The following is a 225,458-nucleotide window of genomic DNA, read 5'->3' as shown; positions in this document are numbered from 1 at the left end:
TCCCTTTTTCTTCATCGCGGGGATCAGCACCGAGCCGGTCGCCGCCACATCCGCCACCGCCGAGCCCGAGATTTCGGCGAAAAACAACGAAACCCCCACATTCACCATCGCCAGCCCGCCCCGCACGAAGCCGATCAGCGCCGAGACGAAGGCAATCAGCCGGGTGGAGATGCCGCCGGTGTTCATCAGCGCCCCGGCCAGCACAAAGAGCGGGATTGCGATCAGCGGAAAGCTGGTGGCGCCATCGAAGAGCGACAATGCGGCATTGAGGAACCCCAGATAACCGTTCAGGATGAACACACCGATCAGCGCCGCCGACAGAATGGACAACGCAATCGGCACACCCATCGCGATCATCAGAAACATCGACAGCAGGACAAGGGCTTCGATCATGATAGGGTCTCCGTCTTGGCCCGGGTCACATCAGCCTGCGCGCGCGCAATCTCTTCTTCGATTTCCTTGGTTTCGGGATCCTTGCCGCTGCGCACATCAACCAGCCGCTGCGGCAGGATCAGCAGCCGGGCCAGGATCATCGCGGCCGCACTGACCGGCAAAATGCCCTGCACGACCGTGCGCGGCACAAAGCGCAGCGTGGTCATCGTCTCGTTGCCGAAAATCTCCAGGATGGCCCAGCCTGCCCAGGCCACGATGCACAGGCAGCCCAGCACAATGAGTTCAACCAGCCAGAACAGGCCCATCCGGGCCCGGTGCGGCAGCGCATAAAGCAATCCGTTAAAGCCCATATGTGCATTGCGGTGCATAGCCAGCGCAGCCCCGGCAAAGGTGATCCAGGCCAGCAGCACCGCGGCCACCTCGTCATACCAGATCAGCGAATTGCCGGAATATCGGAACGCGATGCCCATCAGGACAACGATGGCCAGCGCGATCAGCAATGTCAGCGTCACAACCTGCAACACCAGGTCAAACCAGCGGGCGAAACGGCGCATGTCGGTCTCCCAGAGTTCGTGGAGGCCGTGGGAGGAGACCGACGGATGTGTCGCCTCCCACAGAGTTGATTTTATGAGCCGTCCGCGAGGGACATGACCTGATCAATCATCGCCTGCCCGTTTTCGACCTCCGCTGCGAACTTTTCATAGAGCGGTGCGGAGGCCGCGACAAAGGCGGCACGATCGGCGGTGTTGACCACCATGCCCGACGCCTCCAACTCGGCGAGAAGCGCCTCGTCAGCCGCCGCCCCCTCGCTGCGCGCCCACAGGGCAACCTCCTGCGCGGTCTCGGTCAGGATCGTCTGGATCTGCGGGTCGAGCCGCTCAAAGGCCGTGATCCCCACGGTCGGATAGGCAGGCGAATAGACATGCCCGCTCAGCGACAGATAGGTCTGCACCTCGTTCAGCTTGCCGGCCGAGATGTTGGTCAGCGGGTTTTCCTGGCCATCGATCACGCCGGTCTGCAGGGCGACGAAAACCTCCGAAAACGACATCGGCGTCGGGTTGGACCCGTATTCCCGGAACATCGACACGCGCCAGGAGGAATTCGGCGTCCGGATTTTCAGCCCCTCCAGATCTGCGGGCGTGTTGACGGGCCGGGTGTTGTTGGTGATCTGACGAAAGCCGTTTTCCCAGATGGCCAGCGGGCGATACCCCTGCGCCTCGGCGGCGGGCACCAGCACGTCCTGAAAGAACGTCTCGTCAATCCGGGCCAGATGATCCCGGTCCGCCACGATGAAGGGCAGATCGAAAATCGCATATTCCGCTGCGATCTCGGGCATGGTCGAGGACGGCAGCGTCAGGTGCATCGTCCCCAGCTTGATCTTTTGCAGCATGTCGCGGTCCTTGCCCAGCTGCGATGAGGCAAAGACCTTGACCTCGCCCAGCTCGCCCAGTTTTTCGTTTGCAAGACGGGCAAACTCGCTCGCGGTTCGCTCCTGAAGCGAGCCGGGCGCGGCGCTGATCCCAAAGATGATCTCCTCCTGGGCCGTGGCCATGCCCGCGGTTGCGGCCATCGCCAGACCTGCCAGTCCGGCCTTGATCCTGGTCATGTACATTCTTCATTCCTCCCGTTTGTTGTAAATGCGCTCAGCCCCAGACAGCGTCGGGGTCCAGAGCGCGGTGAAATAGGGCGGGCAGATCGGCGGCCTCCTCCTCGGCCTCCGCGCGGCCTTTGCCCAGTCGTTCGGCCAGCATGCGCCCGAGGGCGACGGCATTTTTTGTGGCTCCGGCATGGGCAACACCCTGCCCCGCAATGTCATAGGCCGTGCCGTGGGCCGGTGTGACAATCGGAAACGGATAGCCCGCGATCAGCGTCACGCCCCGGTCAAACCCCAAAAGCTTCATCGCGATCTGTCCCTGATCGTGGTACATCGTCATGACCGCATCAAATTCGCCCTTTACCGCGCGCACGAACACCGTGTCGGACGGAATGGGGCCGGTGACGGCCAGTTGCTTGGCCTGCGCCCGCGCAACCGCCGGGGCCAGGATATCGTCATCCTCGGTGCCAAAATTGCGCCCGTCTCCGGCATGCGGGTTCAGGGCGGCGACCCCGATCCGGGGACGCACGAACCCGGCGCCTTCCATGATCTCGGTGGTCAGCTCAAGGCTTTCGACAATCCGGTCCTCTGTGAGCGCATCAGCCACCTGGCGAAGTGGAATGTGCGAGGTGACGCGGGCGTTCCAGACCTCGTCGAGGACATTGAATTCGCGGCCGCTGCGGGGGGCCTTGATGGTCGCGTCGATAAAACCGATCTCATCCACGTAATCCGCTTTGGCCAGCCGCATTGCATGTTTGTTGAAGGGGGTGAAAAACACCACATCCGCCGTCCCCACGTGCCCGGCGAGCAGCGCGCAGCGGAAATTCTCGATCGCGGCGCGCCCGCCCTCTGCGCTCCATGTCCCCTGCGGGACGCTGCCCGGATCGCAGTTCGCCAGATCGACCATGAAGCTGCCCCCCGGCAGGGGCCGCGCCAGATCGCCTGGTGAAAGGACCGGCAGATCGAGCGTCACGCCGGCGTCCGCCTCGCCCTGCGCCAGCAGGCGGCGATCGCCGATGACCATCATATCGCCCTTGTTCGCCTCCTCATCCGCGAGAATGCGCGCTGCAAGTTCAGGACTGATTCCACCGGCATCCCCGATCGCGAAAGCTATGCGCATCCTATCTTCCTGTATTTCTCATACTTGTATTTTGTATACAATAGAATCATATCGCGCTTTCACGCAAGTTTTTTTATGCTGCAAAAAATCGTGACAAGGAGTCGTCAGTGGACAGAGCCGCAACGGATGTTAATCGCCCAACCCTGATCAAGAAGCAGACATTGCACGATCAGGTCGCCGACAGCGTGCGTGATCTGATCATCGAAGGATACCTCGAGCCGGGTACGCGAATCGATGAGACCGCGTTGGTGGAGCAACTGGGCGTCTCGCGGACACCATTTCGCGAAGCATTGCGCACCCTGGCGGCCGAAGGGCTGGTGATCATCCGGCCCTCGAAAGGCGCGGTTGTGCGCAAACTGTCATCGCAGGACGTTCTGTCGATGCTGGAAGTGCTGGCGGAGATAGAACGGCTTGCGGGCAAGCTGACCATCAAACGGGCGAGCCAAGCCGAGCTTGACGAGCTTTTGGCGCTGCATGACGAGATGATGGCCTATTACGCTGATCGCGACCGCCTGCCCTATTACAAGCTGAACCAGAAGTTCCATTCCCGGCTGGCTGAACTGTCCGGCAATGACACCCTGCGTGAGGTGCAATCGAACATTCAGGCCCGCCTCAAGCGCATCCGCTTTATCGGAAACCGGCACGAGGACAGCTGGTCAGGGGCGGTCGCGGACCACGAGCAGATGGCCATCGCCATTCGCGAGAAGGATGGCGAGAAGCTGGGAGACGTGCTGGCGGGCCATCTCATGGCCACCTGGGACCGGGTCAAAAACACATTCTGACTGTAGGCTGGCTGGCTGTGGGCTGGCTGAATGTGGATTGGCTGACTTTGGGCCGGCTGACCGTAGTCTGGTCAGTTGCCGACGACAAATCCTCAACGATCAGGTGGAAAGTCGGGCGGCACGTTGCCCGGCCTTCTTGTGGTGCCCCCTGCCTCTAGGGTGGCCCGATGCAGCAATCAGAAGTGCCAAGGCCAGCCCTTTTCCCATCGCCCAGAACTGCCGCGGTGACGCTGTTCTGGGATAATCTGAAATCCGCTCTCGCCAACAGGGGCACAGCCGCCCGAGATAAAACGCGCGAAAGGTAACAAGGCACACCCCCATGGGTTTGCCTGCCTGAACCACGAACCCAACCCAACATGCTGCGCGGCAGACCTGAGCCCGAATGGACGTCAGAGAGGTTTTGATCTTTGGGCGCAAAGCAAATACTCGAATACTTTCAAGACACATGCCCAAAGCGAGACGAGCAGATGCCGACCCCAAAGACCATCGCAATACGTCGCCTGGTGCCAAGCGAAGGCGCTGCGTATAGACAGATCAGACTGGAGGCGCTTAAAACCGCACCCGATGCTTTCGGCTCAAGCTATGAGGCCGAAGCGGCGCGGGACCTGTCGCATTTCGAGGAGCGTGTCGCATCAGGATGCGTTTTCGGGGCGTTTGATCGTGGCCGGATCATTGGCATGGTGGGGTTTTATCAACAGTCCGGCGCAAAACAGAACCACAAAGGCGTGTTGTGGGGGATGTATGTTGCCCCCGGTTACCGCAAATCAGGGGCGGGGCGGCGCCTTGTTCGGGCCGTTGTAAGTCACGCGACTGATCTTGTCGATCTTGTGACCCTGTCGGTCATGACAGAAAACCAACCCGCCATCGCGCTCTATTCAGAAATGGGGTTTCGGACATATGGAACTGAACCGCGCGCCTTGAAGAGCGCTACAGGCTACCTTGATGAGGCGCTGATGATACGCGATTTGAACTGATCGCTCCTCTTCGTGGGCGGCAGCTTTGCATCACACCCCTGCCATTGCCATGGTTCGATTGACCGGGCAGGCAGCACATGCGGCAACCTGTGCTTGGCGGGCGGCGTATTGCAGATGTTCGCCAGGCATGGCACTCAGCAGTACCCTTCGGTTTTTGAGACGTGATCCTGGGTGGAGCGGTGATTTGACGATCAGGGGCTGCTGAAACGAAAACATATTGCCGACGTAACCTGCAGCGTCGACATACCGCTGGTGCAAGAAACGAACAGGCGCGGCACAGGAAGCTAGGGGCGATGTCTTGAACAGCACTTTCCACAACCTGTTTTATGTGACTGTATCTCTTGCGGGATGCGCGATTTTTTCAGGCAAAAAGCATTTTGAAACAGACGACTGCAGATAAATCAAACAATTGGGTGGGAATGACCCTTTTCACTGGCTGGTATTCCCGCGTTTCGGAGGACCGAGGATGAACCCGACTTTCAAGGCGGCGCTCTGGATGATGGGCTCCATTGCGTCGTTTTCATCCATGGCCGTGGCCGGACGGGAGGTCGCGGTCGAGCTCGACACCTTTGAGATCATGATGTTCCGCAGCCTCTTTGGTGTGCTGATCGTGGTGATGATTGCTGCGCTCGCGGGCACCTGGCGCGAGATCAACACCGGCAACATGCGCCTCCATACAGTGCGCAACCTGGCCCATTTCACCGGGCAGAACCTGTGGTTCTATGCAGTCACCGCAATCCCGCTGGCGCAGGTCTTTGCGCTTGAGTTTACCTCGCCGTTGTGGGTGATTGTCTTGTCCCCGCTCATTCTGGGGGAAAGGCTCACTGGCATGCGCGCGCTTGCCGCCGTCATGGGCTTTATCGGCATTCTGATCGTGGCCCGCCCCGACATGGCCGGGATCAATGCCGGCGTGATCTCTGCGGCGTCGGCTGCGATTTTCTTTGCACTGTCGATCATGTTCACCAAAAGACTGACCCGCACGCAGAGTATCACCTGTATTCTGTTCTACCTCACGGCAATGCAGCTTGTCTTTGGGATCATCGCGGCGGGGTATGATGGCGATATTGCTGTGCCCTCCGCAGACGCCCTGCCCTTTGTCGTCCTGATCGGCGCCGCGGGGCTTCTGGCGCATTTCTGTCTGACCAACGCGCTCGCACTGGCGCCGGCAACCGTCGTCGTGCCCATCGATTTCATCCGCCTGCCCGCCATCGCCGTGGTCGGCATGCTGCTCTATAACGAGGCCTTGGATATTTGGGTCTTTGCCGGGGCTGCGATCATCTTTGCGGGCAATTATATCAATATATGGTCCGAGACCCGTCAGAAAAGCTGATTTTACGTAAGGTCACAGCAGGTTTTTCCCCTGCGTCACTAATTGACCCACCGCAATTCCATGCTTAGTTGCGCCAACCTGCGCAATTCACGTATCATTAACCACTGCAGGGCGCATCTTCTGGGGAGGAGATTTCATGAGAAATTACATTACCAGTGTAACAGTATTATGTCTGGCAGCCGGCGCAGCCCATGCGGGCGCGCTCGACCGCACCGGGCAGTCGGTGAACGTGCTCTTCGAAGATGGGCGCTATGTCGAGTTCAGCCTGGGCTTTCTGTCACCGGACATCACCGGGGAAAGCATCGCCCCCCAGGGCGGCACATTGGGCCCGGTTTTCCCGATCGGTGGACGCTCCGGCGATATCGGCGAAAGCAACTTCAACTTCGGGGCGGCCTACAAGGCGGATATCAACGACCGGTGGTCCTACGCGCTGATCTTCGATCAACCCTTCAAGGCCGAGGTCAACTATCCCAGTGGCACGGGCTATTTCGCGCAGGACTCCCGCGCAGAATTCAATTCATATGCGATCACCACGCTGTTGCAGTACAACATGGCGAATGGCTTCTCTGTCTACGGCGGACCGCGCTTTCAGAGAACAGACGCAACCGCCGCAATCGCTTTTGTCGGTGATTATGAAGTCGAAGCGGACAACGACTGGGGGGTGGGATATGTCTTTGGGGCCGCCTACGAGCGCCCAGAGATCGCGTTGCGTGTCTCCTTGACCTACAGCTCAGAGATTGCCCATGAAAACGATGTGTCGGAAGTTTTCGGCAATCCTTTTCTTGCCGGGTTGAGCGGTGACAGCACCGCCGAGTTTGAAACGCCCCAATCGATCAACCTCGAAGCGCAGACAGGTATCGCGCCCAATACGCTTCTTTTCGGGAGCGTGCGCTGGGTCGACTGGTCCGATTTTGATCTCTCACCCGATCAATATGTCGGCGTCACGGGTCAGCCGCTGCTGAGCTATATCGATGACATCACCACCTACACGGTCGGACTGGGGTACCGCGTAAACGAGACATGGTCCTTTGCAGGCTCCGTCTCCTATGAAGAAAACACCGAGAACCTCTTTACCAACCTTGGGCCTGCGGACGGCCAGACCAGCATCGGTCTTGCGGCAATTTACACGCGCGACAAGATGACCGTCACGACCGGCGTTCGCTACGCTTGGATCGGCGACACCACGACCGCGGTCCAGGGCGCGCCCGCGGCGGAGTTCAACGACAACAGCGCTGTCGCCTTCGGCATTCAGGTCGGCTACAACTTCTAAATCCACTTGCCGGAAAAATCAGTGCCCGTGCGGTGTCCCGCGCGGGCCTTTTTTGCGCAGGATTCGGGTGGCCGGGCTTGGCGCAGCTGCGTAAGGTCGCCGACATGATCGAACAGAAGACCATCTCTGCCCAGGCCTGGATATCGCTGATTGCGCTCGGAACGATTTGGGGGCTGAGCTTTGTCTCGGTCCGCATCGCCCTGGACGAGGTCGGGCCGCTCACCTCGGTGGCGCATCGCACGTTCTGGGCCATGCTGGTGCTCTGGATGGTCGTGGCGGTGATGCGCCTGCCGGTGCCGCGCGCGCCTGGCGTGTGGGGGGCGTTCTTGGTGATGGGGCTGCTGAACAACGTCATCCCCTTTTCCCTGATGGCCTGGGGCCAGTTGCATATCGAAAGCGGGCTGACCTCGATCCTGAATGCGTCCACAGCGATTTTCGGTGTGCTTGTTGCCGCCCTCTTTTTTGCCGATGAACGGCTGACCCGGCGCAAGGCCCTTGGCGTCAGCATCGGCTTTGCCGGGGTTGCCACGGCCATCGGTTTGGAAAACCTCAAGAATTTCGATCTGCGGTCGCTGGCGCAACTGGCGGTTCTGGGCGGGGCGATCTCTTACGCGCTGGCCGGATCCTGGGCGCGCAGGCATCTCTCAACCCTGCCCCCGCAGGTGGCGGCCGCCGGCATGCTGACCGGATCAACCCTGATCACCGTCCCGCTGGCCCTGAGCGTCGAAGGCCCGATCACACTGGCGCTGCAGCCGGTCACCCTGCTGGCCATCGGGTACTACGCCATCGTCGCGACCGCCGGGGCCTACCTGCTCTATTACCATGTGCTGCGCATGGCGGGCAGTGGCAACCTGATGCTGGTCACGCTGCTGGTGGCCCCGGTGGCGATCCTGGCCGGGGCGCTGATGCTGGGCGAAGCGCTTGCCCCCAATGCCTATGCAGGCTTTGCACTGCTGGCGGTTGGGCTGGTCATTCTGGACGGCAGGCTCTGGACACGGCTGCGGGCCCGGCGGGCGCATCTTGCCCGCTGATTGACGCCCTGCCCCCGCCCCGCTAGGAACCTGCTATTGCTTCCGAGCCAAAGGGCCGCTTATGCTGTATTCCTCTGCCGCCGACTGGCACGCCGCCCCCCGCAAGTCAGTGCTTGTCTTTGGCATGTCGGGGCTTGGCAAGACGCATATGTCGAACCTGCTGCGAGCCAGCGGGACCTGGTTCCACTACTCGATCGATTACCGCATCGGCACCCGCTACATGGGCGAATACATCGCCGACAACGCCAAGGCGGAGGCGATGAAAGTACCGTTTCTGCGCGATCTGCTGATGAGCGACAGCATCTACATCGGCTCCAACATCACTTTTGACAACCTCTCTCCCGTGGCCACCTATCTGGGCAAGCCCGGCAGTGCGGCAAAGGGTGGCATGCCGATGGCCGACTACCAGCGGCGGCAACAGCAGTTCCAGCAGGCCGAGATCGCCGCCTTGCACGACACGGCCCATTTCGTTCAGCGGGCCGAGACGCTTTATGGCTATCCGAATTTCATCTGTGACACGGGCGGATCAATCTGCGAATGGGTCGATCCGGACAACCCCAACGACCTGCTGCTGACGGAGCTTTCCAAACACTGCCTGATGATCTGGATCAAGGGCGACGCCGCCCATACGGCGGAACTGGTCCGACGGTTCGACCGCGCGCCCAAGCCGATGGCCTATCAGCCCGCCTTTCTGGCAGAGGTCTGGCAGACGTATCTGGATGAAAACCAATGCACCGAGGCGGAGGTGGACCCCGACGACTTCATCCGCTTTACCTATGCCAAGGCGCTGGCGCACCGCCAGCCCCGATACGAGGCGATGGCACGCTGGGGTATCACCGTCACTGCCGATGAGGTCAGCGCGCTGGCCACACCGCAGGATTTCGACGCCCTTGTGACCCGCCGCCTTTAGCGCTCTCACCGCCTCGTGAGGCCCCCCCTCTTGAGAGTTCAGGATCAAAGGGTTATCTGACGCTCCTCATCTTTAGACCGGACCCGCACCATGCCGATTAAAATCCCCGCCGACCTGCCTGCCTATGATGTGCTCACCCGCGAGGGTGTCATGGTGATGGACCCGGATCAGGCGGCCCGGCAGGACATCCGGCCCTTGCGCATCGGGCTCTTGAACCTGATGCCCAAGAAAATTCAGACCGAAAACCAGTTTGCCCGGCTGATTGGCGCAACCCCGTTGCAGATCGAACTCAGCCTGATCCGCATGTCCGAGCATCAGACCAAGAACACCGCTGCGGAACATATGGAGAGCTTTTACCGGCCTTTCGAAGAGGTCCGCGGTGAAAAGTTCGACGGGCTGATCATCACCGGCGCGCCTATCGAACATCTGGCGTTTGACGAGGTGACCTATTGGGATGAGCTGCGCACGGTGATGGACTGGACCCAGACCAACGTGCATTCCACCTTCGGTGTCTGCTGGGGCGGGATGGCGATGATAAACCACTTTCACGGCGTGCAGAAACACATGCTGGACGCCAAGGCCTTCGGCTGTTTCCGGCACCGTAATCTTGCGCCTGCCTCGCCCTACCTGCGGGGGTTTTCCGACGATTGCGTGATCCCGGTCTCGCGCTGGACCGAGATGCGCCAGCAGGAGATTGATGCCGCGACAGGACTTACAACGCTTCTGGGCAGCGATCAGGTCGGGCCTTGCCTGGTGCAGGACCCCGGTCACCGTGCCCTCTACATCTTCAATCACTTTGAATATGACAGTGATACGCTCAAGCAGGAATACGACCGCGATGTGGCCACGGGCACGCCCATAAATGTGCCGATGAACTACTATCCTGACGATGATCCCAGCCGAACCCCGCTGAACAGGTGGCGGAGCCACGCACATCTTCTATATGGCAACTGGCTCACGGAAGTTTATCAGGACACGCCTTATGATATCGAAGCCATTGGTCGTTAATCCCTTTGTCATTCTGCTGCTGATTGGGCTTGGGCTTTTTGTGCTGGTCCAATGGCGCGCAGCGGCCCGCGAGGCCGCGGTCGAGGCGGAATACCCCCCGTCCGGCCAGTTCATCGACGTGGACGGCACTTTGATCCACATCAATGTCGCCGGACAAGGCCCTGATATCGTGCTGATTCACGGGGCAAGTGGTAGTCTGCGGGACTTCACGCTCGACCTCGCAACCCGTCTGGCGGACAGCTACCGTGTCATCGCCGTGGATCGTCCGGGCCTGGGGCGCTCGCAACGCCCCGGCGGCTTTGGCGGGATCTGGTCCGCTGCAGCGGAACCGCCCGCCTTGCAAGCGCAGCTGCTGCAGGCGGCAACCGACATGGTGGGTGTCGAAAATCCCATCGTGGTCGGGCATTCCTATGGCGGCGCCATCGCGCTCGCCTGGGCGTTGGAACGCCCCAATGAGACGGCCGCACTGGTTCTGCTGGCCGCCGCCTCGAACCCCTGGCCGGGGTCGTTGGGCTTGCTCTACCGTATCAATTCTACCGCCATTGGCAGTGCCATCGTGATCCCCCTGATCACCGCCTTTACGCCCCATGCCCTGATCGAAGACACGCTTGGCGAGATATTTGCCCCCCAGCAACCCCCGCCAAACTACATGCAGCATTTCGGCCCGGATATGACCCTGCGCCGCAGCACGATGCGCGCCAATGCGCAGCAGGTCAACGCGCTGAAACCCTATGTCACCGAAATGGTGACGCGCTATCCCACACTCTCCATGCCTGTCGAAATCCTGCATGGTACCGAGGATGTCACGGTCCCGATGGCGATCCACTCCGAGCCCTTGTCACGGCAGATCCCCAACGCCGAACTGACCCGCATGGAGGGGATCGGACATATGCCGCATCACGCAGACCCCGACGCCGTGGTCGCCGCGATTCACCGCGCGGCGGCGCGTGCCGGTTTGCCTTCATCCGACTAACAGACCATATAAGAACGGTATAGACCCAGCGGAGGCCTTATGGACCTGCCCTTCGACGGTGCGATCAGCGCCTATTTCGAGAATGAAGCCCCGGCCGCTGTGCGTGATGCAATCCGGCGGGCCGAGAAAGACGACATCCTCTCGACCTCCTACCCGCACTCCGAGCGCCTTGCCCGCAAACCCTACGAGCGCCAGCTTGCCCTGCTGCAGGTGGAGCTGGTCAAGATGCAGGCCTGGGTCAAAGCCTCGGGCGCCCGTGTTGCCTGTGTTTTCGAGGGCCGTGACGGCGCGGGCAAGGGCGGGACAATCAGCCGTTTTCGCACCAATCTCAACCCGCGCGGGGCGCGGATCGTCGCACTGACCAAACCGACCGAAACCGAAAGCCGCCAATGGTATTTTCAACGTTACGTGTCGCATCTGCCCGCCGGGGGCGAGATCACCTTCTTTGACCGCAGCTGGTACAACCGCGGCGTCGTTGAACATGTCTTTGAGTTCTGTACCGATCAGGAACGCGCCGATTTCTTTGAGCAGGTCACACCTTTTGAAAAACTGCTGGTCAAGGACAACGTCTATCTGTTCAAATTCTGGTTGAATGTCGGGCAGGAAGAACAGTTGCGGCGCTTGTTGAGGCGCGAACGCGGCCGTCTCAAGCAATGGAAGCTCAGCTGGATCGACGTGGAAGGTCTCAAGCGGTGGGAAGCCTACACCGATGCCATCTCGGAAACACTGCAGCGCACGGACTGCCCGGATGCGCCCTGGACGATTGTCCGTTCTGACGACAAGCGGCGCGCGCGGCTGAACGCGATCCGCACCGTGCTGCACGGGCTTGACTATAGCCACAAAAACACCGCAGCGATCGGCACCATTGATACCGATATCTGTGGTGGGCTGGACGTCTGGCATGCCTAAACGGGGCTATCATCATGGCAATCTGAGGCAGGCGTTGATCGATGCAGCCCTTGAGCTGATCGAGGCCAAGGGCCCCACCGGCTTTACCCTCTCGGAGGCGGCCAAACAGGCCGGTGTGACGCCCGCCGCGGTCTATCGGCATTTCGAGGGCCGGGAGGATCTCATCGCAGAGGCCGCCCGCCAGGGCTATGAAATCTTCGCCGATCTGATGGACTATGCCTATCAGTCGGGGCAGCCTTCGGCGTTGGCCGCGTTCGAGGCCACAGGCCGCGCCTATCTGGCCTTTGCGCGCCGGCATCCGGGGCATTACATCGCGATGTTTGAAAGCGGGATTTCGGTCAACCGCACACCGGAGCTTGCAGCCGTGGCAGGACGTGCGAGCGGAGTGCTGGAGAAGGCCGCAACCGATCTCAGCCAGCACATCCCAGAGGATAAACGCCCGCCCGCCTCGATGTTTTCGGCCCATATCTGGGCGCTGAGCCACGGGGTGGTAGAGCTTTTTGCCCGAAATTCCCCCGGTCGGGCCTCGCCCTTTCCGCCGGATGACCTGCTTGAAACCGGCATCGGTATCTATTTGAGGGGCCTCGGCCTCATCACCGCTGACAAGTAAGCCAGGGGCCCGTGCGGGGGTGTCAGCCGGTACCCCGCGCCGACATGCGGGCCAGAAACACCGCACTCAGCACAATCAGCGCAGCCCCCACAAAGGCAAAACCACTTGGCACCACCTGATAGAGCAGGAAATCAAACAGCGCGGCAAAGACCAGCACCGCGTAAAAGGCGGGCATGACAAGGCTTGCATCACCCCGTTTCATCGATTGGAGGAACAGCGCCTGGCCGCAGACCATCACGACCCCAAGGCAGATCAGCAAAAGCCATTGCACACCGGTCGGCACCTGCCAGACAAAGGCCGCAACACCCGCCGCAAGGACCGCACCGATCATATTGTTGATGACCAGAATACGCAGGGCCGGCTCGCTCCGGGTCAGCCGTTTGATGAAAATCGCCTCCAGCCCCATCAGGGCGGCGGCGGCAAGGGCCAAGAGCCCGGCCAGTTGAAAAGCGTCGCTGCCGGGGCGCAGGATCAGAACCGCGCCAACCAGCGCAAGCCCTGCGGCCAGAACCTTGCGGGCCCCCACCCGTTCGCCCAGCATCAGCGCGGCCAGCGCCAGCGTCACAATGGGGCTGAGAAAGCTGATCGCGGTTGCCTCGCCCACCGGCATGCGGGCGACGGCGGCGAACATGGCCGTCACCCCAAGCCAGCCGCAGAGCGAGCGCATCAGATGCAGCGTCCACTGCGCCCCGGCAAGGCTCGGGCGCAGGGCGGGTGTGGCCAGAAGGAACACCAGCAGCGCGCTCAGGGCAAAGCAAAAGCGCCCCGCGCTGACCTGTAAGGGGTGCAGCGCAGGGCGGCTCGCTGTCGCGTCTCCGAGGGCCTTCGCGATCAGCGAGGTGGCCGCAATCAGCGCTGAAGCGGCGACCATAATGAGGATCGCCTTTTGATTTGTTGTCAATTTCTGCCACTGTGGCATGTGCGTATCCGTAACTGTGCGGCAGGGTCTGCCTCGCAGTTTTTCGCTGGCACCGCAATGACATACCGCCCGATCCGAGACCCGGCCACAGAAAAAGGCCGCTCCGCTGCGGAACGGCCTTTGATGCGGTGCAGAAAAAGCTTAGCGCTTGGAGAACTGGAAGCTCTTGCGCGCCTTGGCCTTACCGTATTTCTTGCGCTCGACCACGCGGCTGTCGCGGGTGAGGAAACCGGCTGCCTTCAGCGCCCCGCGCAGGGAGGGATCGTAAAGCTGCAGCGCTTTGGACACGCCGTGCTTGACCGCACCCGCCTGCCCCGAGAGACCACCGCCCTTGACTGTCGCCACCACGTCAAACTGCCCTTCGGTGCCGGACACCGTGAAGGGCTGCGCCAGGATCATCTGCAGCACCGGGCGGGCGAAGTATTCGTTTTGCGGCTTGCCGTTCACGGTGACCTTGCCCGAGCCAGGTTTGATCCAGACCCGCGCCACGGCGTCCTTGCGCTTGCCGGTCGCGTAAGCGCGCCCAAGCGCATCGCGCACGGGTTCACGCTGGATGGTTTCGGCCTCGGCAACAACGCTTGTGTCGCCACCCGCCTCTGTCACCACGTCCTTGAGGTCTTCGAGTGTGTTGATTTCGTCAGCCATGATCATGCGCTCCGGGTGTTTTTGCTGTTCATGGATTTGACATCCAGAACTTCGGGGCTTTGTGCCTCGTGTGGGTGATCGCCGCCAGCATAGACACGCAGGTTGGTCATGATCTGGCGGGACAGACGGTTGCCCGGCAACATGCGCTTGACCGCCAGGGTCACGACGCGCTCGGGATGCTTGCCGTCAAGGATCTGCGCCTTGGTGCGGGATTTGATGCCGCCCGGATGGCCGGTGTGCCAATAGTGGCTCTCTTCACGCTTCTTGCCGGTGAGCTGGATCTTGTCGGCGTTGATCACGATGACATTGTCACCGCAATCCATATGTGGCGTGAACGACGCTTTATGTTTGCCGCGCAGGCGCTGTGCGACGATCGACGCAAGACGACCCAGAACAACGCCCTCTGCGTCGATCAGGATCCACTTCTTGTCGATGTCTGCGGGTGTTGCAGAAAAAGTTTTCATGGACGGTTCCCCGTTTGAGGTTAAACCTGCCGACGGTCCCGACAGGCCTGAATGAGATTGGACGGTTATAAAGCAGCATGGCGTCAGGTCAAGCACACCATTGCGCTTTAAAGCGTTTAGATTCAAGGGGGTAAAAAATAGGTATTAATTTACCCCACCAAACTACACCCCGATCTGCTCCGGCGGATTGTCAAGCAACTGGCGCAGCCGCAGCGTTGCCGCTTCAAAGCTTGCCAGAGACACGCCGCAGTTGATCCCCATACGGACCGCATGCGGCGCGCGGGCGTCGCGGCAGACGAACTCCTCGGCCGAACGGATTTGAACCCCGCAGGCTTCGGCGGCCTGACAGAACGCCCCTGCCCGCCAGCCCAGCGGCAGACGCAGCCACAAGAACGGTACATCCGGGCGCCAGGTCACATCATAGCCCCCCAGGATGTTCACCGCACTTTGCACATAGCGGTTAAAGCTCTTGCGCGTGGCCTCTGTCAGCGCGTCGATCTGGGGATGCGTCAAAAGAGCGGCGCAGAGATCAATCATCGGGGTCGCCAGACCAAAACAACTGTATTCGGCCACCTTGCGCAAGGAGACGGTCTTTTCCCGCGGCGCAATGGCAAAGCCAATCCTCAGTGATGGCGTCAACGTCTTGGCCAGAGAGGAGACATACCAGCCGCGTTCCGGGGCCAGCATCCGGTAGGTCGGCGCGCGGTCGACCCCCATCCGATAGCAGTCATCCTCCACAATCTGCAGATCATGCTGCCGGGCCACCCGGACCAGCGCCTCGCGCCGGGCCACCGGGGTAAATCCGCCGGTGGGATTATGAATTTCCGGCGACGTGCAAAAAACCTGCGCATCATGTGCATCAGCGGCCTGGCTGAGCGCCTCGGGAATAACGCCCTGGTCATCCATGGCAACGGGCACGACCTCGGCTCGCAAGAGCTCAGCGGCGCGGCGAAAGCCGGGATAGGCAATCTCCTCAATCAGGATTGTCGGTCGCCTGCCCTGCAGGACGGATTGCAGGATCAGATGCAGCCCGTTCTGACCCCCATGGGACAGAACCACGTCCTGCTCGCCGAACCCGCCCAGAGGGGTTCCCTTGAGCCAGTGCACCACCGCCTCGCGGGCGGGCCGCGCACCCGTACGGCTGGGGTAATGCATGATCCCGGAGGGTGGATCACGTGCGATATCTGCCAGCAGCCTGCGGATCAGCTTGTCCTGACCCACCGCCGGCAGGTGGGGCGAGAACATGCTGACGTTGTAGACATCCCGGTCCCCTTCATTGCCGTGCGGGACGACATCAACCTCGATCGGGGCCTCTGACACCGCGGGTTTGCCGGTCGTGGCCACGAAGGTGCCGCGCCCGACTTCCGCCTGCAAGGTCCCGCTTTCGGTCAGGATCGTATAGGCGCGCGCAACCGTGCCGGGGGTAATCCCCAGGGTCCAGGCCAGCTCACGCACCGGGGGCAGCTTTGCACCCTCTACCAATGCACCAGTTTCAATGCCGCTTTGAATGCTTGAAGCAACCGCCTTGTATTTGGGTTTTATGTGGTCGGACAGTTCCGGCTGCCAAATTGTACCCATTACAATGTTTTCCTAGACCAGTTGTATCGATTTTCGTATCAATACACTGTAGCTATCACGCTATATTGTGTCAATACAATTTAGGAGATTCCCATGACACGTGCAACACCGCTTTCCCCCGATACGCTGGCCTATTTGACGCAAGCACGTGACGTGCCCGCAGTCGCCGTGCTCGCGGTGGAATTTGCGGCATGCCTGTCGAAATGGGCCACGCGCCGCCGCACCAGACAGGCGTTGAAAGATCTGACCGACTGGCAGCTTCAGGACGTGGGCATGACACCTTCGGAGGCGCGTCTTGAAGCTTCCAAGGTGTTCTGGCGCGCGTAACCTCCCCGGTACGCGCTCCAGACCTCTTCCTTGCGGCCGGGTTCGTCCTGGCCGCTTTTTTTGTTATCCGCGATGGCGCAGACTGCGGGGACCGGTCATTTCCGCGAGACCCGAGCGTCGGACCCGGCATTCCAAACATCCCAGGTCCAGTTACTGGCGGGGTGGGATCGAATAGGTCAGGCTGGCCCGCGCCACAGGCTTCGGCGCGCCTTCGGAATACAACAACACGTCCGTGACAGAGAGCTGCCGCCCCAGTTTCAGCAAACGGGCCTCTGCAACGATATCCACCCCCGCTTGCGGCTTGCGCATGAAATCGATGGCGCAATTGGTGGTCACGGCCAGAGCCTCGGGGCCGATGCGCGCCAGGGTCATATAATAGGCCGCCACATCCGCCAGCGCGAACATCGCCGGGCCGGAAACCGTCCCCCCCGGCCGCAAGTGCTTTTCCTTGACATTCAACCGGACCCGCAGGGTTTCTTCTTCGAGCGCCTCAAGGGTGAACTCACCCCGGACCTGCTCAAAGACCTGGTCAATAAAGGCACTGAGCGTCTCTAGATCCATTTTCAGTGACATATGTCCCCCATCGTTGGCCTGGCCCTACCTTGTTGCAAAACCCACGCATTGCAAGCGGTCAACCGCGGCGTTGATCGACAAAGTATTACAAAGACTTTTATTGTTTCCGTTCGCGCACCGAACAGTTTCGAAGTCTCGCCTTTCAAATTGGGCAGAACCATGGCAGAGGTGTGACGAGCCGCAAGGTTCATGCGCGTTTGGGTCGCCTCCTGAGTGGAAGGTCCCTCCAGGTCAGCTTCTCACTGATCCGACATGCCCACAGGGGCGACCCCAAAAGCGACATTCCCCCGCACCGCCACTCTTTGACACCCCGCGGACGGTTGCGTCGCCCGGCCCTGTGGCTTACATCCCGCGCCATGACAGAAAAACTTCATATCGTGGGCGGCGGAATGGCCGGGTCCGAAGCCGCATGGCAGGCGGCAGAGCTTGGCGTGGACGTGGTGCTGCACGAGATGCGGCCTGGCGTTGGCACCTTTGCGCATCAGACCGGCCTTCTGGGCGAGATGGTCTGCTCCAACTCCTTCCGCTCGGATGATGATGTGCAAAACGCCGTCGGCCTGCTGCATTGGGAGATGCGCGCCGCAGACGGGCTGATCATGCGCACCGCCGACAAACACCGGCTGCCCGCAGGCGGCGCCCTTGCGGTGGATCGTGACCCCTTTGCGCAATCGGTGACGGAGGCGCTGCTGGCCCATCCGCGCATCTCGATCTCCCACGGCGAGATATCCGAACTGCCCGCCGAAGGGTCCTGGATCATCGCAACGGGGCCTTTGACATCTTCGGCGCTGAGCGCTGCCATCGCCAAGGAAACGGGCGCCGAAGCGCTGGCCTTTTTCGACGCGATTGCGCCCATTGTCTATTTCGACAGCATCGACATGCGCCGCGCCTGGATGCAGTCGCGCTACGACAAGGGCGACACCGAAGAAGAACGCACCGCCTACCTCAACTGCCCCATGGACAAGGCGCAGTACGAGGCCTTCATCGACGCACTTCTCGCGGCAGACAAGACCGAGTTCAAAGAAGGGGAAACCGCCGGGTATTTTGATGGATGCCTGCCTATTGAGGTGATGGCAGAACGCGGCCGCGAAACCCTGCGCTTTGGCCCGATGAAACCAGTCGGGCTGACAAACCCGCATCAACCGGATGTGAAGCCCCATGCCGTCGTGCAACTGCGGCGTGACAATAAACTTGGCACGCTCTACAATATCGTCGGCTTTCAGACCAAGATGAAGTACGGCGCACAAACATCTGTTTTCAAAACGATTCCGGGGCTTAAAGATGCCAGCTTTGCGCGACTTGGCGGGATACACCGCAACACCTTCCTGAATTCTCCCACGCTGCTGGATGGGCAGATGCGCCTGCGCTCGCGCCCCAACATCCGCTTTGCCGGCCAGATCACCGGCGTGGAGGGCTATGTGGAATCTGCCGCCATGGGGCTTTTGGCGGGGCGGCTGGCGGCGGCGGAACTCAAAGGGATCACGCTGACAACACCCCCTGCCACCACGGCGACCGGCGCACTTGTCACCCATATTTCCGGGGGGGCCGAGGCAAAGACCTTTCAGCCGATGAACATCAATTTTGGCCTCTTTCCCCCGGTGGAGGGGCTGAAAGGCGGGCGACGCAACCGCAAAGACCGGTACAAGGCTTACACGGATCGCGCGAAATCAGACTGGCACGGATGGCTCGAAGCGCTGCCGGAACCCGCCTGATACTGGACAGTTGGCGCCGTTCTGCCCTAGTTTGTTGGCATGGCAGAGAGATTTCTGGACAAGGTATACAGCGCGCGCGACGGCACCTCTGCGCGGAAATTCTACGATAAATGGTCGGCCAGCTATGAGGCCGAAGTGGCCGAGAACGGTTATGCCACCCCTGGACGCTGTGCCGCTGCATTGGCGGACCGCGTGGCGGACAAAACAGCCCCGCTTCTCGATTTTGGCTGTGGCACCGGGCTGTCCGGCCTGGCGCTGAAGCGCGTGGGATTTGAGACGATCGATGGGGTTGATCTGTCTGCCGAGATGCTGGCGCAGGCCCGGCAAAAGGGCATTTACCGCAGCCTCACGCACATCGAGGCCGGGGCGCCGTTGCCTCACAGCCCCGGCGAGTATCAAGCCATCTCTGCGATCGGCGTCATCGGAGCAGGGGCGGCCCCGGCGTCGATCTTTCATCTCTTGATGAAAGGTTTGGGGGCCGGGGGAAAGATGGTGTTTTCCTTCAATGACCATGCCTTGCACGACCCGATCTATGAGGCCGCACTCTGCGAATGGCTGGACTGCGGTGCTGCGCGGCTTCTATTTCGGGAGCATGGCCCGCATCTGCCGGGAATCGACTTGAAAGCCACCGTGTACCTCGTTGAAAAATTGTGACTTTCAGAACCAGATTTGCCCCATCTCCCACCGGGCCACTGCACCTTGGGCATGCCTATTCCGCCTTGCTGGCAGCTGATCTGGCCGCGCGGTATGCCGGTGCCTTTCTGCTCCGGATCGAGGACATTGACCGCACGCGGGCACGGGCCCCATGGGAGGCGCAGATCTTCGATGATCTGACGTGGCTTGGCCTGTCCTGGCCAGAGCCGGTCATGCGCCAGTCACACCGTTTGCAAAGTTACCAAACCACTTTGCAAAGTCTCCAGCGCCTTGGCCTGCTCTATCCCTGTTATTGCAGCCGTCGGGACATCGCCGAAGCAGCCCATGCCCCGCAGGAAGGGGCCGCGCCAAAGATGGGCCCGGACGGGGTGGTCTATCCGGGCACTTGCCGGGACCGTCCCAAACCGCCCATATCGGCTGTCCCGCCCGCATTGCGCCTCGATATGGGAAAAGCGATCAGGCGCATTGGTCCGAACCGCTCTGCTCTCACCTTTACCGAAGAAGGCGATGGGACAGCCCGGAGCGTACACGTCGCCCCCAAGGAGCTGCTGGATCAGGTCGGCGATGTGGTCCTTGCGCGGCGTGACATGGGGACGTCATATCATCTGTCCGTGGTGGTCGACGATGCCGCGCAGGGGATCAGCCATGTGGTGCGCGGGCGGGACCTCTTTGACGCCACCAAGATCCATGTGGTGCTGCAACGGGTGCTTGATCTGCCCACCCCGGTCTATCACCATCACAGGCTGATCCGGGATGAGGCGGGAAAACGGCTTGCCAAACGGGACGACGCCCGCGCGCTGTCAAAATACCGCGCCGAGGGCCTCACACCGCAGGATATCAGGCGCATGGTGGGATTGGCGGACTAACCCACAGGGTCGGTCAGTACCGTTTCCCGTCCGTCTTGGATGCCGGTATAGAAACAACTGCGCCTGCCGGTATGGCAGGCAGGCCCGGTCTGCTCGACCAGCACCAGCAGGCAGTCCCGATCACAATCCACGCGCATCTCGACGAGGCGCTGGGTATGACCGCTGGTCTCGCCCTTGATCCAGAACGACTGCCGTGACCGGCTCCAATAAGTGACGCGGCCCGTGGCAAGCGTCTTTCCCACCGCCTCCGCGTTCATCCAGGCCAGCATCAGCACCTCCTGCGTCTGCGCGTCCTGTGCAATCACCGGCAGCAAGCCGGCTGCATTGAACGTCAGGCTTTGCGGATCAAACAGTCGCCCTGAACTGTCGCCTGTCTTGGTCATGGCGGAAAAACCTTTTTGCATCTTTCGCAGCACCCCCTATGTATGGGCAGAGATGAGGGATAGAAACCAGAAAGCCGCTTATGTCTGCTGATACGGATCTGATAAAGCTCTATTCGGGCCGCATTCTGGCGCTTGCGTCGGACATTCCGCATCACACCCGTCTCGACCACCCGATGGCCACGGTTAAAAAGCGCTCTCCTTTGTGCGGATCGGCAGTCACGGTGGATGTGACGTTGACAGACGGGCGTGTCTCAGCGTTCGGGCAGGACGTGAAGGCCTGCGCGCTGGGTCAGGCCGCCGCCGCCGTGACAGGAGCAGCCGTCATTGGCCGAAGCATCGAAGAGCTGATCGCCGCCAGAGACGCGCTGCGGGCGATGCTGAAGGAGGCGGGCCCCGTGCCACCGGCCCCGTTCGACGGCTTCGAGGTTCTGGCACCTGCACGGGACTACAGAAACCGTCACGCATCGATCTTGCTGTGCCTTGAGGCAACCTGCGAAGCGGTTGAACAGGCGCTCCAGTCCGATTGCGCCTGAACCGGTCAGATTAGTCCTTTCTAAGGGAAGCGATGTGATGACTGCGGGGCGTAGTTTCCCGAGATCTTATGTCGCATGCAGAACGCCCTTCCGTCACAAAGCATATTGGTCGCCCGACCGCTGCGGCGGCAACACTTGGCTATGAAATCGTTGATATCGCCGGATTTATCGATCTGGTTGAGCCACATGCAAAGGCGCAAACCGGCGGGTTGAATGTGCTCAAGACGCGCGCGTTCGATGTCACGACTGAAAATGCCGATGTGCGCCACGCTGTACAATCCATGGCCGCAGATGCCGGTGCCACCGTAAAAGATGTGGAATCTTCAGCCGAACTGGTGCGTACCACAAGCGAAAAAACCCGCGTCGTGGCGCAATGGGTGCAAGATATCTCCTCGCGGACCGAAACCGTGGGCGACACGCTGGTTGCGGTAAAAAACCACAACCAGCAGATTGCGAGCATCGCGACGCAGGTGAAGACCCTGGCAATCAACGCCAAGATCGAAGCCGCGCGCGCAGACGACGCCGGGCGCTGATTTGCGGTTGTGGCCGAGGCCATCAATAAGTTGTCCTGCCAGACCCACGATGCAGCCGTTGGGATTTCGAACAACATCGAAACGCTTACCGATTGGATTTCGGTGTTGGGCAAGGAAGCCACCGGCGTGGTAGAGCAGGCCTCTGACGTGCTGGAGAACACGGGCGGCACGGATACCGCTCTGGGACGGATCAAAGGGTCGATCACCTCCGCCAACAAGCAGGCGCAGCGCATTGCCGAACAGACTAAACGGGTGGAAACCAAAATGTCTGATTTTGCCCCCGCACTGTCAGAGATTGAGAATGCGATAACAGGCACGTCTTCCGGCATTGAACGAACCCATGAGCGCATCCTGAACCTGATCGACACCTCCGAGACGATTGTTCAATCCACCGCCCTTCTGGGAGAGAGCTCCACTGATGCGTCCTTCCTTCGAGCTGCCCAGCCCGGCCCAGCAAGTGTCGGACGGCATGGAACAGGCGCTTCAGAAGGGGCGCATGTCCCTGTCGCGGCTCTTTGATTGTACCTACAGACCAATCCCAAACACCGATCCCGAACAATATATCACCGAATCCACCCGGCTGATGGACGATATCATGCCGCCTATTCAGGAACCTGCCCTGGGCATTAACCCAAGGGGCCTGTTCTGTGCCGCGGTAGATCTGAATGGATATTTGCCGACGCATAACAAGAAGTTTTCGCACCCGCCCTCGGATGACCCGGTCTGGAATACGGCAAACTGCCGAAATCGGCCCATTTTCGATGACCCTGTGGGGCTCAAGGCCGGGCGCAACACCGAACCGTTCCTGTTACAGGTGTATCGCCGGGACATGGGCGGAGACGCCTTCAAGATGATGAAAGATCTCTCTGCCCCCATTGCCGTTCAGGGGCGGCACTGGGGTGGATTGCGACTCGCCTACAGCTTTGACTAAAAAAACGCCGCGGACTAAAGCTAGACCGCGGCGCAGTTGATGCGTCGCTCATGTGGGGTTCCGGTCAAATCGCCTCTATCGGAGGTCAAGACAGGCAGTGGTCATCTCCAGGCACCGAATTGGGGAGGGTGCAGCGGCGATACCGGCATGAGAGCGCAGGCAGAAATCAGATAAATGATGGCAGATGCAGCCCGACAACAAGCATGACAACTAAAGCAGATGCCCCAAGGGCGTCCTGCACCAAAGTGTCGTGCGACCGTGTCGCGATCATTTTGATTTGCAAGAGCAGTGTCATCGGGGTCTCCCATATTTGTTGCCTCTTTGTTCTCATTTAATTCACCTTCTGTAAAGAACTTTTTAAGAACATCTGCGAACAAAATGCTAACCCACTGAAATCAAACGGATCGCCTCCTCCTGCCGCATCAACCACAACAGCATCCGCGCCGCCCCTCCGCGCCTGGTCTGCAAGGTTGGATCTTCGCTCAGCAGCTTGCGGGCGTCACTTTGAGCAGTGGCCATGAGTCCGGCCTGCCGTTCCAGATCCGCCACGCGGAACCGCGGCAGGCCGGATTGCGCGGTGCCGATCACGTCCCCCGCGCCGCGCATTTCGAGGTCGGTTTGCGCAATGGCGAACCCGTCTTCGGTTTCGCGCAAAACCTCAAGGCGTCGCCGTCCGCTATCGGACAGAGGCGGACGATACATCAACAAGCAGGTTGAGGCCGCCTCCCCGCGCCCGACACGACCCCGCAACTGGTGAAGCTGGGCCAGACCAAAAATTTCGGCGCGCTCGACAACCATAATCGTTGCATTGGGGACATTGACGCCCACCTCGATCACGGTCGTGGCCACCAGAACCTTAGTTTGCCCGCTTTGAAACCGGGCCATGGCCGCGTCCTTGTCAATCGGTGGCATCTGCCCGTGAACCAGACCGACCACCTCCTCCCCAAGGGCCGCCCTGAGATGTTTGAACCGCTCCTGCGCCGCCGTCAAATCGACCGCCTCGCTTTCCTCGACCAAGGGGCAGACCCAATAGCATTGCCGCCCCTCGGCAATCACCGCCTGAAGACGCGCCACCACCTCCTCCATACGGTCGATGCCAATGAGGGCGGTCTTGATCGGTTTGCGGCCGGGCGGCTTTTCATCCAGCACCGATACGTCCATATCGCCATATTGCGCCAGCGAAAGAGACCGCGGGATCGGGGTGGCCGTCATGACCAGAACATCCGCAGCCGCGCCCTTTTTGCCCAGTTCAAGCCGCTGGCGGACCCCAAAGCGATGTTGTTCATCCACGACGGCAAGCCGCAGGTCCGCAAAAACCACCTCTTTCTGAAAGACCGCATGGGTGCCGACGAGGATCTGGATATCCCCTGCGGCCAGGGCCGCGCGTTTACCGGCCCGCTCCTTGCCCTTATCCCGACCGGTCAGGATCTCTAGGACCACGCCCGCCTGTTGGGCCAGCGGCTGCAAGGCGTCCAGATGCTGACGGGCCAGAATCTCGGTCGGTGCCATCAGAACCGCCTGCCCACCCGCTTCGACCGCCCGCAGCAACGCCATGAAGGCGACCAGCGTCTTGCCTGCGCCGACATCCCCCTGAAGCAGCCGATTCATACGCGTTGTTGACGCCATGTCAGTATTTATCTCTTCAATGGCGCGGGTCTGTGCGGAGGTTGCCGCGTAAGGCAACGCGGCCAGAACACGGGCCTGCAATCGGCCATCCCCCGCGCTCGCCCGCCCTTTGGCGCGCCGCTCCCTTGCCCGGGCCAGCGCCAGCGTGAGCTGATGCGCCATCAACTCATCATAGGCAAGCCGCGCCCGCGCAGGCGCCGTCGCCACAAGCGCGCTGGCCGCCTGCGGCGCATGCACGCTTTGCAGGGCGTGCCGGAAATCCGGCCAACCGGCCGCCGATTTCTGTGCCGGATCAATCCATTCATCGACATCCGGCATCAGAGAAATGGCGTGACGTGTGGCTTTGAACATGAGCTTCTGCGTCAGACCAGCGGTCAGCGGATAGACGGGCTCAACCTCCGGGATGGTGTCCGCCTCATCTTCGGGGACAATGAAATCCGGATGGACCATCTGCGCCAGCCCCTCGAAAATCTCGAGCTTGCCGGAGACAACGCGACGGCTGCCCTCCGGCAAAACCTTGCTCCAGTAGCCTCCCCTTGCGTGGAAGAAAACAAGCTGAAAGGCGGTTTTTGCGTCTGACACATTGATTCTGTAGGCGCCCCCCTTGGTGCGGGCCGGCCTGTGTTCTCCCACGGTAATGGCAACCGTCACGGTTGTCGGGGGTGCCACATCCTGGACGCTCTCGCGGCGCTGGCGATCGATCACCGCATGCGGCAGGGTGAAAAGCAAATCACGCGGTGCCGAAATACCCATGGTTTGCAGGTGTTGAGCGGTCTTGGGTCCAACGCCCTCAAGGCTCTCCAAGCCCGCGAAAAGCTTGAAGAGGGCTTCGGGTCTACCGCTCATTGCCCCTCGATCAGGGCCAGCCAGCCATCTTCATCCAGTGTCCTGATCCCGAGTTCGGCAGCTTTCCTGGCCTTCGAGCCTGCCCCTGGTCCGGCCACCAAAAGATCGGTTTTCGCGGACACGGACCCGGAGACTTTTGCCCCCAATCGCTCTGCGCGCGCCTTGGCCTCTGCCCGTGTCATCTTTTCAAGTGTCCCGGTAAAGACGACCGTCTGCCCCGCGACCGGGCTGCCCTCCGCCGTTGGGCGGGCCACGGGCTGAACGTTCAACTGCTGCAACAGCGCATCGATCGACGCGCGTTCGGAGGGTTGGGTGAGGCTGTGCACAAGAGACGTGGCCATGACCTCCCCCACACCGTCAATGCTCAGAAGGCTCTCCCAAGCGGGTCCGGTCTGATCTGCGGCCGCATCCATGGCGTCCAGAAACGCCTCTGCGGTACCGTAATGCATCGCGATAAGGTTTGACGCCGCCTCGCCCACATGCCGAATACCCAGCGAAAAAATCAACCGCGTCAGAGAGATTTTGCGTTTTTCGTCAATTGCATCGAAGAGATTATTGGCAGATTTTTCGCCCCATCCTTCGCGGTTCTTGAGCTGTTGCAGACCGTCGCTGTAGCGCTCTCGAAGGCGAAAGATATCCGCAGGTCCGGTGATCCAGCCGTCTGCATAAAACTGCTCGACCTGTTTGGCGCCCAAGCCTTCAATGTCGAAAGCGGCGCGCGACACAAAATGTTTCAGCTTTTCAACCGCTTGTGCAGGGCAGATCAACCCACCGGTGCAGCGCCGAATGGCGTCACCGGGCTCGCGCAGCGCGTCACTCTGGCATTCGGGACAGGTGACAGGGAAAACGTAAGGCTGTGCCGCCTCGGGGCGTTTGCTCAGATCGACATCGGCGACCTTCGGGATCACGTCGCCGGCCCGGTAGACCTGCACCCAGTCGCCGACGCGGATGTCTTTGCCTGCGCGGATCTGGGCACCCTTGTTATCCCGACCGGCAATATAGTCTTCGTTGTGCAAGGTCGCGTTGGAGACGACGACACCGCCCACTGTGACGGGATGCAAGCGCGCCACAGGCGACAGCGCGCCCGTGCGACCAACCTGAATATCGATGGCCTCAAGACGCGTCCATGCAAGCTCGGCCGGAAATTTATGAGCAATGGCCCATCGCGGTGTTGTAGATCGGAAACCCAAACGATCCTGCAGGCCAAGATCGTTGACCTTGTAGACGACCCCATCGATGTCATAGGTCAGAGTCGCCCGCTGGCTTTCGATGGTTTTATACTGTGCCAGCAGGTCTTTTTGCCCGGTACAAAGCCGGGTCAGATCGTTTGTGGCAAAACCGAATTCCGAAAGTCGCTTGATCGCCCCCCATTGCGTGTCCGACAACGGGGCGGACAGCGCCCCCCACGCATAGGCAAAAAAGCGCAAAGGCCGCGCGCGGGTGATGTCGGGATTGAGTTGGCGCAAAGAGCCCGCCGCCGCATTTCGGGGATTGGCAAAGGTTTTGCCGCCAAGCTCGGCCTGGCACGCATTCAAGGCCTCAAAATCAGGATGCGACATGTAGACTTCCCCGCGCACTTCCAGGATCTCGGGTGCGCCCTGGATCTGATGCGGGATATCGGCAATGGTCCGTGCATTGGCTGTCACATTTTCGCCCGTGGTGCCATCGCCGCGTGTGGCGGCTTGAACGAGGGCGCCTTTCTCGTACCGCAATGACAAGGAAAGCCCGTCTATCTTTGGCTCTGCGGTATAGTGCAGCGGTGCCTCAACGGCGATGTTCAGATACCTGCGGATGCGTCGATCGAATTCCTCGATATCTGCATCGTCAAAGCCGTTGGCCAAAGACAGCATGGCCACTTCGTGCGTGACCTTCGAAAAACCCTCTGCCGGGGTCGCGCCAACGATATCGCTTGGGCTGTCTGGGCGTTTGAGCGCAGGGAAGCGGGCCTCGATCGCGGCGTTGCGTTGCTTCAGCGCATCGAATTCAGCATCTGATATAAACGGATCGTCAGACTGGTGGTATGCCGCATTTGCCTTGGCGATGATATCTGCGAGCCGCGCCAGTTCAGCGCGCGCTGCAGACTGGTCCAACGCTTCCACCGGTATATCCGCCATCTGCCCTGCCTTTGTGTCTTTCGCTGCCCTTAAATAGGCACAGCTCAGGGGCGGGTCCAGTTGTTTCAAACAGTGTTTATGCAGAATGGTTTGCCCGGCGCGCTGATGTCAGGCGCCGGGGAAGTCCAGGGCTCAGGCACCGACGGCGAGTCTTTGGCCGTCATCCAACTGAGAGGGTTCGGGATCCCGCAGCACATAGCCCCTGCCCCAGACCGTTTCGATATAGTTGTCACCGCCCGTCGCCGTGCTGAGCTTTTTGCGCAGTTTGCAGATAAAGACGTCAATGATCTTGAGTTCCGGTTCATCCATGCCACCGTAGAGATGGTTGAGAAACATCTCCTTGGTCAGCGTTGTCCCCTTGCGCAGCGACAAAAGCTCCAACATCTGATATTCCTTGCCGGTCAGGTGGACCGGTTTATTGTCGACACTGACGGTCTTGGCATCCAGGTTCACCGAAATCATGCCGGTGTCGATGACCGACTGCGAATGGCCCTTGGAGCGGCGGATGATCGCATGGATGCGGGCCACCAGCTCTTCGCGGTGGAACGGTTTGGTCAGATAGTCATCTGCCCCAAAGCCGAAGCCCTTGATTTTGTTTTCCGTATCGTCCGCACCGGATAGGATGAGGATGGGCGTCTCAATCCGCGACAGCCGCAACTGTCGCAGCACTTCATGACCATTCATGTCCGGCAAATCGAGGTCCAGCAAGATCAGGTCATAATCGTACAACTTCGCCAGATCGATCCCCTCTTCCCCTAGGTCCGTCGCATAGACGTTCAGGTTTGCATGAGTAAGCATCAATTCGACGCTTTTTGATGTGGTGGGGTCGTCTTCCACAAGTAGTACGCGCATTATCTTCTCCGCATCAGGGCATAATTTATCTTCGCATTAACCGTGACCAAAAAAGGTTAATCACACGTTACTGTCACATAAAAAACTATATTAGCAACTCAGGGTTGTCTATATTTTTGTAAAGCTGTTGCTTTCAAAGCATCTTCGCCATGTTCAGAAACAGCGCGCACCCACTCCTGAAATTCATCTTCACTGATCTGATACCGTTTCAGCGCATCACTTTGCGAAATAAGACCATAGGCCACACCCCGCACGACCGCCGCCTTTCGAGACGCCACCCAACGCCGTGTCGCTGCCGGCGGCAAATCCGCCAGTGTCATGATCGTCCCATCCGCAAGCGTGACTGACCGCGGCCCATCCACCTTCTTGAGATACATACTCTTACCCATATTAAACTCGTCGGACATACCTTGACGAAAGGCCCTTAAAGACCGATGAAGCGCCCTCTTGAGAGTAATTAGGATTTTCCTATATTCGCTCAGAAGTTCCGGAGTCCTGAAGATGCCGCTCGATCAATCACCGCCGCTGAATTCCCTGGGGTTCACCAAGCCGCCGTCGCAAACCCGCGTGGTTGTGGCGATGTCGGGGGGTGTGGACAGCTCTGTTGTCGCAGCCATGCTGTCCGAAGAGGGCTATGATGTGGTGGGTGTCACCCTGCAGCTTTACGATCACGGGGCCGCATTGGCCAAGAAGGGTGCCTGCTGTGCAGGGCTCGATATCCACGATGCACGGCGCGTTTCCGAAAAGATGGGCTTTCCGCATTACGTGCTGGATTATGAGAACATTTTTAAGAATGCCGTGATTGACGAATTTGCCGACAGCTACCTTGGCGGAGCCACACCGGTGCCCTGCATTCGCTGCAATGAGCGGGTGAAGTTCAAGGACCTGCTGGAAACGGCCAAGGACCTGGAGGCCGATTGCATGGCCACGGGCCACTACATTCAACGCAAGATGGGCGCGCAGGGGCCAGAGCTGCATGCCGCCGCCGATGCCAGCCGCGATCAGAGCTATTTTCTGTTTTCCACCACGGTGGAGCAGCTCGATTTTCTGCGTTTTCCGCTGGGGGCGCTGCCCTCCAAGGATGACACGCGGGCGCTGGCAGAGAAATATGACCTCAGCGTGGCCAACAAACCCGACAGCCAGGACATCTGTTTTGTGCCCAATGGCGATTACGCCTCGGTAATCCGTAAACTGCGTCCCGAAGCCGCCGCGCCAGGAGAGATCGTGCATGCGGACGGGCGCGTCTTGGGCACTCATGACGGCGTGGTAAACTACACCATCGGCCAACGGCGGGGCCTGGGCATCGGCGGGCTGGCAGATCCCCTCTACGTGGTCAAGCTGGACCCGGAACGGCGCGAAGTTGTGGTCGGCCCGAAATCCATGCTCGCCAAACGGGTGATCCCGGTGCGCGAGATCAACTGGCTGGGCGATGCCGCTTTGAGCTCCCGCGAGACGTGGGAGGTGGCGGTGAAGGTCCGCTCCACCCGCCCCCCCACGGACGCCGTGATCCGGCCCCTCAGCGACACAGAGGCCACCGTCGAGCTCATCACCCCCGAAGAAGGGGTCTCTCCCGGCCAGGCCTGCGTCTTCTACGACCCCGACAGCAGCCGCATCTTTGGCGGCGGATGGATTCACAAAGGGTGAAGCTTGGGCTGGCGGGCCGTCAGGCCCGCCCCCGGAATCGTGTCACGCGTCAGCGTGGCCGCCGGATCAGCGGCTACAGTCCGGCCATCACGGCGCGGGCGGCGCGCAACCCCGGCGCCTCTTGCCCGGCCCCAAGCCGCGTCATCGTTGTCTCCATCGCCGCAACCTGTGCCTGGGGCTGATCCATCACCTCGATCAGCGCAGACCCAATCGCGGCAGGCACACAGGCCGGCCCCAGAAACTCCGGTACAACACGGGTTTCCGACACCAGATTGACCAGTGTGACCGTGTCGACCAGCGCCATGGCGCGGATCACGCGGTAGGTCAGCCAATGCATACGGTAGGCGATCACCATCGGCGTCCGGGCCGCGGCCAACTCCAGCGACACCGTCCCCGAGGCCGCAAGTGCGACATCCGCAGTCCGAAAAGCCGCGCGTTTGCGGGCCGCGGCAGCCTCCAGGCTCTGCTCCCGCGGATCAAGAACAAGGGGCGTCACCGGCCAATCCACCACGGCCGCCTGCACCGCTTCTGCCACCGGGGCTGCGGCCGGCACAACCACCCGCAGATCAGGATGCCGGGCGCGGACCGGCGCGATGGCGGCCCCGAAAATCTCCTTGAGCCGCGCGACCTCGCCCTGCCGGGAGCCGGGCAGCACAAGCATCACCGGCTTGCCCTCCAAATCATGCGCGGCCCGAAACGCCGCGGCCTCCGCCGCACTGGCCAAAGGCTCGGCCACAACCGGATGCCCGACGAAATCGCAGGCCATCCCATGCGCGGTAAAAAGCGGCGGCTCAAACGGAAAGAGCGCCAGCAAATGATCGATGTACCGGGCGATCTTGGCAGCGCGACCCGGCCGCCACGCCCAGACGGTGGGGGCCACGTAGTGCACGGTGCGCACCTGGCTTGCGGCCTTCACCTGGCGCGCGACCCGAAACGAAAAATCCGGCGAATCAATGGTGATGAGCACATCCGGTCCGGTTTCAATCACCGCCGCCGCCGTCTGATGGATCCGCGCCTTCAATGCGCGGTACTTGGGCAGGATCTCGGCAAGGCCCATCACGCTCAATTCCGCCATCGGAAAGCGGCTCTTGAGACCCTGGGCCTGCATTTGCGCCCCGCCAACCCCGTCAAACTGAATGTCCGGGGTCAAGGTCTTGAGCCCAGCCATCAGAGCGCCCCCCAGCTTATCGCCCGAAGGCTCGCCCGCGATGATAAAAACCCGCATCAGACCGGCGCACGCGACCAGAGCACAAGGCCCGCCTCATCCGCGCGCTCCAGGGTCTCTTCGGGCGCCAGCAAAATCACCTGACCGGCCCGAACCACAAGCCCCGCAAGCCCAACCGCTGCCACGGCCTCCACCGTACGGGGCCCGATGGTGGGCATATCCGCGCGCAGGTCCTGCCCGGATTTGGGCTGTTTCACCAGCAGCGCCCGCGCGTCCTTCACCGCCGCGGGCAGGGTCGCCAACATATGGTCCGTCCCCCCCAAGGTCTCGATACCCCAGACCTGACCCGCCCCGACAACGCAGCCCTGCCCCACGTCGAGAGGCGCCAGAGCCGCCAGCACCTGGTCGGCGCGGGCCACATCGGCCTGCATCTGCGCGTCCGGCTGCGCGGCTGTCAGCACGCCCTCCGGCGCCAGGAGTTCGGGGGCCAGTTCATGGGCGGCGCGGATCACAAAGCCCTGCGCTTCGAACAATGTCATGACCGCCCGCAAGGCGCCGTCGTCCCCCGCCCCCATCGCCTGCATCATCACAGGCACCAGCGGCATTGTTGCCGCATCCAGTGCGGTGGGATCAAAGGGGGGGCGCTCTATGGCGCCGCAAAAGCAAACTTCGGTGACCTGCCGGTCCTTGAGGTGCTGCAAGAACGATCCCAGATGCTCGAGGCGGAACGTGATATCCGCCGCAAGGCCATCGGGGGCAAACCCCTCCAACACGCAGACCAGCGGCGGGGCCGCCTGCGCCGCTGCAACCCGCGCCGGCAAGCCGCCGCGCCCGGTGACAAGCGCCAGCATCAGCCCGGCGTCAGAAAATGGCGGTCGCTGTCGGCTGTGATGAACTCGACAATCTCGCGCACGTAGGGGCTGGTCGTCTCCTCCTGGAGGCGCAGCGCCCGGGTCTGAAACGTCCCCTCGCCCTGGGCCAGCATCTGGAAAGCGGCCCGCAACGCGGTGATGTCGGACCGCTCCACACCGCGCCGCTTGAGGCCCACCAGATTGAGCCCGTCCAACTCTCCGCGCGGGGCCTGCACCAGACCGTAGGGGATCACGTCATGGGTCACCATGGTGACCGCGCCGATGATGGCGCCGCGCCCGATCCGCACGAATTGATGCACCCCGGAGAGCCCGCCCACGATCACATCGTCTTCGATCATGCAATGCCCGGCGATGGCCACGGAGTTCACCAGAATCACCCGGTCCCCGATCGTCGCATCATGGGCCACATGGCAGCCCGCCATAAAAAGCCCGTCATCGCCGACCCGTGTCACGCCGCCGCCCGCCGCCGTGCCGCAGTTCATGGTCACATGCTCACGGATGCGGTTGCGCTGGCCGATCACAAGCTGGGTGGCTTCTCCCTTGAACTTGAGGTCCTGCGGGATCTCACCGATCACGGCAAAGGGGAAAATCACCGTGCCCTCGCCCACCGAGGTCCGGCCGCTCACGACCACATGGCTTTTCAGCTCGACCCCTGCCGCCAGCTGCACATCCGGGCCGATATGGCAAAACGGGCCGATCTTGGCCGTCGGATCAATCCGGGCACCGGTTTCGATAACGGCGCTGGGGTGAATGGTGCTCATCGTGCCTCAGCCCATGTCCATCATGGCGGTGAATTCGATTTCCGCCGCCATCTCGTCCTCTACCGAGGCCACGCCGCCAAAGCGCCAGACCTTGCCGCCGGGCTTGCCCCGAAGCGTGCTCAGACGCATTTCCAGCACATCCCCCGGCACAACCTTGCGCCGGAATTTGGCCTTGTCGATGGCCATGAAATACACCTTCATTTCCCTGTCCGCCATCTCAAGCGTCACGCCTACCATCACGGCAGCGGTTTGCGCCATCGCCTCGACAATCGTAACCCCCGGCATGATCGGCAGCCCCGGAAAATGGCCCTGGAAATGCGGCTCGTTCATGGTGACATTCTTGATCCCCAGTGCCGATGCGGTCCCGTCGATCTCCACTACCTTATCGACCAGCAGAAAGGGATAGCGGTGCGGGAGAATGCGCTGAATAAGCTGGATATCAGCGCTGGTCTGGGGTGTTGTCATTCAGTTGGTCCTTTTGACTTCAAGGCTTGGCGCACTGCCTAGCAATTCAGCAGCACGGGGGCAAGCTTGGGTCCGACCGGCGTCGCGGGGCGTTCAATTCTCCTCCTCGGGAATTTCGGTCCCATCCAGCAGTTGGTTGAGCCGGAAAATCGCGACTTGGGTGATATCGACCGCGTTCGAACTGATGAAGATCGACCGGCGCTCCAGCACCACGGCAGCGCCCGCCTCGCGCATCAATTGCTCCAGCACAGGCATGGCGGCGTTCAGAAAGACGACCTTCCGACGCTCCAGCCCGGCATTGAGTTCACGCGATTTGTCCTCCTGGGTGCGCCGGGTTTCCTGCACCTTGGCATCAAACGCATCGGCCAGCGCGCGAAACTCTTCGGGCGTTATGGTCGGGCGCAACGTGGTCAGCGCCTGCTCTTCGGCCTCAAGCTCATCTTCAATCCTGCGGTTCTCCGCGGAAAGTGCGGCACCACGGGCTTCAAAGTCACTTATGGTCTGACGGCCAAAGATGCTGTCTTCGAAGAGTCGTTCGGAATCGATGGTCAGGATCGGGCTTTCAACCTGCATCCTTGCCAGTGGTTGTGCGGCCAACGCACCTGCGACGCAGCAGAAGACCCAGGCGATCAACAGCGCGTGTCGCAGGCCCCCCACCGGATCAGAACGTCGTGTTGATCGTGATTTCGAAGGTCTGCTCGCGGTCGAATTCCTCTTTCCGGATCGCGTCGGAGAAATTGAACCGCAGCGGGCCAACCGGCGTGTCCCAGAGCACCGAGACACCAATCACATGGCGGAAAGAGCCGCTTTCCCCCACGACGTTCCCGCCGCTGAGGTTCACGTCGGACAAATCCCACAGGTTGCCGATATCATAGAACACCCCGCCCGTGATGCCGTATTCTTCGGGAAGCCCGACGGGGAATTCCGCCTCGAAACGGGCCGCGAGGAACAGGTTGCCGCCCAGCGGATCCTCATCTGTGACCGAGAGGTCGCGCGGGCCAATCCCGCCGGACTCAAAGCCCCGGATAATGTCAGAATTCAACAGGAACCGGTCAACCGCCCGGTTCACCCCTCCTGAAAAATTCAACGCGCCCCCCTCAAGCGTGGCCCGCAATGTGACGTCTTCGTTGAAGACCTTGCGCTCTCCCACAACCTTGGCGGATGTTCTGACGAAGGTGTTGTCCCCGCCAATCCCGGCAAAGTCCTGACCGAACTCAAAGAGATATCCGGACGTCGGATCGATCCCGGTCGTGCGGGAATCGTAGGTGTATTTGTACCCGATGGAGCTGTTGACGCGGCTGCCTTCCAGGATCTCGCGTCCGATGATCGGCCCGTTGTCTGAATCGTCGCCGCGATCCTTCATTTCGGCATCTTCGTAGGTGTAATTGACGTCCAGTCGGGAATTCGCACCGATCGGGAAGCGCAGCGAGGGCGAGAAAATGCCCCGGTCCGTATCATAGGTTACCGTCGAGCTGGTGCTTTCCGCGATATCAAGCCGCAATCCAAAGCCCACATCCCGGCCCAGAAACGCCGGTTCGAAAAAGTTCAACCGGTAAAGCCGGTCATCGGAGGCTGTGGACAACGTCAGGCCCAATTCCTGCCCCCGGCCCAGAAAGTTGCGCTCTCTGAACTGGATGGCGAACCCCAGACCATCGTTGGTCGAAAACGATGCACCGAACGACAGCGAGCCGGTGGGTTGCTCTTCGACATCCACGTCAACGATGACCCGGTCCGGCGACGATCCCTCGCGCGCGTTCACCTCGGCATTGCTAAAAAAGCCAAGCGCCCGGATGCGTTCCGCCGATTCCCGGATTTCCCGCGGGTTGAAGGGGTCGCCCTCCACACTGCGGAATTGACGGCGGATCACCTGATCGAGCGTGGTTGTGTTCCCCTCGATATCGATCCGTTCCACAAAGACCCGAGGGCCGCGGCTCAGCACATATTCCACGTTGATGGTCAGGTTGCGCTCATCCCGCGTGATGCGGGGTTCGACGCGCAGGAAATCGACGCCATCGATGATGGCCTGACGTTCCATCCGGGCAATATCCGCTTCGATCAGTGTGGGCGAATAGACGGCGCCGGGGCGGGTATCCACCGCATCTCTGTAAACCTCGCCGTCGACCTGCGGCAATTCGCTGGTGACGGTGATCTCACCCATGCGGAACTGCTGACCTTCCTGCACATCGAACACAAGGAAATAGGCATCGCGTTCTTCGGTCAGCTCTGCATTCACCGAATTGGTGCGGAAATCCACATAACCGCGCGAAAGATAGAAGTCGCGCAGCACCTGACGGTCAAATTCGATCCGGTCTGCCACCAGCGTGTCACTGCGCACGAAGGCCCGGAAAAGCCCGGCTTGCTTGGTCTCCAGCACCCGGCGCAGACGACGGTCGGAAAACACGCGGTTGCCGGTAAAGCTAAGGCGCTCGATCTCGATATTATCGCCTTCGAAGATTTCGAAAATCAGGTCAACCCGGTTGTCGGACCGGCGGATGATCGTCGGGGTGACCCGCGCCGCCAGCCGCCCTTCGGAGGAGTAGGCCTCTGCAATGAGGGTCGCGTCGCGTTCCGCTTGCGCAGGGTTGAAGACACGTCGTTCGTTCGAATTGATCGCGGCGGCCAGTACATCATCGTTGATCCGGCGGTTGCCTTCAAAATTGATCCGGTTGATTGTGGGATACTCCACAACCGTAATCGTCAACCCGTTGCCGCGCGGGGTGATATCGACGCTTTCAAAGAGCCCTGAGTCCACCAGGTTCTGGACGCCCGCGTTCAGCGCCCCGGCAGAGATCGGCTGTCCGGGAACGATTCCGGCCCGTGACAGGATGGCGGCATCACCGATGCGCGCGTTTCCTTCGATACTGACCGAATTGACCGGAATTTGCTGGGCCGCAACCTGCCCGGACGGTGCAATCCAAGCACCTGTTATTGCGATACAAAATATACCTGCGCGCAGGATGTATTTCAGCGATGCGCCGGGGCCGCGACCCGCGGCTCCCATGCCAGTATTGCCCCGATTCATGACCTGCCCCGTTCCTCAGACGATTATTACAATCTGAGTACCCATTTTGCGCAGAGTTGTCAAAACCATGTGGCGGAAAAAGAGTAGCCCACTAGATGCGGGTATTTTGCGTCAAAACCGCGTTTCGGGTGCGATATGGCGTCAGGATGTTGTGCGCTGTTCTACCCCATCAGGGTGACAAGCCAGGCACCTGCGCCCAAGGCAAGCGTGATGGTGGCCACGTAAAGGGCGCGGTCCCAGTTCAGATCCATCAACAGGCTCAGCCCGCGGTATCTTCTGTCCATCGTTTGCATCATGCGTCCTCCAGTCTCGCAAGAGAGATACCCTTTAAATGGGGCCGCAATTTGTCAGAATATGGCGCAAATGAGGCAATTGGCTTTGATTCCTGCCAATGCCCGCCGGGTTCGTGCCACGCCTAGGGGCAGAAGATATCATTGCCCAGTGCAAAGAGCATCAGCGTCAGCACCGTGGCCAGTCCAAAGGTCATCAGCACCCGCAAGGCCTTGTCGCTCGGCGGTTTGCCCGTCACCGCCTCATAGGCATAAAACACCAGATGCCCCCCATCGAGCGCCGGCACCGGAAAGAGGTTCAAAAGCCCCACCGCCGTGCTCAGCACCGCGATGAACCAGATGAAGCTTTCCGCGCCCTGGCTGGCCATGGCCCCCGAAGTTTGGGCAATCCCGATGGGACCGCTCAGATTGCAGGTGCTGATCGCCCCCGTCACCATATGCGCCAGCCCCGAGAGCGAGCCGTTGATGATCCGCCATGTCTGGTTGACACCGCCCCAGAGCGCGTCGCCGACACCGGGGCTTTCGGTCGCAGGCTCAAAGGCGAGCCCCCCGGCAATCCCGATACGCCAGTGGGTGACAAAGCCGCCGCCGTCCTGCGGTTCGTCCACACGCTTGGGCGTCAGATCCAGATCGAGCGTGTCGCCATTGCGCCAGACCGTGAGTGCCAGCGTAGCGCCATCCCCGCCTTCGACGGCGGTCTTGAGCTGGTCGAACGCATAGATCGGCGTGCCGTCAATCGCGACGATCACATCCCCGCTCTGCATGCCCGCGCTCATGGCCGCGCTCTGCGGGCTCAGCGCATTGACCAGCGGGGGCAGCATATAAGGTCCATCCACCACCACAGTCCGACCGTCCCGCAGGACCTCATAGGTCAGAACAGGCTCATGCGGCAGCGCGTCGATGAAGGCACGGTAGGCCTCGGCATCTTCGGTGCTGGGCAGATCGTCGCCATTGATCGCCAAAACCTCGTCACCGGGCTGCAACGCCACCTCGCCTACCGGAAGCGGGCGTATTTCCCCGACGGTCAGCGGATCCCGCGAGACCCCGGTCGTCAGCATCACGGCAGCAAACACAAGGATCGACAGGGCGAAATTGAAAATCGGGCCAGCAGCAACGGTTGCCGCCCGCGCCCAGAGCGGCGCGCCGTGCATCGTCGCGCGCAGCCGCTCGGGATCGTCCTGGGCCGCTGCCATCGCCTCTGTGTCCTTGCCCGAGGCCGCATCCGCATCGCCGGCGAATTTGACGTATCCGCCAAAGGGCAAAGCGGCGATCTGCCAGCGTGTGCCGCGTTTGTCGACGCGGGCATAGAGCACCGGGCCAAACCCGATCGAAAAGACGTCCGCATGAATACCGGACCAGCGCCCGACGATGTAATGGCCGTATTCGTGGATTGCCACGATCACCGACAACGCCAGAATGAAAGCAGCGATTGTCCAGATCAACCCGCCAAACTGCGGGATCAATGCCATAATATCCAAAACTAACCTGCTCTCTCTTTGATGACCAATGCCGCCTCTTGTCGGGCGAGATGGTCCACTTCGGCGACGTTATCAAGGGTCATGGTGGCATCAATGTGACCGGGCTTGGCTGACAATTCGGTCAAAACCTCCTCGACCACGGCGGCCATATCGGTAAATCGGATCGCGCCGGCGATGAAACCATCGAGCGCTGTTTCCTTGGCGGCATTGAAGACAGCGCCCGCCAACCCCCCGGTTTGCATGACTTCCCGCGCGAGCCTCAGCGCGGGCCAGCGGGTCTCGCAGGGGGCGCGAAAGGTCAATTGGCCGATCTGCGCCAGATCGAGCCGCTCGACTGGCAGGGCGCGTCGCTCTGGCCAGTGCAGCGCATATCCGATCGCGTGGCGCATGTCGGGCGGTCCCACATGGGCCATCAGCGCCCCGTCATTGAACCCGACCAGGGCGTGGATCATCGATTCAGGATGGACGAGCACTTCGATCTGGTCAGGCGAGACGTCAAAATACTCTTTGGTTTCAATAAGCTCCATGGCCTTGTTAAACATGGACGCCGAATCAATCGTGATCCGCTGCCCCATGTCCCAATTGGGGTGGCTGGAGGCTTCGGCAAGGGTGGCATGGGCAAGCTCTTCGACCGGCCAATCGCGGAACGCGCCACCACTTGCGGTGAGTATCACCCGCTCCACCGCGTCCATGTTTTCACCCACAAGAGCCTGGAAAACTGCTGAATGCTCGCTGTCGACCGGCAAAAGCCGGGCATCATGCGCCTTGGCCGTGCGCAGCATCAGCTCGCCCGCACAGACCAGCGATTCCTTGTTGGCCAGCGCAAGCGTCGCCCCCTGCTCAAGGGCGGCAAGGCCGGGTGCAAGCCCCGCAGCCCCCACAATCGCCGACATGACCCACTCCGCCGGGCGGGTGGCAGCCTCCTGCAAAGCGCCAGCCCCGGCGGCGGCCTCGACCCCGGAACCTGCAAGGGCCGTGCGCAGATCCTCCAGCAGGTGCGCATGCGCCGTGATGGCCACATCCGCCTTCAACCGGCGCGCATCCTGCGCCAGCTGCGCGATGTTACCCGCGCCGGTGAGTGCCACCACATCATAGTGTTCGGACGTGCGCGCGATCAGATCAATCGTGTTTTGACCGACTGACCCGGTGGCGCCAAAAATGCTGACCCGTCGCATAAAAGACTTATCCTATCCCCGGCGGAAAGCTGATGAACGGTCCAATGATAAGCAGAAAGACCGAAGCCCCCAGCATACCGTCGAAGCGGTCCAAAAGGCCACCATGTCCCGGGATCAGATTGGAGCTGTCCTTGACCCCCAGGCGCCGCTTGATCGCACTTTCCGAGATGTCACCCATCTGGCTGGCCATCGAAAGTGCCACGGAAATCCCAATCAACTGGGGGCCCGCCCCTGCGGTCACCACAAAATATCCGCCAACAGCCGCCGCACCGATCCAGCCGAACACGGTCCCGGCCCAGGTCTTTTTCGGGCTCACGCGCGGCCAGAACTTTGGCCCGCCAATGAGACGCCCGGCAAAATAGCCAACAACATCGGTTGCCACCACCACAAGCACCAACCAGAGCATCCACTGAAAGCCCAGATCGTCACGCACCGACATCATCCCGAACCCCGCCAGCAGGACCATCACGGTAAAGATCATGTAGATGGCGCGGTAGGACTTGAGCTGGCCAAAACCAACCATCGCCGGGGCCAGCAGGATTGGCAGGGCAAAACCAACCGGCAGGTAGATCGATGCCCCGGTCGCAGAGGCGGCCAGCAGTCCCAATTGCGCGGCCACACCCGCATCGGCCGGTTGCAGCATCCGCACCAGTTCCCAGATCATCAGACCACAGATGATCGCGACCATGGCATGAAACACATGTTCGCCCGCCCAGACCCCCCAAAGACCGATCAGCACCATCGCCCCGCCGGACGCGAGGCGCACCGCCAGATCGGACCATTTCTCGTTGACAGCACTCATGTCGAGGTCAGGCTTTCACGCCGCCAAAGCGTCTGTCGCGCCCGCCGTAAGCCGTGCACAGATGCTCGAACTCCGCCTGTGTGAAGTCGGGCCAGAGCGTATCGATAAACTCGTATTCCGAATATGCCGACTGCCAGAGCAGAAAGTTGGAAATCCGCGCCTCGCCGCTGGTGCGGATCACGAGATCCGGGTCGGGCAGAACGTGTGTATCCAGATAGCGCGGCAGGGTTTCTTCATCCACCTGATCCGGTTTGAGGTTGCCCGCGGCCACGTCCTGTGCCAGTCGGCGGGTGGCGCGCGCGACCTCATCGCGACCGCCGTAGTTGATCGCGATCGTCAGGTGGACACGCGTATTCGCCGCGGTTGCCTGCTCCAACTCCCCCATCAGACGCGTCAGGTTTTTATCGAGCCGCACCCGGTCACCGATGAACCGCACCCGCACGCCATTGACATTGAGCGCCCGCGTCTCGCGGATGATGTAGCGTTTGAAGAGGCTCATAAGGCCTGCCACCTCGACCTGGGTGCGTTTCCAGTTCTCGGTCGAGAAGGCGAAAATCGTCAGGTACTCGACCCCGATCCGCGGGCAGGCTTCCACGATCTCTCGGACCCGGCGCGCGCCTGCATGATGACCGAAAAGGCGCGGTCGCCCGCGCTGCGTCGCCCACCGGCCATTGCCATCCATGATGATGGCGACATGACGTGGACATCCCGGAACATGACCGGGGTCTGGCTGTCGCTCAAGCTCGATGTCGCTGTCCTCCGACTGCGGGCCGGTGCATGGGCCTGCGCTTGGTCTGGGGCTGATCTTGTTGCTACCTTCTGACACAGAGCGCGCCCTGATGACCACCAAAATCGGTCATCCACGAGATGAAAACAGGGGCCGCAACGCCAACATATCGCTCAGACCTGCATGATCTCTGCCTGTTTCTGCGACAACTGGTCGTCAATGGCCTTGATATAGCGATCCGTGATCTCCTGCATCTCGTCCTCCCAGATTTTCTGGTCGTCTTCGGACATCCCGTCCGACTTTGCCTTTTTGATCTGGTCCATTCCGTCGCGGCGGATGTTGCGGATCGAGACCCGCGCGCTTTCGGCATACTGTCCAGCAACCTTGGTCAGATCGCGCCGCCGCTCCTCGTTGAGCTCCGGGATCGGCAGCATGATGATCGTGCCATTGAGCTGCGGGTTGATGCCCAGCCCGCTTTCCCGGATCGCTTTTTCGACCTTGCCCACAAGCCCCTTGTCCCAGACGTTTATCGTGACCATGCGCGATTCAGGCACGTTCACGGTACCCACCTGATTGATCGGCGTGCGCTGTCCGTAGGCATCCACCATCACCGGCTCCAGCATGGAGGCCGAGGCCCGGCCGGTGCGCAGCGACGCAAATTCGGTTTTCAGCGCGCTCATCGCGCCATCCATCCGGCGCTCAATGTCGTCTGTGTCCAGCATAAAGTCTTCTGACATGGTCCTGTGCCTTTGTTCTTTCTTGTGTCGACGTTATAGCCTGCGGCGCTGGCAGCTGTATAGCGGCCTAGCCCTGAACCCGCGTGTAGGTCCCCTCGCCCGCGAGGATCCCGCGAAAACCGCCCGGTTCATCCAGCGAAAACACGATGATCGGCAGGTCGTTATCGCGCGCCAGCGCAATCGCACTGGCATCCATCACCCCCAGCCGTTTTTGCAGCACATCGTCATAGGTGATCTTGTCATAGCGGACCGCATCGTCGTGTTGCTTGGGGTCCTTGTCATAGACCCCGTCCACCTGCTTGCCCATGAAAATCGCCTCGCAGGCCATTTCATTGGCGCGCAGGGCGGCTGCCGTGTCGGTGGTGAAATAGGGGTTGCCGGTGCCGGCGGCAAAGATGCAGACGCGTTTTTTTTCAAGGTGGCGCACGGCGCGGCGGCGGATATAGGGCTCTGCCACCTCGTTCATCGTGATCGCCGAGATCACCCGCGTGTGAATCCCGAAGCCTTCGAGCGCGGATTGCATCGCCAGTGCGTTCATTACGGTGGCCAGCATCCCCATGTAATCCGCCGTAGTCCGCTCCATCCCCTGCGCCGAGCCCTGCAACCCGCGAAACACATTGCCGCCACCGATCACCATGCAGATCTCAACACCCAGCTCATGCACCGACTGCACTTCACGGGCGATCCGCTCCACCGTGGGCGGGTGCAACCCGAAGCCCTGGTCGCCCATCAATGCCTCTCCGGAGATTTTCAGCATCACCCGCTTGAAGGCGACCTGCGGTCCGTCGGTTGTCATGGGCTGCTCCTGTCCGGTTGGTTTTTGTTTACGGCTTTTGTTCGCGCGCAAAATGTCGGAAAAGCGGGGGGACTTCAATGCGCCCCGCGCCCAAAGGCCGTGAAAAATGACCCCGCCCCAACAATTGACCCAAGATCGCCTGCTGGAGGTGCTGGTGCCGGACAAACCGGTGCTGATCGCGGGGCCAACCGCGTCGGGCAAATCCGAGCTGGCGTTGCGGATTGCGGAGGCGCAGGGCGGTGTCATCGTGAATGCCGACGCCAGTCAGGTCTACGACTGCTGGCAGGTGGTCACGGCACGCCCGTCACAGGCCGATCAGACCCGCGCACCGCACGCACTTTACGGGCATCTGCGCGCCACGGATGCCTATTCCGCCGGGCATTGGCTGCGCGAGGTCACCCCGTTTGTACAGGGCCCGCAGCGTCCGATCATCGTCGGCGGCACCGGGCTCTACTTTCAGGCGCTGACCCGTGGGCTCGCGGATATCCCTGCCACCCCGCCGGCCCTGCGCGCAGAGGCGGACGCGCTCCCGCTTGAGGTGCTGCTGGCCGACCTCGATGCGCGGACCCACAGCGGGATCGACACCGCCAATCGCGCGCGGGTGCAGCGCGCCTGGGAAGTGTTGCGCGCCACGGGACGGGGTCTGGCCGACTGGCAGGCAGAGACCGGCGCGGCCCTGATGCCGCTTGGCGCGGCGCAGGGGATTGTGTTTGAAGTCTCCAAGGATTGGCTGAACAACCGGATCGCGCAGCGCTTTGATCTGATGCTCGCGGGAGGCGCGCTGGAGGAGGCGCGCGCAGTGCTGTCGCAGTATAATCCCGCGCTGCCCGCCCACCGCGCGATCGGCGCGCCTGAATTGATCGCCCATCTGCGGGGTGATATAAGCCTTGAGCAGGCCCGCGCCGCCGCCGTGGTCGCGACGCGTCAGTTTGCCAAGCGGCAACGCACTTGGTTTCGCTCAAAAATGCGCGATTGGCTGCCGATTTCACCGGAATAGCCATTCACGGCTTGCCTATACCAGACGTTCAGAACATGATTCCGCCACGATTAAGGCGCTTTAATGCCACATTCTCAACTTTTGGCCGGGTATCCGCATGTCACACGACAGTCCAAAGATCATGACGTTGCCGCAGCTCAGCGCCGGGCAGGACTGGCGCTTGACGCTGGCGCATGACCGGCCCGACTATTTGCTGATCTGGACAACGCGTGGTCAGGGGCGGCTGCTGCTCGACGGTCAGCGGCGCGGCGTCGGCACGCATAATCTGATCGTCATCCCGCCCCGCCAGCTTTTTGCGCTTGATCTGGGGCGGCAGGGATTTGGGCAGGCGGTGGTCGTGCCGGACGGCGCCGCCCTGACACTGCCGCAACGCCCCGTGCAACTGCGGATCCGCGAGGCGGGGGCGATCTCTGAATTCATGGCTCTGATGGAAGGGGCCACCCGCGAGCAGCAAGGCCGCCGCCCGCTGATGGATCAGGCCTTGACCGCCCATGGCGCCTTGATCGCGGTCTGGCTGCAACGGCAACTGGCGATGGAGGAACATATCCAGCCCCGCCCCAATGCCGCCATTCGGCTGAGTGCTGCCTATATGCGCCGGATCACCGCGCATTTTCACGCGCCCCTGACCATGGCCGATCATGCGGCGGCCCTCTCCGTGACCCCAACCCATCTGACCCGCGCCTGCAAGGCGGCCACAGGCAAGACCGCCGCCGACCTGCTGACCGAACGCATCCTTTACGAGGCCCGCGATCTGCTGACCAGAACCACGGTACCGGCGCAGGATATTGCCAGAAGCCTCGGCTTTGGCAGTGCCGCCTATTTCACCCGGTTCATGCAGCATCACACGCAGGCCACCCCCTCTGCGCTGCGCAAAGCGGCCGCCCGGATCAGAGACGCCGCATAATTCCCCGCAACTGCTCAGGAAGGCGACAGGCCTGTTTGCGACGTCAAAAATGTCGCAAATAAAACATTTTTCGGCGCTGGCTTCCATTGACCTTGCACAGAATCTCATGCCTGATGGGGCTACAAACAGAAAAGAATGGCATCTAAGCGCCTGAAACGGCGCGGGGAACACCCGCCATAGCCTGACAACAGGGGCATACATGGGACTATTCATCCTCAGACGGCTGGGCGTGATGTTATTGACGGCGCTCTGCCTGACTTTCATCGTGTTCTGGCTGACGAACCTTTATCCCAACCTCGAAAAGCTCGCCAAGACCCAAGGCAACTTCCGCATGTCGGATGAGGCCGTGGCAAGCTATCTGGACAAGAACGGCTATCTGCAACCGATGCCGGTCAAGTTCGGTCAGTGGCTTGGTGTGCTGCCGGGCTGGATCCACGAGGAAGACGGGGTGACCACCGGGCGCTGTTTTTCAGGCGGGACACCCCAAGAGCAGCGACCGGCGTATTGCGGCGTGCTGCAAGGCGACTGGGGCTATTCGACGGTGTTCAAGGATGAGGTCGGCAGCATCGTCAGCACGCGTCTGGGGCTGACCGGCAAGCTGATGTTTGCGGTGATGCTGCTGATGGTGCCCATGGCGTTGCTCGTGGGCGTGCTGGCGGGCATGCGGGAGGGCTCCAAACTCGACCGCTCCCTGTCCACCTTTTCGATCGCCTCGACCGCCACGCCTGAATACGTGTCGGGCGTGATCTTTATCGCGGTCTTTGCCTCCTCGGCCTTTGGGTTGAAGTGGTTCAAGGGATCGGCGACCTCGGCCATGGAAAACGCCACCTTCGAGAACTTCACCCTGCCGGTGCTGACGATCTCGCTTTATGGGATGGGCTATATCGCGCGCATGACCCGCGCCTCGATGACCGAGGTGATGACCGCACAATACATCCGCACCGCCCGGCTCAAGGGGGTCAAATTCTCTGATATCGTGCTGAAACACGCGCTGCGCAATGCGCTGATCGCTCCCTTTACCGTCATCATGCTGCAGTTCCCCTGGCTGCTCAACGGCGTGGTGATTGTCGAGACGCTCTTTAACTACAAAGGCTTTGGCTGGCTGCTGGTGCAGGCCGCATCAAACAATGACATCGAGTTGCTGCTCGCGGTCTCCGTTGTCTCCGTCTTCGTGGTTCTGGTCACGCAGCTGATCTCCGATATCGGCTACGTCTACCTCAACCCCCGCATCCGCATCGCTTAAAGGGAGGACTGGTCATGGAAGAACTGTCCTGGGGCAACATCCTCGCCCGCATGTTCATTCAGCTCGGTCCGGTCTGGATCGCGCTGATTGTCCTCTTTGCCCTCTCGATCACCTACAAGCGTCGCCTCGGGCTTTACGGCAAGCTTTTTGACAGCACCATCGGGATGATCGGTTTTGCGCTGGTGATGTTCTGGGTCTTTGTCGGCATCTTCGGCGGCCCGCTGGACATGCTGGTGACGCATGATCCGCTGAGCCAGGTCTCGGGCATGAAAAACAAACTCCCCGGCACCCCGATGAGCCGTGCCGAAGAGGGCGAATACGCCTATTTCCTGCTGGGCGGCGACAACCTGGCGCGCGATGTCTTCAGCCGTCTGATAAAGGGCGCCTGGATCGTGGTGCAGATCGCCCCGGTCGCGACGCTCTTTGCCTTCATGGTAGGGATCACGCTGGGCCTGCCTGCGGGATACTACGGCGGACGTCTGGACACGGTGCTGTCCTTCCTGGCCAACCTCATTCTCGCCTTCCCGGTGATCTTGCTCTTTTACCTGCTGGTTACGCCAGAGATCGTGCTGACCGGCATTCCCAACTACATGGCTTTGTTCCTGTTCATCTTTCCACTGGTCTTTGTGGGCATCCTGCTGAACGCGCGCTATTACACGCAGCCCAGCGTCCGCACCCCCCTGCTGATCGGGGTGCTGGGGCTTTTGGGCTGGCTGTATCTCTCGCTTGTCTCGACCAACGGCGCGGTGGTGGCCACGCCGACCTATTCCATCCCCGGCCTGCCGGGGTTCCTCGATCTCTTTGACATCGATCCGGGCATTCTGGTGGTCTTTGTCTCGGTGGTGTTTGTGAACGCGCCCACGGTCTTTCGGATCGTGCGGGGGCTCGCGATGGACATCAAGACCCGCGACTATGTGGCCGCCGCCCAGACCCGCGGTGAAGGACCGTGGTACATCATGCTATGGGAAATTCTGCCCAACGCCCGCGGGCCGCTGATCGTCGATTTCTGCCTGCGCATTGGCTATACCACGATCCTGCTCGGAACCCTGGGGTTCTTTGGTCTGGGGCTGGCGTCGGAAAGCCCGGACTGGGGTACCACGATCAACGCAGGCCGCCGTCTGCTGGCGCTTTACCCGCATGCCGCGATTGCCCCGGCGGTCGCCCTGCTGACGCTGGTGCTGGGTCTGAACCTGCTGGCCGATGGCCTGCGCGAAGAAAGCCTGCGCGACTGATGGGCCGCCGCCGCTCCGGGCCCGACACGATTCACAAGCCGGACGACCGAAAGCGGTCGCCGGCGTGCTCCAAAAAGGAGAAACCGAATGCCAAAGCCTGACTACGACGGCCCCATCCTCGAGATCGACAAGCTATCGATTTCCTTTTTCACCCGGCTGCGGGAAATTCCGGCGGTGATGGATTTCTCGGTCTGGGTGAAGCCCGGCGAGGCGGTGGGTCTTGTGGGCGAATCCGGCTGCGGCAAATCCACCGTGGCCCTCGGTGTCATGCAGGATCTGGGCAAGAACGGCCGCATCGTTGGCGGCTCGATCAAGTTCAAGGGCCGCGATCTCAGTACAATGAGCGACGAAGAGCTCCGCCACATCCGCGGCTCCGAGATCGCGATGATCTATCAGGAGCCCATGGCCTCGCTGAACCCAGCGATGAAAGTCGGCAAGCAGCTGATGGAGGTGCCGATGATCCATCAGGGGGCCTCGGAAAAAGAGGCCTATGACCGCGCCCTGCAGGTGGTCACTGATGTGAAACTGCCCGACCCCAAGCGGATCCTGAACTCTTTTCCGCATCAGCTCTCGGGCGGGCAGCAGCAGCGAATCGTCATCGCCATGGCGCTGATGTCAGAGCCGTCCCTGCTCATTCTGGACGAGCCTACCACGGCGCTTGATGTGACGGTGGAGGCCGCCATCGTGGATCTGGTCAAGGATCTGGGCCGCAAATACGGCACCTCGATGCTGTTCATCAGCCACAACCTCGGGCTGGTGCTGGAGACCTGCGACCGCATCTGTGTGATGTACTCCGGCGAAGCGGTCGAGCGGGGGTCGATCAAGGATGTCTTTGACCGCATGCAACACCCCTATACGCAGGCGCTGTTCCGGTCGATCCCGCTGCCCGGCGCCGACAAGAACGCGCGACCGCTGGTGGCGATCCCGGGCAATTTCCCCCTGCCCCACGAGCGCCCCGACGGCTGCAATTTCGGCCCGCGCTGCGATTACTTCGAGGCCGGGCGCTGCGATCAGGGCGTCATTGAGATGGAGGACGTCCCCGGCCACAGCCTTCACGCCTCGCGCTGCGTGAAATTCAAGGAAATCGACTGGGCGGCCCCGTTGCAATTGGCGGAGGTCAAATCCAAGGGCGAGATCGGCGACGTGGTCCTCAAAATGGACAACCTGAAGAAATACTACGAGGTCACCGCGAATGCGATCTTTGGGGGCGGTAACAAACGTGTCGTGAAGGCAAATGAGACGCTGTCCTTTGAGGCGCGCGAATCCGAGACGCTGGCGATTGTGGGCGAATCCGGCTGTGGCAAATCCACCTTTGCCAAGGTGCTGATGGGGCTTGAGACCGCGACCGAAGGCGAAATCCTGCTGGGCAACAAACCCATTCAGGACATCCCCATCGAGGCGCGTGACACCCAGACCGTGGCCGACATCCAGATGGTGTTTCAGAACCCCTTCGACACGCTGAACCCTTCGATGACCGTGGGCCGCCAGATCATCCGCGCGCTGGAGATTTTCGGCATTGGCGAGAATGAGCGCGACCGCACGGACCGGATGTTGAAACTGCTCGATCTGGTCAAGCTGCCGCGCGAGTTCGCAACCCGCATGCCGCGGCAGCTTTCGGGCGGGCAGAAACAGCGCGTGGGCATCGCGCGCGCCTTTGCCGGGGATGCGCGGATCGTGGTGGCGGATGAGCCGGTCTCGGCGCTGGATGTGTCAGTGCAGGCCGCGGTCACCGATCTGCTGATGGAAATCCAGCGCGAGCACAAGACCACCTTGCTCTTTATCAGCCATGACCTCTCCATCGTGCGCTATCTCAGCGACCGGGTGATGGTGATGTATCTGGGCCATGTGGTCGAACTGGGCACCACGGATCAGGTCTTTGCCCCGCCCTATCATCCCTACACGGAGGCGCTGCTCTCGGCGGTGCCGATTGCCGATACCCGTGTCACGAAAAAGCAGGTGGTGCTGGAGGGGGACATTCCCTCCGCCATGAATCCGCCCAGCGGGTGCCCGTTCCAGACCCGGTGCAACTGGAAATCAGAGGTGCCAGGGGGCTTGTGCGAAAAAGAGGTCCCGCCGGTGCGGACGCTGGCGGGCAACCACCAGATCAAATGCCATCTGAGCGACGAGAAGCTGGCGCAGATGGAACCGGTGATCGAAGTGGGGGTTGCCGCTGAATAGAGCGGTCAGTCGGTTGGAGCCGCCTGTCTGCTCAAGGCAGGGCGGAAAATCCGAGGCCTCCTCAGACAAAAAGCGGGATCACAACACCGCTGAGGTATCCAAGCGAGAAGAGTGCAAAACCGGGGCGGCGGGACGCCACAAGGAGCGACACGCACATCAGCAGGGGCGCAAGTGCCAGCCCGGCCATGATGGGGTAAAAGGCGATGTCGTGCCAGGGCGTTCCCGGCCCCCAGGGACCCCCTTGAAGCGACAGACCGATCAGCGCAACAGCAATCAGGCCGCCCGAGACAATGCCGAAAGCAACCGACATCAGATGCTCCATGACCGGATGACGCCGACGGCGGCGCTTCACGCGCCCGGCGGCTGCGATCCCGGCAACGCCCGGGGTCCGAAAGCTGGAGGGTTTTGAGATGGGCGCGTGCTGTTGTGTCTTTTGAATGCGTTCCAGGCGCGCGTGGAAATTGTCAGTCGCCATGCCGGCTCTCCCTCGTTAACCCCCAAGACCCATTTAGGGGCGAATCTGGGCGCGCTTGTGACAGCAAGGAGGAGGCTTTGCGGAGCCTTTGTGAAATCGCCTTTTCAAATGTGGTATCCGGCGTCACCGCCAGAGTGTGTCAGCTGCCCGTGATGGCGCGGACATAGTTCTGGGTCTCTTTGAAGGGCGGGATGCCGCCGTGCCTTTTCACAGCATTCGGCCCGGCATTATAAGCCGCAAGCGCCAGGCGCCAGGATCGAAAGGTCTCGTATTGTTTCTTGAGATAGCGCGCGCCACCCTCCAGATTTTCGCGCGGGTCCATCGGATCAACCCGCAGATAGCGCGCGGTCCCCGGCATCAGTTGCGCCAGCCCCAAGGCGCCCTTGTGCGACCGCGCCGTCGGGTTCCACGCCGATTCCTGCTGGACCAGCCGGAGGAAAAGATCCTCGGGCACGCCATGTTTGCGGGCTGCCGCGCGCGCCATCTCCAGATACTCGCCCCGATAGGCCCCGTTGTACTGCGGCGCATTCCATTTGCTGGGGGTGATGACCGACGGCGGCTGGAGCCGTACTGAACTGTTGTACTGGCTGGCCGCTCGGTTATCGAGCACGCTGATCTGCGATTCAAAAAGCTTGCTGCGGCTCTTTGTCGACACGGTCTGTGCCTGCGCCACGGCAGTTGCAGCCAGCGTCACTGCCATGAAAATCGCAATCCGTTTAAACATCACCCAGACCCACATGCCTCATCGTGGCGCGACCATAGCAATTCTGTGTGTTTTTGCCAGCCCTTCCGCGTGCGGAAACGCAAAGCGCCGCCGGGGTCTTCATTACCCGTTTCAAACCCCTCGGAGCCAGTATAAGTTGAGCCAAATCGTCGGCGGTTTGGATTCGGAGGCCAGCAGGCCACCAGGCGCGCGACCAGAAAAGGATCAAGGGGGAGGCACGATGGCCGGCTCAGTCAACAAGGTAATTCTCATCGGCAACCTGGGGCGTGACCCTGAGGTGCGCAGCTTTCAGAACGGTGGCAAGGTTTGCAATCTGCGGATCGCAACCTCCGAGACCTGGAAAGACCGCAACACAGGCGAGCGGAAAGAGCGCACCGAATGGCACTCGGTTGCGATCTTTCAGGAAGGTCTGGTGCGCGTGGCCGAACAATATCTGCGCAAGGGCTCCAAGGTGTACATCGAGGGCCAGTTGCAAACCCGCAAATGGCAGGATCAATCCGGTCAGGACCGCTATTCCACTGAAGTGGTCTTGCAGGGCTATGGCGGGACGCTGACCATGCTGGACGGACGCGATGGCGGTGGCAGCGGGGGCGGCGGATACGGCGGCGGCGGCCAGTCATCGGGCTATGACGACCGGGGCGGTGACAGCTATGGCGGCGGCGACGGCTCTCCCAGCCCGACACCCTCCCGTGATCTGGACGACGAAATCCCCTTCTGATGCCAGGGCTGCCGCTGATCCGGCCTTTGACAGAGGCGGACACAGCGGCAGCTCTGGTACTCTATAATACACTGACATTCGGCCCTGAGACACAGGACGTCGCCGCTTTCAGGGCCGTTTTGCATCACCCCGGCACCACGGTCCTCGGGGCAGAGGTGGATCAGCAGCCGCGCGCGATGGTCACCTTGCATCTTATGCCCAATGTCACCTGGGGCGGGCGCCCTTACGGGTTGATCGAAAACGTGGTGACCGCGCGGGAGTTCCGGCATCGGGGGTTGGGCAAGGCGCTTCTGCATGCTGCCGCCGATATGGCCTGGGCCCGCAACGCCTATAAGCTGATGCTGATGACGGGCCGGAAGCGGGGCGCAAAGGGCTTTTACGAAGCCGCGGGATTTTCGGCAGAAGATAAATTCGCGATGGTCCTGCGTCCCCCCTGACCCGCAGGGGTGATCCCCGGCACGCTATATTCGCTGATCCAAAGCATCGTTCAGAACGCCCAGAACGTCATTTGCGGCCACATCGGCGGTGACAAAAGCCTCCCCAATGCCGCGCGCCAGAATGAACCTCAACTGACCCTGCACCACCTTCTTGTCCTGTCCCATCAGCGCAAGCAGAGCCTCCGCATCGGGCAGATCGCCGGGAATATCACGCAGGTCGGTTTTCATGCCCATATCGCTCAGGTGCGCACGCACCCGGCTGGGGCATTCCTGCGCACAAAGCCCCATGCGCGCGGACAACTCAAACGCCATGGCACAGCCGATCGCCACGCCTTCGCCATGCAACAGCCGGTCAGAATAGCCCGTCGCTGCCTCCAGCGCATGGCCAAAGGTGTGCCCGAGGTTCAACAGGCCGCGGTCGCCCTGCTCCGTCTCGTCCCGCGCCACGATGTCGGCTTTCATCTGCACCGACCGGCGCACGGCCTCGACACGCGCGGACAGATCGCCCGCCGCCAGAACCGGTCCCTGCTCTTCGAGCCAGGCAAAGAAGTCAGCGTCCCCAAGCAGGCCGTATTTGACCACCTCGCCATATCCGGCCAGAAAATCACGCGGGGTCAGCGTGCCCAGAGTATCGGTGTCGGCCAGCACGAGGCTGGGTTGATGGAAGGCGCCGATCAGGTTCTTGCCCTGGGCTGCGTTGATCCCGGTCTTGCCGCCCACGGAGCTGTCGACCTGCGCCAAGAGGGAGGTCGGGATCTGCACGAACCGCACTCCCCGGCGCAGGATGGCGGCGGCAAAGCCTGCAAGATCACCGATCACACCCCCGCCAAAGGCCACAACGATGTCGCCCCGCTCCACCTTCTGGTCGAGGAGCCAGCCGACCGACCCCTCCAGCGGCCGCCAGGATTTGGTGGCCTCTCCGGCGGGCAAGCGTAGCGCCTGCATGGTAATCCCTGCCGCCGCCAACCCGGCCTCAAGGGCGGTCAGATGCAGCTCGGCCACACGCTCATCGGTCAGAACGGCAACCCTTGGCCGCGTCAGCAGCGGCGCGATCTGCGCGCCGGCCTCCGCAATCAGCCCCGGCCCGATCAGCACGTCATAGGCGCGACCGGGCAAATCGACATGGACGGTTTCACGCATCTGATTTCTCCAGAACATCGGGGCGGGCGAGCAAAACCTCCGCCACCCGCAGCGCCATCTTGTCGATGGCCACCGGCGGTGCGCAGGGCACGCGCAGATCGGCCTTGGCATACTCCGGCACGCGGGCCTCAAACAGCTTGGTCAGCGTCGCCTCGGGGTCCTGCGTGCGCAAAAGCGGACGGGTGTCGCGATGTTTCACGCGATTCCACAACAGCTTGATATCCGCATCAAGCCAGACCGACACCCCCTTTTGCGAAATCGCGCGCCGGTTCACGGGCGATAGAAACGCCCCGCCGCCGGTGGACAGCACACAGGCCGCCCCGCCCAGGAGCCGATTGATCACTTCGCTCTCGCGGGCCCGGAAGAACGCCTCGCCATCGCGGGCAAAAATCTCGGGGACGGTCATATTGGCGGCCTCCTCGATCTCGTGATCCGAATCGAGAAACGCCACCCCCAGAAGCTGCGCCAGCGCCCGGCCCACAGCCGTCTTGCCCGCGCCCATCATGCCGACCATGACGATTGTCTTTTTCAACACAAATCTGTGTGTTTGACCGGTTTCGGCCGCAGATTGCTCAATTTCGCTCATAATCGCTTGAATGACGTGATATTGGTAGAAAGGCCATATATATCTTAAAGAAAAACGGCAGGCACAAAAGGCAGTATTATGTTTCGGCTCTTCAAATTTCTGATCTTTCTTGCGGTCATCGGAATGATCGCGCTGGCGGGCTATGCCTATGTCGGGCCCTTCTTCGGGGTCGATTTTTCCGCGCCCCAAACCGAAAACCGAACACCTGTCACGCTGGATGCGAATTAAACCTCTTTCATATCTCTGCGGCGTGCTCTGCGGGGTCGGTTTTGCAGCCGCCGCACAAGAGCAACCGCTGTCGGTCATCGATTGGGTCAAACGCAATCCCGACCAGCCCGCGATCACCTCGGCCCTCCCACAAAGGACGTTCGAGCCACCGGTCAGCCCCGGTGCCTTGGCGCCGGAGGTGACGGTGAGCCCGCTGAGCGAAGAGGCCCGGCGGATCATCGGCCTGGTGCCGGCATCGGTCACCGGCCTGCCCGAAGGGCTGTGGTCGGGCAGCATGGCCGAGACCCTCAAGGGGCAGCTAGACGCGCTGGCCGATTTCAGGTTGCCGGCGGCGCAGGCATTACTTTTCACAGTCTTGCTGACGGAGGCGGAGGGCCCCGGCGCGGATGTCGAGGGCGAAGATCTGCTGACCCTTGCCCGGGTGGACGCCCTGATGCGTTTCGGCGCGCCGGACCCGGCAATGGCCTTGCTGGAACAGGCAGATGTGACCCGCGATGTGGCCCATTTCTCGGCCTATATGGATGTGGCCCTGCTGACCGGTGCAGAAGACCGGGCCTGTGCCATTCTGGCCGCACACCCGCATCTGGCCCCTTCGCTCGGACACCGGACATTTTGTGCTGCGCGGCAGGGCGACTGGCCCACGGCGGCGCTGCTCTTTGACACCGGGCGCTCACTGGACGCCCTGCCAGACGCGGAAGCCGCCGCGCTGGAGCGGTTTCTGCACGCCGAAGCCTATGAGGATGCCGCCCCCCTGCCCCGGCCCGACCACATGTCCCCGCTGTTGTTCCGGCTGCATGAGGCGATTGGTGAGCCGATGCCAACCGGCACCCTGCCGCGGGCCTATGCGGTGGCCGATCTACGCGATCTGGCCGGGTGGAAACCACAGCTCGAAGCCGCCGAGCGTCTGGCGGTGACCGGCGTGCTGCCGGCCAACCGGCTGCTGGGTCTTTACACGGCGCGCCAGCCCGCGGCCTCGGGCGGGGTCTGGGACCGGGCCCGCGCCGTGCAGCGGTTTGAGACGGCCCTGCGCACCCGTTCAACCGACGCCATCGCCAAAAGCCTGCCCCCCGCATGGGGCGCGATGCAGGCCGCGGGCCTCGAGCTGATCTTTTCCGACCTCTTTGCCGAGGCGCTGATGCGGTACCCGCTGACAGGAAAACCGGCAGAGATTGCGCAATCCATGGCTTTGCTGTCAGCGTCCTACGCCCAGGTTGCCGCGCAAAACGGGGTGCCCGCGTTTCTGTCCGGAATTGCCGCGGGTCAGGTTGAGGGGCTGACGGCAGAGGACCCCATACGCGCCGCGATCCTCGCAGGCTTTGACGTGCAAAACGCCCGGCGGGACCTGATGGAGATGGCCCGCAACGGACGCATGGGAGAGGCGCTCCTGCGCGCGCTGACCCTGCTCGATGACGGCGCGGCGGGGGATCCGCTGGCCCTGACGCAGGCGCTGGCCACCCTGCGGGCGCTGGGGCTGGAGGACACCGTGCGCCGCGCGGCCCTGCAAACGCTTTTGCTGGAACGCTACAGTTGACGGCTGCCGGCCCCCATTGGATTTCCGCCTTTCTGGAGGCGCAGGCCGCTGAGCTGGGGGCCGCCCGCAACACGCTTCTGGCCTATGGTCGGGATCTGAAGGATTTTGAAGCCTGGCTGGACCACCGCGCCGCACAATTTCACGCCGTGACACAAGCGGATGTGGAGGCCTATCTGATCGCCTGCGACGCGCAGGGGTTGTCACGGGCGACACGCGCCCGCAGGCTTTCGGCCATCAAACAGCTCTACCGCTTTGCCTTTGAAGAAGGCTGGCGCGACGACAACCCTGCCCTTCAGATCATGGGACCGGGGCGCGACAGGAAACTGCCCAAAACCCTTTCGGAAGAAGAAGTCGACAGGCTGCTGGAGGCTGCGCGCAGCTCCGGCCGCAACACCTCGGATCGCCTCCGCAACATCTGCCTGATGGAACTGCTTTACGCCACCGGCATGCGCGTGACGGAGCTTGTCAGCCTGCCGGTCTCCGCCGCGCGCGGCGACCCCCGCATGCTTCTGATCCGCGGCAAGGGCGGCAAGGAACGGATGGTGCCGCTCTCGCCGCCCGCGCGCACCGCCCTTGCCGCCTGGATCGAGGTCTGGGACGCCACCGCCGCCGATCAAAAGGCCAAGGGGCGCGCGCCCTCCAAATTCCTGTTTGCCTCGCGGGGCACTTCCGGGCATCTGACCCGGCACCGGTTTTACCTGCTCATCAAGGAATTCGCCGTCACCGCAGGTGTGAGTCCCGACAAGGTGACCCCGCACACGCTCAGACATGCCTTTGCCACGCATCTTCTGGCCAATGGGGCCGATTTGCGGTCGATCCAGACGCTGCTGGGCCACGCGGATGTGGCCACCACCGAAATCTATACCCATGTGCTGGAGGCCCGGTTGTCAGAACTGGTCCTGACCCATCACCCCCTGGCCAGGGACGACGCGCGTAATTCGGCAGGCAATACCTCCTCGGACGGCCAGTAGCCACTGCGCAACGCGGTGTGATAGCCCTGATTGAGTCCCGCCCGCAGCATCGCGGCATGGGCGGCCTCCACATCATAGCTCAGCCGGTGGATCAGAACCTCGCCGCCGTCCAACACGCCGTATCGCGTCTGTTGCGCCCCATCGTGCGGCGGCATCCCGATGACACCCGGATTGATCCAGCGGCCCGCCCCAAGCTGGCGGATAAACGGCAGACCGCTGTGCCCGGCGATGACATGATCCACCGGGCCGATGCGCTCTTCTATGAGTGCCCATTCCTGCTCAAAGACCGTCCGGGCGGTGCTGGGCCAGATAAACCGCGCAATATCCGACACCCCGCCGTGGATCACCGCGTAGCGCGCGCCCTGATGCCGGAAACTGACCAGATCGGGGCACCCCGCCATCCAGGCCCGGTCGGCGGGGCCGATCTGGGCGCTCGCAACACTGTACCACCCCGCGCTGAGCAGATCACAGGCGGACCCCTCCTCAAAACCGCATCCGCAGTCCAGCGCCCCTTGCGCCAGTTGCTTTTCGCAGTTGCCAGCCACGACGGTGGCACCGCTTTCACGCACCAGAGCCACCGTCGGCGCGGGATCGCCCGCATAGGCCACCACATCACCGGTGCAGATCATGTTGCGCCCGGAGATGCCAAGATCCCGCGCGATCTCCATCACGGCCTGCATTGCCTGAAGATTCGAATAGGGCCCACCAAACAGCAACAGAGCGCCGTCAATAACCCCCAGATCGCGATGCATCAGCGCTCCTCTCTTGAATGACACCTCGGACGTGCCCATACCATGGACATCACTTTTAGAGGTATCCTCCCAAATGGACACGGCCACTGCAACGCTTGACGCGACTTTCTGGATCACATCCGGCGTAATTCTGTTTCTCTTGGTGCTTTCGGGCTTTTTCTCCGGCTCTGAGACCGCGCTGACCGCCGCCTCGCGCGGCAAGCTGCGCTCCATCGCCGACAAGGGCAGCAAGGGGGCGGAGCGCGCGCTGCTGATCACCGAAGACAACGAACGTCTGATCGGGTCGGTTCTGCTGGGCAACAACCTTGTCAACATTCTTGCCGCCTCGCTGGCGACCTCGATCTTCACCCGCGCCTTCGGGGAAAGCGGCGTGGCGCTGGCCACGCTGGTCATGACACTTCTGGTGCTGATCTTTGCCGAGGTGCTGCCAAAGACCTACGCGATCACCAATTCGGAGAAGGCCGCGAGCCTTGTCTCGCGGCCCATCTCCGTGGTGGTGACCGTTTTTGCGCCGATCGTGGCGGCAGTCCGTCTGCTGGTGCGCGGGGTGCTGCGGGTCTTCGGGGTTACGATCGATCCCGACAGCAACATCCTCGACGTCCATGCAGAGATCGAGGGCGCCCTGACCCTTGGGCACTCCGAAGGGGTGGTCGAGAAAGAGCACCGAGACCGTATTCTCGGCGCGCTGGATTTGAACGAGCGCGTGGTGGAGGAAATCATGCTGCATCGTTCCGGCATCGAAATGATAAATGCCGACGACGCGGCAGAGAACATCCTGCAGCAGTGTCTGCAGTCAAACCACACAAGGCTGCCCGTCTTTCAGGACGATCCCGAAAACATCATCGGAGTCATTCACGCCAAGGATCTTCTGCGCGCGATGTACAAGATCATCGGCGGCCCCGAAGGCGACGCGTCAAAGCTGCGCAGCTTCAAACTCTCCGATGTGGCGATGAAACCCTACTTCGTGCCGGAGACGTCAACCCTCGATGAGCAGATGCGCCAGTTTTTGCGCAGGCGCACCCATTTTGCGCTGGTGGTCGATGAATATGGCTCCCTGCAAGGTCTCATCACGCTGGAAGACATCCTCGAAGAGATCGTCGGCGAGATCACCGATGAACATGATCCGCTGGATGAGCAAACTCTGCAACCGACCGATGACGGGCAATATGTGATCGAAGGAGCGATGACCATTCGGGACCTGAACCGCGCCACGGATTGGAACCTGCCCGATGAGGAAGCCAACACGGTTGCCGGGCTGGTGATCCACGAGGCCCAGATGATCCCGACCACGGGTCAGGTTTTTTCCTTTCATGGCTTCCGCTTCGAGGTCTGCGCGCGGGATGGCAACCGGATCACAGAGCTTAAGATAAGACCCCTCTAAAGGTTAACGGCGCGGACCACGGATCAGGCGGCCAAGGCTATCCGCACACGTAAAGGTGGCAGAATCAATTTGTGACGTGGCGTCAGACTCCACCGGCAGGGGATCAGTATACCGAAGAATTAGGCCAAATTTGGACGTGAATCGGGTCATCTGCATAACCTATACGGGAAATACCAGCTTTTTAATTTATTAAGCGGAAATTCGCTGGACAGCCCCGCGCCGTTTAGAGATATTAATCAAACATTAAACTGTATCAATGGGATGCACGTTCTAGTTGCGTTTGTTAAGGCGCGTTTTCTGCCAAGGAGGCAATATGTATAAAGCAAGTATTCTGGCGGGCATTTTCGCTATGTCCACAACAGCGGCATTTGGTGCTGTGGTTGACTTCGAAAACGAATCCCCCCTCAACCCGGATCCGAATGTGACCAATGTCGGAACATCCTACTCGAATGGAGGCATAACCTTCACGTCGACAGAAGACATGCAGTTGGTCAAGACAGGCGGTCCTTCAAACGGCTTCGTACCAAACGACAGCCCGAACAACGCCAACCCCTTTCCGGTTGATTTCGGTGATATCTTCCTGACGGGTGATTTCAACGGCAACACGGACATGACGTTGTCTTTCGGGACAGATCTGGCGGCGCTGTCTTTCGACATCGTTGACATTGATGGTCCGAACAACACCAGCAACCACGAAACATTCGTGTTCTCATATTTCTACATGGGCGCATTCGTGGACTCGATCACGGTTTCCTCAGACGACACAACACTGGATGCGGAAGTTGTAACCGTTTCCTACAGCGGTCTGTTTGATGAAGTCCAAATCGTTGGTACGACACCAGGCGGGACACGCAACATCGGCTGGGGCATCGACAACATCAACGTCACAGCTGTGCCACTGCCAGCCGCTGGCTTCATGCTTCTGTCCGCTCTTGGCGGCATGGGCCTGATGCGCCGTCGCAAGCGCGCCAGCTAAGACGCAAGTCTGACAGGATCCTTAAGCCGCGCATTCAGTTGCGCGGCTTTTTTTATGGCGTGCGTGACAGCCCTAAGCGCGAAGCCTTTCCCCCTCCGGATCAAAGGGCGGCTTGTGCAGGATCGTGGCGCGATGCGGCTGACCCAGCACCATCACCTCAACCTGATCGCCGGGCTGCACGTCTGTCACATAGCCCATGGCAAGGCTCATGCCGACGCTGTACCCATAGGTACCTGAGGTGACCCGACCAACCCCCTGCCCGTCCTTGAAAATGGGTTCCCCGCCTGTCGCATCAGCATTCGACGCCTCGGTCTGCGCATGATCCAGCGCCAGCATCACCAAGTGCTCGCGCGGCGCTCTAGCAAGCGTTTCGATCACGGCCTCCTTGTTCAGGAAATCCTTCTCCAACTTGCAAAGCCGGTCGAGCCCCACCTCTTGTGGCCAGTATTCGGGACTGTATTCGCGCCCCCAGGAGCCATAGCCCTTTTCGATACGCAAGCTCATCAGGGCGCGGCTGCCAACAGGCCCCACATTGAAATCCCGCCCCGCCGGCAGCAACGCCTCAAAGAGCGGCAGTTGATCTTTGGTCGCGCAATGAAGCTCCCATCCCAGATCGCCGGTAAAGCTGACCCGCAACGCCAGCACGCCTATGCCATTGAGCTCGATCCACTTTGAGCGCATGAAGGGGAAATCTTCGGTCGCAAGCGAGGTCGGGGTGAGCCGCTGCAAGATCTCCCTTGATCTCGGCCCCGCCACGTTAAAGCCGCAGATGGCGTCCGTCTGGCTTTCAAAACGCGTGCCATGCGGCAGCGGAACGACATTGAAGAACCGCTGGTGATACCGCTCTGCCAGCCCTGAGCCGATGATCCAGAACGCCTCCTCCGCCACCCGCGTGACGGTGAAATCGCCCGCAATGCCGCCGCGTTTGCCAATCAGCGGCGTCAGGCAGGACCGGCCCACCGACCTGGGCATCTTGTTGGCAAAGACCGCGTTCAGCCAGGTCTCGGCCCCCGGCCCGGCGCAGCGGTATTTGGCGAAATTTGAGATGTCGATGATGCCGGCATGGCGGCGCAGCATCCGGCATTCCGCGCCCACCTGATGCCACCAGTTCTGCCGGGTAAAGCCGTGGGTCTGATCCTCCGATCCTGCCGCTTGCCCGTAATAGAGCGGATGCTCCCACCCGCTGTTCAGCCCGAACACCGCCCCTGCGGCCTGTTGAGCGTCATAAGCCGGGCGGTGGCGCAGGGGCCGACCTGCGGCGCGCTCTTCCTGCGGGAAATGGATCTTGAAACGGTTGGCGTATTGGTCGCCCACCCGCGCGCGGGTGAAGGCTTTGTCCGCCCAGGCCCCGAACCGCGCGATATCCCAGGCAAACATATCGTATCGCGTCTCACCGGTCACAATCCAGTCGGCGGCCAGCAGCCCCATGCCGCCCGATTGCGAAAAGCCCGGAATGATGCCGTTGCAACAGAAATAGTTGCCAAGCTCCGGCACCGGACCAAATAGCACGTTGCTGTCGGGTGACCAGATCATCGGGCCGTTTATCACCCTCTTGATCCCGGCCCTGCCCACCACGGGCACCCGGTCGATGGCGCGCAGCACATTGTCCTCGATCCGCTCCAGATCGTCTGCGAAAAGCTCATGGCCGAATCCTTGCGGAGTGCCCTCCTCGGCCCAGAACGCCACCGCCTTTTCATAGGCTCCGACCAGCAGCCCCTGGCCTTCCTGCCGCAGATAATACTCGCCGTCCCGATCCGCGACCGACGGCAGGCGACGATCCAGCGCGGCGATCTCGGCAATGGTTTCGGTGACAAAATACTGGTGCTCGGTAGGTTGCAAGGGCAGCGTCAGCCCCGCCAGCGCCGCCACCTCGCGCCCCCAAAGGCCCGCGGCATTCACGACCCACTCGGTCGCAATCTCGCCTTTGGGCGTGCGTACGATCCAGCTGCCATCCGGTTGCTGCTCCGTGCCGGTCACCGGGCAAAAGCGGATGATCTCCGCCCCCGCCGCGCGGGCCCCCGCCGCATAGGCATGGGTCACCCCCGAAGGGTCCACATTGCCACCGTCCGGTTCCCACATGATGCACCGGATGCCCTCGAAATCGACAAGCGGATGCAGCCGCTCGGCCTCCTTCTGGCTCACCTCGTGAAAATTCATGCCGTATAGCTTTGCCTTGGCCGCCTGCAAGCGCAACTGATGTTCGCGCGCTTCTGTCTGCGCGAGATAGAGCGCGCCAGGCTGAAAAACCCCGCAACTTTGACCGGTCTCCGCCTCAAGGCTGTTATAGAGAGTCATGGTATAGTGCTGGATGCGACTGATGTTGGTGCTGTCATGCAGGCCGTGGATGTTGGCAGCCGCATGCCATGTGGACCCAGACGTCAGCTCATCCCGTTCCAGCAAGACCACATCCGTCCAGCCCATCTTGGTCAGGTGATAGAGGATCGAGCATCCAATCACGCCGCCTCCGATGACGACTGCTTGGGCGTGGGTGCGCATGGGGGAACTTTCTGTTGAGCGTGAACTTGCATCATCCTGCCCCTCTGGCGCCGTCTTGGTTGGCCCCCCGGCGACATTTCTGGTCGCACCTGAGCAACAGGCCATCGCATCGCATGCCGGTCAATTCTACATTCACCTCATGCTGTTCGGTCTGCCGGAAGACCAGTACGCAAGCCATCTTTGACCGAAACGCCGAGAGATCCTGATCCAGGGCCCGCCCCGCAGGACAAAATCAATCTCTTCAGGTCCTTGCCGGAAAGCCCGCCACAGCGTTGCTGAGCGCTCGCAATTGGTGCCGACTGTTTACGAGACGATATGTTCGTGAGAAGTAGCTTCCATGGACCAGCTGTATCGAGAAGAACGCCTCGTTGAGGTCTACGACGCCTTGAACGCATCAAGGTCCGACTTTGATTTCTATCGCGCGCGCCTCCCGACTCCGCCACGTCGAATCCTGGATATCGGATGCGGGACGGGGCGTTTTGCGCGCGCGCTTGCGTCAGCAGGATATGCCACCACCGCGATTGACCCCGCCCCCCAGATGGTTGCTGCCGCCAAATCAAAGAGCGGTGCAAATGAAGTGATGTGGGTTGTGGGTTTCGTGGCGGATCTGGATCAAAAAGAGCGCTTTGATGCTGCCGTGATGACAGGCCATGCCTTTCAGTGCCTTTTGGCCGAAGACCAGGTGCTTGCGTTATTTCGAGATGTTGCCATTCGGATGTCCGAAGGGGCTTCTTTCTGGTTCGAGACACGTAATCCTGCAGCGAAGGCCTGGGAGCGATGGACGCCCTCGCATGGGGCACCGCCTGTCTCACTGAGCGGTGGTGGCACCGTAAAGGTCACCCGGGACGTGGAAGCGATTGAGGGAGAGGTCATAACACTTTCCGAGAGCTATGCTTTCAGCAACAGCGACAAGCCGACGTTTTCTCAAAGCAAACTCCGCTTTATGCCGCTCCCCACGATTCAGGAGCTGGCGGCGATGGCCGGTCTGCGTACGGTCTCCGTTACCGGTGATTGGGATGGTGCCGCGTTCGATGAAGGCAGCCCCGAGATCATCCTCAAACTCCAGAAAGCTGAATAACACCCCTTGGTCGTTTCCGCAGCACAGGTCACTTTGACCTTTTCCCAGACCTTGGCTGCGCCATGCCATCTTGCAGCCCCGGGCCAGAGCATGCGCGAAAAACCAAACGCACATGACATCTGACACAGGGTGCCTGCAGCCACCGCTACGGCCACGGGTGCCAAAAAGCCCCCGGCAGTGGTGACAGAGCAGCCGCGCTATGGTTTGTTGACCCTGCGTCACAGCGGAAAAAAGAAAAGGTGATGGACAAATACGCCCCCCATGATCGCAAGACACCCAAGCCCGAAGCCAAGCGCCGATGTCATCGCTGCCACGGGTCCGGTCAGGCCCGCTGCGTCAGCTGCGGCGGGCAAGGTCGCATCCTCAAAAGCCGGGACCGTCTGGGCAAGCCGGTCTTTGGCCGCTGCGATGCCTGCTACGGCACCCGGTCGCGCCGCTGTTCCAGTTGCAGTGGCGAAGGATTTTTGTAACAGCAGGCCCCCACCCCCCTGCCCACCTGCTCCCTGCGATCCTCAAAACGGCATGATTGGTCGTTTTCAGCCCAGCCTTCTGCAGTCCAGATGCGCAGTTTGCTGAAAACCACTGACCGGAGGTCGCCATGGAAACCACAACCCGCGTAGCTGTCATCGGCGGAGGCGTCGTGGGGGCCTCCGTGCTCTACCATCTGACCAAGCTCGGCTGGTCCGATGTGATGCTGCTGGAGCGGTCCGAGCTGACATCGGGCTCCACCTGGCACGCGGCGGGCGGGTTTCATACGCTCAACGGGGACACCAACATGGCGGCCCTGCAGGGCTATACCATTCGTCTCTACAAGGAGCTGGAGGAGATCACGGGGCTGTCTTGCGGGTTGCATCACGTGGGCGGTGTGACGCTGGCAGACAACCGTGACCGCTTCGACATGCTGCTGGCGGAGCGGGCAAAGCACCGCTTCATGGGGCTGGATACGGAAATCGTGGGGCCCGAAGAGATCGCCAGAATCGCCCCCATCACCAATCTGGAGGGGATCATCGGCGCGCTCTACGATCCGCTCGACGGGCATCTTGATCCTTCCGGCACCACGCACGCCTATGCCAAGGCGGCCCGCATGGGTGGCGCCACGATTGAAACCCATTGCATGGTGCGCGAGACCACCCAGCGCGCCGACGGCACCTGGGACGTGGTCACCGACAAGGGCACCGTGCATGCCGAACATGTGGTCAACGCGGGCGGTCTTTGGGCCCGCGAGGTGGGGGCGATGGCGGGTGTCTACTTTCCCCTGCACCCGATGGAGCATCAATACATCGTCACCGATGACATCCCCGAGATCTTCGAGCGCGACAGCGAGCATCCGCATGTGATGGACCCCGCGGGCGAGAGCTATCTGCGGCAGGAGGGGCGCGGGCTTTGCATCGGGTTTTACGAGCAGCCCTGCAAACCCTGGGCCGTCGATGGCACACCGTGGTCGTTCGGGCATGAGCTGCTGCCCGATGATTTCGACAAGATCGAAAGCTCCATCGAGTTTGCCTATCAGCGCTTTCCGGTGCTCGCCACGGCGGGGGTGAAATCGGTGATCCACGGCCCCTTTACCTTTGCCCCCGATGGCAACCCGCTTGTCGGGCCGGTGCCGGGCATGCGCAACTACTGGTCCGCCTGCGGCGTGATGGCGGGCTTCAGCCAGGGCGGCGGTGTCGGTCTGACGCTCGCCCAGTGGATCATCGAAGGCGAGCCGGAGCGCGATGTGATGGCGATGGATGTGGCGCGCTTTGGCACCTGGATCACGCCGGGCTACACCCGTCCCAAGGTGATCGAGAACTACCAGAAACGCTTTTCCGTGGCTTACCCGAACGAAGAGCTGCCCGCCGCCCGCCCGTTCCGCACCACGCCGATGTATGACACCTTCACCCGGATGGGCGCTGTCTGGGGCCAGCAGTACGGGCTGGAGGTGGCGAATTACTTTGCCCAAGGGAGTGAGCCTGACTACGAGACACCGTCCTTTCGCCGCTCTGATGCCTTTGACGCGGTCGCACGCGAGGTGAAATCCGTCCGGCAAGCGGTTGGAATCAATGAACTTCAGAACTTCGGCAAGTACCGTGTGTCCGGGGTTCAGGCGCGTGCCTGGCTCGACCGGGTCATGGCCGGTCGGGTGCCCAAACCGGGGCGGCTCAGCCTGTCACCGATGCTGTCGCCGCAGGGCAGGCTGATCGGGGATTTCACGATCTCCTGCCTGAGCGAGACCGAGTTTCGCCTGACCGCCTCCTATGGCGCGCAGGCCTTTCACTGGCGCTGGTTCCTGCAACAGGATCGGGATGGGGTCTTGATCGAAAACCTCTCCGATACGCTGACCGGGTTTCAGATCGCGGGACCCAAAGCACGCGAGGTGCTGGGGGCCGCGACCCGAGACGCAGTCGATCTTGCCTTTCTGGACGTGCGGCGCATGACGATCGGGATGGCGGACTGCCTCGTGCAGCGCGTCAGCTATACCGGAGATCTCGGCTACGAGATCTACTGCGATGTCCAAAGCCAGCGCGCGCTCTGGCAGGTGCTGTGGGAGGCCGGACAGGCGCACGGGATGACCCCCTTTGGCATGCGGGCGATGATGTCGCTGCGGTTGGATCGGTTCTTTGGCAGTTGGATGGCAGAGTTCTCGCCCGATTATACCGCAGCCGAGACGGGGCTGGATCGGTTCATACACTGGAAAAAGGACACAGACTTCATCGGGCGCGCGGCGGCAGAGGCCGAGCGTGCCACCGGCCCCGCGCGCCAGCTTGTCTGGTTCGACGTGGACGCCGAGGATGCGGATGTGCAGGGCTATGAGCCGATCTGGCTAGACGGTGAGGTTGTCGGTTTTTGCACCTCCGGTGGCTATGCGCATCACAGCCAGGCCTCGCTGGCCCTTGGCTTCCTGCCACGAGAGAAAGTGGACAGCACCGAGCGGGTCGCGATTGAAATCCTCGGGGAAATGCGCCCCGCCCGCGTCGTGCGGGTGCCGTCCTTTGACCCGACGGGACAGCGGATGCGGGGCTGACGCTTTCGCGCGCCCGTCAGCTGCGGTAGGCAGAGCCTATGAAACAAACAGACCTCTCCCGCTTGCCCATCATTCTGTTGGCCGCCGGGCAGTCCTCCCGGATGCGCGGGCGGGACAAACTGCTGGAACAGATCGACGGAAAGCCGTTGCTGCGCGACCGGGCAGAGACCGCGCGCGCAGCAACATCCGGGCCGGTGATCGTCGCCCTGCCGCCCGCGCCGCATCCCCGCTATGCAACCCTTGAGGGGTGCGATGTCACACCCTGCCCCATCCCGGACGCCGCTCTGGGCATGAGCGCAAGCCTCAAAGGGGCGCTGGCAGCGCTGCCGCAAGACTGCCCCGCGGTCATGGTGCTGCTGGCGGACCTGCCGGAGTTGACCGCAGAAGACCTGCGCTGCGTGTTTGCGGCGATGGATCAGGATCGCACGGCCGTGATTTGGCGCGGCACCACCCAGGAGGGCGCGCCGGGCCATCCCATCGTCTTTGCCAACCCGCTGTTCGCGGACCTCTCTCGGCTGTCGGGCGACACCGGCGGCCAGGAGGTGGTGCGTCAGCATCGCGACCGCACCGTTCCGGTGCCCCTGCCCGGCCGGCGCGCGCGGCGTGACCTCGACACCCCCGAAGACTGGGCGGCATGGCGGGCAACCCGCCAGCCCTGACGGTCGTCGGATCGACGCCAGTAACCTCAACCATATCAGGGCCGAAGCAGATCATCCGCGTTGCGGACGTCAAGCCGCCGCCGTGCGGCGGCATGGACCGTCAGGCCAGCCTTCTGTTTTGAGCCTCAGGAACAGCAAGCGTCTGTTTCAAAGTCCTAATTTCCAAACCTTTGCATGACCGGGCCGCAGATGGGTCGCCTCTGACACTCCCGACCTCCGTTGGATTGAGAGCGCGCAGAACACACGGCGACAACGGTTTTGCAGCGCAGAGGATACTCAAAGCGGGAATCACATCGGGCAGACCCGGTTTCTCGCAAGGTGCGCAAAGACAACACCACATCGGGGCACACGGGCCGAATCGACCCTGGTCAAACTATCTGGCGCTGATGCGTGGTACCCAAGGCCGGACTCGAACCGGCACGCCTTGCGGCGGGGGATTTTGAATCCCCTGCGTCTACCATTCCGCCACTTGGGCAACGACAGCGACTTACCGCGTGCGCGCCCGCCCGGCAAGAGGATTTTCGCACTTTTCCCCCCCGCCACCTTGACCTGTGCAGATCACCATGCTCTTGCCCTGCCGGACAGGCAGCAGGAAAGCGGCAGATGCTCAGAAAACTCTACGACTGGATGCTCAGCAAGGTGGAACACCCGCAGGCGCTGTGGGTTCTGGCCTTTTTCAGCTTTATCGAAAGCTCTGTCTTTCCGATCCCGCCGGATGTGCTGATGATCCCGATGATCCTGGCCGCGCCGTCGCGGGCCTGGTTGATCGCGACCGTTGCACTGGTGTCCTCGGTGCTGGGTGGGCTTCTGGGCTATGCAATTGGTGCATTCGCCTTTGAGAGCATCGGCCAGCCGGTCCTGCAGAGCCTTGGCAAGGCCGAAGCGATGGAGGCGTTCAACACCAGATTCAACGACCTGGGGTTCTGGGCCGTGCTCACCGCTGGCGTGACACCGTTTCCCTACAAGGTCATCACCATCATGTCCGGCTGGACCAGCATGCCGCTTTTGACCTTTGTGCTGACCTCCATCCTCGCGCGCGGCCTGCGGTTCTATCTGGTTGCGGTGCTTTTGTGGAAATACGGCGCACCGATCCGGGATTTCATTGAACGCCGCCTGGGTTTGATGTTCATTCTGTTTGTCGTCCTGCTCTTTGGGGGCTTTTACGTGCTCAGGTTTCTATGACTGCCAGACAGACCCTTCTGATCGCCTTTATGGGCTCCGGTCTCTTGCTGGCGGGGGCCTATGCCTTTCAGCATCTGGGCGGGATGGCCCCGTGCCAGATGTGTATCTGGCAGCGCTATCCCCACGGGATCGCTGTTGCCGTGGGCGCGCTGGCACTGACCGTGCGGCAAAAGGGTCTGCTGGTGATTGGCGCGCTGGCCGCCGCGACCACTTCGGGCATCGGATTCTATCACATGGGGGTGGAGCAAGGCTGGTGGCAAGGCCCCAGCTCCTGCAGTGCGGGCGCGATTGACGGGATCAGCGCGGAGGCCCTGCTCGACCAGATTCTCGCGGCCCCCTTGGTGCGCTGCGACGAGATTCCCTGGCAGATGTTCGGTCTCAGCATGGCCGGGTGGAACGCGGTGATTTCCCTGGCCCTTGTGGGCTTCTGGCTGATGGCGTTGCGGCGCGCCTAGACTGTCTTTCGGGTCGCCAGCAAGAGGCTGGTCTCGCTGGCCGTGACCCCGTCCAGACGGCGGACCCGGAACAGAATATCATCGAACTGCTCAAGCGTGTCGGTGCCGATCTCCACAATGACATCCCAGCGGCCATTGGTCGAATAGACCCGCCGCATCTCCGGCATGGCATTGAGCTGACGAATGATACGGTCTGTTCCGCGCCCTTCAATTGCGATCATCATCAGGCCGCGCACCGCATCGCGCATCTGCTCTGATTTCAAGACGACGGAAAAGCCTAAAATCTCGCCATTCGCCTTAAGCTTGTCGAGCCGTGCCCGGACGGTCGTGCGCGACCAGCCCAACAGAGACGCAAGTTGTGACAGCGAGGCGCGCGCGTCATGCCGCAGCGCCCCAATCAACCGCCTGTCCATTTCGTCCATCGTAACCACTCATTTCGCCCAGATAGCCATCATACTGCACATTTTGAGTGCTTGATGGCAATACGTTTCGAACCCTAAACAGGGAATCAGGAGAGCAAACGGAGCCCCTGATGACCCACAAGAACTGCATTCTCATCGGCGCACCCGTCGACAGCGGCAAACGACGGCGCGGCTGTTTGATGGGGCCGGATGCCTACCGCACCGCGGACCTTGCCCGCGCCCTGCGTGATCTGGGCCATCGGGTCGAAGATCGCGGAAACGTCGCGCCCGCCCGCTTCACCGCAGAGCCGCATGCCCGGCTGCACGCCTTGCAGGAAACCATTGGCTGGACAGTCTCCCTGGCGGCGGCGGCCGAAAGGGCGCTCCCCGACGGGATGCCGATCTTCATGGGCGGGGATCACGCGCTGTCACTCGGAACGGTCTTGGGAGCCATGCGCCATGCCGAGACCGTCAAACGCCCACTCTTTGTGCTCTGGCTCGATGCCCATAGCGACTTCCATACGCCGGCCACCACCGACAGCGGTCACCTGCATGGCACGCCCCTGGGCTATGTAACCGGGCGCCCCGATTTCGACGGCTTTCCCGCGATCAAAACCCCGCTGCCACAGGAGAACATCGCCATCATCGGCCTGCGCTCGGTCGACAGCGCCGAGCAGGCCGCCCTGCAAGGCACTGCCATTCAGCGCGTGGACATGCGCGAGATCGACGAGCACGGGATCGCCAAACCGCTGGCCGCGTTTCTGGACCGGGTGGCGGCGGCAGAGGGGATGCTGCATGTCTCACTGGATGTCGATTTTCTCGATCCCGCCGTGGCGCCAGCGGTCGGAACCACCGTGCCGGGCGGTGCGACGGTGCGCGAAGGCCATCTGGTGATGGAAATGCTGCACGACAGCGGGCTGATGACCTCTCTCGATCTGGTAGAGTTGAACCCGTTTCTGGATGAGCGCGGGCGGACCGCCCAAGTCATGGTCGACCTCGCCGCCTCCGCCCTCGGTCGCCGTGTGTTCGACCGCCCGACCCGCGCCTACTGACAAGGACCCCAGAGATGCCCCATTCCCTCCCGTCCGACAAAGCGCTCGTCCCGTTCGTTTCGGTGGACCACATGATGCAGCTTATCCATCATATCGGCATTGAGCGGATGCTTCAGGGCCTTGCCGACTACATCGAGGCGGACTTCAAACGCTGGCAGCTCTTTGACAAGACCCCGCGCGTGGCAAGCCACTCTGACGAAGGGGTGATCGAGCTGATGCCCACCTCCGATGGCGAGGTCTACGGCTTCAAATACGTCAACGGGCACCCCAGGAACACCGCTGATGGGCTGCAGACCGTCACGGCTTTCGGGCTTCTGGCCGCCGTTGACACGGGTTATCCGGTCCTGCTGTCAGAGATGACGATGCTGACCGCCTTGCGCACGGCGGCGATGTCAGCACTGGTGGCGCGGCATTTGGCACCCAAAGACGCCACCACCATGGCGATGATCGGCAATGGCGCGCAATCGGAATTCCAGAGCCTGGCGATGAAAGCGGTCTGTGGAATCACCGAAGTGCGCCTTTACGACAGTGACCCCGACGCCATCCGCAAATGCGCGCAAAACCTGGCAGGTCAAGGGCTCAAGGTCACGTCCTGCATCACGGCAGAAGACGCGATCCTGGGGGCACAGATCATCACGACCTGCACGGCGGACAAACAATATGCGACCATTCTGACCGACAACATGGTCGGGGCCGGTGTGCACATTAACGCCATCGGTGGCGATTGCCCCGGCAAGACAGAGCTGGCGCCCGCCATCCTGCACCGCGCCGACATCTTTGTGGAATTCCCCGAACAGACCCGTATCGAAGGCGAAATCCAACAACTGCCTGCCGATCATCCGGTGACCGAGATTTGGGAAGTCCTGGCGGGCAAAGCGTCCGGTCGCACCTCTGACAAGCAGATCACGCTCTTTGATTCCGTGGGCTTCGCCATCGAGGATTTCAGTGCGCTCCGCTACGTGCTGGACCATATCGACGGAACGGCGTTTTTCCACCCGCTCGACCTTTTGGCGGACCCCGACGATCCGCGCGATCTCTTCGGCATGCTGCAACGGGCCAAGTAGTCCGACCCGTCGAGACCCGGGGTTCCGGGCTGGCCCGGAACACAGGAATGGAATGCGCGGGCCTGCCCGCGCGCCGCCGGATCAAGGCGCGGCCTCAATCCGTCACATCATGTCGGTAAATCCAGTCAAACTGGGACATCATCACGCCGGGTGCCAGACGGCTTCCCATGCTCAGCGCCCGATGCGCAGCCCACCGCACGGGCCCGGGCCGCAAGTGGTACTTCCAGGCATTGCCCGAAGCCGCTGAAACCACACGCGCCGCGCGCGCCCGCCGCAGCACCTGATAGCGGGACAGATCATCCCCCGTCACAGCGACGCGGGCCAGAACCCAGGCATCCTCCAACGCAAGATTGGCCCCCTGCGCCATGAAAGGCAGGGTCGGATGCGCGGCATCCCCCAGCAGCGCTGCGCTGTGCTTGACCCATGTCTCGGCCACGGGATGGCGAAAAAGCCCCCAGAGCTTGACCTCTTCGACCGCCGCCAGCAGGGCCCGCACCGGGTCGCCAAAATCCGCAAAGGCAGCGCGCAGGTTTGCCGGGTCATCCGACTGGTGCCACCCCTCTTCTGCCCATGCCTCCCGCTCCTGCACCGCGACGATATTCGTCATGTCACCGCCGCGCAGCGGGTAGCGCACGACGTGCCGCCCCGGCCCCATGGTCACCTTTGCGATGGGCTCCTTCTCGGGGTTTGGCACCAGCGCGCGCCAGGCCACCTGACCGGTGAATTGAGCCGTCGTGGGCCCTGTAATGCTCTCCCGCCCCACGGAATGAAGCCCGTCGGCACAGACCACCAGTTCCGCCCGCGCAGCGCTGCCATCCTCATACCGGACCTCTGAGAGAGGCGCGGGCACAACCGCAACCGCACGCCGGCCCAATTCAATCGACACATTGGCTTCCTGAGCCGCCCGGACCAGAACCGCGACAAGATCCGCCCGATGCACAAAGAGATAGCGTTGCCCCTGCAGGCGCCGCAGGTCCAACCGTGCCACCTGGCGTCCCTTGCGAAAATCCTCCAGAACCACCGCCTCGGCCTGCACCGCGCCGCGCCGGTCCAGCGCTTGCTCCAGCCCCAGCGCCCGCAACACCGCGAGCCCGTTGGGGCTGATCTGCAACCCTGCTCCCACTTCGGTGATTTCAGGCGCCTGTTCGGTCAGGGTGACCGCCACCCCCCGCTGCGCCAGCGCCGTGGCCGCGGTCAAGCCGCCGATCCCGCCACCCACAACAATTGCATTCCGCACCATACCCGGTCTCCACACAACAAAGGCGTCGAAGCCCTGCCCCGACGCCTTCTTTTACACTATCTTATGCACCTGGGTCGTTTCAGTCGTCCCGATGTACTTTTTCGCGCCGCTCGTGACGTTCTTGCGCCTCAAGGCTCATCGTGGCGATCGGACGTGCGTCCAGACGTTTCAGCGAAATCGGCTCACCCGTGACCGAGCAGTATCCGAACTCCCCTTCATCAATCCGCCGCAAGGCCCCGTCGATCTTGCTGACCAGCTTGCGTTGGCGATCCCGGGTGCGCAGCTCAAGCGCGCGGTCGGTCTCTTCCGAGGCACGATCCGCGACATCGGGAATATTGCGCGTCCCGTCCTGCAAGCCTTCTATGGTGTCCTTGCTGCCTGCGAGGAGCTCCGCCCGCCATGTCAGCAGCTTGCGCCGAAAATACTCAACCTGCCGCTCGTTCATAAACGGCTCATCTTCCGCCGGACGGTAATCATCCGGCAAAAAGGATTCCTGCTTCATTTGCTTCCCCTCAACGTGGCTCACTTCTGTCATACGCACCTAGTCCCATAGCCAAGTAGCCCCTGGCGCCAGCATCTACCTCAGAGCCTGTGAATTGTCACTACACAATCCTGAAGTTTTCTGGCTAAAAGAGCGTGAGAAATAGAGTGCAAAGGGTTGACACGCGCATGAAATTCCAAGGAACCCCCGAATACGTCGCCACGGACGACCTGACAATTGCCGTAAACGCCGCTGTCACCCTGGAGCGGCCGTTGCTGGTCAAGGGCGAGCCAGGCACGGGCAAGACGGAGCTGGCGCGGCAGGTCAGCCAGTCGCTGGGTCTGCAGATGATCGAATGGAACATCAAATCCACCACCCGCGCGCAACAGGGGCTTTATGAGTATGATGCGGTCAGCCGCCTGCGCGACAGCCAACTGGGCGACGAACGCGTCCATGACGTCGCCAACTACATCCGCAAGGGCAAGCTGTGGCAGGCCTTTGAAGCAGATGAAAAGGTCGTGCTGCTGATTGACGAGATCGACAAAGCGGATATCGAGTTTCCCAATGATCTGCTGCAGGAACTCGATAAGATGGAGTTCTTTGTTTATGAGACCGGTGAGACGATCAAAGCGCAGCACCGCCCCATCGTCATCATCACGTCGAACAACGAGAAAGAACTGCCCGACGCCTTCCTGCGGCGGTGTTTCTTCCACTACATCCGCTTTCCCGAGATCGATACCCTGCGCAAGATCGTCGAGGTGCATCACCCCGGCATCAAGGAGGCGTTGCTGACCACGGCGCTCACGCAGTTTTACGAGGTCCGTGAGCAGACGGGCCTCAAGAAGAAACCCTCCACTTCGGAAGTGCTGGATTGGCTCAAACTGCTGCTGGCCGAAGACCTGACAGCGGAGGACCTCAAAACCTCCGGTCAGAACGCCCTGCCCAGGCTGCACGGCGCGCTGCTGAAAAACGAGCAGGACGTGCATCTGTTTGAGCGGCTGGCCTTCCTGGCCCGCAGCGGCGGGCGCTAGGCCCCCCTTTGAGTTTTTATTGAAATAGCTTCCCGCGGCGGTAAGATCGCGGAAAGAAGCCAAAAAACAGGCTATACGTGAACATGGCAGATAGTCCACAGGTGGTGGTGCGGCCCTTGCAGGCTTCTGACAAGGCAGACTGGGCCCGGCTCTGGCAGGGCTACCTGGCCTATTATGAAACCACACGACCCGCGGAGCTCTATGACATCTACTTTGATCGGCTGCTGGGGGATGATCCTCAGGATTACAACGGTCTGATTGCGCTGGTCGCGGGAAAGCCCGCGGGGCTGACACACTACCTCTTTCACCGCCATGGCTGGTCGGTTGAAAACACCTGCTATCTGCAGGACCTCTATGCCGACCCCGAGGTCAGAGGCAAAGGCATCGGTCGCGCCCTGATCGAAGCGGTCTATAACGCCGCCGACACCGCCGGTGCTCCGACGGTCTACTGGCTGACGCAGGATTTCAACGCAACCGCCCGCCGGCTCTATGATCGCATCGGGGTCACAACACCCTTCATAAAGTACACCCGCCCGTGAGGTGGGCCTGCATCCTGCCCCTTGTGGCCCTGCTTGGCGGCTGTGTTTCGATGCCGCAGAGCACGCCCCCGTCGCGCGCGGTCATTGCCGACAGCACCCTGCCCCCGATGAAGATGTTCCCGGCGCGGGCCCCGCTGCGCCAGCCGCTCTCCAACGCAGCGCTGACGCGGGACTTTCTGGCGCTCAGCTTTCAGATGGAAAGCGGGCGGCAACTGCCGGTCCTGACCCGCTTTGAGGGTCCTATCAGTCTGCGCGTGACCGGACGCCCGCCGCCCACGCTCTCCGCCGATCTGGCCCAACTCCTGACCCGGCTGAAACGAGAGGCCGGATTGGATATCTCCACCACCACTGCGGCGCAGGCCAGTATCACCATCGAGGCGGTGCCGCGCAGCGACATCCACCGGGTGCTGCCGCAAGCGGCCTGTTTCGTCGCCCCGAATGTCAGATCTCTGGCCGAGTTCCGGTCCGCGCGCCGCAACCCGGCAACCAACTGGGCCTTGCTTGAAACCCGAGAAACCCTCGCCATCATCGTGCCCAGTGACGCCAGCCCGCAGGAGGTTCGCGACTGCCTGCACGAGGAACTGGCGCAGGCGCTGGGGCCCTTGAATGATCTCTATCGGCTGCCGAGTTCAGTCTTTAACGATGACAATGTGCATACGGTACTGACCGATTTCGATATGCTGATCCTGCGCGCCACCTATGCCCCCGAGTTGCGCAGCGGCATGTCGCGCGCCGAAGCGGCCGAGGTTTTGCCAAAGGTCTTTGCGCGGCTCAATCCGGGGGGGGCGTCCCTGCGCGCCAGCGCCGTGAGCGCGACGCCGCAGGCCTATATCCGGGCGATTGAAACAGCGCTTGGGCCCGGCGCATCCCCCGCCACACGGCAACGCGCCGCCGCGACAGCCGTCCGGATCGCCACCGAGGCAGGCTGGGCCGATAACCGCCGCGGGTTTGCACATTACGCCCAGGGGCGCGTGCTGCAATCCACCAATAGTGTCGCGGCCCAGCAGGCGTTTCGCCGGGCCGATCAGTTCTATGCGCGCTCCCGAACCACGCGGCTGCACCGCGCCTATGTGGCCACGCAACTGGGGGCCTATGCGCTGGCCGAAGGCGACCCGGCGCGCGCCCGCGCCCTCGTCACCCCTCACATCGACCGCGCCCGCGCCTCGCAAAACGCAGCCCTGCTGGCAACGCTGCAATTGCTGCGCGCCGAAGCCCTGATCGCCGAGGGCCGCATCTCCGAAGGCCGCGCCCTGCGACTGGACAGTCTGGGATGGGCGCGCTACGGGTTCGGCGCCGACTGGGCGGTCCACGCCAAACTGCGCGAGATTTCCGCCCTGTTCCCGGCCGACCCCCCTGTCTGATGGCGTGCCCTGCGCTACAGTCGTCACATGAACGTTTTGGAGAGATCTGATGATCATCATTTTCAGCGCCGTGCTCGGCGCGATCATCGGCGGTCTGACCGCCCGACGCAGGCAGGGCAACCGGCTCGATATCGCCCAGTATGCGGCGGGGTATGCGATGGCCTTTACCGTGATCGGCATGATCGTCACCGTGATACTGGACCGTACCCTGATCTAGGAAAGGCCGCCCATGTTCCTGCCCTTCTTTGACGCCTTGCGCAAAAACGCGGTGCCAGTGTCCTTGCGCGAATTTCTGTCCTTTCTGGAGGCGATGCAGGCGGGCCTCGCGACCTATGACGTGGAGGCCTTTTATTACCTTGCACGGCTGACCCTGGTCAAAGACGAGCGCAACATCGACAAGTTCGACCGCGCGTTCGCTGCCGCCTTTTCCGGGCTTGAAGCGATCCCGGCAGAGGCAGTGCTGGAGGCTGTCGACATCCCTCCGGGCTGGCTGGAGAAGATGGCCGAAAAACATCTCAGCGCCGAGGAAAAGGCCGAAATCGAGGCCCTGGGCGGCTTCGACAAGCTGATGGAGACCCTGAAAAAGCGCCTTGAAGAGCAACAGGGGCGTCATCAGGGCGGCAACAAATGGGTGGGCACAGCAGGCACATCGCCTTTCGGCGCCTATGGCTACAACCCCGAAGGGGTCCGCATCGGGCAGGACCGTTCGCGCCACCAGCGCGCGGTCAAGGTCTGGGACAAACGCGAATTTCGCAACCTCGACGACACGGTGGAGATCGGCACCCGCAACATCAAGGTGGCGCTCAAACGCCTGCGCCGCTGGGCCCGCGACGGCGCGCATGAGGAGCTTGACCTGAACGGCACCATCCGGGCCACCGCAGAGCACGGTTATCTTGACGTCAAGACCCGCCCCGAACGGCGCAATGCGGTCAAGGTGCTGTTGTTTCTCGATGTGGGTGGCTCGATGGACCCGCATGTGAAAGTGGTGGAGGAGTTGTTCTCTGCCGCGCGGGCCGAGTTCAAACACATGGAATACTACTATTTTCACAACTGTCTCTACGAAGGGGTCTGGCGCGACAACCGCCGGCGCTGGGACGCGCAAATCCCCACCCATGAAGTGCTGCGCACCTATGGCCCCGACTACAAATGCATCTTTGTGGGCGACGCGTCGATGTCACCTTATGAGGTCGCCTATCCCGGTGGCGCGTCAGAGCATTGGAACGCGGAAAGCGGCGCCACATGGCTCGCGCGGACCCGCGATCAGTGGCCCGGCCTGCTCTGGATCAACCCGGTGCCCGAGCGGTATTGGTCCTACACGCAATCCATCGGCATGATCCAGCAGGTCATCGGCCCGGACGCCATGGTACCGATGACGCTGGAAGGGATTGAACGCGGCATGAAAGTGCTGAGCCGGTAAATCGCTTGAAGGCCCGTGAATTTTTTGCCCCCGGTCCCGCCGGGCCGCTTGCCGGAAGCTGTCCTGCGCCCCATATCTAGACCATGTTGAAGATCACGCCGATATTGCTCGCGATTATGTACGGGTTTGTGATGTACAGGTTCTCTGCCTGGCGCACGGCCAAGGCGCTCGACACCCAGTCGACGGAACTTGTCGATCCGATGCTCAAGGTCATGACCGACCGGATGGCCGCCGCACTGGGGCTTGATAAGATCAAGGTGCATATCTACGAGATCGATCCGGTGAACGGGCTGGCAGCGCCAGATGGGCGGATTTTCATCACCCGGGGATTTTACAACAAGTTTCGCGCGGGCGATGTCTCCGCCGATGAGATGGCCAGCGTGATTGCACATGAATTGGGCCATGTGGCCCTGGGACACTCGCGGCGGCGGATGATTGATTTCTCCGGCCAGAACGCGTTGCGCACGGCGCTCGCCATGGTGATCGGGCGGTTCATTCCGGGTGTTGGCCCTTGGATTGCGGGGTTTCTCACCTCGCTGGTCGCCGCCCGGCTGTCGCGCAACGATGAATATGAGGCCGACGCCTATGCCGCCGCGCTGCTGACCAAGGCGGGCATCGGTGTGAAACCACAAATCAGCCTGTTTCGCAAACTCGAAAAGCTGACGGCGGCCAAGGGCGGGGCCATGCCGGCCTGGCTTCTCAGCCACCCTAAGACCGAAGAGCGGATCGCGGCGCTCGAAGCGCTGCAACTCAAGTGGGAGCCGACGCCCCTGCCCTAACCCAACGCCTTGGCCAGGCGCGGCAGGCGCGCCTTTTTCAGCAGCGCGCGCATCTGCCAGGGTGCGCCTGACAGACGCTGCGCCTCGGCCAGCACCTCAGCACCCACCGCCTCCATCAGCACAGGCGTTTTCAGCCACAGATCATAGAGATACCCATCGGGATCAATTCTTGTGAGACCTTGCTCCGCCAGGGTCCCGCGCGGAAAGTCCTTGGCGTTCAGGGTCATGATCGCCTCAGCCGAGGCCGAAACCGCAGCCGCCAGCACATGGATGTCGTTGTCATCCGGCAACCAGAGCGCCGCCACCAGACCCTCGGGCACCTTCACCCGTGCCGCGGGGAAAGCGGCTTCGGTCAGGGCAATCTCGGCGCGGGCCTGTGCCTCACCGGTGGGCCCGAGTTTGCACGCAGCCCTCGCCCATTCCTCCAGAATGCGTCCCGACCAAAGCGGCGTAAAGGCATTCTGCCGGGCCGCGCCAAGCACCATCTGACGCATCACGGTGGGATAAAGCACGCAGGTATCGATCAGAATGCGCATGGGCTCAGAGCTGAAAGAAGAGGGATTTCAGATACCCGCTTTCCGCCAGATGCGGCAGTTGCGGATGATCGGGCCCGGCAAACCCGGTGTAGAGGAGACTGCCACGACGCCCGGCCCGTCCGATCCCGCGGGCCGAGGCGGCCCGGAACGCCGCCAGATCCGCGGCATGAGAACAGGAACAAAGGCCCAGCACCCCGTTTTCAGCCACCAGGGGCGCTGCCAGCCGGGCGATGCGTTCGTAGGCACGCAACCCCGCCTCCAGTGCCGGTTTGGCCGGTGCAAAGGCCGGCGGATCGCAGATCACCAGATCAAATTGCGCCCCTTCGTCAGCCAGGGCTGACAGCACCGCAAAAGCATCCCCCTGCCGGGTCTCGAACCGATCCCGGACGCCTGTGACCTCAGCCCCTGCGCGGGCCAGATCCAGCGCGGGCGCAGAGGCATCAACCGCTAGTGCCGACACCGCCCCTGCTGCCAGCGCAGCCAGTGAAAACCCGCCCACATGGCTGAAAACGTCGAGGACACGCGCCCCCCGCGCCAGGTTTGCCGCGAAGGCATGGTTGGGACGCTGGTCAAAAAACAGCCCCGTTTTCTGCCCACCCGTCAGATCGGCCCTGTAAGTGGCGCCGTTCATGGGCACAGCGACCGGCCCGGCGGGTGCTGTGCCCGCAAGGACCGCGCTGGTGGCATCCAGACCCTCCAAGGTTCTGGTCCGGCCGGAGGCGTTTTTCAAGACGGTCTTGACGCCTGTGACCTCAATCAGCGCCTCTGTCAGCGGGTGCAGCAGCGCCTCCGCCCAGGCGGCATTGGGCTGGATCACGCAGGTGCCGCCAAAGCGGTCGATGACCACACCGGGCAGCCCGTCCGCCTCGGCGTGGATCAGCCGGTAATAGGGATCGCGGAAAAGCCGTGTGCGAAGGGCTAGCGCCTTGCGCAGCCGGGTTGCGAACCAGCCCCTGTCAATCTGCGCCTCGGCGTCCCGGTCCAGCATCCGGCAGATGATCTTTGACGCGGGGTTTACCGCGACCGTTCCCAAGGCCGCGCGCGCGTCATCCTGCAACACCGCCACCGTGCCGGGGGCCAAGCCCTTGGTGCGCCGGTCGGTCACCAGCTCATTGGCGTAGACCCAGGGAAAGCCATGCCGGATCGCGCGGGCATTCGCCTTGGGTCTGAGCCGGACGACCGGCCGGGCCGCACCTGCTTCATCGGGGGAAGAAAGAGACGCTGTCATAGCGTCCTCCTCTACGCGGTTCGCTCGGCTGATAAAAGATCGGAATCGAGACCACAGCGTGGCATCTTGCCTTATGCGTGTGACGACCGGGTCAGTTGCGGGCTCTGGAGCGCCAGCCGCCCCGTCGCCGGGGAGCCGCCATGCCGGCCAGCCCTTCGGTCATCACATCGTTCATCGGGTGGTCCGGGTGGCCAGGCTGATATTCGGCAATCAGGCTGCGCAAAGACAGGCCTGTATCCTGCTCCACCGGCAGGCTCAGCACCCAGTCCAGAAAGATCGTCCGGCATTCGGGCTTCGTAATCCCGTCAATGCGGTAGGCCTCAAAAATCAGACCCTTTGGATCATTGGCATCCCCTTTCACGGTACCTCTCCTTGCTGTTCATAAGGGGCCAATACGCGGCACAGAACATCGTTACATGCGATGTAGCTCTGTGCGAGACGGCCCTCAAGCGCGTTGATCTCATCGGTCCCGGAGGCCTGCGTCAAGAAGGCTTCAGCCGCAGGTTGGAACCCGTCATCTGACAGCGGCTTGTCCGTCAGCAACCGCACCGCGGTGTGTACCCGGGAAAAAAGCGCCGCGGCATCGCCCAGGAGATTCGCATCCGCCACCGTCAGCAGCCCCATCCGGGCTGCCGCTGCCAGCCCCGTGCCCGTCTCTGCCGTCTGCGCCCCTGCCAGCAGCGCGCCCGCCTGTGCGAGCAGTTCGATCTCCTGTAGCCGTCCCGGCCCGACCTTGACCTCCCAGAGACTACCCGCAGGTTTTGCCTGCTGGATGCGCGCACGCATTTTTGCCACCTCTGCGAGCACGTCTGCTGCCGCGCGCGGGGCGCGTATCAATTCCCGGCGAAAGGCCTCGACATCGCAGGCCAGATCGTCAGGCCCCGCCACCACCTGCGCCCGGGTCAGGGCCAGATGTTCCCAGACCCAGGCCTGTTCGCGCTGATAGCTCTGAAACGATGTCCAGCTGGTGGCCACCGGCCCCTGATTGCCCGAGGGACGCAGGCGCATGTCCACCTCAAAGAGTTTGCCTTCGGCCATTGGCGCGCTGAGGGCCGTGATCAGGGACTGCGTAAGCCTCGCGTAATAGAGCCTTGTTGTCAGGGGCTTTTTCCCGTCTGACACCTCGACCTCCAGCGGATCGTAGATCACGATCAAATCCAGATCCGAGCTGGCCGTCAACGTCCCGGCGCCCAGCGATCCCATCCCGACAACGACGGCCCCCCGTCCCGGCGGATCTCCATGTTTCCGGGCAAACTGATCGGTCACGATGGGCCAAAGCACGGCGAGCACCGTGCGGGCCAGGTCGGAGTACTGCGCCCCTGCATCCTGTGGTGTGACAAGACCCCGCAGCAGATGAACCCCGATGCGAAAACGCCATTCCTTGTACCACCGGCGGGTGCTATCCAACCGCTTCTCGTAATCATGTTCACGGTCGAGAGCGGCCCGCAGCAGCCGCTCCAGCGCGCTTTGACCGGGCCAGTCGCTAAAGAAATCGCCCGCGATCACCGCATCGAAAACGCTCGCATTGCGTGACAGATACTGCGCCAGCGCCGGCGAGGTGCCGGTGATATCGATGACGAGATCCGTAAGCTGCGGGTTGGCCTCGAGCAGGGAAAACAGCTGCACCCCCGCCGGAAGCCCCGACAAGAACCCGTCAAAGGCCACCAAAGCTTCTTGCGGCCGTGCCGTCGCACCGAGCCGCGCCAGCAGGTCGGGTTTGACCCGCTCGAATATCTGCCGGCTGCGGGCGCTGCGCAAAGCGGGATAGCGCACCCACCGATTGAGGATCGTGTCATCCAGCGCCGTCCCTTTTTCGACAGGCGCAGACCTGCTGGGGGCGAAAAACCCTTCCGTCAGCTCATGCACGGCGGCCAGCCGTCGGCTCAGGTCCTGCTGCAACGCCGCCACATCCCGATCCATCATCGCCGCAAGACGCGCAAAACCTTCATCGGATTTGGGTAAACTATGGGTCTGCGCGTCCCGGACCATCTGCAGGCGATGCTCAACCGTTCTATGGGCGCGGTAGTGATCTGTCAGCGCTGCCGCGACCTCTGGTTCAACCCACCCCTTCCCGGCCAGAACCGACAGGCCCGCCACCGTCCCGCGACAGCGCAGATCAGGGTCGCGCCCGCCGGCGATCAACTGGCGGGTCTGGGTAAAGAACTCGATCTCGCGAATGCCGCCCCGCCCCAGTTTCATGTTATGGGCCGGCAGAGTGATGGGCCCTCCGAGACCTTTATGTTCGCGGATCGCAAGGCGCATGTCATGGGCGTCCTGGATGGCTGCAAAATCAAGATGTCTGCGCCATACGAAGGGCCGCAACGTCTCCAGAAACCTTTCGCCGGCCGTTTTGTCGCCTGCGGCGGGCCGGGCCTTGATATAGGCAGCGCGTTCCCAGGTGCGGCCAAGGCTTTCATAATACTGCTCAGCCGCCTCCATGGCGATGCAGACCGGGGTCACCGAAGGGTCGGGACGCAAACGCAAATCCGTGCGAAAGACATATCCCTGTCCGGTGATCTCGCTCAATGTCGCGCACATCGCCCGCGTGGCTCGCCCAAAGGCGGCACGGGCCTCCTGAAAATCGCCGGGGTCAAACCGTGTTTCGTCAAACAGGCAGATGAGGTCAATGTCGGAGGAGTAGTTCAGCTCCCCCGCCCCCATCTTGCCCATAGCCAGCACCACCATACCGGCTGCGTCCTGCGCATCGTCTTGCGCCATGCCCGGCAGTTTTCCGCGCCGGATCTGGTTGAGGACCGCGGCTCTGAGCGCGGCCTGGCAGGCTGCATCCGCCAAATCGGTAAGCGCCTGCGTGACCTGCTCCAATGGCCAGGCGCCGCCCAGATCCGCCAGCGCGGTCATCAGCGCAACGCGACGCTTGGCCTGCCGCAACCTGTCGGCGAGCCCCTCCGCCGGATGGTCTTGAGCCGCGGCGATTTCCCGACACACCGCCGCGGCCGGGTCTTCAACGGCACCGCCAAGCCAATCTGCCTCTTTCAGGATCAGACCCGCCAGATAAGGGCTGGCCCCCGCAGCGCCCGCCAAAAGCTCTGACATCTGCGGGTCGATACCAGGGGCAGCGGCGGCAATATCCTGCCCCTTTTCCGGATCAAAAGGACGCGGGACACGCGTCATTATCTGCGACAACCTCATGTTACAGGTTTCGCGCTGCCGGCGGACCACGTCAATCGCGAAGCGTTACAATTGCAGGATACTTTCAGGATTCATGGCCCTGAAACGGGGCATATCTGCTGGAGTACAGAAAATTTTACCCCGTAAAGCACTGTAAAAAAACAGCATATCAGCTAAATGTAAAAAACATTCACATTAGCTCTTGCATGACTGCCGAAAGATGACAATCTATTCAATGTGAAAGGCATTCACATCCCGGATGTCCTGGTTCATTCAACTTCGCAAGAAAGGCACCTCTTATGACCACCCTCACGCAGACCTCTCCCGTTGCGCACCAACCAGGTTGGTTCGCACGCGCCGAAAACTGGCTGGATGCCAAGGGCAAAGGCGCATGGATCGCGGCGATGGTTCTTGGATTTATCCTGTTCTGGCCTGTCGGCCTCGCCCTCTTAGCCTATATGATCTGGAGCAAACGCATGTTCAATTCGTCCTGCCGCAGCACAGCAAAAAGCTTCCGTACCCAAAGCGTCGCCATGCGGCCCACAGGCAACACGGCCTTTGATGCCTACAAGGCCGACACATTGCGCCGCCTGCAAGAAGAGCAGGACAAATTCGAGGCCTTCCTCGAACGCCTTCGGGACGCTAAAGACAAGGCTGAGTTCGACCAGTTCATGGACGAGCGGGCCAAGAAAGACGAGGAACGCCCGCCCGAAGCGTAACTGACGATGCAAACACCGGTTTCCGGGCGCTGTCCGGAAACCCAACGACAACCGGAAAGACACAAAATGCACGCGACCCCCGATCCACAGGCGCAACCTGATTTTTACAAGGATGTTCCGCTCAAGCGCCTGTTGGCCTGGGGCGTGGATGCCGCGATCACGCTGCTGGCCTGCGTCATTATCCTGCCCTTTACCGCCTTTACCGGCCTGTTCTTTTTCCCGCTGCTGTTTCTGGTGGTCGGGTTTGCCTACCGCTTTGTGACCATCGCCAACACCTCCGCGACCTGGGGCATGCGTCTGTTTGCGATTGAGCTGCGTCAGGCCGATGGGGGCCCCATGACTGCGGCCAACGCCTTTGCCCATACGCTCGGTTACACGCTAAGCTGGATGGTCCCGATTTTCCAGCTGATTTCCGTTGTCATGATGGCCGCGACCGAGCGCGGTCAGGGTCTGTCCGACCACGTTCTGGGCACCGTGATGGTCAACCGCCGGGCGGTGCTGCGTTAACCTTTGATATCTTGCCTTGTGCGAGCTGACCTTGTTATCCTGAGGCAAACGCCCAAAAAGGATCTTCATGCGTCACACGCTGCCCATAGCACCGCAGTTTTATGTTACAGCGCCACAGCCCTGCCCCTATCTGGATGGCCGGATGGAGCGCAAGCTTTTCACGGCTCTGCAAGGCGAAAGCGCCGACAAGCTGAATGACAGCCTGTCACAGCAGGGCTTCCGCCGCTCACAGAACGTGCTCTACCGGCCCTCTTGTGCCGAATGCTCTGCCTGCCTGTCTGCACGCATTGATGTCTCCGCTTTTGCGCCCTCGCGCAGTCAGAAGCGTACCAGCAAGCGCAACGAGGATCTGGCACGGCGGGCAACCTCGCCCTGGGCGTCCGAAGAGCAATACGAGCTCTTTCGCACCTACCTCGACAGCCGCCATGCCGACGGGGGGATGGCGGATATGGATGTCTTTGAATTTGCCGCGATGATCGAGGAAACGCCGATTCGCAGCCGCGTCGTCGAATATACCCAGCAAGACAAAGGCGCGCTCGTCGGCGTGAGCCTGACGGACGTGCTCTCAGACGGGCTGAGCATGGTCTACTCGTTCTATGCGCCAAACATGTCGAAACGTTCCATGGGCACCTATATGATCCTCGATCACGTCGAGATCGCCCGCGAGGCCGGGCTGCCCTATGTCTATCTCGGTTATTGGGTGCCTGGCAGTCAGAAGATGGGGTACAAATCCAAGTTCTCCGGGCTTGAGGTCTACGCCGGCGGGCGCTGGCAAAAGATGACCGATCCCGAGGCCTTCTCGGCGGAGATGCATCCGCTCTCAACCGACCCGATTGCGGAACAGGTGGCCAACATCCACCTGCCCGATACCCGCCCGACCACGCGCCGCTGACGCGCCCGCCGCACATATCTTCATATGAAAGAAAGCTGCGCCCTGCCGCCAGCGGTGGTCGCCCGAATGCTATGAGAGGACAAACGCCCGGCGCTTTGCCGCAGGTTTCTCCCGCTCACGAAAACCTCTATCAAGCAAAGACAGAATCTATTCGGCATATCGAGACGCCAATGAAAGATTTCATCTATCGGACACTGACCTCTGATCATGCTCAGGCATGGCAGCAGCTGAGGATAGAAGGGGCGCGTGACTACCCGATGGGGTTTCTGGTGACGCTCGAGGAAACCACGGCGATCAGCGTTGATCGCTGCCGCGCAATTCTGGATGGAGATAGTTTCAGAGGTGTATTTGCCGGCGAAAAGCTTGTCGGGTTCTGTGGTTATCGCCCAGAACGGCTGACACGCATTCGACATCGGGGCGAAATAGGCCCCTTTTTCGTCACGCGTGACTATCAGGGAACGGGTGCGGCAAAGACCTTGATGCGGGGGGTGATCGAAGAGGCAAGAGGCAATGGTCTCGCGCAGCTTGAACTCTTCGTTGATACCGAAAACCTCAGGGCAATCGCCTTCTACGAAGGGCGGGGTTTTGAGCGTGTTGCAACGCATCGGGATAGCGTTAGGATTGATGGCCGGTCTCGGGATGACCACCTTTACATCCTCCGATTAGAACACTGAGGCCCAGAGCCGGGCCTGGCGAGCCCCGATTCTTCGCCCCGAACGCGTCGCATTCTTGGCAAAAGGCTGAGGCCAAGGGCCCGCCCTCGGGGTCCCGCTGCCTCAGCCCCGATCAGTTCGGGATCAGATCCGGGATGACCGTGACAATGCCGGGGAAGGTCCAGAGCAAGGCAAGCCCCACCACCTGGATCAGCACGAAGGGAATGATACCGCGATAGATGTGCCCGGTCGTGACTTCCTTGGGGGCGACCCCGCGCAGATAGAACAGCGCGAACCCAAAGGGCGGTGTCAGGAAGGACGTCTGCAAGTTCACCGCGATCATGATCGTGACCCACTTGGGGTCAAACGTCCCGCCATAGATCACCGGACCCACAATCGGGATCACGATGTAGATGATCTCCAGAAAGTCCAGCACGAAACCCAGCACAAAGAGCACCAGCATCACGATCAGGAACACCGTGAACTCATTGTCGAAGGATTTGAGGAACTGCTGGATATAGTGCTCGCCGCCGAAGGAAATCACCACAAGGTTCAAAAGCTGCGAGCCGATCAGAATGGTAAACACCATGCTGGTGACCTTGGCGGTCTCCCGCACCACCGGGCTGAGAACGCCGGAAGTATAGAGGATCCAGCAGGAGAACAGCAGACCGAACAGGGCGTAAAGGTAGGCGGTATAAGCCACAAAGAAAGCCACCCAGCTTTCAAAGCCGACATTGCTGGTGTTGATGCGCAGGTCGAAATTGATGCCGACAAGGATGCAGACGATGATCGCCAGCGTGGAGAGGATGATGATCTTGGGCGAGCGGTCCTGATCCTTGAGCTTGCGGTAGGCCGCCAGCATGATCGCGCCGCCGGCTCCGAGGGCCGCCGCCGGTGTCGGGTTGGTGATGCCGCCGAGGATGGATCCCAGCACCGCAACGATGAGGATCAGCGGCGGGAAGACCACTCGGATCAGCTCGTTCTTTGCACAGATTTTAGTGGCATGGACCACACCATACATCAAGGCGGCGAAGGGAATGGCCAGAATCACGGCCATCATCCCGGCCGAGGTCACCGGAGAGATCGCCACGATATCCAGCAGGATCATCCCCACCGCCCCGATCGCTCCGACAATCAGCGGTTGGGGCGCGGCCGTGGGCGACACGCCCCGCGCCGTTGTCAGAAAGAGACCGGTGAGCACTAGAATGATGGCCAGACCGGTGCCGATGGGGGCCGCATTTTCGATCTTGGCGGCTTGCGCCGCGGCAAGCTCTTCTTCGTTCAACTGCTGGGATTGCTGCACACCACCAGCGGCATCGATATCAACCTGCTGTGCAACCGCTGCATCCCAGGCGGCCTGGCCGTGCAGTTCGATCATCGAGGCTTGGCACTGTTCGCTCACGCTCGTCCGCAGCGAGGCTGATTCGCCGATGTCCGAAAAGCGCGAGACATCTGACGATTGGCTGCCGATAATGCCGAGGTTCCCCAGCAGGATCGTACCGACCACAAGGGCGACAGGCGCGCCCAGAAACCAGGTGAAGGCCTCACTGCGCGTGATCGGCTCGGCGTTGGTGCTGCCCATTTCGACCGCGGGGGCCTTATCCGGGTTCAGCAGCGCGTAGCCAAAGGCATAAAGCGCATAAAGCAACGCGAGCATGATCCCCGGCAGCAGCGCTGCCTGAAAGAGCGTGCCCACCGACAAAACCGCAGGCTCCCCCAGATAGGTCAGCGCATCGGTACACCCCGCAAGCGTCGCGCGACGTTCCTGTGCGGCGGAATAGAGATCCCCCGCCAGCGTGCCCAGCAGAACGATCACGATAGAGGGCGGAATGATCTGCCCCAAGGTGCCCGAAGCGGCAATGACCCCGGTCGAGAGTTGCGGCGAATACCCGTTGCGCAGCATGGTCGGGAGCGCCAGCAGACCCATCGTGACAACCGTGGCCCCGACAATACCGGTGGAGGCCGCGAGGAAAGCACCCACCACAACGATGGAAACCGCCAGACCGCCGGGCAGCGGGCCGAAGACCCGTGCCATGGTGGTGAGCAGGTCGTTGGCGATCTTGGAGCGCTCCAGCGTGATGCCCATCAGCACGAACATCAGAACGGCCAGCAGCGTCTCGATCGATTGCCCGGCAAGCACGCGCTCGTTCATGCGGTTGACGACGAAGGAGACGTTGCGATCCAGCGCGGTCTCCCATCCCGAGGGAAAGACCGGCACTTCCACACGCGGCAGATCGGGATATCGGAAGATGGAGATCGTGTCTGACTTCACCCCCGAATTGACAAGATCGCGGTACATCTGACTGCCCTGGTCAATCGCCTGGTGGATCAGCAGCCCCGCACTGTCGAGAGCGGCAATAATCGCGAACGAGATCACCCCGGCCCCCGCAATGGCAAAGGCCACCGGGAACCCCGACAAAATGCCGCCAAAGAGGCAGATGGCAACAATGATGAGGCCAACTTCGACGCCGTCTAAACCGAAAAACATGGGCTTTGTCCCTTATCCGTCACGCCACCGGGGCGTGCTTTCGTCATGCGCTTTGCTGCGCCTTTGTTAGTGCGTGCCCTCGTAGGCTTCTTCGCCCTCGCCGAGGCTGTCACGATCCAGGTATTTGCCAGCGCTCTCCTCGCCTTCGCGCCATTCCTGAAACGAGCGGAAGAACATCGCCATCGCCTGCAAAAACACCATCGCGGTAAAGGCGCAGAGCAGGATCTTGAAGAGGAAGTAGCCGTTGAACCCGTTGGGGCTGAACCCGATGGTCTCCACGTTCCAGCGCAGCGCCCGAGATTTCATCAGCAACCGATCCAGCGTGTCAGAGGCGGACGGGTTCGGCACGATCAGATGGCGCCAGAGGAAAAACCAGCCGTAAAGCCAGATGACCACCGCCACGGGCATCATGAAGAAGATCGCCCCGAACATGTCGATGACCTTCTTGGTACGGAATTTGACCGCGGAATAGACCAGATCAACGCGGACGTGACCGCCCTGCACAAAGGTATAGGCCATGCACAGGCAGACGACCAACGCGTTGTAAAGCTTGAGCTCTTCGGCAAACCAGCTGATGTCGAACTGCAGCGGAATACCAAATCCGATCGAGATGTCGGGCCGGGTAAAGATCCGCTGCATGAAGACGATGACGATCTGCTGCAGCACCATCAAAAGCCCCGCCCAGGCAAAGAAGCGCCCCACCGTGTTGGCAAAGCCTTCGAGCACCCGGACATAGCCCCACATGATGTTGCCCCGCCAGACGCCGATTGCGAACATAACCAGGAAAGTCGTCAAGACGACAAAGAAGAATTCGACCGACCCGCCGTAGTAGACAAACCGCATGATCGCTTCTTTGTCGGACCAGTCCAGCCATAAGGAAGGATGAAAAATCGCATAGAAGAAGTTGTAGAAGGCCATGCCGATGTTGGTGAAAAACCAGATCACCCCATCCAGCAAGACCCCAAATCCGCCCGCGGCGTCCGCGTCATTTTCCATCTGTCCCCCCCTCTGGCTACTTTAAAAGCGCGAGCCAAAGTCTTGTTTAGTCCCAATATTACCGAATAGGCAATAAAGCCATCAGGGGCCTGCGCGGTGGCTGGCCCCTGATATTTTTCACCCTGGCTTAGCCCGAGGCGAGCACGCGGTTGCGTTGCTCTACGTAAAAGCCGTCCGACTTCAGCAGCCAGTCGGAGCTTTGTGCCAGCGACTCTTCGAACGAGGTGCGGATGCTTGCAAAGATCTCATCCCCCATGTTCTCGTCCATGACCTTCTTGGAGGCTGCGCCAAAGGCATCCCAGACGTCATCGGGGAACTGCAACGCCTTCACGCCCTGAGCCTGCAGACGGGCCAGGGCCGCGCCGTTGTTGGCCAGTGTTTCGGCCAGCTGCGTGTGCGTTGCCGCCATCGCCGCGTTCGAAATGATCGCCTGATGCACCGGGCTGAGGTCGTTCCAGACGTCGAGGTTCACGCCGGCCGCCAGAGCGGAGCCGGGCTCGTGGAACCCGGCGGTGTAGTAGATTTTTGCCACTTCCTGGAAGCCCGCACGTTCGTCCGCGAAGGGGCCAACCCACTCCAGCCCGTCGAGAGCGCCGGAAGACAGCGCCTGATAGAGCTCACCACCGGGGATGTTTTGCACCGACGCGCCAAGCTCGCCCAGCACCTTGCCGCCGAGACCCGGCATGCGGAATTTCAGACCGTTGAAGTCTGCCGCCGAATTGATCTCGTTGCGGAACCAGCCACCGGATTGCGAACCTGAGTTGCCCGCGATGAAGGATTTCAGGTTGAAGATTTCACCCAACTCGTTGTGCAGCTCGTGGCCGCCGCCGTGATGATACCAGTTGGTTACTTCCTGCGCTGTGCCCCCAAAGGGCACGGCGGTGAAATAGGCGTAGCCCGGATGCTGGCCGATAAAGTAGTAGTCTGCCGAGTGATAGAGGTCAGCCTGGCCCGAAGACACCGCGTCAAAGACTTCGAAAGCGCCAACCAGCTCGCCCGGGGCTTTCTTGTCGATGGTCAGCTGACCATCGGACATCGCGTTGACCATTTCGTTGAAATAGGTCGCGGCATCGTCCAGCACGGCAAAACCGCGGGGCCAGGATGTGACCATTGTCAGGGTCCGGTTGCCCTGCGCATAGGCGGGTGCAGCCAGGGTCGTGGCAGCGGCGGCGGAACCACCGAGTGCAGATGTCTTCAGAAATGAACGACGATCCATATGAGATACTCCTCCCAGATATTGGTGTCCACGCAGGTTCAGAAGCGCGCGGTACGTCTAAAGTGTGCGTGAAACTAACGTGATGTGCGCGCAAGGGAATACCTATTACTGCGTAGATTGGGCCCCTAACTGCAGATTTAACACTTTTTTCATCCTCCTTAACGCCGATTACCATGCGGAAATCTTCATTTGCAGACCCATTCACCGTGCAGGCAGGCCTTTGATTCGAGCGAATTTGGTCGTACCAAGAAGGTATGAAGCGTTTTTGGTCCCTTTTTCGCCCCAGCTACGCGCAGAAACTGTCGCTGGTGGCAACGGTGCCGCTGATTACGGCGGTGGCGGCCATTGCCATGCTGGTGGCGGTCCAGTCGCGCGCGCTGGCGGACCGCGAAATTCGCGCGCTCGAGGCGCAGTTGCTCCAGGCCAAAAAGATCGAGCTGCGCAATTACGTGACCCAGGCCCGGAATGGTTTTTACTTCATCTATGGCAACGCGGCCCCCGATGACACGCAGGCGCAGGATCAGGTGGCGCAAATCCTGTCCGCGATGATCTACGGGTCGGATGGATTCTTTTTTGTCTATGACTATGACGGCAATAACCTTGTCAGCCCGCGCCAGACCGAACGGATCAATCGCAACTGGATCGACGAGACCAACAGCGAAGGCACCTATGTGGTCGCGCGTCTGATCGATATTGCCCGGCAGGGCGACGGCTATCTGACGCATCTGTGGCAGAAACCCTCCAGCGGCGAAGAGGCCAAGATGATAACCTATGTCACGAGCTTTCCCAGCTGGCGGTGGGCCGTGGGCACCGGCGTTTTCATCGATGATGTGCTCGCAACCGTGGCCACCGCACGGGCCGAGGTCGAAGCACGGGTGCAGCAGACGTTTCTTTACATCGGGGCCATTACACTTGCGGCCTTGCTGGTGGTGTTCCTCACCGGCATGCTGCTGAACATTCGCGAGCGCAGGCTGGCCGATGCCAAGCTAAAGCGGCTCACGCAACGCGTTCTCGACGCCCAGGAAGAGGAGCGCGGGCGGGTCGCGCGGGAACTCCATGACGGGATCAGCCAGATCCTTGTCGGCGTCCGCTACGCCCTGGACACCGCGCGGCGCAAGCTGGACCGCGGCGACCCGACCGCCGCCGTCCCACTGGGCAAGGGCATCGAAACGCTGGGCGAGGCGATCTCGGAGGTGCGGCGCATCAGCCGCGACCTGCGTCCGGGCATGCTGGACGATCTGGGGCTCGGACCCGCGATCAAGAACCTGACGGAGGCCTTTGGCGAGCGCACCGGGCTGTCGACCGATTTCAGCACCGTGGTGTTTCGCAATCGGCTCGACCCGGAGGCCAAGATCGCGCTTTACCGGATCGCGCAGGAGGCGTTGACCAACATCGAACGGCACGCCCGCGCCAGCCATGTCAAGGTGGACCTGCGCGGCCATGCCAAGGGGGCCACCTTGCGGATCGAAGACAACGGTTGCGGATTTCACAGCGACCCCGATGTGCCGTCGATGGGACTGGGCCTGCGCAACATGCAGGAGCGGGTCGATCAGTTGGACGGGCAGTTTCGCGTCTTCAGGCCGCGCAAGGGCAGCGGCACGGTTGTCGAGGTTTCGGTCCCGCTGTCGCATCTCTTGCCGCCCGAACCGGAAGAGCCAAAATCCCGAAAGCAAGCCGCATGACACAGATCCCTGCCCCTTTTGTCAAAGTGATGATCGTGGACGACCACCCGATGGTTGCCGAAGGCATTCAGTCCATTCTGGAAAGCTACGACGATTTGCGGGTCGTCGGCACCTGCAACGCGGCGCGCACAGCGATCGAGCAGCTGGACAGTCTGGACCCGGACGTCATTCTGATGGACCTCAACATGCCGGACATGGGCGGCTTGACCGCGACCGAGATCGTGCTGGAGCGCCGCCCCGGCACCCGTATCCTGGTGCTGTCGATGCATGACAGTCCAGAGTACATCTCCTCTGCGCTGAGCCATGGGGCGATGGGCTACATCCTCAAGGACGTGCCCACCGACGAGATCAAACAGGCCATCGATGCGGTCATGGCCGGCCAGCGGTATCTCTGCACGGGGGCAAGCGGCTCGCTGAACCCCAAAAAGGACGAGGGGCGCGAGGCGCTCACGGGCCGCGAGCAGACCATCCTGCTGCAACTGGCGCAGGGCAAGTCAAACAAGGATGTGGCTCTGGCGCTCGACATCTCTGTACGCACGGTGGAGACGCATCGCAAGAACATCAAGCGCAAGCTGGGGATTTCCAGTACGGCAGGGCTGACCCGCTATGCGATGGAGCATGGGGTGCTACAGGGCACGGGAGTGAGTTTCTGACACGAATCGGGGCCCTCTGATCCGCGTCAGAACGCGCAGGCCCAAGGTGACAATGCGGTGACGCGGACGCAAGTCGACTTGCATTTTTGCAAAGTATTCCTGCTCCTTTTCATATTCCGTCGTTGCGATAGATTGGGTAGGCAGGGGCTGAAGGATGGGCATCATGGTGGATCTCCTGTGGTCTGCAGATCAAAGGTAGAGGGTCGCCCACCGCCTGTTCAGCCCTCCAAATCGGATGTGGACTTTCACAAATGAAAACCCGGCCTGACTGGAATGACATCGCCTATTTCTCGGTCATCGTGCGGACAGGCGCACTGGCGCCGGCGGCCCGCGAGCTGGGGGTCAGCCCGGCCACGCTCAGCCGCCGGATGAAGGCCTTTGAGGCCTCCCTGGGGCGGCGGCTGTTTCTGCACGGGGCCGAGGGCTATACCCTGACTGCCGACGGGGTTGCCCTGTCGGACCGAACCCGCAGCATGGAAGAGGCCGCCCGGCAGATCACCCTGTGGCGCGATGCGGCGCAAGGGCCGGTGCCGGTGCGCATTTCCGCAGGCACCTGGACCGCCTTCGATCTCGCTGAAGGGCTGCCGGAGTACTGGAGCCCAACGGCCCCCTGGGTGCCCGAATTCATGTATTGTGACCGTGATCGCGACATCGCCCGGCGCGAGGTCGACATCGGCATCCGCAACCGGCGTCCCGATCAGCCCTGGGTGGCGCGCCAACAGATCGGCTGGGTGGAGTATGCCGTCTACGCCAGCCATGAAACGGTCGAGGGGTGGATCGGCCCTTCCTGGGACACCGCTCTGACGCCGTCGATCCGCTGGGTCCAGGAGCATCACGGGGACCGGATCGTGACCAAGGCCAACAGCCCTCATCTGGCCGCAGCCTTGGCCCGCGCCGGCATCGGTCGGGTTGTGCTGCCCACCTTCATCGGGGAGCGCATGGCCGGGCTAACCCCCCTGTCAGACCCCATCGAGGATCTGCGCAGCCCGCAATGGCTGGTCTCGCACCACGAGGCCCGCGACGAGCCGCCGATCCGCGCCGCGCTGGATGCCATAGGCGACTATCTTCGGCGGCGACAACCAAAACAGGGGTCAGGACAAACCTAGAGGAGGTCGATGTTGGCATCACGGGCCGACTGGAAAAGGTCTGTAAGGCCCCCGAAAACTTTGACGATCCGGCAGATCTGTCCTTCAAAGGCCGTGTCAGCAGCATAGTCAGGACCGTTGGCATTCAGCAGCCGCCAACGCTGCACTGTTCCGGCATAGCGCGCCCCGGTGAACCCGCCTGCGGCAATCTCTGCAGGAAACCGTGGCACATTGGTTTTCAGAAAGCCAGAACATCTGCCTCTACATCCCGCAGGCATGCAAGGATCGGACCGGTCGCCTTTGCCTCACAATAGTCACCCGCTCTTTCCAGGCAGGCAGATTGCATATGTGTCAAAAACACAGGGTCAAGACTGTCTACCGCCCTGACACAGGCAACGAGGTCTGGTCGCGGAACATTATCCTGGGCTGCGGCATCTGACCCCAGACAACAAAAAAGAGCCACCAACCACAGGTGGCTCCTTTTTGATCCGGCAGCAAAATCGCCTCTCGGGATCACGCAGCGCTTGTGACGGCTCTCTTGGTCATCACACCTACCAGATGCGCGCGATAGGCAGCCGTACCGTGCAGGTCGCTGATCATGTCGTCATCCGAAATCGACAGCCCCCCGAGCGCCTCTGCAGAGAAATTCGCGGAAAGCGCCGCTTCGGCGTCTGTCCAGCGGAACACACCGTCGTTGCTGGCCCCGGTGACAGCCACGCGCACGCCGTCACCGAACTTTGCCACGAAGACACCCACAAGGGCAAAGCGCGAGGCAGGCTGCACGAACTTCTGGTAGTTGGAGACCTCGGGCACCGGGAACCGGACCTCGGTGATGATCTCGCCTTCTTCCAGATCGGTGGTGAACATGCCCTGGAAAAAATCATCTGCTGCAATCTCTCGGGCATTGGTCACAATCGTGGCCCCCGCGCCCAATGCCGCCGCCGGATAGCAGGCCGAGGGGTCGTTGTTGGCCAGGCTGCCGCCGATGGTGCCACGATTGCGTACGGCGGGGTCGCCGATGTGGCTGGCAAGACCCGAAAGACCGGGAAAACTCTCAGCCGTGGCTTTGGCCACCGCGGCGTGGGTGGTCCCGCCGCCGATGGTGATCTGGCCGTCATCGGTACGGCACACGCCTTTCATCTCGGCAATCCCGCTGAGGCAGACCAGCACCGAGGGGCTCGCCAGCCGTTGCTTGAGCGTCGGGATCAGCGTCTGCCCACCGCCCAGTGCCTGCGCGTCCTCACGCCCCAAGGCCGCTACCGCATCAGCAACGGAACCGGGTGTCTCCACTTCAAAATTGTACATTCTGTCGTCCTTTCCATCAGCCGGTCCGAGCGTGCATGCCACCCTCGCCCGGCTCAAAAACCCGTGGGCGGCGCAAGAGGTTGCCCTCTTGCATCCGCCCGGCTGTCGTCATCCCTGCATCGCCGCCCAGACCCGGGCCGGGGTCGCGGGCATATCGAGGTGATCCACCTTGTGCCCGCCCGACTGCAAGGCATCGATGATCGCATTGATGACCGTGGGCGGTGACCCGATGGCACCCGCCTCCCCGCAGCCCTTCACCCCGAGGGGGTTGTGCGTGCAGGGGGTCTGGCAGGAATGATCCACCACGTAATGGGTCATTTCCGGCAGGTTGTCCGCCCGTGGCATCGCGTAATCCATGTAGGAGGCGCTCAGCAACTGGCCGTTTTCATCATAGGTGCAATTCTCCAGCAGCGCCTGACCGATGCCCTGCGCGATCCCGCCGTGCACCTGACCCTCGACGATCATCGGGTTGATCACATTGCCGAAATCATCCGCAGAGGCAAAGCGTTCAATGCTCACCTCGCCGGTGGCCGGGTCCACCTCCACCTCGCAGGTATAGGCCCCTGCCGGATAGGTGAAGTTGCTAGGATCATAGAACGCCGTCTCCTCCAGCCCCGGCTCGATGTCCTCCAGCGGATAGTTGTGCGGCACGTAAGCGGCCAAGGTCACATCGCCCCAGGCCACGGATTTATCCGTGCCCGCCACCGAGAACGCGCCGTCCTTGAGCTCGATATCGCTCTCGGAGGCTTCCAGCAGGTGGCTGGCGATCTTCTTGGCCTTGGCGATGATCTTTTCCGTCGCGCGCACCATGGCCGAGCCGCCCACCGCGATGGAGCGCGAACCATAGGTGCCCATGCCCATCGGCGTGTTGGCGGTGTCCCCATGCACGATCTCGATCATGTTCTCATCGATGCCGATCATGTCGGCCACCACCTGCGCAAAGGACGTCTCATGCCCCTGCCCGTGACTGTGGCTGCCGGTCATCACCACCAGACCGCCGGTTGCATTGACCCGCACCGTGGCGCTCTCATAGAGCCCCGCGCGCGCGCCCAGCTGGCCCACGAGATTGCTGGGCGCGATGCCGCAGGCCTCGATAAAGCAGTTGATGCCAAAGCCGCGCAGCTTGCCCTTGGCCTCGCTCTCCTTGCGCCGCGCGGCAAAGCCGTCGCGATCCGAGAGCGCCAGCACCTTGTCCATCGTGGCGTGGTAATCGCCGGTGTCATATTCCACCGCCACCGGCGTGGCGTAGGGAAACTCGGTGATGAAGTTCTGCCGCCGCAGATCCACCGGATCAACGCCCAGCTCGCGGGCGGCCTTGTCGATCACCCGCTCCAGCTGGAAGGTCGCCTCGGGCCGGCCCGCCCCGCGATAGGCATCCACCGGCACGGTGTTGGTAAACACCGCCTTCACGTTCACGTAGATCAGCGGCGTCTTGTAGTTGCCCGCCATCAGCGTGCCATGCAGCCAGGTCGGGATCGAGGGCGCGAAGGTGCTCAGATAGGCGCCCATATTGGCGAATGTCTCGGTGCGGACGGCGGTGAAATTATGCTCCGCATCCAGCGCCAGCTCGATCTTCGTCACGTGATCGCGCCCATGGGCGTCCGACATGAAGGCTTCCGAGCGGCTCGACGTCCATTTGACGGGCCGGTTGCAGGCCTTGGCGGCGAAGGTCACAAAAGCCTCTTCCTGGTAGTGGAAGATCTTGGTGCCAAAACCGCCACCCACGTCCGGGGCCACCACGCGCAGTTTATGTTCAGGTATGCCCAGCACGAAAGCGCCCATCAGCAGGCGGATCACATGCGGATTCTGGGAGGTGGTATAAAGCGTGTGATCCTGCGTGCCGCGGGCATAGTCGCCCACCGCCACGCGTGGCTCCATCGGGTTCGCGACCAGCCGGTTGTTCACCAGCTCCAGCGTGGTCACATGGGCGGCCTTCTCGAAGGCCTCATCCGTCGCGGCCTTGTTTTCCTCCACAAAGCCCCAGTCATAGCAAAGGTTTGAGGTCAGATCGTCATGCACCTTGACATCGTCACTGGCCACAGCGGCCTTCATGTCGATCACAGCGGGCAGCTCGGTAATGTCGACCTCGATGGCCTCGGCCGCATCGCGGGCCTGCTCCAGCGTATCAGCGACCACGGCCGCGATCGGCTCGCCCACATGGCGGACCTTGCCGTGCGCGAGGATCGGATGACGGGGTTCCTGCATCGGTTCGCCATGCTTGTCGGTCACCTGCCAGCCGCAGGGCATGCCGCCCACAGCCTCGAAGTCTGCCCCGGTAAACACCTTGACCACGCCGGGCATCGCCTCGGCGGCGGCGGTGTTCACCGCATTGAGCGTGCCGTGGGCCACGTCAGAGCGCAGAAAGAACACATGTGCCTGTCCGCGAATATTGATGTCATCGGTATAATTGCCCGCCCCTGTCAGAAACCGGACGTCTTCGCGGCGCTTTGAGCTGGCGCCGATGCCTCCATCTTTTGGCATGTCATTCCTCCCTAGACTGCGGTGAGCGTGCCCTCACCAGACTGCACCGGTTGACGGCAGCGGGGCCTTCCGACCCCGCACCGCCCGGCGCTCATGCTTATTCTGCGGCGACCGCGGCCACGTCCTGACCAGAGGCCGCCATGATCGCCTTGACGATGTTATGATACCCTGTGCAGCGGCAGATGTTGCCCTCGAGATAATCGCGCACCTCCGCCTCCGAAGGCTTGGGGTTCTCTTTCAGCAAAGCCGCCGCCGACATGACCATGCCAGGTGTGCAGAACCCGCATTGCAATCCGTGATGATCCTGAAACGCCTGCTGTATCACGTTGAGCGACCCGTCGGCATTGGCCATCCCTTCGATGGTGGTGACCTCGGTCCCCGCAGCTTCGGCGGCCAGAATGGTGCAGGCCTTCACCGCCTCCCCATCCACATGCACAACACAGGCCCCGCACTGGCTGGTGTCACACCCCACATGGGTCCCCGTCAGATTGAGCGTTTCGCGCAAAAAAGCCGATAGCAGCGTGCGACCTTCTATATCGCCGGTCGCGGCTTTTCCGTTCACGGTCATTGTGACCTGCGCCATAGTTTCCTCCCTGGACATGTTGCCGTTTGGCGCGAGTTAAGCATGTGCCATCGCCATTGAGAACCAAAAACTTTGACCAACATCCGAAAGTATCGGGATAAATCGCCACAGCCCTAGCGCGGGCGGCGACCCCGGCGCGGCTGCGGACGGCTCGGGATTTCCTTGAGCAGGCCGCCCACGCCCATGGCGGCGATGTCTTGGCCCGTGACCTCAAGCCCGCAGATCACCCGTGCCATGACCCAATCGGCCCCGTTGAGTGCCGGGGCGCGGGCGCAGCCCGGCAGACCGATGACGGGTTGGCCCCGCAGACTGCCGATAAAGAGCAGGTTGCCCGGATCCACCGGCATGCCGAACCGGTCGACCTGCCCGCCTGCGGCGCGGACCGCTGCCGGGGCCACGTCCTCCGCGTCCGAGGTGGCCGACCCGGTGAGGATCAGCGTGACATCGCTGGTATCTGCGACAAGGGCCGCGGCCAGAGCGTCCGTGTGGTGCGGGACCAGAATGGGGGCGGCAATCTCAAGCCCGAAGGCTGCAACCCGATCCGCGATAGCCCGCCAGCCCTTGTCTCCGGCACCACCGTCGATCTCGCTGATGATGAGCCGCGCGGTCTTGACCGCAGGCGGCACAAGCCGCAACCCGCGCTGCGCCACGGCACAGGCCCGAGCCAGCGCCTCGGAGGGCACCGCGTAGGAGATGATCTTGATCGTCGCCACCATCCCGCCGCCCTGCATCTGCTGATAGGCGGGCACCGTGGCAATGGTGATCATCGGATGAATGCCATTCACCGCTTCGATGGCCGCCACATTCAGCTCCACCACGCCCGGTCCCTGCGCAATCAGGTTGACCCGCCCGGTGAAAGGCTCTGTCAGGTCCAGCCCCTGTTGATCGGGCGCGGGCACAAAGGCCTGGGCCAGCGCGCGGGCGGCCGCATCCTCGTGGATATCGCCCGGCTCCAGTTGCGCCACGGTGACTTTGGTCAGGCCCGCCTGAGCCAGCGCCTCGATATCTGCGTCCGCCAGGGTCCGCCCCTTGCGCAAGCGCCCCCCGGGGGTCGCGACAGAATGGGCCAGAATCGCACCGCGCGCCTCGGCCAGAGAAACCGCGCCGAATTTCACGCGCCGCGCCTCAGGGTCCGGGTCATCTCCGCCAGGATGGACACCGCGATCTCCGGCGGGCCGGCAGCGCCGATGTCCAGACCGATCGGGCCGTGCACGCGCGCAATCTCTTCTGCCGAAAACCCGGCCTCTTCAAGCCGGGCAACCCGTGCCGCATGGGTGCGCCTGGACCCCAGAGCCCCGATGTAAAAACACCCCGAGCGCAGGGCCAGATGCAGGGCCGGGTCATCAAGTTTGGGGTCATGGGTCAACAGCACCAGCGCCGTGCGCGTATCGAGACCGATCTCCTCAAGCGCCTCGTCCGGCCACTCCGCGACAATTTTTTCACCCGGAAACCGCGCCTCTGATCCAAAGGCCCCGCGCGGGTCGATGAGGACCGGATCATACCCCGCCACCCGCGCCATGGGCACCAGCGCCTGGGCAATATGCACGGCCCCGACAATCGCCAGCCGCAGCGGCGGGTTGTGAATGCCGACAAAGACCTCACCCTCTTTCTCAAAACCGGACCGGTCCATCGCGAACCGGTCTGCATAGCTGTCGTGCACCAGCCGCCGGGTGCCGGAAGAGACCGAGACTTCATAGCCAACCGGGGTTCGGCTGGCGCGGGCCGCCACCAGCGCTTCGAGCAGATCGACAGGCAGAACCTCGCCGACAGGCTCCACCAAAACCCGGATCGTGCCGCCACAGGCCAGCCCGACCGCAAAGGCATCCCCGTCGCTGACGCCGTATTCGAGCAATTTCTGAACGCCCTGCTCCAGCGCCTCTGCCGCCTCGAGCACCACGGCCCCTTCGACACAGCCCCCCGAAACCGATCCCTGCATCTCGCCATCGCCGGCGATGACCAGCTGCGCGCCGGTGCGGCGCGGTGCGGATCCCCAGGTCTCCACCACGGTGGCCAGAACGGCACCCCGGCCCGCCCGGTGCCATGCAAGGGCCTGTTCCGGCGCGTTATCAAATACATCCATGACGTTTCTCCTCTGGCGAAGTATGGCGCAGCCAGCCGGGCTTGTCTGCCCGAAAGTCCGCAGGGCCCCCGCAGATTTATCCATGCCTTGCGCCAAATTGATCCCTTGTTCCCGTGCGCTTGTCCGACTACATCTATCAAGAATAGGAGATGGAGCCGCTCTATGCCCATGCAAGCACACGAAATCGAAGAGCTTTTGCGCGAAACCTTTCCTGATGCCAAGATTCAGGTCGAGGGTGATGATGGCGTACATATGGCCGCCATGATCGTGGATGAAAGCTTTCGCGGCAAGAATCGTGTTCAGCAGCAACGCGCTGTTTATGCGGCCCTCAAGGGCAAGATGGACGGCGCAGACGGCGAACTGCATGCGCTGGCCCTCACCACCCGCGCGCCAGACTGACAAACACATCAATCAGGCTGCCAGAAACCGCGGCGGCCACCGATAGCTTCAAGGACCCTGTACCATGACCGATGCAACTACCCAGATCCAAGACACTATTTCCGCCAGCGACGTTGTGCTGTTCATGAAAGGCACAAAGGAGATGCCACAATGCGGGTTTTCAAGCCGCGTGGCGGGCGTGCTCAATTACATGGGCGTGCAGTTCTCTGACGTGAATGTACTGGCCGATGACGCGATCCGTCAGGGGATCAAGGATTTCTCCGACTGGCCGACGATCCCGCAGCTTTATGTCAAGGGCGAGTTTGTGGGGGGATGCGACATCATCACCGAAATGACCCTGTCGGGCGAACTCGATACCCTGCTGGAAGAAAACGGCGTCGGCTTTGACAAGGATGCCGCAAACAAAATCCGCGAAGCAAACGGCTGATCCGTCCCGGCCAAAGTGCCGCAGGCGGGGCTCTTTCAGGTCACGCCCAGTTTTGCTTGGCCTGCGGCTTTTTCCTCGACAGAGGCCGCAAGCGCCTCGGCGCGGGCGGCAAGCTCTGCCAGCGTGTCGGTGACACTTTGGGGCACCACCGGAACCTCGACCTTCTCGGGCGCTGTCTGCGCGGCCTTCAACGCGGACAACTCCGCCTGCGCGTCATCGAGCTGGGCCTGCACTTCAGAGACGCGGTCTTCCACACTGGCGGTCTTGTCGGCCAGCATCAACCCGGCCATCAGCAGCATGCGCGCCTCTGGCATGCGACCCACCTGATCCGACAGCACCTGTGCCTCGTCATCCAGCATGCGGGCGGCGGTGCGAAGATAGTGCTCCTCCCCCGCCTGGCACGCCACGTCAAAATCCCGACCGCCAATAGATACACGTACCTCCGGCATCAGCCTGCCTCCTCTTCTTCCAATGAGCCCGAACCCGTATTCAACAGCGGGGTCAGGGCGGTGATAATCTCCTGCGCCTCGGCCATCTCGGCGCTGCGCATGGCCCGGATCGATTCAAGCTCCGCCATCATCGACTGGTTGATCAGATGCGGCTCTCCGACACCCGCCGCATTGGCCTCGCGCAGCGCTTCGCAGGCCTCGGTCAGCATGCCGTTGGCCTTGCGCAGCTGCTGAAGCTCGGTGTCCAGCGCCGTCAGCCGTTCGGTGGCGGCCTGCGTTTTTGCCTCCATCGCCGCAACCGCCTGCTCCTGACGCTCTCCCAGCACGCGGACCCGTTCGGAAAGCTGCGCGTTGACCTCTTTTTCTTCCTCCAACGCGCGGGCAAGGGCCTCCGCTTCGCCTGTATCTGCCTGGCTTATCGCTTCAACACCCTGCGCCACGCGGTCCATCGCCGCCATGATCCGGCTGTTCAGCTCTTCAATATCACTCATGCCCACCTCATTGCCTGACGCCCCTCGGAGCGCCCAAGAAAGACCATTGCCTGGCCACGAATCGACGCCCCGTTGCCCCACCGTACCCCTATCGCGTCAGCACAACAAACCCGCTTTTGAGCCACATCAAAGGCTTGCGCGAAAGTCTTCATGTGTTGTGCCAAAAGCCGCTGGCAGACGCCCTTGATCTTTGCGGGCGGGCTGATATGCAACCCGCAAAGACCCAAGACAAGATCAAAGAAGGCCCGCGCCTCGGGCCACAAGCCGACAAAGGAACCCCCCCGACGTGGATCTCAAAGCCCTCGCCGCCGCGAACCCTGACCACTGGTCCAAAGCCAATGCGATACGTGCCCTGACGCTGGACGCCGTCGCCGCCGCAAACTCCGGTCATTCCGGCATGCCCATCGGTATGGCCGACGCGGCAACGGTTCTGTTTGAAAAACATCTGAAATTCGACCCCACAGCCCCCGATTGGCCCGACCGCGACCGGTTCATTCTCTCGGCAGGCCACGGCTCCATGCTGCTGTATGCGCTGCTGCACCTGACCGGCTACGCCGACATGACGCTGGAGCAGATCAAGAATTTCCGCCAATGGGGGTCCATCACTGCAGGTCATCCCGAATATGGCCACGCCACCGGTATCGAGACCACCACCGGCCCGCTGGGACAGGGCATTTCCAACGCCGTGGGCTTTGCCATGGCCGAAGAGATCCAGCGCGCACATTACGGCAAGAAGGTCGTGGATCACTACACCTACGTCATTGCAGGCGATGGCTGCCTGATGGAAGGGGTCAGCCAGGAGGCCATTACACTGGCCGGGCGGCATCAGCTCGCCAAGCTGATCGTGCTCTGGGACAATAACAACATCACCATCGATGGGCCCGTCACCCTGTCGGACCGCACCGATCAGGTCGGGCGGTTTGTCTCCGCAGGCTGGGAGGTGATCGAGATCGACGGCCACAACCCGCAGGAAATCGACGCAGCCCTCACAACGGCCAGAAAGAGCAAGCAGCCCACAATGATTGCCTGCAAGACGCATATCGCACTGGGACATGCTGCGCAGGACACCTCCAAGGGGCATGGCGCGCTGACCAACGCCGAGCAGAATATCGAGGCCAAAGCGGCCTGGGGCTGGAAGACCGGGCCTTTCGAGGTGCCGGGCGACGTGCAGGCCGCCTGGAAGGCCATCGGCGCGCAAGGCAAATCAGCGCGGCGCGCCTGGGAAGAGCGCTTTGACACCCTGCCCCGCGGCAAGCGCGAGACCTTCAACCGGGCCCATGCGCTGGACGTGCCCAAGAAACTGAGCGCCACGATCAAGGCGTTCAAAAAGCAGATGTCGGAAACGGCGCCCAAGCTCGCGACACGGGCCAGCTCTGAAAAAGTGCTGGAGGTGGTGAACCCGATCATGCCCGAGACCGTGGGCGGCTCTGCGGATCTCACCGGCTCGAACAATACCAAGACCGGGGACCTGGGCGTTTTCGACGTGGACAGCCGCGGCGGGCGCTATGTCTACTGGGGTATTCGCGAGCATGGCATGGCCGCGGCGATGAACGGCATGGCACTGCACGGGGGATTGCGCCCCTATGGCGGCACCTTCATGTGCTTTACCGATTACGCCCGTCCTGCGATGCGGTTGGCCGCGCTGATGAAGATCCCCACCGTGTTCGTGATGACCCATGACAGCATCGGCCTGGGCGAGGATGGCCCGACACACCAGCCCGTCGAACATCTGGCGATCAGCCGCGCGACGCCCAACACCCATGTGTTCCGCCCCGCCGATACCATCGAGACGGCGGAAGCCTGGGAACTCGCGCTGAGCAGCAAGACAACGCCATCGGTGCTGTCCCTGACCCGTCAGGGATTACCCACCGTGCGTACCGAGCACAAGACCCGCAACCTCACCGCGCAGGGCGCCTATGTGCTGGCAGAGGCCGAGGGCAAACGTCAGGCAATCCTGATGGCCACGGGCTCGGAAGTGTCGCTGGCGCTGGCCGCCCGCGACATCCTGCAGGCCGAAGGGATCGGCACCCGTGTCGTCTCCATGCCCTGCTGGGAGCTTTTCGAAGAGCAGGACGAAGCCATCCGCAAACGCGTCCTGCCCGGTGGGCCGGTGCGGGTCGCCATCGAGGCCGGCATTCGGTTCGGCTGGGACCGCTGGCTCTTTGGCGAGCGGGGCAAGCGCGAGAAATCCGGCTTTGTCGGGATGCACGGTTTCGGGGCCTCGGCGCCTGCGGACACGCTCTTTAGGGAGTTCGGGATCACCGCCGAGGCGGCCGCGCAGAAGGTCCGCGACCTGCTGGCGGGCAAATGGCAGCCTGATCCGCGGGTCTGAACTCTGACGGCGGGCGCGTCCCGCCGTCAGCCCTCCCTCACCTCAGGCCCGCGCGAACACCCTGCGCCACAGCGGGGTGACAAGCTTCTCGCCCACCGGAATCAGCGCCATCCCGAGCGCCAGTCCGAAAAGGCCATCCAGCGTCGCCTTGGCGGCCCATTCACCGAAGGCTACCGCCCCCGCTGGCAACGCATGCCCGATCATATAGGCGATGTCGTGGATCAGGTGGCCCGGGAACCCGGCCCCCAGCACCTCAAGCCCGTGGATCACGATGGAGCCCCCGACCCAGAGCATGGCAGCCGTGCCGATGATCGTGAGGGCTTTCATCACGTAGGGCATCGCCTTGACGATACCGCGCCCCAACCCGCGTGTGACGGCCAACTGGCCCCTGGCGACCATCGCAAGACCCACATCATCGGCCTTGACGATCATCGCCACAGCCCCGTAGACGGCGACCGTGATCATGATGGCCACGGCGGCGAGGGTTGCCGCCTCCATCCAGAAGGTGCTTTCGGGGATCGCCGCCAGCGCGATGGTCATGATCTCCGCCGACAGAATGAAATCGGTCTTGATCGCCCCGGCGGCTTTCTTTTCTTCCAGATGGGCGGGGTCTTCGGGCTCTTCGGCGGCGGCGGGGTGGTCGGTGTGCCCGTGCCCGCCGACCCCCAGCACATGCGCCACCTTCTCGGCCCCCTCGAAGCAGAGATAAGCCCCCCCGATCATCAGCAGCGGGGTGATGCTCCAGGGCGCGAAATGATTGAGCGCCAGGCCAATCGGCAACAGATAGACCAGCTTGTTGATGAAGGAGCCCTTGGCAATGCGCCAGATGATCGGCAACTCGCGGTCGGCGGAAAATCCCTGCACGTATTTCGGGGTGACGGCGGCATCATCGATGACGGCGCCTGCCGCTTTGGACCCCGCCTTGGCCGCCTGTCCGATCACATCGTCGACGGAGGCTGCCGCCACTTTCGCGATCCCTGCCACATCGTCCAATAGCGCCAAAAGCCCGCTCATATGCCGTCTCCCTGTTCGACCGACTCTCTTCGGTAACGGGCGAGGTAGATTGTTGTTCCCGCGTTGACAATAATCTCCCTGAGCGTGCGTTAGCCCAAACATTTAGCTGCACTGCAGCACGTTTAACGCTAACACACGGAAAACAAGGGCGTTTACCCATTTCCCGAAGGGCCCAGAGCAGGTATAGAAGGCGCAACGAAAACCTTCGGAGCGCATCAGCCATGAGCATCAAAGTCGGTATCAACGGGTTCGGTCGCATCGGCCGCTGTACCCTGTCTCACATTGTGAGTTCTGGCCGCAACGACGTCGACGTCGTGGCGATCAACGCCACCGGACCGCTGGCAACGGCGGCCCATCTCATCAAATACGACAGCGTCCACGGCCGCTTTCCAGGCGAGGTCGTGACCAGTGCCAACAGCATCGATCTTGGCCGTGGCCCGATCCGCGTGATGTCGAGCTATGACATGCACGAGCTTGACTGGGAGGGCGTCGACGTGGTGCTGGAATGCACCGGCAAGCACAATGACGGCCTGAAAGCCAAAGCCCACATCGAGCGCGGCGCGGAACGTGTGCTGATCTCCGCCCCGGCCAAGAACGTAGACCGGACGGTGGTCTTTGGCGTGAACCACCGCGACCTGATTGCCAAGGATGCCGTGATCTCGAACGGATCCTGCACGACCAACTGTCTGGCCCCGCTGGCCAAGGTTCTGGATGAGGCGATCGGGATCGAACGGGGTATCATGACCACGATCCACTCCTACACCGGCGATCAGCCGACGCTGGACCGCCGCCACGATGATCTCTATCGCGCGCGGGCCGCCGCGATGGCGATGATCCCGACCTCAACCGGCGCCGCGAAGGCTCTGGGTGAAGTGCTGCCAAACCTGGCCGGCAAGCTCGATGGCACGGCCATGCGGGTGCCCACGCCCAATGTCTCTGCCGTGGATCTGACCTTTGAAGCCGCGAGGAACGTCACCGTCGAAGAGGTCAACGCCGCCCTGCAGGCAGCAGCACGCGGCCCCATGTCGCGCGTGCTGGCCTATGACGCGGAGGCCAAGGTCTCGATCGACTTCAATCACACCGAACACAGCTGCATCGTGGCCCCCGACCAGACAAAAGTTGTCGGCGGCAAAACGGTGCGGGTGCTGGCCTGGTACGACAACGAATGGGCTTTCTCTGCACGGATGGCCGATGTCGCTGTGTGCATGGGACGGCTGGGCTAAACCGGACGGGTATCACGCAGCAAGGCTTGCGGGTGGCGCGTGACGCTGGCATAGGGCGCAGGCGGCCTCCAGGGGCGCGCTTGCCCGATTGAGCCGCAGAGCCGGAAAGAAGCCGTCATGACAAACCGCATCGCTGTCTATCTCGGGGCATTCCTGATCGGTATGATCCTGTTGGACATTTTGGTGTTCGGGACGGAACACATCGTTTTTCTGACCAAGAAGCTGCTGGAATTGATCGAATGGATGGCCTTCTGGCGCTGAGACCGCGCGTCGGCTGGCGGCTCCATTTGACTGTTGGAAAAGCCGCGCCCCGCTCAAACCAGCCTGCCCATCCCCGACCGCGCTCAGCCACAGACCTTCTGGATCTTGCCCGAAAGGGCGGCATTGACCTCGGGCGTGACGAATTTGCTGACATCCCCGCCGAGGCGGGCGATTTCCTTGACCAGTTTGCTCGCGATCGCCTGATGCTGCGCCTCCGCCATCAGAAACACCGTCTCGATCGTGTCATCAAGCTGACGGTTCATCCCCACCATCTGGTATTCATATTCAAAGTCGGCCACCGCCCGCAGCCCCCGCACGATGACCGATGCGCCGACATCACGGGCGCAGTCGATCAGCAGGTTCTCGAAGGGGTGCACGGCAATCTCAAGACCCGTCCGCTTCGCGATCTTGACCGATTCTGCTTCGACCATCGCAACCCGTTCCTCAAGATTGAAAAGCGGCCCCTTGTCACGATTGATCGCAACGCCAATCACCAGCTTGTCCAGCAACGCGCTGGCCCGCCTTATGACGTCAAGATGCCCTAAAGTGATCGGGTCAAAGGTGCCGGGATAGAGGCCAACGCGCATCGGGCTCTCCTGTCTTGGGACGGATGGCTCACCCGACCATTATTTCTGTTGTATTGCAACCCGTTAACGGCGCGTACCGCTATGCCATCAGTGACCCATGATCATACCTTCGAGGGCGTCTTTCTCCATCGCGAGTTCCATCAGCCGCGCCTTGACCACATCGCCGAGAGAAATCAGGCCCAGCAGGGTATCGTCTTCGATCACCGGCATGTGGCGAAAACGTCCCTCCGTCATCTGTTTCAATATCTCGTCGGATCTGTCGTTCACGCTGCAGGTGACCAGCTTGGAGGTCATCAGCGTATCGACCGTACGGGTCAGACATCCCGCCCCCCGGGCCCCGATTTCGCGGACGATATCACGCTCTGACAGGATGCCGTCCGCCGTCTTGCCTGTGCGCGACACAACCACGGTGCCGATACCCTTGTCTGACAGAATACGCGCGGCTTCCGCCACCGTGATGGAAGGGGAGACACTCACAACATCGTGTAGTTTTTTGGTTTTCAGGATTTGCGAGACAAGCATAGGACACCTCTTGGTAAACGAGTTGTGATCCCGCTCAGGGTCACCGTAAAGTTGTTTTCTGTCAAGCCAGCGCTTCGAGACGGGCGACTTCCGCCCTTACACCGACACTGAGCGCATCGGCAAACCGGGTCAGCCGGGCATTGCGGCGGTCGTCTTCGTGGCGGATCAGGTAGAAGGCCCGGGTCAGGCTGACCACCTCCACCAGAATGCGCCGCACGCCTGACGCGGCAGGCAGGGCAAAGTCATGCACAATTCCCACCCCGCCCCCCTGACGAATGAAATTGAGCTGAACGGAGACGGAATTTGACGCCAGCGGCACCCGCGTGATCCCAAGGTCGGCCAGATAATCCAGCTCGCGGTCAAAGATCATGTCGGGGATATAGCCGACCATCCGGTGGGCGCGCAGGTCAGCGCCGCAGGTGATCGGCGGGTTTGTGGAAAGATAAGCCTCCGAGGCGGCCAGATGCAGGTGGTAGTCGGTGATTTTCTGCACGATCAGCCGCCCGGCGGTGGGAGCGCTGACGCCGATTGCCATATCCGCCTCGCGCCGGGAGAGGTTAAACACACGTGGCAAGGCCACGATCTGAATTTCGAGGTCGGGGTTTTCCAAGGCAATCGCAGCACAGACCTGCGGCAGCAGATAGTTCGCGGCCCCATCCGGTGCCCCGATGCGGATCTGGCCCTTTAGCCGGTCGCCCTGCGCCGGGATATCCGCGACGGCCGCCCGCATGGCCGTCTCCGCCTGTTCGGCACGCAGCAGAAGCGCGGCCCCGGCGTCCGTCAGCGCATAGCCCTGCGGCGACTTGGAGAACAACGTGGCCTGCAGCGCCGCCTCCAGCTTTTGCATACGACGCCCCAGGGTGGCGGGGTCAAGACGCAAAAGCCTGCCGGCGCCGGACAGGCTCTGCGTCCGCGCAACGGCCAGAAACAGCCGCAGATCATCCCAATTGCTGTGCAAGCGCGCCGCCTCCATTTTGCAAAAATGCAAAACCACTTTGCCTTCTTTCCTCTTTCGGACGGGTTTTTGCAAGACTAAGCTTTGTCCAACACGCGAAAGCACCCCGGCGCTCCGGCCTTTCGCCTCAGCAAGGAGAGACCGATGCAAGAACTCACCCATTACATCGACGGCACCCACGTCAAAGGCATCTCTGGCCGGTTTGCCGATGTCATGAACCCTGCGACCGGTGAGGTGCAGGCCAAGGTGCCGCTCGCCTCGTCCGACGAGGTCGCCAAGGCGGTTGAAATTGCGGCCAGGGTGCAACCGGCCTGGGCCGCCGTGAACCCGCAGCGGCGGGCGCGGGTGCTGATGAAATTCGTGGGCCTTCTGAACCGTGACATGGACAAACTGGCCGAAGCATTGAGCCGCGAGCACGGCAAGACCCTGCCCGATGCCGCCGGCGACGTGCAGCGCGGCCTTGAGGTGGTGGAATACTGCATCGGCGCCCCGCATCTGCTGAAAGGGGAATACACCGACAGCGCCGGTCCGGGGATCGACATGTACTCCATGCGTCAGGCTTTGGGGGTGACGGCGGGCATCACCCCTTTCAACTTTCCCGCAATGATCCCGATGTGGATGTTCGCCCCGGCGATTGCCTGCGGCAACGCCTTCATCCTCAAACCGTCGGAGCGCGACCCCTCGGTGCCGTTGATGCTGGCCGAACTGATGGAGGAAGCGGGCCTGCCCAAGGGCGTCCTGCAGGTGGTCAACGGCGACAAGGAAGCGGTCGATGCGATCCTGCATCATGACGTGATCCAGTCCGTAGGCTTTGTCGGCTCCACCCCGATTGCCGAATACATCTACGGCACCGGTTGTGCCAATGGCAAACGCGTGCAGTGTTTCGGCGGGGCCAAGAACCACATGATCATCATGCCGGATGCGGATATGGATCAGGCTGCGGATGCGCTCATCGGGGCGGGCTATGGCGCGGCGGGCGAACGCTGCATGGCCATCTCGGTCGCCGTGCCGGTGGGCGATGAGACCGCAGACCGGCTGATCGAAAAGCTGGTGCCGCGGATCGAAAAGCTCAAGGTCGGCCCCTACACGGCGGGCAATGACGTGGATTACGGCCCCGTGGTCACCGCCGCCGCCAAGGCCAATATCGAACGTCTGGTGCAGACCGGCATCGATCAGGGGGCCAAGCTTGTGGTCGATGGGCGCAACTTCAACCTTCAGGGCTATGAGGACGGGTTCTTTATCGGGCCGCATCTTTTTGACCACGTCACAAAGGACATGGACATCTATACCCAGGAAATCTTTGGCCCCGTGCTGTCGACCGTCCGGGCCGAAAGCTATGAAGAGGCGCTTGGCCTCGCGATGGATCATGAGTATGGCAACGGCACCGCGATCTTTACCCGCGATGGCGATGCGGCGCGCGATTTTGCCAACCGGGTCAATGTGGGCATGGTGGGCATCAACGTGCCGATCCCGGTGCCGCTGGCCTACCACACCTTTGGCGGCTGGAAGAAATCCGTCTTCGGCGATCTGAACCAGCACGGACCGGACGCCTTCAAATTCTATACCCGCACGAAAACCGTCACCGCGCGCTGGCCCTCGGGCATCAAGGAAGGCGGCGAATTCTCCATTCCGGTCATGGAATAGAGCCGACAACGCGGGGGGCCGGTAGAGAGATCGCCGGTGCCCCGCCGTTCATCCTATGTCAGGCACGACAGGAGCCCGCGATGACCGATATCTCAATCCGCACAGCAGGACAGGCCGGGCGCATTACATTGAGGCGCCCGCAGGCCCTGAATGCGCTGACCTATCAGATGTGTCTCGACATCGAAGCCGCCCTGGACCGTTGGCGCAATGACCCGGGCGTTGCCCATATCGTGCTGGATGCCGAGGGCGACAAGGCGTTTTGCGCGGGCGGCGATATTGCCGAGCTCTATGAGACCGGGCGCGCGGGCGATTTCGCCTACGGCAGACGGTTCTGGGCGGATGAATACCGGCTGAACGCCAAGATTTTCAACTACCCCAAATCTGTCGTTTCGTTCCTGCAGGGGTTCACGATGGGCGGCGGGGTCGGGCTGGGCTGTCATGGCTCGCACCGTATTGTCGGGGAAAGCAGCAAGATCGCGATGCCCGAATGCGGGATCGGGTTGGTGCCGGATGTGGGCGGCTCGCTCATGCTGGCACTGGCCCCCGGCCGGTCCGGCGAATTCCTGGGCACCACAGGCTGGCGCATGGCCGCGGCGGATGCGATCTACGCGGGCTTTGCCGATCATTTTATCCCTGAGACGGCATGGCCGGACCTGACAACAGCGCTGGAAACAGGCGGCATCCCCGATGACATTCTGACCAGCGCTGCGGACCCCGGCGCTGCCAGGCTTGACGCCCTGCAAAGCGACATCGACCGCCATTTTGCCGGCGAGACCCTTGGGGATATTCTGACAACGCTGGAACAGGACGACAGCCCCTTTGCCATCGACACACGGACCACGCTCGCGCGCAATGCACCGCTGGCGATGGCCTGTACGGTTGAGATCCTGCACCGGCTGCGCGGCCCGTCCCTCTCCATCCAAAAGGCGCTGGAGCTGGAATACCGCTTTACCGCGCGCGCGATGGAGCATGGCGATCTTCTGGAAGGCATACGTGCCGCGATCATTGACAAGGACCGGTGCCCGCAGTGGCAATTTGCCAACCAGCGTGTCCCCGCGATCGCGGTCAGCAAGATGCTGATGCCGCTGGGCAAAGACGCACTGAAGCTGGAGGAGAACGCGATGACACACCCAAAGATCGGCTTTATCGGGCTGGGAAACATGGGCGCACCGATGGCCGCAAATCTGGCCAAGGCAGGCATGACAGTCACGGGCTTTGACCCGGCAGGCACCACCGCCAAGGGCGTTGCGGCGGCAAACAGCGGCCCCGAGGCGGTGCACGACGCGGATGTGGTGTTGACGATGCTGCCCGATGGCGAGATCCTGCGCGCCGTCGCGCAGGAGCTTTTGCCCCAGATGAAGCCGGGGGCCCTGTTTCTGGATTGCTCGACCGTCGATGTGCAAAGCACGCGCGACGTGGCCCGGCAGGCTGCCAGCCACGGCCTCAACTTTGTCGATGCGCCGGTCTCTGGCGGCGTCGGCGGGGCAGCCGCCGGCACACTCACCTTCATGGCCGGCGGGTCGGAGGCCGCCTTTGCCGCGGCCCAACCGCTCTTTGACATCATGGGGCAAAAGGCGGTGCATTGCGGGGCGGCGGGGGCCGGACAAGCGGCCAAGATCTGCAACAACATGATCCTCGGGGCGACCATGATCGCCACCTGCGAAGCCTTCGCGCTGGCTGACAAGCTGGGGCTCGACCGTCAAAAAATGTTTGACGTTGTCAGCACATCCTCTGGCTACAGCTGGTCGATGAACGCCTATTGCCCGGCACCGGGCGTGGGCCCACAGAGCCCGGCTGACAATGGCTACAAGCCCGGTTTCGCAGCGGAACTGATGCTCAAGGATCTAAGGCTCTCCCAACAGGCGGCGGAAGCTGTGAACGCCGATACCCCCATGGGGGCCCGCGCGCTGGAGCTTTACCGTCAATTCGTCGAAGACGAAGGGGGGCGCGGTCAGGATTTCTCCGCCATGCTGCCGCGGTTCGCGGATCGCGACCGGCGCTGAATGACCCTCGGCGAAAGACCGCCGAGCAGACAAAACGCCCATGGCTTTTGCATCCTCCCGCGCCTTGTAACCCGACCAGCAATCCCCATATCCCGATTGAAACAATCAGGATTAGGAGAAGACAATGCAAGATCAAAAAACAACACCTCTCAACCTCAATACACTGATGACCCGTTTGAAGTCGGAGGTCTCTCTGACAGCGCCGGCTTGGGCATTCATGCTCGCAGGTCTTGTGGTCCTCGTTATGCTTGGCGCGGCGCTGGACTAGAGATGAAAAACGGATTGTGGATCACCTGCCTTCTGCTCGCGGCGCCAAGCACTGTCTTCGCGGGGCAAACCATTTCCGCAGTGGAGGCGGATAGCTGGGTCACCGTCAGCGGTATCGTGCATCAGATCACCGATGAAGATACATTCGTGCTGAAAGACCACACCGGACAGATCCCCGTTTACATCGGCCCCAATCGGATGCCGGTCCAACAAGGGATGCCCGTCACGGTGCATGGCGTCGTCGATGACGACTTTCCACGTGAAATATACGCCAAACGCATCGACGGCGAGAACGGCCAGTCGCATACGCTGGATCACCAATACGACTAGCTATTCGGCGGCAACCTGCTTTTGTGACAGCATGGGCTTGAGGTATTTGCCGGTGTAGCTTTCAGCAACATCGGCAACTTCCTCGGGCGTCCCCGTGGCGACAATCCGTCCGCCGCCATCGCCACCTTCGGGGCCGATATCAATGATGTGATCTGCAGTCTTGACCACGTCGAGATTGTGCTCGATCACGATGACCGAATTGCCCTGATCCACGAGTTCATGCAACACCTCAAGAAGCTTGCGGACATCCTCGAAATGCAGCCCCGTTGTGGGCTCGTCGAGGATGTAAAGCGTGCGCCCGGTCGAGCGTTTGCTGAGCTCTTTCGACAACTTCACCCGCTGGGCCTCGCCCCCCGAGAGGGTCGTGGCCTGCTGTCCGACCTTGATGTATCCAAGGCCCACCCGCATCAGCGCGTCCATCTTTTCACGAATGGACGGCACGGCCTGGAAGAACGCCTGCGCGTCTTCAACCGTCATATCAAGAACGTCTGCTATACTCTTGTTTTTAAACGTAACTTCCAGCGTTTCGCGATTGTATCTCTTGCCCTTGCAGGTCTCGCACTCGACATAAACATCCGGCAGGAAGTGCATTTCGATCTTGATCACACCATCGCCCTGACAGGCCTCGCAGCGGCCGCCCTTGACGTTGAAACTGAAGCGTCCCGGTTTGTAGCCGCGGGCCTTGGCCTCGGGCAGCCCGGCAAACCAGTCGCGGATCGGGGTGAACGCGCCCGTGTAGGTCGCAGGATTTGAGCGCGGCGTGCGCCCGATGGGCCGTTGGTCGATGTCGATGACCTTGTCGAGATATTCCAGCCCCTTGATCGTTTCGCAAGGCGCGGGCGTCTGGCGCGCGCCGTTCAGCCGCATCGAAGCTGTTTTGAACAACGTCTCAAGGGTCAGGGTGGATTTGCCGCCTCCCGACACACCGGTCACGCAGACGAATTTGCCCAGCGGGTAGTCGACGGTCACGTTTTGCAGATTGTTCCCGGTGGCCTTGACCACCTGGACTTTCTTTTTGTTGCCCTTGCGCCGTTCGGCAGGCACCGCGATCTCGCGCGCACCGGTCAGATATTGGCCGGTGATGGATTTCTTGGTCGCGGCAATCTTGCGCGGGGTGCCGTGGGCCACAACTTCGCCGCCGTGCACGCCTGCGCCCGGCCCGATGTCAAAGACGTAATCCGCCTCGCGGATCGCCTCTTCGTCGTGTTCGACCACGATCACCGTATTGCCTTGATCCCGCAGGTTTTTTAGGGTCAGCAGCAGGCGGTCGTTGTCGCGCTGATGCAGCCCGATGGAGGGTTCATCCAGAACATAAAGCACCCCTGTCAGCCCCGACCCGATCTGGGAAGCGAGACGAATGCGCTGGCTTTCGCCGCCCGAAAGCGTGCCCGCATTGCGGCTGAGCGTCAGGTATTCGAGGCCCACGTTGTTTAAGAACCCCAACCGTTCGCGAATTTCCTTGAGGATGGCGCGGGCGATTTCATTTTTCTGGGCGGTAAGATGCTGGGGCACGGTTTCACACCAGTCAAAGGCCTCGCGGATCGACATCTCGACCACCTGCCCCACGTGCAGCAGATTGTCCGGATCGTCGGAGGGGCCGAGTTTGACCGCCAGTGCCTCTTCGCGCAACCGGTACCCGCCGCAGGTGCCGCAGGAGCGGTTGTTCTGATAGCGCTCGAACTCCTCGCGGATCCAATTGCTGTCCGTTTCGCGGTAGCGCCGCTCCATATTGGGAATCACACCCTCGAAGGTGCGCGTGACCTGGTAGACACGCCCGCCTTCATCATAGCGGAACGCGATCTCCTCCTCCCCGGAGCCATAGAGAAAGACCTTCTGGACTTTCTCGGACAAGTCTTTCCACTTGGTGGATTGCTTGAACTGGTAGTGTTTCGCAATGGCTTCAATGGTTTGCAGGAAATAGGGGCTCTTGCCCTTGCGCCAGGGGGCCAGCGCACCATCGGCAATTTTCAGGTTCTGATCGGGCACCACGAGGCGTTCGTCAAAGAACAGCTCGACCCCCAGACCGTCACACTCCGGGCAGGCCCCGAAGGGAGCGTTGAAAGAAAACAGCCGCGGCTCGATCTCGGGGATGGTGAAACCGCTGACCGGGCAGGCGAATTTCTCTGAAAAAGTCGTGCGCTCGGGGTCGCCCTCGCTGGGGGCGGTTTCAAGAATTGCAATGCCGTCCGCCAGATCGAGCGCGGTGCGCAAGCTGTCCGCCAGCCGCGTCTCCAGCCCGTCCCGCACCACGATCCGGTCCACCACCACGTCAATGTCATGGCGGAATTTCTTATCCAGCGTGGGGGGTTCATCCAGTTCGTAAAACGCGCCATCGACCTTGACCCGCTGAAAGCCCTGTTTGCGCAGTTCAAGGAAGTCCTTGCGGTATTCCCCCTTGCGGTCGCGGATGATCGGGGCCAGCAGATAGGCGCGGGTTCCCTCCGCCATCGTCATCACGCGGTCGACCATGTCCTGCACCTGCTGCGCCTCGATGGGCTTGCCGGTGGCGGGGCTGTAGGGCGTGCCGACGCGCGCAAACAACAGCCGCATGTAATCGTAGATTTCCGTTACGGTGCCGACCGTAGAGCGCGGGTTCTTGGAGGTCGTTTTCTGTTCGATCGAGATGGCGGGCGATAGCCCTGAGATATGATCCACATCCGGTTTCTGCATCATGTCGAGGAACTGGCGCGCATAGGCGCTCAGTGATTCGACATAGCGGCGCTGGCCTTCCGCATATATCGTGTCAAAAGCCAGCGACGACTTGCCCGAGCCGGAAAGCCCTGTAATCACAACCAGTTTGTCGCGGGGAATGTCCACATCGATATTCTTGAGATTGTGTTCCCGTGCGCCGCGCACTTCGATATTTTTCAGCTCAGCCATCAGACATCCCTTTGCCACCGCGTAACACATAGAATTTATGGCCCCGATAGCCAATCAAAAAATGAGAACATGGCGTGAACAAAAATCGCCCGGGCCTCGACATGCCGGCAAGAAGTCCAATTTCCGATATGATACTGGGCATGCCCCGGTCAGGTGCCCAAAAATGTGTCTTTGAACAGCAAGCAAGTGTAGAAATTGAACCATGGTTAAAAAAAGCGACGCGATCTGCTTTAATCTTTGATTAAGGCCTTGGCACACTGGTCCAAAGCCCTTATTCACCTTTTCGTGTTAAACACGAAACGTGGCTGTTTCGGAATGATGAGCAATCCAGAGCATGCCACAGGTAAATGGAGCGAAATGTGAGTTTGAAAGCAATATTTTTAAGTGCCTTGACGGCATCAGCCTTTATGACAGGGGCAGCATCGGCAGCGGTTATCGGCATTGAATCCGATTGCGGCGGCACCGGCACCGGGCTGACTGGGTCAAGCTTTTCGTGCAGCTCGGATGCGAATCGTAACGACACCGGCAACATCGAGATTTTTGAAGATGGCACAGGCGCAGGCGACGATGATTTTTTCTCGCTTGGTCTGGGCGGCACACTTGTCGTCGAGTTTGATCCGACTTTCCAAGGACCTGCTATCGTGATCGAGATCACAAATGCCAGCGGTTCCGCACAACATCAGGAAGCCGTTGAAATCTTCGGTTCCAACGACGGCATCACCTTTACGTCGCTGGGCATTGCTGACAACCAGTCAGGGGTGAATGACGGTACACGCGGCGTCAGCACGTCGCTGTCGTTTGCTGGCACCTTTGCCTTCCTGGGCTTCCGCGATATCTCGCAATCCTTCTTTGCGGGCACATCCTCGACAGACGGTTTTGACATCGATGCGATTTCTGTCAACTCCGTCACGCCGGTTCCACTGCCAGCCTCCGCGCTGCTGTTGTTGGCCGGGGTTGGTGGTTTGGGCGCCCTGCGCGCCCGCCGCAAGTCTTAAGGGCACCGTCCGGCACGATCAGGCGCCGGCACAAAGAAAACAAAAAAAGCGGAGCTTTCGCTCCGCTTTTTTTATGCGATTCTGTTGCCGTCACATGTGGATGACGCGGTCGTAGGCGTCCAGAACGCTCTCGTGCATCATTTCGCTGAGCGTGGGGTGCGGGAAAACCGTGTTCATCAGATCTTCCTCGGTGGTCTCAAGCTGACGTCCGACCACATAGCCCTGAATGAGCTCGGTCACCTCGGCTCCGATCATATGCGCACCCAGCAATTCGCCGGTTTTCGCATCGAAAACGGTTTTGATCATGCCCTCCTGCTCGCCCAGGGCAATGGCCTTGCCGTTGCCGATGAACGGAAAACGCCCGACCTTCACCTCATAGCCCAGCTCCTTCGCCCTGGCTTCGGTATAGCCAACGGACGCCACCTGTGGATGACAATAGGTACAACCCGCAATGGTTTCGGGCTTGACGGGATGGGCGTGTTTCCCGGCAATCAGATCGGCAACCATCACGCCTTCATGCGATGCTTTATGCGCGAGCCAAGGGGCGCCGGCGATATCGCCGATGGCATAAAGCCCCTCGACGCCGGTCCGGCAGAATTCATCCGTCACCACATGGGTGCGGTCGATCTTGACGCCCAGAGCTTCCAGCCCGAGGTCTTCGGTGTTGCCGACAATGCCCACGGCAGAAATCACCGTGTCAAAATCGTGTTTCTCGATCTTGCCCCCCACCTCGATGTGCGCGGTGACTTTACCCTTTGCCCGGTCAAGCTGCTTGACCATCGCCTTTTGCATGATCTTCATGCCCTGCTTCTCAAAGGACTTCTTGGCGAAGGCGGAAATCTCCGCATCTTCAACCGGCAAAACGCGGTCCATCACCTCGACCACCGTGGTGTCGGCACCCAGCGTGTTATAGAAGCTCGCAAATTCAATGCCGATGGCACCGGAGCCGATCACCAGCAGCTTTTTCGGCATGTGTTTGGGCTCAAGCGCATGCTTGTAGGTCCAGACCAGATCGCCATCCGCCTCCAGCCCCGGAAGTTCGCGCGCCCGCGCCCCGGTGGCCAGCACGATGTTCTTGGCCACCAGCTCTTCGGTGCCCTTGTCGGTCTTGACGCTGACCTTCCCCTTTTCAGGAAGGCTGGCTGCGCCCATGAAAACCGTGACCTTGTTCTTTTTCATCAGATGGCCGATCCCGCCCGAAAGCTGACCTGCCACCTGGCGGGACCGTTTGACGACCGCGTCAAGATCATAGCTGACGTTGTCTGCTTTCAGACCAAATTCCTTGGCGCGATGCATCAGGTGAAAAACCTCGGACGAACGCAGCATGGCCTTGGTCGGAATACAGCCCCAGTTGAGGCAGATACCGCCCAGATGCTCACGTTCGACGATGGCGACAGACAGGCCCAGCTGGGCGCCACGAATGGCGGCGACATAGCCGCCCGGCCCTGCGCCAATCACAATAAGGTCGAATGATTTCGCTGCCATGGTCTATCCTCGCACGCCGGAATTCGGAATATAGTTTACCGTTAAACTATATCCCTGGGCACGGCAATATGATGCTGCGCGCGAAAGCTGGCGCGCGGCAGACCGGCGTCAGGCCGCCTTGGCCCCTTGCAGGTCTCTGACGATTGTCCCGTAGCCACCCTGTGCGAGGTAGTCCAGTTCCGGCTGGGTCGACGCCCGCCCGAGGGCTGCATTGCGCGTTGGAAAGCGGCCAAAATCACGGATCACGGCGCGGTGCGCACGGGCATGCAGCAGATTCTGTTTTCCGTGCTCCGGCATCCGCTCGCACATCAGCCGGACGCAGCGGTCCTGATCGCACAGGTTCTCCGAATGCATCAGGGGCAGGTAAAAGAACTGACGGGCCGGCTCATCAATCCTGCAGTCCCAGCCGTTGTTGATCGCGGATTTTGCAGCCGCAAGTCCCAGGCGGTCCGTGGCAAAGGCCTGCCCGGTATCGCGGTACATGTTCCGAGAGAACTGATCGGTCAGAATGATATAGGCCAGAGCGCCGGACGGATATGTCAGCCACAAGGAGAAACGGCCTTCGGTGGCGCCGGCCAACGCCGGCTCGAACCGCTCTCGGATTGTCTGATCCAGCGTATCAGAAGCCTCGTACCAGCCCTTGGGGCCAATCTCATCCAACCAGAAACTCAGAACGTCCTCAGGGACTGTCATACCACCTCTCCCAAAAATCACTCACAACCACATGGGAAGTTTTCCATGAAATACACCATTAACCTAGTCACTTTTTACGTCACCGCGACACATTCATCGGCCATTTCCTGCATTTTCATCCTCTTTGTCGCTTTCAATGGCGTATTCTTGAGCATATTCCAGCGCAACTGAGGTGTAACTGGGAGCCACCGGCACATACGCACCGGTATCCTCAACCGCGATCCCCCGGCGCCGGGTGGCGCGGTAGCCGGCGTATATCACAAGCGCCAGAAAGAGCACCGCGGTAAACAGGTAAAAGCCTCCCGGACCGGCCACATCCATCATATAGCCCGTGATGAGCGGCCCCGCGATGGCCCCGAGCCCGTTGATAAAGATCAGACCACCGGAGGCGGCAGCCATGTCCTCATGCTCCAGAAAATCGTTGGTATGGGCGATGAGCAGCGAATAGAGCGGGTTCGACATCCCCCCGACCACAAAGGCCGACACCAGCAAGAGCGCGAACTGATGGCCCAAAATCATGCCCAGCACCGACCCGGCCGCCCCGATGGCCGAAACGATGAGGATCAGGAACCGGCGATCCATCCGGTCGGAGATCCAGCCGATGGGGTATTGCAACAGCATCGAACCCACGAAGAACGTCGCCACGAAGGTCGAGATCTGCGCCACGCTCAACCCCGCCTTGGCCCCGTAAACAGAGGCCATGCCGAACTGTGCCGAAAAGATCCCGCCCAGCAGGAACATCCCCACGCAGCCCAGCGGGGAATACTGCCCCAGCGTCCTCAGGCTCATCGGTTTGGTGGTATCAAAGGCCGGGGTCGGGCTGACCGCCAGCAGGATCGGGGTCACCGCAATCGAGACCAGCACCGAAGGAATGACAAAGAGCACATAGCCCGAGGGGTCAGCAGCCAGCAGCAGCGCCTGGCTGACCACGATGCCCGCCGTCTGCACAATCATGTAAAGCGACAGGGTCTGGCCCCGGTTTTCATTGTTGGCCGCATTGTTGAGCCAGCTTTCCGCGGTCACATAGACGGCGGAAAAGCAAAACCCGATCAGCACCCGCCCCAGCGTCCAGAGCCAGACCTCGGTCACTGTGGGGTAGAGGATCATCACCGCCGAGATCAGCGAGGCAAGGGCAGCAAAGACCCGCACGTGCCCGACCCGCCGGATCATGCCCGGTGCCATCCGCGAGCCGCCCAGAAAGCCGACGAAATAGGCCGACATCACGATCGACATCTCCAGCGTGGAAAAACCTTCGATCTCGCCCCGAATGCCCAGGAGCGTGCCTTGCATGCCATTTCCGACCATCAGCAGGCACATGCCCAGCAAAAGCGCCCAAGCGCTGGATAAGACCTGTAGCATCTCCTGCCTCCATGAGCCCGAAAAGGGGCCTGCCCCCCTTTCCGTGATGAAAGATACGCACCGGGGTGTCACGCCCGTGTGCGACGTCGCGGCGTCGCAATAAGACCGTGCCGTCAACCGGGGATCAGAAGCGATGCATCTCCATAGGAGAAAAACCTGTATTTTTCCTCAATGGCATGGGCGTATATCTGCCGCACGACCTCATATCCCATCAGGGCCGAGACCAGCATCATCAGTGTTGACTTTGGCAAATGGAAATTGGTCATCAGCGCGTCGGCAACCTGGAACCTGAAGCCGGGGTAGATGAAGATATCCGTGTCACCCTCCCAGGGTTTGATCTGCCCGTCGCGCCCGGCGGTCTCGATCAGCCGCAGGGCGGTGGTCCCCACGGGGATCACGCGATTGCCTGCCGCCTTGGTCGCGGCAATCTCGGCCGCGGCCTGCGCGCTGACCCGCCCCCATTCAGCATGCATCTTGTGGGTCGTGACGTCTTCCACCTTGACCGGCAGGAATGTGCCCGCACCGACGTGAAGCGTCACAAAGGAAAAACCGACCCCGCGCGCGGCCAGGGCCTCCAGAAGGGCGTCGTCGAAATGCAGCGAGGCGGTGGGGGCGGCAACAGCCCCCTTGTTGCGGGCAAAGACGGTCTGATAGTCGGATTTGTCCTGCGCATCCGCCGGGCGCTTGGCGGCAATATAGGGCGGCAGCGGCATGGCGCCCGCCGCGTTCAGCGCACGGTCGAAATCATCGCCCGTCAGATTGAACGCCAATGCCCCCTGGCCATCCGCCACGGCGGTCAGCTCTGCACGCAGATTGTCAGAAAAGAGGATCTCTTCGCCAATGCGGACCTTCTTGAGCGGTTTGATCAGGGCCGACCACGTGCCATCCGCCCGCGGCTCCAGCAGCGTGACCTCGATGCGCGCCTGCATCGGACCCTGGGCCGTGTCGCGGTGCCGCGCCCCGGTCAGCCGCGCGGGGATCACACGGGTGTCATTGATCACCAGACGGTCCCCGGGGGCCAGCCAATCCGGCAGATCCGAAACGCCCGCATCGGTGATGTTGCACCCCTGCGCCACCAGCAGCCGCGCCGAGGAGCGCGGCACCGCGGGGCGGGTCGCAATCAGGTCTTCGGGCAGGTCGAAATCAAAATCGCTGAGCTTCATGCGGCCCGTTTAGCGATCTTCCCCATGGGTCACAACCGGCCGCCTGCGCGGCTCCGGCACGGGCACCGGCTCGCCTGCTTCCAGCGGCACCTCGGGCTGCGCGCCGCGAAAGAGGTTGCGCAACATCCCCGGCGCCAGGGCCGTCAGCGGATTGACAAAAACCTGCGGGTTCTGGGCGGTGCCGGTGATGGAATAGTTAAAGCCGAAAAGACCCTCACCCGGACGGGTAAGAATACTGCCAACGCTGTTGAGCAGGTAAACGGGCGAGATCACCCCCTCCATATTCACGCGGCCGGTGTCCGGGTCAAAAACGCCGTCCATCGACAGCCCCATGGAAGAGCCCACGGCACTGGCTTCGCGCAGGGTGATGCGCGACGGGGTCAGCCGAAAATCGGCGTTGATTTCAGAAAAATAGATGCCATCGCCATTCAGTTCATTGATGAGACCCACGATGCTGATCGAATTGAGCAGGGCCGCCATGGCCGGGGCATCGGTGATGCGCGCGTTTGCCACCCGAAGCTTGCCATCGAACGCCCCCCCGGTCCCAACCGGCACGAGCGTCAGATCCAGCCGCCCGTCACGCGCCTGTTGCAGCAGCCCGGCCGCGGCAAAAACACGCCCGGCGTCATTGGCGCGCAGTTCAATCGCGCTGCGCCCGTTCTGCGGCGTCACCCGCCCAGAGACCGCCGCCGCCCCGTTGATGGCCCCCTGAAAATCGCCCGCCAGCCCGCCGGTGGTCGAGAACGTGCCCCGCAGATCCGTGATCGCAATCGTGTCGCTGACCTGCAAGCGGTCGAGCGCCACCGTCAGCGGTGCCGACGCCCCGGACTGGCCACCGCCGCCGCCCAGATCGGCCCGGCGCAGGTCGAGCGTGCCGCCCCGCAACACCACACCGACCGGGCGCCCGGCACCGCGCCCGACAAGATCAACCGGCGCGTCGAGCCAGTTGCCCACCTGGACCCGCGCCAGACGCAGGCGCTCAAGCGCGCCATCAGGTGTTAGCGTGATCTCGCCCGTGGCCGACAGCCCCGGTGCAGTCAGTGTGATCGCGTCGACCCTTGGCGTCTCTCCGAGTGTTGCGTTGAGATTGAGCTGGCCTTGTGTTGCTGCGGCCTTCGACCAACCGATTGGAGGTAAACTGATGCCCAGCCCTTCCAGATTGGACGTGACCGCAAGCGTCGGCGGTGCGCCCCTTTGCAAATCAAGCGTGATCTGCCCTGTCCCGCTGCCGCTGAACGTGCCCGGTGGCAGGTCTATGCCAAAGGCTTCAAGCGTCTGCTGGTTGATCTCGACCGTTCCGGCGACCTGGCTGGACAGCGCCTGTCCCGGCTCTCCGATCGGCTGACGCCAGACCACCTGCAGTGGCACCCCCTCAAGTGTTGCGTTCCCGGCAATCTGAACTTCGGTTTCGTCGGCAACAACCTGCAGGCGCGGGGCGGAGAGCTTGCGATCCTCGACAAGCTTGTCACTGCTGACATCAATCAACTCGCCCGTCAGATCGAATTCTATCAGCTCCTTTGGCGCATCCTTTTGCAACGGCATGGAAATGGTTCCCGCCACCGCAAGCGCGCCCTCTGCCACATCAACCGGCAGCTCGGCCTTCTGCATCACCTGCAAGGGGGGTTGGTCCAGCAAAGAAAGCGCTGCGGTGACCGACCCGTTTGCCGCCAGCCGTACCACACCGGGCGGGTCAGGTTTGACGGTGGCGTCAGGCACGATGAACGCGGTCCCGGTGGCGTCCACGAAGCCGCCCTGCGGCGCGATTGCCCCTCCTTGGTCAATCACCACGACGAAGCGGTCATTCACCAGGGAAGCGTGCCCCTTGGCATCCTCTATCGGCGGCATGGTCTTGAGGAACCGGACATCTGCCTCGTCAAAATCAAAGCCCAGGGAAAATCGCGGTTTGCCGCCCTGCTCCATCCGGATGGCGGCATTGGCATCAGCAATCTGAGCGTCGAGCACATTCTCGCTGATCCAGTTTCGGGTTTTGGGCTTCAGCGCCTCTGGCCAGAGCTCCATCAGGCGGTCGGGCTTCAGTGCAGTCATCTGCGCGTCCACCGCGATATCCCACCCTTTCTGACCAACAGAAACCACCCCGTCGGCGGTGAAGATCCGGCCCTGATCGTTGATATCCAAACGGCCCACACGCAGGGCAAAAGGCGCAAGGCTGAGGTGAAAATCCATCTCGGCGGCGTCGATCTGCACGGGCTCGGGGTAAAACCCTGCCGGATTGATCTGCAAGCCCGAGAGGCGGAACTGGCCGACAAGGTCTTCGATCTGGCCTTCCGAGGCCGGTCCCAGAACCGCCTGCCCTTCGAGCTGGCCGCGCCCCCACTGGCTGTCGACCGAGAACTGGTCAAATCGCAGGGTCCGCGTGTCAGGCAGGTAGGTGAAATAGCTGCTGGCCCCGGTGATCGGGATCGGCCGGGCCTCGGGGGTCGGCTGGATCACGCCCGCGCCGATCTGCAGCGTGGCATTGAGCGGATCGAAACTGCCATCTTCATTCAGCCCGCCGCGCAGGGCCCCCGAGATCGGCGCGTCCAAGGCCCCGAGCCACGAAAAGGCCGCCCCCTGCGAAGCGATGTCGCGCGCTTTGAGGTTGCTGATCGTCATCCCGAAGTCGGAGGCCCGCTGACCGATCCGGCCCGCGTAATTCGCAGCCAAAGTGGCCACTTGCGCATCCCCATCCAAGAGCGCGAGATCAACCGCGATCTGCAGAACCTCCTTGTCGCGCGTCAGCCGCATGTGCCCGCCATCCACGGTCCAGGCGCGTTCCGCCCGCAAATCCTCATAGCGCAGCGTGATGGCGCGCACGTCCATCTCTTGCAGGTCAACGAGGCCGGGGCTCAGCAAAAGCTCGTCAAGGTCAGTCACCAGCTCGGCAAGGTTCGGGGCCTGAAGCATCCATGCGCCCGCGTTCAAGCCCACGCGCAGATCAATCGCACCGTCCCGCGTACGGCGCATGCTGATAATGACCCCGCTGATCTCAAGCCGCTTGAGGCTCACCCGCCCCTCCAGAAGGGCGGACTTGTCCAGCCCTGCCTGCACGTCCGACAGGGAGATGACCTGAGCCCCCTCGGGGTTCAGAATACCCACATCGCGGATCCAGAACTGCGGTCGCCAGTTGTCGTCAATCACCGCCACCACGTCCCCGAAACGGATATTGGCCTCCGGCAATGCAATCTCGATCTGCGCGGCAATGCGGTCGCGCAGCCAGGGCGGTGCCAGCAGCTCGCGCCCCTGAAGCCAAAATGCGCTGGCAGTCGCCCCGCTCAACAGCACGACGAAAAGCGCAGCCGTCCAGACAAAGGTGCGCTTGCGTCGCCGCTTGCGGCGCTGATGTGGGGTCAGGGGCGTGTCTTGTTGCAAATCAGATCTCTGCCTCATGGGCGCGGCGGTTGGATTTGGCTCTTAATAAGCGGATCAGGCCTTGGCTGTGGACTGCACGGCCCTACTATGTCACCCCTATAGGATACTGAAAACCCAAGAGAGTGTGATGCCAGAGATTTCCCAACCTGCCCCCGACTTTACCCTGCCCAGCACCGGCGGCGATAATGTGACGCTGTCAGACCTCAAAGGCCAGCCTGTGGTGCTGTTTTTCTATCCCCGAGACGACACGCCCGGATGCACAAAGGAAAGCGTGGGCTTTTCCGAAAACCGCGCGGACTTCGACGCCGCCGGCGCGCAGGTCTTCGGCATTTCCAAGGACAGCATGGCCAGCCATGAAAAGTTCACAGCTAAACGTGAGCTAAAGATCCCGCTCCTTTCCGACGAACACGGCACAACCTGCGAGGATTACGGCGTGTGGAAAGAGAAAAACATGTATGGCAAGAAATACATGGGGATCGAACGCACGACCTACCTGATCGCCGCAGACGGCACGGTTGCGCAGGTCTGGAACAAGGTGAAAGTGCCGGGGCATGTGGAGGCGGTGCTTGAGGCGGTGCGCGCGCTGTGATGCCTCTGGCGCAGATGGCCGAGGCGGTGCTGCGCACGGCCGACGGGCGCGAGAAAACCGCGCGGTCCCGTGCTTTTGCCGAGGAATGGCAAACCGCGCGCGCCGCTGGCCGGACGCTGGAGATCGGCGAAGCTTCGCCGCCCCTGCACCTGGCACGCCCTGCCCGCCCCGAGCTTTTGAGCCCGCGCGACGTGCCCCGGCGCAAGCCCGGGACGGTCGAGGGGCGGATCGCGCTCTTGCACGCGGTGGCGCATATCGAGTTGAACGCGGTCGATCTGCATTGGGACATTATCGCGCGCTTTGCCGATGTGAAGATGCCCTTGGGATTTTACGACGACTGGGTAAAGGCAGCGGATGAGGAATCCAAGCATTTCAATCTGATGTGCGACTGTCTTGAAGTGCTTGGAAGTCACTATGGCGCACTCCCCGCCCATGCGGGAATGTGGCGCGCCGCCGAAGATACAGCAGAGGATCTGATGGGGCGTCTGGCCGTTGTGCCGATGGTCCTGGAGGCGCGTGGCCTTGATGTGACACCCGGCATGATTGAGATTTTCCGCAAGGCCAAGGCACCTCAGGCCGTCGAAGCCCTTGAGACCATCTACGCCGAAGAAGTGGCCCATGTCGCCTATGGGTCCAAGTGGTTTCACTTTCTGTGCGGGCGGCACGACGAAGACCCAAAGGAGCGGTTTCACGCGCTGGTCCGGCGTTATTTCCATGGCGCGCTCAAACCACCTTTCAACGAAGAAAAACGTGCAGAGGCCGGTATTCCACCAGACTTCTACTGGCCCCTGACAGCGACCGGTTAACCGCCGAAGGACCGGAAAACCGGCGATTTTTTGCCCATTTACAACAATTCAACTTCAAGTAGACGACCCATGCCGAAAGAGGCTTGCCCCCCCTGACGCCGCTGTCTAATCACGTTCACGAAAAGCCGCGCCGGGTGGTCTTGACCTGACGCAGCCAAGAAATGGCGAGTAAGGCACCTCTATGCGGACACGTCTGGCGATCAGAATTCACAGCGCGCTGGAGCAGGTTTTTCCTGAGCGGCGCGTTTTTTTGAAGTCTGATACCGACACCCGCTTCATACGGTTGCGTCCGGAAACGCAGCTTTTTGCCTTTGCAGGAGGGTCGCTCGTGGTGGCGTGGGCCATCGTGGCGACGGCGGTACTGTTGATGGACAGTATCGGCGCCGGGAATTTTCGCGAACAGGCCAAGCGCGATCAAACAACATATCAGGCGCGGCTCAACGATCTCGCCGCCCAACGCGATAATCGTGCCGCCGAGGCGCTGGCCGCCCAGGAGCGGTTCAATGCAGCACTCGATCAGATCTCGGTGATGCAATCCGAGCTGCTGGCCTCCGAAACGCGCCGCCATGAGTTGGAAACCGGCATTGAAGTTATTCAGAGTGCCTTGCGGCGCACGATCAACGAACGCGAAGATGCGCTGACCGCACTGGCTGCGTTCGAGAGCGATGTGACGACATCGTCGGTTGATACGATGCTCGCGGCAAAGGAAAACGGCGCCCCTGTCGATTTCCTGTCCCAGGCGCTTGCGCGGACTGCCGCCGAACGGGACGAGGTTGTGGCCGATGCGCAGGACGCGCTGCACAAGGCGGATGAGCTGGCGCTTGAGATCGCATTGATGAAGGAAGACAACGACCAGATTTTCCGAAAGCTGGAAGAAGCCATGACGGTCTCGGTGGCCCCGCTCGATAAAATGTTCCGTGATGCGGGTTTGCCGACAGATCGCATTCTGGATCAGGTGCGGCGCGGCTATTCCGGTCAGGGCGGCCCACTGACGCCATTGTCTTTCTCCAGCCGGAACCTGGAACCCACAGAGGATATGGAGCGCGCCAACCGTCTGCTGGGACATATGGATACGCTCAACCTCTACCGGATTGCGGCCGAAAAGGCCCCCTTTGCGCTGCCCGTGAAACAGGGCTTCCGCTTTACCAGTGACTACGGGTTCCGGCGCGATCCCAAAACCGGCGGTCGCCGGATGCACAAGGGCGTCGATTTCGCCGCCCCCCTCGGCACCCATCTGCATGCCACCGCAGACGGTGTGGTCACCGAAGCGGGCTGGTCCTCCGGCTACGGACGGCTGGTAAAAATCGAGCACGACTTCGGGATCGAGACCCGTTACGCACATCTTTCAAAAATTCACGTCAAAGTTGGGCAAAGGGTCTCGCGCGGAGATCATATTGGTGATATGGGAGCATCTGGACGGGTGACCGGCGTGCACCTTCACTATGAGGTGCGCGTGGGTGGAAAAGCTGTAAACCCCATGACCTATATCAAGGCTGCACAAGATGTTTTCTAAAAGCAAAATCAACGAACCTGCCTCTAAAACGGGCGAGACCGAAGCGCCAGCAGCGGCAACCTCTGCGCCTGCGGCACCGAAGCAAACCGAATACAAGGCCTCAACACCCCCAAAGGCCAAGCCCCCCGCCTCTGTTCTGTCGGCGGACCTGCATGTCACCGGCAACATGAAGACCACGGGCGACATTCAGGTTGAAGGCACGGTCGAGGGCGACATCCGCGCGCATCTGCTGACCATTGGCGAAACCGCGACCATCAAAGGGGAAGTTGTGGCAGACGATGTGGTCGTCAACGGGCGCATCGTCGGTCGCGTGCGGGGCCTCAAGGTCCGCCTGACCTCCACGGCGCGGGTCGAGGGCGACATCATCCACAAAACAATCGCCATCGAATCCGGCGCCCACTTCGAAGGCTCCGTGCAACGCCAGGACGATCCGCTGAACCCCGGTGCCAAGACCGCCCCCGCGGCCAAGGCAAACCCGGCCTCTTAGTCCTGACCGGACGCGCGGGTTAAAGACTGCGGCAAACACGTCGCGGGTTCTGATCGATGCGAAATCTTGAATGAGCTGAGCGCGAAGGTGCTTGGCTCTTTTTTATGGTTTGTATCAACCTCAGGACACCAAGCTGATCGCAAAGAAGATATCAAATCCGTCGAAAAGTCTCGGGGTAGTCCAGCACAAGCCCGTTCGCGTCGACCTCCAGGACCGCTGTGAAATTGCGGAACAATCCCTCGTAGCGATACTTTCGCCCCGGCTCAAGGCAGGTGTACCGCTGTTTGGCGCAGGTGGGCGTGAACCGGTCACCAATCTGACTGGGCAAAGGGACATAGGCCGCGAGGATATCGCAGCTCTGACCACCCGCCAGATCGAGGCGCTTGACCGGCAATGTATTGGTCGCCGGCGTCACACCAATATCGACATCAATGCAGCCGCTAAGCTCGGGCAAAGGCGCACGGCCAAGCACATCGCGCCACGTGCCCTCACCATCCGCCTCGACATGCAGAAACGCACCGTCGGCATAGGTGACGCGAACCTCTCTGGTTCGAAACAAAGCGTCTGTGCGGACATCGTAAAAGGCACCGTATTTCGTGCCCCTGGCCCCGACAACGGCACCGCTCAGAACAAGACCGCCTTCGCTCTCTCTGGCCACGCAATGCTCGAGACCGTCACCACTCCAAGCCTGCCAACGGACCTCTACCTGCACGGCAATTTCCTCTTCGTTCATTCAATCTGCACTTGGAAATCGCGGGATAAGGCGAGAACCTTGAAGGCCCTCGCTCAACCCAGACAAAGACGTGACAGACATTTTTCGCACTGGTGACACCCATTGCGTCAAGGGCCCCGCAGCTTACTCGGTGACCGTCACCGTCTGCATCACATCGGGCGCGCCGATGACGGCCCCGTTGCGACCTTCGCCACGCTTGATCGCATCCAGCACCTCCAGCCCCTCGGTCACGCGGCCGACAACCGTGTACTGACCGTTGAGGAAATAGCCTTCGCTGAACATGATAAAGAATTGGCTGTTGGCGCTGTCGGGGCTTTGGGCGCGCGCCATGCCGACAACACCGCGATCAAAGGGCACATCGGAAAATTCGGCCGCCAGATCAGGCTGGTCGGAACTGCCGGTGCCCGCCCGTCGCATGTCGCCGCCGATCTTGCCGAACTCCACATCGCCGGTCTGCGCCATGAAGCCATCGATCACCCGGTGAAACACAACACCGTCATAGGCTCCGCTTTCGGTCAGCGCGGTGATCCGTTCCACATGGGCGGGGGCCACATCCTCCAGCAGATCGACGGTGATTGTTCCGCTGGCCTCACCCGCGACCGTGATTTCAATGCCGGTGGCCAGCGCCGGGCTGGCCAGCATCAGTGACGCGACAACAGCCTTATACATCTGCAGCCACCTTGACCGAAATCATCCGGTCAGGTTCGGCGGGCGGCTCCCCTCGCGTGATGGCATCCACATGTTCCATGCCTTCGATCACCTGCCCGTAAACGGTATACTGGCCGTTGAGGAAGTCATTGTCCTTGAAGTTGATAAAGAACTGGCTGTTGGCGCTGTCGGGGTTCTGCGAGCGGGCAGCCCCGATCGACCCGCGCGCATGCGGGATCTTTGAGAACTCTGCCGGGACATTATCCAGATCGGACCCGCCGGTGCCCGCCATGCGCAGGTTGAAGCCATCTTCCATATCGCCATGCTGCACGTCCCCGGTCTGGGCCATGAAGCCTTCGATCACCCGGTGGAAGGCCACGTTGTCGTACTCGCCCGCGCGCGCGAGATGCTTCATCCGCTCGACGTGTTTGGGCGCAACATCTGGCAGCAATTCAATTGTCACGGTGCCGTCCTTCAGCTCCATTAGAATTGTGTTTTCGGGGTCTTTGATCTCGGCCATGGGGCGCTCCTGTTGTCATTCTCGCGGAATACCTAAGCCGTGGGCGCAAGATTGCCAAGCCGGTCGGTTGACCTCGGCGCGGATTAGCGCAACACAAAGGGGCACCGGGTAGCAGACAAAGGACAGGCGGATGGGCTGGAAGACACTCGACGATATGGCGCTGGCCGACAAACGCGTGCTGGTCCGGGTGGATATCAACGTACCGGTCGAGGACGGGCAGGTGACAGACACCACCCGGATCGACCGCATCGTTCCGACAATCCGGGACATTCTTGCCGCCGGGGGCCTGCCGGTCATGCTGGCCCATTTCGGTCGCCCCAAGGGTCAGGTCGTGCCCGAGATGTCCCTGCGCATCACCCTACCCGCGTTGGAGAAGGCGCTTGGTCACCCCGTCACCTTCATGGAGCGGCCAGACGCGGAGGCGCTGGAAGCCTTGCCGAAAGGCAGCGTGGTCTTGGTCGAAAACACTCGCTTTGCCGAGGGCGAAGAGGCCAACGATCCCGCGATGGCCGCCTTTCTCGCCAGTCTGGGGGATGTCTTTTGCAATGACGCCTTTTCCGCCGCACACCGGGCGCATGCGTCGACCACCGGGGTGGCAAAGCTGTTGCCATCCTGCGCCGGGCGCCTGATGCAGGCGGAGCTTTCGGCACTGGAGGCGGCCCTCTCCACGCCGGAGCGGCCCGTGGGCGCGGTGGTCGGCGGGGCCAAGGTCTCGACCAAGATCGCGCTGCTGGAAAACCTCGTGGGGCGGCTGGACGTTCTGATCATCGGCGGCGGCATGGCCAACACGTTCCTCGCGGCCCAGGGCGCCAAACTGGGGGCCTCTCTGATGGAGCCCGATTTCATCGACACGGCAAGATCGATCCTGACAGCGGCGGACAAGGCCGGTTGCCGCCTGCTGCTGCCGGTGGACGGGCTGGTGGCGCGGCGCTTTGAAAGCGGGGCCCCGCATGAGGTCGTTGCGCTGACCCCGCAGACCGAACTGGCCCCAGACCAGATGGTGCTGGACACCGGCCCCGCAAGCCTCAAGGCGATTACCGAAGCCTTTGCCGAACTGAAGACACTGATCTGGAACGGCCCGCTGGGGGCCTTTGAAATCGCCCCCTTCGATCAGGCCACAACCGCCGCCGCACGGGAGGCCGCGGCCCGCACCAAAGCGGGTGCCCTGATTTCGGTCGCAGGCGGGGGGGACACCGTCGCCGCTCTCAACCAGGCCGGCGCTGCGGCTGATTTCACCTATATCTCCACGGCAGGCGGGGCCTTTCTGGAATGGATGGAGGGCAAGACCCTGCCCGGCGTCGCCGCCCTGGAGGCATAAAACCCCCTAAAACCCCGTTTTTCCTGAGTTTTGTGACAAAATGGGGATTCACAGACCGCCCCGCTTGTGCAATAGTCCCATCACGCCCGAAAAGAGGCGATCAGAGGCAGTCAAGATGAACCGCAGTACGCGTCCCGCATTCGGCACCTTCGTGTTTTTTACCCTCGCACTGGGCTTGGCGACCTATTTCACCTTTGCCGCCGTGCAGGGAGACTTCGGCCTGTTCCGCCGGGCCGAGATCAGCGCAGAGGCGGACCTTTTGCGGGTCCAGTTGACGCAGGTTCAGGCCGACGTGGGCCGCATGGAAAACCTGACCCGGCGCTTGTCCGATGACTATCTTGATCTTGATCTGCTGGACGAGCAGGCGCGCCGGGTTCTGGGCCTGATCCGGGCCGATGAGATCGTGATCCGGTAAGTTCATCCGGGCAGTTCGCGGCAAAATAGTCGCAACCCAGATTGATGCTCGCAATACGGCTCCGAATCCGATAATGAATAGTTTAATGCTAAACTATCTACCCCGAGGGGTGTTGTGGAAAGGATATCCGACCTATGGCAACGCGAAAAGCGGCGAAAAAGCCCAATGTTTCAGCCGATGAATTAAAGGCATACTACAGGGATATGCTGTTGATCCGACGGTTTGAAGAAAAAGCCGGACAACTCTACGGCATGGGGCTTATCGGCGGTTTTTGTCATCTCTATATTGGTCAGGAAGCCGTTGTCGTGGGGCTGGAAGCTGCCGCAGAAGAGGGCGACAAACGCATCACCTCCTATCGCGACCACGGCCATATGCTGGCCTGTGGGATGGACCCGAGCGGCGTGATGGCGGAACTGACAGGCCGCGAGGGCGGCTATTCCAAAGGCAAGGGCGGCTCGATGCACATGTTCTCGAAAGAGAAACACTTTTACGGCGGCCACGGCATTGTAGCGGCCCAGGTGCCTTTGGGCGCGGGTCTTGCGTTTTCCGACAAGTACAAAGGCAACGACCGGGTCACCTTTACCTATTTCGGCGATGGTGCCGCCAACCAGGGTCAGGTCTATGAAGCCTACAACATGGCCGAGCTGTGGAACCTGCCAGTGGTCTTCGTGATCGAGAACAACCAATACGCCATGGGCACCTCGACCAAACGCTCCACCCATTCGCCCTCTTACTGGGAACGCGGCGCCGCCTACGGCATCAAGGGCGAGGAAGTCGACGGCATGGATGTGCTGGCGGTCAAAGCCGCCGGCGAAAAGGCTGTCGCCGTCTGCCGCGCTGGTGACGGGCCCTACATTCTGGAGATCAAGACCTACCGCTACCGGGGCCATTCGATGTCGGACCCGGCAAAGTACCGCACCCGCGAAGAGGTGCAGAAAATGCGCGACGAGCGGGACCCGATTGAGGCCGTACGCTCCATGTTGCTGACCGGCAAACATGCAAGCGAAGAAGACCTCAAGGCGATCGACAAGGAGATCAAGGAGATCGTGAACGAAAGCGCCGAGTTTGCCAAAACCTCACCGGAGCCTGCGCTCGAAGAGCTTTGGACCGATATCTACGCCACAGAAATTCCGCAGGAGGCTTGATCCATGGCAACTGAAATTCTGATGCCCGCCCTCTCGCCCACCATGGAAGAAGGCACGCTTGCCAAGTGGCTCGTGAAGGAAGGGGACACCGTCTCCTCCGGGGATATCATGGCCGAGATCGAAACCGACAAGGCGACGATGGAATTCGAGGCCGTGGATGAAGGCACGATCGGCAAGATCCTGGTCGAAGAGGGTACCGAAGGCGTCAAGGTGAACACCGCCATCGCCGTGCTGCTTGACGAGGGCGAAAGCGCTGATGACATCGATACAACACCCGCGGCTGCGCCGGAGGCCGCCCCCGCGGTCGACGCGGGCAAGGAGGTGTCCCCGGCAGGGGCCGCCGAGGCGCCCGCCGCCCCTCAAACGGACACCTCCCCGGATTGGCCAGAGGGCACAACCCTGAAACAGCAGACTGTGCGGGAGGCCTTGCGTGACGGCATGGCCGAAGAAATGCGCCGCGATGACAGCGTTTTCCTGATGGGCGAAGAGGTGGCGGAATACGAGGGCGCCTATAAAATCTCGCAGGGCATGCTGGATGAGTTCGGTGCCAAACGCGTGATCGACACGCCGATCACCGAACACGGTTTTGCCGGTATCGGTGTGGGAGCCGCCTTTGGCGGGTTGAAACCCATCGTGGAGTTCATGACCTTCAACTTCGCCATGCAAGCCATGGACCAGATCATCAACTCGGCGGCCAAAACCCTCTATATGTCGGGCGGTCAGATGGGGGCGCCGATGGTGTTTCGCGGACCAAACGGTGCGGCGGCCCGGGTCGGGGCGCAGCACTCCCAGGACTATGCGGCCTGGTTCATGCAGGTTCCCGGCCTGAAGGTTGCAATGCCCTACTCCGCCTCCGACTACAAAGGGCTGATGAAAACAGCGATCCGGGACCCTAACCCGGTGATCTTTCTGGAGAATGAAATTCTATACGGTCGGAGCTTTGATGTCCCGGAGCTTGACGACTATACGGTCCCGTTTGGAAAGGCACGGATCTGGCGTGAAGGCGAGGACGTCACCATTGTCAGCTTCGGCATCGGGATGACCTACGCCCTGGCAGCCGCCGACAAGCTTGCCGAAGGTGGCATCAGCGCCGAGGTCATCGATCTGCGCACCCTGCGCCCGATGGATACCGCGAGCATCCTGAAGTCGGTCATGAAGACAAATCGCTGCGTGACGGTCGAGGAAGGCTGGCCACAAGGATCCGTTGGAAATTACATCTCTTCTGTCATTATGCAGGAGGCGTTTGATTACCTCGATGCGCCTGTCATAAACTGCACCGGCAAGGATGTTCCGATGCCCTATGCCGCCAATCTTGAAAAACTGGCACTGGTCACCACCGATGAGGTGATCGCCGCCGTCCGCCAAGTCACCTACGCCTGAGGAGCGCCCACCATGCCGACTGAAATTCTCATGCCCGCGCTCTCGCCCACGATGGAAGAAGGCACACTCGCCAAATGGCATGTGAAAGAAGGCGATACCGTCTCCTCCGGGGATATCATGGCGGAGATCGAAACCGATAAGGCCACCATGGAATTCGAAGCGGTGGACGAAGGCACCATCGGCAAGATTCTTGTGGCCGAAGGCGCCGAAGGCGTGAAGGTCAACACCGCCATCGCAGTCCTGCTCGAAGAAGGTGAAAGCACCGATGACATCGGTAAGGTCGCCGCCAACCCGGAGGCGTCCGACGCGGGCAACGAGGAGGCCCCAGCGGCCGCCGAGGCGCCTGCCCCTGCCCCTGCCGCAGCGCTGCCGGCCCCCAAATCAGCGGACGGCAACCGCGTTTTCGCCTCCCCCCTCGCGCGCCGTATCGCCGCCGACAAGGGACTGGACCTTGCCACCATCAAAGGCTCCGGCCCCCGCGGTCGCATCGTCAAGGCGGATGTGGAGAACGCAACAGCCGAAGCCTCCAAACCAGAAGCGGCAAAACCAGCCACTGCACCGGCATCCTCCGCGGCTCCCGCGAGCGGCCCCTCGGCTGATGTGGTCATGGCGATGTATCAGGGCCGTGAGTACGAGGAAATCAGCCTCAACGGGATGCGCAAGACCATCGCCGCCAGGCTGACCGAGGCCAAGCAGTCGATCCCGCATTTTTACCTGCGTCGCGATATCGAACTTGACGCGCTGCTCAAATTCCGCGGAGAATTGAACAAACAGCTCGAAGCACGCGGCGTGAAGCTTTCCGTGAACGATTTCATCATCAAGGCCTGTGCGCTCGCCTTGCAGGCCGTGCCGGATGCCAATGCGGTCTGGGCAGGTGATCGGATCCTGAAACTTACCCCCTCCGACGTGGCTGTCGCTGTGGCCATTGAGGGCGGGCTCTTTACCCCTGTTCTGAAGGATGCGGAAATGAAGAGCCTGTCGGCCCTCTCCGCAGAAATGAAGGATCTGGCCGCGCGCGCGCGGGACCGAAAGCTGGCACCACATGAGTATCAGGGCGGCAGCTTTGCAATCTCCAACCTTGGGATGTTCGGCATCGACAACTTCGACGCGGTCATCAATCCACCGCATGGCGCTATTCTGGCGGTCGGTGCAGGGGTCAAGAAGCCCGTCGTTGGGAAAGATGGCGAGTTGGACGTCGCGACCGTGATGTCCGTCACCTTGTCCGTGGATCACCGGGTCATCGATGGCGCGCTGGGGGCGCAGCTTCTCACGGCGATCAAGGAAAATCTGGAAAATCCAATGACGATGCTGGCGTGACATCTGCGCGCTAAAGCGTCGGCTGAGCCACAACAGAAAAGCCGGAGGCGCAAACCTCCGGCTTTTCAATGTCTTAGTGCTATTGGTTTCAGGCGTCCGGGCCCAGCATGTGGTTCATCGAGACAGAGGGCTGGTCGCAGCCCGCCTCCCCAACGATACGTGCCGGGATACCCGCCACGGTTTTGCAGGGTGGCACCTCTTCCAGAACAACCGAGCCGGCAGCAATGCGGCTGCAATTGCCGACCTTGAGGTTCCCCAGCACCTTGGCACCGGCACCGATCAGAACACCGTCACCGATTTTTGGATGACGGTCCTCTTCTTCCTTACCGGTCCCGCCAAGGGTGACCGAATGCAGCATCGACACATTGTCGCCGACCACGGCCGTCTCGCCGATCACGATCGAATGCGCATGATCAATCATGATCCCCTTGCCGATCTGAGCTGCCGGGTGAATATCCACCCCAAAAATTTCAGAAACGCGCATCTGCACGAAATAGGCAAGGTCACGGTGTCCGTTCTTCCAAAGGTAATGGCCGACGCGATAAGCCTGCATGGCCTGATAGCCTTTGAAGTACAGGATCGGTTGCAACAGGCGGTGGCACGCCGGATCGCGCTGATAGATCGCGACGAGATCCGCACGCGCTGCTTGCACCAGCGATGTGTCGGCGGCATACGCATCTTCGACCATTTCACGGACGACAACCATCGACATCTCGTTCGAGGCAAGCTTGGCTGCGATCCGATAAGAAAGCGCTTTTTCGATGCTTTTGTGATGCAGGATACAGGCATGCAAAAAACCGCCCATCAGTGGCTCGTCTTGTGCCGCCTGCCGTGCCTCTGCACAAATCTGATCCCAAGCGGGGTCAACTGCTGCGATGGTCTGTTGAAGTTTCGCCATGAAGATCATCCTTTCACGCCATCCCTACCTCATCCAGGGGCCGGAAACCAAACGCAAAGCTGTGATGCATTGTATTACGTTTCGACATGAGCCGGAGGCGGGTTTGAATGGAATGATCTTATCATCCTACACGGAAAGGGGCAACTTTGCGCTCAGACCTGGACCATAGACCGCCGAGATCTGCGCCACTTGAACCTCAAATGCTCCGGTCAGACCGTCTGCTGCCTGTTCCGACAACGGATAGGCCCACAGTGACTGCGTCACGATCGTTTCTCGCAACAGCGTCCCGCCTTTGAACACACGGATCATATAGCTTTCTGCCTCTTCGCCGAGGGGTATTTCGGGCGTGTCCCATGTATCACCGTCAACACGGGTGCGGCGAATCCAGGTCAATTCGATCCCGCCGCTTGCATTGGTTGCCGCGCGCAGGTGTGTTGGAGCATAAGGCCGTAACCCATTGCCATCAAAGGCATCTGTTCGTTCAACATAAGACGGATCAAACACCGATCGGCGCGCGGGCCCGATCCGGTAGCTCTGTGCTACCCCGCGCAGATTGCGCGACAGATCGATCTGTTCCGGAAAGCCATTCAGCAATACAAACCACGACCCTTCCGGCCATGCCTCAGGCATCAATCCATCGCTGCCAAGCTGACCGCGCAACCGCCGGCTGAGCTGGTAGGTATCCACATCGACAAGGTCTGCCTGCGCAAATTGAAAGAGCTCCCAGTTCCCCGGTGAGCCGTCCCCGATGGCGGCAAGATTGGCACCACTCAGCAAGGTTTGGTCATTGACCGAACTCAAAGCGCCGCTCATCAGCTTGACCTGCAGCGCTTTTCCATTGTCAAAACGTCCAGAGGGCGCACCATCCAGACTGTTTTGCGTTGTGCCAATGATTGACCGCGCGCCAATGATGTTGAGCAGCCGGTAGTCACTTTCACTTGGTGACTGATACACGGCGACGGAGCCTGGCCAAGGCTGCGCGGTGGCCGCAAAGTACGGCGCATGCGGCACCTCGTCCCCAGAGATAAGGGGCAAGTCCAGAAAGAGCGGAAACACAGGCACTGGCGGAACGAATGGTTTGGGGCTTTCCACTTCTTCCGACAGGTTGGCGGGCACATAGACTTCAGGATCAATCCGCACTGCCTCAGCCAGCTGAAGAGCCCCCTGCTCGACACGGTCAATCCGGTAGAGAGCCCGGCCTTCCTGTTGTTCACCGTTCAGCGCGATGACATCCCCTGCCCCCAATGTCATCATCGACGGCGGCAAGGCAAATCGAATGGCATCCCGCGCGACCCGTGCCTCTGTGAGCCAACGTTCCACGACCTGGCGTCCTTCGACTCTTGTGAGTGCAATCGGGACTTCGGAGGTTGCGACCGAATGGGTCCGCTCATCCGCCAGAACCGCTTCTTCAGCCAGAGCGTCAAAAGCCGCATCCGCTTGCAGGAATCTCAGCCTGACGCGACCTGATATCTCAGCATCCGCTTTCCGCATCTGCTCTACCGTGCCGTCGAGTTCGGTCGACAGGGCCAGTGTTTCACGATCAAGATCAATCGCCCCGCGTCCGTTCCGCATGCGAAAGACCAACACGCCGTCGCGTTCAATGGCATCAAAGGAGTACCGCAGCATCAAGGGCTGCAAAGAGGCCCGCGCTTCTGAAACGTCACTGACGATATAGCCGCGCACCACTCCGTAGAGCTTGGATGTATCAAAGGCGGTCAAACCAGCCTTCAGGCAAATCTCCGCAACAATAGAGGACAACGCGCGCGCCGAGGTCCGCCCGTTGATCCAATGCCCGCGACCGTAGTTTTCCGCATCGCTCCATAGCGAGAGATTGTTTGGGAAATAGGGATAGGGACGCGCGTCCCAGGCCCAGACGAACGCACGGTCCATATTCACCATCGGTGCGTTGTAAACTGATGAGACCGGATTGTTCTCGGGCGCGTCCCAATAAGACACCATCGCGCGCAGGTACTGGCTTTGGATGAGATCATCGCGCGCGCCATTGGAATAATGCGGCAGGCTGCTTTCAGACGACTTGACGTCAACGAATTTGTTTGGCTGGTTGGTGCCCTTGTCGATGGAGGCACATCCCAATTCCGTAAACCAGAACGGCTTGGATCCAGGTGTCCACGCGGTGGGCGTTGGTTGCCGGACACCATCAATACGGTCAAAATGTTGGTTTTCCCACCAGTTGCGCAAATCCTTGTAGCGAAAGACCCAAGGCTCACTATGTGCACCGTCTTCTATCGGCGTGCGGATCTGTGCCGCCCGCGCCGCGTCGGAGGCGTAGAACCAGTCATACCCCTCGCCCCCCGCGATATTGCTGCGCAGGTAGTCCAGGTCGTAGATCGTTCCAACATCCGCATCCGCATGGAGATCGCCATCCCGCCAATCCGAAAGGGGCATGTAATTATCGATGCCGATGAAATCGATATTTGGATCGGCCCAAAAAGGGTCAAGATGAAAGAAGCGATCATTGGAACCGTCCTGCGGCTGGTAGCCGAAATACTCGCTCCAATCCGACGCATAGCTGATTTTGGTCCGAGGGCCCAACAGCGCACGCACCTGAGCTGCGAGATCTCTGAGCCGTTCCACGGCGACAAACCGATTGTTCTCTGCCCGGATCTGGGTCAGCCCGCGCATCTCGGAACTGATACAAAACGCCTCAACGCCACCGGCCGCGGTGCAAAGGGCAGCATAATGCAAGACAAAACGGCTGAGCGTCCATTCCTGCGGACCCGCGTAAAAGACCTGACCACCAGAAACGCTAAAATGCTTGGCTCTGGCTTTGCCAAAAAATGCATCCACTTCTGTTTCTGCAGCGGGTGTGCCATCGGGGGAGCCGCTCACACCGGGAGCCGTCGAGAGGGTTATGCGCCCACGCCAAGGTAGCTTCGGTTGATTTTGCTCCGGCGCGTAAGGGTTGGGCAAGGTGTTGTTTTCAAGCTGATCCATCAGGATAAACGGATAAAACATGACCTGTTTACCCGAGGCGCGCATGGCCTTGATGGCTTGAATAACGGACTGGTCCGTCGGCGTTCCGCCATAAATGGGCCGCCCGTCCTGCAGCGGCATCTCCTGAGCTGACGGGCGGGTCACCCCGGCAACGGTCCAGGGCATGTTTGGCGCATCATAGAGCTTTTTTTCGACCCTTGGACGCACCGAACAACTGCCGCAGCGCAGATCATTGCCAAACCAAGACACCACAAGCGAGACGGCTTCGCAATTGGGTAACTCGTCCCCCATCGTTTCCAGCGACACAGCAAAATCTGTTTTCTCCGTCGGGGAGTTCAGGTTCGCGCTCCAGCGGCTGCCAGGTCCGGATGAGTAGTAAACCGGCGTCGTGGCAAGCGAGTACTCACCGGTCCCGGGGATCAGTGCGACAGATCTAATGCCATAGGTTGGCGCAATCGCCGCGTCTTCTTCGTCGCGCTGCTCAGGTCTTGATATCTCGAACGAGAATTGCGGAACCCGGTTGCCAAAGGGCTCAAGATCCAGGTTCTCAAAGACCACATATGCCGTACCGCGGTAAGCAGGTACCTTGCCTGCCCCTTCGATCGCTTCCATGACCGGATCAGGCAGCTGATCTTTATGTCCCTTGTAAATTCTCATGTTGAGATCGTCGGGGGCAACCTCTTCTCCATTGGCCCAAACCCGGCCAATGCGCGTGATCTCTCCTTCACAGATCGCCACCGCGATGTTGACGGAATAGCTGTAGCTTCGCGTCGTTGTTTTTGGCTGGCTCGGTGCGCCTTTACCCCCACCGCCGCCGCCACCGCTCGTGGTGATGGCCACGTCTTCGGCGAAGTCGGACGCCCAAATGACCTGCCCTCCCAGACGGATGCGTCCATATACCTGCGAAATCGGTTCACCCTCACCCGCGTTCGAGAGCCGAAACCGGTCCACACGGCCAGTTTCAATCACCTCAGAGCCGGTGCCTAAAACACTCTGGTCAATCACCTTGCCGACGGTGGCACCCACCGCGCGTCCGATGACTGCCGTTGAAAGGCCGGCAACGGTGCCGCCCAAGGAGCTGCCAACAGCCCCTCCGACAGCGGATAAAACAATCGTGGCCATTAGCTGACCTCCTCAGGAAATGAAAACCGCGCCACAATGCGACGCCGCCAAGGTAGACTTAGGGGGCTCTCAATGACCCCGTATTTCGAATAGGCGTGTATGAAACGCGCAGCTTTGCCAACGCCGGAGACGACCCCCAGGTGTTTGGCAACGGATCCTTGTCGCATTCGAAAGAGCAGCACGTCCGCTGGAGCTTCCGCAGCAAGCGGTTTCGGCGTCAAATGTCGCAACGCCGCCGCCCATAGCCGTTCCTCACCCTGCGGTTCAGACCAATCCATCGAATAGGCCGGAACGGCCTCTGGTTCATCGCCGTACACCGTGCGCCAAATCCCCCGCAAAAGACCCAGACAGTCCGCCCCCGCCCCAAACACCGAGGACTGGTGGATGTAAGGCGTTCCGATCCAACGGCGGGCTTCGATAACAATTGCGTTTTGAAGCGTGGTCATCTTCTGCTCCCGCCCGTATTGGCCCCGGAGGATTTCGGCACAGCCATCATCCAGTCATCTTCCGGCAGATCCGGGAAGCCCTGAAAATTGGCGAGGTTTTGGAATTTCAGCCTGCATGTTTCACTGCGTTTGTCGCATCCGGCGATCAATCGAACGGTGACACCATAGGCCAGCGGGCTTCGTATCGGCTCCCACAGCTCAATCGTGCGGGTTTCACCCTCCAGCCGGTCCTGTTTCACCATCCCCCAAAGCCCGGCTGCCGGACCTTCAAGGACTTCGAGCCGCCCGCGGGCGAACCAGTCCTGTTCGAAGCCGTCAAACCCTTCCCATCGGAAAATCCGCGACTGGTCCGTATATTCAACCGCCAGCTCGATTGAAAAACCAGGTTTCGTTACGTCAAATCGGCAGGCACTATCGCTGAGCACAGCGGTACAGGGTTTCTGGTACACCCTTCCCAGCGGACGATTCAGTGCTTCTGTCAGCCCGCGAAGTTCGGCTTGAAAGCCACCATCCGCGCGGCTGAGCTCTCCGATGAGGCCGCGAAACTGCAAGCGTCGTTGACTGACATCGGTCCAGTTCACCATCCAAGCCCGAACCTCAGCACCGTCAAAGCGCCCCTGTTCAATTTCGTCTTCACGAATTGACAAATCGCTCAGCGCCCCAAGGGCTTCGGTATTGTCGACAGACAACCCCGTGCTCTGCGCCAGCGACAACGCGGTGAGTCCTGTGTCTGCACGGAAAGTTATACCCTCAAAGCTGAGATCGCGGTCGTGATCGGTAAACCCCAGTATCGTGCCGTCTTTGCGTTCTATCGCCCAGGCGTGAGCGATGGTGGTCAAGCCACTTTTCAAATGGGCTTTCAACCCTGCATGCATGTCAGCCATCAAACCCGCACCTCGATGATCGGCACCGTCGGAATCTCTCCGGCCTGGAAGCTAGCGACACTGGTTTGAATGCTGCCAGTGTCAAACCGCACCGGCACATCGAACTCAAAACCGGCTGTTATCGGCAGACCCATGGCCGGTGGCGTTGCAAAGGTTATCACCCCCGTTGCCAGATCGACCGTGAAATCGGTTCCTTCCTGCGCTTCATCAGACCCCAAGCCGACCCGCACTGTGCCTGCCACAGGTTTCTTGATGGGACGCGTGTAGGAGTATTCTCCAGAGCGATATGTCTTCGCGATTTCAAATTGCATCTGTTCGTCATCGCCCGTACCCAGTTCCTGATCGAAGGCGGTGATGTCCAGTGACGGTTTGCACGACCTGTAGTCGGACCAGTCCTTCCAGCGGAAGGCGAACAACTGACCGTACCGTGCTTCGAAAAATGCGATCATCGTCTCCACGTCATCCAGGGATCGCATGCCCACACCGGCGTCATAGCGTCTGCGCGAATGCGCCCAGGGCGAGTTGCGCTCCTCAAACCCGTTGCTGATGGTGACCACGTCCGTGCGTCGCTCCGGTCCGCCAACCGAGCCAAAGCTCAAAGCTGCCGGAAATCTTACATCATGAAACTGCATCTAACTGTCCCTCCTTTACCGGTTGCGCTGGCCACGCCCCAACGCGCGTGTCATCTGAGCTGCAATCTGTCCTTGCGAGCGCTGGAACCCCTGCACGTCCGGCGTGGTGATGTTCATGACAATGGTCTGGCCACCGCCACCCGCACCCCGCACCCCAAGTTTGCCATCGGCCCCGCGCGCGAGCGGCATGATCGCCTCCGGTCCTGCCTCCCCCATAACGCCCATGCCACCGCGCATCCCGAAAGGCGTGGTGCTGCTGACAACACCGCCCGTGGCAAAGGGCATCACCCGCCCTTGGCTGAAGGGCGCGCCGTTCGCAAAGGGCAAGATGTTTTCCACAAAACCACCGACGCTATTGGCCAGCGCACTTCCCAGCCCGCTTGTGACAGGGCGGATCGCAGCACTATAGGCGGTGTTGACCATGCTCTCTCTGATGGTACTCAGCGCGTCGGAAAGCTTGACACCATCAAAGATAACGCCGTCAAAAGCCCGGCGCAATCCATTGCCAAATCCACGCTCCATCGCAGCAACATTTTTGCTCGTGGCTTCCAGAGAGCTCTGCATCCGGCGCAACTCACCGTCAAAGCCCGTGACCAGAACACTCGTCTGACCCAAGGTGTCATTCAGGCGCTCCGCACCCTCTGCCAGGTCATCATAATCATCATCATCGGTCATCGTGTTGGTCCCTTCTATGTCTTGTCAGGATAGGCGGTCATAAGCGCCTCCAGCCCGTTGCTCAGAAGCGGGCCGGTCTTTGCCGGATCGCCAAGCATCACCTGCAACTCCGCAGGCGTGAGCGTCCAGAATTCATCCGGTCGCAACCCCAACTGCTGCAAACCCGCCCGCATCAAGGCGGGCCATTCGATCCGGTTCACGTCTCAGGCAGGACAAAGGCGCGGGCCAAAAGCTCCGCCGCTGCCCGTGCCGCCGCCAAAGGGCCACCCGCAATCTCTGCATCCATCAGCGCCCCTTTCGGCAGAGCGGATTGTCCACCCTGCAGCCCGGCTTCCAACAGGGCGATGACATCGCGGCTGGAAAAGCGATTAGCCTCAAATCGCTCCACCAAAGCCACAAGCGATTGCTCGTCAAGTGTCGTTTCAAGCTCGGCCAATGCGCCCAGTGTCAGACGCATGACATGGCTCTCGCCGTTGATCCACAACGACACTTCTCCCCTCCATGGATTGGCCATGATCAGATCGCCGTGAACGTCAGGTTGCCGGCACTGGCCAGAGACAGCTCGTAGGTCGCTTCACCATTATGGCTGCCGCTGTATTCGATTGCCGTCACCTGAAAGGGGCCTTCGACAATGCCAAAATCCGGAATCACCACCTGAAAGTTCGGGGCTTCGCCATCAAAAAAGAGCTGTCGGGCGCGTTCATCTGTATCCGCATCGCGAAAAACGCCGGATCCGCTGATCGACACAGACCGCACGCCTGCACCGGACAACAGCTCACGCCAGCCGCCCTGGCTCTCCAGGCTGGTCACATCAATCGTTTCGGCGTTGAAGCTCACCCGCGTTGCGCGCAGCCCTGCCAATGTGGTGAACTGACCATCTGCGGCCATATCGACCTTAATCAAAAGGTCCTTTCCGTTCTGAGCACCCATGGGTTGTCTCCTATCAAAAAGTGAAAAGTGTCATTGGTCGTCCACACGTGCGCGAAACCGCAACACGATCTCGCGCGCCGCACTTGCATCGATCCGGCGTGCCTCGGCGCGCTCAAAATGCAAGAACACCAACCGTCCCCGGCTGAGCGTCAATTCGGCATCGTGCAAGACATCCGAGATCGCAGCGGCGACCGCCTTGGCCCCGGCAAAGCCTGGCTGAGTGGTAAAGACAGAGATTTCCAGCCGGTGCAATGCACCGTTGCCTGTCTGGTCAGAGGCGTCACTGACCCGTTCCCGGCCAAGGCTGACGTAGGTTTCCGGCATGTTTCCGGTCGGCACAGCATCGTAGATATCTGCCCCTACCAACGCGGCCAGGGTTCCATCAGCACCCAATGCCCCGTAGATGGCGGCCTGAAGCGCGCCCGACATGGCATAGCTCATATCGCAGTCTCCTCTGTTGCAAAGCAGGCAAGGTAACGACCTTCCGGGTCCTCCTCGGCAACAGCCTGAATGAGAAACAAACGATCACCTTCGCGAAATCTCTGCTCCGGCTTTGGTCTTTCAATTGATCCAGACGGCGCGCCACGCACGATGATGCGGTAGCTCATCTGAGAGATGGCGGCCCCGGATGTGGCCGTTTCACGTCCCGTGCGCGGCACGATCTGAGCCCAAAGTAACCCCAAGGTCTGCCACTCGATCACAAAACCACCGCTGCCGTCTCCCACACGCTCAGGCGCTTCAAGGATAAGCCGCCGGCTCAACCGAGGAGCGGTCATCTCAGCCCCCCTCCGCCAAGCCGCATGACCTTGTAGCGTTCAATCAAGCTGGTGACGCCAAAGGGCATGCATCCGTCGCCCAGGCTGGTTTCATGGCGATACTCATAGTAATGCGCAGCCAGCAGGAAAACGGCTTGTTGCAGGTCAGACGGGATGTCATCCCATCCGGCGCCGAAGCCTGCTTCAAAGTCGATCACCACCGCCCCGCCTGTCGGAATCATCGGCAAACTGGCACCGGTCGCGCGCAGTCTGGGGCGCTGGCTGTCGCGTTCCAACCAGTAGCTGGTCGCACTGACATCTGTTTGTGTCCCGTTGCGTTCAACTGTAGCAACCCGCGAAATGGCGTTCACCGGGGCGACCGGCAGCCCTTGCGCATCGCGGTCACGCCAGAAGCTCAACGTCCACGAAAAGCTGCGCGCAACCAGAACCTTGCCGGTGCGGGCTTCAATGGCGGATAGCGCAGCGCGTAAAAAGCCCGTCAGAACTTCATCCTGCGTTGTCCCCTGACCAAAGCCTGTGCCCAGTCGGAGATGCGCTTTGAAGGCTTCGACCGGGAGTGCCGCATCCGGCACCGTCGTTTCTTCGATCAACATCATGGAAGGTCTCCAAAAATCATCCCCCCGGTATCAGTTGCCGGGTGCACATCCTGCTTGCATTGCTCGGTCGGAGGGGAACAGCTAGACAACACAGCATCTACGGGTACGCACCCGGCCCGGATCGCCTGACCCAAAGGCCAGGCACCGGTATCGCAGCCTCCGTTAGGACGCCGCGAATTTCAGAAGTTTGATGGCCGCAAAATCGCTCACATCTCCACCAACCCGCTTGGTGGCGTAAAAGAGCACGTGTGGCTTGGCGCTGAAGGGGTCCCGCAGAACGCGCAGATCTGGGCGCTCAGCGATCGTGTAGCCCGCCTCGAAATCACCAAAGGCAATGGCATCGGCCCCGTCGGCAGGGTCAGGCATGTCCTCCGCGATCAGAACCGGGTACCCCATCAGACGCGCAGGTTCTGCGGCTGCCAGCCCATCAGACCACAGGAAACGACCGTCCGCGTCTTTCAGCTTGCGGATCAGACCTGCGGTCTTGGAGTTCATGACAAAGGTGGCGTTCGCGCGGTACTGCGCGCCAAGTGCATAGATCACATCCACCACTGCTTCCGGTGTCACATCACCCGCATTGCCGGTGGGCACATAACCGATGTTGCCCCAGGACCAGATTTCATTGTCCACGGCGGTGTGATCCAGAATGCCCTTGGGTTTGTCGACCCCATCACCGGAGATGAAAGCCGCCGCTTCGGCGCGAGCGAATTTATCCGCAATCCGGTTCGCCAACCACCCCTCAATGTCGAAAGCACTGTCATCCAACAGACGCTGTGATGCCTTTGGCAACGCGCTCAGCTCGTGCAACGGGATGGTGATCCGATCAATCTGAGGTGTATCGGTTTCGGACAGGGTGCCCGTTTCGGTCGCCCAGCCGGCCCCCACGTCGGTGTGATCGACAAGCACGTCGTAGGACGTGGCCTCCACATTCACGACCGACGCAATTGCGCGCACGGACGCTGCGGCCTTCAGCACCGACTGCACGGTTTCGGAGGTCTGAGGGTCCACCAGATAGCCCCCGTCCGAGTTCACGGCCGTCGACAGGGATTTCACTTCCATCTCAAGGCCGCGCAGGCCATCATCATCTCCTGAACGCAGGTACGCGTTAAAAGCTTTCTGATGCGGTGCGCCGGCGTCTACCGACCCACCAAGAGGCGTACGTTGAGGGGTATTTGTTTTACGGTCCAGCATGGTCAGTCGCTCTTCTGTTTGTTGAAGTTTTGTATCAATGTCGGTTTGGAACTCTTTGAAATCAGTCACAAAGCCCATTACGGCCTGTCTGACGTCCTCGGCGGGGGACAAACCTATCCCGCCCGCCGCCTTTGCTTCGGTCTTGCTCATGGCAAATTCCTCAAATTGTAGTGTTCAGGTCAGGCGTCTTCTGCCCGACCGCAACGACAGGAGCGCGTCAGCGGCGCGCCAGATCGGCGCGCGCACCTTTGAAGGCGGCGGCCATGTCACGCAGAGAACGGTCCAGATCAGTGTCTTCTGACTTTGCCGTAATCCGCGCACTGGGCAGCATCGGGAAGGTCACAAGCGACACCTCCCAAAGCTCCAGTTCCGTCAAGAGCCTCTGGCCCTCAGCGTTCTTTGTGGCTTTGCGGGTGCGGTACCCGATCGACAGACCGTCGATGGCACCTGCCTCGATCAGCGCCATGGCCTCACGGCCCTTTTCGACGCTCTCCAGCAAGCGGCCCTTTACCCAAAGACCCTTTGCGTCCTCGCGCACCTCATCCCAGATACCAATGGGCTGTGCGGGATCATGTTGCCAGAGCATCTTCACACGCCCACCCTTTTGCGTCAGCGACGCCAGGGACGCAGCGTAGGCGCCCGAGGCCACCACATCATTGCCCTGATCGACGGCGCCAAATAGGCTCGCATAGCCACAGATAACACGGCCATCGCGCACCTCCACATCATCGCCAAAGCGCGCAAACTTGCGCTCCAGGCCGGTTTCATACTCCATCACATCTCTCCTCAGAACTTCGCTCGGAACCCTCTTCACGGCACCGCTGCCAGTATTGATTGCAGCCCTTGACCCAAGATCATCGCCACAATGCCGTAGACGGTCAGCCAAAGGCGTTTTTCCAGCCGTTCCATCATCTCTTCAACGCGGTCGAGCCGCTTGAGCAGATTGTCGTGCTGGATTTGCGCGACCCGCTCGTGTGCTTGCAACCGAAGGCCGGGGGCGCATTCAAAGCGCTCAAACCCCGGATCACTCATCCGCACTCACCGCAGGCAACCCGAGCAGGGCGCGTTTTTCCGCTTGGGTCAGAAAATCTGCCGACGCCACCCGGTTCCACTGCGCGTCGCGCTCTGTGGCGAGCGCCGGCACCTGATCGAGATCGGGCTTGATCTCAATCGCTTCCCCGGTGTGACGCGCCAGCCAATGGGCCAGCGCCGCCGTGACCCGCGTGGCCAGTGGCAACACGGTCAGGCGATAAAAGGCGCGGTGTGCCTCCTGATAATTCGAATAGGTCGCATCGCCCTGGATGCCCAAAAGCATCGGCGGCACCCCAAAGGCCAGGGCGATCTCACGCGCGGCGGCCTCCTTGGTTTTCTGGAATTCCATGTCGGAGGGCGAAAACCCCATAGGCTTCCAGTCCAGCCCGCCTTCCAGCAGCATGGGGCGGCCCGCATTGCGCGCGCCCTGGTGATGGCTCTCCATCTCGCTGACCAGCCGCTCATACTGATCTGTGGCCATGGTGCCCTGACCTTCCGCCCCCCGGTAGACAATAGCCCCTGACGGACGCGCCGCATTGTCGAGCAGCGCCTTGGACCAGCGGCTGGCGGAGTTATGCACATCCACGGCCATGGCGGCGGCTTGCATCGGGCTGAAGCCGTAGTGGTCATCCTGCGGATGAAAATTCTTGATATGGCAGACCGGCACCACAGGCCCGCTGGCGTCAAACCGGTGCTTGCGGCCTCCGACCGCGTATTCATAAGCGACCGGCCAGCCGTCTGGGCCGGGCACGACACTCATCCGGTCTGACCGCAGCACATGCAATTCATCCGGCACACCCAGATCGCCTGCGACAGCCTCCACATAGCCGTTCCCCGTGAGCAGCATCTGCGCATAAAGCGCTTCCAGCAGCTCTGCCCTGCCCTGCATCGGATTGGGCCGCGCCACGAGATCAGCCAGCGGGTGCATGTCGTAGCGTTGATCGGCATCCTGCAACACCAATGGCAAGGCTGCCGCCGCTTCTGCGATCAGCTTCACCGATCGAAAGCCAACCGGGTTGCCCGAGAAGCCGGTACGGGTCAGCGATACCGCATCCCGGGGGCTCCACGCCACCCGGCCGGAGGTCTGATAGGCCACCACGGGCCCTGTAGCGCTCGCCTTCTGCTCTGGCACCTCTGCCTGAGCGCCGCGCCGTAGAAAGTTGAAACCCATGTCGTTCGCTCCTCAAGTCAGTGCCGCAGATCAAAATGCCGGCTGGGGATCTGACCCCGGAACCGGTTTGTTCTTGCAGCATCGAATATCCTGTAAATTCCTGACGAAGTGGTCATCGACACGTCCGTGCGATTAACACTCCGGTAAGGTTCTCAAATCGCCCTAAAGCGAGCGCACACGCGGCGCGCGCCACTTCGCCACAGGCTCGATCATCAGCTCGTGCAGCGCCCAGACCAGCGCATCCACCCGGTCGGGAGAACCCTGGCCTTCATAGCCCTGCACCGTCATCCGGCACATCTGGTCTTCCAAGGCGTCCAACGCCCGCATATGCCGCACGCGCCCCTGCTCATAGAGGGCCGCGACAGGCTCGGCGCGGGCCACCTTGCCACGGCTGGCATGCACACCCTTGAAGGGAACCAATGGATCAACCTGACGAAGGACTTCCGCCACCATCTGCCCGCCCTGATTGACTTCTGCCACGAGCCGGTCCGCGCCATATCGCTCCATGGCGCTGATCGCTGCTTGCGCCCATCCTGACGGGCTCGCCCCCTGCACCGTGCAATCGGCCAGAACATAGGCACGCCAATCCTGGGGCGCCCCGCTCATCTTTACACCCGCAACGACAATCCCGCACTCATCTGATGCGGCAGTGCTGGTGGTTGAAGGATCCACTGCAACCACGATGCGGTCCAACTCAGGCAGGGTCTCACACCGCAAGGCCTCCAGCCCGGCGGTTGTCCACAACGCCCCTTCGGCGTCTTCCAGAAGAACGCCGTCCAATTCCTGCCGGCCCAGACGGGTCCCCGCATAGCGCGCCCGCACCTCGTCCAGAAAAGAATTTGCCAGATTGGCCGCATTGGCCTCGGTTGGCGCGTGTGTCACGACGGTTGACGGCGATTTCAGTAAAGTCTTCAAGACGCCCACGTTGCGCGGCGTCGTTGTGACGCAAACCTGGGGTTTGTCGCCCAGACGCAGCGCGAACTGCAACATGTCCCAGGTGTCTTGTGCCTTTTTCCACTTGGCCAACTCATCTACCCAGGCCGCGTCGAATTGCGGCCCGCGCAACCCCTCGGGGTCAAAAGCGGAATGGATCGTCGCAATCGCCCCGTTCGGCCAAACCAATCTCTTGCGCCCGGCCTCCCAGACCGGGCGCCTGTCCTCCGGCGAGCAGGCCAGAATCCCGCTGTCGCCGAAAATCATCACTTCGCGAACCTGCTCGATTGTCTCTCCCACCAAGGCGACACGGCGCGCGCGCCCTTCGTCAAGCGGCTTCGACCCCTCGACCTGGGCCCGGACCCATTCGGCCCCGGCCCGGGTTTTTCCGGCTCCCCGGCCCCCCATGATGACCCATGTCCGCCAATCGCCCTCGGGGGGCAGTTGGTGGTCCATGGCCCAAAACTCAAACAGGTAAGGGAGAGCCAGAAGCTCTCCCTCGGTTAAGTCATTCAGGAAGGCGTCCTGCACGTGCTGTGCAGCGGAGCCGATCCAGCTTGCACCCGATCTCAGCCCGGGCCCGCCCAAGATCGAGGGCATAGCCTCCTTTTGCGATTCCGGCTGATTTGCTGCGACATTCGACAAGACGGTTCTCCACTTCCTGACAGGTTTTCAGCAGCGTCGTTGCCGAGGCCACCGTCCTGCTGTTTTGCGTCTTTTCCAATCCTTCACCTGCGCGGACCTTTTCTTTGAGGTCCTCGATCTCTTGGCGCAGGTCTTTTATGGATCCGATGACCGAATTCAAAAGGTCTTCAGTTTCGGACGCTACGTGCTCTGGGGTTAGTAAAGTCATTCAGGTTTTTACCTCTCATGCGCGTAGTCTCCGCACGAGAGAAACGAAAAAGCGACCCATCGGGGCTGTCCCCGGGGTCGCTTGCCCACTTCTTCTAGCATGTCACAAGTTATACGTGTGACCGTTCGCAAAGTCAAGGAAAATCAATTTGTTAACAACTACCCACCGTACGGTGCCATTAACGTTTTGCCACCATGCTGACGGACAAGGGACCTTTGAGGCGCTCGTTTCCATTCGTCATCTAAGGCGAATTACGCCTGCAAACCCTATGCACATGGTGCATCAGTTGTTATCGGATTGCTCCGCGCGTTCGGCCTCAATACGGCGCCAGACCGCGACGTTCCGGTTGTGCTCGGCCAGTGTTTCGGCAAAAGCGTGCCCGCCCGTGCCATCCGCAACAAAGAAGATATACGGCGTCTCCAGCGGCTGCGCTGCGGCCTGCAGGCTGGCCATGCCGGGATTGGCAATCGGTGTCGGCGGCAGGCCCTCGATCACATAGGTGTTCCAAGGTGTCGCCGCGCGCAGCTCGCTCTGACGCAGACCCCGGCCCAGAATGCCCCGGCCCTCTGTCACCCCATAGATCACTGTCGGGTCCGTTTGCAGACGCATACCACGATTCAAGCGGTTGATAAAGACGCTTGCCACCTGTCTGCGCTCATCCGCGACGGCGGTTTCCTTTTCGATGATGGAAGCAAGCACCAGCAGCTCTTCGGGGCTGGCGATTGGCAGGTTCTCCGCCCGCGCATCCCAAGCCTCCGCGACGCGCTGCTCTTGCACGACCTGCATCCGGTCCAAAATGGCGTCCCGCGTGTCACCGGGGCGTACTTCGTAGCTGTCGGGTGCCAGCGCGCCCTCGGGCGGCAGGGTCTCCACGGTCCCTTCCAGGATATCCATCGCCTTCAGGCTCTCGACCACCTGCCAGGAGGTCACGCCTTCGGCCAATGCCACGCGGAACCGGGTCCCGGCGGCGGTCTTACGATCCTGATAGGCCTCGGGGGCCGCGTCCTCAACCGGGTTAAAATTGGCCAGCTCAACCAGTTGGTTGGTCTGAGGATCAAGCTCGCGCAGTTGCACGCCGACCCGGTTCACCCCAATCCGGTAGATCACCTCGGTGCCACAAGTGCTCGCGCCACCGCGGGTAATGGCGTCTACGACCTGTGCCATGGAAGCCTCGGCCGGCACCAGAAAACTCCCGGCTTTCAACTGGTCGGACTTATCTGAATACTCCGCCCCCATGCGAAAGATCGCCCCGGAGCTGACAACCCCGTCCGCCTCAAGGGTTTCGCTGACCGCCCGCATGGTCGACCCGCTCGGCACATCCACGCAATAGGCCGATGTCAACGGACCCGCCCCGTCGTACTGCGTTTTCCCCCACAGGATCAGGCCCGCCACCAGGAACAGCAGCACAATCAGCAGGGTCACCGCATTTGAAGCGATATGACGCCACATTATCCGATCTTCCCGAATATGATGCTGGCGTTGGTCCCGCCGAACCCGAAGGAATTCGACAAGGCCACGTTAATCTCGCGCGGCCGCTTGGCGTTGGGGGCCAGATCAACTTTCGTCTCCACAGCCGGATTATCAAGATTGATCGTGGGTGGTGCCACCTGATCGCGGATCGCAAGGACCGAGAAAATCGCCTCAATGGCCCCCGCCGCCCCCAAAAGATGCCCTGTCGCTGATTTGGTCGAGGACATCGTGACGCCCCCCGCATGTGCGCCCAGCATCCGCTCCACCGCGCCAAGCTCAATGGTGTCGGCCATGGTCGAGGTGCCGTGGGCATTGATATAGTCGATGTCCTTAGGCTCAAGCCCCGCGTTGCGCAGCGCGTTGCGCATGGAGCGTTCGCCGCCCTCGCCGTCCTCGGAGGGCGCCGTGATGTGATACGCATCCCCCGACAGGCCATAGCCCATCACTTCGGCGTAGATCTTTGCCCCGCGGGCCTTGGCGTGCTCATATTCTTCCAGCACAACGATGCCCGCCCCTTCGCCCATGACAAACCCGTCCCGATCCGCATCATAGGGGCGGCTGGCCTTTTGCGGGTCATCGCCCCGCTTGGTCGACAGCGCCTTGCACGCGTTAAAGCCCGCAATCCCGATCTCGCAAACGGCCGCCTCGGCCCCGCCCGCAATCATAACGTCCGCATCCCCGTGCTGAATGAGGCGGCTCGCATCCCCAATCGCATGCGCGCCGGTCGAACAGGCCGTCACAACCGAATGGTTCGGTCCCTTGAAGCCGTATTTGATGCTCACCTGACCCGAGATCAGGTTGATCAACGCGCCGGGGACAAAGAAGGGGCTGACCCGGCGCGGACCCTTTTCGGCCATCATCACCGCCGTATTGGCAATGGAGTTCAGCCCACCGATACCAGAACCGATCAGCACGCCGGTGCGCTCCAGGCTCTCTTTGTCCTGAGGCTGCCAGCCTGCGTCCTTGACCGCCTGCTCCGCGGCCGCCAGACCAAATAGAATAAACGTATCCACTTTGCGCTGCTCTTTCGGGGCCATGTAGGCGTCAGCGTTAAAGGTTCCGTCACTGCCGTCGCCCAGGGGCACTTCGCAGGCATATTGGGTCACCAGATTGCTGGGATCAAAGCCGGTGATCTGCCCCGCGCCGGACTGGCCGTCCAGAATTCTGGCCCAGCTTGCCTCGACCCCATCCGCCAGCGGCGTAACCAGGCCAAGCCCTGTGACAACTACTCTGCGCATCGCGATGCCCCCTTCAATTCTTGTCCCCCCATACAGTGAGCCGCCGTTTCTGTGCAAGTGCCGATCAAGTCCCGCCGCCCTACTGTGGCGGACCCTTGCGCTCCATCAGCGTGACCGGCTCCCCCTTATAGGTCGTCTCCCGCAACAAGGTGTAGCCGACCTCCTCGGCAATTCTCAGTGAGGCGGCATTGCGCGGATCAATCAGGCAGACCAACCGCCCGGTCACAACACGGTCGAACCAATCATGCGCAGCCCGCACAGCTTCGCGCGCGTAACCCTGGCCGTGCGCCTCGGGGGCCAGCACCCAGCCCGCTTCGGGCACATCATCAAAATCCGGTCCGAGATCACGTTTGGCGTAGAAAAAGCCAACCTGCCCCGACATATCCGGATCGCGGTGTCGATGAATGGCCCATTGCCCAAAACCAGTGATTTGCCAATGGCCGGCATGGCGCAGGAAGGCAGCCCAGGACTTGCTGCGCGGCCAGGGTGCGCCGTCAATGTGAGCGACAACCTCAGGCATCGCCCAAATCTCGGCAAACCGATTGAAATCTTCTGCCCGCATGCCTCTCAGTGTCAGGCGATGCGTATTAATCGTTGGTATCGTGCGCGACATAGTATTTCTGCCTCAGTTCGCGGAGCGGGGCTTGACGCCCTCTGCCTGCAACCATGGCGCAGATATCCCTGCCAATTCAACCCCCCCGAGAAGCCCGGTCATGAAAATGGCGCCTCCCTACAACAGGAGAGGCGCCATTTTATACGATTCACCGGAGAATGCCGGTGTGCGGCTCAGGACGCTTCGGTGATGAACTTTACCGCGTCGCCAAAGGTCTGGATGGTCTCGGCCGCGTCATCGGGAATTTCGATGCCGAATTCTTCTTCAAAGGCCATTACAAGCTCGACAGTGTCGAGGCTGTCCGCGCCCAGATCATCGATAAACGATGCACTCTCGGCCACTTTATCCTCTTCGACACCAAGGTGTTCCACAACGATTTTCTTCACGCGATCTGCGATGTCGCTCATAATAGTCCCTCATTCATTCAGACCAGATCTGGCCCGTTTCGGTTGCATGGGCCCGGCGCGCTGCCGGATACACATGCGTATGCCCCAAAAGGGGCGGCTCGATCCCCGCAAGGCCAGGCATAACGCCTGACAACAACAGGGAGTGTTGGCGCAGCAACTACAAACGCCGGGTAAAAACTGCGCCCCCTTTAACACAAGCTGCAGTGATGGCAAACGCATTGTACGTGTCACCTGCAGGGGCTGCCAATCCGGCTTATAACATGGCCATGCCGCCGTTCACATGCAAGGTCGTGCCCGTCACGTAAGCGGCTTCGGGACTGGCCAGATACAAAACACCCGAGGCGATCTCTGATGCTGTCCCCATACGACCGGCGGGAATTTGACCCATGATTCCAGCCTTCTGGTCGTCGGTCAGCTTGTCTGTCATCGCCGTCTCGATAAAACCGGGTGCTACGGCGTTTACAGTAATCCCGCGGCTGGCCACCTCATAGGCGAGGCTTTTGGACATCCCCACCATGCCCGCCTTGGAGGCCGCGTAATTGGCCTGCCCCGGATTACCCGTCGCTCCGACAACGCTGGAGATATTCACGATCCGTCCCCAACGGGCCTTCATCATGCCGCGCATTACCCCTTTGCAAAGCTTGAAGGTGGCGGTCAGGTTCACGTCCAGCACGGACTGCCACTCCTCATCAGACATCCGCATGAAGAGATTGTCGCGGGTGATCCCGGCGTTGTTGACCAGGATGTCAACCGATCCCATTGCCTCGACCGCGGTCTTCGGCAGCGCCTCCACCGCCGTCATATCCGACAAGTTGCACGGCAGCACATGGGCGCGGTCGCCCAGATCAGCGGCCAGCGCCTCCAAAGGGTCAACGCGCGTGCCCGAGAGGCCTACAGCCGCTCCTGCCGCGTGCAGGGTTCGGGCAATCTCGGCGCCGATGCCGCCCGATGCGCCGGTGACCAGTGCGTTTTTTCCTGTCAGATCAAACATCTCAATATCCTTCCTCAGGCATCCTGTGCCGCTTTGATATCTTCGGGGGTTCCGATGGCGCGTGATCCTGCCTCCCTGGCGATGCGCCGGATCATGCCGCTGAGCGCCTTGCCCGCGCCGATCTCCCAAAACGCGGTCACACCCTGAACCGCCATCCATTCAACAGAGGTCTTCCAGCGCACTTGACCGGTAACCTGCTGGATCAGCAAGGCCCTGATCTGCACGGGATCGCTGACCGCCTCGGCACAAACATTGGCAACAAGCGGGACCGCCGGGGCGCGCATCTCGACGCTCTCCAGCGCCTGCGCCATCTTTTCCGCGGCAGGGGCCATCAGGGCGCAGTGAAACGGTGCCGAGACCGGCAGCATCACGGCGCGCTTTGCTCCGGCCTCCTTGGCCAGCGCGCAGGCCCGCTCCACCGCGGCCTTGTCCCCCGAAACCACGTTCTGCGCAGGATCATTCTCGTTTGCGACCTGGCAGACCTGACCCTCCGCCGCGCGGGCCGCCACCTCCGTGACCGTGTCGAAATCCAGCCCCAGAACCGCCGCCATGGCCCCTTGCCCGACGGGGACGGCCTGTTGCATGGCCAGCCCCCGCGTGCGCAACAGACGCGCGGTGTCCGCAATTGAAAAAGTGCCTGCGGCGGCCAGCGCCGAATACTCCCCAAGACTGTGACCCGCCACGTAAGAGACAGCCTCCAGCCCGATCCCTTCCGTCTCCAGCGCGCGGATCGCCGCCATCGAGGTCGCCATCAGCGCCGGTTGCGCATTCTCGGTCAGGGTCAGCGTCTCGATGTCGCCGTCCCAGATCAGACCGCTCAGACGCTCGCCCAGGGCCTCATCCACCTCGTCAAAGACAGCCTGCGCCGCCGGATAGGCCTGCGCCAGCGCCCGGCCCATCCCGATGGTCTGCGCCCCCTGGCCTGGAAAGACAAATGCAATGCTCATGAAATGCGCCCCCTGATCGTAAGTCTGAAGCTCCGCTTAGCCTGCCCGTGCCGCAAGGGCAACGGTCAGTGCCCGCGATTCAGCCTCGGCCGTTGCTTCAACACCTCACGATCCCGCGCAGCATATGTGCGTTCAGGCAGATTGTTGTGACAGATCGCATTCTTACTCTACATGGGACAGAAAGACTGACCGGAGATGTCCGATGCCCCTTTCCAATACCGACCGTCATTACGGTGCCGTGGCCAAAACCCTGCACTGGTCGACCGCCCTGCTGATCCTGACCCTGATCCCGCTGGGCATCTTTGCCAATGACCTGCCCTATGACACCTCCGAAGAACTTGCCCGCAAGGCCTGGTTCTTTTCCCTGCACAAGACCCTCGGTGTCACGGTGTTCTTCGTGGCCCTCGCGCGGATTCTCTGGGCCATCAGCCAGCCCAAACCTGCCGGGCTGCATCCGGATCGCAAGTTTGAGACCTGGGCCGCACAGACCGTGCACTGGCTGCTTTACGGGTCCTTGTTGCTGGTTCCGCTGTCCGGCTGGGTGCATCACGCCTCGACCGCCGGGTTCGCGCCGATCTGGTGGCCCTTCGGACAGAACCTGCCGCTTGTGCCAAAATCTGAAACGCTTGCGGCAACAACCGCCGGGCTGCACCTCGTTTTTGAACGGGTGCTTGTCATTTCAATCCTGCTGCACATCGCCGGTGCGCTCAAACACCACATCATCGACCGCGATGCCACCTTGCGCCGGATGCTGCCGGGCCAGCCTTCTGTGCCGGATCTGCGCGATGGGCACAAAGGGGTCCTGCCCATCGTGGCCGCTCTGACGGTTTGGGCGGGCGCGCTTGCCATCGGGTCGGGTCTGGGCGTCTACCAGAGACACGACAGCAGTGTGCAGGCCGCCGCGTTGGAGGCCGTTCAATCGGACTGGGCGGTTCAGGACGGCACGCTTGAGATCACCGTGACCCAGCTGGGCGGCCCGGTCACCGGCAGCTTTTCAGACTGGACCGCCGCCATCAGCTTTGATGAAGCGGTCGAAACAGGGACCGCAGGCTCCGTTGAGGTGATCGTCTCCATCGGCTCCCTGACCCTCGGTTCGGTAACTTCCGAAGCCCTGGGAACAGACTTTTTCAACGCCGAAGCCTTCCCCACAGCCCAGTTCAACGCAACCATTGAACGCGGCCCGGACGGCTATGCGGCTGTCGGAACACTCACGATCAAGGATCAGACGCTGCCCGTGACACTGCCCTTCACCCTTGATTTGGCAGAGAATGTCGCCGCCATGCAGGGCGGTCTGACCCTCGACCGTCGGGAGTTCAACATCGGCAACTCCCAGCCGGACGAAGGGTCGTTGGGCTTTGCGGTCGAGGTGACGGTCGCGCTGACAGCGGTTGAGGGCGGGTGACACCAGGGCAATAAAAAAAGCCGCACAACCGTGGCGCGGCTTTTTGATCTCTGCGAGATGTGTGGTTCTACTCTGCTTTCATCGCCTCGATCGAGATTCTCACTTCAACCTCGTCGCTGACAAAGGGAGCAGCCCGCCCCAATCCGAAATCAGACCGCAGCAGCGTCGTTGTGGCATCAAACCCTGCCCACTCCTGATTGGCCATCGGGTGCATGCCCGTCTGGTTCAGAACGGCGTCCAGCACGACGGGCTGGGTGATGTCATTCATCGTGAGATCGCCGCTGATCTTGGCGGTATCCTCGCCCGTCACCTCAATCGCGGTGGAGGTAAAGGTGATAACGTCCTCTTCCGTCGCGCCAAAGAAATCTTCGGACATGAAATGCTCTTCACGTTCTTCCCAACCGGTGAACATGCTCCGGGTCGGCATCGATACGGTGACGGAAGAGGCCGCAGGATTTTCCGCGTCAAACATGATCTCTCCCTCAAAGCCGGAGAACATGCCGAAAGTCGTGGAAAATCCAAGGTGGTCATAGCTGAACAGTACCTGGCTGTGACTGGAATCCAGCACGTATCGATCAGCCGCAGCCGCGAAAGAGGCGCTGGTGGCGAATGCTGTGGCAAGAAGAAGGGGTTTCATCATTTGAATCTCCGAGTTGCTGCTAATTCTTTTAAATGGGGTAATTCAGCTCAAAGACAAACGCGGATCACGAACAGGTTATGCGCGCAAATGAACATTGCGCGCATAATTTCAAAAGATGGTGCGTGTTAGACAAATAGCGTCGGTTAAAGTTTGCCCGCAACACGCAGCGCTGTCACAAGGCTGCGGTGCGAAACGCGATCTGTTGCGGCGACTTCGGCCAAAAGGGTCTTGTTCTTTCCCCACAGTTGCACATGCGTGCCGGAATTCTCCACCAGGGTCAGATCCGCAAAACTGCAACGATCCAGGATCTGCCGCTCCTTGCCGCGGATCCGCACAAGCCGGACTTCATGGCAAATGGTGTCGATCTCGACCTTTGGAGGTATGGGCCGCACAAAGCCCTGCAGACACCCGATGCCGACCATCCCCGCAACCGCAGAGCCCAATAGCTTCAGCAGCAGGACATCATGCCCCCAATTGGCACCGGGCGCGAACCACAGGCCAAAAGCCGCCATCACCAACGCCCCTCCCAGAACACCCTGCAGGGCGCGCCACAGCATGCGACCGCCGTCAACAGCCCGGACGGGCTGAGGTCCGATTGATTCAAAATTCGCGGGGTCGGCTGCGCTTGTCATACTAAAACATCCTCATTCATGGTTAACGAGAAGCTAACGGGACAAAAGAGACCGAAATGAGACAGGTTCTTGGCGCTGAAAGGGTGATTTTACGCAAAAGATGCGATCCGCCGCCCCCTGCGAAACCACCGCTCTTGCGCCACACCGCAAAGCGTGTATACGGGCTTTTCCTTTTGCAAACTGTTTGAACCGCGCAGTCTCTCGTGGTGGGGCGGCAAAAGGCAAAAGCCCTGCCTTTGAAATGCGCCTTGATATAAATGAGGAACACACATGCCTTTGTATGAGCATGTTATGATCGCCCGTCAGGACCTGTCCAACACACAGGCCGAAGGGCTGATTGAACACTTTGGAACCGTTTTGTCCGACAACGGCGGCCAGCTCGTGGATCACGAGTACTGGGGCGTCAAAACCATGGCGTACAAGATCAACAAGAACCGCAAGGGCCATTATGCCTTCCTGCGCTCTGACGCACCGGCCCCGGCCGTGCAGGAGATGGAGCGCCTGATGCGTCTGCATGACGATGTGATGCGCGTCCTGACCATCAAGGTCGATGCGCATGCCGAACTGCCATCGGTTCAGATGCAAAAACGCGAAGAGCGCGGGGATCGTGGCGACCGCCGCGAACGCCGTTGATCAGCTTTAGGAAAAGGACATAACCCATGGCCACAAAACCATTTTTCCGCCGTCGCAAAGTCTGCCCCTTCTCGGGCGACAACGCGCCAAAGATTGACTACAAAGACACACGTCTGCTGCAGCGCTACATTTCTGAGCGTGGCAAGATCGTGCCCTCCCGCATCACTGCAGTCTCTGCCAAGAAGCAACGCGAGCTGGCCCGTGCCATCAAACGCGCCCGCTTTCTGGCGCTGCTGCCCTACGCCGTGAAGTAAGGAGAACACCATGCAAGTCATCCTTCTCGAACGTGTCGCAAAGCTCGGACAGATGGGCGAAGTCGTCGATGTGAAACCCGGCTACGCCCGCAACTTCCTGCTGCCACAAGGCAAGGCCCTGTCGGCCTCCAAAGCCAATATCGCGGCTTTCGAAGATCAGAAAGCACAGCTTGAGGCCCGCAATCTTGAAACCAGGAAAGAAGCGGAAAGCCTGGCCGAAAAACTGAACGGTCAGCAGTTTATCGTGATTCGCTCTGCCTCGGATTCAGGCGCGCTTTACGGCTCTGTCACCACCCGTGACGCGGCTGAAGCTGCCACGGCAGAGGGTTTTTCGGTTGACCGCAAGCAAGTCGTGCTGGAGCCGATCAAAGAACTGGGCCTGCATTCCGTGCAGATCGTTCTGCACCCGGAAGTAGACGCCATGATCGAATTGAACGTGGCACGCTCCCCTGAAGAAGCTGAGCTTCAAGCCTCCGGCAAGTCGATCCAGGAGTTGGCCGCTGAAGAAGAGGCTGCTGCTGATTTCGAAATCCAGGAGCTGTTCGAAGACATCGGTGCCGCGGCCTCCGATGACGAAGAACTGGCAGAAGCCGCAGGCATTGAAACACCTGCCGAAGACGCACAAACGGATACGACACCCTCCGCGACCTGATCGCGCCTGTTCAAGAAACCGAAAAAAGCCGCGCCTGAGTTGCGCGGCTTTTTTCGTGACGGCGCCTGACGTTGACATCCCAAGCTGGTAGAAAAGAAAAACGCGCAGGGTACTGCCCGGCGCGTTTTTGTCAGTTCAGACCAGTGGTCGTTGCCCCTATCGGGCTCAGGGACAGCAGAGTTTTATTCTTCTTCCAGCGCCTCAACAGCTTTCTGAAGTTCCTCTTTTGACACCTCTTTCTCTGAAACTGTCGCCTTGTCAAAGACGTGATCCACGACCTTGTCTTCAAAGATCGGGGCGCGCATCTGTTGCTGCATCTGCTGGTTTTGCTGCACGAATTCAAAGAATTGGCGCTCCTGACCCGGATACTGGCGTGCCTGGTTCATGATCGCCTGCGTCATCTCCGCGTCGGAAACCTCAACTTCTGCCTTCTGACCGATCTCGGCCAACAAAAGGCCCAGACGCACCCGGCGTTCCGCAAGCTTGGTGTGCTCTTCGGTGGCCTCGATCTCTGGGTGGTCGTGGCCTTCCACATCCGGGTTCTCTTCATGCCAGAGCTGGTGGGCGATCTGCTTGGCCTCTGCCTCGACCAGCGAGGGCGGCAGATCGAAGGTTACCATTTCGTCCAGCGCGTCCAGCAAGGAGCGCTTCATCACCGCCCGCGCAGCCCCGGCATATTCCGCTTCCAGACGCTCGGAAATCTGGGATTTCAGACCCGCAAGGTCCTCGGCCCCGAACTTCTTTGCCAACTCATCGTTGATCTCAGCGGCAACCGGCTCTTTGACGTCCTTGATCGTGCAGTCAAAGATCGCCTCTTTACCGGCCAGATGCTCGGCCTGATACTCTGCCGGGAAGGTTACCGTCACGGCCTTCTCCTCGCCCGCCTTGGCGCCAACCAGTTGCTCTTCGAAACCGGGGATGAAGGAATTTGACCCCAGCACCAGCGGGTAATCCTCCGCCGACCCGCCGTCAAACGCCTCACCCTCCACTTTGCCGACGAAATCCATTATGATCTGGTCGCCGTCTTTGGCCTTGGAGCCTTTCTTGCGGGCTTTGAAGTCCTGCGCGGTCTCCGCCAGATTGCCAAGCGCCTCGTCAACGGCCGCGTCATCCGCCTTGACCGTCATTTTCTCCAGCTTGACCTTGCCATAGTCAAGCTCTGGGATGTCTGGCAGTGCTTCGTACGACATGGAGACCTCGACGTCGTCGCCCTCTTTCCAGTCTTCGTTGGTCATCTTGACCTCGGGCTGCATCGCCGGGCGGTCACCGGATGTCTTAAAATGGTCGTTCATGGCGCCATCGATGCTTTCCTGCATCGCTTCACCGATCACGCGCTGACCAAATTGCTTTTTCAGCAGCGCCATGGGCACCTTGCCTTTGCGAAACCCCTTCATTTCAACCTCAGGCTGGGCCTCGGCGAGTTTTTCGTCGACCTTAGTCGCCAGCTCTTCCGCCGTGACGGTGATTGAATAGCTGCGTTTCAGACCTTCGTTCAGCGTCTCGGTGACCTGCATGTGTGCTCCATAGGGTAAAGCGCGCCGAAAGGCGCGGGCATCAAATTTCCGCTCTTCTATGTGCCTCTGCAGAAAGGTGCAAGAGGGCGTTGATCCTATCTGACCAACACCCCGCCATGCCCGTCGCTAGAGCTCTGAATACATCCGGACAGCAAGGTCCATTTCAAGCAAAACCTGATCGCTCAGATTGGCAAGCCGCACGCGCTCCCCCGCAGGCAGGTCCGGGTTCTTTTCAAACTCGATCATCAGGGTTTTAAACATACGCCAGGCTTTCTCCGTACGTTCCAGTTGTTTCTTGATCTGCCGGTTGGGGGGCGCAAGGATGCCCTGTTTTTTCGATCCTTCCAGCAGCTCAGCCATGGCCCTGTCGAACGCGCCAATGGTGGCATCAATCTCTGCAATCTTCCCACCGCCGCCAGAGATCCCCAGAACGTAAAGGCAGACTTCCTTCGATGCCTTTTGGGATAACATGCGCTGCCGACCCGCCAGATTGATTGTCCGCGCCAGATTAGCCGGGATGGAGCCATCCCCATAGACGCTTTGGATCAGCAAAACCGTCTCATGCATTTCCGTGAGGGTTTGAAGGTTCAGGCGGATCATCTGCAACATCGGAACGGAGTGCAGATCACCTGCCGCGATCTGACGAACGGCCGGTCCAAGCGTCGACCAGAGCGTTTCGACCGCTTCAAGATCCTTGAGTACTTCGTCATTGGTTTCCGCAAGCAACCCCAGTTCGGCATCCCCGTCTCGCAGCGCCACAAGAGCCGTGTCAAATTGCTGCGCGGCAGTTTCCGCCTTTGCGGCAAAGCGTTCAGGTTCGATGTCTGCCATGACAAAGCACGCATTTCGGGCGATCTGCTGTGTCAGCATCCGTTGCCGCCCGGAATAGTTGATCCGGTTCCGGGCATCCGTTTCCGGTGTAATCTCTTGCGCTTCGGCGGAGTGAGTTGGCATCACACCGGAAAAGCCGGTTGAGCTGGTGATGATCGCAAGGATGAGTACGCACTGTTTTAGTTTGAAAATCAGAATTTCCCCCTTTGGGAAGGGGTGTCCTAGTTTACAATTCTTAACGTCGTATTAATCTGAGAGTGTGGCATTGGCTGACGTGCGGCGGTCACCGGGGATGAATTCGCTCAGATTTGGATCAGGTGGTTGTCCCAGGCAACCCTGTGGCGGACGATTTCAGGCTGCGCAGGTCGCCCCGCGCGAAATAAGCCGAGCCCGGAGGTAAAGGCGAACCCGTCCGCAGCCGCCGCAACACCGCAGATGTCAGGCTCCTGCACTGTCGTTTCGAGCCGCCCGCTGGCGGAAAAGATCAACCCGACCCCACCGCGTGGCCCGGTTATCGCAATCGCGTCGCCGCTGCCTGAAAACGCGATGCTGCCTGCGTAGCCTTGCATGTCCCGCTCGTGCGTTTCGCCGGCCTTGTGGAACTGCAGCGCCGCGCCACGTCTGTGCGTGGCCAGCAACGGCGGCGTTTGCGCCAGATCGCCCTGCCATTGGGCCGCAACCGCCACCAGCCCATCCCCGCGCACAGCCAGGTGGCGCAGAGAGTTCTTGTGCCAGGCCGCCGGGGGGCCGACCTGTTCCAAAAGCGCGCCCTCCAGCGTCAGATAGCTCAGGTTGGGCCGCATGCTGGGCAGGTTCAGCTTGGCGCGCCCTGTCTCGGGATGGGTTTCGATCCCGCCATTGGCCACCAGCAGGGTTCGGCCATCCGGCAGGCAGAGCAGATCATGTGGTCCCGTGCCCCCCGACGGAAAGCTTGCGAGGCGGGCGTATCCGCGCCGTGCGTCCCAGACGCCCACCATACCACGCCCGGCCTCATAGTCGTTTTCGGCTGTGAACAGCAGATCGCCCGCTGCCGAAAAACTGCCATGACCGCTGAAGTGATGCCCCTCCGGCGCGGTGAGGCGCGCAATCTCTCGGCCCAGCGCACAATCGATCACCACCGCAAAGGTCCCCGGACGGCGCGCAAAGGCGACCGCCACGGGGCGCGCGGGATGGGCCGCGGCGGCATGCCCCCGGTCCGGCAAGGCCAGCTCGAACACACGGACGCCGGAGGCATCCAGACCAAAGAGCGCATATTGGCCTGATGGCTTGCGGGCTGCCGCCAGATAGCGCGGGCTGCCTGCATCCGCCCACGTCAGTTGCGGACAGAGGCCTGTCGCCATAAGCCCGGCGAGAAAGCGACGCCGCCCCGCCATCAATCGCCATCCAGCGCGTTGAAGCCCGCGGCAATCCCCAGACGCGGTGCGAGGTCCTGTGCGATGACTTGCCGGATCGTTTCCACGGATTGTTGCAGCACCTCGACCCGCAGGCGGCCCTGTATGTCCGCCACCCCGGCAAAAACCGGATCGTCCAGCACCCCTGCCCGCGCGATCGCAGCGGCGAAGGCCGCATCGATCTGTGCGTCGTCGTCCGAAAGATGCCCGACCAAATCGCGCGTCCCCTCAAGCGACAACACCACATGTCGCAGAGACCGGCCCGATCGGCGTGCCTCGGCACGGTTCGGGCGGGGGCGCTCAAAGCTGCCCATCGGACGCCCGAGCCGGACCTGGGATGTGAACTCCAACCCGGTGGAGGCAGCGGTGAAAAGCTGCTGCGCCGCCTCAGCCTCCGACCGGTAGATGTCGTTGCTGCCCGCATTGCGCATGAGATCGGCATAGCTGTCCTGCCACGCGGCGAGGATGTCCGCGGAGGTGTCCGCAATGTCTGCAGCCAAAAGCTGTACCAGCGCACATCGGGTCTCAGCGTCTTCAGCGGCTCTGAACTGCGCATCAAACAGCAAAAACTCCATGGCGTAAAAGCCCCGCGCCGCGATGGAAACCGTCTGAAATGTGTCCAGCGTCCCCAGACTGCCTTGCCCCACGGCCATCAACCTGGCAAGCGCTTTGGGCGTGGCCCCGCGCGGGTCCGGCCAGAACGCCAGCGCAAAGGCGCGGTTGTTCTGCTCGGACGGGCCAAAGCGCAGGTGGCTGATGCGGACCCAGGCATCAAACGCCTCGCCGTAAGCGGCCAGCAGGGCCGGGCTCTCCGGACGGCATTCGGCCTCAGCCGCCGCATGCAACTGACGGCTTTTTTCAGCCAGCCCCGCATAGCCCGGCAGGATGTGCTCATCGACGGCAGCGGATATATCGACCGCCTGCGCCGCGGTTGACGCCAGGCAGAAAGCAGCGGTGACGAGAAGGTGGCGCATATCAGAGGCTTTCCAAAAAACGAATGAGAGCGGCGCGATCTGAGGGGTCCATCTCGATCACCGCGTCACGGTGGCTCTGGGCCTCCCCGCCGTGCCACAGCACCGCCTCGAGCAAGGATCGCGCCCGTCCGTCATGCAGAAAATAGGTATGGCCCGAGACCTGTTCGGTCAGTCCGATCCCCCAGAGCGGCGGCGTGCGCCATTCGCGGCCGGTCGCACGCGCTTCGGGCCGGTTGTCCGCAAGGCCGGGGCCCATGTCGTGCAACAACATATCCGTGTAGGGCCAGATCAGCTGAAAGCTCTGTTCGGGCCGGTCGGCAAGCCGGTGGGTCACATGCGATGGCGTATGGCAAGCAATGCAGCCCGTGGTGTTGAAGATCTCCTTGCCGCGCAGGACCTGCGGGTCATCGACATCCCGGCGCGCTGGCACGCCAAGGTTGCGGCTGTAGAAAGTCACGAGATCAAGGCCAATGTCGTCCACCTCCAGCCCGCGCACATCCTGATCGCCATGAGGGGCCGCGCGGCAGTCTGCCTGCGCTTCGGTACATTCGCCCCAGGGCTCCGGAAAGAGCGGGTTGGAAATGCCGATGTCACCCGCGAAGGCGCCCGCAGACTGGTGCCGGACCGTGGGCGCACCGGCCTTGAGGCCAAAGCGACCGAGCATGGGCTGGTCGAACTCCACCGACCAGACAATATTGGCGCGTCCGGAAATGCCGTCGCCATCGGCATCCTCCGGGTCTGCCTTGGCCAGAATATCGGCCGCCGGGATCGCTTCGAGCAGCCCAAGGCCGATCATCTGCGGCGCCACACGCGGGCTCAGCATGGCCTCGGGGTGCAAGGGGCCATAGCCCAGATCCGCCGCCCGGTAGGTGGGCGCGCGCAGAAACGCGACCTCGCCCCCCGAAAGCGGCACTTCGATTTCTTCATATGCGATCTCGAGCCGGTACTCCGCCGGGTGACCGGCCAGGCTGAAATCCTGCAACTGCTCGCCATAGGTCGGCTCGGGTGCCGTTGCGATATAGCCTTCGATCTCGGCCATAGCCTCGCTCGGGGTGCCAGGCACGGACACCCGCAGAAACATCGAGATGGCATTGTCCTGCCGCCCCTCGGGCGGATGCCCACGCCCGTCCTTGACATGGCAGCGCTGACAGGAACGCGCATTGTAAAGCGGCCCCAGCCCGTCAGAGGCCAGCGTGGAGGACGGCGACGACACCCAGAGCTTTTTGAAAAGCCCGTTGCCGACCTTGAACTCCAACTCGTCCTCAAAGGAGATATTGCCCGAGGGCAGCGAAAACGCATTGTTATCCGGTGTGACGCGCACGGTCGCGGCCCCGGCTGAAAGCTCTTCAAAGCGCTGTGGCGCGCTGAAATCCGTGGCGGGCTGCAAAACGCGGTTGATCCGCTCGATTTCCGCATCGGTGCGCGGAATGACGTTCAGATGCACGTCCTGCAAGGTCTGGGCCTGAGCGGTTCCGAGCCCGCAGAGCAACATAAGATATAGTAGGGGCCGCATCCTGGTTCTCTTTTGACTTTTCTGAAAGGCTACGCTCGACCACGACGGAAAGTCGATCCACCTGCCTGCGACCCTTTGGGTCGCGCAGCGCAGCAGGGGACGAGGCGTCAAACGCCCCGCCCGTCCCGGCTTTATTGGAAAACAGCGTCCGGGTCATCGAGGCTGTCGGACCCTTCGAAGTCAATTGCCTCGACCCCCAATGTCGCAACGACCCGTTCGATGGACCGTGTCTGTTCCACCAGACCGTTGACGCCCCCCATGATCAGTGCCTCACCCGCCGCATTGCCGCGCTCGAGCATCATGTCATAGGCAAAGCCTGCTTCCGCTGCCGTCTTAATACGCCCCAGCGCCATCATCGTGGCGGAGAGCCTGCTCTGCATCTCGGCATCGAGATCCGCATCCGTGGCCGCCACCAGATCCGACAGCGAAGGTCCGGTCACAAGCGACCCATCCACGCGCATATATTCACCCAGATAGACGTTCTGAATGCCCAGCCCGTCATAGTAGTGGCTGTTGTGCGTGTTGTCGGCAAAGCAGTCATGCTCCTCTTCGGGGTCGTTCAGCATCAGACCAAGGCGCATGCGCTCCCCGGCCTGCTCCCCGTAAGAGAGCGAGCCCATCCCGGTCAGCATTGCAATGATCCCGGCATCCTCATCGGCCATCACGGTGGTCCGGGCGTCGCCGCCCTCGGCCCATTGCGCGGCCATCCATTCAAGATCGGACACCAGCAGATCGGTCGCGGCTTTCAGGTATTCCGCCCGGCGATCACAGTTCCCATTGGTACAGGCCTCCCCTGCAGCATAATCCGTCCAGGGCCGGTTGCCTGCCCCCGCGCCATGGCCATTGAGATCCTGCCCCCAGAGCAGGAATTCAATGGCATGATAGCCGGTTGCCACATTGGCTTCGACGCCATCGGCCTCATGCAGGGTTTCTTCCAGCAAAGCAGGCGTGATCGTAGCGGCATCAATCGTCTCACCGGACAGTGTAAAACTGGAATTGGCAATCACGTTCAGCACCGCAAAATCATTTTCATCGGACGGGCCGCCGTAGCCTGCATCAACATAATCGATCAGCCCTTCGTCCAACGGCCAGGCGTTGACCTTGCCTTCCCAGTCATCGACGATCGCATTGCCAAAGCGGTAGACCTCGGTCTGCTGATAGGGCACACGCGCCGCCAGCCACGCCTCCTTGGCCGTCTGCAGCGCCTCTGCCGAAGGGGCCTCGATCAGGGTATTCACCGCTCTCTGCAGCCGCTGGGCCATGACCAGGCTGTCGGTAAATCCAGCCTCTGCAATATCTGCGTAATTATCGAGCACCGAAACTTTGGTGACATCGCCATCGGCAATCGCTGCGGTGCCAAGTCCAAGGCTGAGAGCCAGGGCACTCGTTGCTAGGGTAAAGGGTTTCATTCTTACACTGTCCTTTGTCTAATGTAGTGTTTTATCTTGTGGTTGCGGGCTTTGGTCGTCGGCCCGGAGGGACATGCACTTCAGCGCCATCCCGAAATCCCGCGCGAAATTGACCAACAGCGCTGCCACGTCCGGTCGCACAATGGTCGTGGCAATCAAGAACGCATCTTCGCGGTCGCCATCGCTGGCGTAGCCTACGAAATTGGCAAAACAGCTTTCGTCAGCGCCCAGACATTTGCAGCTCACATGATGCCGCATCAACGGGCGGCGCCCGTGGCGCACGCAGAGGTCACAGAGCGATTCAAAGGACTTTAGAGCCTTGCGGCCCCGCCGCGGGCCAAGAGCAGTCGCAAAGTCATTCCACACTTGCTTTTGCGCACCGGGTCCGTCGCACCAGAGCCGCAGATAGAGTACAGCCCCCGCCTCGACCGGGCCAAGCTCGGTTATATATCCCACCGGTGCACCACCGCGGTTTTGCGCCGTTCCGGTCATTTCGTCAGGATCAACTTACCGGTGCGTGTGATCCGCAGGGTATAGACCTGATCGGAAAGTTTGATCCGCGCCAGATCGCCATCCTGGGTCAGCTCTCGCGCGTCGTAAACCGGCACTTTGTCCACGTAGGGTTCATCCAACTGTGTCACGGCACTCATCGTCATCATCCATTCCTCGCTCTATGCTCAAGGCGGTCCATAAGCCACTCAAGGTCGCAAAGTGTCGGCATCCCCGGATCGAAAGCGCAGCACAGCATTTCGATCCTGTTACAACAATTGTCATGTCGGTGTGGTGTCATGTGGCCTCTCCGGAATATGGCAATTTCTACGGCTTGCCTTGGAATCGTGGGCTGGCTGCGGAAAGGCTGAGTGATTTTGTCGGAAATGTCAATCCGACAATTATTATCAGGAATATGTGACGTGTGCCTTTGGTGATTTGCAAGGGCTCGGACCGGCAACACATCGCGCACGGCAACGGCGTGCCACGCAGCGGGCGTTTGCATGTCTTGGAAATGGTCCGGCAGCCGATGCAGCCCGACAAAGCGGACCCATTGGCGGCGTCCGGGGTTGGCAGAGACGCCTCAGGAAGAGCGCAAAACGCGGCCAGAATCGATCTCGGTCCGGGTGCCGTCGCGCATCGCGATCTGCCCGTTGACCAGCACATGTGCGATCCCGGTGGCGTATTTGCGCGGCGTCTCGACGGTCGTATGGCTTTTGATCTCGGAGGCGTCGAAAACGGTGATATCGGCAAAGCGGCCCGTTTCAAGCACGCCGCGGTCGCGCACCCCGAGCCGTGCCGCCGGCAGTGCGGTCAGCCGCCGCACGCCCTCTTCCAGGGACATCACCCGCTTGTCGCGCACGTAATGCGCCAGGAACCTTGCCGCCCAGCCATATCCCGAAAGCGACCCGATATGGTGTTTGAGACAGCCATAAGGCGCCAGCGCCAACGTGTCGGAGATCACAGCGCATTCGGGCTGCTCCAGCGCCAGTTGGATGTCTTCGTCCGAGAACGACTGCGACGTCCACATCATGTGGTTCATCTGTTCGTCTTCCTCCAGCAGCATGTCCAGTGCTGCATCATAGGGGTTTGCGTTGCGCATGCGCCCGATCTCGGCAAAGGTCATGCCCACCAGATCGGCGTTCACCTCGGCCTGCATCAGGATGATCTTGTCCCATTGGCCTGCGCTGACCAGCCGCCACATGGGACGCGGGTTGCGTTTGATCTTTTCGCGCGTGGCCGGGTCCTTGAGCCGCTTTTTCACCGCCTCGACGCCCCCCTCCTGCGCCCATTGCGGCAGGATCGCCAGCACGCGCGTATGCGACCAGTCATGCGGGATCACATCAAAGGCCACGTCCACGCCATGCGACTGCGCCTGCCGACACATGTCGATGGAGTGCTGCATGGCGTGATCGGGCGCGCCATATTTGGGCTGGATGTGGCTGATCTGAAGCCGCGCGCCCGCCGCCCGCGCGGTGGAGATCGCCTCTCCGAACCCCATGTCGTAAAAGAGGTCCCGATTGCGCACATGGGTGGCGTAGAGCACGTCATACCGGGCCGCGATCTTGGCCAGATCGGCAAGCTGGTCGGGGCTGGCCAAGCTGCCGGGCCAGTATTCCAGCCCGGTAGAGAACCCGTAAGCGCCGCCTTCGATGCTCTCCTCCAGCAGCTTGACCATCTCGTCCATCTCGTCCTCGTTGGCCGGGCGCAGCGCGTCGCCCAACACAAAGCGGTGCAGCGTGCCATGCCCGACAAAGGCCGCCACATTGACCCCCAGCGGCATCTTGTCGAGATGGTCGAGATATTCGCCAAAGCTGGACCAGTCAATCTCCACCGCGTCCTCGGTGAACCCCGGTGACATCAACTCCACATCCGCGATGGAGCGCGCAGGCGCACAGGAGACGCCGCATTGGCCCACCACTTCGGTTGTCACGCCCTGATGCACCTGGCTTTCGGCGCGCCCATTGGCGGCCAGCGTGAAATCGGAATGGGTGTGCAAATCGACAAACCCGGGTGAGACCGCAAGACCGGCGGCATCAAGCACCGTCTCAGCCTCGGCGCTCAGCTGCCCGATCTCAACGATCCGACCGTCCCTGACCGCAACATCCGCCTGACGGGTTGGCGCGCCGGTGCCGTCATAGACCTCTCCGCCCTTGATCAGAACATCCAGCATTGTGTCACTCCTTTTCGGTCAGAACCGGGCTTCGCCAAAGACGAGATCCGGCAGGAAGGTGGCAAGATCGGGGAACAGGATCAGGATGATCATCCCCACGATGTAAGCAAGAATGAAGGGCAGCACCGCGACCGAAATCTGCTCGATGGTGATGCCCGAGATGCGCGAGGCCACATTCAGGTTGCCGCCCAGAGGGGGCGTCAGAAAGCCGATCTCACAGGTGATGACGGTAAAGACGCCGAACATCACCGGATCGACCCCGAGGCTGGTGACCAGCGGCAGGAACACGGCTGTAAAGAGGATGATCTGTGCGAGGCTTTCCATGAAGGTGCCGATGATGATGTAGAAAATCCCGATCAGCAGCAGCACGACAAAGACATTGGTGGTGATCGAGGTGATGCCCGCCTCCACTGCGGCCGGGATGTCGTAGAAGGCCGAGAGCTGGCCAAAGGCAAGCGTCGGGGTCAACAGGATCAAAAGACCGGTCATCAGCGCGGTAAACCGCAGGCTTTCAATGATCTTGCGCAGCGTCAGCTTGCGGTAGACGAAAAGCCCGATGAAGAGTGCATAGAAGACCGCGACCGCCGCCGCCTCGGTGGGAGTGAAGGCACCGCCGTAGATGCCACCCAAGATCAGGACCGGGGCACCGATGGCCCATTTACCATCCCAGGCCGCGCGTCGAAACGGCGCCCAGGTGAAGGGGTCCCCGGTGCCGCCGTATCCGCGCTTGGCGGCAATGATATAGGTGGTGCCCATCAACAAAAGGGTGATGATCAGCCCCGGCAGCACGCCCGCCAGAAACAACCGCGGGATCGAGGTTTCCGAGACCAGACCGTAGATGATCATCAGGTTGGAAGGCGGAATGAGACTGCCCAAGGCCCCCGCCGAGGCCGCGATGGAGGCCGCGAAGGGCACGTCGTAGCCGTCTTTTTTCATCGCCGGAATGGTCACCGACCCGATGGCCGCCGTGGTGGCGGGCCCCGATCCGCTGAGAGCTGCAAAGAGCATGCAGGCAAAGCAGGTCACCAGCCCCAGTGAGCCCTTGTAGGCCCCCACCAGACTGGTCGCGACAGAGATCAGCCGTTCGGCCATGCCGCCCACCTCCATCAGCCGACCGGCCAACACAAAAAGCGGGATCGTCAGAAGCGGAAAGGGTGTCAGGCTGGTATATCCCGTTTGCGCCATCAGCGTGTAGGGGATGTCGATCATGAAAAGCGCTAGGATCGTGGTCAACCCCACCGCCCCGAAAAGCGGCATCCCGATCAGCGTCAGCACTGTAAACGTCAGGCTGAGCAGCAGAAGTTCGTTCATTTCTCAAGCCCTGTTTCAATGTCGATCTGATGCTCCGGCCGCATGCCGGGAAGACCCGCCCAGCCACTACGGGCCCATTCAATGTAAATCTGTAAAAGCCGCAGCAGGATCAGCCCGTAGCCGATGACCAGAATGGATTGTGGATAGAATTCGTCGATCCCCAGACGCGGGGTGCGCGAGGTGAACTGCGCCAGCACGCTGAGATATTCAAAGCTGATCACCAGCATGAAGATGCAGAACATCGCCCAAAGCAGATCCGCCAGAATGATGATGCTGCGCGCCACCCGCGGCGGAAAGAGCAAGACACCCGCCATGATCCGAATGTGGAACCGTTCACGCACACAAAGCGCCGCGCCCATGTAAACGGCCCAGACCATCCCCATCGCCGCGACCTCTTCGCTCCATTGCAGAGCGGTGTGAAAGACGTAGCGCATGATGACCTGCAAAAAGACGCAGGTGGCGACAAGAGACAGGCAGAAACAGCAGATCGCCTCTTCGAAGTGGCGATCCAGCCAATGGATCAAGGGCATGAGGAAAGTCCTTTTCTGGTACCGAACGCGCGGGCTGCGCGGTCGGCCTGGCTGTCAAAGACCGCCCTATTCGGCTGCGGCCTGAATGGCGTTCACAAGCTCCAGAAACTCCGGCCCGCGGTCGGCGGCAAACTCCTGCTGCACCTTTTGCGCAGCCTCAATGAAGGGGGCGCGGTCCGGGCGGGTAACTTTCATCCCGCCTTCGTTCGCCAGCCATTCCCGAACGCCTTCGATCTCGGCCAGTTTAATCTCGGTATGATAGGCGCCTGCCTCCGTCGCCGCCCGCAACACCGCTTCGCGCTGCGCGTCGTCGAGCTTGCTCATGAAGCGATCAGAGGCCAGCACCGGGGCAAACCCCGCGAAATGGTCAAGGATGGTCAAATGCTCGGCAAATTCAAAAAACTTCATTTCCTGAATGACCGAGGTTCCGTTGTCCCCGCCGTCGATGGTCCGGGTCTGCAGCGCCGTGGGTGTCTCCGACCAGGCGAGCGGCACAGGCTCTGCCCCAAAGGCCTCGAACGTGGCCAGCATCACCTCGTTCTTGGGCACGCGGATTTTCAGCCCCTCCATGTCCGCCATGGAATTGATCGGACGCTCGGAGTTGAAGAAATCGCGATAGCCGGGGCCTCCGAAGGTCAACAGATGCACACCTGTTGCTTCTTGCAGCTTGGATTTGATCAGGTCTCCGACCGGCCCGGTCGCCACCTCGACCAGATGATCACCGCTCTGGAAAATATAGGGCAGCACAAAGACATCCATCAGATCCCAATGGGGGGATACGTTGTTCTGGCTGATGAAATAGCCATCCACGGTGCCCAGTTGCAGCGCTTTGAACGCGTCGTCTTCGGTGGCGATCTGCGCACAGCACCGCAGCTTCACGTCAATCGTCCCGTTGGAATACTCTTCGGCCAACTCTTCGAACTTCTTGGCAAGCACCCCGTAATCGCCATCCAGCGGCGTGGCCCAGCCAAGGTTCATGACAACATCATCGGCATAGGCAGCCCCCACCAGCCCGGCAGAGCAGACAATCCCTGCGGCAGTACGACGAACGAAATCTAGCATGACAAATTCCCCTGTTGTGTTGATAGGGCCAGTTAAGCAAGTTGATTATTAACTGTCTAATTGCAATTAAGCTCTCATTGATGCAAAAAAATTATCATGAAAACCGACCTCAGGCGCCTGCGCTACTTTCTCAAGCTCTACGAAATGCGGAATTATCGCGCCGCCGCAGATCAGCTTGGCATCACCCAGCCCGCGCTCAGCCGATCGATCTCGCAGCTCGAGCACGACCTGGGCTTTCCGCTGTTTGAGCGGGACACCCGCAATGTCGGTCCAACCCCTGCGGGTACGGCCTTTCAGAACACCTGTCGGGATGCGGTCGACCTGCTGGAAGGGGGCCTGCTGCGCGCCCGCAAGATTGCAAGCGGTCAGATCGGCAACGTGGTGATCGGGTACACGGAAATCGCCATCGCGGGCATCCTGACGTCGATCGTAGAGGCTTTTCGCGCCGCCAACCCGGACATTCGTGTCGATCTCAGGGCCGCCTGGACAGATGCGCAATACGACCTGCTGCGCAACAACAACATCGATGTTGGGTTTATGACAGGGCCGATGGAGGATGACAGTTTTCACAGCATCCCCGTTCAATCCGACCCCCTTGTGGTGCTGTTGCCCCGCGCGCATCCGCTGGCAGAGCTGGAGAGTATCCCCGTTTCAGCGCTGCGCCGTGCGCCTTTCGTCACCGGCAACACCGATCGCTGGGCCGTCTTTCACCGCCACCTCTACGGGCTCTGCAGCAAGGCGGGGTTTGAGCCGGATGTGGTGCAGACCGGGCCTGATACCCTCAGTATCATCGGGCTTGTGGCCTGCGGCATGGGGGTGACGATACAGGCGGATAACGCGCAGGTCCGCGCCGACCCACGGATCATTACGCGCCCGGTCAAGGACCTGCATGCGCCGGTAATGACCTATGCGGTGTGGCGCAAGAACATGCAGGACAAAGCTGGCCAGCTGATGAGTGAATACCTTCGCGCCGCCTTCGACCCGACAGAAGCGGGTAGGGCAATACTCCCCGAAAAACCATAGGCCTTTCAGCACAGCGGAACCTGGAGAGATCGGCACCCCCAGGGAAGACGCTAAGGATGTCATTGCGGCGCGTCTTGAAGAGTTGCAGATCGAACAGCAGCGACAAGAACGCGCCAAGGCGGAACAGCTTGAGCGGCTAAAACATGAACATGCGCGCGTTCAGCAAGCGCACTGTCAGAAAATCAAACACGATCAGGAAGAACGGCAAAGACGTGAAAAACCGAGCGCGGTGCCCGCCTGCGAAAAGGGCTTATTGGATCGACTGACGGGCAAACGAAAAAAGACTTTGGTTGAAAATGCCAAGGCCACTGAGATTTCCAAACGAAATGGTGAACTACAACGTGCGAACGTAGCCAAGCCGCCTGCGTTTCTTGTGCCGCCTTGGAAGTTGCAGGCCTTCTTCGCGCCACAGGCGTTCGATCTTCTTGTGATTGACCACTGCCCGGCAGGCGATTTGTGGAACAAATCCGCCGAGAGGGGGCCAGCATTCGACGCGCAGTGGTTCCGCAACCTTACGGTACCAGTGGTGGCCTTCGCGGGATCATCGGGGAACTGGACGCAGCCCTTGGCTGTCTGTCAGATGATCGTTTGAGAGAGGCATTGTCAGGCCCGTTTGATGCGTCACCCCAAGATCTCTGCCGCAAGGATCAGGTCTACCACCTCTACCTAATGGTGCCCGAAGACATGATCGAGTCCTGGGCGCCAATGGTGAAGGTGATCCTCGCCAGTGCGAAGACGCTGAAGCGTCGTGCGCCGGATGCGCCGCGCCAGACATGGGTGATAGACGAGGCCGGACGCTTATTCGGGTACAGCCAGATCGTGCGTCTGTTCACAGACGGGGCCGGGATCGGCATCCGTCCCTTCGTGGTCTTCCAAGACTTTGAACAAGCCAACAAGCTGATGCCGGGCGGCGCACACCTGATCGCCTCGAGTGCAGCAGTGAAAATGTTCTTCGGCGTGCGAGATGATGTGACGGCAAAGCTGGTCTCCAACCTGCTCGGCTATTACCTCTGCCAGACCAAAGAGTGCAACCACTACGGGAAGTCTATCCCGCGAGACAAGATCGAGAGCGAGGTCGGTGGCCTTGTTAAAGAGCCTCAGCCAACACCCGGCCTCATCAAACTGGCGACAGAGATGTTTCGCAAAGCGTGGGACATGAGAAAAGATCAAGCTCAGGACATCGTTACCCGCTCAAAGCTTAAGCTGAAGGACATTGAGAAACAAAAACAGGCGCTCATCAAACGGCTTCTGGATGCAAGCGACCCTGCCGTGATCGATGCCTACGAGTCAAAGCTCTCTGAAATCGAAAAACAGCGTGCGGTGCTAAGTGAAAAAATCAAAAATCAGGTCGAGCCAGTGGGCACGTTCGAAGAAAAACTAGAACCAGCCATGACTTTCCTCTCAAACCCTTGGAAAATATGGGAAAGAGGGCAGATCGAAGCACGGCGGCTCGTGCTCAAGCTATGCTTCACGGAGCGCATTCCGTACTGCCGATTCGAGGGTGCTAGAACCGCTCAAAAGGCGTTATTATTCAAAGAGATAGATGGACTATTGGACCCCAAGGTCTGTTTTGGTGCGGGTGAAGGGACTCGAACCCCCACGCCAAAGGCGCCAGAACCTAAATCTGGTGCGTCTACCAATTCCGCCACACCCGCACGAAAACGGCCCGTAACCACCGCTGTGCGTGTCCTAGCAAACCCCGCACACAGTTGCGAGCAGAAAAATTTCGGCTGTTAAGCCTTTGGTATCCTATTGCTCCGATAACATTAAGTCAGGGAATAAAGGATAATGTCGATGACGCCGAAAACGGCTTGGCGCACCTGTTTTGAAAGCCTGAGCGCTCCTCTCTTCTTGGCCGCGAAATCATCGCAAGCTTCGGCGTTGACCAGCGGCTTTGTCGAGAATGCACGTATCCTGACAATGAAGGGCAGCTGCCCCGTTCAGTCTCTGGCCGTTGGCGACCGGGTCATCACCCGAAGTCACGGGGCCAGCACGGTCGAGCGTATCGAACAATGCAGCCTGCTGACGCCCGCCGTCTATGTCATTGCAGGCTCCTTGGGCCATCACCGTCCGGAACAGGACAGCCTGTTACCAGCCGGTCAGCCCGTTTTGGTGCGAGACTGGCGTGCCCGTGCGCTTACAGGTCAGCCCGAAGCGCTGTGCTGCGCTCAAACGCTTGTCGATGGCGAATTTGTCCGGGACATCGGGTTGCAGACCGTCACCCTCTACCGCGTGTTCTGTGGCAGTTCTCAAGTGGTCTACGCGGACGGGATGGAGTTGGGCACGGCAGATGTCATGGCAGGCGCGGCAAAGCTCGCGGCAATCACGCCAACAGCGCGTTAAGCACGCGGGGCAGCTCCTCCGGCAGGTCTTCGGCAATCAGACCCGGCCCGAATGAGAGCGCCGCCTCCACATGCAGCCAAACCCCAAGCTCAGCGGCAAGCGCCGGTCCAAACCCGCGCGCCATCAGCCCGGTGATGAGACCCGCCAGCACATCCCCTGCCCCGGCTGTCGCAAGCCAAGGTGCCGCACGCTCCCCGGTTGCCGAATGCTGACCACACAGCCCGTCGGGATGCGCCACGGTTGTCTTCGCCCCTTTTAGCACAACAATGCATCCCGCCCGCGCGGCGGCCTCCTGCGTCGCCTCGGGCTTACCGAACCCCGGGGCATTGGCCAGCTTCTCGGCAAGATCAGGAAACAGGCGGGCGAATTCACCCGCATGCGGCGTCAACACGCAACTCTCGTGCAGGGCCGAAAACAGCGGTTTATCCTTGGCCAGAAGGGTCAACGCATCCGCATCCAGCACCGTTGCCCGGCGCGCGGCGAGGCAGGAGGCAACCAACGCCGCGTGACCTTTTCCAGTTCCCAAGGCGGGCCCGAGACAGATCGCCTTGAAGCGGTCGTCCTCGAGAACCTTGGCCAGCGCCCGCGCGTCCGCCACGGGCTGGAGCATGATCGCGGTGATCTGAGACGCCACTTCGGCAAGGGCTTCGGGGGGGACGGCAAGGGTCACCAGACCCGCCCCAACCCGCAGCGCCGCTCTGGCCGCCAGCCGGGCCGCGCCACTGCGCCCCGCCCCGCCCGACAACACGAGCGCGTGCCCATGGGCAAATTTATGGCCCTGCGCCTTGGCCAGCTGGTTCAGCGGAAGCTGGTCGCGGGTGATCTGATGGTGGGTCACAAGCCGTGTATCTCCGTCCAAACGGGCAATGGTGTCAGAAGGCTCAGAGGCCAATATCCTTGACGACAATTTGGCCACAATACTCTGCCCCGTTGAGATGCGCCTGTTTTCTTTTGTGAAAGGTGACCGTGAGGTCGGCGCGGAACACGGCCAGAGGGTCGTCGCCCAACGGCCCGGCTTCGGCAAGACCGGATGGCACGTCAACGCTGACATGGCGGACAGGTACCGTATCGCGCGCGGTCTCCTGGGCGCGCAGGATCGGCTGCAATCCGGTGATGGGACGGGTCAAACCGATCCCAAAGAGGGCATCAATCACAAGGGTCGTCCCGGATCTGCTATAGGCGCCTTTCACAAATGCGGCGGCCTCCTCTGCCGTGACATCGGGAAAAGTGAGCTTTGTTGTCGGGCCGACCGAGAGCGCCAGCCAACGGTCATGATTGAGCCTGGCATCTGGCGACAAGTTGTCTGCGGCACCATAAAAGAACACCTCGACCTGCACGCCGCGCTGCGCCAACAGACGAGCCACGACAAACCCATCACCGCCATTGTTGCCGGGGCCACAGAGCACGAGGGCATGAGGGGAGGAAACGCCCAGGTCCGGCCAGGCCTCGTAGATCGCCTCGACGACATCACGTCCGGCACGCTCCATCAGGGCCTCCCCCGTCACACGACCCGACTCAATGGCCTCGGTTTCGACAGCGCGCATCTGATCTGCGGTGATCCATTCACCCATGATGAACTCTCCAGATTCAATTCTGCCTATTTTTTAATCGCAATGCCCGAAAAAATTGCGACACTTGGCCATTTTCACGTGCTTTGACGAGCAGTCCCCGTCTATGCATGGACCGTCTTATCCCAAGATGATCTGACACCACGTGGAAACCGCCAAGGGAGGGCCCAATGAAAAAGATCGAGGCAGTCATTAAACCGTTCAAACTGGACGAAGTCAAAGAAGCCTTGCAAGAGATCGGCGTCCAGGGGCTTTCTGTGATCGAAGTCAAGGGCTTTGGGCGGCAAAAGGGCCACACCGAGCTGTACCGCGGTGCCGAATATGTTGTGGACTTTCTGCCAAAGGTGAAGATCGAAATCGTCCTTGACGATGACATGGTCGAGGCAGCGATTGATGCGATCGTGGCCGCCGCCAAAACCGAAAAGATCGGCGATGGGAAAATCTTTGTGACCCCCGTCGAGCAGACGATCCGCATCCGTACCGGCGAAACGGGATCAGACGCGCTCTGATCTGCTGACTGCCCCTGCACTATCATTCCAACCAAGAGGGATATCCGAGAATGAGCAAAGAACTACTCAAGATGATTGCCGATGAAGGCGTCGAATACGTCGACATCCGCTTCACCGACCCCCGCGGCAAGCTGCAACACGTGACCGTGATGTCGGAACTGGTCGATGAGGATTTCCTCGAAGAAGGGTTCATGTTTGACGGCTCATCCGTTGCTGGCTGGAAATCGATCGAAGCCTCCGACATGAAGCTGATGCCCGACGTGGACAGCGCCTACATTGACCCGTTTTACGCCGAAAAAACCGTGTGTCTGCATTGCTCCATCGTCGAGCCGGACACCGGCGAAGCCTATGAGCGCGACCCCCGCGGGACCGCCCAGAAGGCCGAAGCCTACCTGAAGTCTTCCGGGATTGGCGACGTGGCTTACTTTGGCCCCGAAGCGGAGTTCTTTCTCTTCGACAACGTCAAGTTTTCAAACACAATCAACAAGGTATCTTACGAAGTTGATGCAGTGGACGCATCCTGGAACACAGACACCGACTATGAGATGGGCAACATGGGGCACCGTCCGGGCGTCAAGGGCGGCTACTTCCCTGTGAACCCCACCGATGAATCCCAGGACCTGCGGTCTGAAATGCTGTCGACCATGAAGCGTCTGGGCATGAAAGTGGACAAGCACCACCACGAAGTGGCCTCCTGCCAGCACGAGCTGGGTCTGATCTTTGACAGCTTGACCAAACAGGCCGACGAGCTGCAGAAATACAAATACGTGATCCACAACGTGGCGCATGCCTACGGCAAATCCGCCACCTTCATGCCCAAGCCGATCTATGGCGACAACGGCACCGGCATGCACTGCAACATGTCGATCTGGAAGGACGGCAAGCCACTCTTTGCGGGGGACAAATATGCGGATCTGTCGGACGAAGCGCTCTGGTTCATTGGCGGCATCCTCAAGCACGCAAAGGCGCTGAATGCCTTCACCAACCCGTCGACAAACAGCTACAAGCGTCTGATCCCCGGATTTGAAGCCCCCGTTCTGCGTGCCTATTCTGCCCGCAACCGGTCTGGCTGCGTCCGGATCCCGTGGACGGAAAGCCCCAAGGCCAAGCGTGTGGAGGCCCGCTTCCCCGATCCGGCCGCGAACCCTTACCTGTGCTTTGCATCCCTGCTGATGGCCGGTCTTGACGGAATCACCAACAAGATCGATCCCGGCGAGGCGATGGACAAGAACCTCTACGATCTGCCGGCCGAAGAGCTAGCCGGTATTCCGACAGTTTGCGGGTCCCTGCGTGAAGCGGTCGAAGAGCTGCAGGCAGACATGGACTTCCTGCTGGCCGGGGATGTTTTCACCAAGGATCAGATCGAAGGCTATATCGAACTCAAGATGGAAGAGATCGAAACCTACGAACATACACCGCACCCGGTGGAGTTCGGCATGTACTACAGCTGCTGATCTGCGGCGATATCAACGAAAAGGCGCCTCTCGGGGCGCTTTTTTTATGCCGGATCGTCCGAGCCCCGCACCGCAAGCTCTGCCTTTCCACTTTCACGGGAAAGACATTTTTTGGTCACGCTCGCCGCCCAGGCTGCGCGCGACAGGACACCGTGAGGGCGGCGACATGACAGAAGACTTCTTTGACGTTCAGGCTGCGCTTTTGTTTGACGCAGCCCCACAGGTCGATTTTCCCAAGCTGATGGCAGAGCTCACCGGCTGGGCCCGGGGTCAGGACGTTCCAGCGACCTTCACCATGCTGCCCGGGGCGAGCGATGAGAACACGCTTTGCATCGCCGGCAATGGCGTGCATGCGACGGTCAGCCTTCAGAAGACCCCGCTTGACGCTGCGAATTTTGCACTGCCCCTGCGCTCTCCGATGCTCAGGCACAAGAAGTTTGATTTCAAGGCGGCGATTGCGCGCCACCAGGCCGCGATCGTGATCACTGTGGGGGATGGCGAGACGCCGCTGCCGGCGGCGGCGCGCCAGATGATGTCAGAGGCGGGTGTGGTGCATCCGGCTGACCCCGTGACCAAGCTGACGGTGTTGCATATGCTGCTGCAGGGGGTGGCGGCGATACACCGGCCTTCCATGGTGGATTTCTGCCCGTCACAATCGCTCCTGTGCCCGCAGGAACTGGCCCTGGTTGCCACGAAGCGCCTGCCCATTCCCATCCTCTTTCACCCGTTTCCGGTCGGCAATGGCCGGGATGCCGAGGGAAATCCGCGCCACGGCATGGCCGCGATCCATGCCCCGCGCCTGATCGGGACCGAACTGGAGCTCGAAGCGGTCCCCCAGGATATGCCGATTGCGACGCGGATCAACCTGCTCTGCACGCTGATCGAGAAAAAACGGGACGGCTCCTTGCCGCTCAATCATGGCGATCAATTGCAATCCGATGACGGGCGGCATCAATGGGTGCGCCACGAAGCAGGGTCGCGGGAAGACGGGCCGGTGCGGGTGATCGTGAGCTTTGATACCACCGCACCGGAGCCTGCACGGCCTGAACAGGTTGATGCTCAGGTGGCCTTTCACGAACGCATTGCCCGGCTCAAGGCCCGGGCGGTCTCAGGCGATCCGGGAGGGGTCGGAGCCGGCCCCGCGGTGCGGCCCGAGGCGGGAGGGACCCGGCTGGAGACCGAACAAGAGTTGCGCGAACGCATCCAGGACACGATGGAGCCGAATGGCGGCCTGCCCAAGCGCTCCAAGCTCGCAGCCGGGCCGTTCAAGCTGGTGGCAGCCGTCGCCGTGCTGGGCCTGTTCTTTGTGCTGGGTCCAACAGCGGAGATGTCGCAGATGGTGAGCAGCCAGAAGAGGTCCATCAGCGCCCTGATGGAGACCTTAGGCGGAGCGCAGGGGGCCACGACAGCCGCCCCGGCAAACGGGACAACCAGTATTGTCGGCTCGATTGAGAGCGGGATGCGCGACACCTTCCAGCGCTGACACGGGCCAAGACAGGTCTGGCTTGAACCTCTGAGGCGGTCCGACAAAAACGACGTCCAAAGGTGTCGGTATCGAACAATCAACCCCGTGCGATTGCTGGAACTCTCAGGGCAGTCGACCTGCGAGACCCAACGCCATGTCCACACATGTCAGCACGACACACAAGATCGACCCCTCCAGGGGGAACACGCTGGGTGAGACGTGATATTTCCCACCGCGAATCGCGCGGGTCCTGCCCCAGATGGCGGGTTTGTCCCCGCAACTTTTACGCCCTTGGGCGAAACGATCGCCCAGTCCTGGTTGAAACTGTTCACGCCACGCTGGTAAAAAAGCGTTATTGCGTAAGATTTTCTTTAACTCGCCCGCTATATGTGGAAGGAAAAAGTATATTACGGGAAATTTTCGCCTTGGCGCTTTGTCCTTAACAATCAAAAGATTTGGTAATCGGTAAGGAAGACGACATGAAATTGACAAACACTTCCATTGTATCTGCATTTGCTGTCGTGACGACAACTGCCGGCGTTTATGCCGCCACTCTTTCGGGCACATTTGATGTTCGGGTGGTCAACTACTCTTTCGGCTCAAATCAGAGCAGCTCGGTGGCGGTTGCCACGAAGGACAACTTCGAAACGCGCTTTGATGCCGCAACCGACGGCGTGGACCGCGACACGTTCCGCTATGTGGGCGCGCTCGATTTCTTCATCGACAACGACCCCCGCGATGTTGACGCGGAATCCATCTCGGACTTCTTTGCCAGCAACACATTGGGGTCGGTCTTTGGGCTGGACAGCGTTGTGGGTGGGCTGACGCTCAGCAAACCGACGTTCAAGACGACAACGCTGTTTGAATTCACGGAAGTCTACAGCAATGCGTTTGATACCCGCGTAACCCACGACGATGGCTTTTCGATCTACGGTGATGGTGTGGAATTGGTCTCCTTTGCCAACCCGACTGGCATTCGGACCACGCCGAGAACCGGCAAAATCAACTTCAGCGACCGCGAGTTCAAGCTGGTCTACGCTGCGGCAAACGGCAACCCATCGCGGCTGCTGGTTGAAGGGGACGGTGTTTCCGTCGTCCCACTGCCAGCCTCGGCCTTCCTGTTGCTCGGTGGCTTGGGGGCCTTCGGCCTGATGCGCCGCAAAAAAGCGCGCAGCTAAACGCTAAAACCAGTCACACAGAAAACGCGGTCTTTGGGCCGCTTTCTTTAGGATTGCAGGGGTAAAGAACACCCCGACAGCGGTCAGCAGCAAGACGCCACCGCGCCCGGTGCCAAATACTTGCCTGCTGCGGGTTGAGGGGAAACCCTGCCCCATTTGAGACCAAACACGCTCATCCATCATTCAAGCTGAATGCCTTGACACCCCCGCGAACTCCTTTGACCTTTGCGTCTTGACCGCCGCGCCGATCAGACCCCCTGCACCACCGCTGCCTAACCAGACACCAGCCTGCCATCCGATTTGCGCACGACCCCGTGATTGAACTGACACAAGTCTTGTTTCACATGGGAATGCGCCCCACTCTGGGCATTGGAAAAGGAGTGCTCTGATGTCCACAAGACGAATTCAATTCCCCGGGCATGATGGCTCAAAGCTCTCTGCACGACTGGATTTACCGCAAGGCGCGCATGTTGCGACGGCGCTTTTTGCGCATTGCTTTACCTGCGGCAAGGATATCCCGGCAGCCCGGCGGATTTCAGCGCGGCTTTCCGCGTTGGGGATCGCGGTTTTGCGGTTCGATTTTACCGGTCTCGGCCATTCGGAAGGCGAGTTTGCCAACACCTCTTTTTCGTCGAATGTAAGCGACCTGATCGCGGCGAATGACTATATGGCGGGCGAGAACATGACGCCCAGCCTTATCATCGGGCATTCTCTGGGCGGGGCGGCTGTGTTGAAAGCGGCCGCGGACCTCAAGTCAATCAAGGCGGTTGTGACCATCGGTGCGCCCTTCGATCCGGGCCATGTCACGCATAACTTTGCCGCCGCCGTGCCGGAGATCGAGGCGGCGGGTGTCGCTGAGGTGACCCTGGGCGGGCGGCCTTTCCGGATCGGCAGAGAATTTCTGAAGGACGTGGCAGCGGCAGAGCTTGCCCCCTCTGTTGCCAATCTGAATGCGGCATTGCTGGTGCTGCATGCGCCGCGTGACGAGATCGTGGGGATCGACAATGCCGGCCACATCTTCGCAGCCGCCAAGCACCCCAAGAGCTTTATCACCCTGGATGGTGCCGATCATCTGATCACCCGTGCGGAGGATGCGGAATATGTCGCCGGCCTGATTGCCACCTGGTCCGAGCGGTACCTTGGCATCTCTCGCCCCGCCCCGCCCCCGGGAGCGCCCGAAGGCGTGCTGCGTATCAGCGAGGCGGATCCCAAGGGGTTTCTCACCGACATCACCTCGGGCGACGGCCATCATCTGGTGGCTGACGAGCCTCTCGCCTATGGCGGCACAAACAAGGGGTTATCACCCTATGGCTTTCTGTCCGCCGGGCTTGGCGCCTGCACCTCGATGACGATCCGGATGTATGCACGGCGCAAGGGCTGGCCCCTCGCCCATGTCTCTGTCGATGTGACACATGACAAGGTACATGCGCAGGACGCCGAAACGGGTGTCGGGGACAAGATCGACACTTGGCGGCGACGCATTACGCTCACCGGACCGCTTGATGACACGCAGCGTGCGCGGTTGCTGGAGATCGCAGACAAATGCCCCGTGCACCGCACGTTGGAGTGCAATTCCACCGTGATTACGGAACTGGTTCAAGGCTGACGGCGAACGCACTGCCGTGCCATGAAAAAAGGCCGGTCAACCCGACCGGCCTTCAGGATTTCGTCGGCGTCGAGATCAGCGGCGGGCGTCGCCCACCAGCTTCCACACCAGTGGCAGCAGCACGGCAGCCAGCAGCAGCTTGAGCGCATCGCCGATCAGGAAGGGTGTCAGGCCCCAGGCAAGGATGGGTTGATCCCAACCGTAGAGTTGCCCCAGCCACAACAGGCCCGGCACATAAAGCAGGATGTTCCCGATCAGCATTGCCAGCGCCATCCAGAGCACAGACCGGTCCCAGCCGCGGGCCGCCAGCGCGCCGAGTACCACCGTGGCCATCACATAACCCACCAGGTAGCCGCCGGTGCTGCCCATCATGTATTCGATCCCGTTCAGCTCTGCCGTGGAGCTTTGAAAAATATCAAACCCAAGCGCGCCGATGATCATATAGCCCAGAATGGTCGTCAGGCCGAGCCGCGCGCCATAAGCCGCCCCGATCGTCAGCACCGCAAAGGTGCCCATGTTCATCAGGACGGGCGAGCCCGGGACCGGCACCTTGATGTTGGCGGCCGCGGCCAGAACGGCAATGCCCAGCACCACCAGAACGGCCTGTTTAATCCGCCGGGCGGTGCCTGCCGTGGGGCCGAAATGCTCTGCCAATACAGAATGAGAAGCGGACAATTGCATCGGTTTGGGTCTCCTGTTGAGAATATCTTGCCCCCTGAATGCCGCAGCAATCCCGCCTGTGCAAGACCCCTTGCGCTAACAGCGCGTGTAAAGCGTGTCGGACACATAGTCTTTGCGCGGGCCGGACACCTGCCATGTGGCCCGAAACTGCGGCCAGCCGGAAAAGTCGTAAACCACCGTGTAGCTGTCGGGATCGCACCAGTGCTGCGCCTGCCCCCCTGCCCCCGGCACCTGATGAAAAAACCGGCCATCCTGGAAATAGACGGACAGATCCTCCGCCCAGAAATACCGCCGCTCGGCCTGCATGGGCGGCTTGCCCGCCAATCGCATCACGCCGGTTTCGGCATAGGCCATCCCGCCGCCTTCCGGGGTCCAGAGGGCGGTGCCTTCAAAGGTGGCCTCCGGCGCGGCCTTGGCGGTGATCTTGCGCACCACCTGCCATTGGCCCGCGAAATCCGACAACACGCGGGGCTCAGGCACGGGCATCCTCAACCTTGACCAAACCGTCCAGAATGGTGCTGCGCTGCTTGACCACGGAGTGCCTCACCTTGGCGCTTTCCCGAAACCGGCGCAAAGCGTTGGCATTTTCATTTCTTCCGCTCCTGCCTTGTGATGGGGGTGGCATCAGTTTAAGAGCCAGCCATGCCGACAAACAACACCAAAAGAGGACCCATCTCATGATCCCCCGCTATTCCCGCCCCGAGATGGTTGCCATCTGGTCCCCGGCCACGAAGTTCCGCATTTGGTACGAGATCGAGGCCCATGCCTGCGATGCGATGGCAGATCTGGGCGTGATCCCGCGCGAGAATGCCGAGGCCGTCTGGAAAGCCAAGGACGTTGAATTCGACGTGGCCCGCATCGACGAGATCGAGGCCGTGACCAAGCACGACGTGATCGCCTTTCTCACCCATCTGGCTGAACATGTGGGCAGCGACGAGGCGCGTTTCGTGCATCAGGGCATGACCTCCTCGGACGTGCTCGACACCTGTTTCAACGTCCAGTTGGTGCGGGCCTCGGATATTCTGATTGCAGATGTGAAAGCCCTGCTCGCCGCCCTGAAACGCCGCGCGTTGGAGCATAAGGACACGGTCCGCATCGGGCGCAGCCACGGCATTCACGCCGAACCCACCACCATGGGGCTGACCTTTGCGCGCTTCTACTCAGAGATGGACCGCAACCTCAACCGGCTTGAAAAGGCGCGCTACGAGATTGCGACGGGGGCGATTTCCGGGGCGGTAGGGACCTTTGCCAACATCGATCCGGCGGTTGAAGAACACGTCTGCACCAAACTGGGGCTGGAGCCCGAACCGATCTCCACGCAGGTGATCCCGCGCGACCGCCACGCGGCTTTTTTTGCAGCCCTCGGCGTGGTGGCCTCCTCCATCGAAAACATCGCGACCGAAATCCGCCATATGCAGCGCACCGAGGTGCTGGAGGCGGAGGAGTTCTTCTCCAAGGGGCAAAAGGGGTCTTCCGCCATGCCGCACAAACGCAACCCGGTTTTGACCGAAAACCTGACCGGTCTGGCGCGTCTGGTGCGCATGGCCGTGGTGCCCGCGATGGAAAACGTGGCGCTCTGGCACGAACGCGACATCTCCCATTCCTCTGTGGAACGCAACATCGGGCCCGATACGACCATCACGCTGGATTTCGCCCTGGCGCGGCTGACCATGGTGATCGACAAGCTGGTGATCTATCCTGACAACATGCTGGCAAACATGAATAAATTCCGCGGGCTGGTAATGAGCCAACGGGTCCTGCTGGCCCTCACCCAGGCCGGGGTCAGCCGGGAAGACAGCTACAAGCTGGTGCAACGCAACGCGATGAAAGTCTGGGAAGAAGGCAAGGACTTCAAAACCGAGCTTTTGGCCGACACGGATGTGCTGGCCGCCCTGAGTGCCGAGGAAATCGAGGAAAAGTTCGATCTGGGCTATCACACCAAACATGTCGATACGATCTTTGCCCGCGTGTTCAAGGATTGAGCATTGCCGCCGGGACAGGAACCTGAGGCATCATTTTAGTTGACCCATGGCCCTTCACTGCTACCCTTTGGTGTATAAAAACTCAAAGGAGAACCGCAATGACGATCAAGACCTTGGCCGCCGCGGTGGCCCTGACCCTTCTGCCGGCCGTCGCTTTTGCCGCCGGGTGCAACTACGGCAAGCAGCAGGAAGCCTCCATGTCCTGTGCCGAAGGCAGCGTTTATGATGCGCAGTCCGGCATCTGTGTGGCGACCACAGGCTGATCCAGGCCCACAGCAATCTTTGAAGGGCGCCCCGACGAACGGGCGCCTTTTTCATGACCAGATACTCCCCTCTTCAACTTGTTGAACCACAGGTCTTTTCCAATGCGTATTCTCCTGTCCGTTGCCCTGACCCTGCCGACCCTGGCCTGGGCCGTCGGCGGCGATTGGGAAGACACACCGCCCCCCAAACCTGCGGTGACCTGTCCCGGGTCGCAGGTCTATGATGAACAAACAAACAAATGTGTTGATCCAGAACAGAGCGGGCTGGACCGCGACACACTCTATCGCACAGTACGCCAACTGGCCTATGCCGGGCGCTACCGTGACGCACAGCGCGTGATGGCAGCCCTGCCCGCGCAGGATCAGGGGCGGTTGACCTACATGGGCTTTACGCACCGCAAGCTGGGCAACGTGGCGCAGGCCGCATCCTACTACCAACAAGCCATTGCGCAGGATCCGGCCAATATTCTCGCCCGCTCCTACATGGGTCAGGGTTTTGTCGCCGAAGGTCGTCTCGACGAAGCGCTTGACCAGCTCTTGGAAATCCGCAGCCATGGCGGCACCGGGACATGGGCGGAAACATCGCTCCGCCGGGCCATCGCAACCGGAACCACTTACGACGACTGATTTCAGGCAAAATTTACCTTTCCGTGCGAGAACACAGCAAGAACACTTGCAGGTGGGTATTTATGACTGAGATGCTACCAATGGACTCCTTTCCAGCGCTCCCCGGTGCCGGCACCACCCCCGCCCCGCTCAGCCGAAAGGCCAAGGCGGCCATTGTCGTCAGATTGCTGATAAATGAGGGCGCGGACATCCCGCTCGAAGATTTGCCAGAGGAGCTACAGGCGCGGCTGACCCAGCAGATGGGATCGATGCGGACCGTCGACCGGGCGACACTGGCCAGTGTTGTCGATGAATTTGCCCAGGAGCTGGAAAGCATCGGGTTGTCCTTTCGCGGCGGGATCGCCGGAGCGTTGGACGCGCTGGAAGGCAAGATCTCAAAACAGACTGCGGACCGTCTGCGCAAGGAAGCAGGCGTGCGGCAATACGGCGACCCCTGGGCGCGGCTGCGCGATCTGGGGCCAGACAAGCTCCTGCCAGTTCTGCAGAACGAAAGCACCGAAGTGGCGGCCGTGCTGCTGTCCAAACTCGATGTGAAACGCGCCGCAGAACTGCTGGGCAAGCTGCCCGGACCGGAAGCGCGGCGCATTACCTATGCTGTTTCTCTGACCAGCAGGGTCACGCCGGATGCGGTGGACCGGATTGGTTTGTCGCTGGCGGCACAACTTGACGCCGAGCCGATCAGCGCATTTGACAACGGTCCCGTTGAACGGGTGGGGGCGATCCTGAATTCCACCACGGCCACGACCCGCGACGATGTGCTGGAAGGTCTGGATGAAACGGATGCCGGCTTTGCCGAAATGGTGCGGCGGGCAATCTTTACGTTTGGCAATATCCCGCAACGTATTGCGGCCCGCGATATCCCGAAGGTGGCGCGTGCGCTGGATCAGGAAATGCTGGTCACGGCGCTGGCCGGAGCAGAGGCCGCAGGTCTTCAGGCCTCCGCCGACTTCATTCTGGAGAACATGTCCGGGCGGATGGCAGATCAGCTGCGCGAAGAAGTGCAGGACCGGGAGGCGGTCAAAGCCGCCGATATGGAAGCGGCGGCCGCTCAGATTGTCCAGACCATCAGAGATCTCGAAGCGTCGGGAGATTTGCTGCTGATCGTCGAAGAGAGTGCCCCGGAATAAGCTCATAGGCGAAAAGGCCGATGATCTTGCGGGGCTGCGTTTCAACCCCGAGCGGGATTAGGCGCCCTGCAATCCCAATGATCGCCGTAGGCATCAGCGCTCAAAGCTCTGTCGCCAAGACTTGTGGTCCCGCGCGGCCAAGGGTATCTCTGGCGCGTGCAACTGGCGCGACCACATGCCAGACGAGACCAACACGACACAAAGGGGGGCACGACGACCATGGCCAAAACCCCGCCTACTTTCACCAAACGCGCCACGCAGTACATCACCAATATCGGCATCGTCGGGATCATCCGGCTCGCCCTGGCCCTGCCCTATGCCCTGCGTGTCAGGCTGGTCGGACGGATTATGCAGCATTTCGTTGGCCCGCTGGCAGGCTACAGGAAACGGGCGCTCACAAATCTGGCCTTCGTCTGGCCGGACATGCCTCTGGCAGACCGCAAAAGGATTGCTGCGATATGCCTCAACAACGTGGGGCGCACCTTCATCGAAAACTACTCAAACCGCGATTTTCCAGCGCGTATGGCGCAAAACCCGCTCACCGGTCCGGGTTTTGAAGCGCTTGAACAGGCCGCTGCCCGAAAACAACCGGTTATTCTGGTGACAGGCCACTATGGTAATTATGAAGCCGTGCGCGCAGCCCTCGCCGGGCGCGGCTATGCGGTGGGCGGCCTCTACCGCAACATGAAAAACCCATATTTCAATGCGCATTACGTGCGGACCATGAAGGCCTTTGGCGGTCCCGTCTTTCCGCAGGGGCGCAAGGGCACAACCGGTTTTGTCAAACATCTCAAACGCGGCGGTCAATTGGTTTTACTGTTCGACCAGCATGTCTGGCGGCAGCCGGTCATGACATTTCTGGGACAGCCCGCCCATACGGCCGTCTCCGCCGCTGAACTGAGCCTGCGATATGATGCACTGCTGATCCCGTTCTACGGGATCCGCAAAGCCGACGGGCTTTCATTTGAAACGGTGCTCGAAGGACCGATCGCCCCCACAACCCCGGAAGACATGACGCAGAAGGTTACCGACAGCCTGACCCGTCGCGTTGAAGCGGACCCGACACAGTGGTTCTGGGTTCATCGCAGATGGCGGGTCGGAGAACGCAAATCCTAGCGCAGCTGTGCCGCCGCCAGGATAGGCCCGTGGTTTTCGGCCTGCACGATCACCACGATCGGATGCGTCCCGGGGGCCGACGCTTTGATCTCCAGCGGGCCTTCGCCATCCCAGGATTGCAGCACCTGCCAGTCTTGCGCCACGTTGAAGTAATGCATGGTCCTGCCCGCGTTTTCGCCCCGGGTGATCTTTGAGACCCGCTTTGGCTGGTAGCGCAGCATCTGCACCACCATCGGCCCCATATCGGATGACAGGGCCTGCGCCTTGATGCGCACCTGCTCGTTTTCACGCGATACGACAATGGCAACCATCCGAGGCGCTGCTTTGTGGTCTTCAATCGCGGTTGCGACGGCCATCGGCTTGGCGCCCACGATATCGCTCACCCCGTTGACGATCATCTCTGGGGTGTAAACGGTCCGCCGACCGGAGACCGCCGCATAGGCCCGCTGGCGCTTTGCATGGCCGGGGTCGGCAAATTCGTCTTTCCAGCCGATATAGTCCCAGTAATCGACATGCAATGACAGGGCGATAACATCTTCCCGCTCTGCCAGCACACCCATCATTTCATCCGCCGGCGGGCAGGCAGAACAGCCCTGAGAGGTAAAGAGTTCGACCACGACCGGCACGTTCTCCGCGTAGACCGGTGTCGCCAGCGCCCAGCTTGCCACAAGCGCTTGCAATATTCGTTTCATCTGATTCCCCGCATGACCGTCTTTGGATGCCTTGCCGAGGTTAGAGACTAAGCGTTGAAATAACCAATCAAGGTTTCTTGAAAGATCGGAAAAGTTTTTGCAATAATCTTGGTACACAATGGTATACAAATTGCCGCAGACATCCTAAATAGAGTTGAATCTGCGAGGCCAATACGGCATTCAGCAGCTAAGCCACTCAGGACCGCATTTTACCCGAAGGGAGCCACTCATGCCCATTACCGTTGGTCACGACACCTCAAAGACCCGCAAAACTCTGACAGTTGGCGCACAAAGCGTTGACTACTACTCGATCCCCGCGGCCAGCGCGGCGGGTCTTGGCGATTTTTCCAAGCTGCCCGCCGCTCTGAAGGTCGTGCTGGAGAACATGTTGCGCTTTGAGGATGGCAGGACCGTCACCGTCGACGACATCAAGGCGTTTGCGGAATGGGGGGCCAAAGGCGGCAAGAACCCGCGCGAGATTGCCTACCGCCCGGCCCGCGTCCTGCTGCAGGATTTCACCGGCGTCCCCGCAGTGGTCGATCTGGCGGCGATGCGCGATGCGATCATCAGCCTTGGCGGCGACGCGGAAAAGATCAACCCGTTGAACCCGGTGGATCTGGTCATCGACCACTCGGTCATGATTGATGAATTCGGCAACCCGCGTGCCTTCCAGATGAACGTGGACCGCGAATATGAACGCAACATGGAGCGGTATACCTTCCTGAAATGGGGGCAGAAGGCCTTCAACAACTTCCGCGTGGTCCCCCCCGGCACCGGCATCTGCCATCAGGTCAATCTGGAGTATCTCGCGCAGACCGTCTGGACCGATACCGATCAGACCGGCGCTGAGGTTGCCTACCCGGACACGCTTGTGGGCACCGACAGCCATACGACCATGGTCAACGGGGCGGCCGTTCTGGGCTGGGGCGTCGGCGGGATCGAGGCCGAAGCCGCGATGCTGGGTCAGCCGATTTCGATGCTGATCCCCGAAGTTGTCGGCTTTGAGCTGACGGGAACTATGATGGAGGGCACCACAGGCACCGACCTGGTGCTGAAAGTGGTGGAAATGCTGCGCGCCAAAGGCGTGGTCAGCAAATTCGTGGAATTCTATGGTGAAGGCCTGGACCGCCTGCCGCTGGCAGACCGCGCGACCATCGCCAATATGGCACCGGAATACGGCGCCACCTGCGGCTTCTTTCCCATCGACAATGAAACGCTCCGCTACCTGCGCAACACCGGGCGGGACGAAGACCGCGTCGCCCTTGTCGAGGCCTATGCCAAGGAAAACGGCTTCTGGCGCGATGCGGATTATGCCCCCATCTATACAGACACGCTGCATCTGGACATGGGCACCATCGTACCCGCCATCTCGGGCCCGAAACGCCCGCAGGATTACGTCGCCCTCGACAACGCGAAAGCCGCGTTCAACAAGGAGATGGCAGAGACCTTCAAACGCCCCTTGGGTAAGGAAGTGGCCGTCGCGGGCGAGGACTACACGATGGAAAGCGGCAAGGTCGTGATCGCCTCGATCACCTCCTGCACCAATACGTCGAACCCCTATGTGATGATCGGCGCGGGCCTCGTGGCGCGCAAGGCCGCGGCCCTTGGCCTCGACCGCAAACCCTGGGTCAAGACGTCGCTCGCCCCCGGCAGCCAGGTCGTCAGCGCCTACCTGGAAGCCGCCGGCCTGCAGGAAGACCTCGATAAGATTGGCTTTAACCTCGTGGGTTATGGTTGCACCACCTGCATCGGCAACTCCGGTCCGCTGCAAAAGGAAATCTCCGAAGCGATTGCCGAAGGAGATCTGGTGGCCACCTCTGTGCTGTCGGGCAACCGCAATTTCGAAGGGCGGATCAGCCCGGATGTGCGCGCCAACTACCTCGCCTCGCCGCCGCTGGTGGTGGCCTATGCGCTTGCCGGCACGCTGGACATTGACCTGACCACCGAGCCACTGGGGCAGGACCAGAACGGCAATGACGTCTTCCTCAAGGACATCTGGCCCTCCAGCCAGGAGGTGGCCGAACTGGTCGAGCAAACCGTCACGCGCGAGGCTTTCCTGACCAAATACGCGGATGTGTTCAAGGGGGACGATAAATGGCAGGGCGTTGAGACCACCGACAGCAAAGTCTACGACTGGCCGACAGCCTCGACCTATGTGCAGAACCCGCCCTATTTCCAGGGCATGGGGCAGGAGCCGGGCACCATCAGCAACATCCATAATGCCTCGGTGCTGGCCATTCTGGGCGATATGATCACCACGGATCACATCAGCCCCGCCGGGTCCTTCAAGGAAACCACACCCGCCGGCCAGTATCTGACCGAGCGTCAGGTCTCCCCGCGGGAGTTCAACTCCTACGGCTCGCGTCGCGGCAATCACGAAGTCATGATGCGCGGCACCTTCGCCAATATTCGCATCAAGAACGAGATGCTGGATGGGGTCGAAGGCGGCTATACCAAGGGCCCTGACGGGGAAACCACCTCGATCTATGATGCGGCCATGGCGCATCAGGAGGCAGGCACGCCACTGGTCATTTTCGGGGGTGAGCAATATGGTGCCGGATCGTCCCGTGACTGGGCTGCCAAGGGCACGGCCCTGCTCGGTGTCAAAGCTGTCATCGCCGAAAGTTTTGAGCGTATTCACCGCTCCAACCTGGTGGGCATGGGGGTCATCCCCTTTGAGTTCACAGGCGGTGACACCCGCAAGAGCCTCGGTCTGACGGGTGACGAGACCGTCTCCATCACGGGCCTGGATACAATTCAGCCGCTGCAAGAGGTCCCCTGCACCATCACAATGGCAGATGGGTCCGTGAAAGAGATCATGCTGAAATGCCGGATCGATACGGCAATCGAAATCGAATACATCGAACATGGCGGCGTGCTGCATTACGTGCTGCGCAACCTGGCGAAAGCCGCATAGCCACGGTGATTCGCGCCACAGATGGCCACCGTGCGCCCGCGCGGTGGCCATGTTCTTTAGGGCAGACCGAACCACTGGTTGAAGTTCCGAGGAAAATGTCTTCAAAAACTTATAATATGCCGTGGCACGTCTAAATTCTATTTTTTCCCAGCGCGGGACACGGTAAGCGTTAATGAGAGTTTAAGGGTTAGGAGAAAAATTTTGAAAACTGTATTTTTGACTGCAGCGTTTGTTGCAATGATTGGCTCCGGTGCTTCTGCATCGACATACATTCTGGACTTTGACGGCAATGATCCATCTCTGGACTCCTCTGCCAGTCAGATTTTCAGCGATCCGCGCATCTTTACAGATGACGGCATCTCCTGGAGCATTTCCACGGGCGGCGGTCTTGGCGCGGCCCTGTTCGATTCCACCTGCGCAAGCTACGGTGCAGGGTGCAACGGCGATGCCGATCTCAGCCCGGCCGTACAGGACACGGATGTGGTTGCAGGCAACGTCCTGATCCAACAGCGCCCCAGCACTGCGATAACACCGAATGATGACGCGCAGACCGACGAGATCAGACTGACGCTGCTGTCCGACGTCAAGCTGCGCTGGACAGGTGTATCGGCAATTGACGATGGCCTCTACATCTTTGGCACCAGCGTTGATGCAGGCCCTCTCGGGTCGATCTCGCTGGCGAACAACAGCCAGACCGGAACCGCGACATTCCTGTCCGGTATTCTGGGCATGGGGGATACGATCATCATCGACTTTGCAAGCGCCACAAATTCCAACGACAGCACAGATTCCGGTGCGATCGACCGGCTGACATTTGCGGTCGTGCCAGTGCCGGCGTCTTTCCCGCTGTTGCTTGCAGGCTTTGGGGTCTTTGCCGCGATGCGCGCGCGGAAAAAACGCAGCTGAGCTGAATACCACGGAACGCAAAAAGCCCGGCAGCCATATCGCTGCCGGGCTTTTTCTTTGTGCGTCGCTGTGACGCTAATGGCCGAGCGCTTTTTCAAGCTGCGGCAAGAAACGGTTCTCATAATCGCTGCCGATCAAGGGCCCTGCAAAGCGGTAAAGAACCGTGCCGTCGGCATCCAGGATAAAGGTCTCCGGTGGCGCGCTGACCCCCCAATCGATCGCCGTGCGCCCTTGCGGATCAAAAGCGACGGCGGCAAAGGGGTTGCCGTCCTTGGTCAGGTAACTCGACGCGGGCCCTTCATTGTCCTTGAAGTTTACGCCGATGATCGGCATCCCCTCCGCGCTCATTTCCAGCAGCTTGGGGTGCTCGGCATGACAGGGCGGACACCAGGAGGCCCAAAAATTCACCAGAGTAACCTGCCCCGTGGCCAGCGCCTCCGGGGTCACGGGATCAAAGCCCGGCAGGCCCACTTCGGTAATGGCAGGTGCAGGATTACCCACCAAGGTTGAGCGCAGCACAGTCGGGTTGTCCCGGAACATGCCGATCCCGGCCAGGGCAACGAACCCGGCAAAGATCAGCGGCGGGGCGATCATCAGCGGAGAGATTTTAGCCACGGTCATTCCCTTTGCGTTCGACCGCCTCAAGCGCCCGGCGTGCCTTGCGGCCTTGGTACAGCGTTATTGCGACAAGAAGGCTCAACAAAACGAGCGAGGCGGCATAAGAGGACAGAACCGCGTCTGCGTATTTTCCAAGATCGGGCATCACAGGCGGGCCTCCCGCGCCAAAAGCGCCCTTGTTCGCCGCAGCCTGATCTCCGTGCCGGTGCGGTAAAGAACCAGCGCCAGAAAAAGCAGAACAAACCCCGCAATCGCCACCAGCAGCGGAAAGTAGAACACATCCGCCACGTTCTCTTCCTTGTCGAGGCTCAGGGAGGCCCCCTGATGCAGGCCCTGGTTCCAGAAGTTGACGGCGTAGCGTGACAAAACGGCAAAGACCGATCCCACCAGACAAAGCACCGAGGTCAGATCGGCGGCGGTATCCGGATCTTCGATCGCTTCCCACAGGGCAATGTAGCCCAGGTAAAACAGAAAAAGGATCAGAAAAGACGTCAGCCGCGGGTCCCAGGCCCACCAGGTGCCCCACATCGGCTGGCCCCAAATCGCGCCGGTGACCAGCGCGATCAGGGTCATCACAACCCCCACGGGGGCTGCCGCCTTGGCGGCAAGCGCGCTGACATGGTGGCGGCGCACAATCCAGATCAGCGAGGCCACCAGCATCATGAACCAAGCATTGATGGCCATCAGGGCAGAGGGCACATGCAGGTAGATAATCTTGACGGTTGAGCCCTGCCGGAAGTCATCGGGCGTAAAGAAGAACCCCCAAATCAGACCGACCGCAAGGCAGATAACGCTCAGCCACCAGAGCGTCGGCAAAATCCTCTCGCTCAGCGCAAGAAATTTCACCGGATTTGCGTAGCTCCAAAAGCCGCTGGGGCGCTTGGGCTGCGTTTTGGGTTCCGTCACTGACATGGCCTATATTTAGTCGCTTGGCCGGTTTCGCTCAATGGCAAAACGTCGCGCTCACCGCAAGTTCACCCGCAAAGCCGCCGCCGAGGCAAAGGGCATGATCGCGATGACCCCAAGGGTGATGCCCGCCAGCATCAAAAGGGGTGTCTGCGTTTCCATCCCCACGGCCCCGCGGCGCGCAACCTCGGCCCCGAAGATCAGCGTCGGCACGTAAAGCGGCAGCACCAGCAGGGACATCAACAGCCCGCCGCGTTTGACCCCCACCGTGAGCGCCGCCCCGAAACTGCCAATAACGGAGAGCGCCGGCGTGCCCAGCAACAGGGAGATCACGAGCCAGAAAAATCCCGGCGCGGGCAGGTTCAGCAGCACACCCAGCACAGGGGCGGCCAACACCAGCGGCAACCCGGTTGTGATCCAATGGGCCAGCGCCTTGACGCTCAGGGCCGCTTCGAGCGGCAGCGGCGAGGTCGCCAGCAGATCCAGCGTGCCGTCCTCCCAATCGAGCGCCAAGAGCCGGTCGAGCGACAACAGGCAGGCCAGCAAGGCCCCAAGCCACAAGAGACCCGGTGCGATGCGCGCCAAAAGCTCCGACTGCGGGCCGACGCTGAGGGGCACCAGAACGGTGACGATGAGGAAAAACGCAAGGCCAAGGCCAAAGCCGCCCCCGGCCCGCAAGGCCAGCGCCAGATCACGGGCCAGCAACGCCTTCACAGGAACGCCTCATCGCTGGCACCCGCCAGATCCTCCGGTGAGGCGCGGAACGGGCCGACGTCGAGGACCTGCGCGTCATCAAGCCCCAGGTCGATGTGGGTCGCAATCAGAGCCGCGCCCCCCTGCGCCAGATGCGCGCGCACGGCCCGGGCGAACATCGCAACCGCGTCAACGTCCAGCGAGACGGTCGGCTCATCCAGCATCCAGATCGGGCGGCCTGTCACCAGGAGCCGTGCCAGACCCAGGCGCCGCTTTTGCCCTGCCGACAGCGTTCCGGCCAACCGCCTGCGCAATTCGCCTAGGCGAAACGCCTCTATCGCGGCGTCGATGTCCTTTCGCCCAAAGACCTGTGCCCAGAAGGTCAGATTTTCATCGACGCTCAGCATCGATTTCAGCCCATCGGAATGGGCCGCGTAGGCGATCTGATCCTCGGCACCCTCAATCTGTCCCGACAGCGGGGGCTGCAGCCCGGCCAATGTGCGCAGCAGGGTCGTCTTGCCCGACCCGTTCGGCCCCCGCAGGATCAGCACCTGCCCCGCCGCAAGATCGAAGCTGATCCCGGTCAGGACCGGCACGCCGCCACGCGCCACGCAAAGATCAGTTACGGCCAAACTCATGCGCCAATCGTTAACCTATTGCAGCGGGGGTCAAAAGCCCGTTCCGTCACTCAGACCGGGATCAGCGCCAGCGCGATGCGACGGCCCTCGCTCAGCAACACGTTGTAGGTGCGGCAGGCGGCGGGAGAGGCCATGATTTCGACCCCGAGGCCTGCCTTCTCCAGCGTATTGCGCAGCGGCTCCGGCAGATGGGCGATTTCCGCGCCGGTCCCGATAAAGAGCACGTCAACGTCCTGCGCGAGGGTCAAGAGCGCCTCGGCATCGTCGTAGCCAGACCAGCCCCGCATCCCGGTCGGCCCGACAATCAGCGGGCCTTGGTGCACCTCGCCTCCGACCCGGAAAAAGCCGGGGCCGTAGCCTTCGATGGGTTTTGCATCGGTATAGGTTATCTCGTTCAGGCGCATCTCGGACCTCTAATTCCACAGCGGCAGGCCGATCAGCACGGCCCCTGCCACCACCGCATAAGCCACGCGACGGTAGACCTTCTCCTTGTCGGGGTCAAACAGGCGGCGGCCCATCAAGGTTCCGAGCCCATAGGGTGCCAGCAACAGCAGACCCAGCCAGAATGCCTCCCAGCCGATGACCCCCTGGAGCATCATCAAGGGCACCAGAGACAGGGAGGACAGAGTCAGGAAAATGAGCGTATTGGCCCGGCTGCGGCCGATATCGTCGGGTCCGCCAAGCTGAAACAGGATGACCAGCGGGCCGTTGAGCCCCACCGATCCCATCATCACGCCTGCGGCGGCCCCGATCCCCGCCCGCACCGGCTTTGTCGGCACTGCGCGATACCGCCACCCTGCCATCAGCAGCAGCAGCGTCATCATCGTGATGGCCGACAGGGTCCAGCGGATGACGGTGACGTCGGTGGTCCGCAAGATCCAGATGCCAAGGGGGGCGGCCAGGATCGCTGCCGCCACCATCAGCAGGGTGTTCGGCCTGTCGGCCTGATGCCAGGCCCGCGGCACGAGGGTCACCAGCGAGGCCAAAGCCGAGACCGCAAAGGCCCCGATCGCCAGTGGCGGGGCCACAACAGCGGTTGCCACGGGCATATAGACCAAAGCCGCGCCAAAGCCCGAAAAGCCGTAGACAAGCCCCGCAACAAATGTGGCTGCCACAACCCAGATCAAACCGGGCGTGGCAAGCGCTTCAAGCATCTATGTTGGCGTATTGGTTGCCGGCATTCGCATCCGGCTTGGACCAGTCCCGCTTGACCCCGAGATAGAGCAGCGCCGCAGAGGCCACGAAGATCGAGCTGTAGGTCCCCACGATCACCCCCCAGATCATCGCAAAGACAAAGCCGCGGATCACGTCGCCGCCCAGGACAAACAGCGAGATCAGCGCCAGCAGCGTCGTCACCGAGGTCATGAAGGTCCGGCTGAGCGTTTCATTGATCGAGATGTTGAGCACTTCGTCCAGCGGCCTTTTCTTGTATTTCCGCAGGTTTTCCCGCACCCGGTCAAAGACCACCACGGTGTCGTTCAACGAATACCCCACGATGGTCAGAAGGGCGGCGATGATGGCCAGATCAAAGCGGATCTGCAGCTCCGAAAAGATGCCGATGGTCAGGATCACGTCATGGACCAGCGCCAGCACCGCGCCAGCCGCAAACTGCCATTCAAAGCGCAGCCAGATGTAGACCAGCACCGCACCGATGGCGAGCACAACCGCGATGATCGCGGTCTGTATCAGCTCGCCCGAAACCTTGGGCCCCACCGACTCCACCGACACGAAGGTGATGTTGGGCCGGACGGTTTTCAGGACGGCCTCCACCTGGGTTATCACATTCACCGAGACGGCCTCTTCGCCGTCCTGCGCCTGAATGCGGATCATGGCCACGTTCTGCTCAGGTCCAAAGGTGGGGTCGAACACTTCGGTGATCGACACATCACCCAGCTCAAGCTGTGCAATCGCATCACGGTAAACCCCGATATCAACCGGCATCGGGCTTTCGGTGCGGATCGTGGTGCCGCCGCGAAAATCGATGCCGAAATTCAGGCCCTGAAGCATGAAGGAGGTAAAGGCGACAACCATCATCAACCCCGAGATGCCCAGCCAGAGCTTCCAGCGCTTGAAGAAGTCGAACTTCGTGTTCTGTTTGACCAGCCTCAGACGCATATCAGACCTCGATTTTCTTCGGGCGCTTGCGCTCGAACCAGATGATAATCAGCAATCTGGTCACAAAGATCGCCGTGAAGACAGACGTCATGATCCCCAGACCCAGGGTGATCGCGAAACCGCGCACCGGCCCCGAACCCATCGCAAAGAGGATCACCGCCGTGATGAAGGTGGTGATATTGGCATCCAGAATGGCCGAGAGCGCTTTCTCGTAGCCCAGCTCGATCGCACGTGCGGGCCCTTTCGAGGTTTTGAGCTCTTCGCGGATGCGCTCGAAAATCAGCACGTTGGCATCCACCGCCATCCCCACGGTCAGAACGATCCCCGCAATGCCCGGCAAGGTCAGCGTGCCGCCAATGACACTGAGCAGACCGAAAATCAGCCCGATGTTCACGATCAGCGCGACATTGGCAAAGACGCCAAAAAGCCCATAGCTCAGCAGCATAAAGACAAGAACTGCGACAAAGGCGACCACCGTGGCGATTTTGCCCGCGTCGATACTGTCCTGCCCCAGCTCCGGCCCGATGGTGCGCTCCTCAAGGAACTCCAGACCGGCCGGCAGCGCACCGGCCCGCAGCAACACGGCCAGATTGGTTGACTCCTCAACCGTAAACTGCCCGGTGATGATGCCGGAACCACCGGGAATGTGGCTTTGGATCGTTGGCGCGCTCACCACCTCGTCATCGAGCACAATGGCAAAGGGCGAGCCGATATTCTCGGCCGTGTAATCCCCGAACTTGCGCGCGCCGGATGTGTTGAAACGGAAGTTCACTGCCGGTCTGCCGTTCTGGTCAAAGGCAGGCTGCGCATCGACCAATTCCTCACCCGTCACCACAGGCGCGGATTCGATGGTGTAGAACACGCCAGCCTCATCCAGCGAGGGCACCAGTTCGTTGCCGATCCCGGGGGCCGCGTTTGCGTCCGACCCGCGGCTGACCACCGGGTTGAACGTCAGCTGCGCGGTTGTACCGATGATCTCTTTCAGCTCGGCAGCAGACCCGATCCCCGGCACCTGAATGAGGATGCGATCAGAGCCCTGCCGTTGGATGGTCGGCTCACGGGTACCGACCTCGTCGATCCGGCGGCGAATGATCTCCAGGCTCTGCAGCACGGTGCGTTCGTCCGAAGCCAGTTTTTCAGCCTCCGACAGGGTCACGATCAGCAGGTCACCTTCGGCGCGAACCTCGATGTCATTGGTGCCAATGCCTGTGAGGGTCTGGATCGGCTGGGCCAGACCGCGTACGATTTCCAGCGCGCGCGGCATCCCTTCGGGTTGGGAGATACGCACATGCACCTCGTCGCTGGGCGAGGGTTGCAGGCGGATCGTGCCAATCGTGGCGCGCTCTGGCCGCAGGGCATCGCGTATTTCCGGCCAGTAGGCCTCCATCCGGCTGGCGTACACATCAGAGACCTTGACCTCCGCCAGGAGGTGCGCACCGCCCCGCAGGTCAAGACCAAGGTTGACCAGCCCCGACGGCATCCATTCGGGCCACTCCGCCCGTTGGGCCAGGTTTTCAGGGGTCGCGGCGCCCAGTTCGATGGCCTGAATCGCATCGTTGTGACGCTCCACCGTGGTGTAAAAGATGTTGGGCATTGCCAGCCACAAACCGATCACACAGGTCAGTAGAATAGTGATCCGTTTCCAGAGAGCGATTTGCAGCATAATGACGCCTTTTCAACGCGTTACAAGACGTTCTTATTTCGCCGGTTCGGTTTTGGAAACAACGGTTGCAATGGTATTCTGAATAACCCGTACTTTCACACCGTCAGCGATTTCCAGCTCCAGCTCACCATCGTCCTTGACCTTGACAACCTTGCCGACCACACCGCCCTGCGTAACCACCTGATCGCCCCGGCGCAACGCGGCCACCATCGCCTGATGTTCCTTCACCTTCTTTTGCTGCGGACGGATCAGCAGAAAATACATGATCGCAAATATCAGGATCAACGGGACGAACTGGGCGAATGCTTCCATTGGAATAGTCCTTTGTTTAACGGCGTGTCGCCCACTCTCAGCGAGACGCGAATTTTGCCGGAACCTATGGTCTGTAACGCCGCTTTGCAAGGCAGACCGTACAGGGGGCGCAAATGAATCCCCCGCCCTGCAACAGCCATGCTGCGACCGAACGGAACCGGGAAAACCCGCCTTTCTCGCGGTGGTCGCACCGCTGATCGAAAACATCTCTTCGCCACGACGCGCCAGAAGGTTTGCGCGGCGGAGGCGCGCCTCCGACGCGGGCCAAACGGGCCCCTGCGCAAAGACGTGACCGATTAAATCCCTGTGTCCGGACGCTTACGATCTGTCAAAAGATCGGTCATAAGCATGATCAAACCCGATTCAGACGTAAGGAAATGCCATGCACGATATCCGCGCCATCCGTGAGACCCCGGCTGCTTTTGATGCCGCCCTCGCCCGCCGGGGCGATGCGCCGATGTCCGCAGAGATCCTCGCGCTGGACGAAGCGCGCCGCGGCAAGATCAGTGCGGCAGAAACGGCGCAAGCCGAGCAGAACAGGGCATCCAAAGAAGTTGGTCAAGCCAAAGCCAAGGGCGATGAGGCCGAATTTGAGCGGTTGCGCGCGCTGGTCACCGAAAAGAAAGCCCAGGTGGCCCAAATGCAGGCCGAAGCCAAAGCGCTGGATGCCAAGCTGACGGACATGCTGTCGCGCATTGCCAACCTGCCCGCAGACGATGTGCCCGAGGGCGCGGACGAAAACGACAACGTCGAGGTCAAGCGCTGGGGGGATCAGCCCGCGTTCAGCTTTACGCCAAGGGAGCACTACGAGATTGCGGGCGTTGCGGAGGCGATGGATTTCGAGACCGCTGCCAAGACATCAGGCGCGCGCTTTGTGATGCTCAAGGGGGCGGTTGCCCGCATCCACCGCGCGCTTGCGCAGTTCATGGTCGACACCCATGTGGATCACAACGGGCTGACCGAGGTCAACTCGCCCGTGCTGGTGCGCGATGAGGCCATGTATGGCACCGACAAGCTGCCGAAGTTTGCCGAGGACAGCTACCAAACCACCAATGGGTGGTGGCTGGTCTCGACCTCAGAAATCCCCCTGACCTACACGGTGGCAGGCGATGTCTTGGACGCGGGTGCGCTGCCCAAACGCCTGACCGCCCACACCCTGTGTTTCCGTTCAGAGGCCGGCAGTGCCGGGCGCGACACCGCGGGCATGCTGCGCCAGCATCAGTTTGAAAAGGTCGAAATGGTCTCGATCACCCATCCCGATCACTCGGAGGAGGAACAAAAGCGCATGCTACGTTGCGCCGAAGACATTCTGGAGCGTCTCGACCTGCCCTACCGTACGGTGATCCTGTGCACCGGGGACATGGGCTTTGGGGCCCGCAGAACTTATGACATCGAGGCGTGGCTGCCGGGTCAGAACGCTTATCGCGAAATCTCCTCTGTCTCGACCACCGGCGATTTTCAGGCGCGCCGGATGAATGCGCGGTTCAAGCCCGCCGATGGCGGCAAGCCGCAGTTCGTGCACACGCTCAACGGCTCGGGCCTGGCGGTCGGGCGCTGCCTGATTGCGGTGCTGGAGAACGGACAGCGGGCGGACGGCTCGGTTGTCCTGCCCAAGGCGCTGGCCCCCTATCTTGGCGGCAAAACCACGCTGACAGCGGCGGGGGCTCTGGCCTGATCTCAGCGCGCGGGCGTGACCTCATACCCGTGCGCCTCGGGCTCCTCATCGATCAGTTCCTTGGGAAAACCCTCCGCCCGGACGTCGAGCCCGGTGGCCTCCTCAAGCCGTTCGATCATCCGGTCGGATTGCGCACGCTCCCCATAACGGGCCTGGCCATCGCGCATCATGGCGATCACCAGCGGCGATATCTCCAGCGGGACGTCATGCAGATCGGCGAGCTTCTGGAACAGGCCGATGTCCTTTTGCACCAGATCCATGGTGAAGTTCACATCCCGCGCGCCGGACAGGATCAACTGGCTTTCGGTTTCATGTACAAAAGATGTGCCGGAAGAGATGCTGATGGCCTCGAAGGTGGTGGCCAGATCCATGCCCGCGGCTTTCATCACGGTCAGCGCTTCGCAGAGCGTCAGCAGATTTGCCGTGGCCAGGTAGTTCGTCATGACCTTCAGCACGCTGGCGCTGCCCAGCGGACCTGTGTGCAGAACGCGGCGGCCGAGGATGGTGAGCAAGGGCAGGATGCTCTCAAAAGTCTCCCGGTCACAGCCCGCGTAGATCGAGATATTGCCCGTATCGGCCCGGTGACAGCCGCCCGACACAGGGCAATCAGCCGCCGCACCGCCTGCGGCGATCACCTCTTTAGCGATACGTCTGACCTCGGCCTCATCGGTGGTCGACATTTCCATCCAGATCTTGCCGGGGCGTATGTGAGGCAACATCTGCGCCAGAACATCCACCGAAGCCGCCGGGCTGGGCAGACAGGTGATGATCACATCGCATTCCTGCATCATCTGGGCGGGCGTCCCACCGTCACAGGCGCCCTCAGAGAGCTTTTCAGCGATAAATTCCACATTGAGGTCATAGACTTGCACGTCGACGTTATTGCGCAACAGCGACCCGCAAAGCTTGCCGCCGACATTGCCCAACCCGATAAATCCGGCTTTCATGCGATGCTCCCAACCTGCTTTTGTCGGAGCGTCATGCGGCACCGGTGACCTGTCGCGCCTGTTTGCGACCCAGCCTAGAGCTGGTTCGCAGTTCCAGCCAAGGCCTTGGACACCATCTGCCAATACTGCGCCTCGACAGCGTCCAGCGTCAGCCGGCCATCGGCACGAAACCAGGTGTTCACCCCTGTCAGAAGGGCAATCGCCGCAAGCGTGGCAATCTTTGTGTCCGCGACATCGAATGCCCCCTGTGCCACCCCCGCCGCGATGATGGCCTCAAGCCTGTTTTCATAGGCCCGGCGCAAGTCTTCGATCACCGCGAAATTCTCCGGGCTGAGGTTGCGCAGCTCCATATAGGCGATGAAGACCGCCTCCGGCCGCTTGTGGTGAAAGCGGATATGAAACCGGACAAAAGCCTCCAGACGCGCTGGGGGCGGCAGGTCTTGCCGGTCCTCGAACGCGTCCAGAAGCTCTTCCAGATGCGACCGCATCAGATCGAAAAGCAGCGTCTGCTTGTCCGGCGTATAGTTGTAAAGCGCGCCGACCTGAACGCCGACCTCTGTCGCGATCTGGCGCATGGAGACGGCTGCAAACCCGTGCCGCGCAAAGAGTGTCAGCGCCGCCGCGCGCACCCGCTGCGCGGTTGTATCAGAATGAGAGCCCACAGTGCGTGCCATCCCCGGAGACTAACTGAACAATTGTTCAATACAAACCCCGCTTGCACCGCTGAAAGGCTTCAGGCAGGATCGGCGCGTCTAGCGGAGCTGTCAAATGCGCGTTTTTTTTATCCTTTCTGTCGCGACCTGCCTTTCGGCCTGCGTCCCGCTGCCGGATGTGCCCGCCCCCACCCCCCGGATCGACAACACTGCCGGATATCCCGATTTTGTCCCGCTTGATCAGATTGCCGCCCCCACTGCGGACGCACAGCGGGCGTCATCTGAGACCGAAGAGGCGGTTGAAGCGCGTGTTGCGGCCCTGCGTTCGCGCGCGGCGCGCCTCAGACAGGCATCTGTGAACTGAAACGACGCCGCAACCGCGCTTTTGGGTCCAGCCGCGTTGCACAGGGTCAATTCACAGGATAAACGCCGGTCGCAGAACACAGATTTTCAATCAAAGGAATCAGCCCGATGTCTCAGCCCCTTCGTCTTGGAATCGCGGGTTTGGGCACTGTGGGGATTGGCGTGTTGCGTGTTTTACGCCAGCACGCCGAGCTGCTGCAGACACGCACCGGGCGCGCGATCGAAATTACCGCCGTCTCGGCCCGCGATAAGGGCAAGGATCGCGGACTACCGCTGACACGCTATGCATGGGAAGGCGATCCGGTCACGCTGGCCACCCGCGATGATGTCGATGTCTTTGTGGAACTCATCGGTGGCGATGAGGGCCCCGCCAAGGAGGCCGTCGAGGCGGCGCTGGCCGCAGGCAAGGACGTTGTCACGGCCAACAAGGCGCTTTTGGCGATCCATGGGCAGGCGCTGGCAGAGAGCGCCGAGGCGGCAGGCCGCACGATCCGCTACGAGGCCGCCGTGGCAGGCGGCATCCCGGTCATCAAGGCGCTGTCGGAGGGGCTGGCGGGAAACGATGTGACCCGCGTGATGGGGGTGATGAACGGCTCGTGCAACTACATCCTGACGCGGATGGAAACGGCGGGCCTGAGCTATGAAGAGGTCTTTGCAGAGGCGGACGCCCTGGGCTACCTCGAAGCCGATCCGCAGCTCGATGTGGGCGGCATTGACGCGGCCCACAAGCTGGCGATCCTGTCGTCTCTGGCCTTTGGCACCAAGGTCGATTTTGACGGGATCACACTGGAAGGCATCGACCGGGTCAGCATCGACGATATCCGGGCGGCGGCGGACATGGGCTACAAGATCAAGCTGTTGGGCGTGGCGCAAATGAGCGGGCGCGGGCTGGAGCAGCGGATGCAGCCCTGCCTGGTGCCTGACAGCTCGCCCTTGGGCCAGCTTGAGGGCGGCACCAATATGGTCGTGCTCGAAGGCGATGCCGTGGGCCAGATCGTCCTGCGCGGTGCGGGGGCCGGCGAAGGCCCCACCGCCAGCGCGGTCATGGCGGATGTCTGCGATCTGGCGCGCGGTCTCAAAGCGCCGGTGTTTGGCCGCCCCGCAACATCACTGAGCACGGCAACACCGGCCAGTGCCACGGTGGCGGCGTCATACTATCTGCGCATGTCGCTGGAGGACAAACCGGGGGCCCTGGCCAAGATCGCCACCGTGCTGGGCGAGGCGGGCATTTCCATCGACCGCATGCGCCAATACGGGCACGATGACACCTCGGCGCCGGTGCTGATTGTGACCCACAAGACGACCCCCGACGCGATTGCGAGCGCCCTGTCTGCCATGACCGGCACCGGCGTTCTTTCAGGCAAACCGGTGGCGCTGCGCATCGAAGACGTCTGATTGCGCTAGCAGCGGTTGTTCTTGGCGGTGCGCGCCGCTACACCACTCAGCATCAAATCAAGACACATCAAAAGGAAATGACCCATGGCCGCCTCTGCCGAATTTCACGACCGCATGCTCTCTCTCGGCCTTGCCCGCGTCTCCGAGGCTGCCGCTCTTGCTTCTGCCCGGCTGGTGGGACACGGCGACGAAAAGGCAGCGGACCAGGCCGCGGTCAACGCCATGCGCGAACAGCTCAACATGCTGGATATCGCAGGCGTCGTGGTGATCGGGGAAGGCGAGCGTGACGAGGCCCCGATGCTCTACATCGGCGAGGAGGTCGGCACCGGCAAGGGCCCCGGCGTGGACATCGCCCTCGACCCGCTGGAGGGCACGACCCTGACGGCCAAGGATATGCCCAACGCGCTGACGGTGATTGCGATGGGGCCGCGCGGCTCGATGCTGCATGCACCGGATGTCTATATGGACAAGCTCGCCATCGGTCCCGGCTTTGCGTCTGATGTCGTCACGCTGGAGATGTCCCCGGCTGATCGCGTATACGCCCTGGCCAGCGCCAAGGGCTGCGCGGCCTCCGACATCACGGTCTGTATCCTCGAACGTCCCCGGCATGAAGAGATGATCGCCGAGGTCCGCAGCACCGGTGCCTCGATCCGCCTTATCACCGATGGCGATGTGGCGGGTGTGATGCACTGCGCGGAGACCTCCACAGGCATCGACATGTACATGGGGGCCGGCGGCGCGCCTGAGGGGGTGCTGGCGGCAGCGGCTCTGAAGTGTATGGGCGGCCAGATGTACGGGCGTCTGCTCTTTCGCAATGATGACGAGCGTGGACGTGCCGGCAAGGCGGGCATCGCCGACCTTGACCGCATTTACACCCGCGACGAGATGGTCACCGAAGACGTGATCTTTGCCGCAACCGGCGTCACCGGCGGCAGCATCCTGCCAAGCGTGCGGCGCGAGCCCGGCTGGATGACGACAGAGACGCTTATCATGCGCTCCAAGACCGGGTCGGTCCGGCGGATCAATTACCGCACGCCGGTGGAGTCTCCCCAAAACGGATGAGACAGGTGAGACGCGCCGCTGACCCGAGGACCAATGCAGCCGAAACTGCCCTGCTGCGATGAGTTTTCTTGGCGTTGAAAGCTCCCTGACCGGTCGGCAATGGCTCGGGCCCGATGTCGAAACCACCCGCGCGGCGCAATCGCTGGAGCAACAGAGCAACCTGCCCGCCGCCGTTTGCCAGGTACTTGCTCGGCGCGGTGTGCCAGCGGCGGAAGCCCGGCGTTTTCTGGCACCCGCCCTGCGGGATCTGATGCCCGATCCGCGCAGCCTCAAGGACATGACCAAGGCCGCAACACGGTTTCTTGCCGCCGTTGCCCGACGCGAACGGATCGCCATCTTTGCCGACTACGACGTGGATGGCGGCAGTTCGGCGGCTCTGTTGCTGATCTGGCTGCGTCAGATGGGCCTGGGGGCGACACTCTATGTGCCGGACCGGATCGACGAGGGATATGGGCCCAACGAAAGCGCCATGGCCAGCCTTGCCGAGCAGCATGATCTGATCCTCTGCGTGGACTGTGGCACCCTCTCGCACGCACCGATCGCGGCGGCAAAGGGCGCGGATGTCATCGTACTGGACCATCACCTCGGGGCCGAGAGCCTGCCCCCCGCACATGCCATCGTGAACCCCAACAGGCAGGATGAAAACGGTGATGCAGGGCATCTTTGCGCCGCGGCGGTCGTCTTTTTACTGCTGGTCGAAGCCCGGCGGCTGCTGCGCGAAGAGGGCAAGGCCAGCCCGGACCTGATGGAGATGCTGGACCTCGTGGCGCTGGCGACCGTTGCCGATGTGGCACCGCTGACAGGGGTCAATCGCGCCTTTGTCCGGCAGGGCCTCACCGTGATGGCCCGGCGCAACCGCCCGGGTCTGACGGCACTGGCCGATGGGGCGGGGCTTGATACCGCACCAAGTGCCTATCACCTGGGGTTTGTGCTGGGCCCGCGGGTCAATGCAGGCGGGCGGATCGGTGCAGCCGATTTGGGCGCGCGCCTGCTGTCAACGGACGACCCGCATGAAGCCGCCGCCCTCGCCGAACGGCTCGAACAGCTCAACAAGGAACGCCGCGAAGTTGAAGCCGCTGTGCGGGCCGCAGCATTGGATCAGGCCGAAGCGCGCGGGATGGATCAGGCTCTGGTCTGGGCCGCGGGCCCCGGCTGGCACCCCGGTGTGGTGGGTATCGTGGCCGCGCGCCTCAAGGAAACCGCGGGGCGCCCGAGCATTGTGATCGGTGTCCAGGAAGGCATCGGAAAAGGATCGGGCCGCTCCGTCACCGGCATCGATCTAGGCCAACCCATCCAGCGGCTGGTGGCTGAGGGTCTGCTGCTGGCCGGTGGTGGCCACAAGATGGCGGCAGGCCTGACCGTCGAAGAAAGCAAGATTGACGCGGCGATGGAACGTCTTTGTGCGCTCTTGGAAAAGCAGGGCGCGCATCAGATGCAGACCGCTGCATTAAAGGTCGACGGGATGCTGATGCCGCAGGCGGCCACCGTGGACCTGACAGAGATGATTGAGCAAGCAGGCCCCTATGGGGCCGCCGCCCCTGCCCCGCGCTATGTCTTTGCCGATATGGCAATCCGCTTTGCCAAACGCGTCGGCGAAAACCATCTCAAAATCAGCTTCAGCGATGGCAAAGCGACCCTGGACGCGATCTGTTTCGGGGCGTTCGACACCGCACTAGGCCCGGCACTTGAGGCGCATGGCGGGGCGCGGTTCCACCTTGCCGGGCGCCTCGATATCAATACATGGCGCGGACGTCAAAGCGTGCAACTGCGCCTCGAAGACGCGACTGAAGCCTGATCCCAGGGCCCATGAAATTTCTGCCGCCTGCCTGAAATTTCCGCTTGCGCCGCCAGCCCGGATTGCATAATCACCGCTCACGACCTTTGTGGCCCGTTCGTCTATCGGTTAGGACGCCAGGTTTTCAACCTGGAAAGAGGGGTTCGATTCCCCTACGGGCTGCCACTCTCCCCCTTTAAGTATCTGAATTGATCTCATAAAGCCACAAGGCTGAATTTCTGTAAATTCTATAATGCCATGGTTGTTGAGGGCTAGCGGACGCCGGAAAGCACCTTGCACACTCACGAAGACGTGACCGCATATCGAAGGCGGTGCAGTCGGTTGATTTCCAGCTTCGCCGGTAAAACGCTACACAAACATGCTATGCGTGCTACGGTGGAACCCCTGCATCGTTAACGAGAACAGAGACTTGGACGAGAATTCTGCGATTGTTGTGATATTGGTGCTTGCTTCGGTCGTGTCGTTGGCCGGGGTGATCTATCCGTTCAAGCCGTTCAAGAGGCGTTGGGCTGCGCTGGTATCCTTCTTCGCGTGCTTCATCCTTATCGGCGCCCTTGGGCCGTCGCCGGGACCTACGGAAACCGCCCTGCCGGAAGTGAATGAACGCCGTTGGGCTGCACCCGAAGGCAACGAACGGCTTTGGGTCACTTCCGAACGGTTGAACCGCCGCACGTGCCCGTCAGAAAGCTGCGGTGTCGTCGGGCAATTGTTCTTCCGCGAAGAGGTGACCGTGCATGAAGAACGCGACAGGTGGGCACGGATAACGCAGCCCTATGACGCGTCGTGCGTCGGCGGTCGAAGCGAATACGTCGATACAGGCAACGCCGCTTGCGATCCTGCGAACGGGATTACTGACGGGCAGTTCGCCGAATGGGCTTCGGTTGAATACCTATCGAAAACCCGCCCACCTGATCCAGCTGCGGGTGCGTCGGGGATTGAAGAATTGGTGGCCGGGTCCGACGACTTCGCACGATACCGAACCGCGTTTGTGGAAGCGACCCAATCGCTTATCTCGCAGCGCCACTGCACCGAACGCGACTTTCGCGACATGGGCGGTTGGGTGAAGTCTTCCAGTCATCGCAGTCAACCTATCTACTTCACTTACTGCGGCGGCGCGACGGTCGCCAACCGCCTATATTTAAACGCGGATACGGGAGAGATATTTAAGTAAAAGAAACCCCGGCTGCGTCGGTGAACGCAAACTGGGGTCAGTTACCCTTAGCACGGAGGAAACCTTTGTCAGGCGGCGACAGCGTAGGTGCTGCGACAGACTTATAAAGTGCGGGCACGATCCGTCGCGGTGACGGTGTAGAGCGGCACGGCAATCAGGGCGGTTTCGGTCGGGTATACGGCCAAGCCTTCGGCGGCAAAGACGACGTTGATCGTGGTGGCCGGCGAAGCGATGCCCACAGCTACGACACTGAGCACGTCCCATCAGTTTTCAGGAACATGGTACAAGATGTGGTGCAGGTGCTTGGAGACGCTGGGCAGGGCCGCACAGGTCCAACCTGGGCGCTGATGATCTATCACCGGGGCGGTTAGTGGGGCCACTGTGGGCACGCACAGGGGCAACTGGCGCTCCCCTAGCCCGCTCCCAATCAGGTACAGGGTCAACCGGCCACAGGCACGCGCAAGGCGGCACCTGCACATATCCCGCTGGGCGCATTGGCAGAGATCAAGGTGGGGGAGGCGAAGCGACAACATGCAGCCCGTCAGAATGTTCACCGCGCCCCCCCGAATCTGTCAATCGGGCGCTACAAGGTGTAATGGCGCGGACTGGCAGATGAGGGCCACCCGATGCAAGGCGCGTTTTCCTTCGAAGTGACCGAGTAGCCGATAATGCTGGACGCGCTCGTATCGGCGAACGGCATCACTTGGCTGTCAATCTGCGTCAAGGCAATGGTTTATGCGACCACGCTTTGGGTTGTCGCAGGTCTCTTTCTCGCCGGGCTTGCAACCCTGATGTTTTTGACGGAAGATATTTTTAAAGCAGATGCAAATTCCTACACGCAGTTCTTCATGATAAAGCTTGTCCTTTTCGCCGCCGTGCTGGGATTGGCAGCCCGGAACAAGCTGCAGCTGACCCCCGCCCTGCGACAGCGCGCGCCTGGTGCCGCAGCACGTATGGGCCGCGCTTTGCGGATTGAGGCGGCCTTTCTTTTCGCAGTTCTCCTCGTCACGGCAGCGCTCAGCACCGTCAGTGCCCCGAACCGGGCAAGCGGAACTGCAACAACCGACAGGGCCCACCCGCCGGTTGTCCATCTTCACATCATCACCCGGGAGGGGCGAGCATGAGACACGTAACACGCAGGCAGTTTTCCGGAGGGTTGACAGCCCTGGCCGGCGCGTCGGCATTGCATCCGATGACCGCCAAGGCAAGCAATCCGGTCGATCTGATCGCCCGACCGGGATCTGTGCAATTGGCACCCGCGTCCTACCCGGAAACGCCAATCTGGGGCTATGACGGTGACGTTCCCGGCCCGGTGATCCGCGCAGTTCAGGGCACGCGGATCACGCGGCGGTTTGTCAATCGGTTAGCCCAGCCCTCCAGCGTCCACTGGCACGGGATACGGATCGCCAATGCCATGGACGGGGTAGCGGGTCTGACCCAACCCGCAGTCGCGCCAGACGACAGTTTTCTCTATGACTTCACGGTGCCTGACGCGGGCACCTACTGGTATCACCCGCACAATCGTAGCTGGGAGCAGATGGCCCGGGGTTTATACGGGGCACTGATCGTTGAGGAACCCCAAGACGGGCCCGAGGTCGACGCTGACGAGGTTCTGCTGATCGATGACTGGCGTCTGAACGATGACGCCCAGATTGCCGGTGGTTTTGGCAGCATGATGGACTGGGCCCATGCCGGACGGATCGGCAACTGGATCACAGTGAACGGCGCGGCCGCTTGGTCGCGCCCGACCCCGCGCCATGCCCGTATGCGCCTGCGGCTTGTGAATACTGCCAATGCACGCATTTTTTCCCTTCAATCGCAAGGTCTGGAGGGGTGGGTTATAGCCCTTGATGGTATGCCGCTGGAGGTCCCTCGCCCCCTGGTCAAGCTCACCCTTGCCCCCGCACAGCGCGCTGATCTCATCGTGGATGTTACGGCCAAGGAAGGCGCCGAAGCTTTTCTGATCAGCCAAGAGCGTGACGGCGGCTACGCGCTTGCCAGTTTCCCCGTGACCGGGGCCGCCCGCACCGTCAGACTTGAACGCCCCGACGCTCTGCCCGGCAATCCGGTCACCCCACTTGGGCCTTTGGACGGGGCGCGACAAGCCACGCTCATCATGGAAGGTGGCGCCATGGGAGGCATGCGCGGTGACATGATGGACGGGCGCATGACGGGCATGCGCGAGATGGCCGCCGTCGGCAAGGTCTGGGCCTTCAACGGGATGGCTGACATGCCAGAGACACCGCTGGTCGAAGCCAAACGCGGCGAGACGGTGCGCATCACACTGCGAAACGAAACCGCCTGGCCGCACGCCATGCACCTGCACGGAAATCACTTCCGGCAGATCGGCGCGGATGGATCGCGAGGACCGTTGCGCGATACGCTGCTGATGGACCGGAACGAAACAGCCGAGATCGCTTTCGTTGCGGATAACCCGGGGGACTGGCTGCTGCACTGTCATATGCTGGAGCACTCGGCCGGCGGAATGATGACCTGGCTCAGAGTGAGCTGACGAAAGCCTGCGGCAAAATCAAGACACTGCAAGGATGACAGCAATGATGGCAGGATCAACCCGCATTCTGTCATCGCTGCAGGTCAGGCTTTCACCACCGCACTGCGGTTGTCTCTCCTTTGTTTCTGCAATTTCTTTCACAGGTTCCACTTCTGTCGGAAAATCGCAACACCAAGTTCACGGTTTTGATCTGGTATCGGTGAGTTTTCCCTTAAAATGCGCCATCAAGGATTTCGCATCCGAACGCGCCCCGATCAAATTCGCGACCGGATTTCCTCAATAGATCTCTTGCACGAACCGACTGACATAATTCCGCGGACGATATTGACCGGCCGCACCTTGGGACGTCCGTCAATTCTGGAGGGATTGGAAAAAGGGAATAAACGCCGCCGCGTTCACCAAGGCATGACTGACAGCCGGCCAGCCAACCGATCCGCTCACCCTTGTGAGCTTTAGCCAGATAAACCCCATCGCGAAGGCCCCGCCAAGCAAACCAATTGCACCGAAATCGTATGATACACCTGCATAATACAACAAGGGAACGTGCCAAAGCGTGAACATCAACAGGCCCACACCTTCAAAACCGAAGCTTCCAAATGAATTCGATCTATAAGGCCGCCGCCACGCAAACTCTTCCAAGGGGCCATTGATCGCCCCCACCAAGATGGCCAAAACGACGAATTCGACGTGTCCGGACACAGCATGACCTGTTCCCGCAGCCCAGAAAACAAGGACCGGCAGCGCCAAGGCACCCGCAATCACAAACCACCGGGCCCCCGAAAGCCTCGCTGACACCGGTGGGCTCTTTCCAGCGAAAAGGATGGCCGCAGGAATACAATAGCAGATCCAATAGATCGCCAGAATTGCGACGTAGCCATAGGGAAACGCGATGGTCTGCGAGAGGGGCGGAACGACAAAAGACATCAATATGAAGAGAGCACCACCAAACGCCAGGAGCCTGATTTGCTTGGGGTGAAGCGGGCCTTGCCCGAAAAGTCCTCCGGTAGGTTCAAACCTGGTCAATTGATTGCTGCTCCGAACTCAATACCTGCCCCTGCAAAACGTTTTGATCCCCGCGCCTTTCATGCACGCAAGACATTGGCTGTGGATCTATAGTCCAACGCTGAAGGTTCAACCGCAAGCCAAGTCCGGGATGCACCCCTGCTCACCGGTTTCGACATTCAAACTCTGAAGCCAGTGTCTGTCATGCCGACGCGCGACAGCGGCTGCGGCGATCCTTTCAACCGCACCCATGACCGTGAGGAAGCAACAAACTCCAAATTGTACCGGAAAGCTTTCGCAGTCTGAAGGATCCGGCCTGCAGGGATCTCCTTCACCAAATCGGGGTGCAACGCAGGGCGATCCAAGAAAAGAATTCGTGTCATACGCGAACTTTCCTCGTTTGTTTGTTTCGGCGACGACGGGCTAGAAAATGACTGAGCGGTACCTCTTTGCCAACGCCATGTGCGGTTGGTCCGGAAATGAGCCGCCCGGAAAACATTTAGAACCTTGATCGCAGGAGAAGTCATTATGAAGTTTGTTTACAGACCAATGATCGGACTGGCCGTTGGGCTTTTTTCCGCCAGTACAACGGCGTGGGCGGCAACGATCTCTTTGGATGGGGATATGGTCAGATTCAGCGGCCAATTGTCCTGGACACCGGGTTCCGAGACCCAGCCTGCGCGAGAACGGACCGATTACCAGATCAGCATTCCCGTTGCCGGCTCCCCTTTCGATCCCAACTTTGCACCACCCCCCCCGGTTCGTGACCAGCCAACACCGCCGGTGATTGGCCGCGACGTCATGGTCTCTGCCGGGGCGCCCAATACGGAGAGCATCACGAATGAAGGCACTGTCAACGTGCAGATGGTCGACTACGACGGGGACGAGATCCAATGGCCCTCGCGCAGCAGCGGTGTATTCAACCCACAGCCAGTCCTCAACGACCAGTTTGCCTGGCTGAATACGCTTGAGACCGTCACACCGGCCAATGAGGGGACGACGGTTCAGACCTTCTTCAATTTCTTCGTGAACTTCAGCGACGACTACAGCCAGATTGAATCGATTGCCGCCACCTACGAGGCCGAGTCGTCGCTCTTCGTACCGATTCCAGGCGGCGATCCCATCGTGACCTTTGTGACCAACAACTGGCTTGGGGCTGACATCCTCGACACCCCAGTCAATGTCGCCGATGTGTTGGGCGGCGGTCCAGTGGGGCCGGGGCCTGGTGAGCCCCCGGTTGGGCCAACAGTAATCCCACTGCCCCCTGCAGCAGCACTGATGATCGGCGGATTGGGGCTTCTGGGTCTGCTGCGGCGGCGCCGAACGAAATATCTCTCCCCAGAGACTTAACGAGTGAAATGGTTTAACATCTTTGCGGTTCCCTCACCTGAATGAGGGGACCGCGCGATTGATGGGGCGACAATCTGCCAATAGCTTGCGTCGGTTAAGTCCCCGTTTTGCGCTGCACCGGCGGCGCGTCATTGAGGCAGGAAAATTCCGCTACCGCATCCCGCAGGATCGACACGAATGTGAGGACCACCTCGCAGGTTTCCTCGCACTCCCGGTAACCCAGCACCAGATCGACGGAGGAGGTGCCGCCCCCTGCCACGTCGAGCTTGCAGAGTTTCCGCGCCGCGATGTCTTCCTGCACCAGATGCAGGGGCAGCCAGGCGTACCCATCCCCCTCAAGCAGCAGTTCCTTGGCGCGCCAGAAATGTGTGGTGTTCCACTGCCTGCTGTTGGACAGAGCATGCTCCTGATGCGCAAAGTCCCGCACAATGATCTGCCGGTGCCACATCAGATCCTGGGGGCGGATACGGGACCGACCCACCAGCTTGTGCTGAGGGGCGGCGACATAGAGAAATGGCACCGGCCCCAGCGTTTCGACCGCCTCCATCCGGGCGGAGCCCACATCAATCGCAATGCGAACATGGCCCTTGGAAAGCAGATCCTCGGCGGCCTTTCCCTCTATGTCATGAAACTCGAAGCTCAGATCAGGGTAGAGCTGCGACACGTCCTCCATGATTCCGAGCAAGACGTTGGTGGGAAAGGCTGTCGTGACCGCGATGGCAAGCTTACCCTGCCCTTCCTCACATTCCATGCATGTCAGGTTGCACAGGCTTTCCGCTTTCCGCGCGTCCTCCAGCACGGTGCGCGCATGGGGCAGCAACAGCTTTCCGACCCGCGTGATCCGGGCTTCGCGCTCATGGATGGAGAAAAGCTGGTGGCCCAGCGTATCTTCCATCTTCCGAACCGAATGGGCGATGGCAGACTGCGTCTTGTTCAGGTCCTCAGCCGCCTTTCGGAAGTTGCCCTGTTCTTCGGTGGCGACGAAGGCCTGCCATTGGCTGAGTGAAATTCTAAGCATAACCAAACTCCTCTTTGAGCCTAAAAGTAGTTAACGTCGGCATTTCATTGGGGCATCGGGCGCGCCCAGATCGGGCAGCTCCCGCCCCGCTTTTCACCGACGCGCCGGACAGGCGCGACGGCGGGTCTCAAAAACAATTGAAAGTATCGTGCTGATGCCGGACAGAGCAATGATAAATGAAAACGGCAGGGCCCCGATGATCATTGCATCGCGGATCGAACCGGTCCCGCCTGCCGCAACGAGACATCCGATCATCACCGTCATAACCCCGCCCCAGAGCCAGATATGAGAGGGCACGCGGCGTGTTTCATCGCCCGCCGCCGAGATCGTGTTGATCGCAATCATCGCAGCGCTGAGGGTCGTGACAAGCAAAAGCAAAAGCAGCAGCGTGACCAGCGCATTCCAGACGGTCGCAAGCGCCGGGGGCGCCACCTGCCGGATGGTCTCATAGATCTGGGCGGAAATCGGAACCTCCATCAAATCCGTCATGGCATCCAGATCCAGTTGCACATCCAAAGCGGCGCCTCCCACATAGGCAAACCAGACCGTGCAAATCCCCACCGGTGTGAACATGCAGCCCAGGATGAATGTCCGCAGGCTGCGCCCGCGCGAGACCCTTGCCAGAAACAGGGCGACAAAGGGCGCAAAGGCGATCCACCATGTCCAGTAAAAGATCGTCCAGTCCGTCTGCCAGGCGACCATCTCGGTGCTGTTCCGGTTCTGATCTGATGCTGCCAGGAAAACCGAGGCTTGCGGCAGGCTGATGATGTAGGTCCAGACGGACTGACCAAACCGCCCCAGGCTGCTGTGGAACTCGCCCACGAGCACGAAACAGGTTAAGACCACGAAAAAGAGCCATGCCGCGAGGACCGATAGCCATCTGATCCCACCCAAAATGACCGACCCCGTCGCGATCACCCCAACGAGTCCCAGGGCGGCCAGTTGCCAGATCAGCGCGGGTCGCCCCGCGTCGCAGACCAGCACAGAAAGACCCGTCACGCTGTGGGCGCCCGAAACGAACTGGGCAACGCCGTAGCCAAGGGTCGTCGCGATGCCGACAACGATGGCGAAAATCGAGAATATGTCGACGCAGTTGCCGATCAGCCCCCCGTAGGATTTGCCCAGCAGGGGCCCCAGCGCGGTTCGGACGGTCAGGGGCATCCCGTACCGATAGCTGTAAAGCGCAATCGCCAGCCCCAGCACGGTGTAACACGCCCATGCCGACAACCCCCAATGCAGGTAGGTGTAGGCCAGCGCGACTGAGGCGTTGGCCTCGGAATGGGCCTCTACCGTGCCGTTGATGACCTGCGGATTCATCGCAAAATGCGCAAGCGGTTCGCTGACAGAGTAGATCAGCACACCCGCACCGATCCCGGCACAGAACATCATCGACAGCCAGGAGCCGACCGAAAACTGGGGTGTTTCGGTGTCTTTGCCCAGGCGGAGCCGGCCTGCGATCGGCAGGGCTGCAACACCGAGGCAAAAGACCACAAATCCACCCGTGGCATAGACGAACCACCCGCGGAACAGGTCGAGCATCAGAGACTTGCCGCTCGCCAGGGCGGCCATCGCACATTCAGGTCGCAGGACAATCCAAAAGATCAGTGCCATTGCAGACCCCAGCGCCCCCAAAGTCACCGACCGATTGAACCCCCGATAAAACCCCGATGACGCCTTGGCGATCACGCGGTCAGACAGACCGTCTGGAGAAAAACTCATACCATTTACACTCTTCACAACTTGCGGCCCGGGACCGCTGTTTAGGACCTGTCGTGCCGGATACTGTCGTCTAGGAGGACCCGCCCCCCTTGTATTGCGCCCAGGATGCGGCCCTGGGCCTGCTGCTGCCTTTCCCGGGTCTCGCCGGTAGCGCGCAGATGCGCTTCCCAGAGCACAAAGCCCACCTGCCGGTCGATGGCGAAAAACCACCCAAACAACCGGCCCGGATAAGACCGGAACCTCGAGATACCAAGCCTGCGCACATCCGCGACAATTGCCCGTACACGCGGCTTCAGCCCCTGCTGAACGCGTCGCCGTTGCCAGCCGTGCTCTGCATCGGCAATGGCCGCATCGACCTGTGGTTCGCGGGAATGACAGACCCGGTTCAGCCCTGACTGGCGCACCAGCCAGCGCAGATGCCCCTCGGCCGAGGTGGCCCGGATCGTGCCGCAGGCGCTGGTGGCGCAATTGCGCGGATCGGACCATGTCGCCACCCAATCGGAGCGATCAAACGCCAACCTGTCAGGCAGGGTCTCAAGGGACCGCACCGGACTGGGCGGGCTTGGACGCTGGGTGCGCAGCGTGTTCTTGTCCCGCCATGCGCTGGGGTTGATCGTCGCGCGGGCACGGGAAAGAACATAAAAAAATCGCGCCATCAAGCCTCCTGTCGACCTCGGCGCCATCAATGTTTTGAAGGCAGCGTATCGTCGGGTAAATTAAAGTCTCAATAGCCAAAGCATGACGTCACAGGATGCGCTGATCCTGAACGTTTTCTCCTATTTTTCTGATGTTTTTCGAAAGGTACTGCCATGGATGCCGCCCGAAACACCTCAATCAACCGCCTGGTCATTGGCCCGTGGACCTTCGATGTGGCGCTGCGTCGGTTGTCCTGTGGCAAAGATCGGGTCACGCTTAGGCCGAAAACCGCCGCCCTGCTGGAAATCCTCGCACAGGTTGCGCCGCAGCCCGTTTCCCGCGATGACCTGCTGACAAGCGTCTGGCCGGATGTCTATGTCGGCGATGAAAGTCTGACCCGCGCGGTGGCCGAACTGCGCCGGGCCTTTGGCCAATCCGGACGTGGCAGCGGCCCGATTCAGACCGTGCAGAAGACAGGCTATCGCCTCGCCCTCTCCGCCATCGCTGGCACACCCCAAACACAGAGCACCACGCGACTGGACAACGATCACTCACTGAACGTCATCGAGGCGCGGCTCACCTGTGATGAGGCCCGAATGATCCGCGAGAAATCTGGAGAATGGGCCGCGAACAGGGCCCTCGAGCTCTGTGTCGAGGCGGCGAAGATGGTGCCTGACTTCGCCCTGATCCAGGCTGAATATGCACTCAGCGCGGCAGATTGCCGGCTTTATGCGCCCGAAGGGTTCGATGATCTCCAACATGCCGTCGCCGCTGCGGATCGGGCCATTGAGCTGCGGCCCGACCTTGCCACCGGACATATGGCGCGCGGCGCGCTGTGCGATGCCGCAGGGGACATGGCAGGCGCGTGCCGCAATTTTTCGCAGGCCATTCTGCTGGATCCGAAAGATCCGGAATGTCACCTGCTCCTGGCCCGCGCCCTTTATGCGGGCGGCGATATGGCGAGGGCAGCACGGGTTGCAAAGGTTGCGGCCGCACTCAAGCCCCACGATTACCGCCCGCACTATCTCGCCGCTGGCGCGCGTGCGGCAAATGGTGACATTGCGGGGAGTATCCGGGCTGCGCAACAGGGACTTGCCCGTCTGGCGCGATACGACCTGCAGGATCCTGCGGAGCTGCGGGCGCAGAATATCAAAAGCTCGATGCTGGCGCGTGCCGGTCGCCGTTCCGATGCGATCGAGGCGCTGGAGCAATATGAGAAAGACGGCGGGCGCGTCACCTACTACAACGTTGCGACGCTGGGCTGGCTTGGTGAAGTCAGTGCCGGCTTTGAGCGTCTGGAACAAGCCATCGACGGCGGTTTTCGCAACATCAGATGGGCCCGGCGCGACCCGGCGCTCGCATCCCTGCGGCGTGACCGTCGTTTTGAAAAACTGCTGGGCGCATTTGGGGCATGACAGGGTCCAGGAGCTGCTCGTGCTGGCGGCAGCGGACTGTCCTAACCGGCGAAGCTGCCCGCAGGTATGGTTGGGAACCAGCGGATCGGATATGGCCGTCAAGCAGCAAAAGCCAGAGGAGATGGGGCAAAGGTACGGCCGCTTGTGGGGCTTTGCAGGCAGGGTGTGCCGCTTTGATTTAAACCGCCAGGTCCGTCTGGAGCAGGCCAATCGATCTCACCGTCCGCACGCGCGATCTGTCCTCATATTGACACTTTGTGAGGCGATAGCCTGCCGCCGAAGCATAAAGAAGCGCGCGTATTCCCTTTTTGCCAATGGTTTGTGTCCACGAACTTTTTAGCGATTTTGGCGCTCACCGCCGCTTGGACAAAAAGGACTGATTCTGTTGAAAAACTCGTAAGTCTAACAATGGCATTTTTCTGCCAGAAACCGTTGCAGCAGCCAAATTGGAACTGAGTGTCCGGTTAGGCCTCTGAGAGCCTCAGATATTGCCAACTCTGGTCTTAGGCCGACCCCCTCGACGAATTTCCAGAACGGCTTTCTATGGGCAAGTTTTTCAGCTATTTCCACGATAACCAGAGTTTTTCAACAAAATCGACTCTTTGTGCCGCATAGGTATTGGCAGGGGGTTTATGTCCGTTGTGTGGGACGAACCCATCACTGTCGATTTGCTAGTTCTGCGGCGGCAAACTCCGCCACCCCTTCATCTGTCCCACCTGTGAAACAGGCAATCGTCATCGGATCGGCTAGGTCAGGATAGTGATAGACTGCATTTACGCTGAATGGTCCTCCGCCAGAATGTCCGACAGCTCGTCCCGCCCCGCTAATCTCACCGGACATCAGACCCAAGGCATACCCGCATTCTGCCCATGGGCGACCGGGAATGGCACCACCGAGCGACCGTCTGTGCAGCATCTCCGCCAGCGTGTCCGATCTAAGCAAATCATCTGAGAAGAGAACATGCAGCAAGCGTGATGCGTCCGAAGCCGATCCAATTAGACAGCCATGGTATACCCACCCCGGATCATAGCCAGTTGCAGCATCCCAATGCAGTGCAGCCGATTGTTCAAGACTGTCCCAAAACGTGACGCTTTCCAAACCCAACGGCTTGCAAATCATATCGGAAATGGCATCACCAAGAGGCTTTCCCGTTTTCTGTTCGATCAAACCTCGTGTGAGCAGATAACCGATGTTGGAATATGACCAACCGTCACCCGGCGCGAACAGCATGCCTTGCGCCAGCGTTGCATCAAGCAACTGTTCGTGCGACCAAGGTTCATCTGCTCGCGCAACAGCCGCGTGGTATTCTCTGAGTGACCCATAGTCAGGGAGGCCAGAAGTATGACCGAGTAGCTGGCGAAGCGTGAATGGTTGATCTTCGAGCAACGCATCTAAAGTCAAGACTTGTGCTTCGACCAACTTGAGTGCGCAGATCGCAATCGCGGTTTTTGAAAAGCTCCAGTAAGGGAAACGCGCACCTTTGTCGCCGTCCCCGCCTTCGCAACCGGACGTAGAAATCCAATGCGTCCTTATTTCTTGATCACTCATCCTAGCAGAGTCTGTGATCCCCGGAGCCTTGTCAATTTGCGCACAAACCCGATCTCAGGGTCGGCGAAGTATCTGCCAAAACTCATACGTTTGTGTCACCGGCGCAAACGACGGATTTAGGTGAAAAACTCGCCATACCAGATGTTGTGTTTGGGCTAGCCATGGCTTCCCGACCCGCTTTGAATGCGGGCAAAGCTAGTGTTTTTGGCTGGTCGTGTGGGGATGGCTGTGCCCCTCAACTTGGAACCATTTTGGCAAGACGTTTTAGGTTCTGTGCGGTCGCTGCGAGGAGAAATTCTTCTTTGGCTCCTTTGAGGCCTCTGAGGCCGAGATGTCGTTTCAAGTGGGCGAACAACATCTCGACTTTCTTCCGTCGTCGTCGGCTCTCATCGTTTTGCCATGTGTGTTTCAGATCGCGGACGGTCTGGCGCGCATCTTCATCCATGTGCCGCGTGACCGTTCGGAATGGCGCGTCGGTGCAAGCCTTTCGGATCGGACATGCGCCACAGGTTTCCTTGCTGGCGAAGTAGCTTTTGATCCGGTCGGCTTTCTTGATCCGCCGCAATGGCATCTCGTGCCCCTCAAGACAGGTAAAGCTGTACCGTTCTGCATCACACTGGAAGTGGCTGATGTCGTATTTGCCATTCGTTTGATGCTTACGGTCCAGCACGGGAATGTGCGGCGTGACATTGCGTTTGAGCAGCCATGCCAGAAAGGAGCCCGTGCCGTATGATCCGTCCGCCGCGATCCGGTCGGGCTGAAAGTCATGCTGTTTCGCACTGCGTTCCAGCATTGTTTTGGTTGCAATGATTTCTTGTGAAAGGCGCGCGGGCGTTGCCTCGACATCCATGATGATCCCGTGATCGGTGTCGATCAGGTAGTTAGTCTCATAGCTGAAGCGCCCGGGCCCGTCTTTCAGAGACCAGGCGGCCTCTGGATCAGTCTCTGACAGGTATTTGGGCGGCTTCTTCTTTGGTCCGGGCGGTGCTGTCTCATCTGTATCGGCCAGCTTGGCCAGATACTCTGCTACGGGGCGTTGCACTTGTTCCTTGCCGGACCACAGCTTCTCAATCTCCTGCGGCGCATCCTTGCGATCCATATTGGCATCCGCTTTGATAGCGCTGCCATCGATGGCGGCGTCAGCCCCGCCGACAAAGCCGAAACCCACACATTTCTCGACAACACTTTCGAACAGACTGCGCATGATGTCGCCATCTGCAAAACGGCCGTGCCGGTTCTTCGAGAACGTCGAGCGGTCTCGCACACGGCCCTCCAGCCCCAACTTGCAGAACCACCGATATGCCAGATTGAGGTGCACTTCTTCGACCAGCCGCCGTTCGGATCGGATGCCATAAAGATACCCGACCAGCAGCATGCGCAGCATCAGCTCGGGATCGACGGACGGGCGGCCCGTGTGTCTGTAAAGGTCAGCCAGCTCATGTCGAATGGCGTCAAAGTCCAGCAACCAGTCAATCCGGCGCAGCAGGTGATCTTGGGGGACGTGATCCGCGATCCGGAACTGATAAAACAGGTTTTCCTGTGTTTCCAACCGTCCCATCATCGCCTGATCCTCCCTACAGATGTAGCTAGTGAATCAATCATTTGCTGGTGGATCAAGCGCCTGAGCACCGATAGCATGCGATAAATGAGAAGGTATTTGAGGGACCGCTATGCGACGTGTTGGAGCGTTGATTTTTCCAGGCTTTGAGCTGCTCGGTCTGTACGGGCCGCTTGAGATGTTCGGGCTGCTCAAAGATGATTTCGACCTCCAGCTGGTTGCAGAGACCTTCGAACCCGTTTCAAGTAATCAGCAGGTGCGCGCTAACCCGGACGTGACGTTCAAAGATGCAGCTCAATTCGATGTCTTGGTCGTTCCCGGAGGCATGGGAACGCGCCGCGAGGTGAATAACACGGCTCTCTTGGATTGGATTAAGACCGCGTCAGAACCGGCGGAGTATGTCTTGAGCGTGTGCACTGGCAGTCTGCTACTTGCAGGCGCGGGCCTTTTGGATGGACGGCGTGCAACGACAAACAAGGCGGCATTCACCACAATCGCGGATCAATACCCCAAAGTTGATTGGGTGAAACAAGCTCGATGGGTCGAAGACGGCAAGTTCATAACCTCATCCGGCGTCTCAGCCGGGGCGGATATGGCTCTGGGAGCTATCGCGCTCATGCACGATCACGAGACAGCCGAAAAGGTTGCAATTTGAAGCGAATACGACTGGCACAAAGACAAAGACTGGGACCCGTTCGCGAAGGCCCATGGCCTCGTCAGATAAGGGTCGAGTTTTTCACCAGTATCGACCGTTTGTGCTGCGTAAGTTCTGACAGGGGTTTGTGTCCTACAGCTGTCGCTCACGATATACGCGACAAGTGCGGAGTATCCGTTTGCCAATAACGTGCCAATGCTAATATTTCAGCAGAAATAAACTGTACGTGTCCGTCGTCAGGGTTTTTGGGACCGATGGCGGTCTAAACTAAGAGAGAGTTTGGCTCATCTTGTTGGTTTGATTATGCAGCGTGCTGGCGGTGATGCAAGCGGCGGACCTTGAGTGTCTTCCGTTTGATCCTTTCGCGTTGTCTCAGAATGGCTTTGTCACGCCCTAAGTAGACGTCAGCGGGTGTGACGTTGTTGATGCTCTCGTGATAGCGCCGGTGATTGTAGTGGTCGACGAAGGCAGCGATCTGGGCTTCAAGATCGCCGGGCAGAAAGTATTTTTCAAGCAAAATGCGGTTTTTCAACGTTTGGTGCCAACGCTCGATCTTGCCCTGCGTTTGGGGATGATATGGCGCGCCGCGCGCGTTCTTCATGCCTTTGTCTTTCAACCATACGGCCAAGTCGCCCGAGACGTAACTTGAACCGTTGTCGCTGAGCAGCCGCGGCTTATGAGCGACGTGAACCTGATCGCAGCCCGATGCCTGCAACGCGAGTTCCAGCGTGTCCGTCACGTCTTCGGCCCGCATGTTTGTGCAAAGCTTCCATGAGACGATGTAGCGGCTGTAATCATCGAGGACTGTACTGAGATAGAACCAGCCCCATCCCAACACTTTGATATAGGTGAAGTCCGTTTGCCCGCTGCCCGGCAGTCGCCGCTTGCGGCGATGAGAGGGGGAGTTGGTTGATGGCTGTTGTTTTGTCTTTGAACTCATTGGCTGCCTTGAGCACGATGAAGGCGGGACTGGTGATCAGGTCATGCGCCTTGAGCGTGCGATAGACGGTGGCTTCCGAGACAAAGTAGCGTTCTTGATCCGTGAACGTCACCGCCAGCTCGCGCGGTGACAGTTCCGTCTCCTGCAGCGCCAGCTTGACGACCTTATGCTTCACTTCTGTTGGCACACGGTTCCAGACGTGCTTTGGATTGGGAGATTGATCTTCAAGGCCAGCCTCACCCCGCTGCAAATACCGATCATACCAGCGATAGAACGTCGTCCGGGGGATGCCCAGTTTTGCCAATGTCCGACGGGCAGATAGATGGCTTTCCTCGACCAGCCGGATGATCTCAAGCTTTTCTGATGCAGGGTACCTCATTCGTGGTCGCCCCCACCGTCGAACATGCTTTTTTTGAG

The 225,458-nt window shown here is 61.0% G+C and carries 228 protein-coding genes, 3 tRNA genes and 3 pseudogenes (1 of these 234 running past the window's edge); 105 read left to right on the top strand and 129 right to left on the bottom strand.

Features of this window, described 5'->3' with window-relative positions:
* The 4 genes from H7847_RS03420 to H7847_RS03405 all read right to left on the bottom strand — a co-directional run.
* Positions 1-393 carry the beginning of a TRAP transporter large permease gene (locus H7847_RS03420; protein WP_227267982.1) on the bottom strand. Its footprint begins 894 nt before the window's first position, so the window shows 393 of its 1,287 coding nt (coding positions 1-393); it begins with the start codon at positions 391-393; its stop codon lies off the left edge, out of view.
* The gene (locus H7847_RS03415) at positions 390-947 is read right to left on the bottom strand and encodes a TRAP transporter small permease (protein WP_227267981.1); all 558 of its coding nucleotides are present in this window, start codon (positions 945-947) and stop codon (positions 390-392) included. The genes H7847_RS03420 and H7847_RS03415 overlap by 4 nt, the downstream gene beginning before the upstream one ends.
* A 71-nt stretch (positions 948-1,018) precedes the next feature.
* Positions 1,019-2,005, bottom strand: a complete 987-nt coding sequence (locus H7847_RS03410; RefSeq protein ID WP_227267980.1) for a TRAP transporter substrate-binding protein — start codon at positions 2,003-2,005, stop codon at positions 1,019-1,021.
* Between the two features lie 31 nt (positions 2,006-2,036).
* The gene (locus H7847_RS03405; RefSeq protein ID WP_227267979.1) at positions 2,037-3,107 is read right to left on the bottom strand and encodes a 4-hydroxythreonine-4-phosphate dehydrogenase PdxA; all 1,071 of its coding nucleotides are present in this window, start codon (positions 3,105-3,107) and stop codon (positions 2,037-2,039) included.
* 107 nt (positions 3,108-3,214) lie between these two features.
* Between H7847_RS03405 and H7847_RS03400 the strand changes: the two genes are divergently transcribed.
* From H7847_RS03400 to H7847_RS03355, 10 genes are all read left to right on the top strand, one after another.
* Positions 3,215-3,889, top strand: coding sequence for a GntR family transcriptional regulator (locus tag H7847_RS03400; RefSeq protein ID WP_227267978.1), 675 nt, complete (start codon positions 3,215-3,217; stop codon positions 3,887-3,889).
* A 467-nt stretch (positions 3,890-4,356) separates the two neighbouring features.
* Positions 4,357-4,863, top strand: a complete 507-nt coding sequence (locus H7847_RS03395; RefSeq protein WP_227267977.1) for a GNAT family N-acetyltransferase — start codon at positions 4,357-4,359, stop codon at positions 4,861-4,863.
* A gap of 466 nt (positions 4,864-5,329) precedes the next feature.
* Positions 5,330-6,193: a DMT family transporter gene (locus tag H7847_RS03390; RefSeq protein ID WP_227267976.1), complete on the top strand. Its 864-nt coding sequence runs from the start codon at positions 5,330-5,332 to the stop codon at positions 6,191-6,193.
* A gap of 136 nt (positions 6,194-6,329) precedes the next feature.
* Entirely contained in the window at positions 6,330-7,463 is a 1,134-nt protein-coding gene (locus H7847_RS03385; protein WP_227267975.1) for an OmpP1/FadL family transporter, read from the top strand.
* A gap of 104 nt (positions 7,464-7,567) precedes the next feature.
* A complete protein-coding gene (locus tag H7847_RS03380; RefSeq protein WP_227267974.1) occupies positions 7,568-8,494 on the top strand; it encodes a DMT family transporter in 927 nt (308 codons plus the stop codon).
* Positions 8,495-8,555: 61 nt separating this feature from the next.
* Positions 8,556-9,404, top strand: a complete 849-nt coding sequence (locus tag H7847_RS03375) for an ATPase (protein WP_227267973.1) — start codon at positions 8,556-8,558, stop codon at positions 9,402-9,404.
* Positions 9,405-9,494: 90 nt separating this feature from the next.
* The gene (gene metA, locus H7847_RS03370; protein ID WP_227267972.1) at positions 9,495-10,412 is read left to right on the top strand and encodes a homoserine O-acetyltransferase MetA; all 918 of its coding nucleotides are present in this window, start codon (positions 9,495-9,497) and stop codon (positions 10,410-10,412) included.
* Positions 10,387-11,385 (top strand): alpha/beta fold hydrolase, encoded by a 999-nt coding sequence (locus H7847_RS03365; protein WP_227267971.1) that lies wholly within the window; start codon positions 10,387-10,389, stop codon positions 11,383-11,385. The genes metA and H7847_RS03365 overlap by 26 nt, the downstream gene beginning before the upstream one ends.
* Before the next feature lie 39 nt (positions 11,386-11,424).
* Positions 11,425-12,294, top strand: coding sequence for a polyphosphate kinase 2 (ppk2, locus tag H7847_RS03360; protein ID WP_227267970.1), 870 nt, complete (start codon positions 11,425-11,427; stop codon positions 12,292-12,294).
* Positions 12,287-12,904: a TetR/AcrR family transcriptional regulator gene (locus tag H7847_RS03355; protein WP_227267969.1), complete on the top strand. Its 618-nt coding sequence runs from the start codon at positions 12,287-12,289 to the stop codon at positions 12,902-12,904. Before ppk2 ends, H7847_RS03355 begins: the two co-directional genes overlap by 8 nt.
* A gap of 22 nt (positions 12,905-12,926) precedes the next feature.
* On the opposite strand, the gene H7847_RS03350 is transcribed toward H7847_RS03355, so the two are convergent.
* From H7847_RS03350 to H7847_RS03335, 4 genes are all read right to left on the bottom strand, one after another.
* A complete protein-coding gene (locus H7847_RS03350; protein ID WP_227267968.1) occupies positions 12,927-13,823 on the bottom strand; it encodes a DMT family transporter in 897 nt (298 codons plus the stop codon).
* Between the two features lie 141 nt (positions 13,824-13,964).
* On the bottom strand, positions 13,965-14,468 hold the full coding sequence (gene rpsI / locus H7847_RS03345; RefSeq protein ID WP_227267967.1) for a 30S ribosomal protein S9: 504 nt from the start codon (positions 14,466-14,468) through the stop codon (positions 13,965-13,967).
* Between the two features lie 2 nt (positions 14,469-14,470).
* The gene (gene rplM / locus H7847_RS03340) at positions 14,471-14,932 is read right to left on the bottom strand and encodes a 50S ribosomal protein L13 (protein ID WP_227268128.1); all 462 of its coding nucleotides are present in this window, start codon (positions 14,930-14,932) and stop codon (positions 14,471-14,473) included.
* 162 nt (positions 14,933-15,094) lie between these two features.
* Positions 15,095-16,510, bottom strand: coding sequence for an aminotransferase-like domain-containing protein (locus H7847_RS03335; RefSeq protein ID WP_227267966.1), 1,416 nt, complete (start codon positions 16,508-16,510; stop codon positions 15,095-15,097).
* Positions 16,511-16,603: 93 nt separating this feature from the next.
* Between H7847_RS03335 and H7847_RS03330 the strand changes: the two genes are divergently transcribed.
* Positions 16,604-16,837, top strand: coding sequence for a DUF1127 domain-containing protein (locus H7847_RS03330; protein ID WP_227267965.1), 234 nt, complete (start codon positions 16,604-16,606; stop codon positions 16,835-16,837).
* 150 nt (positions 16,838-16,987) lie between these two features.
* Here H7847_RS03330 and H7847_RS03325 read toward each other — a convergent pair whose 3' ends face one another.
* The gene (locus tag H7847_RS03325) at positions 16,988-17,410 is read right to left on the bottom strand and encodes a PaaI family thioesterase (protein ID WP_227267964.1); all 423 of its coding nucleotides are present in this window, start codon (positions 17,408-17,410) and stop codon (positions 16,988-16,990) included.
* Between the two features lie 356 nt (positions 17,411-17,766).
* Between H7847_RS03325 and trmFO the strand changes: the two genes are divergently transcribed.
* The 3 genes from trmFO to gluQRS are packed head-to-tail and all read left to right on the top strand — an operon-like array spanning position 17,767 to position 20,639.
* Positions 17,767-19,119: a methylenetetrahydrofolate--tRNA-(uracil(54)-C(5))-methyltransferase (FADH(2)-oxidizing) TrmFO gene (gene trmFO, locus H7847_RS03320; protein WP_227267963.1), complete on the top strand. Its 1,353-nt coding sequence runs from the start codon at positions 17,767-17,769 to the stop codon at positions 19,117-19,119.
* Positions 19,120-19,158: 39 nt separating this feature from the next.
* Positions 19,159-19,773 (top strand): class I SAM-dependent DNA methyltransferase, encoded by a 615-nt coding sequence (locus H7847_RS03315; protein ID WP_227267962.1) that lies wholly within the window; start codon positions 19,159-19,161, stop codon positions 19,771-19,773.
* Positions 19,770-20,639 (top strand): tRNA glutamyl-Q(34) synthetase GluQRS, encoded by an 870-nt coding sequence (gene gluQRS, locus H7847_RS03310; RefSeq protein ID WP_227267961.1) that lies wholly within the window; start codon positions 19,770-19,772, stop codon positions 20,637-20,639. Before H7847_RS03315 ends, gluQRS begins: the two co-directional genes overlap by 4 nt.
* Here gluQRS and hisI read toward each other — a convergent pair.
* The gene (hisI, locus tag H7847_RS03305; protein ID WP_227267960.1) at positions 20,636-21,022 is read right to left on the bottom strand and encodes a phosphoribosyl-AMP cyclohydrolase; all 387 of its coding nucleotides are present in this window, start codon (positions 21,020-21,022) and stop codon (positions 20,636-20,638) included. The two genes, gluQRS and hisI, sit on opposite strands and share 4 nt — an antisense overlap.
* An 80-nt stretch (positions 21,023-21,102) precedes the next feature.
* Between hisI and H7847_RS03300 the strand changes: the two genes are divergently transcribed.
* From H7847_RS03300 to H7847_RS03285, 4 genes are all read left to right on the top strand, one after another.
* On the top strand, positions 21,103-21,555 hold the full coding sequence (locus tag H7847_RS03300) for an iron-sulfur cluster assembly scaffold protein (RefSeq protein WP_227267959.1): 453 nt from the start codon (positions 21,103-21,105) through the stop codon (positions 21,553-21,555).
* Positions 21,556-21,623: 68 nt separating this feature from the next.
* Entirely contained in the window at positions 21,624-22,088 is a 465-nt protein-coding gene (locus H7847_RS03295; protein WP_227267958.1) for a methyl-accepting chemotaxis domain-containing protein, read from the top strand.
* Between the two features lie 30 nt (positions 22,089-22,118).
* Positions 22,119-22,607, top strand: a complete 489-nt coding sequence (locus H7847_RS03290) for a hypothetical protein (RefSeq protein ID WP_227267957.1) — start codon at positions 22,119-22,121, stop codon at positions 22,605-22,607.
* A complete protein-coding gene (locus tag H7847_RS03285; protein WP_227267956.1) occupies positions 22,507-23,019 on the top strand; it encodes a hypothetical protein in 513 nt (170 codons plus the stop codon). The genes H7847_RS03290 and H7847_RS03285 overlap by 101 nt, the downstream gene beginning before the upstream one ends.
* A 166-nt stretch (positions 23,020-23,185) precedes the next feature.
* Here the strand turns inward: H7847_RS03285 and H7847_RS26675 are convergent, their stop codons facing one another.
* From H7847_RS26675 to sciP, 5 genes are all read right to left on the bottom strand, one after another.
* Entirely contained in the window at positions 23,186-23,314 is a 129-nt protein-coding gene (locus tag H7847_RS26675) for a hypothetical protein (protein WP_264479459.1), read from the bottom strand.
* A gap of 86 nt (positions 23,315-23,400) precedes the next feature.
* Positions 23,401-25,491 (bottom strand): ATP-dependent DNA helicase RecG, encoded by a 2,091-nt coding sequence (gene recG / locus H7847_RS03280; RefSeq protein ID WP_227267955.1) that lies wholly within the window; start codon positions 25,489-25,491, stop codon positions 23,401-23,403.
* Complete coding sequence (gene ligA, locus H7847_RS03275) at positions 25,488-27,605, bottom strand: NAD-dependent DNA ligase LigA (protein ID WP_227267954.1); 2,118 nt, start codon at positions 27,603-27,605, stop codon at positions 25,488-25,490. The genes recG and ligA overlap by 4 nt, the downstream gene beginning before the upstream one ends.
* Positions 27,606-27,737: 132 nt before the next feature.
* Positions 27,738-28,457 (bottom strand): response regulator transcription factor CtrA, encoded by a 720-nt coding sequence (ctrA, locus tag H7847_RS03270; RefSeq protein ID WP_227267953.1) that lies wholly within the window; start codon positions 28,455-28,457, stop codon positions 27,738-27,740.
* Between the two features lie 98 nt (positions 28,458-28,555).
* The gene (gene sciP, locus H7847_RS03265; protein ID WP_227268127.1) at positions 28,556-28,834 is read right to left on the bottom strand and encodes a CtrA inhibitor SciP; all 279 of its coding nucleotides are present in this window, start codon (positions 28,832-28,834) and stop codon (positions 28,556-28,558) included.
* Positions 28,835-28,958: 124 nt separating this feature from the next.
* Here sciP and mnmA point away from each other — a divergent pair, with 124 nt between their 5' ends.
* Positions 28,959-30,101 (top strand): tRNA 2-thiouridine(34) synthase MnmA, encoded by a 1,143-nt coding sequence (gene mnmA, locus H7847_RS03260; protein WP_227267952.1) that lies wholly within the window; start codon positions 28,959-28,961, stop codon positions 30,099-30,101.
* Between the two features lie 73 nt (positions 30,102-30,174).
* On the opposite strand, the gene lpxB is transcribed toward mnmA, so the two are convergent.
* From lpxB to pyrH, 13 genes are all read right to left on the bottom strand, one after another.
* A complete protein-coding gene (lpxB, locus tag H7847_RS03255) occupies positions 30,175-31,326 on the bottom strand; it encodes a lipid-A-disaccharide synthase (protein ID WP_227267951.1) in 1,152 nt (383 codons plus the stop codon).
* Positions 31,326-32,117, bottom strand: coding sequence for an LpxI family protein (locus H7847_RS03250; RefSeq protein ID WP_227267950.1), 792 nt, complete (start codon positions 32,115-32,117; stop codon positions 31,326-31,328). The genes lpxB and H7847_RS03250 overlap by 1 nt, the downstream gene beginning before the upstream one ends.
* Positions 32,117-32,899: an acyl-ACP--UDP-N-acetylglucosamine O-acyltransferase gene (lpxA, locus tag H7847_RS03245; protein ID WP_227267949.1), complete on the bottom strand. Its 783-nt coding sequence runs from the start codon at positions 32,897-32,899 to the stop codon at positions 32,117-32,119. Before lpxA ends, H7847_RS03250 begins: the two co-directional genes overlap by 1 nt.
* A gap of 6 nt (positions 32,900-32,905) precedes the next feature.
* Positions 32,906-33,364, bottom strand: coding sequence for a 3-hydroxyacyl-ACP dehydratase FabZ (gene fabZ, locus H7847_RS03240; protein ID WP_227267948.1), 459 nt, complete (start codon positions 33,362-33,364; stop codon positions 32,906-32,908).
* Positions 33,365-33,457: 93 nt separating this feature from the next.
* Complete coding sequence (locus H7847_RS03235; RefSeq protein WP_227267947.1) at positions 33,458-33,961, bottom strand: OmpH family outer membrane protein; 504 nt, start codon at positions 33,959-33,961, stop codon at positions 33,458-33,460.
* A 64-nt stretch (positions 33,962-34,025) separates the two neighbouring features.
* The gene (gene bamA, locus H7847_RS03230; protein WP_227268126.1) at positions 34,026-36,365 is read right to left on the bottom strand and encodes an outer membrane protein assembly factor BamA; all 2,340 of its coding nucleotides are present in this window, start codon (positions 36,363-36,365) and stop codon (positions 34,026-34,028) included.
* Between the two features lie 182 nt (positions 36,366-36,547).
* Positions 36,548-36,670 carry a hypothetical protein gene (locus tag H7847_RS26670; RefSeq protein WP_264479458.1) on the bottom strand — a complete coding sequence of 41 codons (123 nt, stop codon included), beginning with the start codon at positions 36,668-36,670 and terminating at the stop codon, positions 36,548-36,550.
* A 131-nt stretch (positions 36,671-36,801) separates the two neighbouring features.
* A complete protein-coding gene (gene rseP, locus H7847_RS03225) occupies positions 36,802-38,145 on the bottom strand; it encodes an RIP metalloprotease RseP (protein ID WP_227268125.1) in 1,344 nt (447 codons plus the stop codon).
* Between the two features lie 11 nt (positions 38,146-38,156).
* Positions 38,157-39,329: a 1-deoxy-D-xylulose-5-phosphate reductoisomerase gene (dxr, locus tag H7847_RS03220; RefSeq protein WP_227267946.1), complete on the bottom strand. Its 1,173-nt coding sequence runs from the start codon at positions 39,327-39,329 to the stop codon at positions 38,157-38,159.
* Between the two features lie 7 nt (positions 39,330-39,336).
* Positions 39,337-40,131 carry a phosphatidate cytidylyltransferase gene (locus H7847_RS03215; RefSeq protein WP_227267945.1) on the bottom strand — a complete coding sequence of 265 codons (795 nt, stop codon included), beginning with the start codon at positions 40,129-40,131 and terminating at the stop codon, positions 39,337-39,339.
* 7 nt (positions 40,132-40,138) lie between these two features.
* Positions 40,139-40,879 carry a polyprenyl diphosphate synthase gene (gene uppS, locus H7847_RS03210; RefSeq protein WP_319799744.1) on the bottom strand — a complete coding sequence of 247 codons (741 nt, stop codon included), beginning with the start codon at positions 40,877-40,879 and terminating at the stop codon, positions 40,139-40,141.
* A 152-nt stretch (positions 40,880-41,031) separates the two neighbouring features.
* Positions 41,032-41,595 (bottom strand): ribosome recycling factor, encoded by a 564-nt coding sequence (gene frr, locus H7847_RS03205; RefSeq protein ID WP_227267943.1) that lies wholly within the window; start codon positions 41,593-41,595, stop codon positions 41,032-41,034.
* 67 nt (positions 41,596-41,662) lie between these two features.
* The gene (gene pyrH, locus H7847_RS03200) at positions 41,663-42,391 is read right to left on the bottom strand and encodes a UMP kinase (protein WP_227267942.1); all 729 of its coding nucleotides are present in this window, start codon (positions 42,389-42,391) and stop codon (positions 41,663-41,665) included.
* Between the two features lie 106 nt (positions 42,392-42,497).
* Between pyrH and miaA the strand changes: the two genes are divergently transcribed.
* From miaA to H7847_RS03175, 5 genes are all read left to right on the top strand, one after another.
* Positions 42,498-43,388, top strand: a complete 891-nt coding sequence (gene miaA, locus H7847_RS03195; RefSeq protein WP_227267941.1) for a tRNA (adenosine(37)-N6)-dimethylallyltransferase MiaA — start codon at positions 42,498-42,500, stop codon at positions 43,386-43,388.
* A 97-nt stretch (positions 43,389-43,485) separates the two neighbouring features.
* On the top strand, positions 43,486-44,292 hold the full coding sequence (locus H7847_RS03190; protein ID WP_227267940.1) for a helix-turn-helix domain-containing protein: 807 nt from the start codon (positions 43,486-43,488) through the stop codon (positions 44,290-44,292).
* 199 nt (positions 44,293-44,491) lie between these two features.
* Positions 44,492-45,535 carry an ABC transporter permease gene (locus H7847_RS03185; RefSeq protein ID WP_227267939.1) on the top strand — a complete coding sequence of 348 codons (1,044 nt, stop codon included), beginning with the start codon at positions 44,492-44,494 and terminating at the stop codon, positions 45,533-45,535.
* Between the two features lie 14 nt (positions 45,536-45,549).
* Positions 45,550-46,767 carry an ABC transporter permease gene (locus H7847_RS03180; protein ID WP_227267938.1) on the top strand — a complete coding sequence of 406 codons (1,218 nt, stop codon included), beginning with the start codon at positions 45,550-45,552 and terminating at the stop codon, positions 46,765-46,767.
* Between the two features lie 87 nt (positions 46,768-46,854).
* Positions 46,855-48,945 carry a dipeptide ABC transporter ATP-binding protein gene (locus H7847_RS03175; RefSeq protein WP_227267937.1) on the top strand — a complete coding sequence of 697 codons (2,091 nt, stop codon included), beginning with the start codon at positions 46,855-46,857 and terminating at the stop codon, positions 48,943-48,945.
* A gap of 61 nt (positions 48,946-49,006) precedes the next feature.
* Here the strand turns inward: H7847_RS03175 and H7847_RS03170 are convergent, their stop codons facing one another.
* Positions 49,007-49,420, bottom strand: coding sequence for a hypothetical protein (locus H7847_RS03170; RefSeq protein WP_227267936.1), 414 nt, complete (start codon positions 49,418-49,420; stop codon positions 49,007-49,009).
* A gap of 139 nt (positions 49,421-49,559) precedes the next feature.
* Positions 49,560-50,144 (bottom strand): lytic transglycosylase domain-containing protein, encoded by a 585-nt coding sequence (locus H7847_RS03165; protein WP_406675958.1) that lies wholly within the window; start codon positions 50,142-50,144, stop codon positions 49,560-49,562.
* 220 nt (positions 50,145-50,364) lie between these two features.
* On the opposite strand from H7847_RS03165, the gene ssb reads away from it, so the two are divergent.
* A complete protein-coding gene (gene ssb / locus H7847_RS03160; RefSeq protein ID WP_227267935.1) occupies positions 50,365-50,862 on the top strand; it encodes a single-stranded DNA-binding protein in 498 nt (165 codons plus the stop codon).
* A complete protein-coding gene (locus H7847_RS03155) occupies positions 50,862-51,299 on the top strand; it encodes a GNAT family N-acetyltransferase (protein WP_227267934.1) in 438 nt (145 codons plus the stop codon). The genes ssb and H7847_RS03155 overlap by 1 nt, the downstream gene beginning before the upstream one ends.
* 24 nt (positions 51,300-51,323) lie before the next feature.
* Here the strand turns inward: H7847_RS03155 and aroB are convergent, their stop codons facing one another.
* Both aroB and H7847_RS03145 read right to left on the bottom strand, forming a co-directional pair.
* Positions 51,324-52,439, bottom strand: a complete 1,116-nt coding sequence (aroB, locus tag H7847_RS03150) for a 3-dehydroquinate synthase (RefSeq protein WP_227267933.1) — start codon at positions 52,437-52,439, stop codon at positions 51,324-51,326.
* A complete protein-coding gene (locus H7847_RS03145) occupies positions 52,432-53,025 on the bottom strand; it encodes a shikimate kinase (protein WP_227267932.1) in 594 nt (197 codons plus the stop codon). The genes aroB and H7847_RS03145 overlap by 8 nt, the downstream gene beginning before the upstream one ends.
* Positions 53,026-53,103: 78 nt before the next feature.
* Here H7847_RS03145 and H7847_RS03140 point away from each other — a divergent pair, with 78 nt between their 5' ends.
* The 3 genes from H7847_RS03140 to H7847_RS03130 are packed head-to-tail and all read left to right on the top strand — an operon-like array spanning position 53,104 to position 55,755.
* The gene (locus H7847_RS03140; RefSeq protein WP_227267931.1) at positions 53,104-53,253 is read left to right on the top strand and encodes a hypothetical protein; all 150 of its coding nucleotides are present in this window, start codon (positions 53,104-53,106) and stop codon (positions 53,251-53,253) included.
* The gene (locus H7847_RS03135) at positions 53,243-54,784 is read left to right on the top strand and encodes a hypothetical protein (RefSeq protein ID WP_227267930.1); all 1,542 of its coding nucleotides are present in this window, start codon (positions 53,243-53,245) and stop codon (positions 54,782-54,784) included. The genes H7847_RS03140 and H7847_RS03135 overlap by 11 nt, the downstream gene beginning before the upstream one ends.
* Positions 54,781-55,755, top strand: a complete 975-nt coding sequence (locus H7847_RS03130) for a site-specific tyrosine recombinase XerD (protein WP_227267929.1) — start codon at positions 54,781-54,783, stop codon at positions 55,753-55,755. Before H7847_RS03135 ends, H7847_RS03130 begins: the two co-directional genes overlap by 4 nt.
* On the opposite strand, the gene H7847_RS03125 is transcribed toward H7847_RS03130, so the two are convergent.
* The gene (locus tag H7847_RS03125; RefSeq protein WP_319799739.1) at positions 55,692-56,507 is read right to left on the bottom strand and encodes a metallophosphoesterase family protein; all 816 of its coding nucleotides are present in this window, start codon (positions 56,505-56,507) and stop codon (positions 55,692-55,694) included. The two genes, H7847_RS03130 and H7847_RS03125, sit on opposite strands and share 64 nt — an antisense overlap.
* Before the next feature lie 73 nt (positions 56,508-56,580).
* Here H7847_RS03125 and H7847_RS03120 point away from each other — a divergent pair, with 73 nt between their 5' ends.
* Both H7847_RS03120 and H7847_RS03115 read left to right on the top strand, forming a co-directional pair.
* A complete protein-coding gene (locus H7847_RS03120) occupies positions 56,581-57,888 on the top strand; it encodes an HlyC/CorC family transporter (protein WP_227267928.1) in 1,308 nt (435 codons plus the stop codon).
* Positions 57,889-58,201: 313 nt separating this feature from the next.
* Positions 58,202-58,864 (top strand): VPLPA-CTERM sorting domain-containing protein, encoded by a 663-nt coding sequence (locus H7847_RS03115; RefSeq protein WP_227267927.1) that lies wholly within the window; start codon positions 58,202-58,204, stop codon positions 58,862-58,864.
* A gap of 72 nt (positions 58,865-58,936) precedes the next feature.
* Here H7847_RS03115 and H7847_RS03110 read toward each other — a convergent pair whose 3' ends face one another.
* Positions 58,937-61,360: a GcvT family protein gene (locus tag H7847_RS03110; RefSeq protein ID WP_227267926.1), complete on the bottom strand. Its 2,424-nt coding sequence runs from the start codon at positions 61,358-61,360 to the stop codon at positions 58,937-58,939.
* Positions 61,361-61,697: 337 nt separating this feature from the next.
* Here H7847_RS03110 and H7847_RS03105 point away from each other — a divergent pair, with 337 nt between their 5' ends.
* The 4 genes from H7847_RS03105 to H7847_RS03090 all read left to right on the top strand — a co-directional run bounded on the left by H7847_RS03105 (position 61,698) and on the right by H7847_RS03090 (position 66,101).
* The gene (locus tag H7847_RS03105) at positions 61,698-62,438 is read left to right on the top strand and encodes a class I SAM-dependent methyltransferase (RefSeq protein ID WP_227267925.1); all 741 of its coding nucleotides are present in this window, start codon (positions 61,698-61,700) and stop codon (positions 62,436-62,438) included.
* A 242-nt stretch (positions 62,439-62,680) separates the two neighbouring features.
* Positions 62,681-62,908 (top strand): hypothetical protein, encoded by a 228-nt coding sequence (locus H7847_RS03100; protein ID WP_227267924.1) that lies wholly within the window; start codon positions 62,681-62,683, stop codon positions 62,906-62,908.
* A 128-nt stretch (positions 62,909-63,036) separates the two neighbouring features.
* Entirely contained in the window at positions 63,037-65,442 is a 2,406-nt protein-coding gene (locus H7847_RS03095) for a GcvT family protein (protein ID WP_227267923.1), read from the top strand.
* Between the two features lie 38 nt (positions 65,443-65,480).
* Positions 65,481-66,101 carry a nucleotidyltransferase family protein gene (locus H7847_RS03090; RefSeq protein ID WP_227267922.1) on the top strand — a complete coding sequence of 207 codons (621 nt, stop codon included), beginning with the start codon at positions 65,481-65,483 and terminating at the stop codon, positions 66,099-66,101.
* Between the two features lie 391 nt (positions 66,102-66,492).
* Here H7847_RS03090 and H7847_RS03085 read toward each other — a convergent pair.
* A tRNA-Leu gene (locus H7847_RS03085) sits at positions 66,493-66,576 on the bottom strand.
* 128 nt (positions 66,577-66,704) lie between these two features.
* Here H7847_RS03085 and H7847_RS03080 point away from each other — a divergent pair.
* Together H7847_RS03080 and H7847_RS03075 are read left to right on the top strand one after the other, a co-directional pair.
* On the top strand, positions 66,705-67,283 hold the full coding sequence (locus H7847_RS03080; RefSeq protein WP_227267921.1) for a YqaA family protein: 579 nt from the start codon (positions 66,705-66,707) through the stop codon (positions 67,281-67,283).
* Positions 67,280-67,738, top strand: a complete 459-nt coding sequence (locus H7847_RS03075; protein WP_227267920.1) for a disulfide bond formation protein B — start codon at positions 67,280-67,282, stop codon at positions 67,736-67,738. The genes H7847_RS03080 and H7847_RS03075 overlap by 4 nt, the downstream gene beginning before the upstream one ends.
* Here the strand turns inward: H7847_RS03075 and H7847_RS03070 are convergent.
* On the bottom strand, positions 67,735-68,160 hold the full coding sequence (locus tag H7847_RS03070) for an Lrp/AsnC family transcriptional regulator (protein WP_227267919.1): 426 nt from the start codon (positions 68,158-68,160) through the stop codon (positions 67,735-67,737). The two genes, H7847_RS03075 and H7847_RS03070, sit on opposite strands and share 4 nt — an antisense overlap.
* Before the next feature lie 110 nt (positions 68,161-68,270).
* Here H7847_RS03070 and rocF point away from each other — a divergent pair, with 110 nt between their 5' ends.
* Entirely contained in the window at positions 68,271-69,191 is a 921-nt protein-coding gene (rocF, locus tag H7847_RS03065; RefSeq protein WP_227267918.1) for an arginase, read from the top strand.
* 14 nt (positions 69,192-69,205) lie between these two features.
* Entirely contained in the window at positions 69,206-70,255 is a 1,050-nt protein-coding gene (locus H7847_RS03060) for an ornithine cyclodeaminase (protein ID WP_227267917.1), read from the top strand.
* Positions 70,256-70,349: 94 nt separating this feature from the next.
* Here the strand turns inward: H7847_RS03060 and H7847_RS03055 are convergent, their stop codons facing one another.
* Both H7847_RS03055 and dksA read right to left on the bottom strand, forming a co-directional pair.
* A complete protein-coding gene (locus H7847_RS03055) occupies positions 70,350-71,495 on the bottom strand; it encodes an FAD-dependent monooxygenase (protein ID WP_227267916.1) in 1,146 nt (381 codons plus the stop codon).
* Between the two features lie 79 nt (positions 71,496-71,574).
* The gene (gene dksA, locus H7847_RS03050; RefSeq protein WP_227267915.1) at positions 71,575-71,997 is read right to left on the bottom strand and encodes an RNA polymerase-binding protein DksA; all 423 of its coding nucleotides are present in this window, start codon (positions 71,995-71,997) and stop codon (positions 71,575-71,577) included.
* Between the two features lie 167 nt (positions 71,998-72,164).
* Between dksA and H7847_RS03045 the strand changes: the two genes are divergently transcribed.
* The 6 genes from H7847_RS03045 (at position 72,165) to H7847_RS03020 (ending at position 77,103) form a co-directional block, all read left to right on the top strand.
* Entirely contained in the window at positions 72,165-73,007 is an 843-nt protein-coding gene (locus H7847_RS03045) for an AAA family ATPase (RefSeq protein ID WP_227267914.1), read from the top strand.
* Between the two features lie 83 nt (positions 73,008-73,090).
* Positions 73,091-73,546: a GNAT family N-acetyltransferase gene (locus H7847_RS03040; protein ID WP_227267913.1), complete on the top strand. Its 456-nt coding sequence runs from the start codon at positions 73,091-73,093 to the stop codon at positions 73,544-73,546.
* The gene (locus tag H7847_RS03035) at positions 73,543-74,907 is read left to right on the top strand and encodes a DUF2927 domain-containing protein (RefSeq protein ID WP_319799738.1); all 1,365 of its coding nucleotides are present in this window, start codon (positions 73,543-73,545) and stop codon (positions 74,905-74,907) included. The genes H7847_RS03040 and H7847_RS03035 overlap by 4 nt, the downstream gene beginning before the upstream one ends.
* Positions 74,908-74,956: 49 nt before the next feature.
* Entirely contained in the window at positions 74,957-75,124 is a 168-nt protein-coding gene (locus tag H7847_RS03030) for an apolipoprotein acyltransferase (RefSeq protein ID WP_227267912.1), read from the top strand.
* Positions 75,125-75,136: 12 nt separating this feature from the next.
* Entirely contained in the window at positions 75,137-76,324 is a 1,188-nt protein-coding gene (locus H7847_RS03025; protein WP_227267911.1) for a vWA domain-containing protein, read from the top strand.
* Between the two features lie 83 nt (positions 76,325-76,407).
* The gene (locus tag H7847_RS03020) at positions 76,408-77,103 is read left to right on the top strand and encodes a M48 family metalloprotease (RefSeq protein WP_227267910.1); all 696 of its coding nucleotides are present in this window, start codon (positions 76,408-76,410) and stop codon (positions 77,101-77,103) included.
* Here the strand turns inward: H7847_RS03020 and H7847_RS03015 are convergent.
* The 4 genes from H7847_RS03015 to H7847_RS03000 all read right to left on the bottom strand — a co-directional run bounded on the left by H7847_RS03015 (position 77,100) and on the right by H7847_RS03000 (position 82,017).
* Entirely contained in the window at positions 77,100-77,639 is a 540-nt protein-coding gene (locus tag H7847_RS03015) for an RSP_2648 family PIN domain-containing protein (RefSeq protein WP_227267909.1), read from the bottom strand. The two genes, H7847_RS03020 and H7847_RS03015, sit on opposite strands and share 4 nt — an antisense overlap.
* 4 nt (positions 77,640-77,643) lie before the next feature.
* Complete coding sequence (locus H7847_RS03010) at positions 77,644-78,867, bottom strand: RSP_2647 family RNA methyltransferase (protein ID WP_227267908.1); 1,224 nt, start codon at positions 78,865-78,867, stop codon at positions 77,644-77,646.
* Positions 78,868-78,958: 91 nt separating this feature from the next.
* On the bottom strand, positions 78,959-79,228 hold the full coding sequence (locus H7847_RS03005) for a hypothetical protein (RefSeq protein WP_227267907.1): 270 nt from the start codon (positions 79,226-79,228) through the stop codon (positions 78,959-78,961).
* Positions 79,225-82,017, bottom strand: coding sequence for a [protein-PII] uridylyltransferase family protein (locus tag H7847_RS03000; RefSeq protein ID WP_227267906.1), 2,793 nt, complete (start codon positions 82,015-82,017; stop codon positions 79,225-79,227). The genes H7847_RS03005 and H7847_RS03000 overlap by 4 nt, the downstream gene beginning before the upstream one ends.
* Positions 82,018-82,295: 278 nt before the next feature.
* Here H7847_RS03000 and H7847_RS02995 point away from each other — a divergent pair, with 278 nt between their 5' ends.
* The 4 genes from H7847_RS02995 to H7847_RS02980 all read left to right on the top strand — a co-directional run bounded on the left by H7847_RS02995 (position 82,296) and on the right by H7847_RS02980 (position 84,788).
* Positions 82,296-82,715, top strand: a complete 420-nt coding sequence (locus H7847_RS02995; protein ID WP_227267905.1) for a DUF2852 domain-containing protein — start codon at positions 82,296-82,298, stop codon at positions 82,713-82,715.
* 66 nt (positions 82,716-82,781) lie between these two features.
* Positions 82,782-83,222 carry an RDD family protein gene (locus H7847_RS02990; RefSeq protein WP_227267904.1) on the top strand — a complete coding sequence of 147 codons (441 nt, stop codon included), beginning with the start codon at positions 82,782-82,784 and terminating at the stop codon, positions 83,220-83,222.
* Positions 83,223-83,289: 67 nt separating this feature from the next.
* Positions 83,290-84,114 (top strand): arginyltransferase, encoded by an 825-nt coding sequence (locus H7847_RS02985; protein WP_227267903.1) that lies wholly within the window; start codon positions 83,290-83,292, stop codon positions 84,112-84,114.
* Positions 84,115-84,284: 170 nt separating this feature from the next.
* Entirely contained in the window at positions 84,285-84,788 is a 504-nt protein-coding gene (locus H7847_RS02980) for a GNAT family N-acetyltransferase (protein WP_227267902.1), read from the top strand.
* Between the two features lie 112 nt (positions 84,789-84,900).
* Here H7847_RS02980 and H7847_RS02975 read toward each other — a convergent pair whose 3' ends face one another.
* From H7847_RS02975 to H7847_RS02965, 3 genes are all read right to left on the bottom strand, one after another.
* Complete coding sequence (locus H7847_RS02975) at positions 84,901-87,255, bottom strand: TRAP transporter large permease (RefSeq protein WP_227267901.1); 2,355 nt, start codon at positions 87,253-87,255, stop codon at positions 84,901-84,903.
* Between the two features lie 66 nt (positions 87,256-87,321).
* Positions 87,322-88,251: a TRAP transporter small permease subunit gene (locus tag H7847_RS02970; protein ID WP_227267900.1), complete on the bottom strand. Its 930-nt coding sequence runs from the start codon at positions 88,249-88,251 to the stop codon at positions 87,322-87,324.
* 127 nt (positions 88,252-88,378) lie between these two features.
* Positions 88,379-89,467 carry a TRAP transporter substrate-binding protein gene (locus H7847_RS02965; RefSeq protein ID WP_227267899.1) on the bottom strand — a complete coding sequence of 363 codons (1,089 nt, stop codon included), beginning with the start codon at positions 89,465-89,467 and terminating at the stop codon, positions 88,379-88,381.
* A 254-nt stretch (positions 89,468-89,721) separates the two neighbouring features.
* Here H7847_RS02965 and H7847_RS02960 point away from each other — a divergent pair, with 254 nt between their 5' ends.
* The 3 genes from H7847_RS02960 to H7847_RS02950 all read left to right on the top strand — a co-directional run bounded on the left by H7847_RS02960 (position 89,722) and on the right by H7847_RS02950 (position 92,908).
* Positions 89,722-91,149 (top strand): cache domain-containing protein, encoded by a 1,428-nt coding sequence (locus H7847_RS02960; RefSeq protein WP_227267898.1) that lies wholly within the window; start codon positions 89,722-89,724, stop codon positions 91,147-91,149.
* Complete coding sequence (locus H7847_RS02955; protein WP_227267897.1) at positions 91,146-91,802, top strand: response regulator transcription factor; 657 nt, start codon at positions 91,146-91,148, stop codon at positions 91,800-91,802. The genes H7847_RS02960 and H7847_RS02955 overlap by 4 nt, the downstream gene beginning before the upstream one ends.
* Positions 91,803-92,053: 251 nt before the next feature.
* Positions 92,054-92,908: a LysR family transcriptional regulator gene (locus tag H7847_RS02950; RefSeq protein ID WP_227267896.1), complete on the top strand. Its 855-nt coding sequence runs from the start codon at positions 92,054-92,056 to the stop codon at positions 92,906-92,908.
* On the opposite strand, the gene H7847_RS02945 is transcribed toward H7847_RS02950, so the two are convergent.
* The 6 genes from H7847_RS02945 to H7847_RS02920 all read right to left on the bottom strand — a co-directional run bounded on the left by H7847_RS02945 (position 92,905) and on the right by H7847_RS02920 (position 99,336).
* Complete coding sequence (locus H7847_RS02945; protein ID WP_227267895.1) at positions 92,905-93,117, bottom strand: hypothetical protein; 213 nt, start codon at positions 93,115-93,117, stop codon at positions 92,905-92,907. The genes H7847_RS02950 and H7847_RS02945 overlap by 4 nt on opposite strands.
* 283 nt (positions 93,118-93,400) lie before the next feature.
* Positions 93,401-94,192 (bottom strand): FAD binding domain-containing protein, encoded by a 792-nt coding sequence (locus H7847_RS02940; RefSeq protein ID WP_227267894.1) that lies wholly within the window; start codon positions 94,190-94,192, stop codon positions 93,401-93,403.
* A 108-nt stretch (positions 94,193-94,300) separates the two neighbouring features.
* Positions 94,301-96,673, bottom strand: a complete 2,373-nt coding sequence (locus tag H7847_RS02935) for a xanthine dehydrogenase family protein molybdopterin-binding subunit (protein WP_227267893.1) — start codon at positions 96,671-96,673, stop codon at positions 94,301-94,303.
* A gap of 97 nt (positions 96,674-96,770) precedes the next feature.
* Positions 96,771-97,256 carry a (2Fe-2S)-binding protein gene (locus tag H7847_RS02930; RefSeq protein WP_227267892.1) on the bottom strand — a complete coding sequence of 162 codons (486 nt, stop codon included), beginning with the start codon at positions 97,254-97,256 and terminating at the stop codon, positions 96,771-96,773.
* Between the two features lie 113 nt (positions 97,257-97,369).
* Positions 97,370-98,371, bottom strand: a complete 1,002-nt coding sequence (locus tag H7847_RS02925; RefSeq protein ID WP_227267891.1) for a molybdopterin-binding protein — start codon at positions 98,369-98,371, stop codon at positions 97,370-97,372.
* Positions 98,368-99,336, bottom strand: a complete 969-nt coding sequence (locus H7847_RS02920; protein WP_227267890.1) for an XdhC family protein — start codon at positions 99,334-99,336, stop codon at positions 98,368-98,370. Before H7847_RS02920 ends, H7847_RS02925 begins: the two co-directional genes overlap by 4 nt.
* Positions 99,337-99,498: 162 nt before the next feature.
* On the opposite strand from H7847_RS02920, the gene H7847_RS02915 reads away from it, so the two are divergent.
* Positions 99,499-99,735 carry a BolA/IbaG family iron-sulfur metabolism protein gene (locus H7847_RS02915; RefSeq protein ID WP_227267889.1) on the top strand — a complete coding sequence of 79 codons (237 nt, stop codon included), beginning with the start codon at positions 99,499-99,501 and terminating at the stop codon, positions 99,733-99,735.
* A 64-nt stretch (positions 99,736-99,799) separates the two neighbouring features.
* Complete coding sequence (gene grxD / locus H7847_RS02910) at positions 99,800-100,162, top strand: Grx4 family monothiol glutaredoxin (protein ID WP_227267888.1); 363 nt, start codon at positions 99,800-99,802, stop codon at positions 100,160-100,162.
* A 35-nt stretch (positions 100,163-100,197) separates the two neighbouring features.
* Here grxD and H7847_RS02905 read toward each other — a convergent pair whose 3' ends face one another.
* Both H7847_RS02905 and H7847_RS02900 read right to left on the bottom strand, forming a co-directional pair.
* The gene (locus H7847_RS02905; RefSeq protein WP_227267887.1) at positions 100,198-100,611 is read right to left on the bottom strand and encodes a cell division protein ZapA; all 414 of its coding nucleotides are present in this window, start codon (positions 100,609-100,611) and stop codon (positions 100,198-100,200) included.
* A complete protein-coding gene (locus H7847_RS02900; protein WP_227267886.1) occupies positions 100,611-101,102 on the bottom strand; it encodes a hypothetical protein in 492 nt (163 codons plus the stop codon). The genes H7847_RS02905 and H7847_RS02900 overlap by 1 nt, the downstream gene beginning before the upstream one ends.
* Before the next feature lie 286 nt (positions 101,103-101,388).
* Between H7847_RS02900 and tkt the strand changes: the two genes are divergently transcribed.
* On the top strand, positions 101,389-103,434 hold the full coding sequence (tkt, locus tag H7847_RS02895; protein WP_227267885.1) for a transketolase: 2,046 nt from the start codon (positions 101,389-101,391) through the stop codon (positions 103,432-103,434).
* A gap of 42 nt (positions 103,435-103,476) precedes the next feature.
* Here tkt and H7847_RS02890 read toward each other — a convergent pair whose 3' ends face one another.
* The gene (locus H7847_RS02890) at positions 103,477-104,448 is read right to left on the bottom strand and encodes a DUF808 domain-containing protein (protein WP_227267884.1); all 972 of its coding nucleotides are present in this window, start codon (positions 104,446-104,448) and stop codon (positions 103,477-103,479) included.
* 221 nt (positions 104,449-104,669) lie between these two features.
* On the opposite strand from H7847_RS02890, the gene gap reads away from it, so the two are divergent.
* Together gap and H7847_RS02880 are read left to right on the top strand one after the other, a co-directional pair.
* Positions 104,670-105,671: a type I glyceraldehyde-3-phosphate dehydrogenase gene (gene gap / locus H7847_RS02885; RefSeq protein ID WP_227267883.1), complete on the top strand. Its 1,002-nt coding sequence runs from the start codon at positions 104,670-104,672 to the stop codon at positions 105,669-105,671.
* Between the two features lie 117 nt (positions 105,672-105,788).
* The gene (locus H7847_RS02880; protein ID WP_227267882.1) at positions 105,789-105,932 is read left to right on the top strand and encodes a hypothetical protein; all 144 of its coding nucleotides are present in this window, start codon (positions 105,789-105,791) and stop codon (positions 105,930-105,932) included.
* A gap of 83 nt (positions 105,933-106,015) precedes the next feature.
* Here the strand turns inward: H7847_RS02880 and coaD are convergent, their stop codons facing one another.
* The 3 genes from coaD to H7847_RS02865 form a co-directional block, all read right to left on the bottom strand.
* Entirely contained in the window at positions 106,016-106,519 is a 504-nt protein-coding gene (coaD, locus tag H7847_RS02875; RefSeq protein WP_227267881.1) for a pantetheine-phosphate adenylyltransferase, read from the bottom strand.
* Between the two features lie 87 nt (positions 106,520-106,606).
* Complete coding sequence (locus tag H7847_RS02870) at positions 106,607-107,041, bottom strand: CBS domain-containing protein (RefSeq protein WP_227267880.1); 435 nt, start codon at positions 107,039-107,041, stop codon at positions 106,607-106,609.
* Between the two features lie 61 nt (positions 107,042-107,102).
* Entirely contained in the window at positions 107,103-107,999 is an 897-nt protein-coding gene (locus tag H7847_RS02865) for a LysR family transcriptional regulator (protein WP_227267879.1), read from the bottom strand.
* A gap of 141 nt (positions 108,000-108,140) precedes the next feature.
* Between H7847_RS02865 and H7847_RS02860 the strand changes: the two genes are divergently transcribed.
* The 5 genes and pseudogenes from H7847_RS02860 to H7847_RS02845 all read left to right on the top strand — a co-directional run bounded on the left by H7847_RS02860 (position 108,141) and on the right by H7847_RS02845 (position 112,240).
* Positions 108,141-109,640 carry a CoA-acylating methylmalonate-semialdehyde dehydrogenase gene (locus tag H7847_RS02860; protein ID WP_227267878.1) on the top strand — a complete coding sequence of 500 codons (1,500 nt, stop codon included), beginning with the start codon at positions 108,141-108,143 and terminating at the stop codon, positions 109,638-109,640.
* Between the two features lie 80 nt (positions 109,641-109,720).
* Positions 109,721-110,686 (top strand): annotated as a pseudogene (locus tag H7847_RS26940) (enoyl-CoA hydratase/isomerase family protein); the annotation flags it as partial.
* 75 nt (positions 110,687-110,761) lie between these two features.
* Entirely contained in the window at positions 110,762-111,643 is an 882-nt protein-coding gene (mmsB, locus tag H7847_RS26935; RefSeq protein ID WP_319799743.1) for a 3-hydroxyisobutyrate dehydrogenase, read from the top strand.
* Positions 111,644-111,767: 124 nt separating this feature from the next.
* Positions 111,768-111,911 (top strand): hypothetical protein, encoded by a 144-nt coding sequence (locus tag H7847_RS02850; protein ID WP_227267876.1) that lies wholly within the window; start codon positions 111,768-111,770, stop codon positions 111,909-111,911.
* Positions 111,912-111,913: 2 nt separating this feature from the next.
* Positions 111,914-112,240, top strand: coding sequence for a NirD/YgiW/YdeI family stress tolerance protein (locus H7847_RS02845; RefSeq protein WP_227267875.1), 327 nt, complete (start codon positions 111,914-111,916; stop codon positions 112,238-112,240).
* On the opposite strand, the gene uvrA is transcribed toward H7847_RS02845, so the two are convergent.
* Positions 112,241-115,120, bottom strand: a complete 2,880-nt coding sequence (gene uvrA, locus H7847_RS02840; protein ID WP_227267874.1) for an excinuclease ABC subunit UvrA — start codon at positions 115,118-115,120, stop codon at positions 112,241-112,243.
* 407 nt (positions 115,121-115,527) lie between these two features.
* Here uvrA and H7847_RS02835 point away from each other — a divergent pair, with 407 nt between their 5' ends.
* A complete protein-coding gene (locus H7847_RS02835) occupies positions 115,528-116,115 on the top strand; it encodes a VPLPA-CTERM sorting domain-containing protein (RefSeq protein WP_227267873.1) in 588 nt (195 codons plus the stop codon).
* A gap of 90 nt (positions 116,116-116,205) precedes the next feature.
* Here the strand turns inward: H7847_RS02835 and lpdA are convergent, their stop codons facing one another.
* The 5 genes from lpdA to H7847_RS02810 form a co-directional block, all read right to left on the bottom strand.
* Entirely contained in the window at positions 116,206-117,600 is a 1,395-nt protein-coding gene (gene lpdA / locus H7847_RS02830; RefSeq protein WP_227267872.1) for a dihydrolipoyl dehydrogenase, read from the bottom strand.
* Between the two features lie 108 nt (positions 117,601-117,708).
* Positions 117,709-118,293 carry a DUF924 family protein gene (locus H7847_RS02825; RefSeq protein WP_227267871.1) on the bottom strand — a complete coding sequence of 195 codons (585 nt, stop codon included), beginning with the start codon at positions 118,291-118,293 and terminating at the stop codon, positions 117,709-117,711.
* 93 nt (positions 118,294-118,386) lie between these two features.
* Complete coding sequence (locus H7847_RS02820; protein WP_227267870.1) at positions 118,387-119,652, bottom strand: MFS transporter; 1,266 nt, start codon at positions 119,650-119,652, stop codon at positions 118,387-118,389.
* A gap of 113 nt (positions 119,653-119,765) precedes the next feature.
* A complete protein-coding gene (gene queA, locus H7847_RS02815; RefSeq protein WP_227267869.1) occupies positions 119,766-120,815 on the bottom strand; it encodes a tRNA preQ1(34) S-adenosylmethionine ribosyltransferase-isomerase QueA in 1,050 nt (349 codons plus the stop codon).
* Positions 120,816-120,824: 9 nt separating this feature from the next.
* The gene (locus tag H7847_RS02810) at positions 120,825-124,184 is read right to left on the bottom strand and encodes a DUF3971 domain-containing protein (protein ID WP_227267868.1); all 3,360 of its coding nucleotides are present in this window, start codon (positions 124,182-124,184) and stop codon (positions 120,825-120,827) included.
* A 127-nt stretch (positions 124,185-124,311) separates the two neighbouring features.
* On the opposite strand from H7847_RS02810, the gene bcp reads away from it, so the two are divergent.
* The 4 genes from bcp (at position 124,312) to H7847_RS02790 (ending at position 127,579) form a co-directional block, all read left to right on the top strand.
* Complete coding sequence (gene bcp / locus H7847_RS02805; RefSeq protein ID WP_227267867.1) at positions 124,312-124,773, top strand: thioredoxin-dependent thiol peroxidase; 462 nt, start codon at positions 124,312-124,314, stop codon at positions 124,771-124,773.
* Complete coding sequence (locus tag H7847_RS02800) at positions 124,770-125,579, top strand: ferritin-like domain-containing protein (RefSeq protein ID WP_227267866.1); 810 nt, start codon at positions 124,770-124,772, stop codon at positions 125,577-125,579. The genes bcp and H7847_RS02800 overlap by 4 nt, the downstream gene beginning before the upstream one ends.
* Positions 125,580-125,760: 181 nt before the next feature.
* The gene (locus H7847_RS02795) at positions 125,761-127,092 is read left to right on the top strand and encodes a M23 family metallopeptidase (protein ID WP_227267865.1); all 1,332 of its coding nucleotides are present in this window, start codon (positions 125,761-125,763) and stop codon (positions 127,090-127,092) included.
* Complete coding sequence (locus H7847_RS02790; protein WP_227267864.1) at positions 127,082-127,579, top strand: bactofilin family protein; 498 nt, start codon at positions 127,082-127,084, stop codon at positions 127,577-127,579. Before H7847_RS02795 ends, H7847_RS02790 begins: the two co-directional genes overlap by 11 nt.
* Before the next feature lie 151 nt (positions 127,580-127,730).
* On the opposite strand, the gene H7847_RS02785 is transcribed toward H7847_RS02790, so the two are convergent.
* The 3 genes from H7847_RS02785 to H7847_RS02775 form a co-directional block, all read right to left on the bottom strand.
* The gene (locus tag H7847_RS02785) at positions 127,731-128,312 is read right to left on the bottom strand and encodes a putative glycolipid-binding domain-containing protein (protein WP_227267863.1); all 582 of its coding nucleotides are present in this window, start codon (positions 128,310-128,312) and stop codon (positions 127,731-127,733) included.
* Between the two features lie 123 nt (positions 128,313-128,435).
* Positions 128,436-128,981 carry a peptidylprolyl isomerase gene (locus H7847_RS02780; RefSeq protein WP_227267862.1) on the bottom strand — a complete coding sequence of 182 codons (546 nt, stop codon included), beginning with the start codon at positions 128,979-128,981 and terminating at the stop codon, positions 128,436-128,438.
* Positions 128,974-129,480 (bottom strand): peptidylprolyl isomerase, encoded by a 507-nt coding sequence (locus H7847_RS02775; RefSeq protein ID WP_227267861.1) that lies wholly within the window; start codon positions 129,478-129,480, stop codon positions 128,974-128,976. Before H7847_RS02775 ends, H7847_RS02780 begins: the two co-directional genes overlap by 8 nt.
* A 130-nt stretch (positions 129,481-129,610) precedes the next feature.
* Between H7847_RS02775 and H7847_RS02770 the strand changes: the two genes are divergently transcribed.
* The 5 genes from H7847_RS02770 (at position 129,611) to H7847_RS02750 (ending at position 135,055) form a co-directional block, all read left to right on the top strand.
* Complete coding sequence (locus H7847_RS02770; protein WP_227267860.1) at positions 129,611-130,798, top strand: phosphoglycerate kinase; 1,188 nt, start codon at positions 129,611-129,613, stop codon at positions 130,796-130,798.
* A 115-nt stretch (positions 130,799-130,913) separates the two neighbouring features.
* Positions 130,914-131,213, top strand: coding sequence for an FtsB family cell division protein (locus H7847_RS02765; protein ID WP_227267859.1), 300 nt, complete (start codon positions 130,914-130,916; stop codon positions 131,211-131,213).
* Between the two features lie 134 nt (positions 131,214-131,347).
* Positions 131,348-132,358: a pyruvate dehydrogenase (acetyl-transferring) E1 component subunit alpha gene (gene pdhA, locus H7847_RS02760; protein ID WP_227267858.1), complete on the top strand. Its 1,011-nt coding sequence runs from the start codon at positions 131,348-131,350 to the stop codon at positions 132,356-132,358.
* Positions 132,359-132,361: 3 nt separating this feature from the next.
* Positions 132,362-133,738 carry a pyruvate dehydrogenase complex E1 component subunit beta gene (locus tag H7847_RS02755; RefSeq protein ID WP_227267857.1) on the top strand — a complete coding sequence of 459 codons (1,377 nt, stop codon included), beginning with the start codon at positions 132,362-132,364 and terminating at the stop codon, positions 133,736-133,738.
* Between the two features lie 12 nt (positions 133,739-133,750).
* A complete protein-coding gene (locus tag H7847_RS02750; protein ID WP_227267856.1) occupies positions 133,751-135,055 on the top strand; it encodes a pyruvate dehydrogenase complex dihydrolipoamide acetyltransferase in 1,305 nt (434 codons plus the stop codon).
* Positions 135,056-135,143: 88 nt separating this feature from the next.
* Here H7847_RS02750 and cysE read toward each other — a convergent pair whose 3' ends face one another.
* The 23 genes from cysE to fabD all read right to left on the bottom strand — a co-directional run bounded on the left by cysE (position 135,144) and on the right by fabD (position 155,815).
* On the bottom strand, positions 135,144-135,953 hold the full coding sequence (gene cysE, locus H7847_RS02745) for a serine O-acetyltransferase (protein WP_227267855.1): 810 nt from the start codon (positions 135,951-135,953) through the stop codon (positions 135,144-135,146).
* A gap of 126 nt (positions 135,954-136,079) precedes the next feature.
* On the bottom strand, positions 136,080-140,030 hold the full coding sequence (locus H7847_RS02740) for a baseplate multidomain protein megatron (protein ID WP_227267854.1): 3,951 nt from the start codon (positions 140,028-140,030) through the stop codon (positions 136,080-136,082).
* Positions 140,030-140,476 (bottom strand): C40 family peptidase, encoded by a 447-nt coding sequence (locus H7847_RS02735; RefSeq protein ID WP_227267853.1) that lies wholly within the window; start codon positions 140,474-140,476, stop codon positions 140,030-140,032. The genes H7847_RS02740 and H7847_RS02735 overlap by 1 nt, the downstream gene beginning before the upstream one ends.
* The gene (locus tag H7847_RS02730) at positions 140,473-141,360 is read right to left on the bottom strand and encodes a DUF2163 domain-containing protein (protein WP_227267852.1); all 888 of its coding nucleotides are present in this window, start codon (positions 141,358-141,360) and stop codon (positions 140,473-140,475) included. Before H7847_RS02730 ends, H7847_RS02735 begins: the two co-directional genes overlap by 4 nt.
* Positions 141,360-141,992, bottom strand: coding sequence for a DUF2460 domain-containing protein (locus H7847_RS02725; RefSeq protein ID WP_227267851.1), 633 nt, complete (start codon positions 141,990-141,992; stop codon positions 141,360-141,362). Before H7847_RS02725 ends, H7847_RS02730 begins: the two co-directional genes overlap by 1 nt.
* Before the next feature lie 15 nt (positions 141,993-142,007).
* On the bottom strand, positions 142,008-142,667 hold the full coding sequence (locus H7847_RS02720; protein WP_227267850.1) for a phage tail tape measure protein: 660 nt from the start codon (positions 142,665-142,667) through the stop codon (positions 142,008-142,010).
* Between the two features lie 14 nt (positions 142,668-142,681).
* Positions 142,682-142,867, bottom strand: a complete 186-nt coding sequence (locus H7847_RS02715; protein WP_227267849.1) for a rcc01693 family protein — start codon at positions 142,865-142,867, stop codon at positions 142,682-142,684.
* Positions 142,864-143,181, bottom strand: a complete 318-nt coding sequence (locus tag H7847_RS02710; protein WP_227267848.1) for a gene transfer agent family protein — start codon at positions 143,179-143,181, stop codon at positions 142,864-142,866. The genes H7847_RS02715 and H7847_RS02710 overlap by 4 nt, the downstream gene beginning before the upstream one ends.
* 2 nt (positions 143,182-143,183) lie before the next feature.
* Positions 143,184-143,597: a phage major tail protein, TP901-1 family gene (locus tag H7847_RS02705; RefSeq protein ID WP_227267847.1), complete on the bottom strand. Its 414-nt coding sequence runs from the start codon at positions 143,595-143,597 to the stop codon at positions 143,184-143,186.
* Between the two features lie 30 nt (positions 143,598-143,627).
* On the bottom strand, positions 143,628-144,038 hold the full coding sequence (locus H7847_RS02700; RefSeq protein WP_227267846.1) for a DUF3168 domain-containing protein: 411 nt from the start codon (positions 144,036-144,038) through the stop codon (positions 143,628-143,630).
* A complete protein-coding gene (locus tag H7847_RS02695; protein ID WP_227267845.1) occupies positions 144,035-144,373 on the bottom strand; it encodes a head-tail adaptor protein in 339 nt (112 codons plus the stop codon). Before H7847_RS02695 ends, H7847_RS02700 begins: the two co-directional genes overlap by 4 nt.
* Complete coding sequence (locus H7847_RS02690) at positions 144,370-144,969, bottom strand: head-tail connector protein (RefSeq protein ID WP_227267844.1); 600 nt, start codon at positions 144,967-144,969, stop codon at positions 144,370-144,372. The genes H7847_RS02695 and H7847_RS02690 overlap by 4 nt, the downstream gene beginning before the upstream one ends.
* Positions 144,970-145,131: 162 nt before the next feature.
* The gene (locus tag H7847_RS02685; protein WP_227267843.1) at positions 145,132-146,310 is read right to left on the bottom strand and encodes a phage major capsid protein; all 1,179 of its coding nucleotides are present in this window, start codon (positions 146,308-146,310) and stop codon (positions 145,132-145,134) included.
* A gap of 67 nt (positions 146,311-146,377) precedes the next feature.
* Positions 146,378-146,935 carry an HK97 family phage prohead protease gene (locus H7847_RS02680; protein ID WP_227267842.1) on the bottom strand — a complete coding sequence of 186 codons (558 nt, stop codon included), beginning with the start codon at positions 146,933-146,935 and terminating at the stop codon, positions 146,378-146,380.
* 35 nt (positions 146,936-146,970) lie between these two features.
* On the bottom strand, positions 146,971-147,192 hold the full coding sequence (locus H7847_RS02675) for a GTA head formation protein, RCAP_rcc01685 family (protein ID WP_227267841.1): 222 nt from the start codon (positions 147,190-147,192) through the stop codon (positions 146,971-146,973).
* Positions 147,185-148,363 carry a phage portal protein gene (locus H7847_RS02670; protein WP_227267840.1) on the bottom strand — a complete coding sequence of 393 codons (1,179 nt, stop codon included), beginning with the start codon at positions 148,361-148,363 and terminating at the stop codon, positions 147,185-147,187. The genes H7847_RS02675 and H7847_RS02670 overlap by 8 nt, the downstream gene beginning before the upstream one ends.
* A gap of 162 nt (positions 148,364-148,525) precedes the next feature.
* A complete protein-coding gene (locus H7847_RS02665; protein WP_227267839.1) occupies positions 148,526-149,896 on the bottom strand; it encodes a DNA-packaging protein in 1,371 nt (456 codons plus the stop codon).
* Positions 149,897-150,431: 535 nt separating this feature from the next.
* A complete protein-coding gene (gene mltG / locus H7847_RS02660) occupies positions 150,432-151,598 on the bottom strand; it encodes an endolytic transglycosylase MltG (RefSeq protein ID WP_227267838.1) in 1,167 nt (388 codons plus the stop codon).
* Complete coding sequence (fabF, locus tag H7847_RS02655; RefSeq protein WP_227267837.1) at positions 151,598-152,857, bottom strand: beta-ketoacyl-ACP synthase II; 1,260 nt, start codon at positions 152,855-152,857, stop codon at positions 151,598-151,600. The genes mltG and fabF overlap by 1 nt, the downstream gene beginning before the upstream one ends.
* Before the next feature lie 79 nt (positions 152,858-152,936).
* A complete protein-coding gene (locus H7847_RS02650) occupies positions 152,937-153,470 on the bottom strand; it encodes a GNAT family N-acetyltransferase (RefSeq protein ID WP_227267836.1) in 534 nt (177 codons plus the stop codon).
* 173 nt (positions 153,471-153,643) lie between these two features.
* Positions 153,644-153,877 carry an acyl carrier protein gene (locus H7847_RS02645; protein WP_227267835.1) on the bottom strand — a complete coding sequence of 78 codons (234 nt, stop codon included), beginning with the start codon at positions 153,875-153,877 and terminating at the stop codon, positions 153,644-153,646.
* Positions 153,878-154,130: 253 nt separating this feature from the next.
* On the bottom strand, positions 154,131-154,868 hold the full coding sequence (fabG, locus tag H7847_RS02640) for a 3-oxoacyl-[acyl-carrier-protein] reductase (RefSeq protein ID WP_227267834.1): 738 nt from the start codon (positions 154,866-154,868) through the stop codon (positions 154,131-154,133).
* Between the two features lie 14 nt (positions 154,869-154,882).
* Entirely contained in the window at positions 154,883-155,815 is a 933-nt protein-coding gene (gene fabD, locus H7847_RS02635) for an ACP S-malonyltransferase (protein ID WP_227267833.1), read from the bottom strand.
* 202 nt (positions 155,816-156,017) lie between these two features.
* On the opposite strand from fabD, the gene H7847_RS02630 reads away from it, so the two are divergent.
* Positions 156,018-157,217, top strand: a complete 1,200-nt coding sequence (locus tag H7847_RS02630; RefSeq protein ID WP_227267832.1) for a cytochrome b/b6 domain-containing protein — start codon at positions 156,018-156,020, stop codon at positions 157,215-157,217.
* A gap of 67 nt (positions 157,218-157,284) precedes the next feature.
* Here H7847_RS02630 and H7847_RS02625 read toward each other — a convergent pair whose 3' ends face one another.
* Both H7847_RS02625 and H7847_RS02620 read right to left on the bottom strand, forming a co-directional pair.
* A complete protein-coding gene (locus H7847_RS02625) occupies positions 157,285-157,854 on the bottom strand; it encodes a YceI family protein (RefSeq protein ID WP_227268121.1) in 570 nt (189 codons plus the stop codon).
* A gap of 146 nt (positions 157,855-158,000) precedes the next feature.
* The gene (locus tag H7847_RS02620) at positions 158,001-158,489 is read right to left on the bottom strand and encodes a hypothetical protein (RefSeq protein ID WP_227267831.1); all 489 of its coding nucleotides are present in this window, start codon (positions 158,487-158,489) and stop codon (positions 158,001-158,003) included.
* Positions 158,490-158,759: 270 nt separating this feature from the next.
* Here H7847_RS02620 and rpsF point away from each other — a divergent pair, with 270 nt between their 5' ends.
* Genes rpsF through rplI form a run of 3 tightly spaced genes read left to right on the top strand, consistent with a single transcriptional unit; the run spans position 158,760 to position 160,028 of the window.
* Complete coding sequence (rpsF, locus tag H7847_RS02615; RefSeq protein WP_227267830.1) at positions 158,760-159,122, top strand: 30S ribosomal protein S6; 363 nt, start codon at positions 158,760-158,762, stop codon at positions 159,120-159,122.
* A 26-nt stretch (positions 159,123-159,148) separates the two neighbouring features.
* Entirely contained in the window at positions 159,149-159,376 is a 228-nt protein-coding gene (rpsR, locus tag H7847_RS02610) for a 30S ribosomal protein S18 (protein WP_013961325.1), read from the top strand.
* 10 nt (positions 159,377-159,386) lie between these two features.
* Positions 159,387-160,028, top strand: a complete 642-nt coding sequence (gene rplI / locus H7847_RS02605) for a 50S ribosomal protein L9 (protein ID WP_227267829.1) — start codon at positions 159,387-159,389, stop codon at positions 160,026-160,028.
* A 182-nt stretch (positions 160,029-160,210) separates the two neighbouring features.
* Here rplI and tig read toward each other — a convergent pair whose 3' ends face one another.
* The 12 genes from tig to H7847_RS02545 all read right to left on the bottom strand — a co-directional run bounded on the left by tig (position 160,211) and on the right by H7847_RS02545 (position 173,225).
* Positions 160,211-161,542: a trigger factor gene (tig, locus tag H7847_RS02600; protein WP_227267828.1), complete on the bottom strand. Its 1,332-nt coding sequence runs from the start codon at positions 161,540-161,542 to the stop codon at positions 160,211-160,213.
* A 126-nt stretch (positions 161,543-161,668) separates the two neighbouring features.
* Positions 161,669-162,496, bottom strand: coding sequence for a type IV pili methyl-accepting chemotaxis transducer N-terminal domain-containing protein (locus H7847_RS02595; RefSeq protein WP_227267827.1), 828 nt, complete (start codon positions 162,494-162,496; stop codon positions 161,669-161,671).
* Positions 162,497-162,675: 179 nt separating this feature from the next.
* The gene (locus H7847_RS02590; protein WP_227267826.1) at positions 162,676-163,746 is read right to left on the bottom strand and encodes a DUF1513 domain-containing protein; all 1,071 of its coding nucleotides are present in this window, start codon (positions 163,744-163,746) and stop codon (positions 162,676-162,678) included.
* Entirely contained in the window at positions 163,746-164,738 is a 993-nt protein-coding gene (locus H7847_RS02585) for an imelysin family protein (protein ID WP_227267825.1), read from the bottom strand. Before H7847_RS02585 ends, H7847_RS02590 begins: the two co-directional genes overlap by 1 nt.
* A 1-nt stretch (position 164,739) precedes the next feature.
* The gene (locus tag H7847_RS02580) at positions 164,740-166,251 is read right to left on the bottom strand and encodes a di-heme oxidoreductase family protein (RefSeq protein ID WP_227267824.1); all 1,512 of its coding nucleotides are present in this window, start codon (positions 166,249-166,251) and stop codon (positions 164,740-164,742) included.
* Positions 166,252-166,382: 131 nt separating this feature from the next.
* Complete coding sequence (locus tag H7847_RS02575; RefSeq protein WP_227267823.1) at positions 166,383-167,660, bottom strand: imelysin family protein; 1,278 nt, start codon at positions 167,658-167,660, stop codon at positions 166,383-166,385.
* Between the two features lie 18 nt (positions 167,661-167,678).
* Positions 167,679-168,152, bottom strand: coding sequence for a hypothetical protein (locus tag H7847_RS02570; protein ID WP_227267822.1), 474 nt, complete (start codon positions 168,150-168,152; stop codon positions 167,679-167,681).
* The gene (gene hemP, locus H7847_RS02565) at positions 168,149-168,310 is read right to left on the bottom strand and encodes a hemin uptake protein HemP (RefSeq protein ID WP_227267821.1); all 162 of its coding nucleotides are present in this window, start codon (positions 168,308-168,310) and stop codon (positions 168,149-168,151) included. The genes H7847_RS02570 and hemP overlap by 4 nt, the downstream gene beginning before the upstream one ends.
* Positions 168,311-168,732: 422 nt before the next feature.
* Positions 168,733-170,322, bottom strand: coding sequence for an N-acyl-D-amino-acid deacylase family protein (locus tag H7847_RS02560; protein ID WP_227267820.1), 1,590 nt, complete (start codon positions 170,320-170,322; stop codon positions 168,733-168,735).
* Between the two features lie 18 nt (positions 170,323-170,340).
* Positions 170,341-171,633, bottom strand: a complete 1,293-nt coding sequence (locus H7847_RS02555) for a TRAP transporter large permease (RefSeq protein WP_227267819.1) — start codon at positions 171,631-171,633, stop codon at positions 170,341-170,343.
* Positions 171,630-172,163: a TRAP transporter small permease gene (locus tag H7847_RS02550; protein WP_227267818.1), complete on the bottom strand. Its 534-nt coding sequence runs from the start codon at positions 172,161-172,163 to the stop codon at positions 171,630-171,632. The genes H7847_RS02555 and H7847_RS02550 overlap by 4 nt, the downstream gene beginning before the upstream one ends.
* 66 nt (positions 172,164-172,229) lie before the next feature.
* Entirely contained in the window at positions 172,230-173,225 is a 996-nt protein-coding gene (locus H7847_RS02545) for a TRAP transporter substrate-binding protein (RefSeq protein ID WP_227267817.1), read from the bottom strand.
* Between the two features lie 96 nt (positions 173,226-173,321).
* Between H7847_RS02545 and H7847_RS02540 the strand changes: the two genes are divergently transcribed.
* The 3 genes and pseudogenes from H7847_RS02540 to H7847_RS27080 form a co-directional block, all read left to right on the top strand.
* Positions 173,322-174,248 carry a LysR family transcriptional regulator gene (locus H7847_RS02540; RefSeq protein WP_227267816.1) on the top strand — a complete coding sequence of 309 codons (927 nt, stop codon included), beginning with the start codon at positions 173,322-173,324 and terminating at the stop codon, positions 174,246-174,248.
* A complete protein-coding gene (locus tag H7847_RS27085) occupies positions 174,181-174,840 on the top strand; it encodes a hypothetical protein (RefSeq protein WP_406675964.1) in 660 nt (219 codons plus the stop codon). Before H7847_RS02540 ends, H7847_RS27085 begins: the two co-directional genes overlap by 68 nt.
* A pseudogene (locus H7847_RS27080) lies at positions 174,747-175,295 on the top strand (TraM recognition domain-containing protein); the annotation flags it as partial. The gene H7847_RS27085 and the pseudogene H7847_RS27080, both read left to right, overlap by 94 nt.
* A gap of 524 nt (positions 175,296-175,819) precedes the next feature.
* Here the strand turns inward: H7847_RS27080 and H7847_RS02525 are convergent.
* Positions 175,820-175,903, bottom strand: a tRNA-Leu gene (locus tag H7847_RS02525).
* A 139-nt stretch (positions 175,904-176,042) separates the two neighbouring features.
* On the opposite strand from H7847_RS02525, the gene H7847_RS02520 reads away from it, so the two are divergent.
* A complete protein-coding gene (locus tag H7847_RS02520; RefSeq protein ID WP_227267815.1) occupies positions 176,043-176,591 on the top strand; it encodes a Hint domain-containing protein in 549 nt (182 codons plus the stop codon).
* On the opposite strand, the gene H7847_RS26930 is transcribed toward H7847_RS02520, so the two are convergent.
* Both H7847_RS26930 and H7847_RS26925 read right to left on the bottom strand, forming a co-directional pair.
* Complete coding sequence (locus H7847_RS26930; RefSeq protein ID WP_319799737.1) at positions 176,572-177,429, bottom strand: NAD(P)H-hydrate dehydratase; 858 nt, start codon at positions 177,427-177,429, stop codon at positions 176,572-176,574. The genes H7847_RS02520 and H7847_RS26930 overlap by 20 nt on opposite strands.
* Before the next feature lie 43 nt (positions 177,430-177,472).
* Positions 177,473-178,162, bottom strand: a complete 690-nt coding sequence (locus tag H7847_RS26925; protein ID WP_319799736.1) for an NAD(P)H-hydrate epimerase — start codon at positions 178,160-178,162, stop codon at positions 177,473-177,475.
* Between the two features lie 167 nt (positions 178,163-178,329).
* Here H7847_RS26925 and H7847_RS02510 point away from each other — a divergent pair, with 167 nt between their 5' ends.
* The 5 genes from H7847_RS02510 (at position 178,330) to H7847_RS02490 (ending at position 184,371) form a co-directional block, all read left to right on the top strand.
* Positions 178,330-178,668, top strand: coding sequence for a P-II family nitrogen regulator (locus H7847_RS02510; RefSeq protein WP_227267814.1), 339 nt, complete (start codon positions 178,330-178,332; stop codon positions 178,666-178,668).
* A gap of 50 nt (positions 178,669-178,718) precedes the next feature.
* Positions 178,719-180,122 (top strand): type I glutamate--ammonia ligase, encoded by a 1,404-nt coding sequence (gene glnA / locus H7847_RS02505; protein WP_227267813.1) that lies wholly within the window; start codon positions 178,719-178,721, stop codon positions 180,120-180,122.
* A gap of 166 nt (positions 180,123-180,288) precedes the next feature.
* Positions 180,289-181,605 carry a hypothetical protein gene (locus H7847_RS02500; RefSeq protein ID WP_227267812.1) on the top strand — a complete coding sequence of 439 codons (1,317 nt, stop codon included), beginning with the start codon at positions 180,289-180,291 and terminating at the stop codon, positions 181,603-181,605.
* 461 nt (positions 181,606-182,066) lie between these two features.
* Positions 182,067-182,765 (top strand): VPLPA-CTERM sorting domain-containing protein, encoded by a 699-nt coding sequence (locus tag H7847_RS02495; RefSeq protein WP_227267811.1) that lies wholly within the window; start codon positions 182,067-182,069, stop codon positions 182,763-182,765.
* A 388-nt stretch (positions 182,766-183,153) separates the two neighbouring features.
* On the top strand, positions 183,154-184,371 hold the full coding sequence (locus H7847_RS02490) for a bifunctional alpha/beta hydrolase/OsmC family protein (RefSeq protein ID WP_227267810.1): 1,218 nt from the start codon (positions 183,154-183,156) through the stop codon (positions 184,369-184,371).
* 75 nt (positions 184,372-184,446) lie between these two features.
* Here H7847_RS02490 and H7847_RS02485 read toward each other — a convergent pair whose 3' ends face one another.
* Complete coding sequence (locus H7847_RS02485) at positions 184,447-185,052, bottom strand: biotin transporter BioY (RefSeq protein WP_227267809.1); 606 nt, start codon at positions 185,050-185,052, stop codon at positions 184,447-184,449.
* A gap of 75 nt (positions 185,053-185,127) precedes the next feature.
* Complete coding sequence (locus tag H7847_RS02480; protein ID WP_227267808.1) at positions 185,128-185,538, bottom strand: DUF6314 family protein; 411 nt, start codon at positions 185,536-185,538, stop codon at positions 185,128-185,130.
* A gap of 191 nt (positions 185,539-185,729) precedes the next feature.
* Between H7847_RS02480 and purB the strand changes: the two genes are divergently transcribed.
* The 5 genes from purB (at position 185,730) to H7847_RS02455 (ending at position 190,167) form a co-directional block, all read left to right on the top strand.
* Positions 185,730-187,034 (top strand): adenylosuccinate lyase, encoded by a 1,305-nt coding sequence (gene purB, locus H7847_RS02475; protein WP_227267807.1) that lies wholly within the window; start codon positions 185,730-185,732, stop codon positions 187,032-187,034.
* 98 nt (positions 187,035-187,132) lie between these two features.
* Complete coding sequence (locus tag H7847_RS02470; protein WP_227267806.1) at positions 187,133-187,297, top strand: adenylosuccinate lyase; 165 nt, start codon at positions 187,133-187,135, stop codon at positions 187,295-187,297.
* A gap of 102 nt (positions 187,298-187,399) precedes the next feature.
* Positions 187,400-187,924 carry a tetratricopeptide repeat protein gene (locus H7847_RS02465; protein ID WP_227267805.1) on the top strand — a complete coding sequence of 175 codons (525 nt, stop codon included), beginning with the start codon at positions 187,400-187,402 and terminating at the stop codon, positions 187,922-187,924.
* A 62-nt stretch (positions 187,925-187,986) separates the two neighbouring features.
* Positions 187,987-189,051, top strand: coding sequence for a flagellar motor switch protein FliG (locus H7847_RS02460; RefSeq protein ID WP_406675957.1), 1,065 nt, complete (start codon positions 187,987-187,989; stop codon positions 189,049-189,051).
* 219 nt (positions 189,052-189,270) lie between these two features.
* Entirely contained in the window at positions 189,271-190,167 is an 897-nt protein-coding gene (locus H7847_RS02455; protein ID WP_227267804.1) for a lysophospholipid acyltransferase family protein, read from the top strand.
* Here H7847_RS02455 and H7847_RS02450 read toward each other — a convergent pair.
* Positions 190,164-190,859 (bottom strand): DUF1223 domain-containing protein, encoded by a 696-nt coding sequence (locus H7847_RS02450; RefSeq protein WP_227267803.1) that lies wholly within the window; start codon positions 190,857-190,859, stop codon positions 190,164-190,166. The two genes, H7847_RS02455 and H7847_RS02450, sit on opposite strands and share 4 nt — an antisense overlap.
* A gap of 229 nt (positions 190,860-191,088) precedes the next feature.
* Here H7847_RS02450 and acnA point away from each other — a divergent pair, with 229 nt between their 5' ends.
* The gene (gene acnA / locus H7847_RS02445; RefSeq protein WP_227267802.1) at positions 191,089-193,776 is read left to right on the top strand and encodes an aconitate hydratase AcnA; all 2,688 of its coding nucleotides are present in this window, start codon (positions 191,089-191,091) and stop codon (positions 193,774-193,776) included.
* A 201-nt stretch (positions 193,777-193,977) separates the two neighbouring features.
* Positions 193,978-194,682: a VPLPA-CTERM sorting domain-containing protein gene (locus H7847_RS02440; RefSeq protein WP_227267801.1), complete on the top strand. Its 705-nt coding sequence runs from the start codon at positions 193,978-193,980 to the stop codon at positions 194,680-194,682.
* A gap of 75 nt (positions 194,683-194,757) precedes the next feature.
* Here the strand turns inward: H7847_RS02440 and H7847_RS02435 are convergent, their stop codons facing one another.
* Genes H7847_RS02435 through yajC form a run of 10 tightly spaced genes read right to left on the bottom strand, consistent with a single transcriptional unit; the run spans position 194,758 to position 201,627 of the window.
* A complete protein-coding gene (locus H7847_RS02435; RefSeq protein WP_227267800.1) occupies positions 194,758-195,297 on the bottom strand; it encodes a DsbE family thiol:disulfide interchange protein in 540 nt (179 codons plus the stop codon).
* On the bottom strand, positions 195,290-195,445 hold the full coding sequence (gene ccmD, locus H7847_RS02430) for a heme exporter protein CcmD (protein WP_264479440.1): 156 nt from the start codon (positions 195,443-195,445) through the stop codon (positions 195,290-195,292). Before ccmD ends, H7847_RS02435 begins: the two co-directional genes overlap by 8 nt.
* The gene (locus tag H7847_RS02425) at positions 195,445-196,206 is read right to left on the bottom strand and encodes a heme ABC transporter permease (protein ID WP_406675956.1); all 762 of its coding nucleotides are present in this window, start codon (positions 196,204-196,206) and stop codon (positions 195,445-195,447) included. The genes ccmD and H7847_RS02425 overlap by 1 nt, the downstream gene beginning before the upstream one ends.
* Positions 196,207-196,263: 57 nt before the next feature.
* On the bottom strand, positions 196,264-196,920 hold the full coding sequence (ccmB, locus tag H7847_RS02420) for a heme exporter protein CcmB (RefSeq protein WP_227267797.1): 657 nt from the start codon (positions 196,918-196,920) through the stop codon (positions 196,264-196,266).
* Positions 196,917-197,537 (bottom strand): heme ABC exporter ATP-binding protein CcmA, encoded by a 621-nt coding sequence (gene ccmA / locus H7847_RS02415; protein WP_227267796.1) that lies wholly within the window; start codon positions 197,535-197,537, stop codon positions 196,917-196,919. Before ccmA ends, ccmB begins: the two co-directional genes overlap by 4 nt.
* A 50-nt stretch (positions 197,538-197,587) precedes the next feature.
* Complete coding sequence (locus H7847_RS02410; protein WP_227267795.1) at positions 197,588-197,941, bottom strand: Mth938-like domain-containing protein; 354 nt, start codon at positions 197,939-197,941, stop codon at positions 197,588-197,590.
* Positions 197,942-197,950: 9 nt separating this feature from the next.
* Positions 197,951-198,691, bottom strand: coding sequence for a sulfite exporter TauE/SafE family protein (locus H7847_RS02405; protein ID WP_227267794.1), 741 nt, complete (start codon positions 198,689-198,691; stop codon positions 197,951-197,953).
* Positions 198,684-199,652 carry a protein translocase subunit SecF gene (gene secF / locus H7847_RS02400; protein WP_227267793.1) on the bottom strand — a complete coding sequence of 323 codons (969 nt, stop codon included), beginning with the start codon at positions 199,650-199,652 and terminating at the stop codon, positions 198,684-198,686. The genes H7847_RS02405 and secF overlap by 8 nt, the downstream gene beginning before the upstream one ends.
* Position 199,653: 1 nt before the next feature.
* A complete protein-coding gene (secD, locus tag H7847_RS02395; protein ID WP_227267792.1) occupies positions 199,654-201,315 on the bottom strand; it encodes a protein translocase subunit SecD in 1,662 nt (553 codons plus the stop codon).
* Between the two features lie 33 nt (positions 201,316-201,348).
* Positions 201,349-201,627 carry a preprotein translocase subunit YajC gene (yajC, locus tag H7847_RS02390; protein ID WP_227267791.1) on the bottom strand — a complete coding sequence of 93 codons (279 nt, stop codon included), beginning with the start codon at positions 201,625-201,627 and terminating at the stop codon, positions 201,349-201,351.
* Positions 201,628-202,009: 382 nt separating this feature from the next.
* Here yajC and serS point away from each other — a divergent pair, with 382 nt between their 5' ends.
* Positions 202,010-203,302, top strand: a complete 1,293-nt coding sequence (serS, locus tag H7847_RS02385; protein ID WP_227267790.1) for a serine--tRNA ligase — start codon at positions 202,010-202,012, stop codon at positions 203,300-203,302.
* 2 nt (positions 203,303-203,304) lie between these two features.
* Here the strand turns inward: serS and H7847_RS02380 are convergent, their stop codons facing one another.
* Entirely contained in the window at positions 203,305-204,249 is a 945-nt protein-coding gene (locus H7847_RS02380) for an NAD(P)-dependent oxidoreductase (RefSeq protein ID WP_227267789.1), read from the bottom strand.
* A gap of 74 nt (positions 204,250-204,323) precedes the next feature.
* Positions 204,324-204,923 (bottom strand): TetR/AcrR family transcriptional regulator, encoded by a 600-nt coding sequence (locus H7847_RS02375; RefSeq protein ID WP_227267788.1) that lies wholly within the window; start codon positions 204,921-204,923, stop codon positions 204,324-204,326.
* 94 nt (positions 204,924-205,017) lie between these two features.
* Here H7847_RS02375 and H7847_RS02370 point away from each other — a divergent pair, with 94 nt between their 5' ends.
* From H7847_RS02370 to H7847_RS02345, 6 genes are all read left to right on the top strand, one after another.
* Complete coding sequence (locus H7847_RS02370) at positions 205,018-205,266, top strand: hypothetical protein (RefSeq protein ID WP_227267787.1); 249 nt, start codon at positions 205,018-205,020, stop codon at positions 205,264-205,266.
* 107 nt (positions 205,267-205,373) lie between these two features.
* Positions 205,374-206,660, top strand: coding sequence for a homoserine dehydrogenase (locus H7847_RS02365; protein ID WP_227267786.1), 1,287 nt, complete (start codon positions 205,374-205,376; stop codon positions 206,658-206,660).
* Between the two features lie 84 nt (positions 206,661-206,744).
* Positions 206,745-207,722 carry a class II fructose-bisphosphatase gene (glpX, locus tag H7847_RS02360; protein WP_227267785.1) on the top strand — a complete coding sequence of 326 codons (978 nt, stop codon included), beginning with the start codon at positions 206,745-206,747 and terminating at the stop codon, positions 207,720-207,722.
* 58 nt (positions 207,723-207,780) lie between these two features.
* Complete coding sequence (gene recJ / locus H7847_RS02355; RefSeq protein ID WP_227267784.1) at positions 207,781-209,517, top strand: single-stranded-DNA-specific exonuclease RecJ; 1,737 nt, start codon at positions 207,781-207,783, stop codon at positions 209,515-209,517.
* 90 nt (positions 209,518-209,607) lie between these two features.
* Positions 209,608-209,682 (top strand) — tRNA-Glu (locus H7847_RS02350).
* Between the two features lie 244 nt (positions 209,683-209,926).
* Positions 209,927-210,688, top strand: coding sequence for an SH3 domain-containing protein (locus H7847_RS02345; RefSeq protein ID WP_227267783.1), 762 nt, complete (start codon positions 209,927-209,929; stop codon positions 210,686-210,688).
* 101 nt (positions 210,689-210,789) lie between these two features.
* Here the strand turns inward: H7847_RS02345 and H7847_RS02340 are convergent, their stop codons facing one another.
* Positions 210,790-210,945: a hypothetical protein gene (locus H7847_RS02340; protein WP_227267782.1), complete on the bottom strand. Its 156-nt coding sequence runs from the start codon at positions 210,943-210,945 to the stop codon at positions 210,790-210,792.
* Between the two features lie 411 nt (positions 210,946-211,356).
* Here H7847_RS02340 and H7847_RS02335 point away from each other — a divergent pair, with 411 nt between their 5' ends.
* From H7847_RS02335 to H7847_RS02325, 3 genes are read left to right on the top strand one after another with little or no spacing between them, the layout of a single operon-like run.
* A complete protein-coding gene (locus H7847_RS02335; protein WP_227267781.1) occupies positions 211,357-211,812 on the top strand; it encodes a CopD family protein in 456 nt (151 codons plus the stop codon).
* Positions 211,809-213,200 (top strand): multicopper oxidase family protein, encoded by a 1,392-nt coding sequence (locus H7847_RS02330; protein WP_227267780.1) that lies wholly within the window; start codon positions 211,809-211,811, stop codon positions 213,198-213,200. The genes H7847_RS02335 and H7847_RS02330 overlap by 4 nt, the downstream gene beginning before the upstream one ends.
* Positions 213,201-213,234: 34 nt before the next feature.
* Positions 213,235-213,483 (top strand): hypothetical protein, encoded by a 249-nt coding sequence (locus H7847_RS02325; protein ID WP_227267779.1) that lies wholly within the window; start codon positions 213,235-213,237, stop codon positions 213,481-213,483.
* Between the two features lie 68 nt (positions 213,484-213,551).
* Here H7847_RS02325 and H7847_RS02320 read toward each other — a convergent pair whose 3' ends face one another.
* Positions 213,552-214,223 carry a CPBP family glutamic-type intramembrane protease gene (locus tag H7847_RS02320; protein WP_227267778.1) on the bottom strand — a complete coding sequence of 224 codons (672 nt, stop codon included), beginning with the start codon at positions 214,221-214,223 and terminating at the stop codon, positions 213,552-213,554.
* Positions 214,224-214,730: 507 nt separating this feature from the next.
* On the opposite strand from H7847_RS02320, the gene H7847_RS02315 reads away from it, so the two are divergent.
* Entirely contained in the window at positions 214,731-215,552 is an 822-nt protein-coding gene (locus H7847_RS02315; RefSeq protein WP_227267777.1) for a hypothetical protein, read from the top strand.
* Between the two features lie 94 nt (positions 215,553-215,646).
* Here the strand turns inward: H7847_RS02315 and H7847_RS02310 are convergent, their stop codons facing one another.
* The 3 genes from H7847_RS02310 to H7847_RS02300 all read right to left on the bottom strand — a co-directional run bounded on the left by H7847_RS02310 (position 215,647) and on the right by H7847_RS02300 (position 218,945).
* Positions 215,647-216,570 (bottom strand): LysR family transcriptional regulator, encoded by a 924-nt coding sequence (locus H7847_RS02310; protein WP_227267776.1) that lies wholly within the window; start codon positions 216,568-216,570, stop codon positions 215,647-215,649.
* A 93-nt stretch (positions 216,571-216,663) separates the two neighbouring features.
* Entirely contained in the window at positions 216,664-218,289 is a 1,626-nt protein-coding gene (locus H7847_RS02305; RefSeq protein ID WP_227267775.1) for a BCCT family transporter, read from the bottom strand.
* A gap of 41 nt (positions 218,290-218,330) precedes the next feature.
* Positions 218,331-218,945, bottom strand: a complete 615-nt coding sequence (locus H7847_RS02300; RefSeq protein WP_227267774.1) for a hypothetical protein — start codon at positions 218,943-218,945, stop codon at positions 218,331-218,333.
* 153 nt (positions 218,946-219,098) lie between these two features.
* Between H7847_RS02300 and H7847_RS02295 the strand changes: the two genes are divergently transcribed.
* The gene (locus H7847_RS02295) at positions 219,099-220,340 is read left to right on the top strand and encodes a winged helix-turn-helix domain-containing protein (RefSeq protein ID WP_227267773.1); all 1,242 of its coding nucleotides are present in this window, start codon (positions 219,099-219,101) and stop codon (positions 220,338-220,340) included.
* Positions 220,341-220,997: 657 nt separating this feature from the next.
* Here the strand turns inward: H7847_RS02295 and H7847_RS02290 are convergent.
* Positions 220,998-221,888, bottom strand: coding sequence for a serine hydrolase domain-containing protein (locus H7847_RS02290; protein WP_227267772.1), 891 nt, complete (start codon positions 221,886-221,888; stop codon positions 220,998-221,000).
* A gap of 235 nt (positions 221,889-222,123) precedes the next feature.
* Positions 222,124-223,449, bottom strand: a complete 1,326-nt coding sequence (locus tag H7847_RS02285) for an IS1182 family transposase (RefSeq protein ID WP_227267771.1) — start codon at positions 223,447-223,449, stop codon at positions 222,124-222,126.
* A 109-nt stretch (positions 223,450-223,558) separates the two neighbouring features.
* Here H7847_RS02285 and H7847_RS02280 point away from each other — a divergent pair, with 109 nt between their 5' ends.
* A complete protein-coding gene (locus tag H7847_RS02280; RefSeq protein WP_227267770.1) occupies positions 223,559-224,101 on the top strand; it encodes a DJ-1/PfpI family protein in 543 nt (180 codons plus the stop codon).
* Positions 224,102-224,402: 301 nt separating this feature from the next.
* On the opposite strand, the pseudogene H7847_RS02275 reads toward H7847_RS02280, so the two are convergent.
* A pseudogene (locus H7847_RS02275) lies at positions 224,403-225,458 on the bottom strand (IS3 family transposase); the annotation flags it as partial.

The sequence above is a fragment of the Roseobacter weihaiensis genome, from assembly GCF_020622345.1.
GTDB lineage: Bacteria > Pseudomonadota > Alphaproteobacteria > Rhodobacterales > Rhodobacteraceae > Roseobacter > Roseobacter weihaiensis.
The sequence above is the reverse complement of the archived record's forward strand: the minus strand, read 5'-3'. Positions and strand labels throughout refer to the sequence as shown.

Excerpts from the sequence above, each read along its gene's own strand:
- H7847_RS03415 (WP_227267981.1), bottom strand. The coding sequence starts at position 947 with ATGCGCCGTTTCGCCCGCTGGTTTGACCTGGTGTTGCAGGTTGTGACG.
- H7847_RS03410 (WP_227267980.1), bottom strand. The coding sequence starts at position 2,005 with ATGTACATGACCAGGATCAAGGCCGGACTGGCAGGTCTGGCGATGGCC.
- H7847_RS03405 (WP_227267979.1), bottom strand. The coding sequence starts at position 3,107 with ATGCGCATAGCTTTCGCGATCGGGGATGCCGGTGGAATCAGTCCTGAA.
- H7847_RS03395 (WP_227267977.1), top strand. The coding sequence starts at position 4,357 with ATGCCGACCCCAAAGACCATCGCAATACGTCGCCTGGTGCCAAGCGAA.
- H7847_RS03390 (WP_227267976.1), top strand. The coding sequence starts at position 5,330 with ATGAACCCGACTTTCAAGGCGGCGCTCTGGATGATGGGCTCCATTGCG.
- H7847_RS03385 (WP_227267975.1), top strand. The coding sequence starts at position 6,330 with ATGAGAAATTACATTACCAGTGTAACAGTATTATGTCTGGCAGCCGGC.
- H7847_RS03380 (WP_227267974.1), top strand. The coding sequence starts at position 7,568 with ATGATCGAACAGAAGACCATCTCTGCCCAGGCCTGGATATCGCTGATT.
- H7847_RS03375 (WP_227267973.1), top strand. The coding sequence starts at position 8,556 with ATGCTGTATTCCTCTGCCGCCGACTGGCACGCCGCCCCCCGCAAGTCA.
- metA (WP_227267972.1), top strand. The coding sequence starts at position 9,495 with ATGCCGATTAAAATCCCCGCCGACCTGCCTGCCTATGATGTGCTCACC.
- H7847_RS03365 (WP_227267971.1), top strand. The coding sequence starts at position 10,387 with ATGATATCGAAGCCATTGGTCGTTAATCCCTTTGTCATTCTGCTGCTG.
- ppk2 (WP_227267970.1), top strand. The coding sequence starts at position 11,425 with ATGGACCTGCCCTTCGACGGTGCGATCAGCGCCTATTTCGAGAATGAA.
- H7847_RS03355 (WP_227267969.1), top strand. The coding sequence starts at position 12,287 with ATGCCTAAACGGGGCTATCATCATGGCAATCTGAGGCAGGCGTTGATC.
- H7847_RS03350 (WP_227267968.1), bottom strand. The coding sequence starts at position 13,823 with ATGCCACAGTGGCAGAAATTGACAACAAATCAAAAGGCGATCCTCATT.
- rpsI (WP_227267967.1), bottom strand. The coding sequence starts at position 14,468 with ATGGCTGACGAAATCAACACACTCGAAGACCTCAAGGACGTGGTGACA.
- rplM (WP_227268128.1), bottom strand. The coding sequence starts at position 14,932 with ATGAAAACTTTTTCTGCAACACCCGCAGACATCGACAAGAAGTGGATC.
- H7847_RS03335 (WP_227267966.1), bottom strand. The coding sequence starts at position 16,510 with ATGGGTACAATTTGGCAGCCGGAACTGTCCGACCACATAAAACCCAAA.
- H7847_RS03330 (WP_227267965.1), top strand. The coding sequence starts at position 16,604 with ATGACACGTGCAACACCGCTTTCCCCCGATACGCTGGCCTATTTGACG.
- H7847_RS03325 (WP_227267964.1), bottom strand. The coding sequence starts at position 17,410 with ATGTCACTGAAAATGGATCTAGAGACGCTCAGTGCCTTTATTGACCAG.
- trmFO (WP_227267963.1), top strand. The coding sequence starts at position 17,767 with ATGACAGAAAAACTTCATATCGTGGGCGGCGGAATGGCCGGGTCCGAA.
- H7847_RS03315 (WP_227267962.1), top strand. The coding sequence starts at position 19,159 with ATGGCAGAGAGATTTCTGGACAAGGTATACAGCGCGCGCGACGGCACC.
- hisI (WP_227267960.1), bottom strand. The coding sequence starts at position 21,022 with ATGACCAAGACAGGCGACAGTTCAGGGCGACTGTTTGATCCGCAAAGC.
- H7847_RS03300 (WP_227267959.1), top strand. The coding sequence starts at position 21,103 with ATGTCTGCTGATACGGATCTGATAAAGCTCTATTCGGGCCGCATTCTG.
- H7847_RS03295 (WP_227267958.1), top strand. The coding sequence starts at position 21,624 with ATGTCGCATGCAGAACGCCCTTCCGTCACAAAGCATATTGGTCGCCCG.
- H7847_RS03285 (WP_227267956.1), top strand. The coding sequence starts at position 22,507 with ATGCGTCCTTCCTTCGAGCTGCCCAGCCCGGCCCAGCAAGTGTCGGAC.
- H7847_RS26675 (WP_264479459.1), bottom strand. The coding sequence starts at position 23,314 with ATGACACTGCTCTTGCAAATCAAAATGATCGCGACACGGTCGCACGAC.
- recG (WP_227267955.1), bottom strand. The coding sequence starts at position 25,491 with ATGAGCGGTAGACCCGAAGCCCTCTTCAAGCTTTTCGCGGGCTTGGAG.
- ligA (WP_227267954.1), bottom strand. The coding sequence starts at position 27,605 with ATGGCGGATATACCGGTGGAAGCGTTGGACCAGTCTGCAGCGCGCGCT.
- ctrA (WP_227267953.1), bottom strand. The coding sequence starts at position 28,457 with ATGCGCGTACTACTTGTGGAAGACGACCCCACCACATCAAAAAGCGTC.
- sciP (WP_227268127.1), bottom strand. The coding sequence starts at position 28,834 with ATGTATCTCAAGAAGGTGGATGGGCCGCGGTCAGTCACGCTTGCGGAT.
- mnmA (WP_227267952.1), top strand. The coding sequence starts at position 28,959 with ATGCCGCTCGATCAATCACCGCCGCTGAATTCCCTGGGGTTCACCAAG.
- lpxB (WP_227267951.1), bottom strand. The coding sequence starts at position 31,326 with ATGCGGGTTTTTATCATCGCGGGCGAGCCTTCGGGCGATAAGCTGGGG.
- H7847_RS03250 (WP_227267950.1), bottom strand. The coding sequence starts at position 32,117 with ATGCTGGCGCTTGTCACCGGGCGCGGCGGCTTGCCGGCGCGGGTTGCA.
- lpxA (WP_227267949.1), bottom strand. The coding sequence starts at position 32,899 with ATGAGCACCATTCACCCCAGCGCCGTTATCGAAACCGGTGCCCGGATT.
- fabZ (WP_227267948.1), bottom strand. The coding sequence starts at position 33,364 with ATGACAACACCCCAGACCAGCGCTGATATCCAGCTTATTCAGCGCATT.
- bamA (WP_227268126.1), bottom strand. The coding sequence starts at position 36,365 with ATGGGAGCCGCGGGTCGCGGCCCCGGCGCATCGCTGAAATACATCCTG.
- H7847_RS26670 (WP_264479458.1), bottom strand. The coding sequence starts at position 36,670 with ATGGACAGAAGATACCGCGGGCTGAGCCTGTTGATGGATCTGAACTGG.
- rseP (WP_227268125.1), bottom strand. The coding sequence starts at position 38,145 with ATGGCATTGATCCCGCAGTTTGGCGGGTTGATCTGGACAATCGCTGCT.
- dxr (WP_227267946.1), bottom strand. The coding sequence starts at position 39,329 with ATGCGACGGGTCAGCATTTTTGGCGCCACCGGGTCAGTCGGTCAAAAC.
- H7847_RS03215 (WP_227267945.1), bottom strand. The coding sequence starts at position 40,131 with ATGAGTGCTGTCAACGAGAAATGGTCCGATCTGGCGGTGCGCCTCGCG.
- frr (WP_227267943.1), bottom strand. The coding sequence starts at position 41,595 with ATGTCAGAAGACTTTATGCTGGACACAGACGACATTGAGCGCCGGATG.
- pyrH (WP_227267942.1), bottom strand. The coding sequence starts at position 42,391 with ATGACAACCGACGGACCGCAGGTCGCCTTCAAGCGGGTGATGCTGAAA.
- miaA (WP_227267941.1), top strand. The coding sequence starts at position 42,498 with ATGACCCCGCCCCAACAATTGACCCAAGATCGCCTGCTGGAGGTGCTG.
- H7847_RS03190 (WP_227267940.1), top strand. The coding sequence starts at position 43,486 with ATGTCACACGACAGTCCAAAGATCATGACGTTGCCGCAGCTCAGCGCC.
- H7847_RS03185 (WP_227267939.1), top strand. The coding sequence starts at position 44,492 with ATGGGACTATTCATCCTCAGACGGCTGGGCGTGATGTTATTGACGGCG.
- H7847_RS03180 (WP_227267938.1), top strand. The coding sequence starts at position 45,550 with ATGGAAGAACTGTCCTGGGGCAACATCCTCGCCCGCATGTTCATTCAG.
- H7847_RS03175 (WP_227267937.1), top strand. The coding sequence starts at position 46,855 with ATGCCAAAGCCTGACTACGACGGCCCCATCCTCGAGATCGACAAGCTA.
- H7847_RS03170 (WP_227267936.1), bottom strand. The coding sequence starts at position 49,420 with ATGGCGACTGACAATTTCCACGCGCGCCTGGAACGCATTCAAAAGACA.
- H7847_RS03165 (WP_406675958.1), bottom strand. The coding sequence starts at position 50,144 with ATGTTTAAACGGATTGCGATTTTCATGGCAGTGACGCTGGCTGCAACT.
- ssb (WP_227267935.1), top strand. The coding sequence starts at position 50,365 with ATGGCCGGCTCAGTCAACAAGGTAATTCTCATCGGCAACCTGGGGCGT.
- H7847_RS03155 (WP_227267934.1), top strand. The coding sequence starts at position 50,862 with ATGCCAGGGCTGCCGCTGATCCGGCCTTTGACAGAGGCGGACACAGCG.
- aroB (WP_227267933.1), bottom strand. The coding sequence starts at position 52,439 with ATGCGTGAAACCGTCCATGTCGATTTGCCCGGTCGCGCCTATGACGTG.
- H7847_RS03145 (WP_227267932.1), bottom strand. The coding sequence starts at position 53,025 with ATGAGCGAAATTGAGCAATCTGCGGCCGAAACCGGTCAAACACACAGA.
- H7847_RS03140 (WP_227267931.1), top strand. The coding sequence starts at position 53,104 with ATGTTTCGGCTCTTCAAATTTCTGATCTTTCTTGCGGTCATCGGAATG.
- H7847_RS03135 (WP_227267930.1), top strand. The coding sequence starts at position 53,243 with ATGCGAATTAAACCTCTTTCATATCTCTGCGGCGTGCTCTGCGGGGTC.
- H7847_RS03125 (WP_319799739.1), bottom strand. The coding sequence starts at position 56,507 with ATGCATCGCGATCTGGGGGTTATTGACGGCGCTCTGTTGCTGTTTGGT.
- H7847_RS03120 (WP_227267928.1), top strand. The coding sequence starts at position 56,581 with ATGGACACGGCCACTGCAACGCTTGACGCGACTTTCTGGATCACATCC.
- H7847_RS03115 (WP_227267927.1), top strand. The coding sequence starts at position 58,202 with ATGTATAAAGCAAGTATTCTGGCGGGCATTTTCGCTATGTCCACAACA.
- H7847_RS03110 (WP_227267926.1), bottom strand. The coding sequence starts at position 61,360 with ATGCGCACCCACGCCCAAGCAGTCGTCATCGGAGGCGGCGTGATTGGA.
- H7847_RS03105 (WP_227267925.1), top strand. The coding sequence starts at position 61,698 with ATGGACCAGCTGTATCGAGAAGAACGCCTCGTTGAGGTCTACGACGCC.
- H7847_RS03100 (WP_227267924.1), top strand. The coding sequence starts at position 62,681 with ATGGACAAATACGCCCCCCATGATCGCAAGACACCCAAGCCCGAAGCC.
- H7847_RS03095 (WP_227267923.1), top strand. The coding sequence starts at position 63,037 with ATGGAAACCACAACCCGCGTAGCTGTCATCGGCGGAGGCGTCGTGGGG.
- H7847_RS03090 (WP_227267922.1), top strand. The coding sequence starts at position 65,481 with ATGAAACAAACAGACCTCTCCCGCTTGCCCATCATTCTGTTGGCCGCC.
- H7847_RS03080 (WP_227267921.1), top strand. The coding sequence starts at position 66,705 with ATGCTCAGAAAACTCTACGACTGGATGCTCAGCAAGGTGGAACACCCG.
- H7847_RS03075 (WP_227267920.1), top strand. The coding sequence starts at position 67,280 with ATGACTGCCAGACAGACCCTTCTGATCGCCTTTATGGGCTCCGGTCTC.
- H7847_RS03070 (WP_227267919.1), bottom strand. The coding sequence starts at position 68,160 with ATGGACGAAATGGACAGGCGGTTGATTGGGGCGCTGCGGCATGACGCG.
- rocF (WP_227267918.1), top strand. The coding sequence starts at position 68,271 with ATGACCCACAAGAACTGCATTCTCATCGGCGCACCCGTCGACAGCGGC.
- H7847_RS03060 (WP_227267917.1), top strand. The coding sequence starts at position 69,206 with ATGCCCCATTCCCTCCCGTCCGACAAAGCGCTCGTCCCGTTCGTTTCG.
- H7847_RS03055 (WP_227267916.1), bottom strand. The coding sequence starts at position 71,495 with ATGGTGCGGAATGCAATTGTTGTGGGTGGCGGGATCGGCGGCTTGACC.
- dksA (WP_227267915.1), bottom strand. The coding sequence starts at position 71,997 with ATGAAGCAGGAATCCTTTTTGCCGGATGATTACCGTCCGGCGGAAGAT.
- H7847_RS03045 (WP_227267914.1), top strand. The coding sequence starts at position 72,165 with ATGAAATTCCAAGGAACCCCCGAATACGTCGCCACGGACGACCTGACA.
- H7847_RS03040 (WP_227267913.1), top strand. The coding sequence starts at position 73,091 with ATGGCAGATAGTCCACAGGTGGTGGTGCGGCCCTTGCAGGCTTCTGAC.
- H7847_RS03030 (WP_227267912.1), top strand. The coding sequence starts at position 74,957 with ATGATCATCATTTTCAGCGCCGTGCTCGGCGCGATCATCGGCGGTCTG.
- H7847_RS03025 (WP_227267911.1), top strand. The coding sequence starts at position 75,137 with ATGTTCCTGCCCTTCTTTGACGCCTTGCGCAAAAACGCGGTGCCAGTG.
- H7847_RS03020 (WP_227267910.1), top strand. The coding sequence starts at position 76,408 with ATGTTGAAGATCACGCCGATATTGCTCGCGATTATGTACGGGTTTGTG.
- H7847_RS03015 (WP_227267909.1), bottom strand. The coding sequence starts at position 77,639 with ATGCGCATTCTGATCGATACCTGCGTGCTTTATCCCACCGTGATGCGT.
- H7847_RS03010 (WP_227267908.1), bottom strand. The coding sequence starts at position 78,867 with ATGACAGCGTCTCTTTCTTCCCCCGATGAAGCAGGTGCGGCCCGGCCG.
- H7847_RS03000 (WP_227267906.1), bottom strand. The coding sequence starts at position 82,017 with ATGAGGTTGTCGCAGATAATGACGCGTGTCCCGCGTCCTTTTGATCCG.
- H7847_RS02995 (WP_227267905.1), top strand. The coding sequence starts at position 82,296 with ATGACCACCCTCACGCAGACCTCTCCCGTTGCGCACCAACCAGGTTGG.
- H7847_RS02990 (WP_227267904.1), top strand. The coding sequence starts at position 82,782 with ATGCACGCGACCCCCGATCCACAGGCGCAACCTGATTTTTACAAGGAT.
- H7847_RS02985 (WP_227267903.1), top strand. The coding sequence starts at position 83,290 with ATGCGTCACACGCTGCCCATAGCACCGCAGTTTTATGTTACAGCGCCA.
- H7847_RS02980 (WP_227267902.1), top strand. The coding sequence starts at position 84,285 with ATGAAAGATTTCATCTATCGGACACTGACCTCTGATCATGCTCAGGCA.
- H7847_RS02975 (WP_227267901.1), bottom strand. The coding sequence starts at position 87,255 with ATGTTTTTCGGTTTAGACGGCGTCGAAGTTGGCCTCATCATTGTTGCC.
- H7847_RS02970 (WP_227267900.1), bottom strand. The coding sequence starts at position 88,251 with ATGGAAAATGACGCGGACGCCGCGGGCGGATTTGGGGTCTTGCTGGAT.
- H7847_RS02965 (WP_227267899.1), bottom strand. The coding sequence starts at position 89,467 with ATGGATCGTCGTTCATTTCTGAAGACATCTGCACTCGGTGGTTCCGCC.
- H7847_RS02960 (WP_227267898.1), top strand. The coding sequence starts at position 89,722 with ATGAAGCGTTTTTGGTCCCTTTTTCGCCCCAGCTACGCGCAGAAACTG.
- H7847_RS02955 (WP_227267897.1), top strand. The coding sequence starts at position 91,146 with ATGACACAGATCCCTGCCCCTTTTGTCAAAGTGATGATCGTGGACGAC.
- H7847_RS02950 (WP_227267896.1), top strand. The coding sequence starts at position 92,054 with ATGAAAACCCGGCCTGACTGGAATGACATCGCCTATTTCTCGGTCATC.
- H7847_RS02940 (WP_227267894.1), bottom strand. The coding sequence starts at position 94,192 with ATGTACAATTTTGAAGTGGAGACACCCGGTTCCGTTGCTGATGCGGTA.
- H7847_RS02935 (WP_227267893.1), bottom strand. The coding sequence starts at position 96,673 with ATGCCAAAAGATGGAGGCATCGGCGCCAGCTCAAAGCGCCGCGAAGAC.
- H7847_RS02930 (WP_227267892.1), bottom strand. The coding sequence starts at position 97,256 with ATGGCGCAGGTCACAATGACCGTGAACGGAAAAGCCGCGACCGGCGAT.
- H7847_RS02920 (WP_227267890.1), bottom strand. The coding sequence starts at position 99,336 with ATGGATGTATTTGATAACGCGCCGGAACAGGCCCTTGCATGGCACCGG.
- H7847_RS02915 (WP_227267889.1), top strand. The coding sequence starts at position 99,499 with ATGCCCATGCAAGCACACGAAATCGAAGAGCTTTTGCGCGAAACCTTT.
- grxD (WP_227267888.1), top strand. The coding sequence starts at position 99,800 with ATGACCGATGCAACTACCCAGATCCAAGACACTATTTCCGCCAGCGAC.
- H7847_RS02905 (WP_227267887.1), bottom strand. The coding sequence starts at position 100,611 with ATGCCGGAGGTACGTGTATCTATTGGCGGTCGGGATTTTGACGTGGCG.
- H7847_RS02900 (WP_227267886.1), bottom strand. The coding sequence starts at position 101,102 with ATGAGTGATATTGAAGAGCTGAACAGCCGGATCATGGCGGCGATGGAC.
- H7847_RS02890 (WP_227267884.1), bottom strand. The coding sequence starts at position 104,448 with ATGAGCGGGCTTTTGGCGCTATTGGACGATGTGGCAGGGATCGCGAAA.
- gap (WP_227267883.1), top strand. The coding sequence starts at position 104,670 with ATGAGCATCAAAGTCGGTATCAACGGGTTCGGTCGCATCGGCCGCTGT.
- H7847_RS02880 (WP_227267882.1), top strand. The coding sequence starts at position 105,789 with ATGACAAACCGCATCGCTGTCTATCTCGGGGCATTCCTGATCGGTATG.
- coaD (WP_227267881.1), bottom strand. The coding sequence starts at position 106,519 with ATGCGCGTTGGCCTCTATCCCGGCACCTTTGACCCGATCACTTTAGGG.
- H7847_RS02870 (WP_227267880.1), bottom strand. The coding sequence starts at position 107,041 with ATGCTTGTCTCGCAAATCCTGAAAACCAAAAAACTACACGATGTTGTG.
- H7847_RS02860 (WP_227267878.1), top strand. The coding sequence starts at position 108,141 with ATGCAAGAACTCACCCATTACATCGACGGCACCCACGTCAAAGGCATC.
- mmsB (WP_319799743.1), top strand. The coding sequence starts at position 110,762 with ATGACACACCCAAAGATCGGCTTTATCGGGCTGGGAAACATGGGCGCA.
- H7847_RS02850 (WP_227267876.1), top strand. The coding sequence starts at position 111,768 with ATGCAAGATCAAAAAACAACACCTCTCAACCTCAATACACTGATGACC.
- H7847_RS02845 (WP_227267875.1), top strand. The coding sequence starts at position 111,914 with ATGAAAAACGGATTGTGGATCACCTGCCTTCTGCTCGCGGCGCCAAGC.
- uvrA (WP_227267874.1), bottom strand. The coding sequence starts at position 115,120 with ATGGCTGAGCTGAAAAATATCGAAGTGCGCGGCGCACGGGAACACAAT.
- H7847_RS02835 (WP_227267873.1), top strand. The coding sequence starts at position 115,528 with ATGACAGGGGCAGCATCGGCAGCGGTTATCGGCATTGAATCCGATTGC.
- lpdA (WP_227267872.1), bottom strand. The coding sequence starts at position 117,600 with ATGGCAGCGAAATCATTCGACCTTATTGTGATTGGCGCAGGGCCGGGC.
- H7847_RS02825 (WP_227267871.1), bottom strand. The coding sequence starts at position 118,293 with ATGACAGTCCCTGAGGACGTTCTGAGTTTCTGGTTGGATGAGATTGGC.
- H7847_RS02820 (WP_227267870.1), bottom strand. The coding sequence starts at position 119,652 with ATGCTACAGGTCTTATCCAGCGCTTGGGCGCTTTTGCTGGGCATGTGC.
- queA (WP_227267869.1), bottom strand. The coding sequence starts at position 120,815 with ATGAAGCTCAGCGATTTTGATTTCGACCTGCCCGAAGACCTGATTGCG.
- bcp (WP_227267867.1), top strand. The coding sequence starts at position 124,312 with ATGCCAGAGATTTCCCAACCTGCCCCCGACTTTACCCTGCCCAGCACC.
- H7847_RS02795 (WP_227267865.1), top strand. The coding sequence starts at position 125,761 with ATGCGGACACGTCTGGCGATCAGAATTCACAGCGCGCTGGAGCAGGTT.
- H7847_RS02790 (WP_227267864.1), top strand. The coding sequence starts at position 127,082 with ATGTTTTCTAAAAGCAAAATCAACGAACCTGCCTCTAAAACGGGCGAG.
- H7847_RS02785 (WP_227267863.1), bottom strand. The coding sequence starts at position 128,312 with ATGAACGAAGAGGAAATTGCCGTGCAGGTAGAGGTCCGTTGGCAGGCT.
- H7847_RS02780 (WP_227267862.1), bottom strand. The coding sequence starts at position 128,981 with ATGTATAAGGCTGTTGTCGCGTCACTGATGCTGGCCAGCCCGGCGCTG.
- H7847_RS02775 (WP_227267861.1), bottom strand. The coding sequence starts at position 129,480 with ATGGCCGAGATCAAAGACCCCGAAAACACAATTCTAATGGAGCTGAAG.
- H7847_RS02770 (WP_227267860.1), top strand. The coding sequence starts at position 129,611 with ATGGGCTGGAAGACACTCGACGATATGGCGCTGGCCGACAAACGCGTG.
- H7847_RS02765 (WP_227267859.1), top strand. The coding sequence starts at position 130,914 with ATGAACCGCAGTACGCGTCCCGCATTCGGCACCTTCGTGTTTTTTACC.
- pdhA (WP_227267858.1), top strand. The coding sequence starts at position 131,348 with ATGGCAACGCGAAAAGCGGCGAAAAAGCCCAATGTTTCAGCCGATGAA.
- H7847_RS02755 (WP_227267857.1), top strand. The coding sequence starts at position 132,362 with ATGGCAACTGAAATTCTGATGCCCGCCCTCTCGCCCACCATGGAAGAA.
- H7847_RS02750 (WP_227267856.1), top strand. The coding sequence starts at position 133,751 with ATGCCGACTGAAATTCTCATGCCCGCGCTCTCGCCCACGATGGAAGAA.
- cysE (WP_227267855.1), bottom strand. The coding sequence starts at position 135,953 with ATGGCGAAACTTCAACAGACCATCGCAGCAGTTGACCCCGCTTGGGAT.
- H7847_RS02740 (WP_227267854.1), bottom strand. The coding sequence starts at position 140,030 with ATGGCCACGATTGTTTTATCCGCTGTCGGAGGGGCTGTTGGCAGCTCC.
- H7847_RS02735 (WP_227267853.1), bottom strand. The coding sequence starts at position 140,476 with ATGACCACGCTTCAAAACGCAATTGTTATCGAAGCCCGCCGTTGGATC.
- H7847_RS02730 (WP_227267852.1), bottom strand. The coding sequence starts at position 141,360 with ATGGCTGACATGCATGCAGGGTTGAAAGCCCATTTGAAAAGTGGCTTG.
- H7847_RS02725 (WP_227267851.1), bottom strand. The coding sequence starts at position 141,992 with ATGCAGTTTCATGATGTAAGATTTCCGGCAGCTTTGAGCTTTGGCTCG.
- H7847_RS02720 (WP_227267850.1), bottom strand. The coding sequence starts at position 142,667 with ATGACCGATGATGATGATTATGATGACCTGGCAGAGGGTGCGGAGCGC.
- H7847_RS02710 (WP_227267848.1), bottom strand. The coding sequence starts at position 143,181 with ATGGCCAATCCATGGAGGGGAGAAGTGTCGTTGTGGATCAACGGCGAG.
- H7847_RS02705 (WP_227267847.1), bottom strand. The coding sequence starts at position 143,597 with ATGGGTGCTCAGAACGGAAAGGACCTTTTGATTAAGGTCGATATGGCC.
- H7847_RS02700 (WP_227267846.1), bottom strand. The coding sequence starts at position 144,038 with ATGAGCTATGCCATGTCGGGCGCGCTTCAGGCCGCCATCTACGGGGCA.
- H7847_RS02695 (WP_227267845.1), bottom strand. The coding sequence starts at position 144,373 with ATGACCGCTCCTCGGTTGAGCCGGCGGCTTATCCTTGAAGCGCCTGAG.
- H7847_RS02690 (WP_227267844.1), bottom strand. The coding sequence starts at position 144,969 with ATGATGTTGATCGAAGAAACGACGGTGCCGGATGCGGCACTCCCGGTC.
- H7847_RS02685 (WP_227267843.1), bottom strand. The coding sequence starts at position 146,310 with ATGAGCAAGACCGAAGCAAAGGCGGCGGGCGGGATAGGTTTGTCCCCC.
- H7847_RS02680 (WP_227267842.1), bottom strand. The coding sequence starts at position 146,935 with ATGGAGTATGAAACCGGCCTGGAGCGCAAGTTTGCGCGCTTTGGCGAT.
- H7847_RS02675 (WP_227267841.1), bottom strand. The coding sequence starts at position 147,192 with ATGAGTGATCCGGGGTTTGAGCGCTTTGAATGCGCCCCCGGCCTTCGG.
- H7847_RS02670 (WP_227267840.1), bottom strand. The coding sequence starts at position 148,363 with ATGGGTTTCAACTTTCTACGGCGCGGCGCTCAGGCAGAGGTGCCAGAG.
- H7847_RS02665 (WP_227267839.1), bottom strand. The coding sequence starts at position 149,896 with ATGCCCTCGATCTTGGGCGGGCCCGGGCTGAGATCGGGTGCAAGCTGG.
- mltG (WP_227267838.1), bottom strand. The coding sequence starts at position 151,598 with ATGTGGCGTCATATCGCTTCAAATGCGGTGACCCTGCTGATTGTGCTG.
- fabF (WP_227267837.1), bottom strand. The coding sequence starts at position 152,857 with ATGCGCAGAGTAGTTGTCACAGGGCTTGGCCTGGTTACGCCGCTGGCG.
- H7847_RS02650 (WP_227267836.1), bottom strand. The coding sequence starts at position 153,470 with ATGTCGCGCACGATACCAACGATTAATACGCATCGCCTGACACTGAGA.
- H7847_RS02645 (WP_227267835.1), bottom strand. The coding sequence starts at position 153,877 with ATGAGCGACATCGCAGATCGCGTGAAGAAAATCGTTGTGGAACACCTT.
- fabG (WP_227267834.1), bottom strand. The coding sequence starts at position 154,868 with ATGTTTGATCTGACAGGAAAAAACGCACTGGTCACCGGCGCATCGGGC.
- fabD (WP_227267833.1), bottom strand. The coding sequence starts at position 155,815 with ATGAGCATTGCATTTGTCTTTCCAGGCCAGGGGGCGCAGACCATCGGG.
- H7847_RS02630 (WP_227267832.1), top strand. The coding sequence starts at position 156,018 with ATGCCCCTTTCCAATACCGACCGTCATTACGGTGCCGTGGCCAAAACC.
- H7847_RS02625 (WP_227268121.1), bottom strand. The coding sequence starts at position 157,854 with ATGAAACCCCTTCTTCTTGCCACAGCATTCGCCACCAGCGCCTCTTTC.
- H7847_RS02620 (WP_227267831.1), bottom strand. The coding sequence starts at position 158,489 with ATGACAAGCGCAGCCGACCCCGCGAATTTTGAATCAATCGGACCTCAG.
- rpsF (WP_227267830.1), top strand. The coding sequence starts at position 158,760 with ATGCCTTTGTATGAGCATGTTATGATCGCCCGTCAGGACCTGTCCAAC.
- rpsR (WP_013961325.1), top strand. The coding sequence starts at position 159,149 with ATGGCCACAAAACCATTTTTCCGCCGTCGCAAAGTCTGCCCCTTCTCG.
- rplI (WP_227267829.1), top strand. The coding sequence starts at position 159,387 with ATGCAAGTCATCCTTCTCGAACGTGTCGCAAAGCTCGGACAGATGGGC.
- tig (WP_227267828.1), bottom strand. The coding sequence starts at position 161,542 with ATGCAGGTCACCGAGACGCTGAACGAAGGTCTGAAACGCAGCTATTCA.
- H7847_RS02595 (WP_227267827.1), bottom strand. The coding sequence starts at position 162,496 with ATGCCAACTCACTCCGCCGAAGCGCAAGAGATTACACCGGAAACGGAT.
- H7847_RS02590 (WP_227267826.1), bottom strand. The coding sequence starts at position 163,746 with ATGGCGGGGCGGCGTCGCTTTCTCGCCGGGCTTATGGCGACAGGCCTC.
- H7847_RS02585 (WP_227267825.1), bottom strand. The coding sequence starts at position 164,738 with ATGCGCCACCTTCTCGTCACCGCTGCTTTCTGCCTGGCGTCAACCGCG.
- H7847_RS02580 (WP_227267824.1), bottom strand. The coding sequence starts at position 166,251 with ATGCGGCCCCTACTATATCTTATGTTGCTCTGCGGGCTCGGAACCGCT.
- H7847_RS02575 (WP_227267823.1), bottom strand. The coding sequence starts at position 167,660 with ATGAAACCCTTTACCCTAGCAACGAGTGCCCTGGCTCTCAGCCTTGGA.
- H7847_RS02570 (WP_227267822.1), bottom strand. The coding sequence starts at position 168,152 with ATGACCGGAACGGCGCAAAACCGCGGTGGTGCACCGGTGGGATATATA.
- hemP (WP_227267821.1), bottom strand. The coding sequence starts at position 168,310 with ATGAGTGCCGTGACACAGTTGGATGAACCCTACGTGGACAAAGTGCCG.
- H7847_RS02560 (WP_227267820.1), bottom strand. The coding sequence starts at position 170,322 with ATGCTGGATGTTCTGATCAAGGGCGGAGAGGTCTATGACGGCACCGGC.
- H7847_RS02555 (WP_227267819.1), bottom strand. The coding sequence starts at position 171,633 with ATGAACGAACTTCTGCTGCTCAGCCTGACGTTTACAGTGCTGACGCTG.
- H7847_RS02550 (WP_227267818.1), bottom strand. The coding sequence starts at position 172,163 with ATGCCCTTGATCCATTGGCTGGATCGCCACTTCGAAGAGGCGATCTGC.
- H7847_RS02545 (WP_227267817.1), bottom strand. The coding sequence starts at position 173,225 with ATGCTAGATTTCGTTCGTCGTACTGCCGCAGGGATTGTCTGCTCTGCC.
- H7847_RS02540 (WP_227267816.1), top strand. The coding sequence starts at position 173,322 with ATGAAAACCGACCTCAGGCGCCTGCGCTACTTTCTCAAGCTCTACGAA.
- H7847_RS02520 (WP_227267815.1), top strand. The coding sequence starts at position 176,043 with ATGACGCCGAAAACGGCTTGGCGCACCTGTTTTGAAAGCCTGAGCGCT.
- H7847_RS26925 (WP_319799736.1), bottom strand. The coding sequence starts at position 178,162 with ATGGGTGAATGGATCACCGCAGATCAGATGCGCGCTGTCGAAACCGAG.
- H7847_RS02510 (WP_227267814.1), top strand. The coding sequence starts at position 178,330 with ATGAAAAAGATCGAGGCAGTCATTAAACCGTTCAAACTGGACGAAGTC.
- glnA (WP_227267813.1), top strand. The coding sequence starts at position 178,719 with ATGAGCAAAGAACTACTCAAGATGATTGCCGATGAAGGCGTCGAATAC.
- H7847_RS02500 (WP_227267812.1), top strand. The coding sequence starts at position 180,289 with ATGACAGAAGACTTCTTTGACGTTCAGGCTGCGCTTTTGTTTGACGCA.
- H7847_RS02495 (WP_227267811.1), top strand. The coding sequence starts at position 182,067 with ATGAAATTGACAAACACTTCCATTGTATCTGCATTTGCTGTCGTGACG.
- H7847_RS02490 (WP_227267810.1), top strand. The coding sequence starts at position 183,154 with ATGTCCACAAGACGAATTCAATTCCCCGGGCATGATGGCTCAAAGCTC.
- H7847_RS02485 (WP_227267809.1), bottom strand. The coding sequence starts at position 185,052 with ATGCAATTGTCCGCTTCTCATTCTGTATTGGCAGAGCATTTCGGCCCC.
- H7847_RS02480 (WP_227267808.1), bottom strand. The coding sequence starts at position 185,538 with ATGCCCGTGCCTGAGCCCCGCGTGTTGTCGGATTTCGCGGGCCAATGG.
- purB (WP_227267807.1), top strand. The coding sequence starts at position 185,730 with ATGATCCCCCGCTATTCCCGCCCCGAGATGGTTGCCATCTGGTCCCCG.
- H7847_RS02470 (WP_227267806.1), top strand. The coding sequence starts at position 187,133 with ATGACGATCAAGACCTTGGCCGCCGCGGTGGCCCTGACCCTTCTGCCG.
- H7847_RS02465 (WP_227267805.1), top strand. The coding sequence starts at position 187,400 with ATGCGTATTCTCCTGTCCGTTGCCCTGACCCTGCCGACCCTGGCCTGG.
- H7847_RS02460 (WP_406675957.1), top strand. The coding sequence starts at position 187,987 with ATGACTGAGATGCTACCAATGGACTCCTTTCCAGCGCTCCCCGGTGCC.
- H7847_RS02455 (WP_227267804.1), top strand. The coding sequence starts at position 189,271 with ATGGCCAAAACCCCGCCTACTTTCACCAAACGCGCCACGCAGTACATC.
- H7847_RS02450 (WP_227267803.1), bottom strand. The coding sequence starts at position 190,859 with ATGAAACGAATATTGCAAGCGCTTGTGGCAAGCTGGGCGCTGGCGACA.
- acnA (WP_227267802.1), top strand. The coding sequence starts at position 191,089 with ATGCCCATTACCGTTGGTCACGACACCTCAAAGACCCGCAAAACTCTG.
- ccmD (WP_264479440.1), bottom strand. The coding sequence starts at position 195,445 with ATGCCCGATCTTGGAAAATACGCAGACGCGGTTCTGTCCTCTTATGCC.
- ccmA (WP_227267796.1), bottom strand. The coding sequence starts at position 197,537 with ATGAGTTTGGCCGTAACTGATCTTTGCGTGGCGCGTGGCGGCGTGCCG.
- H7847_RS02410 (WP_227267795.1), bottom strand. The coding sequence starts at position 197,941 with ATGCGCCTGAACGAGATAACCTATACCGATGCAAAACCCATCGAAGGC.
- H7847_RS02405 (WP_227267794.1), bottom strand. The coding sequence starts at position 198,691 with ATGCTTGAAGCGCTTGCCACGCCCGGTTTGATCTGGGTTGTGGCAGCC.
- secF (WP_227267793.1), bottom strand. The coding sequence starts at position 199,652 with ATGCGTCTGAGGCTGGTCAAACAGAACACGAAGTTCGACTTCTTCAAG.
- secD (WP_227267792.1), bottom strand. The coding sequence starts at position 201,315 with ATGCTGCAAATCGCTCTCTGGAAACGGATCACTATTCTACTGACCTGT.
- yajC (WP_227267791.1), bottom strand. The coding sequence starts at position 201,627 with ATGGAAGCATTCGCCCAGTTCGTCCCGTTGATCCTGATATTTGCGATC.
- serS (WP_227267790.1), top strand. The coding sequence starts at position 202,010 with ATGCACGATATCCGCGCCATCCGTGAGACCCCGGCTGCTTTTGATGCC.
- H7847_RS02380 (WP_227267789.1), bottom strand. The coding sequence starts at position 204,249 with ATGAAAGCCGGATTTATCGGGTTGGGCAATGTCGGCGGCAAGCTTTGC.
- H7847_RS02375 (WP_227267788.1), bottom strand. The coding sequence starts at position 204,923 with ATGGCACGCACTGTGGGCTCTCATTCTGATACAACCGCGCAGCGGGTG.
- H7847_RS02370 (WP_227267787.1), top strand. The coding sequence starts at position 205,018 with ATGCGCGTTTTTTTTATCCTTTCTGTCGCGACCTGCCTTTCGGCCTGC.
- H7847_RS02365 (WP_227267786.1), top strand. The coding sequence starts at position 205,374 with ATGTCTCAGCCCCTTCGTCTTGGAATCGCGGGTTTGGGCACTGTGGGG.
- glpX (WP_227267785.1), top strand. The coding sequence starts at position 206,745 with ATGGCCGCCTCTGCCGAATTTCACGACCGCATGCTCTCTCTCGGCCTT.
- recJ (WP_227267784.1), top strand. The coding sequence starts at position 207,781 with ATGAGTTTTCTTGGCGTTGAAAGCTCCCTGACCGGTCGGCAATGGCTC.
- H7847_RS02335 (WP_227267781.1), top strand. The coding sequence starts at position 211,357 with ATGCTGGACGCGCTCGTATCGGCGAACGGCATCACTTGGCTGTCAATC.
- H7847_RS02330 (WP_227267780.1), top strand. The coding sequence starts at position 211,809 with ATGAGACACGTAACACGCAGGCAGTTTTCCGGAGGGTTGACAGCCCTG.
- H7847_RS02325 (WP_227267779.1), top strand. The coding sequence starts at position 213,235 with ATGACAGCAATGATGGCAGGATCAACCCGCATTCTGTCATCGCTGCAG.
- H7847_RS02315 (WP_227267777.1), top strand. The coding sequence starts at position 214,731 with ATGAAGTTTGTTTACAGACCAATGATCGGACTGGCCGTTGGGCTTTTT.
- H7847_RS02310 (WP_227267776.1), bottom strand. The coding sequence starts at position 216,570 with ATGCTTAGAATTTCACTCAGCCAATGGCAGGCCTTCGTCGCCACCGAA.
- H7847_RS02305 (WP_227267775.1), bottom strand. The coding sequence starts at position 218,289 with ATGAGTTTTTCTCCAGACGGTCTGTCTGACCGCGTGATCGCCAAGGCG.
- H7847_RS02300 (WP_227267774.1), bottom strand. The coding sequence starts at position 218,945 with ATGGCGCGATTTTTTTATGTTCTTTCCCGTGCCCGCGCGACGATCAAC.
- H7847_RS02295 (WP_227267773.1), top strand. The coding sequence starts at position 219,099 with ATGGATGCCGCCCGAAACACCTCAATCAACCGCCTGGTCATTGGCCCG.
- H7847_RS02290 (WP_227267772.1), bottom strand. The coding sequence starts at position 221,888 with ATGAGTGATCAAGAAATAAGGACGCATTGGATTTCTACGTCCGGTTGC.
- H7847_RS02285 (WP_227267771.1), bottom strand. The coding sequence starts at position 223,449 with ATGATGGGACGGTTGGAAACACAGGAAAACCTGTTTTATCAGTTCCGG.
- H7847_RS02280 (WP_227267770.1), top strand. The coding sequence starts at position 223,559 with ATGCGACGTGTTGGAGCGTTGATTTTTCCAGGCTTTGAGCTGCTCGGT.